Below are 230,686 nucleotides of genomic sequence, written 5' to 3'. Positions count from 1 at the left end.
CAGTTTCAAATTATTATCGGAAACGATGTGCCGAAGGTGTATCAGGCGATTGTGCGGCACAGCAATCTCAGTGATGAAAAGAGCGCTGGTTCATCCTCTCAGAAAAAGAATGTGCTGAGTGCGGTCTTTGATGTGATTTCTGGTGTGTTTACCCCGATTCTGCCTGCGATTGCGGGAGCGGGGATGATCAAAGGGCTTGTTGCGCTGGCAGTTACGTTTGGCTGGATGGCGGAGAAGAGCCAGGTTCATGTCATTTTGACGGCTGTCGGTGACGGCGTGTTCTACTTCCTGCCGCTCCTGCTAGCGATGAGTGCGGCGAGAAAATTCGGAAGCAATCCGTACGTAGCGGCTGCCATTGCGGCGGCGATCCTGCATCCGGATTTGACAGCCCTGCTCGGTGCGGGGAAACCGATTTCCTTTATCGGGCTTCCTGTAACCGCTGCCACTTATTCGTCAACGGTCATCCCGATTTTGCTGGCGATATGGATTGCTTCATACGTGGAAAAATGGATTGACCGTTTTACACACGCATCTCTCAAATTGATTGTGGTTCCGACATTCACGCTATTGATTGTCGTGCCGCTGACATTGATTACAGTCGGTCCGCTTGGCGCTATTTTAGGAGAATACTTGTCTTCTGGGGTCAATTATTTGTTTGATCATGCAGGGCTTGTGGCGATGATTTTGCTGGCGGGTACATTCTCTTTAATCATTATGACGGGCATGCACTATGCCTTTGTGCCGATTATGATCAACAACATCGCTCAAAACGGCCACGATTATTTACTGCCGGCTATGTTTTTGGCGAATATGGGGCAGGCGGGAGCATCATTTGCCGTCTTCCTTCGCTCCAGAAACAAAAAATTTAAATCACTCGCGCTTACCACAAGCATCACGGCGCTGATGGGGATTACAGAACCTGCGATGTATGGCGTGAATATGCGATTGAAAAAGCCGTTTGCGGCCGCTTTGATTGGCGGTGCAGCCGGTGGCGCGTTTTACGGCATGACGGGTGTTGCTTCCTATATCGTCGGGGGGAATGCAGGTCTCCCGAGCATCCCTGTCTTTATCGGCCCAACGTTTATTTACGCGATGATCGGCCTTGTGATTGCGTTTGCGGCGGGAACAGCAGCTGCGTATTTGCTTGGATTCGAGGATGTGCCTTCTGACGGCAGCCAGCAGCCGGGCAGCAGAGAGATTATCCACAGCCCGATTAAAGGAGAAGTGAAAGCCTTAAGTGAAGTCAAAGATGGAGTGTTTTCTGCCGGGATCATGGGAAAAGGATTTGCCATTGAGCCTGAAGAAGGAGAAGTTGTTTCGCCTGTTCGTGGAAGCGTTACCGCCGTTTTTAAAACAAAACACGCAATTGGCATTACGAGTGATCAGGGAGCTGAAATACTCATACACATTGGATTGGACACGGTAAAGCTGGAGGGACAATGGTTCACGGCTCACGTCAAAGAAGGCGACAAGGTCGCACCGGGAGATCCGCTCGTGTCCTTTGACCTGGAGCAAATCAAAGCCGCGGGATATGACGTCATTACCCCGGTGATCGTGACCAACACAGACCAATATTCATTTTCGCCGGTAAAAGAGATCGGTAAAGTGCAGCCAAAAGAAGCGCTGCTTGCTTTATCTTGAAAAAACTAATGGGGTGATCTATATGAGTTCAAACGCAAAACGATTTCCAGAAGGATTTTTATGGGGCGGCGCAGTTGCTGCCAACCAAGTGGAGGGTGCTTATAACGAGGGTGGTAAGGGGCTTTCGACAGCTGACGTATCGCCGAACGGGATCATGTCTCCATTTGATGAATCAATGACTTCCTTGAATCTGTATCACAACGGGATTGACTTTTATCATCGTTATAAAGAGGATATCGCCTTATTTGCAGAAATGGGATTTAAGGCGTTCCGCACATCGATTGCGTGGACGAGAATTTTTCCGAATGGCGATGAAGAGGAGCCCAATGAAGAAGGCCTCAGCTTTTATGATGATCTGTTTGATGAGCTGTTAAAGCATCATATTGAGCCTGTCGTAACCATCTCTCATTATGAAATGCCGCTCGGTTTAGTGAAAAATTATGGCGGCTGGAAGAATCGCAAAGTCATAGAGTTTTATGAACGCTATGCCAAAACGGTTTTTAAACGCTATCAACACAAAGTGAAGTATTGGATGACGTTCAATGAAATTAACGTGGTGCTCCATGCGCCGTTTACCGGAGGCGGGCTTGTCTTTGAAGAAGGAGAAAACAAACGAAACGCGATGTACCAGGCGGCACACCATCAATTTGTGGCCAGTGCTCTTGCTGTCAAAGCGGGTCACGACATCATTCCGGATTCGAAAATCGGCTGTATGATAGCGGCAACGACAACCTATCCGATGACTTCTAAGCCGGAGGATGTCTTCGCGGCAATGGAGAATGAGCGCAAAACACTTTTCTTCTCAGATGTTCAGGCAAGAGGCGCATACCCGGGATATATGAAACGCTATCTGGCAGAAAACAATATTGAAATTGAAATGGCTGAAGGCGATGAAGAGCTCTTGAAAGAACATACGGTGGATTACATTGGATTCAGCTACTACATGTCGATGGCGGCGAGCACTGATCCGGAAGAGCTTGCAAAATCAGGGGGCAACCTGCTGGGCGGAGTCAAAAACCCTTACCTCAAATCATCAGAATGGGGCTGGCAAATTGATCCGAAAGGCTTGCGCATCACGCTCAACACCTTATACGACCGTTATCAGAAGCCGCTGTTCATTGTTGAAAACGGCCTTGGCGCTGTAGACAAGGTTGAAGAGGACGGCACGATTCAGGACGATTACAGAATCAACTATCTTCGTGATCATTTAATTGAAGCGCGCGAAGCCATTGCGGACGGCGTTGAATTAATCGGATACACATCATGGGGGCCAATTGACCTTGTCAGTGCATCAACTGCGGAAATGAAAAAACGCTACGGCTTCATTTATGTGGACCGGGACAATGAAGGAAATGGAACATTTAATCGCATCAAGAAAAAAAGCTTCAACTGGTATCAGCAGGTCATCGCCACAAACGGAGAGAGTCTCTGACAATTTTTTGAAAACTCATGCGCTTCAATTGACAATAACGAAATGCAGGCGGACAATAAAAGAGAAAGATGAACCACCCACAGTCCGAAAGGCGGGAAGAGCATGTTTAACAAAATGTTAGTAGCGATTGACGGATCAGACATGAGTGCAAAAGCCCTTGATGCCGCAGTGCATTTGGCAAAAGAGCAGCAAGTGGAACTAAGCATTCTTCATGTGGGGAGAGAAGCCGTCGTCACGACTTCTTCTCTGACGGGAATTGTCTATGTGCCTGAACACTTTATTGATGAAATCAGGAACGAGGTTAAAAAAGAGGGCCTGAAAATCCTTGAGAATGCAAAAGAAAAAGCAGCCGAAAAAGGCGTTCAAGCTGAAACCATTTACGCGAATGGCGAGCCGGCGTATGAGATACTAAATCACGCAAAAGAGAAAGGCGTCAGCCTGATTGTAGTTGGCAGCCGGGGGATCAGCGGCCTGAAAGAAATGATGCTTGGAAGCGTCAGCCATAAAGTGTCTCAATTATCAACATGCCCGGTTTTAATTGTTCGATAGATTTGTAAAAAAAGCGCCCAAGGGCGCTTTTTTTATCTGTTAGAAAATGTAACTAATAATATATCTCGATGCGCACCATCTCTATTGGCAGTGCCGACCGGTGTAACCGCATGAAAGACCTTTTGCCCGAGAGCAAGTGTCTCAAGCGGGTCTGTCAGCCGCAGCACTTTATCAATTTGCTTAACAGACGGAGCAATTAAGTTATCTCCTCCGATAGCATCTTCGCTCAGCTGAAATAGATGGACGAAAACAAGCGGTTCATCGTCACGATGCAGCCAAATGGGTGAGCTGTATGAAGGCGCGTCAGGTGTCACTTGATATCTGACTTGGTGAAGCCCGACGATCACTTCTTTCTCCCAATCTACAAAATCGGTTTGGCGGGCCATTTCTACATTTGAATGTATCATTTGCCGCGTTACAGGATGCTGTAGAAACTCATCTGATATTTTTTCAAATTGTCTGACGATACCGCCATCATCATAATTATATTCTTTTGATTGGAAATATCCATTATCCGGATCTAATTCAAGAGTGTCGGAGTGAGGAGCCAAAATGTAGCGGGAATGCGCTCTGTAACGGCCGCCTCCTTTAGGATCAGCTTTCAAAGCATCATATGTAAGCTGTAATTTGCGGACTGCGGCGTCTGTAGTTTTTTGCCGGTAGAAATCTGCTGGGATATACGAATAGCCGTTTTCCTTTAAAAAAGAAGCATATTTAGAAATATCGGATGTCAACTCTTTTTGTACGTTTGAAACTTGAACCATATGAATCTCTCCTTAAAAAGTAGATGATTTTTTTAGTAATTTCCTGTATGATAGAAAATGTGGAAAATAGAGGATGTAGTGCAATGCTAAATTATTTGTAATATATTGTCAAATATAATATTCGGATTATTACAAATTACCAAAATGAAAAAAGGCAGAATGTAAAATGATGAAGAAAAAGAATATAATGATAACTGGGGCAAATAGCGGAATCGGCTTTGCGGCGGTAAAGCAATTTTTAGCAGAAGGCTTTCGAGTCGTTGGAGTGGATATTCAAACGAATAAAATGTCAGAATTTATAGTAAACAGTGAGTTTCACATGGAAAAAGCAGACTTGTCTGATGTCCGGCAGGCGGAATCTTTGATGCTAAAACTTGAAAAAAGCCGGCTGATCCCGGATATTTTGATCAATGCAGCAGGGATAAGGGAAATTACCCCTGTTCTTGAATTATCAGCAGAATCATTCAAAAAAGTCATAGACATTAATCTCACGGCAGCCTTTATTCTTTCTCGGGACGCGGCAAGGCTGTGGTCAAAGCTGGGGAAACGAGGGTGTATAATCAACATCGCCTCTGTGTCCGGGCTGATGGCAGAGCCTGCGCGGGCTGCCTATGTGTCTTCCAAGCATGCGATCATCGGACTGACGAAGCAGCTCGCTATGGAGTTCGGATCAAAGGGGATCAGGGTGAATAGCATTTCACCGGGCGTGATCCAAACAGAATTAACGGAAGAGTATTTTCAAGACGATGAAATGGTTCAGCTGATCAAAGCTAACCATGCCCTTCATACGTGGGGGCAGCCGAGTGATATCGTTTCCTGTATGAAGTATTTGGCTTCTGATGAGGCGCACTTTATTACAGGTTCAAACTTTGTTATAGACGGCGGCTGGACGGCCGGCAAGAAACTATAAAAAAAGGGAAAAGCACCTTGCAGTTGGGGTGCTTTTCCCTATACATAATTGGAGGTAGAATACGCTTGATGCAGCAAGATCTCTCAATCACACCAAAACAAAAATCAACAGCCGTAATCAAAATGGTCATCTCCATGGTGATTTTCGGCTCCATCGGCTTTTTCTCAGAGCATACCAATCTGCCGTCATTTGAATTGGTCTTTGTCCGCTGCCTTTGCGCGACGCTGTTTTTAGGCCTTTGCTGGCTGGCGTCCGGCCAGTATAAAACTGAAAAATGGAGCAAGAGAGACGTGCTGCAAACATTGGCGTGCGGTTTCTTTCTTGTATTCAACTGGGTGTTCTTATTTAAGTCTTTTGAAGAAACGTCCGTTACAATTGCCATCTCCGTTTATCACCTAGCGCCAGTGCTTGTTCTTCTTCTGGGGAGCTTCCTCTACAGAGAGAAATTAAATGTGATCTCCGTCAGCTCCATTATCATTTGCTTTCTGGGAACTGCGCTGATTTCCGGGATTAACGGCAGCACTTCATTGACACAGCTGATGGGATCAGGGATCATATGGGCAGTTCTCGCCGCACTGTTTTATGCGTTCACCACTTTATTGGGAAAAGGCATTCACAATCTCAGTCCTTACACGACCACCTTCTTGCAGACGGGTTTAGGGGTTATCATCCTGATTCCGTTTATTCACTTTGGCGCTTTTGCTGACCTATCTCAGGGAAACTGGATTATGGTGGTATCTACCGGCATCATCCATACGGGTATTGTATATTTGTTGTTTTTTGACAGTTTGCGATTTTTATCAACGAAATTTATTTCAATCATTGTATTTCTCGACCCCGCTGTCGCGATCGTGCTCGATACCGTCTTCACAGGCTTCCGCCCTGACCTCTATCAAACGCTTGGCATCGTAATGATCTTTGCGGGCATGGCCTTGACGCTTGTCAGGAGGCAGGGGAAGGCGAATGTGACAGCTGAGGGTACGGAGATTGAACAAATACAATAAAAAATGTAAAAAGGCCTATGCGGCCTTTTTTTGTTTTAGGTCAATTGACTCTCGCTAATCCTTAAAATAAGATAAATTTTCTAGAAAAATATTGTAATAATATTTCAGTCTAGTTAAGATTATTGAGTAAATATTACTTTTATTACAAAAGGAGAGAGAAAATGAAAAAAAGAAAGAGGCGAAACTTTAAAAGGTTCATAGCAGCATTTTTAGTGTTGGCTTTAATAATTTCATTAGTGCCAGCCGATGTACTAGCAAAATCCACAGAAGAAGAGAATGGAAATCGTATTGCTGCCGATGATCCAGAAGAAACTCTTCAGAAAGAACAAACTGAGGAAGCTGTACCTTTTGATCCAAAAGATATAAACAAAGAGGGTGAGATCACCTCTGAAAGAACAGAAAATACAAAACTCTATTATGAAGGTGACGGTGTCTATAAACAGGAAGTATACCTTGATCCTATTCATACAAAGGAAACACCTGATGCCGACTGGGAAGACATTTCTCCTGAGTTAAAAGAGTCGACAAGCAAACAAGTCGAGACAGAGAACGCTATTTTGAATTCAGATTTTCAAAAGCAAATGAAGAACGGGCTTTATGCGACTTTTGAGCATAATGACCATAAGGTTACATATTCACTTGTAGAAGCGAAAGGCCTGAATAAAACTTCACTTACTCCGAAAGATACCTCAGCAGATTATAAGACTGACAGTAATGAGATTGTGTATCCGGATGTTTTTCCGAATATTGATCTTCAGACTTTCACATTCAATGAAAACATAAAAGAAGATTTAGTCCTTCATCAGTATGATGGATACAACACATTTACATTTCAGTTAAAAACCGATTTGCAGGCTAAAGAACAAGAGGATGGATCCATTGATTTTTCTGATGAAAAAGGCAAAGTTGTTTTTTCTGTGCCTAAACCTTTTATGACGGATTCAAAACTAGATGAGCTTTCCGGCGAGGTTGAACGGTCAGACAAAGTCAGCTATAAGCTGGAAAAGAATGAAGAAGGGTATTTGCTTCATCTTACGGCAGACGAGAACTGGCTGAAAGACCCAGAACGCGTATATCCAGTATCTATCGACCCGTCAACTTCTTTATCTGTTTCATCGGACACGTTTGTCATGAGTGCCTACCCGACGACGAACTATTCGGCCTCCTCACAAAAATGGGATGCTAATTTAAAGGCCTATGTACTGAAAACGGGCTATTATGACAAAACAACAGGCACAAACTATGCGTTCATGAAATTTAACAACCTAAAGCCAATTCAAAATATGACTGTCACTAAAGCTACATTAAAAACATACGTAGCCCATTCCTATTATGGAACAAAGGCAACCGGTCTTTGGCTGGATACGGTCAACAGCAATTATGATAATGCAAAAGTGACATGGAACACCAAACCGGCATCTAAAAATATCGGAAAAGCCGACGTCCATAAAGGACAGTGGGCGAGTTATGATGTGACCGCTGCTGTAAAGTCATGGAACTCCGGCGGGGCCAACTATGGGTTTAAGCTTCATACAAACGGAAACGGCAAGGAGTATTGGAAAAAACTAATTTCTTCAGCGAACTCCGCCAATAAACCGTATATTGAAGTGACGTATACCATACCAAAGGGAAACACACCTACAATCAAAGCCTATCACAACGGCGATTCCACAGGTTATTTCGATATCAGCTGGAAAAAGGTTGAAGGCGCAAAAGGATATAAGGTATGGATCTACAATGGTAAGGAATATCAAGCGATTTCTGCAGGCAACGTCACGTCGTGGAGCACAAAAGGGAAAAAAATCTGGCCTACGAGCGCAGAAATTGCCTCCAAGAGATATAAACTGCATCTGGACGGCAAGGGTGGAGCTGAATTGGCATTAGATCCATCCCCGGTCTATAAGAATTCCGGCGGAAGCTATGCTACAAGCAAAAACTACTGGATTGGCGTCAGTGCGATATTTGACCAAGGTGAAGGAGCGATGTCCGCACCGGCAAAGCCCGTTATCCCTAATGTAGGAAAAGCACAAGCACCATCAGCAAAGGGCTACAATAATGGGAATGCCACAGGTTATTTCGATCTTTCTTGGAAAGCTGTATCTGGTGCAACCGGCTATAAGATTCAGGTGTTCAATGGGAAAGGCTTTGAGACACTTGATCTCGGAAATCAGACGTCTTGGACCACAAAAGGGAAAAAGATCTGGCCGACAAGTGCAGAAATCAAGGCGGGAAAATATGCTCTTCACCTAAAGGACGGGAGCGGAGCAGAGCTGCCGATCAATCCCGGCCCAACTTATAAAAACGCCGGGGGAGATGGAGCCAAAAGAAATTACTCGTTTAAAATTATCGCATACAACAAAGACGGCGAATCCATTGCATCACCGGCTGCTAACCCGGCACTTCCTGATATCGCTAAGCCAAAGAATTTAACTGGCTATTTGTATACAAATACAAAATCGAGTCAAACGGGCTATGTAAATTTGATATGGGAAAAGGTTCAAAATGCGAAAGGCTATAAAGTTAACATTTATAACGGTAAAGAATATCAATCCTTTGATGTGGGTGACGCGGATCATTGGACAACCCAAAATAAAAACATCTGGCCGACTTCTGAGGAAATCAAAGCTGGAAGCTATAAGCTTCATACCGATGGAAAAGGCGGGGAATTAGCCCTCGATCCATCACCTGTTTATAACAATGCAAATGGGAATTACAAAGGGAAGAAGAATTATTCTTTCACGCTTCTCGCCTATGATGCGAATGGTGAAACAATTCCAACGGCGCCCTTTAACCCAACGTTCCATGAAGGAGCAGAATTCCTTGGGACAGAAGAATACTGGTCTATCATTGATATCCCAAGCGGCCAGTTAAATGGTGCGACAGGCAATGTCATTGTGAATGAAGAAGATTTGTCAATTGACGGACGTGGTCCGGGACTTGGCTTATCGAGAACCTACAACAGTCTTGACAGCTCTGATCATTTATTTGGGCAAGGCTGGTATGCTGATGCAGAAACATCTGTCATCTCAACGGATGGCGGGGCAATGTATATCGATGAAGACGCTACGACACATCGATTCACGAAAAAAGCCGATGGCACCTATCAGCCGCCGACCGGTGTATATCTTGAATTAACAGAAACAACTGATCAGTTCATATTAAAAACAAAGGATCAAACCAACGCTTATTTCAATAAAAAAGGCGGCAAACTCCAAAAGGTAGTGGATGGCCACAACAATGCAACTGTCTATACTTACAATGACAAAAATCAACTGACCGCCATTACAGATGCATCAGGCCGCAAGCTTACATTTACCTATGATGAAAACGGCCATGTGACGTCCATCACCGGACCTAAGAATAAGAAAGTCACCTACTCATATGAGAATGATTTGCTGAAGAAGGTTACAGATACAGACGGGACTGTCACAAGCTATGACTACGATAGCGAAGGGCGCCTTGTCAAACAGTATTCAGCCAACAGTACCGAAGCAAAGCCTGTCTTTACCGAATATCAGTATAATGGACACCGTCTTGATAAAGCGATTAACGCTAAGAAAGAAACATATGTCTATAGCTATGATGCTGATAAAAAGACGCTTCTCATGACACAGCCGAATGGCCGGAAAGTACAGTACGGCTATAATGAAGCGGGAAATCCGATTCAGGTCATTGATGATGCGGAAGGGTTAAAAATTACAACGAATACAAAGTATGAAGGCAACAATGTTGTAGAAGATGTCGATCCAAACGACGTCGGCACCGGAAAAGCAACGGAAAGCTATCAATATGACAAAGATGGCAACGTTACGTCTGTTAAAGACGCATATGGAACTGAGACATACGAATACAACAAAAACAACGATGTCACAAAAATGAAGGATACCGAGGGCAATGTCACGGATATTGCTTATGACGGACTGGATGCTGTATCCGAAACCGATCAGAGTGGAAAATCATCGTCAGCAGCCGTTTATGATAAATACGGAAATCAGATTCAATCCAGCAAAGATTTATCAGCTTCAACTAATATTTTGAAAGATGGAAGCTTTGAAGCGCAAAAATCCGGCTGGAATCTGACTGCTTCTAAAGACAGCGGCAAAATCTCAATTATCACCGATAAAAGCGGGGTTCTTTCCGGATCAAAGGCATTGGAAGTCTTGAGCCAATCAACGTCTGCCGGAACAGATCATGGGTATTCGTCAGCAACACAAACAGTTGAGCTGGAGCCGAATACAACCTATACATTAAGCGGGAAAATCAAAACAGATCTTGCGAAATCAAGAGCCTACTTTAACATTGATTTGCGAGACAAAGATCAAAAACGGATTCAATGGATTCACAATGAATACAGTGCATTAGCCGGAAAAAATGACTGGACAAAACGGCAAATCACTTTTACGACTCCAGCAAATGCAGGAAAAGCTGTTGTGTATATGGAAGTTGATCATAAAGATAAAGATGGCAAAGGAAAAGCATGGTTCGATGAAGTCCAGCTGGAAAAAGGCGAAGTATCGTCAAGCTATAACCCAGTTCAAAACAGCAGTTTCACCTCAGCAACGGAAAGCTGGAATGTAAGCGGAGCATCCGTTGATTCTGAAGAAGGCTTTAATGATGATGTATCATTAAAAGCTGCCCGGACCAGTGCGTCCCAAGCCGGATCAGTAACAAAACAAACCGTTGTCTTAGGGCAAAGCGCAAATGACAAATCGGTTTATCTCACACTGACAGGAATGTCGAAAGCAAGCAGCGTCAAATTTACAGATGAAAAAGACTATTCTCTGCAGGCGAATGTCACTTACGCTGACGGCAGCACAGGCGTCTACAATGCGAAATTCCCTTCTGGAACACAGGAATGGAACCGGGCAGCTGTCGTCATCCCTAAAACAAAGCCGATCAATAAAGTAGATATTAGTATTCTGTTCCAAAAGAGTGCGACAGGCACAGTCTGGTTTGATGATATCCGTTTGATTGAAGGAAGCCTTCTGACTAAAAGCACGTATGACAGTAATGGCAACTATGTGACCAAGGAAGAGGACGAACTAGGTTACGCCACTTCAACTGATTACGATGAAACTGGTAAGAAAACGTCTGAAACAGATGCAAAAGGTGAAAAAACAACCTATACGTATGATCAGGCAGACCAATTGACAAACATGACGCTCTCTAACGGCACGTCTATCCTTCACAGCTATGATAAGGAAGGCAATGAGGTAAGCAAAACCATCCGGGCGGGAGCAGATCAAACCTATAAATACGAATATGATGTGATGGGCAAGCTTGTCAAAACAACTGATCCTCTGGGCAATGTGTTAGCAAGCGAATATGATGCCAACAGCAACCTGACCAAAACCATTTCACCAAATGGCAACGAAGTGTCTCTTTCTTATGATGGAACAGACCGGGTGAAATCAAAGTCGTATAACGGTACAGAAAAGTACAATTTCACGTATGACAAAAATGGAAATGAAACGTCGGTCGTCAATAAAGAGCAGAACACCACAAAAAAACGGACATTTGACAACAAAAACCGTTTAACCGAATTGACTGACCGCGGCGGCAGCCAAACTTGGACATATCCTAGTGACTCCGATAAGCTGAAAACCTTCTCGTGGAGCCATGGAGATCAAAAAGGAACGAATCAATTTACGTATAACAAACTTGATCAAATGATTGAGATGAAAGACAGTACATCTTCCTATTCATTTGATTATGATGAAAATGGAAACGTCCAAACCTTTATTACGGGCAACGGCGGCGGAACAAGTTTTTCATATGACGAAAGAAACCTTGTAAGCTCGCTGCATATCGGCGACAAAAATGGCGGAAGCATTCTGACAGAAAGCTATGAATACGACGCCAACGGCAACCGCACAACGATAAACAGCTCAGCAAGCGGCAAGGTGCAATATGAGTATGGGAAGCTGAATCAGCTTGTCAAAGAAACCCATGAAGACGGTACTGTTATTGAATACACATATGATGGATTCGGAAACCGGAAAACCGTTACAACTGTAAAAGACGGTTCGAGCAAAACGGTGAACGCCTCTTTCAACATCATGAACCAGCTGACAAAAGTCAATGAAGAAAGCATCTCGTACGATAAAAACGGCAACCGCACATCCGACGGCAAATTCACATATACGTGGGATGCAGAAGACAACCTGACCGCCGTTACCAAAAAAGGCGAAGACAAGCCATTCGCAACGTATAAGTATGATGAAAAAGGAAACAGAATCCAAAAAACGGTCAACGGAAAAGTCACGAATTACTTCTACGACGGAGACAGCTTGAACGTCTTGTATGAAACAGACGCAGACAACAACGTCACAAAATCATACACGTACGGAGACAGCGGCCAGCTGTTTTCCTACACAGAAAATGGCAAGAAATATTTCTATCACTACAACGCACACGGCGATGTCATCGCGATCTCAGACAGCACTGGAAAAACGGTTGCCAAATATCAGTACGACGCATGGGGAAATCCAACAAAAACCGAAGCAAGCGACGAAGTGAAAGACAACCGCTACCGCTACGCAGGCTACCAATACGACGAAGAAACCGGCCTGTACTATCTCATGGCCCGCTACTACGAGCCAAGAAACGGCGTGTTCCTATCGCTCGACCCAGACCCAGGTAGCGACGGAGACTCATTGGATCAGAATGGGTATGCTTATGGAAATAATAACCCTGTGATGAATGTTGACCCAGATGGGCATTGGGTATGGCTAGCCATTAATGCTGGATTTGCGGCTTATGATGCTTACAAAGCATATAAATCTGGTAAGGGCTGGCGAGGAGTTGCTAAAGCTGCAGCATATGGTTTTGTAGGTGGAGGTAGATTCAAACTTGCCAAAAGAGCCTACAGGAGTATAAGAAATATATATAGGGCAAAGAAAACTAAAAGAATAGCGAAGAAATTTAAATATGATTCCACTGCATATAAACATGCTAAAAATGGTAGATATGTTCCTAGACATCATATAGCCAGTACTATTGTATATGGAAAAAGAAAACGAGATGGTGCTAAAGGGTATAGTGCTTATTATTCGACGATGTATAAGAATGGTAAAAAATACAGTATGAAAGTCGTTTACAATAAGAGAACCAAGAGAGTAAGACATTATCATTATCAAGACTACTATAAAAAGAAAAGGTGAAGGGGGTTGTTATTTTGAATTTGCTTTTAATCGAGATGGAGCCTTACAAACTCTCTATTGAATTAAAAGATTTTAATGAAAAGAGGGAAAATACCAAATTTATCTGCGAAATAAAATATAACTCTCTAAATATATGTTTACTCCTTGAAAATATTTGTTACACTCAATCTGTTTTGAAAATATTTGAAAATGATCTAGTAGAGTTATTAAATGGGAAGATTAATAATTGTATTTTAAAAGACGAAAAGGAAAACTTTACAATTTCAGTTAAAAATTCTAATGAGTCTTTTGAAATCGAAATCATTTTAGAAGTTCTAGGTAATAGGTTATCTGTTCTTCATTTTAAACAAAAGGCAGATTCTTATTTGGTAAATCTTTTAAAAAATAATATTAACGACTTTCTATCTGTTTTTTAAGGAGGGATACATTGAACAGTCTCACTACCAATAATAATTTTTCTAAACTTGAATTTAGAATTTTACAGGTCGATCAATCAGATGAATTTGATGGAGGATACCATTTTATAAGTTACTTAACAATATCAGAAGAAAACCTTTTAGTTGAGATAAAGGAAATTGAGTTAAATCTTAGGTTCTTCAAAGATTGGCTGGAATTTATCTTTAGCACTTCAAAAAAAGAATTAGTTTCTTTGGATGGAAGACTTAGATTAACTATTAATAATCAACATAACCATTTAACAATGAAATTTATATACGTTGAAATTGACTATGAGGAGGAAATTTTCAAAGAGTTGCATCTCTATAATGAGGAAATCACATCATTTAGAAATAAACTTAATAAATTTATTGATTTTTATATGTATAAATAAAGTTGTGAACAATATAGCCTGTACTAATTAATTAAGTACAGGCTTCCTTTTTTAAAATTTGGAGAATTTATGATTATCATCAAGCCGCTTTTATATAAGGATTTGTTGGTATATAAACAGAGATTAGTCAGGAGAGGAAGAATATACAATACAATTGAACAATGGATAGATTATATTGACGGGGATGCGATGTTTTAAAGGTTGATTATCAGTTCTTTAAAAAAGAACTCTCACTCGATATTCAAGTTTTTGAAAACAATAATAAATATACTCATAACATTCTCTTTCAAAATGTAGCTTCTGTTTATTTTAATGCAGGTGACGGTGATATCAGATTGGAGAAAATTGTTCCAGAAGAATACAATTGGCAAATATTTGAGATTAGTTATCACCCGGAAGGAATCGGAAATCTATCAAATCTTATGATACCAGAGTATCAATCAAATGCTAATTTTCTCATTGACATAAACAGAAGATTGATATCTGTAAAGGTTGAGTTTGTTTCTTTTGATTCAAAACAATTCTATGCGTATAAGGTTAACGAGTAAAAGAATTTCTAACTAGGGAGTATAACCAATGAAAAAAATAAAAATGAATAAAATCATCAACACGGACACCCAAGATTGTTTTTTTCATGCTGATCCACAGGGGCGTGTCTACATTGGAAAAGGTGAGAGAGGTGATATCACTGTTTCAATCTATGATCCTGCTGGTGATGTTCGGGATTTTAGAGTGAAAGAGCAGATTACATATAGCGATATTTAGCTCTTCCAACAATGAGCAGATGGCATGTCTTCGTTTATTACGAATCGTATGAGCCGAAGGTAAAGGTTTTTTCAGAAGAGGGAAAGTGAAAAGTGATTTTTACTTGCCTTCAGGGGTTTCCTCCTGTCTTTGGATGAAAAACAACAGCTTTGGGTCGGTTTAAATGATGAAGGGATTTATCATGATGAAAATCCTGACTGTCATAGTGTTTGGTGTTTTACTTTGGATGGTAAGCAGAAGGAAATACACATTGATAGAAGGCTCGAAGAAATGGATGCGCCGGCTGTAGATGATTGTTAGGGGCTTGCAGAAAAAGACGGGTTGATTTATATGCTGTATTACGGAGATGCAGTCATCGCCGCATTTAATGAAACTGTCGTGAGACGGGTGTGGATTCTGTCGGATAAAGAGCCGGACTCAGAAGCATTTTGATCAGCTCGCGATATCTGAAGAAGGTTTTTTGGTTGGGACGTTCAATTGTTACGGTGAAGAGCTTGAGTCGTTTCTTTATTTAATTTCTGCCGATGTGAGTCTGCCGATGCAAGAGGTGAAGTGTTGTGATTCGAATGGTGAAGCCCTAGACGTTCAACAGCTGAAACTGACAAGCATCGCTGTTTACGCAGTGACCTCTTCTGGTATTTATAAGCAGGATATCCAATAAGGTGTTGATGAGATTATGATGAATTGGCGCGCTTTAAGTCAGACAAAACAAGAACGCATCTGGTCAGAAGTGAACAAGCTCATAAAATGGAAGCCCGGAAGCAGATGTCATCACATCATCCCGCCTGATCCATATCAAGTGTTTGATATTTCAAGCGGGATGAGCGGTAAAGCCAGTAATGATGATGTGGTCAGAGTGCTGAATGATTTAGAGACTTCGATTTTAAAAACATTTCAATCATGTACTGGAAAACACGGTGTGATGTACGCATTAGACTGACAGCATGACGGATATATGTTTAGCCCTCATCAGGCAATGCCTCAGGATGAATTTGGCGAATAGTCTGTTCCCGTATTTCCAAATGGAGACTATTATTTCTTTTTTCATCAGGACTTCTCTTGGGGACTTTTGGGAGGCCCGTGGAAATGTACAATCACTGTGTTTGGTGAAGAGCTGTTAGAGGCGATAGATAATGATCCGCCTATCCTGTTTCAAAATAGATGAGATTGTTGCGGAAGGGAGAGGATCAACGTGCTTCAAAAGCTGAGAAAAAGACAGCGAGAGCTTGAAGAAACGCCGTATCCTAGTGAATTGTACGGCTTTGAAGCGGAAATCTATGAGTTTTTTATGCTAGTTGATGGCAGTTTGGATTATGTGCTGGCGAATAAAAGGATGTCCGGGCATCAGCGGCGTTCGTTGGAGAAAAGCTTTTTTGAGCTGTATCCTGACATACTTCCGGATATGATCAAAAACGATAAGGATCTGTATAATCACATTCTCTTGTATGAACAAGTCAGACAAGAGATTTGCGTTGCGCTATCCAACTGATAAGGGGAAGATTTTATGGAAATAACCTCTATAAGCAGTATTGGCAATTTGGACATGATCGAGCTTAAGCCTGACCAAACCGTTATGTCATGCGAACTTGAAGATGCAGAGTCGTTTTATCGTTTTTGGACAGGGCTTGCCTACGATCGAATCATGATACAGGTATTAACGACTGGTTCATTTATAGAAGACCTGTCCGAGTATTTTGAAGGTCATGCTTACAAGGTGACGAAGCTGGACAAAAGGGAATTCCATTTCCAATCCATATTACAGGAAGCAGACCGGGATATTGCAGATTTTCTCTTTCTGCTAGCTTCCATCAATGATGATGTTTTTCTGATCACTGATCCTCAACCGGATAAAAGCTATTTTTCAGAAGGGAAGCTCCAATGCCTAACGGACTCAGGCGAACGGATCATATGGTTTGAATACGATGCTGCGGAGATCTATATGGTTGGCGGTAACTAAAAATAGGAGGTATTCATTTGTATATCACACAATACGAGAAATTGAAAAAGCATCTTTCTGATGAGGATACAGGTCCATTTACATTAAACGAGTTTTCTTTCTATATGAAAGAAGATGATCGTTATATTCATATTCCTGTGTTTGAATGAAAACGATCAGCTCAAACCTGTGACATTCATTTGCGGTTTGAAGACATTAGTGCATCAAGGCTGGATGACCTTGAATCCATTGATGCGGTTGAGTTGGAGATTGAACCGACTGACGATCAATGGGAAAGACTCCGTTATTATGTGTATGATCAAGAAGATCAGATGAGTTTCTATTGCGGAGGTTGGGATGTGATCAAGTGTGACAAGAAGTCACACTGATTTTCCCCACTTTCCAAGCGTTCTTGCTTTTGTTGCCGCATATGTCACGAGAAATGGAAAAGTCACAACCAGGAAAGCCAAAGGCACCCAATTTGATAATCCGGTCAAATAATGGAGTGCAATTGACAAGAGAGTCAGGAAACTCAAGGTGCAGGTGACGTTTCGAACGTCTTTTTCGCTTCTTTTATATTTCTCTCTCATGGTGGATTGATCACTGTATATCGGCGAAGTTCCGGGCTCAGCCGAAAAGATATGCATACCTTGTGAAGAGCAAACATGTTCCCATCCGGCCGCTTCAAACATCTCAGTGTATTCCGCCAAACTTTCTTCCTCAATATCATGATAATCAATACTGTAGATCAATTTCCGCGGCTCAGCTTTTCTAAGCTTATACCCCATAACCGCAAAAGAATCGAGTACCCAGCCTTTGCTGGCCATATCACTTAGTCTCTTCATATCCTTTTCTTCTGAAAAGGCCAATCCTTCAGACATCATAAATTTTTTCTGTTTCATGACTAATCCCCTTTCAATTGTTGAAAAGCACGTTGACCGTGTTCAGCCATCACTTTTCTGCGCTGAATTTCTTTTTTGAGTAGTTCTTGGCCGTGCAAGGTGGTTTGGTACACTTTGCGGCGCGGGTTGTCATTGTTGACAAGCTCAATGATCCCTTCTTGCAGTAATTTCTTTAACAATGTATATAAGGTAGCCGGACCGATCGTAAAGGAGTCATCGGTCATGTCCTCAATCTCCTGCATGATCGAATATCCGTGTTTTGGCTCCAGCAATGTTAAGACAATATAATAGGCTGGATCGGTAAGCTGATCCATTTCCTGCGGACGCTGCTTTGGCAAGCGGTCACCTCATTTCTTATATCAACTAATGATATATCACTTATTGATATAATAAAATCTTCCTTTTTGTTTGTCAACGCAATTTTTTTTCTCCCTTCAGTCATCATAAAGAAACAATCACCGAGTATGCATTAATGTATTCGTTTTCATAGAGGGGGAGTCTTGATGAAAAAATGGATGGCAGCGGTTATTGTGATGATGTTGATGCTGGGTTTTGGAGGGATTGAGAAAGTGAAGGCGGCGGAGCCGAAGGTGTATCAATTTGACTTTGGAAGCGGTTCGGTGGAGCCTGGTTATATTGGTGTCAGGGCGTCTGATCGATATGATCGGTCAAAGGGCTACGGTTTTCAAACACCGGAGAATATGAGGGATGTGGCGGCATCCGGGGCTGGTGTGAAGAGTGATGCGGTTCAGTTTTTAGCGTATGGGACGAAAAGCAATAACACGTTTAATGTTGATCTCCCGAATGGCCTTTATGAGGTGAAGGTGACGCTTGGCAATACGGCAAGGGCCAGTGTGGCGGCGGAGGGCGTGTTTCAGGTTATTAATATGACAGGGGATGGCGCGGAGGATACGTTCCAAATTCCTGTCACCGACGGGCAGCTGAATCTGCTGGTGACAGAGGGAAAGGCAGGCACCGCTTTTACGCTCAGCGCCTTGAAAATAAAGAAATTGTCTGATCAGCCGGTGACGAACCGAACCATTTATGTCGGCGGCGACTCGACGGTGTGCAATTATTATCCGCTCAACAGCAGCAAGCAGGCGGGCTGGGGGCAGATGCTGCCTCACTATATCGATAAACACACCTTTCAAGTGAGAAACATGGCGTCTGGCGGGCAGATCGCGAGAGGGTTCAGAAATGATGGACAGCTTGAGGCGATCTTGAAGTACATCAAGCCGGGGGATTATTTTATGTTGCAGCTCGGCATTAATGACACAAATCCGAAGCATAATGAATCTGAAGCGGAATTTAAAGAGATGATGCGTGATATGATTCGTCAGGTGAAAGCGAAAGGAGCGGACGTCATCCTATCAACACCCCAGGGCCGGGCGACCGATTTTACTTCTGAAGGCATCCATTCGTCTGTCAACAGATGGTACAGGGCCTCTATTTTAGCTTTGGCCGAAGAGGAAAAAACACATCTCATTGACTTAAATGTCCTCAGCTCGGCATACTTTACATCGATCGGTCCGGAAAAAACACTCGCGCTTTATATGGACGGAGATACGCTTCATCCGAACCGCGCTGGGGCTGACGCACTGGCGCGATTGGCTGTTCAGGAGCTAAAACGCCAGGGAATCGATGGCTTTTAATACATCATTTTTCGTCAAAACACATATGCCTTCGTCAATTAGAGTATAATGAGAACATCTGCAAGAGACAGGAGTTTATACATGAGTCATTTTAAAAACTATCAAATCAGTCATGACATTTTACGAGCATTGGAAGGACTGGGATATACAGAACCGACCAAGGTGCAGCAGAGCGTGATCCCCGCTGCCCTTGAACGAAAGGATCTTGTCGTCAAATCACAGACGGGAAGCGGGAAAACGGCTTCGTTCGGGATTCCTCTCTGTGAGCTGGCGGATTGGGATGAAAACAAGCCGCAGGCGCTTATTTTAACTCCAACCCGTGAGCTTGCGGTGCAAGTAAAGGAAGATATCACGAACATCGGACGATTTAAACGGATCAAAGCGACAGCCGTATTTGGAAAATCCTCCTTTGATAAACAAAAAGCTGAGCTTAAGCAAAAAAGCCACATTGTTGTCGGCACGCCGGGACGTGTTCTGGATCATATCGAAAAAGGCACGCTGCCGTTGGATCGTCTCTCTTATTTGGTCATTGATGAAGCGGATGAGATGCTGAATATGGGCTTCATCGAGCAGGTGGAGGCGATTATCAAGCATCTGCCGACTGAGCGTACGACGATGCTGTTTTCGGCGACGCTTCCGCAGGATATCGAGAAGCTGAGCCGTCAATATATGCAAAACCCTGAGCATATCGAAATCAAAGCGGCCGGGCTTACCACAAGAAATATTGAACATGCGGTGATTCAAGTAAGAGAAGAGCATAAATTTTCATTGCTGAAAGATGTGCTGATGACGGAGAATCCCGACAGCTGCATCATTTTCTGCCGAACGAAGGAGCACGTCAATCAGCTGACCGATGAATTGGATGACTTAGGATATCCATGCGATAAAATTCACGGCGGAATGATTCAGGAAGACCGATTCGACGTCATGAATGAATTTAAACGTGGCGAGTACCGTTACTTAGTCGCGACGGATGTCGCCGCGCGCGGGATTGATATTGAAAATATCTCCCTTGTCATCAACTATGATCTGCCGCTTGAAAAGGAAAGCTATGTCCACCGCACGGGCCGAACGGGACGCGCAGGGAACAAAGGAAAGGCCATTTCGTTTGTCACGGCCTTCGAAAAACGGTTTTTAGCCGACATTGAAGAATATATCGGATTTGAGATTCAAAAAATAGAAGCCCCTTCTCAAGAGGAAGTGGCAAGGAAGAAACCAGAATTTCTAGCTAAAATGAATGACCGTCCGGAAAGCAAAAAAGACAAAAGCGAAGAGCTGAATAAAGACATTATGAAGCTGTATTTTAACGGCGGAAAGAAAAAGAAAATCAGAGCCGTTGATTTTGTAGGAACGATTGCCAAAATTGACGGTGTGTCAGCTGACGACATCGGCATCATTACGATCATGGATAACGCCTCATACGTTGAGATTTTAAATGGTAAAGGCCCTCATGTTCTCAAAGTGATGAAGAACACAACCGTCAAAGGGAAACAGCTGAAGGTGAATAAAGCGAATAAATGATGAATGACCTGCTCCCAGTTAAAGGGGCAGGTCATTTTGCTGCTGGCTGACATCGGCGCTGGTCTCCTCCGGAACAAAGGCAAGAATCACAATACCAATTACAAACAAAATGATCAGACTGAACACCGCAGTCGAGGATTTCCCGGTCAGCTGGGCTGTCACGGCAATGAGCAGCGGCCCCATAATTGAGGCGAATTTTCCGAAAATGTTGTAAAAACCGAAGAATTCATTGGCGTGGCGCTTTGGCACAAGCTTGGCGAAATAGGAACGGCTTAGGGCTTGAATACCGCCCTGCGAGGTGGCGACAAGCATAGCCAGTATCCAGAAATCAAGCGTTGTCTCCATAAAATAGGCATACACGCAGACGATCATATAAATGACGATCCCGACGTACAGCATTGTCTTCCCCGTTAAGCGTTCTGCCAGTTTTCCGTATATAATCGAAAACGGCGCGGCGACTACCTGGGTGACAAATAGGATGATCAGAAGGCTTGAGGAGCCGATCCCTAAATCTGATCCATAGGATGTCGACATCGTAATAATCGTGCCGACTCCGTCGATATAAAAGAAATAAGCGAGCAAGAAGAGGAAAAGTGCCCGGTATTGCCTGATCCGTTTCATCGTTTGGCCGAGCCGCTTAAAGCTGTTGATGACAATATGAGGTTCTTTTTTGATGTAATAGCGTTGATGGACATGTTTAATCATTGGGATGGTGAACAGCCCCCACCAGGCAGCCGTTATGAAAAAGGACAGCTGGCTTGCGGCCGATACAGACACTGGAATCGTCTCTGCTTGTGCGAGCAGGATGACAGCAATACTGATGATAAATGGAATCGTGCTGCCAATGTATCCTAAGCCAAAACCCCGTGCCGAGACGAGATTCATCCGTTTCTCAGGCGTGACGTCCACGAGAAAGGCATCATAAAACACATTGGCGCCGGAAAAACCGATAGCCGATATCGTATAAAACAGCAGCAATAGCAGCCAATGCTCACTTGGGATAAAGGCGAGCATCGCGGTGCTGGCGACACCGGCTGACACAAAGAAACCGAAGAACTTTTTCTTGCACCCTTCATAGTCGGCTATTGTGCCTAAAATAGGGCCGAGCATCGCAAGAATAAACGTTGAAATCGCAATGGTATAGCCCAGATAGGCAGTCGATTGAGCGGAACTGATACCGCTTTCCGCAGCTGCTGATTTATAAAATAACGGAAATACCGCGGTGGTCACGACAATTGAGTAAGCAGAATTTGCCCAGTCATATAATACCCAGCTGTTTTCTTGTTTCGTAAAACGTTTCATCATCAGAGCCCCTCTCCGGTAACGATACTTCTATTGTACGAGAAAGGGGCCTGAAAAGAATGGAATGCACGTCAATTTTTACAAAATATTTATGCTTTGCGCTTCAAATCATACTTTTGATTTATTGCTGGGGTTAGGTTCATCTGGTACCATTTAACTATATTTTATGGTATTTTCCAGAAGGGATTCAGCAGAGAGGAGACAGAGCATGAGGCGAATAGGCTTGTGTATAAGCCTGCTGGTCACAGTTCTTGTGATGAGCGCATGCGAAAGTGAAGGTGAGGCTCAGATGTTCGCAGACTGTGATCAAAAGACAGTAAAACAAACCGCAGCCAAACCGATGAGCAGTAAGAAAAGGCAGGATTTCCAAGCCCTCGCAAGCGACAGGCAGCTGGCCATTGTGTTCAGTTCCATGATACAAGTGAGCGAAGCATTTGATTATGGAATCGGCAATCCAGAATACTTCGTGCGAAGCAGCATGACTGAAGAAGAAGCAGACATTGCGAAGGAGAATCTCGAATCGATTAAGCTTGAGAACAAATCGCTCAAAAAACAAAACAGCGAGGCGGTCGCCTTGCTTAAAAAAACGCGTAATCAAGACATGAGCCGCATCGAAATTCAGCAGCTGACAGAAAATAGAGCCGCTTTTTTTGAGACCGCAGACAATATGATCAAACTCATCGGCCAAGTCACACCGAAAAACGCGAAGAAGACAAGACAGCAGCTGGATCAGCTGAAAAAACAATATACACAATACAGCGCCGAAAGCGTCAAAATCATGAACAGCATTGTCAGAAAGCAGAAAGCTGACAAGGCATCATTTGAACGCCATCTGGAGGCGCTGCTTCAAAAACAGCCCGGGCAGCAGGTACGGAGTGAATTGTACTGACCAGCTTCTGTCTTTCCCTGATGATATTGACCTAGTACAAAAAGAATGTACAATCAAGATATAGTCTGTTCTTAGTTGATTGGAGGGACATGTCATGAAAATTGCGAAGGTGATCAACAATAATGTGATCAGCGTGGTCAATGAACAAGGGAAAGAATTGGTCGTCATGGGCAGGGGGCTCGCGTTTCAGAAAAAGTCCGGCGATGATGTCGATGAAGCCCGCATTGAGAAAGTGTTCACGCTCGATAACAAGGATGTATCAGAAAAGTTCAAAACCCTTTTGTATGATATACCGATCGAGTGTATGGAAGTATCCGAAGAGATTATCAGCTACGCAAAATTACAGCTCGGCAAAAAGCTCAACGACAGCATCTATGTGTCGCTGACCGACCATATTAACTTTGCCATCCAGCGCAACCAGAAAGGGCTTGATATCAAAAACGCCTTGCTGTGGGAAACAAAACGGCTCTACAAAGACGAATTTGCGATCGGCAAAGAAGCGTTGGTTATGGTAAAAAACAAGACTGGTGTGTCTCTGCCAGAGGATGAAGCAGGCTTTATTGCTCTGCATATTGTAAATGCCGAGCTGAATGAAGAGATGCCCAATATCATCAACATTACAAAAGTCATGCAAGAGATTTTGAGTATTGTAAAATACCATTTTAAGATTGAATTCAACGAAGAATCGCTTCACTATTATCGGTTCGTCACCCACTTAAAGTTTTTCGCGCAGCGTCTATTTAACGGCACTCACATGGAAAGCCAGGACGATTTTTTGCTGGATACAGTGAAAGAAAAGTATCATCGCGCGTATGAATGCACGAAGAAAATCCAAACCTACATTGAGCGGGAGTATGAGCACAAGCTCACAAGTGACGAACTGCTGTATTTAACCATTCACATAGAAAGGGTAGTTAAACAAGCATAATGAGAGCGCTGACATTTTTGTTTCCTTGTGTACACTTTTTCTTACATTCACATATGAAAATGGCAGGATTGTTACTGATAAAGCAGGCAAAACCTAAATTACAATGAGTGCGGATCATCTCTGTCTGTGCTGATGGTAATTTAGGTTTTTATTTTTTTCAGAGGGAAGATGATGATAGTTACAGGATTCAAGTAAGTAAGATTCGGTATTATCATTATTTTGACCGATGTTCCCTTTTAAAAGAATCATGTAAGATCAACATAGAAAACGCTTTCAATGAAAGGGGAATGCCAATATGCCTTATCTGAAACGAGTGTTGTTGCTTCTTGTCACTGGATTGTTTATGAGTTTGTTTGCAGTCACTTCTACTGCCTCGGCTCAAACAGGTGGATCGTTTTTTGACCCTTTTAACGGCTATAACTCCAGTTTTTGGCAAAAAGCAGATGGTTATTCGAATGGAAATATGTTCAACTGCACGTGGCGGGCTAATAACGTATCAGTGACGTCATTGGGTGAAATGCGTTTAGCGCTAACAAGCCCAGCTTATAACAAGTTTGACTGCGGGGAAAACCGTTCTGTTCAAACATATGGCTATGGACTTTATGAAGTCAGAATGAAACCAGCTAAAAACACAGGGATCGTTTCATCGTTCTTCACTTACACAGGTCCAACAGATGGAACTCCTTGGGATGAGATAGATATCGAATTTTTAGGAAAAGACACAACGAAGGTTCAATTTAACTATTATACAAATGGTGCAGGAAACCATGAGAAGATTGTTGATCTCGGGTTTGATGCAGCCAATGCCTATCATACGTATGCATTCGATTGGCAGCCAAACTCTATTAAATGGTATGTCGACGGGCAATTAAAACATACTGCAACAAACCAAATTCCGACAACACCTGGAAAGATCATGATGAACTTGTGGAATGGCACGGGTGTCGATGACTGGCTCGGTTCCTACAATGGTGTAAATCCGCTATACGCTCATTATGACTGGGTGCGCTATACAAAAAAATAATGCAAAATGTGAAAGAGCCTGCTGCAATATAGCAGGCTCTTATGATTGTAATGAGAAGTTGTTGGCATGAATCTTCTATTCACTCATAATATCCTATTTGATCTTCTCCCCTCTGTAAATCACGTACTCACTCAATGCTGATCAAGCTCATACATTTAGAAAGAAATAATCCCAATCAAAAGTGCGGCAATCGTCATCACAATCGTTGTTCCCACGGCCCATTTAATAGTGAATTTTTGATGGTCGCCAAAGCTGACGCCTGCCATTCCAACCAATAGATAGGTGGAAGGCACAAGCGGGCTGAGCAGATGCACAGGCTGCCCCAGCAAGGAGGCCCTTCCGATTTCAGCGGCGTCTATTCCGTAAGCGGAAGCGGCTTCGGCGATGATGGGAAGGACACCGAAGTAAAAGGCGTCATTCGACATGAAAAAGGTGAATGGCATGCTGACGATCGCAGTGATCAACGGCAGGTGCGGGCCCATGGCATCAGGGATGAGTGAAACGAGAGAATGCGCCATGGCATCGACCATTTTTGTGCCGGAGAGAATGCCTGTGAATATGCCCGCAGCAAACACCATTGAGACAACGTTTAACGCATTACCCGCATGCGCCGAGATTCGTTTCTGCTGCTCTTTGACATTTGGATAGTTGACCATCAAGGCGACGGCGAACGCAGTCATAAAAAGAACAGGGAGCGGCAGCAGGCTGGTGATCAGTGCGGCCATCAGAGCGACAGTCAGCAGCAGGTTAAACCATTGAAGAGCGGGACGCTTGAGCGGTGCGGCCTCCGGATCGGAAGACGGTGCGTTATCAATCGAAATGACGCCGAGCCGCTTCCGCTCTTTCTTTCCGAGGATATAAGCAACGGCGATCACCCAGAGAATGCCGGCGATCATAGCGGGAATCAGCGGCGTGAAAACCTCTGACGTGTCCAATTTTAAGGAGGCCAAAACCCTCGCAGTCGGCCCGCCCCACGGGATAATATTCATAACCCCCGAACCGAGCATCGCTATTCCCGCTAACACCAAACGGTTCATGCCGAGCCGTTTGTAAAGAGGCAGCATCGCTGCAATGGTAATCATATAGGTTGTTGTCCCATCTCCGTCCAGCGAAATGGTCATGGTCAGAACCGCTGTGCCTACGGCGATTTTTAACGGATCTCCTTTGACAAACGATAAGATTTTGGCAATGAGAGGATCAAACAGACCTGAGTCAATCATAATGCCGAAATACAGGATGGCGAATAACAGCATGATACCGGTAGGGGCGAGGTCTGTAACGCCCTGAATCATCATCTCGCCGAGATCTTTGCCAAATCCGCTGATCAGGGCGAACACAATAGGAACGACAATCAAGGCAATAAGAGCGGAAAGCCGGTTAGACATAATAAGGTACATAAAGACAATCATCATCACAAAACCGAGTATGGCAAGCATGATATGACCTCCCCTATTCAACAGCTTTTTTGGTAAGCGCTTCCATCTTTTCTTTCTGTGAAGAAGGCTTATTTCAAATGTGTATGACCGCATATTTATATGTAGACCAAAAATCCTAATGAGCGGATTAGCAGTTTATATGAAGAACGCCACGGGTAAATGTGCTGTAGAATGTTTCGTTTTAAAAAGGGGGAGCAGACATGAGTGATGACCAAAACAAACGTGTAAATGAACACTCAAAGGACGAGCAGCTTGAGCAGTACAGGGCCGATAACAGCGGGAAGAAAATGACGACAAACCAAGGCTTGCGGGTGTCAGAGGATGAGCATTCGTTAAAAGCCGGGGTTCGCGGCCCGACGCTGATGGAGGATTTTCACTTCCGGGAGAAAATGACGCACTTTGACCATGAGAGGATTCCGGAGCGCGTTGTGCATGCGCGCGGATTTGGCGTGCATGGCTTTTTTCAGGTTTACGAACCAATGACCGAGTACACACGGGCCAAATTTCTTCAGGACCCTTCGGTGAAGACACCGGTATTTGTCCGTTTCTCTACGGTTGCGGGTTCTAAAGGCTCCGCAGACACGGTGCGGGATGCCAGAGGCTTTGCGACTAAATTTTATACTGAAGAAGGAAACTATGACCTTGTGGGAAATAACATTCCGGTGTTTTTCATTCAGGACGCAATCAAATTTCCGGATTTGGTTCACGCGTTTAAGCCTGAGCCACACAATGAAATGCCTCAGGCCGCGACTGCTCACGATACATTTTGGGATTTTGTCGCCAATAACCCTGAGTCTGCCCACATGGTGATGTGGACGATGTCTGACAGAGGCATCCCCCGCAGCTACAGAATGATGGAGGGCTTCGGCGTGCACACGTTCCGTTTTGTCAATGAACAAGGAAAGGCACGTTTCGTGAAATTTCACTGGAAGCCGGTGCTCGGCGTGCATTCTCTCGTATGGGATGAAGCGCAGAAAATTGCAGGGAAAGATCCGGATTTCCATCGCCGTGACCTGTGGGAAACAATTGAAAACGGCGGCAAGGTTGAATACGAGCTCGGCGTGCAGATGATTGATGAGGAAGATGAATTCAAGTTTGATTTTGATATTCTTGATCCGACTAAGCTGTGGCCGGAAGAGCTTGTGCCGGTGAAGATCATTGGGAAAATGACGCTGAACCGCAACCAGGATAATGTGTTTGCGGAAACAGAACAAGTCGCATTCCACCCGGGAAATGTCGTGCCGGGCATCGACTTTACAAATGACCCGCTCCTGCAGGGACGGCTTTTCTCTTATACAGACACACAGCTCATCCGTCTTGGCGGTCCGAACTTCCATGAACTTCCGATTAACCGGCCGGTATGTCCATTCCATAACAATCAATACGACGGCTATCACCGGATGACGATCAATAAGGGGCCTGTCGCTTATCATAAAAACTCACTGCAAAACAATGATCCGTCGCCTGCGACAGCTGAAGAAGGCGGCTACGTCCACTATCAGGAAAAAGTCGAGGGCAAAAAAATCCGCCAGCGAAGCGACAGCTTCAACGATTATTACTCACAGGCGAAGCTTTTCTGGAACAGCATGTCTCCTGTGGAGAAACAGCATATCATTTCTGCTTTCTGCTTCGAGGTCGGGAAGGTCAAAAGCAAAGACGTACAGCGGCAGGTCGTTGATGTGTTCAGCAATGTCGATGCAGATTTAGCAGAAGAAATCGCCAAAGGAGTAGGCGTGGCGGCACCCGCGAAGCGTAAAGCATCTAAAGAAATTCTTACTTCGCCTGCGTTAAGCCAAGCCCGTACAGTGAAAACCGCGTCAACAAGAAAAGTCGCTGTACTCGCCGGAAACGGATTTCATGAAAAAGAGCTGCAAACAGTGCTGGAAGCCTTAAAGCAAGAAGGAATCACAGTGGATATCATCAGTCAAAATCTGGGGTATATGACAAGCGGCAGCGGACAGCAGCTTGAGGCCAGCGGCACGTTCCTGACGGCTGATTCTGTTCTGTATGATGCCGTCTATGCTGCAGGAGGGCTGGAGTTAAAAGACAACAAACAAGCGATGGCGTTTATCAGAGAAGCTTACAATCACTACAAGGCGATCGGTGCGGCAAATGAAGGAATTGACCTTCTTCAATCCTCTGTCGGGACAAGAGAGGGGCCAGGCCTCGTAACGGCTAAAGATGAACCTGACTACACCGCTTTCAGCAAGGCATTTATCGATGCGGTTGCTGCTCATCGCCATTGGGATAGACGAATTTGATCGGCTCCTGTATCTTTAAGGAAGATACTTTTCATAAGGAGCATGACAAATGAACGAAAAACAGCTCGCTGAAGCTTACGAACGCGATGAAAATATGATGATTTTGGTGTTTGCCCAGTGGTGCGTGAACCATGATCTTGATCCGATGGAGATGTACACCAAAGCGTATCCGCAGCAAAAGCTGAATGAAAGCTTGAAAAAAACCATGGACGATCTGGTCGTGCCAAAACACGAAGCAGAGCACATTCCGGACCAGACTGTCATTGCGGTATTAGAGATGTTCGGAAATACAGATTTGGCACAGGCCGTTCATGAAGCGATTTCTGGGCGCAAACAGTAAAAAAAGAGACATCCTGTGTCTCTTTTTTTATTGGAAAAATCATGCTGTTAGACCTAGAAACTTCTTTCGATTTAATCAGTCTATAAAAGTGTGTATTGCTTAAATAAGGGAATGATAAACAACGACATCAAAGGAGGAGATTGTATGAAATGGAATAAAATGCTGAAAGCCGCGGGGATTGCAGTCTTGCTTTTTTCCGTATTTGCATATGCGGCCCCATCTTTAAACGCAGTTCAAACGAAAAAACCGACTGTCAGCACCCATACGTACAAAAAAATCAAGGAATTAAAGTATCCACAAGTGCATCTCATCGGGAATGCCGCTTTTGAAAAGAAAATCAATCAAGAGCTGAAAGCCTACATTGAACAATCGTATCAGGAATATCTGAAAAACAAAAAAGCAGGCGAACAGCAGGGCTTTAAAACGGAATATCAAACATCCTTTAGCGTCAAATACAATGCGGCAGGCAAGCTCAGCATTCAAACACTCAATTATATCTATTCAGGCGGCGCCCACGGTTTAACGTCTGTCCAGTCCTTCAACTATGACTTGAAAGCACAAAAGCGGGTAACGCTGGATCAGATTCTGAACACCAAAACAAAAGTCAGCAAAACGAGAGATTACCTATATAGCTATATCAAAAAACACGATGAGCTGTTTTTCCCTGATGTCAAGAAAGAGGATATAACCCTAAACAAAGACACAATGTTTTACTTTACGGCAAACGGGATCGCCATCGTCTTCGGCCAGTATGACTTGGGGCCTTATGCAGCGGGAATCCGGAATGTGCAGGTGCCAGCCTCTATTTATCAATAATGAAAAGAGCCATATCCGAAAAGGGATATGGCTCAATGTTTCTACCACACAAACAGGCCGACAATCGCAGCACTTAATAAAGATACCGCAATTCCGCTGACGAGGAGCTTCCACACGTTTCTCCCGATGACCGTTGACTTTTCTCCGTCAAGGATCGAATTGTACGTGCCGTAAATCATGCCGACCGTACTGAAGTTTGCAAAGGACGTCAGGAATGTCGTCGCCACCGCAACGGTGTGAGGCGGAAGGGATTTGAGATTGTTTTTCAAGTCAAGCATCGCAACAAACTCGTTCGTTGCTAATTTCATGCCCATCAGCTGAGCAACATACATCGCATCGTGCACTGGCAGTCCAAGCAGGAATGCGAACGGACTGAACAGATAAGCAAAAATCGTCTGGATGGTCAGGCCGTGTACGAAAACGCCAAGAATGCCATTAACTGCTGACGTTAATGCGACATATCCGATCACCATTGCCAAAATAACGATAACCATGTTCATGCCGACAAGCATACTGTTAGAAATCGTAGAGAAAAAGTCTTTCTTCTCTTCTTTAGGCGGTGTATAGATGATATCTTCATCCTCCGGCACGTGAACAGGATTCAGCAGGTTTGCGATAATCAGCGCGTTTAAGCAGTTCAAAGGAATGGCTGTAAACACGTATGTCGCAGGCACCATTGACAGATAAGATCCGATAATGGAGCCGCTGATGCTGCTCATGCTCATTAAGCCGAATGTGAGCAGGCGGTTGTTGCTTAAAACCGTTAGCTGCTGGCGAATAACCGCAAGTGCTTCGGTATTTCCCAGGAACATCATTTGAATAGAGAAAAAGCTTTCTAATTTCGGCAAGCGGGAAGCCTTTGAAATCACCCATCCGATTTTATCAATCAGCCAAGGCAAAATGCCGAAATACGTTAAAATATCAAAGAATGTGACGATAAAGATAATTGGAAGAAGCGCACTAAAGAAAAAGTCTACTGTTTCATTCGCCATTACTGACGGAAAGGCAAACGCGATACCGTCACTGGCGCAAGCAATCAGCCAAGTGAAGAAATCACCGATTTTACCGATAGCCCAGCTTCCGACTTTTGTTCCCAGCATAAACCAAGTAATCAGCAATTCCAGAACAATTAACGTCATGATCGGGCGCCACTTGATTTTCTTTTTCTGCGGAGAACATAGGAATACAACTGCCATAATCACAATGAGACCGACAAGGTTTAGTAAAAAGTACATGATAGCAACTCCTATGAGGGTTATTATGGAAACAAAAAAAGCTCTTATCCTTCACAAATTCTGGAAGTGCAGAAAGTGTGAAAAATAAGAGCAAACAGAAAAGAACTTGTCCTTTTCAACTCGTTCAAATTTATTCAAACTTTCTTGTAGTCTAGTTTTTTACGGTTACTAGGTAGAAACAATCAGACCATATTACTGATCATATACAAGAATGTCTTTTTCTAAGATGATAGCAGTATTTTATCCTTTCACTTTTTGAAAATCAACCTTTTTAACTATTTTCACAATAATAAAATTTATATTCTGAAATGAGAAAATAAAGGAAAAACATGCTGGATTGCTATGCTGATATGATGTTGGCGGGATACCAGCATGTCAGTACTGATTTTTCTTCACTATAAGGTTCTAGCTCCTGGAGATTTGTTGTATAATGGAAATGGGGAAACCCATACAGCAGAAAGGGAGTTTTTTCATGATTATCCAATTCATTCGTTATAGATAATGACAGGTGTAGACAAACTGCCAGACTTGGCCAATTTTTGAGATAGGCCTAGGTTTATTTGTCTATGCCTTTTTCATTTATCTAAAAATGAATGAATGGGGTGTTTTTTATCATGAAGCGAACAGTTGATTTCAGCATGTTTCGATGCCCGCTCTGCGATTCTTCTATGGATGCGGCATCAGGGAAAAGCTTGATTTGTACAGAACGAGGACATACATTTGATCTATCTCGGCACGGCTACGTGAACTTTCTGACGAAGCCGGTCAAAACCAGTTACGGTGCCGAGCTTTTTGAAGCGAGGAGCAGGCTGATTGGAGAATGTGGTTTTTTTGACCCGCTCCATGATGCGATTGCAGAACTCATCAGTCATCCCAAATCTGGTCATGAGGCATTCACCATCCTGGACAGCGGTTGCGGTGAGGGTTCTCATTTGAATGCGCTTTGCGGGTTTGATTATGCAGGGAAAGCAGCGATAGGAACCGGCATAGATCTTTCGAAGGATGGGATCTTAAAAGCTTCTAAGGCATTCAAAGATCAGATGTGGGCGGTTGCCGATGTGGCGCGTGCTCCTTTTCATGATCGCCAATTTGATGTTGTTCTGTCTATTTTTTCGCCGTCCAATTATGCAGAGTTTCATAGACTGCTGAAGAATGATGGCATGCTCGTAAAAGTAGTGCCGCGAAGCGACTATTTAATAGAATTAAGGCAATTTTTATATACTGATTCACCAAGGCGCACGTATTCCAATGCGGCAGCTGTTGAGCGTTTTACAGCAAATGCAGCACACAGCCGTCCTGTCAGGCTGCGCTATGTTAAAACGCTTGACCAGCAGGCGATCCACTGGCTTCTCAAGATGACGCCGCTTGCCTGGTCGGCGCCGAAAGATCGAGTCAGCCTCCTGATAGAGATGAAAACAGCCGATATTACGGTTGATGTTGATATCCTAATAGGAATGAAATGAATGGCAGAGGAAAGCTCCGAAAAAAGGAGCTTTCCTTTTTTAATCGGAATAGTTGGCCCACGCTTCTCGTACATATGGAAAGGGGACGGAAACAGCCGATGCGGACAGGTTTTTGTAAACGCTTTCTAGTTCGCGGAAACGGGGGATGTGTGTGTGGAACTGATCATCATTCTATTGGCGTTAGGTTTGCTGATGTTTACGGCGTATCGGGGATTTTCTGTCATATTGTTTGCGCCGATTTGCGCGTTATTCGCGGTGCTCCTGACAGATCCAAGCCATGTGCTTCCTTTTTTTTCATCAATTTTTATGGAGAAGATGGCGGGTTTTATTAAGCTGTATTTCCCAGTGTTTTTGCTCGGTGCCATTTTTGGAAAGGTCGTTGAAATGGCCGGGCTTGCGGCATCAATCGCGAAAACAATTGTCCGGCTTGTCGGGGCAAAAAGAGCGATACTTGCCATTGTGCTGATGGGTGCTGTCTTGACGTACAGCGGTGTCAGCCTGTTTGTTGTCGTATTTGCCGTATATCCTTTTGCGAAAAACATGTTCCAAGAAGCAAACATACCAAAACGCCTCATCCCGGGAACGATTGCTTTAGGGGCTTTTACGTTTACGATGGACGCACTTCCGGGAACGCCGCAAATCCAAAATGTCATTCCGACGTCGTTTTTCAAAACAGACATTTATGCCGCCCCTTGGCTGGGCTTGATGGGCGCAGTGATTGTGCTGGCAGCTGGGATGCTCTATTTGGAATCAAGGCGGAAAAAAGCGCAGGCATCTGGCGAAGGCTATGGCGGTTTTGATTCGCAGAATGCTCCTGCTCCTGAATCGATTGAGTCCGCGGCTGAACCGGACAAAAGCCCGATTCGGCACGCGCTTGCCTTTGTCCCGCTTATTCTCGTCGGTGCAGTGAATAAATATTTTACCATTTACCTGCCAAAGTGGTATCCGAATGGATTTGATTTTTCTTCCATAGGATTAAAGGAGTTCGGCAGGCTTGATATTTCTTCAGCAGCTGCTATTTGGTCGGTGGAGATTGCTTTAGTGATTGGCATCATCACAACGATTTTATTTGATTGGAGAAGTGTGTTTGCCCAATTGAAGGAAGGGCTGAATGAAGGAATTGGCGGCGCCTTGCTGGCATCTATGAATACGGGTGCCGAGTACGGGTTCGGAGGCATTATCGCCGCGCTGCCGGGGTTTCATAAGCTGAGCAGCGGAATTTCACATACTTTTACCGATCCGCTTGTAAATGGCGCCGTTACGACAACTGCGCTGGCGGGAATCACCGGCTCGGCTTCAGGAGGAATGGGCATTGCGTTAAGCGCGATGTCAGAACAATACTTACAGGCGATTCAGGCTTACAATATTCCGCCAGAGGTGATGCATCGGGTCATTTCAATGGCATCAGGCGGGATGGATACACTGCCGCATAATGGCGCCGTTATCACGCTTCTGGCCGTGACGGGTTTGACCCACCGGCAATCCTATCGCGATATTTTTGCGATCACGCTCATTAAAACGGCTGCCGTATTTGCTGTGATCGCGATTTACAGCCTGACTGGTCTAGTGTAGAAGAAAACGAAAGGAGTATCAATATGGGAAAAGTGCTGTCATCAAGCAAGGAAGCTGCGAAACTGATTCATGATGGGGATACGCTGATCGCGGGAGGGTTTGGGCTGTGCGGCATCCCTGAACAGCTCATTTTGTCTATAAGAGATCAGGGAGTAAAGGATTTAACCGTTGTCAGCAATAACTGCGGAGTCGATGACTGGGGGCTTGGTTTGCTTCTGGCTAACAAGCAAATCAAGAAAATGATTGCTTCCTATGTCGGTGAAAATAAAATTTTTGAGCGGCAGTTTTTAAGCGGAGAGCTTGAGGTCGAGCTTGTTCCCCAAGGAACGCTCGCTGAGAGAATTCGTGCAGGCGGTGCAGGCATACCGGGATTTTATACGGCGACAGGCGTCGGCACCTCCATAGCCGAGGGAAAAGAACATAAAACATTCGGCGGCCGGACTTATGTGCTGGAGCGAGGCATTACCGGCGATGTGGCGATCGTCAAAGCGTGGAAAGCGGACACCATGGGCAATTTGGTTTTTAGGAAAACGGCGAGAAATTTCAATCCCATTGCCGCCATGGCAGGCAAGATCACGATTGCCGAGGCGGAAGAAATCGTGGAAGCAGGAGAGCTCGATCCAGATCACATCCATACGCCGGGAATTTACGTACAGCATGTCGTGCTTGGCGCGAGCCAAGAAAAACGGATTGAAAAACGAACAGTTCAGCAAGCATCGGGAAAGGGTGAGGCCAAGTGAAGGAAGCGAGAAAACGAATGGTCAAACGGGCTGTACAAGAAATCAAGGACGGCATGAATGTGAATCTCGGGATTGGAATGCCGACGCTTGTCGCAAATGAGATACCCGATGGCGTTCATGTCATGCTTCAGTCGGAAAACGGCTTGCTCGGAATCGGCCCCTATCCTCTGGAAGGAATGGAAGACGCGGATTTGATCAATGCGGGAAAGGAAACGATCACTGAAGTGACGGGCGCCTCTTATTTTGACAGCGCTGAGTCATTCGCGATGATAAGAGGCGGGCATATCGATTTGGCTATTCTTGGCGGAATGGAGGTTTCGGAGCAGGGGGATTTGGCCAATTGGATGATCCCCGGCAAAATGGTAAAAGGGATGGGCGGCGCCATGGATCTCGTCAACGGGGCGAAACGAATCGTTGTCATCATGGAGCACGTCAATAAGCATGGTGAATCAAAGGTGAAAAAAACATGCTCTCTTCCGCTGACAGGCCAGAAAGTCGTGCACAGGCTGATTACGGATTTGGCTGTATTTGATTTTGTGAACGGCCGCATGACACTGACGGAGCTTCAGGATGGTGTCACAATTGAAGAGGTTTATGAAAAAACAGAAGCTGATTTCGCTGTAAGCCAGTCTGTACTCAATTCTTAATGGGAAGGTGTTTGACATGAGAAAACAAGTCGCCTTGGTGACAGGGGCTGCCGGCGGAATCGGATTCGAAATGGCAAGAGAATTCGCCCGGGAAGGTGCCAGCGTCATCGTTTCAGACCTCCGTCCGGAAGCATGTGAACAAGCAGCCTCCAAGCTTGCAGAAGAAGGCTTTGACGCGGCGGCCATTCCGTATGATGTGACAAAGGAAGCGCAAGTTGCTGATACGATGAACGTCATCCAAAAACAATACGGCCGCTTGGATATTCTGGTGAACAATGCCGGTATTCAGCACGTCGCTCCGATTGAAGAGTTTCCGACAGACACCTTTGAACAGCTGATCAAGGTCATGCTGACGGCCCCCTTTATTGCAATGAAGCATGTTTTTCCGATCATGAAAAAACAGCAGTTTGGCAGAATCATTAATATCGCGTCTGTTAATGGATTAGTGGGCTTTGCAGGGAAATCCGCTTATAATAGCGCCAAGCACGGCGTCATTGGACTCACAAAAGTAGGGGCGCTGGAAGGCGCGCCCCACGGCATAACAGTCAATGCGCTCTGTCCGGGTTATGTCGATACCCAGCTTGTACGCAATCAGCTTAGCGATCTATCGAAAACTAGAAATGTCCCTTACGACTCTGTACTTGAACAAGTCATTTTTCCGCTTGTGCCGCAAAAGCGACTGCTTTCCGTCAAGGAAATTGCGGATTATGCCGTGTTTTTGGCAAGCGAGAAGGCGAAGGGCGTCACTGGGCAGGCTGTCGTCCTTGATGGGGGCTACACCGCACAGTGACATAAAAAAACACACTTGCTCCGCTAGGGAATCAAGTGTGTTTTTTCTTTGCTTATTTCCAAACATCATTAGCGATCTCAACCACATGGCGGAGCTTCGCCCATTGCTGTTCTTCAGTCAGCTTGTTGCCTTCCTCAGTTGAAGCGAATCCGCATTGAGGGCTGAGGCAAAGCTGGTCTAAGCTTACATAACGGGACGCTTCTTCGATACGGCGTTTCACGTCATCCGGATTTTCAAGCTCACCGAATTTAGATGTCACTAAGCCAAGAACAAGTTGAAGATCAGACCGTTTTACGTAACGGAGCGGCTCAAATCCGCCTGAGCGTGAATCATCATACTCTAAGAAAAGTCCGTCAAGATTCAAGCCGTCAAAAATGGTTTCGGCTGCTGCGTCATAGCCGCCTTCCGCTGTCCAAGTGGACTGGAAGTTGCCGCGGCAAATATGCATGGTTACCGTCAAGTCATCCGGGCGGTCTGCAATCGCGTCGTTAATCGATTTCGCAAACAGCTGGCGAAGCTCGTCAGGCGTTGTTCCGAACGCTTCGATTTGTTTTAAGCCTTTTTCAGATAAGAAAACGGCCCACGCTGTATCATCAAGCTGGAGGTAGCGACAGCCTCTGTCATAAAACGCTTGAATCGCTTTTTTATATGCTTTGGATACATCATGCTGGAAAAGGTGATAATCTTTTTTATACGCATCCTTTTCCAGTTTTCCGCGAAAAAACAGCATATTCGGGCTTGGAATCGTCATCTTTGGCGTCGCATCACCGGCAATGCTATGGAGAAATGAATAATCTTCAAGCATTGGGTGAGTTGAAAAGTCGATATCGCCTGTGACTTTAATGCCGCGTGCTTTTGTCTGTACGTTATGGAATTGAATGCCTTGCTCAGGAGTAAACGGCTCAACGCCATCCAGGTTCTCTAGGAAATCAAAGTGCCACCATGCTCTGCGAAATTCACCGTCTGTCACGACGTTCAGGCCGATTTCCTTCTGTTTTTCCACAATACGGATGATTTCATCGTTTTCAATTTGGCGAAGCTGCTCAGCGGTCATTTCGCCGGCCGCTTTTTGCAGCCGCGCTTTTTTGACGGGCTCAGATCTTAGCAGGCTTCCGACTTGATCCGCGCGAAACGGCGGTTTTTTTCTTTGAAGTGATTTTTGTTCTGCGGGTGTTGTTTGTTGTGACATGTTGTCCATTCCTTCTTTCCATTCAAATATAAAAAAGCTCTTCCTTTGGATAAGGAAGAGCTTGCGTGACAATCTCAACCTTATCTTCAAGAGCAATCATTGCTCTAAAGGATTTAGCACCATTCTGTTAAACAGCGGTTGCCGGGTATCGCAGGGCCAGTCCCTCCACCTCTCTTGATAAGGAAAACCTTTTTATGAAATTTTCTGATAGTATCTATTATTCACACATTTTCTATTTCTGTCAATGATAGATTATCTCCACACATCGTTGGCAATGTCGATGACATGGCGAAGCTTTGCCCATTGCTGCTCCTCTGTCAGAAGGTTGCCTTCTTCTGTAGAGGCGAAACCGCACTGCGGGCTCAGGCATAGCTGGTCCAAGCTGACAAAACGCGCGGCTTCATTGATACGGCGTTTCACATCCTCAGGATTTTCAAGCTCGCCGTATTTCGATGTGATCAAGCCGAGCACAATTTGCAGATCCTTGCGCTTCACAAAACGGAGCGGATCAAAGTTTCCGGAGCGGTCATCATCGTATTCCAAGAAAAGGCCGTCAAGGTTTAAGCCGTCCAAAATCGTTTCCGCTACAGCGTCGTACCCTCCTGATGCCGCCCAGGTTGAGCGGAAGTTGCCGCGGCAAATGTGCATTGTGATCGTTAAATCGTCAGGCCGGTCTGCGACGGCATCGTTAATTGTTTTGGCAAATATGGCTGGCAATGTTTCTGGATCACCGCCGAGCGCCCGGACAACCTCTCTGCCTTTTTCCTCAAAGAAGAGAGACCATGACGTATCATCGAGCTGGAGATAACGGCAGCCAGCATCATAGAAGGCTTTGATTGCTTTTTTGTACGCTTGGGCCAGATCATGAAAGTAGTCCTCTTGATCGTCATAAATCCCTTTATCCGCCTTTTCGCCAAAAAACAGCATATTTGGGCTGGGAATGGTCAATTTTGGCGTCGCGTTACCGGCAATCTCATGTAAAAATTGATAATCAGCGAGCGCTGGGTGGCTCGTAAAATCGAGTTTTCCCGTCACTTTGATGCTGCGCGCTTTCGTTTTTGTGTTATGGAACTGAATCCCCTCAGCCGGGATGAACGGTTCCACACCGTCAAGCCCTTCCAGGAAGTCATAATGCCACCAGGAACGCCGGAATTCCCCGTCTGTTACCACATCGAGACCGATTTCTTTTTGTTTTTCCACGATGCGGGTGATCTCTTGATTTTCGATATCACGAAGCTGTTCCGCTGTCATCTCACCAGCCGCTTTTTTTTGCCGGGCTTCCTTTACCGGAACGGAACGAAGCAAGCTGCCGACATGATCGGCGCGGAAAGGTGCTTTGCGTTGTTTTTCTGTTTTTTGTCCTGCAACATTCGTTTGTTGAGCCATGTTATTCGCCTCTTTTCTGAAATATTGAGCATGTAAAAAGCTCTTCCTTTGTGTAAGGAAGAGCTTGAACGATCAAATCTCCGCCTCATCTGCAAGAACACAATGTTCTTAAGGATTTAGCACCATTCTGTTTGAAACAGCGGTTGCCGGGTATCATAGGGCCAGTCCCTCCACCTCTCTTGATAAGGTACAACTTCATATTCAGATTTCAATTATCTTAATATTATTACTTTTGGATCAATTGTCAATGCTTTTTAGAAAATACCTTCATCTTCATCGTTATATAAAACCATATCAAGCACGATAGCGATGGCAGTGCAAATCAGAACATCTTCCTCGTTTGCAATCTGCAAGTGATAGGAATCACCCCAACTGAGCCACTTTTTGCTCACTGACATCCGGACATTTTCCCCGTCCGTCAGCTGGAATTCATCCCTCCATAAATCACCATCGATTTCCCAGTTAAGCCCGGAAATCACAAATTTCGGTTTGAAAAACGTTACTTTCTTCGTTACCTCACAAACTGTTTTCCCGCCAATTGAAATCTCATAGCGCGGCAATAAAGACATTAGTTTTTGTTCTATGGAAACGAGCGTTTTCCCAGATGAGTCTGTCATTTGTAATGAGTCTCCTAACGAGAAAAAACGCCCCTCCACCTTGAATGTTTCTTGTTCATCCCGGTCATAAATGTGAAATGCATCTTTAAATGAGAACATTTTTTGTTTCATAAATAACTCGATCATTGCTGAAGTCTCCTTTGGGTTTGCCTTGTATGAAATTACGGATAGGTGGCGAAAAGGTTTCAGGCTCTAAATCAAAACAATTTTAAAAGGCTGCGTGATTCAGCAGCCTTTTCGTTTGAAATATAGAATTAGGAAAGATGCATCCGGCGTTTTTGGCGGATGGCGTCAAGGTCGATTAGGTTGTTGTGATGAGGTGCGGCTGCTGGCAGAGGGCTTGTCTTTTGCGGTTTGCGGCGATTGTCCTTGCTGAAAGAAAAAAGAAGATAGCCGCATAATGCGATGATAATAAATAGGATCATATTACATACCTCCCAAAAAAAGTTTTGGTACTCTCTATTGTACGGATAAAATGCCAAAAAGTATTCAAAAAATTCTAAATCAATAAATAACAAGAAACTGTCCCTCTAAAACAGTATTACCTGATGACCTGAAAATAGTCTTGAATTACGCTGTTTGCTCTTGTTGGTGATTGGTTCTATAGTTACTATCGACGATAAAATAAATTCCTTTATATAACTTTTAACCTAAGTTTACGTAATTCGAATTACCTGTTTTTGGGGTGCTGTTTTCTTGCTTGTTTGGTTTATACCCTATTTTGCGGAATTGAACACAAAAAACCCAAATTACGGAGCATTTGGGCGGTACGGGTGAATACGGATTGTATTTAGGGGATTTGATGTTTTATTTGAAGAAGCGTTTGAACATTTTTCTGATTTTTTGAAATGGGCTGGATTTCTTTTGCATGTTAAGCGGCCTGGAAATGATCCATTTTTTCAAGAGACTCTTGGCAGCGATTGCATGTTTTGTCATTGTTTTTCCTCCTCATTTGTTGATACTTGTTTTACGGAGGACGTGTTTAAAATGTTTCATTTTCACACAAAAAAGCCAGTCCTTTTTTGGACTGGCTTTTGGCATTATGCTTGCGCTTCAAACTGTTTTGCAATCTCAACGATGACATTTACGGCTTTGACCATGTTGTCAACTGAGATGTATTCAAATTTGCCGTGGAAGTTTTCCCCGCCTGTAAAGATGTTTGGCGTCGGAAGCCCCATGTAGGACAGCTGTGATCCGTCGGTGCCGCCGCGGATGGGGGAAATCTTCGGTTCGATGCCGAGGTTTTCCATCGCTTGCTTGGCAATGTTGACGATTTCGATGACAGGTTCAATTTTCTCTCTCATGTTGTAGTATTGGTCGTTCATATCCAGCAGAATCCGGTCTTGCCCGTATTCGTTTTGAAGTTCTTCAACGGCACGCTTCATTGTTTCTTTTCTGTTTTGGAAATTCTCTTTGTCAAAGTCTCTGATAATGTAGTGGAGCTTTGTTTCCTCTACGTCTCCTTGAATCGACAGCAGGTGGTAGAAGCCTTCATAGCCTTCCGTATATTCAGGCGCTTCGTCTGCCGGCAGCAGGCTGTTCAGCTTCATCGCGATTTTCGCAGAGTTGATCATTTTTCCTTTAGCTGTTCCGGGATGTACGTTGTTGCCTTTAATCGTAATTTTTGCGGCAGCGGCATTGAAGCTTTCATATTCAAGCTCGCCGAGCGGCCCGCCGTCAACCGTGTAGGCAAAGGATGCATTGAACCGTTTCACATCAAATTTGTGCGGCCCTCTTCCGATTTCTTCATCAGGCGTAAAGGCGACTCTGATTGTGCCGTGCTTGATTTCAGGGTGTTTGATGAGGTAATCCATGGCTGTCATGATTTCAGCGATACCGGCCTTATTGTCTGCGCCGAGAAGGGTGGTGCCGTCTGTGGTGATGAGTGTATGGCCCTTATAGCCAGACAGCTCAGGGAATTGATCAGGTGACAGGGTGACCTGCAGCTTTTCGTTAAGAACGATGTCTTTTCCATCATAGCTTTCGATGATTTGCGGATTCACGTTTTTGCCGGTAAAGTCTGTAGCGGTGTCGACGTGAGCGAGAAAGCCGATTGTCGGCACGTCTTTTTCAGTATTGGAGGGAAGAGTTGCCATGACATAGCCGTTTTCATCAATGGCTGCATCCTGCATGCCGATGGACTTCAATTCATCAACGAGCATGTTTCCTAATGTCAATTGGCCGGGTGTGGAAGGACAAGTGTCAACGGATTCATCGGACTGTGTGTCGACTTTTACATATGTAGTAAACCGTTCAATGATTTCTTCTTTCATTTCCAATCATCTCCTTTGTCTTATTTTAGCATGGCGGGATGAGAGATTTCTATTGCACAATACCGTTTCGAATGGCAAAAACGACTGCCTGTGTCCGGTCTTGGGCATTGCATTTTTGCAGGATGCGGTGCACGTGGGTTTTCACAGTGCTTTCACTGACGAAAAGCTTTTCAGCAATATCCTCATTTCTCAATCCGTAGGCCATTTGCTGAAGAACCTCAAGCTCTCTTTTGGTGAACGGCTCTGCCAGTTCTTCGGCATGGGGCTGTTGCTTCGCTCGAAATGTCTCACTGATAATTTTAGCAGCTGTGACTGTACGGAAAATCGCCTCGCCTCTCGCCGCAGCGCGAATCGCATCTATCAACTCCTCAGGAAGTGTATCCTTCAGCAGATAGCCGACTGCGCCCGCACGGATGCCTTCAAATACGTATTCTTCCGTGTCAAAGGTGGTTAAAATGACTATCTTTGTATTTGGAAGTGCGGACATAATGTCTTTCGCCGCTTCGATGCCTGAGCAACGCGGCATCTGGACATCCATGAGGATGACATCGGGTTTTGTTTGTTTTGCGAGTGCTATAATATCGTGACCGTCGCCGGCCTCGCCAGAAACCGTCATATCCGTCTGTGCGTTGATGACGTAGCGGAAGCCTTCACGCACAAGCGGCTGATCATCGGCAAGCGCGACGCGTATTTTATCTTTGTTCATCTTTTTGCTCCTTATTCGTTGTCATGAGCGGCAATGACAGCTCAATTTTCAGGCCGCTCGGCTGTATGGCACTGAAAGTAAGGGAACCGCCTGCTTTTTCTGCGCGCTCTTTCATTCCTGTTAGGCCAAATCCATAAGTAAGGCTGCCGGTGAATTGTCCGTCGTCGGTGATTGTGACATAGAGATGGGACTTGTCGTTAGAAATGACGGCCGCCGCATGGGAAGCGTCAGCGTGACGAATAATATTGGTCAGCGCTTCCTGCAAGATGCGGTAGATCGTTTCGCTCACGTTTGGAGGCCAAGACTCTTCTGACAGTCCGGCAGTATCTAAAGAAACGTACAAGCCGCTCCGTTCCTCCACTTGATGAATGAGCCCCCGCAAAGCGGTAAGCCCCACCATCGATTCACTACGGCCCATTTGGTGAACGACAGACCGTACTTCTTGAAGACATTCCCTGGCGACACTCAGTACATTTTGAATGACTTTTTCTGAATCTTCCTTGCTGCTTTTAAGGATATAGGGAAGAGATTGAAGCTGAACAATCACAGAAGTCAGCTCGTGACCGATGCTGTCATGAATGTCGCGGGCGATTCTTGTACGTTCCTCAAGGACCGCGTACCTTAATGAAAGAACAGAAGCCTCCTGCAGCTCTGCATGCGCTTTCTGGAGTTCTTTATGAGCATGCTCCAGCTGCACATGCATTTTCGCCAATTCAGCATGATTTCGTTCAGCCTCCCTTCTCGCTTCTCGTCTGAAACGCATGGAGGAGAAGAAGACGTAGAGTCCGATCATGATCGAGATGTTGCTGATGATGGTATTCAAGCTTCCTCCATGTGAGGATAGGAGTAATATGTTGCCTCCAATTAAACATGCTGTGAAGATCAAGGATAGCCGTGAAGGGAGTCTAAAGGCGGCATATATCATTAAAAATACAATCAAAAAATAGGCGGCACCCTGCTCTTGGCCGGAAACAGCCCAAAAGAAATCGGTCAGGAGCCAGAGTCCGATGAATATGCTCAAATGAACAGCAGTGGATACCACATAGGGAATGATCCAAATGAATGCTAAGTATACCGCAAATAAAAATGCTAACAAAATGGGATCAGCCTTAGTTGGATGAGATAAAAATTGTATGCAATTCAAAATGAGAATAAGGCTCGGCACAAGCTTCTTGTAGTGCCGAGCCGGAGATTGTCCGTTCATGCTGGTCCTTCTTTCAGTTATTGAATGGATACTTTGCCAGCGGTCAGCCGTCTGTAAGCTTTATAAAGCATGATGTTACGGGCTGTGATGGTGCCGAGGGGAACGAAGAACATAGAATGAATAATGGCAATAAACATCTCGTTGCTATCAGGCAGCCATGTTCTCGCGGCCATACGCAAAGAAAGTATCACTAGAATGAGAATAACACTTCCAAGGGAGCCGCGTGAAGTGACCTTTCCGGTTTCCGGGTGAATCCGCACGTTTACCATCTTTCCAATGCCAAACCCGCAGACCAGCCCGATCAGTAATAAAATGCCGCTGATCGCCACATGTAATACGGAATGAAAATACGCCGGCTGAAACGATGCAGATACGCCCCATAAGAGCAGCAGTGGAATGATCAGCAACTTCCCGGGTCTGACAGCTCTCTCTCGGTACATCGATAAAATAATAAGAATCAATACAATAAAAATATATGGGCTCATCGCCATGTCATCAAATCCTTTCTGCATTAAGCATAGCGAAAAAGGGAAAGAAAAACGTCAACCGGCAGATTGATTTTTCAGCTGCTATACTTGTTCACGCTGCATAAAGGTATGAAAATGCTGATAATATATGAAAAAACTATTAATAAACGATTAAACTTCTTAAAAATGGATGTGGACCGGTTTTAAACACTATATAATGAAAACAGGTCATTTTTTAGGAGGGTTACATCATGGCAATACTTGTTACTGGCGGGGCCGGGTACATTGGCAGCCACACATGTGTTGAACTATTGAACAGCGGCTACGAGATTGTTGTTCTTGATAATCTGTCTAACAGTTCGGCTGAAGCGCTGAACCGTGTCAAGGAGATTACGGGAAAAGATTTAACGTTCTACGAAGCGGATTTATTGGACCGGGAAGCGGTAGATGAGGTTTTTGCTGAAAATGAAATCGAAGCTGTAATTCATTTTGCTGGGTTAAAAGCAGTCGGTGAATCTGTGGCGATTCCGCTCAAATATTATCATAACAATCTGACAGGAACGTTTATTTTATGCGAGGCCATGGAGAAATTCGGCGTCAAGAAAATCGTATTCAGTTCATCTGCGACAGTGTACGGCGTTCCGGAAACATCGCCGATTACGGAGGACTTTCCATTAGGCGCGACAAATCCTTATGGGCAGACAAAGCTCATGCTTGAACAAATATTGCGTGATTTGCATACAGCCGACAATGAGTGGAGCGTTGCGCTGCTTCGTTACTTTAACCCGTTCGGCGCGCATCCAAGCGGACGGATCGGTGAAGACCCGAACGGAATCCCAAATAACCTTATGCCGTATGTGGCACAGGTAGCTGTCGGGAAGCTTGAGCAATTAAGCGTATTCGGAAATGACTATCCGACAAAAGACGGGACAGGCGTACGCGATTATATTCACGTCGTTGATCTCGCAGAAGGCCACGTCAAGGCGCTGGAAAAAGTATTGAACTCTACAGGAGCCGATGCATACAACCTTGGAACAGGCACAGGCTACAGCGTGCTTGAAATGGTCAAAGCCTTTGAAAAAGTGTCAGGGAAAGAGGTTCCGTACCGTTTTGCGGACCGTCGCCCGGGAGACATCGCCACATGCTTTGCAGATCCTGCGAAAGCCAAGCGGGAACTGGGCTGGGAAGCGAAACGCGGCCTTGAGGAAATGTGCGCTGATTCCTGGAGATGGCAGTCTTCTAATGTGAATGGGTATAAGAGTGTAAAATCATAAAAAGAAGGGCAGGGTTTTTCCCTAGCCCTTCTTTTTATTTATCTAAGTTTATTTCAAATGTAAATGGATTGATTGTAATATCGTAGTTTTCGGAAGATCCTTCTAAAATAATGTTTGCCGTTTTGCTGTCGATTTTAGGGAAAACAATAATCCCTTCAGTTTTAACTCCCGGTAAGATTTCACTTTGGATTTCAGGATACTCAGAAAGGTCGGATTTAGGCTCAATCTGTTTATTATCAGCTGTAATTTTGGCATTGAAGTCATAAAAGCTGATTTCATCTTGTGATTTGTTTTCTATCTTTACATAAAGGCGAGTTTCTTTTTCAGCAAGTTCCACTTTTTGAAGCGTGAGTGCAAATCCGTGTTGATTCTGTGTTTTATTCACGTTAATTGTTTTTTGAGCTGGAGCAAAAGCTGTTGCATAGTCGCTTTTTTCGATGGAATCGGCAATGATTCTCGGTGCTGAAACGGAACCGCCCAAAGCGTTTTCACCATCATATTTGTCTTTCACCGTACCGACTACATGAATAATGTCGTCATCTTTAATGTCTAAATCAGAGTCGTCGCTCATTATAAGCGTATTTTTGCTTAACTTTTCTGGATTGTTGTAGCCTTGAAGATATGTACCATCATCGTCTTGTTCAACGTCAAAAACCTTTACATACAGATCAACTTTATAATTTTTAAATTGATCGGCATTGGTATATAGTTTTTCTATATCGGTCTTTTGTACTGTTTTTGTCGACTTTTTAGAATCGGAGCTGGTTGTTGTAGTAGAAGCTTGGGAATCTCCACTGTTTCCAATGTTTGCAATAATGATAATGAGTACTATCGCTAGAATGATCGTAATGATTTTATGTCTCATAAAAAAATTACGTTGGTCTTTACCGCAGTTCGGACATTTTTTAACACCCTTTGCAATCTCTTGACCGCAAGCTTTACAGTGTGTTAGTTTACCTGACATAATATTTCCTCCTATGTAATTAAATGTTTAATATATATTCTATTTTGCCTATATATTTATGTGTAGTCAATGATAAATCAGAAATATTATTTTGGTTTTTTCTTAAAAAAGGTACTTTGTATCATATCGGTGAAATTTTTCATTTATTAACAGCAGTCATCTTTTTTATTCCTATTAATTTACCGACGAAAACTCCGCAAATACCCCTTGAACCAATTCGAACCGTCCCTTATAATGCTAATATTGGAAAGTGAAAAGGATATGATAAAAACAGTGGTTTTCTAGGGTTCCGCAATGCAAATTGGACTGTGACCGAGAGAAAACACATAGCAGCTTGGCTGTTATGACACGGTGGGATAAAAGCCCAGGAGTTTCTGCTCTTTTTCGAGAGCGTTCTCCTGGGTTTTTTTATTTGCTAGAACAGAACAATGAGAAGGAGTGTTTTCGTGATGAAAAAGAGAATGCTGGATGTACTTATGCTTGTGATTGGCGCTTTTTTCTTCGCGCTTGCGGTTAATTTATTTGCGATTCCCAATGATCTTGGGGAAGGCGGAGTCACTGGGATTACGCTGATATTGTATTATCTGTTTCAATGGTCTCCTGGTGTCACGAACTTTATCTTAAATGCGTTTTTGCTTTTAATCGGCTACAAGTTTCTGGATGGAAAAACAACGGTTTATACGATCATTGCGGTTGCGGCAAATTCGCTTTTTCTTCATCTGACACATGGGTGGAGCATTCCGTCTGATGAATTGATCATTAATACGATTTTCGCAGGTGTATTTGCGGGAGTGGGGATCGGCATGATTATCCGGGTCGGCGGGACGACGGCTGGTTCCGCGATTCTGGCCAGAATTGCTAATAAATATTTAGACTGGAATATCAGCTATGCACTCTTGTTTTTTGATTTAATCGTAGTATTTAGCTCTTATTTTATTATTGGTGCAGAAAAAATGATGTTTACGATCGTGATGCTGTATATCGGTACCAAAGTGATGGACTTCATTATTGAAGGTTTGAATACGAAAAAAGCCATTACGGTCATTTCAGAAAATAAGAGTGAGATTGCAGAGCAGGTAAATACCTTGATGGATCGGGGCGTGACGATTTTATCAGGGAAGGGAAATTATACGGGCCAATCAAAAGAGATTTTGTATATCGTCATTAACAAACAGGAGCTGTCTATGCTGAAAAAAATCATCAGAAGCTGCGACAAAAAAGCGTTTGTGATCGTACATGACGTACGCGATGTGTTTGGCGAAGGGTTTGTGGATATATCTAAATAAAGAAAAATCCCTCTGTACTTGAAACAGAGGGATTTTTTCATTTAGAACGGATATTTGCGGTATTGCTTCTGTATCGAAATCCATTTCGTCACGGTAAATTCCTCGACGACCCACGGATTGCCGAAACGGCCGACACCGCTTGCTTTGTTTCCGCCAAAGGCAATATTCGGCGAATCATTGACGGACTGGTCGTTGACATGGGTCATGCCGCTGTCAATTTGCAGGGCGAACTTTTCGCCTTTTTCTAAATCAGAAGTGAAAACCGCAGAGCTGAGGCCGTATTCAGTATCATTTGCCATGTCAATCGCTTCCTGGTCGCTGCCAGCTTTAATAATGGTTGCGATTGGGGCAAACAGCTCCGTTTGGGCAATTTTGCTGTTGTTGTCCGCACCGACAAAGACGTACGGCGTCAGCACGTTTCCGACGCGTTTTCCTTCAACCGCAAGCTCAATGCCGTCTGCCTTTGCCTGCTCAATGATCTCCAGCGCTTTCTCGATTTGGCGCTCGTTGATCAGCGGGCCGACAACGGTTTTCGGATCGGTTTGATCGCCGTACGGAAGCTGTTTGACACGGGAGGTGAACTTTTCTACAAACTCATCGTATACATCTTGATGAACGATGATCCTGTTGATAATCATACAGATTTGTCCCTGGTGAATAAATTTTCCGAAAATCGCGGCATCCACAGCACGATCGACATCCGCATCTGAAAGAACGGCAAATGGATTGTTGCCGCCGAGCTCAAGTGCCATTCGTTTGAAGGCACGCCCGGCGATTTCACCGATGTGGCGCCCGACTGCTGTTGATCCCGTAAAGCTGATTAATCTCGGGATTGGATTGGTGAGCATGCCGTCCCCGATTTCCTTTACATCCGTCAGCATGACGTTGAGGACACCCGCAGGAAGGCCGGCGTGTTCAAACGCTTTCGCAATGATGGTCCCGCCGGAAATAGCAGTTTGGATATCAGGCTTGTGAACAACACTGTTACCCAGCGCAATTGCGGGCGCAATGGATCTCATAGATAAATTCATTGGAAAATTAAATGGAGAAATCGATGAAATGACACCTAGCGGAAGGCGGTAAATCTTATTGGTTTTCCCTTCAATGTCGGATGGCACCTCTTTGACGCCGCCTAACTCACCAGTATACGTCATGGCTTCATCTAAAATCGCAATCGTTTGTTCCAGCTCGATTGTTGATTTAATGATCGTTCCGCCAGTTTCGCGGGCGATCATCATAATGATGTCTTCACGGTTTTCCTGTAAATAGCCGCGCGCTTTTTGCAGGACGGCTTTTCGGTCTTCCGTTGTGCTCTTGGTCCACTCTTTTTGGGCTTTCTGTGCAATGTCAAACGCATCCTCCAGCTGTTTGCCCGTTGCCAAAGATGCTGCTGTGATCACAGACTGGTCATACGGATTCAAAATGTCCTCCGTACGTCCGCTTTCTCCCTCAGTCCATTTTCCGTTGATAAAACTTTTGTTTAACGTTTCGAAACTCATAAGATGGCCCTCCTTTGGTCCTGCATATCCTCTTCTATTTCCGCTGAAGCCAATATGTAAACGAATGAGGTTTCCCTTTCAGTTTCTCGTCTATCTATACCGGATATACTCTTTTTTAGTGGAGAACATGTGTGTTTCGCCTTATACTGAATATACAGATCCTTACATAAGAGAGGAGACTCTATGAAATCGCTGCTGGCTATTTATCCCGGTTCGATTGTGTCTGAGGAGCTTTGCATAAGGGAAGGCTGTCTATGTTTTTTTGATGAGAGCAATCAGAGATATATCTCCATTCCGAAAACAGAGATCAGTGAAAAAGAAGTATTGGTGCTGCAATCATTTTTGACGCCTGCGGATGAGGGCAATCAACTGTCTATGAAATCACCTGAGGAAAACAAGTGGTTTTCGTTCCTTTTTTCCAGAGGGGAATTGCCGGCGTACATAAAGAAACGGACGAGATTTGTTCACTTTCATTTATTCGGCAAAATAGAAAGGACGTCCTTTACAGAAGCGGTTCGCCATTTTTGGCCGGTGTCTTTTGTGATTGTGTGGATTCATGAGGACAGAGGCGTGATTGTCGAGCAGGAAAGTGAAGCGGCGGCGAAGAAGGGCGAACTGGAATCGCTCGCAAAAGTTCTTGAAAGTGATTTCTACTTCAGTGTCCGTTTTTACGCCGGAAGATTTTACGAGCCGGATGAGTGTCTGCGAAAACATTATGCTCGTGAACAGGCGTATTTCCTGTTTGCTGAAAAACGGCTGCCTCAGGTGCAGAGTGTGACCTTTGAGATGATCTTTCCTTTTCTATTATTAGAAACAGAAAAAGAAAAACTGGAAACACTGCTCTCTGAAGAAGCTGAGCTTTTATTTGGAAGTGAATCTGAGCTAAGGAAGACCATTAAGCTGTTTATTGAAAACAACTCAAACGTCACATTAACAGCGAAAAAGCTGCATCTGCATCGCAACAGCCTGCAATATCGGATTGATAAATTTATTGAGCGGTCAGGGATAGATATCAAATCGTACAAAGGCGCGCTTCTTGCCTATTTTATCTGCCTGCAAAATGAAAGTTCAGAATAAATTGGAAATATGCACGAAAAATGGCTGGGTGATTTTATGAACGCTGCCCATTTTAGCGAGAGGGAATTGCTGTTACACTCAATATAAGAAAGCGTTTACAATAACAAAGGGGGATGTTAGATGGCTGAATTGCGGATGGAGCACATTTATAAATTTTATGATCAGAAGGAACCGGCGGTTGATGACTTTAACCTTCATATTGCCGATAAGGAATTTATCGTATTCGTCGGCCCGTCCGGCTGCGGGAAATCAACGACGCTGCGAATGGTCGCAGGACTTGAAGAAATTTCGAAAGGTGATTTTTATATTGAAGGAAAACGGGTCAATGATGTAGCGCCAAAGGACAGGGATATCGCGATGGTATTTCAGAACTACGCGCTTTATCCGCATATGACGGTCTACGATAATATCGCGTTCGGGCTCAAGCTTCGGAAAATGCCGAAGCCTGAAATCAAAAAAAGAGTCGAAGAAGCCGCTAAAATTCTCGGGCTTGAGGAATATTTGCACCGTAAACCGAAAGCGCTGTCAGGCGGACAGAGACAGCGGGTTGCGCTGGGCCGGGCAATCGTGCGGGATGCAAAGGTGTTCCTGATGGATGAGCCTTTGTCAAACCTGGACGCGAAGCTGAGGGTGCAAATGCGGGCGGAAATCATTAAGCTCCACCAGAGATTGCAGACTACAACGATTTATGTGACGCATGACCAGACAGAAGCGCTGACAATGGCGACACGGATTGTAGTCATGAAAGATGGGAAAATTCAGCAGATCGGGACGCCGAAGGATGTATATGAATTCCCTGAAAACGTCTTTGTCGGCGGGTTTATCGGATCACCGGCGATGAATTTTTTCAAAGGAAAGCTCACGGATGGCTTAATCAAAATCGGTTCTGCGGCATTAACCGTCCCGGAAGGAAAAATGAAAGTGCTGCGTGAAAAAGGCTACATCGGCAAAGAGGTCATCTTCGGCATCCGTCCTGAGGATATACATGATGAATTGATTGTCGTGGAATCATATAAGAACTCTTCGATTAAGGCGAAAATCAATGTTGCAGAGCTGCTCGGTTCTGAAATTATGATTTATTCGCAGATAGACAACCAAGACTTTATTGCGCGGATCGACGCCCGCCTCGATATTCAATCGGGCGATGAGCTGACGGTTGCATTTGATATGAATAAAGGCCATTTCTTTGACAGTGAGACAGAAGTGAGAATTCGATAGGATCAAAAAAACCGGACATGGAGACATGTCCGGTTTTTTGCTATTGAAAATCTCAGAATCAAACCGATGAAAAAGGAGGAAGAAATAGACAGAAAGCAGGAGAACGATGAAACGATTGTTTTTAAGCATCTTTCTTTTGGGCAGCTGTTTGGCTCTTGCGGCTTGCGCTGATCAAGAGGCGAATGCAGAGCAGCCGATGCCAAAAGCGGAACAAAAGAAACCGGAAAAAAAGGCAGTACAAGTTCAGAAAAAAGAAGACGATACATCCGCATGGATCAAAACAGAGAAACCGGCAAAGCTGCCGATTTTGATGTACCACAGCATTTCTTCAGGAAACAGCCTCCGTGTGCCAAAGAAAGAATTCGAGGCGCATATGAAGTGGCTTCATGATAACGGCTATCAGACATTAACGCCGAAAGAGGCATCTCTCATGCTGACGCAGGATAAAAAACCGAGTGAGAAGTGCGTGCTGATCACATTTGATGACGGGTACACCGACAATTATCAAGATGCGTATCCGGTGCTGAAAAAGTACGGGATGAAGGCAACGATTTTTATGATCGGCAAATCGATCGGACATAAGCACCATCTGACAGAGGAACAAATGAAGGAAATGGCACAGCACGGCATATCGATTGAAAGCCATACGATTGACCACCTTGAGCTGAACGGATTAACGCCTCAACAGCAGCAAAGTGAGATGGCTGATTCGAAAAAGCTGTTCGACAACATGTTTCATCAGCAAACCACCATCATCAGCTATCCGGTAGGGCGCTACAATGAGGAGACGCTGAAGGCCGCTGAAAAAACAGGCTATCAAATGGGCGTGACGACAGAACCGGGCGCGGCTTCGAGAGACCAGGGAATGTATGCCCTCCATCGTGTGCGCGTGTCCCCAGGCATGTCAGGCTCGGCTTTTGGTGCGTACATCGAATCAATGAAATAAAAAAAGGCGGCGTTTAATCGCCGCCCCCTCCGCCGCCACAGCCGGAATCGCTGAAACCTCCGTCACTGCTGCATCCATCATGGTGTGAGCTATGATCTGAATAACCGAAATACCCGCTGTCCGCCTGCTGGCGGCTTTTATTTTCCGATGGCTGCGGCTGAATGACTGAAAGAAAAACTATAATAGATATAAACAATAAGATGATCACAATCACTTCGCGTCACTCCCTTTTTTCGCCATATCTGTTATACGGATGAAACGCTGACCGGTTTCATTTCAAAGTGATTGATTCTTTCAGGCGGTCTCTGAGCCAGCGCTTTAGCACCCCATGTCCTTTGTTTGACAATAAAGTGCCGACACGCCAATACATAGGGGGATGAGGAGCGAACTGAAAATCAATCAGTCTGAAAAGCCAGCTTTTATCACGGGTGAGAGAATCAATTTGAAGCTCGTCTTCACCTGCTTCAGAGCTGTAGGCACTTTGTTTCTGTATGTCCTCATCCTGCCGAACCGCCAAGATTCTCAAGGCTTCAGCCATTTGTTTGTAACCGCCCTCCAGCAAGGATGCGCCAAGGTTGTCAGCACGCACCTCCATCCATTGTGAACAAAAGGATTGATAGAGCTGGAATAGGATAATGATTGCCATAATGAAAGCCCAAAGCGCAATTTTGTGGGCCTCGGGATGGGTGATATGCTGCTCAAACAAGAGGAAAATCCCAACGACAGCTCCAAGATATAGAAAACGCAAAAGCTGTGATGACAGAACGTCACGTTTTTTGATATGAATTGCCTCATGGGCCAGAATGCCTTCGATGACACGCTGTGGAAGTGTTAGTGTGGCGCTTGTCAGGATGACCATTGACCTCCCGACATTCATGCCTACTGCCATTCCGTTGTAATCATCACTCTCCGTTTCGTATATGCGGACATGGGAAATGCCGGCCGATCGGAAAATCATATCGGCCGCTGCCTGTACATGCGGATGATGACAAGGCTTGGCGTCCATCGCTGCCCGCAACACACGGTCTGACATATACATGTTGAATACCCAATATAGGATTACGGCAACAGCCATGACCCATGGAGAGGCGTGTAATGCGTATAACGCGAGCACCAATAAGGCGTAAGCGGATACCCCTTTTACGCTGGCGGCAAAATAAAGCTTACCGAGCAGCCGCTTCACATTTTTTCTATGATAAAACGGCAAAACAGAAATCACATTGTCCACATTGTTTTCTGCATCTGTGTATTCCTGGAGAATTGTTTTCCATTTTTGCGGTTCCTTCACCGTCAGAAACAGTGTTTCGCCGGGAAGAGACAGTTTAATGACTTGCTGAAAGCTTGTTGTCAAATCTAAACGGGATGAATACACCGTCAGAAGCGGATGGAGCTTTAAGAGATCAGCTGTTGATTCAAGCTGAATGTCCTTCAAATCGGAAAGCGGGTATGTACGGGTTTCATAGTGTGAGCTGATATGCAATTTTTCTAAGGCAGCTGAATAAAAAACCTTTACGCTGAAAACATTCAGTATACGCTTTACCAGTGCCCCTCCGCCGGAGATCATGCCGAGAAGGATCACATATTTGAGAGGGCTTGTGTCAGGTCCATAGATGAAAAAAATAACAGCCCCTGCAAACACAATGGCGGTCAGCGTAATGTCTGACAGGAGACGTGTTTTGTTTCTGGCCAGCTCGATTTCCTGCCAGTCTCCCGAAGGTTTTTCCGCACGCTCTGAAACAATGAGATCCATTGCGGTCCAATAGCAGTAGAACATTGTCGCGAGTGAGACAATGCCGTCCATGAATGAGAGATGAGAGAAGATGTAAACTGCAGCGCCGACCCATAGAACAATATCAATCCAGAAGTCTATGGCCGGAATGAGTTTTGCAGCTAGGGCTGATATCAAATAAAATCCCAGCCCGAGTAGCATAAAGAGAAATAGATGAGTTCCCATAGGCATGCCATATTCCTTTCTATCTAGTATTTCCAACTATTACTATAGCATGAGGCGGGAACTTGCAAAAATATGGACATGCAAAAAAGCAAGCTCTTTCGTTTGACGAAGAACTTGCTCCGAGGTGTATCAATAAAATTGGTGAAGCAGCAATAAGGTTAAGGATACTGTAATCGCGCCCCCGATGCGGGTAGACACCTGGGCGAAAGGCATTAGCTCAAGCCTTTCAGCGGCGCTTAAAATGGCAACGTCACCGGTGCCGCCTTGCCCAGAATGGCATGCATTAATAATGGCGGTTTCAATCGGATACATGTTCAGCCATTTTCCAGTGAAGAAGCCAACGGCCATCATGGTCACAACGACAGACAGAATCGTGATAATATTGCTGAGGTTAAAAGCGGCGACAAGCTTGTCCCACGGCGTCATGGATACCCCAATCGCAAAGAGAAGCGGGTAGGTCACAGCTGTTGAAAAGAAGCGGGACACTCCAAACGCGCCATTTTCAATTGAGGCAGGCACCAATCTGAACAGCTTGATTAGAACAGCCAGTAACAGCATGGCAACGGGTGCCGGAAATCCGAAAAAGTCATGGGCGAGCATGCCGACTAAGTATAAAGAAACAGCAAGGATACCGCCTGACGCAAATAAAGAAAGGTTGAACATTTGCTGTCCGCTTTGAGATTCCTCCAGCGCAGGGGACTCTTCTTCGGAGCGGTCCACTTTGCCGTTGCCTGTCCATTCCGGTTTTTTCTTTCCGATGCGGTTCAGCAATCCCGCTAGAATAATCGCGCACAAGCTGCCCAGCATAATCGATGGCAGAACAAGTGCAAACGCTTCCCCTTGAGAAATGGGCATGATGTCAGAATATCCGATGGACAGCGGGATAGCGCCTTCTCCGACTCCTCCAGCCATGATCGGAATGACAATGTACAGCAGGGTATGCTGAAATCCGAGTCCGAGCAATGTCCCGACAGCCAGTCCGACAATAGCGGCTGTGACAGAACCGACAATAAGCGGAATAAAAATTTTCATGAATGCTTTTACGAGTGTTTCTCTTTTCATGCCGAGAATGCTTCCGACGACAATGCCGGCGATAAACAAATATAGAAAGTTTGAGTTTTCTGTAAATTCTGTGGTGGATTTGACGATATCATTAGGCAGAAGGTGATAGTACACGACAGCGGACGGAATAAAAGTAGCTAGGATGGCCGGGCCGCCGATAGAACGAACTATCGGTATCGATTTGCCGATTTGGGCAAAGGTAAACCCGAAAAACGCCATGACGGCGATGGATGTCAAAATGTCACTTTTTACATCGTGATGCATAACAAAAACAGTGATTAATATAAACAGCAAGGCATACACAGGAAGCGGTATGATGCCTACTTTTATATTCATGGCTTTCGCAAACCAATTCTCTTTTCGAACCCCTTCGTGAATTGTATCCGTTTGCAATTGCATTTGTGTTTGAAGCTCTCCCATTGAAAAACCTCCCCTATTCTTGATGCAGTGAAATTGTTCACTATGTTAAGTATACTAAAAAATTGAAATTATTAATATATTAAAAATTTACTATTCAACTTTCCTCCTCTTGCCGGTTTAAATGAAAAGAGGCATTCTGACTAAAATCTGTTTATGACGGAGTGCGGAGAAACGAGTGCTGGTGCAGGGCAAGCATTTTGTTCGCAAGGAACGATGTGTTGATGTACGATAATAAAGGGTCATTTATCCTAGCAGCCGACATAAATAAGCAACAAAATAGACAAAAATCCGTCACATAGTGCGGGACTTTTTAGGTATTTTAGGCTTTATTTTTGAAATGAATCGTTGTAAAGTACTTAATATGAACCAGTCAGAGATTGTGTCATTTGGTCAGTCTGGCAATCTTGCCTCATATTGGACGCCTTTTTGACACATTTGTGAAATATTGAACAATATTTTTTTCGTCTATTTTGTGAATTACTGATCAAAGTCTCGGTTCTATTTGTGAAGTAGTGAGCAAATTAAGTTTTAACCGGAAATGGAGGAGAAAGCATGAGTGAATTGGTATTAGCCCGCATACAATTTGCATCAACAACGTTGTTTCACTTCTTGTTTGTGCCGATGTCTATCGGGCTTGTGTTTATGGTTGCGTTGATGGAGACTCTTTATCTTGTAAAGAAAAATGAGCTGTATCTCAAAATGGCAAAGTTTTGGGGACACTTATTCTTAATAAATTTCGCAGTCGGTGTTGTAACGGGGATTTTGCAAGAATTCCAGTTTGGACTGAACTGGTCAGATTACTCCCGTTTTGTCGGAGATGTATTTGGCGCTCCGCTTGCGATTGAAGCATTATTGGCGTTTTTCATGGAATCTATTTTTATCGGATTATGGATTTTTGGCTGGGACCGCCTGCCGAAGAAAATTCACGCGCTCTGCATATGGCTCGTATCATTCGGAACGATCATGTCATCTTTCTGGATTTTAACAGCAAACTCCTTTATGCAGGAGCCGGTCGGCTTTACGATCAAAAACGGCCGCGCGGAAATGAATGATTTTGGCGCGTTGATTACAAACCCTCAGCTTTGGGTTGAATTCCCGCACGTTATTTTCGGTGCGCTTGCCACTGGAGCTTTCTTTATTGCCGGAGTGAGTGCTTTTAAACTGCTGAAGAAAAAAGAAGTGCCGTTCTTTAAGCAATCTTTTAAACTCGCAATGATCGTCGGCCTTTGTGCCGGTCTTGGCGTCGGCCTTAGCGGACACATGCAGGCTGAGCACTTGATGGAATCACAGCCGATGAAAATGGCTGCCAGTGAAGGTCTATGGGAAGACAGCGGTGACCCTGCTGCTTGGACCGCTTTTGCGACGATCGATACAAAAAATGAAAAAAGCTCAAATGAAATCAAAGTTCCTTATGCCTTGAGCTACTTGGCTTATCAGAAATTCAGCGGAAGTGTCAAAGGGATGAAAACCCTTCAGGCTGAGTACGAAAAAATATACGGAAAAGGCGACTACATTCCGCCAGTGAAAACGACATTCTGGAGCTTCCGTATCATGGTTGGCGCAGGCGTTGTCATGATCCTTGCTGCGTTAGGCGGCCTCTGGTTAAACCGCCGCAAAAAGCTTGAAAACAGCAAATGGTATTTGCGCATCATGATCGCGTTGATTTCCTTCCCGTTTCTTGCGAACTCCGCGGGCTGGATTATGACAGAAATCGGGCGTCAGCCTTGGACGGTTATGGGTTTAATGACAACTGCTCAATCCGTGTCGCCTAACGTAACAGCGGGTTCCTTGTTATTCTCAATCATCGCATTCGGTGTGATGTACATGATTCTGGGCGCGCTGCTTGTCTTCTTGTTTATCCGTGAGATTAAAAAAGGCGCGGAGCATGATAATCATCATGATGTGCCTGTATCAACAGATCCATTTAGTCAGGAGGTATACCATGGCATCTCTTCATGATCTTTGGTTTATACTCGTTGCTGTATTGTTTGTAGGATTCTTCTTTTTGGAAGGCTTTGATTTCGGGGTCGGCATGGCGACACGTTTTCTTGGCCATAATGAATTAGAACGCAGAGTGCTGATCAACACGATCGGGCCGTTCTGGGACGCGAATGAAGTCTGGCTTTTGACTGGCGCAGGCGCCATTTTCGCGGCATTCCCAAACTGGTATGCGACGATGCTGAGCGGTTATTACATTCCGTTTGTCATAGTGCTGCTTGCGTTAATGGGCCGCGGGGTCGCGTTTGAGTTCCGCGGCAAGGTGGATCATTTAAAATGGGTAAAGGTTTGGGACTGGGTCGTTTTCTTCGGCAGTCTGATTCCTCCGTTTGTGCTTGGTGTGCTGTTCACGACATTATTCCGCGGGATGCCGATTGATGCCGACATGAACATTCACGCACATGTATCTGATTATATCAATGTATATTCTATACTTGGCGGTGTGACGGTAACACTTCTTTGCTTCCAGCATGGATTAATGTTTATCACGCTGCGTACGATTGGTGATTTGCAAAACCGCGCCCGGAAAATGGCGCAAAAGATAATGGGTGTTGTTTTTGTAGCGGTTCTTGCCTTCGCGGCCCTTTCTGCGTATCAGACAGACATGTTTACACGCCGCGGCGAGATTACCATTCCGCTCGCTGTTTTGATTGTCATCTGCTTTATGCTCGCGGCTGTATTTATTCGTAAGAAAAAAGACGGCTGGACATTTGGGATGACAGGCGCTGGTCTGGCGCTGACCGTGGGAATGATCTTTATTTCCCTATTCCCTCGCGTAATGGTCAGCTCGCTTCATAGCGCATACGATTTAACAGTAGCTAACGCTTCTTCCGGAGATTATTCGCTTAAAGTCATGTCAATTGCAGCATTAACGCTATTGCCGTTCGTCATCGGCAGCCAGATCTGGAGCTATTATGTCTTCCGGAAGCGCGTCAGCCATAAGGAGCCTATGACTTATTAATGGGAAAAGACCTGTTTCGATATAAAGGAATGAAGCGGATTCTCACCGTGATTACTTGTTTAACGCTGATTCAGACAGCCGCCATTATTATGCAGGCAGAGTGGCTGAGTGAGGCCGTAACCGGACTGTTCAACGGGAAGGGCATTACTTCCCTTTTTCCGGTGATCGGCTTTTTCCTCATCGCTTTTATCGCCCGGCACGGGGTGACGGTGGCGCGACAGAAAATCGTCTATCAATACGCCGCCCGGACAGGAGCAGATTTGAGAAAAAGTTTTCTTGATCAGCTGTTCCGATTAGGCCCCCGCTTTGCAAAGAAAGAGGGGACGGGGCAAATGGTGACGCTGGCGATGGAAGGCATCAGCCAGTTCCGCCGCTACCTGGAGCTGTTTCTGCCGAAAATGGTCAGCATGGCGATTGTGCCTGCGGCAGTTGTCATTTATGTGTTTTTTCAGGATCGGACATCAGCCATCATTTTAGTCGCTGCTATGCCGATTCTGATCATCTTTATGATTCTCCTCGGCCTTGTCGCGCAGAGAAAAGCGGATCGTCAGTGGAAATCCTATCAGAGACTTTCCAATCATTTTGTTGATTCTCTTCGCGGGCTGGAGACATTGCGTTTCCTAGGTTTGAGCAAGTCACACAGCAAAAATATTTTCTATGTGAGTGAGCGGTATCGCAAGGCAACGATGAGCACACTCCGGGTGGCGTTTTTGTCATCATTCGCCCTCGATTTTTTCACGATGCTGTCGGTGGCGACAGTCGCAGTATTTCTGGGCCTGCGCCTCATTGACGGCGATATTTTGCTTGGCCCTGCTTTAACGGCGCTTATTCTGGCGCCTGAGTATTTTTTGCCGGTGCGGGAAGTGGGGAATGATTATCATGCAACGCTGAACGGCCAGGAAGCAGGAAAAACCATTCAAGAGATTTTGTCGCAGCCTGGTTTTAAAGAAGAGACGCCGCTTCAGCTCGAAGCTTGGTCCGATCAGGATGAGCTGAAGCTGTCAGGCGTGTCAGTCGGCCGTTCGGTGTCTGATATTCATCTCTCATTCAAAGGCAAGAAAAAAATCGGCATTATCGGTGCAAGCGGCGCCGGAAAATCAACATTAATTGATATTCTCGGCGGATTTTTAGAGCCGGATGGCGGAATGATTGAGGTTAATGGTACAAGCCGGTCCCATTTGCAGGTCGGCAGCTGGCAGAAGAACCTTCTGTACATCCCTCAGCATCCGTACATTTTTGATGATACGTTGGGGAACAACATTCGCTTCTACCATCCAAGCGCTTCGGCAGAGGATACAGCCCGTGCTGCTGCGGCGGCGGGACTGGCGGAGCTGGTGGATAACCTTCCTGAAGGATTAGAGGGGCGGATCGGGGAAGGCGGCCGGGCGCTCAGCGGCGGCCAGGCACAGCGTGTCGCGCTGGCCCGCGCCTTTTTGGGAAACCGTCCGATCCTGCTGCTGGATGAGCCGACCGCCCATCTTGATATCGAAACAGAATATGAAATAAAAGAAACGATGCTGGATTTATTTGAGGATAAGCTCGTCTTTCTCGCGACTCACCGCCTTCACTGGATGCTCGATATGGACGAAATTATCGTGCTGGACAGAGGCAGGGTTGCGGAAATCGGGACTCACAATGAACTGCTGGAGAAAAACGGTGTGTATACCAAACTCGTGAAGGCACAACTGGGGGAAAGAGCATGAAGAAAGAAGAATGGATTTTGCCGTATATCAAGCAAAATGCCCGCCTGTTTGTTCTGGTTATCTTTTTGGGCGCGGTGACGATTTTTTCTGCTGCTTTTCTCATGTTCACCTCAGGTTTTTTGATTTCTAAAGCGGCGACAAGGCCGGAAAACATTCTGCTCATTTATGTGCCGATTGTCGCTGTGCGCACCTTTGGGATTGCGCGGTCTGTGTCGCGATATGTGGAACGGCTCGTCGGGCATCACATCATTTTGAAAATCGTATCCGACATGCGCGTCCGCCTTTACAATATGCTTGAGCCGGGTGCTTTGATGCTGCGTTCCCGTTTTCGCACGGGGGATATGCTCGGCATTTTGTCTGAGGATATTGAGCATTTGCAGGATGCATTCTTAAAAACGATTTTTCCTGCGATCTCAGCCTTGCTCCTGTATGCTGTGTCAGTGATAGCGCTCGGCTTCTTCTCTTGGCCGTTTGCCATATTGCTTGCGCTGTATTTGTTTGTTCTTGTTGTATTGTTTCCGGTTGTGTCTTTGCTCGTGACGAGAGCGAAGAATGCGAAGCTGAAAAGCGGACGGAATGTGCTGTACAGCCGTCTGACAGATGCTGTGATGGGTGTCAGCGACTGGATGTTCAGCGGACGCCGGCATGCTTTTATTGATGCTTATGAAAAAGAGGAACGTGATTGGTTTGAGCTTGAACGGAAAAAACAACGCTTTACAAGATGGCGGGACTTTGCTGCGCAATGCCTTGTCGCTGGCCTTATTTTGCTGATGCTGTTTTGGACAGCGGGACAGCAAGCGGACGGCGAGCTCGCTAAAACGATGATTGCCGCTTTTGTGCTAGTGGTGTTTCCGTTGACGGAAGCCTTTTTGCCGCTTTCGGATGCCTTAGGCGAAGTGCCGGGCTATCAGGATTCTATCAGACGCATGAACAAGGTGGCTCCTCAGCCGGAGGCGTCACAAACTGAATCAGGGGATCAAATTCTCGATCTTCAAGATGTCACCTTGGCCTTTCGTGATGTGACGTTTTCTTATGACAACAGCAGCCAAGTGCTGCACAACTTTTCCTTTACGCTGCGCCAAGGAGAAAAAATGGCGCTGCTCGGCCGAAGCGGCTCTGGGAAATCAACATCGCTTGCATTAATCGAAGGCGCCTTGAAACCGGACTCCGGTTCTGTGACGTTAAACGGAGTGGAGACAGCGCTGTTAAAGGATCAGATTGCGGATGCGGTGGCCGTGTTAAATCAAAAACCGCACCTGTTTGATACAAGTATTTTGAACAACATCAGGCTCGGAAACGGAGAAGCAAGCGACGAGGATGTGCGCCGCGCCGCAAAGCAGGTCAAGCTGCATGACTACATTGAGTCATTGCCTGATGGATATCATACCTCTGTACAAGAAACCGGCATCCGTTTTTCCGGTGGAGAGCGCCAGCGGATCGCACTTGCGAGGATTTTGCTGCAGGATACACCGATCATCATCCTCGATGAGCCAACAGTCGGCCTCGATCCTATTACCGAACGTGAATTGATGGAAACGGTGTTTGAGGTGCTGAAAGGAAAAACGATTTTATGGATTACCCACCATCTCGCGGGAGTGGAAGCGGCTGATAAAATCGTATTTCTCGAAAACGGCAAAACAGAAATGGAAGGAACCCATGAGGAGCTTCTGGCGGCAAACGAACGGTACAGCCGCCTGTATCACCTTGATGTTCCTGTAAAATAGAAGACAGCCCTAAAAGGCTGTCTTTTTTGTTTGAAAAAGAAAAGGGACAGGAAAAATAGGAAAAGAAAGCAGAGGAGGGATAGAGATGAATGTTCCATATTGGACGGAAGAGCATGTAAGGGCCACGCTTCCTGAAAGAGATGCGGAGAGCCATAAAGGCACGTACGGTACGGCTTTGCTGCTGGCTGGAAGTGACGACATGCCGGGGGCAGCGCTGCTTGCAGGGCTTGGGGCCATGCGGAGCGGTCTCGGCAAGCTTGTCATCGGTACATCAGAAAGCGTAATCCCGCTAATTGTTCCTGTTTTGCCCGAGGCGACCTATTGGCGTGACGGCTGGAAAAAGGCGGCGGATGCTCAGCTTGAAGAGACGTACCGGGCCATTGCCATCGGACCGGGCCTTCCGCAAACGGAAAGCGTACAGCAGGCAGTCGATCATGTGCTTGCGGCTGATTGTCCTGTTATTTTGGATGCCGGAGCGCTGGCGAAGCGCACATATCCGAAACGGGAGGCCCCCGTCATCCTCACGCCGCACCCGGGCGAGTTTTCCCGAATGACAGGGGTGCCCGTGAACGAATTGCAGAAAAAAAGAGCGGAATATGCAAAGGAATGGGCGGCTCAGCTGCAGACTGTCATTGTGTTAAAAGGAAACCAAACCGTCATCGCGTTTCCTGATGGAGACTGCTGGCTCAATCCAACCGGAAACGGGGCGCTCGCCAAGGGCGGAACCGGTGACACGCTGACGGGCATGATATTGGGGATGCTCTGCTGCCATGAAGATCCAAAGCACGCCATATTAAACGCGGTCTATTTGCATGGTGCGTGCGCCGAGCTCTGGATGGACGAGCACTCCGCTCATACGTTGCTCGCTCATGAGCTATCTGACATCCTGCCCCGCGTGTGGAAACGATTTGAATGATAAAAAAGCTGTCTTCAGAGAGAAGACAGCTTTTCTTGATACCCCGCCCGTTTTTTCAGACGCGGTTTCATTAATACATAGTAAAGCACAGAAGGCACGGCCAAGCCGATAATCCATGCGATGTCTCCGCCGCCAAACATTTTGGCAAGCGGTCCGATGTAAAAGCTTGTGTTGATAAACGGAATTTCCAGCAAGATAGACAGAACGAACGCAATTGTGGTGATCCAATTGACCTTTCCATAAGGCCCGTTTACGTCGAACATGGCTTTGACTTGATACTTTCCGTGGCGAACGAAGTAGTAATCGACTAAATTGATTGCCGTCCACGGAATTAAGAAATAACTGATGAAAAAGATAAAATTCAAAAACAGCTCCATAAAATTGCTCTGTCCCAGTAGGCTTAAGACTGTGCCGACAAGCGTGACACCCAGGATCATGATGATTCTGACTTTGGGCGTGACTTTTAATTTCAGAAACGGCTCCAGCGTTGTTGTCGTGGACATGAAGGCCCCATACAGGTTAAAAACATTGATTGCCATTTGCCCAAATAACACAATGATCAGCATAATAAACGAGAAGGGACCGAACAATTGGACAATCTGGCTGCCTGAGTTTGCCGTAAAGTCAGGAAGTGAGGTTGTCAGCAATGCGCCGAGCAGCATCATCCAGATGGAGCTGACAGATGTACCTGCATAGCTGTACCAAAATGTTTTTGAAGCCGGTGTTTTAACTGGCAGATATCTTGAATAATCGGCAACGTACGGCGCGTAGGCAAGCTGCCACGTCGCAACTGCGCTGACTGCCACCAAGAAAATTGGCAGATCAATCGCTCCGGGAATCCAGCTGCCTGCTGGAATCGGCAATTGAAAAATGAGAATCGTTGCAGCAAAAAATACAGCAAAAGAGGTCCAAGAAAGGATTTTTTGCATTTTGTGAATCAAATCATGGCCGAAAATGGTGAGTAAAAAACATACGGCGCTTAAGCCTATAATGCTCCATGATCCCGGGATGGGAACAAAGCTGCTTAAGGTTCCGGCCGCCAGAATCGTGCTGCTTGCGAAGAAACCAAGGTAGATAAACATGACTAAGAAGAGGGGAAGAATCGCTCCGATTACGCCGAATTGGGCACGGCTTTGAATCATTTGCGGGATGCCTAGCTGAGGGCCTTGCGCGGAATGAGACGCCATAAATATGGCACCGATTAAGGTTCCGCAAATAATAGCGGCAACACTCCAAAACAGATTAAGTCCCATTGCAACGGGAATCGTGCCGGTCACTAACGTGGTGATATGCATATTAGCCCCGAACCATACGGGAAATAAATCTTTCGCTTTACCATGTCTTTCTTCATTCGGAATATATTCAATCGTTCGCCTTTCTACTTTCAATGCATCGTCCTCCATATTGGATGTTTTTTTGAAATCGACATAAAGTCATAGCTTAACAGACTATAAGGGGGTTTACAAATAAGGATATGCAGCCAAACGGCCGGGAAGCCTGATCTGTCAATGGCTGAAAAGAATTGTAAAAAAGATGAACGCTTTTGAATCCGGTGTCGTCTCATAAGGCAGAAAAACAAAAAAGGGGGGATCACGGTCATTGGATACACATGAAGAACAGCGGCTGATCCAGCAGGCGAAAGAGGGAAACGACGAGGCGTTTACAGCCCTTTTCCACTATCACTATTCTTTCTTATATAAATACTTGTTAAAGCTTTCCCTTCACCCCGATCTCAGCGAGGAACTTGTTCAGGAAACCTTTCTGAAAGGGTACATCCATTTAAGAAGCTTTCAGGGCCGTTCAAAATTCTCCACATGGCTGATCTCCATTGCATCGCGGCTCTATCTCGATCACCAGAAAAAGAGAAAGAGAGAATGGAAACGGAATCAGACAGTTACGGAGGAAACAATCCGCAAGATCAAGTGGGACGTGTCGGCGAAAGGGGCAGAGTGGAGCGAAACGCTCGATCTGTTTTCAAAGCTGGACCCTAAACTGCGCACACCGGTTTTATTAAGGCATTACTACGGCTATACCTACGCTGAAATCGGGGTGATGCTTCAAATCAAAGAAGGCACTGTAAAGTCCAGAGTTCATAAAGGGCTCCAGCAAATCAGAAAGGAGTGGGACGATGAATAAAGAAAAGCTTTCTGATCATTTAAAGTCAGAATGGAAAAAAATTGATCAAACAGCCAATCCCTCTATACCGAATCAAAAAGAACTGCTTCACCAGCTGTCACAAATGAAAGCTGAATGCAGAAAAAAACTTCTTCAAGAGATCATTTTATTTGTATTCTGCGCGCTGATGGTTGTGAGTGCTGCAATCTTAGCTTTCACTCAAGTTCCTGCTGTGTTTATTGTGCTTCAGGTTTGTGTGCTTGCGGTGCTGCCGATTTTGATTGCGGCTGAGAAAAAAAGGCATCTCGGCGAATGCGAGGTGAAACGCGGATGACACAAACAGAAATTATCATAACGGTTGCGGCTTGTCTCATCGTATTGGCGCAGGGAATCTTTTTATTTATTGATGCGAAAAAACGTAATCGCATGGCATGGGTTTGGGGGATTGTCGGATTGATTCAAGCACCGATGCCTCTGATTTGTTATTACTTTTTTGTCATTAGGCCGGATCGGAAGAAAAGGGGGATCAAGCAATGAATATTTCTTGGGAAATGATTTTGCCGCTGATTGTATTACAGCTGGCTTTGGCGGTGTTTGCCCTTATCAGCTGTATAAAAGAAGAGCGGACAAACGGTCCAAAGTGGATGTGGGCTGCAATCATTGTATGTATCAATATTATTGGGCCGATTTTGTTTTTTACCGTCGGCAGAAAGCAAAGGTAAGCCGATATGCTGTCTATTGAATCATTATGCAAATCGTACAGGCATCATGAAGCTGTAAAGAATGTCAGTTTTCACGTGAATGAAAATGAGTGTGTCGCACTATTAGGACCTAATGGAGCCGGCAAAACCACGACTCTGCAAATGCTGGCCGGACTGCTTTCGCCAACCTCCGGAAACATTAAGCTGTTAGGAGAAAAAAAGCCGGATCGGCGTTTGATTGGGTACCTCCCGCAGTATCCAGCTTTTTATTCCTGGATGACCGCAAATGAATTTTTGACATTTGCGGGGAGACTGTCCGGCCTTTCGAAGAGAAAATGCCAAGAGGAAATCGGCGAGATGCTGGAATTTGTGGGTTTGCATGAAGCGGAGCACAAAAGGATCGGGGGCTATTCAGGAGGAATGAAACAAAGACTCGGTCTGGCACAGGCACTGCTCCATAAACCGAAGTTTTTGATATTGGATGAACCGGTGTCTGCGCTTGATCCGACAGGACGGTTCGAGGTGCTGGACATGATGCGGGAGCTGAAAAAGCATATGGCCGTTCTGTTTTCTACACATGTTTTGCACGATGCAGAGCAGGTGTGTGATCAAGTGGTGATTATGAAAAATGGTGAAATTTCATGGAAAGGCGAGTTACAGGAGCTGAAACAACAGCAGCAAACGAACGTTTTTACCCTTTCAGTGAAAGAGAAGCTGGAAGGCTGGCTTGAAGAGAAGCCTTACGTCTCAGCTATTGTCTATAAAAATCCGTCCCAAGCTGTTTTCGAGCTGCCTGATATACAAGCTGGCCGGTCATTATTAAGTGACTGTATCCGAAAGGGATTGACCGTCACCCGATTTGAACAGAAAACGGAGTCTCTAGAAGACGTCTATCTAAAGGTGGTGCACGCATGAAGGTGATGATGGCGCTTTTGCAGAAGGAGTGGCTGGAAGGATGGAAAAGCGGCAAGCTGATTTGGCTGCCGATTGCGATGATGATCGTCGGGCTGACACAGCCGCTGACCATTTATTATATGCCGGAAATCATCGCACATGGAGGGAACCTTCCTGACGGCATGAAAATCAGTTTTACGATGCCCTCCGGGTCTGAAGTGATGGTAAGCACGCTTTCTCAATTCAACACGCTTGGCATGGCTCTGGTCATCTTTAGCGTGATGGGCAGTGTAGCCAATGAAAGAAATCAAGGGGTAACAGCGCTGATTATGTCGCGGCCTGTGACGGCAGCCCATTATATCGTGAGTAAATGGCTCATCCAAAGCGTGATCGGCATTATGTCGTTTGCAGCTGGATACGGGCTTGCTTATTATTACGTCCGGCTGCTGTTTGAGGACGCATCATTCAGCCGCTTTGCCGCAAGCCTTGGCCTTTACGCGCTTTGGGTGATATTTATTGTGACCGCCGGCCTTGCCGGAAGTACGATATTCCGGTCTGTCGGAGCAGCTGCGGCTTGCGGGATCGGGCTCACAGCAGCCGTTTCCTTTGCTGTTTCACTATTTCCAGATGGTGCGAAGTGGCTTCCGGCTGAGATTTGCAAGCAGGCGGAGCATATCCTTCTTCATGGAGAGCGGGCAGATTTTTTCGGATGGTCACTCACTTTCTCCATTCTGTGCATCATGCTTCTGGCCGTGTTTTCTGTGTGGCGCTTCCGGCGGTATGAAAGCTATTAATTGATCATGTTACGTTTTTGCGCGAGCATCACAAAAAAGGCGGCAAATGCCAGAAACCCGGCTCCATAAAAAACTCCCGCAAGCCCGACAAGCTGTGCGATTTTTCCGGCAAGAAGGGGCCCGAGGAAGATGCCTAGCGCATAAAATGATTGATAAAACCCCATCACTGACATTTTTAATCGGGCAGAACTGATTTCGACGACATGGCTTAGCAACAGAGGAAAAACGAAGCCGAGCGCCAGTCCGATACAGGCGTGTGTGATGCAAACCGTGAACAATGCAGCTGAAAAAGGAACATATAGCAAACAGACCCCGGTGACAGCGAAACTAATGAGCATCACGGAGTAAGCGATACGGCTTGTAAAGCGCAGAAACACAAAGCTTAATGTGGCGGCTGCGTGTGGGAGGAAAAAGGCGCTCATCACCCAAAGAAGCTCCGCGTCACCCATTCCGAGCTGATTCATGTAAAGCGGCGTAAAACAAAATACTGTGATAAATAATACGGCATGGGCCGTCATAGACAGGATGGTGAAAAGCTTCAGCTTTGGCAGCTGCAATGTATCTTTGATGTACTGATTGACACGAATGGTGTCACGGTTTGCGGGAGGAGCAGACGGATCCTTAATAAAGCAGCAGATCACCAGACCGGCGACCGAGGCTGCCAGCGCCATCCAAAAAGGAACCTGCCTGCCTAAATGGGCTGCCGCAAGCCCGCAGAACACAATGCTGGCAAACTGAGGCATGACGGTAAAAAACTGCATGATGCCCATTGCTTTTGATGCATTGCCATTGTTGAAATAATGTGCGTATAAAATGGTCGCCATCACCCACATAGAAGCAGTGATTCCCGCGAAAAGCCGGGCGGCCAGCACGAAGAAGAAAGAATCAAACATCAGAAAAAGCAGGCTGCTGAGGACGGAAAAGCCGAACCCGGCAATTAACAATTGCTTGCGCAAGGAAAACAGGATGTCTGACACAAGGCCGAGCGGGAATCGCAGAAGGATTTGCGTGACCCCGTAGCTGCCGAGAATGATGCCGATTGCGCCATATGAAAAGTGCAGATCCTCCAAATACAGACTGAATACAGGAACGTAAATATAGCCTGAAAACCAGAAACAAAATACCATGCATAAAAAAACGGCGTGATCTAAGGCGCCGATTGTTTTTTTCTGAGGAATCAAGTCCTGCTGTAATTCCATCGTATCTCTCCACCCCTTTCCTTCCAGTACAACACAATTGTTGAAAACGTTTCAATAGAAAAATAAAAAAACAGGGCTTCAAAAAAAGCCCTGTTCGCTGTTTTTAATACGGATCAGACGGATGACTCTCCTGTTCAGCCTGCTTTGCAGCCTGTTCCGTTTCAGTTGTGCCGATCGGCCCGTTGCTGTTGTTTTCGGAAACCTTTTTTAGCCCTTCCGCTACGCGTTTTCCGTAGTCAGGATCAGCTTTTGTGAAATTCTCAATCATTTGATCCTGAATTTCTTTTCGGCACGTAGAAAGCGTATTCACCAAATTCGTAATCAGTTCGTTCCGCTCAAATTCAGTAAATCTCCGGTACGTTTCTCCAGCCTGTCCGAAGTTGTTTGTTCTGTCAATCGCTTCACGCTTTACATCACCTTCGACATGCGGCATATGGTCTTTTCCGTCCTGCTTCGCTTCCTTCAGCCCGCCCATAATGGATGGCTCATAGTTGACGTGCGGGTTTTGTCCTTCTGCTCTATCGACCCGATATTGCATCTGCCCGCCTTCCTGGTTGGTGGCGACATGCTTTTTCGGCGAGTTGATCGGAAGCTGCAGGTAATTTGCGCCTACACGGTAGCGCTGCGTATCAGAGTAGGCAAACGTACGCCCCTGGAGCAATTTGTCGTCTGAAAAATCAAGCCCGTCGACAAGCACTCCCGTTCCAAATGAAGCTTGCTCCACTTCCACATGGTAGTTTTCCGGATTTTTGTTCAGAACCAATTTGCCGATCGGTTTCCATGGGAAATCGTCTTTATACCACAGTTTTGTCGGATCAAGAGGATCAAAGTCAAGTTCAGGATGCTCATCATCGCTCATGATTTGAGCATACACTTCCCACTCTGGATAATCGCCATTTTCAATCGCGTCATATAAATCCTGTGTGGCATGGTTAAAGTTTTTCCCTTGAATCTCTTCTGCTTCCTTCTGTGTCAGGTTGCGGATGCCCTGCTTCGGTTCAAAATGGTATTTCACGAGAACGGCCTTGCCCTTCTCATTCACCCATTTATAGGCATGTACGCCTGAACCCTGCATTTGCCGGTAATTGGCCGGAATGCCCCAAGGCGAAAACAAGAAGGTAATCATGTGTGTCGCTTCTGGAGATTGAGAAATGAAATCGAAAATACGTTCACCATCCTGGATGTTGGTCACTGGATCAGGCTGAAATGCATGTACAAGATCCGGAAATTTCAGCGGGTCGCGGATAAAAAAGATTTTCAGGTTGTTCCCGACCAAATCCCAGTTTCCGTCTTCTGTATATAGCTTTACAGCAAAACCGCGCGGGTCTCTCAATGTTTCAGGCGAGTGTTTTCCATGATTCACAGTTGAAAAACGGACAAATGCCGGTGTTTTCTTGCCTTTTTCCTGAAAGAGCTTGGCCCGTGTGTATGTTGAAATCGGTTCGTCTCCGAAGCTTCCGTACGCTTCAAAATACCCGTGTGCACCTGCTCCCCTGGCATGAACAACCCGCTCAGGGATGCGTTCCCGGTCGAAGTGGCTGATCTTTTCGAGAAAATCATAGTTCTCAAGTGTTGTAGGCCCTCTATTCCCGACGGTTCTCACATTCTGGTTGTCAGTAACAGGATGCCCCTGCCTATTCGTTAAGGTATCCTCTGACTCGTTTTTCCCGGATGTCTTATGGGAAAGCGCTTCCTCGCTTCCTTGGGCATTTGATTGGTGCTGCTTGTTTTGATGATCATCTTTCAATGGTTGGCCCTCCTTTTTTGAACGGTAACAATATTCCCTGAATGGAAAGATTTTAAAACAGCCGTTTTTTTTGATCTGCTTCGGGAATGGTACAATGTACAAAAATCGGTAAAAGGAGAGGTCGATTCGTGACGAGAGAAAAAAATCCGCTGCCCATCACGTTTTATCAAAAAACCGCTCTTGAGCTTGCCCCATCGCTTCTGGGCTGCCTTCTTGTAAAAGAAACAGACGAAGGTATAGCCTCAGGCTATATTGTGGAAACAGAGGCCTATATGGGGGCTGGAGACAGAGCGGCCCACAGCTTTAACAACCGCCGGACGAAGCGGACTGAGATCATGTTTGCAGAAGCTGGGCGGGTATATACATATGTGATGCACACCCATACATTGCTGAATGTCGTTGCCGCGGAAGAGGATGTTCCGCAAGCGGTATTAATCAGGGCGATTGAGCCGCATGAAGGCCAGCTGTTAATGGAGGAGAGAAGGCCGGGCAGGAGTCCGAGGGAATGGACAAACGGACCCGGAAAGCTGACGAAAGCGCTTGGCGTTACGATGAATGACTACGGACGCTGGATCACGGAACAGCCGCTTTACATCGAAAGCGGGTACACACCGGAAGCAATTTCAACCGGCCCGCGCATCGGCATTGACAACAGCGGGGAGGCACGCGATTATCCATGGCGTTTCTGGGTGACGGGAAACAGGTACGTGTCGCGTTAGCATGTTTAAGGAAGAGGCAATCAGGGGAATGGTTGAGAAAAAAGAAGGGAGAATCGGAGCTTTGAAAAAGATGATCAAAACCGTTATCAAATGGGCGCCGGTCATTTACCCGATTGTTCGAAAAATCATGAAGGATCGCAAGGCGTCTAAACAAAAGAATATGTCCGCATCTAGAACAGCCGGCTGATCCCGGCTGTTTTTTTATAGGTCAGTTTTCCCTCTAGTCCTCCGGATGTTCATTGACTTGCCATTCTCTCCATTATAGAATTTATATACATTTCGCATCCCTTCATCATCCTTTCTGCCTATTCACTGAATCCCTGCATCTACTAGTTAGGAGGTTTTTCTCATGCTTCATGGGCGACTACGTGATATTCTGCGCTTGCTGATGGCGGCTGAAGCCCCGGTGACAAGTTCGTTTTTTGCCGCGCAATTAAACGTAACGACGCGGACAGTCCGCAATGATATAAAGGAACTGCAAGGTATGCTAAGCGGCCACGGTGCCTTTGTACAATCTGTAAGAGGCTCCGGCTACAAGCTCCGCATTGATGACGAGCAAGTATTCAGAACACTGCTGCAAGATGAATTTCAGCAAAAAAAGGGCCTGCCGGTATTGCCGGAGGAGAGAATGGCCTATCTTATGAAACGTCTGCTGCTGGCGGACCATTATCTCAAGCTCGATGAACTTGCTGAAGAACTATTTATCTCAAAATCTACACTCCAAACGGATTTAAAGGAAGTAAAGAAACGTCTGCTGCCTTACCGCATCGTCATGGAAACACGTCCGAATTACGGCTTCAAGCTGCGCGGGGACGAGGTGCAGATGAGGTACTGCATGGCGGAGTACATTGTCGATGAAAGAGAAACGGAGATAGATGTTTTAAATGAAAAGGCTGATATTTTGCCAAAAGAAGAAATTGAGATCATCCGTTCCGCCATCTTGAAAAAAATGAAAAACGACCGCATCCCTCTGTCCAACATGGGACTGAATAACCTCATTATCCATATTGCTATCGCCTGTAAACGGATCAGAACGGAAAACTATGTATCTCTTTTCCCGAAAGATATGGATCATATCCTGCATCAAAAGGAGTACCAGGCTGCAGAAGCCATCGTAAAAGAGCTGGAATCAGCGCTTGCCGTTACGTTTCCGAAAGACGAGACGGCCTACATCACCATGCATCTCCTTGGCACAAAACGAATGACACATTGCGGAGAGGACACATTTTCAATAGAAGAGGAAACCGATCAGCTGACACTTGCCATGATCGAAGCTGTTGATCGTGAACTGAAGCTTGGCATCCTGCATGACAAAGAGCTGAAAATCGGCTTGGCCCTGCATATGAAGCCGGCGATCAGCCGCAACCGATACGGCATGAATCTTCGAAATCCGATGCTGGCAGCGATCAAGGAACATTATCCACTCGCTTTTGAAGCCGGGATCATTGCCGGAATCGTGATAAAGGAACAAACGGGTATTGAGATTCATGAAAACGAAATTGGATATTTGGCTCTCCACTTTGGCGCCGCGATTGAACGAAAAAAAACAGAAAGCCCGCCGAAACGCTGTATCATTGTATGCGCATCGGGAGCCGGAAGCGCCCAGCTTCTGCGCGAAAAACTGCGTTCCCATTTCGGCAAGCGGCTCGATATTCTTGGAACGGCTGAGTATTATAGTCTTGATCAAATGTCCTACGAATCAATTGATTTTGTCATCAGCACCATTCCGATTAAAAAAGAGCTCCCTGTACCAGTACTGAAGGTTAACACCATCTTAGGCGGAACTGACTTTACAAAAATAGAATCTATTCTGAGTGATGAAAAGGAAAAAGCCAATCGCTACCTAAAAAAAGAACTCGTTTTTTTTCAGGAGGATCTGCGCTCAAAAGAAGAAGTGATTCAATTTTTAGGGCAGAAAGCGGTCGAATGCGGCTTTGCCGATGAAGAAATCATAGATTCCATTTTTGAAAGAGAAGACATGTCGCCAACGTGTTTTGGCAATCTTGTTGCCATCCCGCACCCGCTTGTTCCGCAGACGAAAACAACGTTTTGGGCCGTTTGTACGCTCAAAAAACCGATCGATTGGGAGAGTCAGCGAGTTCAATTTGTCTGTCTGCTTTGTGTCGAAAAGGAGAACAAAGCGGATTTGCAAAGCATGTATAAACTGCTTGGCAGCATTTTGGATGACCCGGCGGCGGTGAACCAGCTGATCAAATGTCGTTCATATCAAGAGCTTTCGGATGTGTTTGACCAAAAAATGCTGAGCTGACAGCCTGTATATACCTTTTTTCCGTTGCCTGCGGAAAAACCCTGAGTGTTTATGAAAGCGATTTCATAATATGATGATAGCAACAGCAGGACATTACAAAATTGATTAAACTCTAGGGGGTCTTTTACATGAATATATTACTCGTTTGTGCAGCAGGCATGTCTACTAGCTTACTGGTGAGCAAGATGGAAAAAAGTGCGCAGGAACAGGGAAAAGACTATACCATTTGGGCAGTTTCAGGCGATTCTGTACAAAATCATATCGATAAAGCGGATGTATTGCTTCTCGGTCCGCAAGTCCGTTACATGCTTCCGCAGCTCAAAAAATTAGGAGAGTCAAAGGGGGTTCCGGTAGACGTCATTAATACCGTCCATTATGGCACGTGCAACGGGGCGGAAGTGCTGAAATCAGCTGAACAGCTTGGACATGTGTCATAGAGAGGGGCGGGCTATGTGAATAAAGTCAATCAGATCTTAGAAGAAAAGGTCATGCCTATAGCGGGAAGAATTGCGGGACAGCGTCATTTGCAGGCGCTGCGTGATGGTATCATCCTCACGATGCCCCTGATTATCATCGGTTCCTTTTTCCTCATCATTGGCAACCTCCCGATCCCGGGATACGCTGAGTTTATGGCAAAAACGTTTGGCAGCTCCTGGTCTGAAAAACTGGCCTACCCAGTCGACGCGACCTTTGAAATTATGGGTCTTGTCGCCGCGTTCGGCATCGCCTACCGGCTCGCCGAGAAATACGGTGTTGATGCCTTGTCGGCCGGAGCCATTTCCCTTGCGGCATTTTTATTAGCAACACCTTATCAAGTGCCGTTTATGCCGGATGGCGCGACGAAAGAAATCATGGTTGGCGGCGGGATTCCGCTTTCGCTCATGGGAAGCAAAGGCCTATTTGTCGCCATGATTATCGCAATGGTGTCCACAGAGATTTACCGCCTTATTATCCAGCGCAATTTAGTCTTCAAAATGCCGGACGGTGTCCCGCCGGCGGTAAGCAAGTCATTTGTCGCGTTAATCCCCGGCTTTGCCGTCATCTTCCTAATTTGGGCAGCCCGGCTGATTGTTGAAGCGACACCGTTTGAAAGCCTTCATAATATTGTAAGCGTTTTATTAGGGACTCCGCTTTCCATTCTGGGAGGAAGCCTTGGAGGAAGCCTTGTCGCCGAAGCCGTCAAAATGCTTTTATGGGCCTGCGGCCTTCACGGTGCAAACATTGTCGGAGGCGTCATGGCACCAATTTGGTACGGCGCAATGGATGCCAACCGGATCGCATTCCAAGCCGGTGAGGAGCTTCCTAAGATTTTCACCCAGCAATTTTTCGATATCTGGGTCAATATCGGCGGAAGCGGCGCCACATTGGCACTGGTTGTCACGATGTTCCTGCGCGCCCGAAGCAAACAAATGAAGCAGCTCGGGAAGCTTGCGGTCGGCCCGGCCATCTTCAATATTAACGAACCGATTATATTCGGAATGCCGATCGTCATGAACCCAATGCTCTTACTTCCGTTTATCATCACACCGCTTGTCACAGTGACACTTACGTACATCGGAATGAGCACCGGCCTTGTCGCAAAACCGGCGGGTATCGCAGTGCCGTGGACCATGCCGCCGATCTTTTCAGGCTACTTGGCGACAGGAGGAAAAGTCTCAGGTGCGGTCATGCAAGCCATTAATATTGCCGTGTCCTTTGTTGTCTACTATCCATTCTTCAGAATGTGGGATAAGCAGAAGCTGAAAGAAGAAAACGATATGGAGCTGGTCCAAACGCCTGCAGCATCAGATGACAAAGAAGCGGCTCTGTAGAGAAAGGAAGTGAATCGCGTGAATGAGGAAATGGAACAAATCATTTTTCAAATCATCCTTCACGGAGGAAACGGTAGGAGCTCCGCAATGGAGGCCATTGCCGCTGCGAAAAGCGGTGACGCAGAAGAAGCGCGGAAAAAGCTTCAAGACGCTGCTGAAGAATTGTCAAAAGCCCATCATTATCAGACAGAGCTGATCCAAAATGAAGCGAGCGGAGAAAAGACGGAAATGACGCTTCTGATGGTTCATGCACAGGATCATTTAATGAATGCAATGACAGTGAAGGATATGGCTGCAGAGATCATTGAGTTATATGAAAAAATCACCGAGCAAAGGGGAGCAAGCATATGACAAAAGGATTGAAGATTGTAACGATTGGCGGAGGTTCAAGCTATACGCCCGAGCTAGTGGAGGGGTTCATTAAACGGTATGATGAGCTGCCTGTCCGAGAATTATGGCTTGTCGATATCCCCGAGGGCGAAGAAAAACTGAATATTGTCGGCACACTCGCCAAACGGATGGTTGAAAAAGCTGGCGTCCCGATCGACATTCATCTTACGCTCGACCGGAGAAAAGCGCTGAAAGACGCAGACTTTGTCACGACTCAATTTCGCGTCGGACTTTTGCAGGCAAGAGCAAAGGATGAGCGCATTCCGCTAAAATACGGAGTGATTGGCCAGGAAACAAACGGCCCGGGAGGCCTGTTTAAAGGATTGCGCACAATTCCGGTCATCCTTGAGATCGCAAAGGACATAGAAGAGCTTTGCCCGAACGCTTGGCTTGTTAACTTCACAAACCCTGCCGGCATGGTAACAGAAGCCTTGCTTCGCTACTCCAACCTGAAGAAAGTCGTCGGTCTCTGTAATGTTCCAATTGGCATCAAAATGGGCGTAGCCAAAGCGCTTGATGTAGATGTGGACCGCGTAGAAGTCCAATTCGCCGGACTGAACCATATGGTATTTGGGCTGGATGTTTTCTTGGACGGCGTAAGTGTGAAGGAGCAAGTCATCGAGGCGATGGGCGACCCGAAAAACGCGATGACAATGAAAAATATCTCAGGCGCCGAATGGGAACCGGATTTCTTAAAAGCGCTCAATGTCATCCCTTGCGGCTATCACCGTTACTATTTCAAAACAAAAGAGATGCTGGAGCACGAACTGGAAGCATCACAAACGGAGGGCACCCGCGCAGAAGTCGTACAGAAGGTCGAAAAAGAGCTGTTCGAGCTTTATAAAGATCCGAACCTTGCGATCAAACCGCCGCAGCTGGAAAAACGGGGCGGAGCTTACTACAGTGATGCAGCATGTAACTTAATCAGCTCCATTTATAATGATAAACATGACATTCAGCCGGTGAACACAATCAATAATGGTGCAATAGCGAGCATTCCAGACGATTCCGCAGTTGAAGTGAACTGTGTGATGACGAAAACTGGCCCTAAGCCAATTGCTGTCGGCGACTTGCCGGTGTCTGTCCGTGGCCTCGTCCAGCAAATCAAATCCTTTGAACGTGTCGCGGCAGAAGCGGCAGTTACAGGTGACTACCAAACTGCACTCCTTGCCATGACGATTAACCCGCTTGTCCCGTCCGATACTGTGGCCAAACAGATTTTAGACGAAATGCTGGAGGCGCACAAAGCGTATCTGCCGCAGTTTTTCAACAAAATTGAAGCGTAAAAAAAGCCGGCCTGTAATGGGCCGGCTTTTTTCTTACTTGCTTTCAGTCAGCGCTGCGACTTCGGTCGTCCATCCGAATTCGTCTGCGACAGCGCCTTTTTGAATGCCTGTAATCGTGTCATATAGTTTTTTTGCGATTTCTCCTGTTTCACCGTTGTTGATCGAAAGTGTTTCATCCTGCCAGATCAGCTCGCCGACTGGGGAAATAACAGCTGCTGTACCTGTTCCGAAGGCTTCTTCCAGGATGCCGTCTTTATGGGCTTGGATGACCTCATCGATCGCAATTTTTCGTTCTGAAACTTGAAGGCCCCAATGCTTAAGCAAGGCGATGACTGAATTGCGCGTAATGCCTTCCAGGATGCTCCCGTTCAGCATCGGTGTTACGATTTCACCGTTGATTTTGAAGAAGATGTTCATGCTTCCAACTTCTTCGATGTATTTCTTCTCAATGCCGTCCAGCCAGAGTACTTGAGAAAATCCTTTCTCTTCGGCTACCTGCTGCGCTTTTAAGCTTGAAGCATAGTTTCCTGCGGTTTTGGCATTTCCTGTTCCGCCTTTTACCGCACGGACAAATTCACTTTCAACAGCGATTTTGACCGGCTTAATGCCTTCTTTGTAATAAGAGCCGACCGGAGAAAGAATGATCAAGAGCTTATACGTATGAGATGCCGCAACACCAAGGAAAGGCTCGGTTGCGATGATGAACGGACGGATGTAAAGGGACGTGCCCTCCGCATTTGGAATCCAGTCTTTATCAATTGCGACAAGCTGCTTTAAGCCTTCAAGAACCTGTTCTTCATCAATTTGCGGGATGCAGAGGCGGTCGTTTGATTGATTCAGGCGTTCCATATTTTTTTCCGGTCTGAAAAGCAGAACATGGTCATCCTCTGACACGTAAGCCTTTAACCCTTCAAACACGGTTTGGCCGTAGTGATAGACCATTGCGGCCGGATCCATTGATAAGGGCTGATAAGGAATGATTCTTGGATCGTACCAACCTTTATCTGCGGCATAGTCCATTACAAACATGTGGTCTGTAAACACTCTTCCGAACGAAAGCTGATTTGGGTCTGGTTTCGGTTTTTTTGTTGATGTCAATTCAACGCGAATCGTTTGTTTAGTCATGGTCAATCTCCCTGCTGTTAAATTGTTTATATTATCAAACTTATTTGAAAATAATTATATTCTATTGTATACCTTCAACAAATAATCGCAATAGGTTTGCTCAAATTTGTAAGAAATTCATATGAAAAAAGCAGGAGAAATTAATTCTCCTGCGTGTTCATATGCTCGAATAACCTGTCATAATCGGCGCGAGTGGCATCCCGAAGACCTTCAACACGTTCATTTGTAATCTCCTGTTTGCCTTCCTTCAAGCCGTCCAAGAAATATTGAACATATTCTTCAGATGAAATGCCCCGGTACGTCAGGCCTTGTTTATCGCGTGATTTTTGGTTTAAGCCCGTGTCCACCATAGGCGGTGCCATTTCAATCACTTCCACGCTCGTGTCGCGGAGCTGGTGTCTGAGCGTAAGCGAGAACGAGTGAAGTGCTGCTTTTGTTGCGCAGTACACCGGATAAACAGCTAACGGGTTAAACGCAAGCCCGGATGTGACCTGAACGATTGCCGCCTCAGGCTGCTTCATCAAATGAGGTGTGAAAAGGGCGGATAAATGGACAGGCGCTTGGAAATTAAGTTCAATTTCATCACCGTCCACAAAAAGCTCCTCTGTCCCTTTTTTAAAGTCAATTTCCTTTTGAATGCCGGCGTTGTTGACGAGAACATTCAAGTTCGGATATTCCTTTAAAGCCCATTCATACAATGCTTCCCGCTGCGAACGGTCTGCAACATCACATTGCTTTGTATGGATGTTTGGGAGCTGCTGCTTCGCTTCTGCAAGACGTGCTTCGCTGCGTCCGCAAATGATAACTTCATTGCCAATTTCCAGCAGGCGCTTGGCCAGTTCAAGCCCGATGCCAGCAGAACCCCCTGTGATTAAAACCGTATTGCCTGTCATCTTCATTGGATGTAACACCTCTTAATTAAGTTGGCTGTGATTCCTTTACTATTTCAAATCTTAGCAGGAAATATGCAGCCGCGTCCTATGAGATGCTCAGGATGAAGTGACTTTTCCGGTTTTATAAAATTCGTCAATTGCTTTATCGACATACACCCAGCCTTTCCAGCCGATGTGAATGGTGTCTTTCATGAAATACGGGTCATATTCATGCCCTGAGAAATCAGCAACCTGGAAGCCCTTCGCTCTGATTTGTTTATTTACCTTTTTGTAATAGTCAGTGCGTCCTTTTTTCGGGAAGCCCGTGTAATCGTACCATTTCCCGTTAACAGGAATGGTGACAAACATAGGCTCTGCGCCCGCATCCTTCAGGATATCGAGCATCATTTCAAAGTCGCCATATTCCGGTGACACCGCATACGATCTTCCTTTGTTTTTCCCTTTCAGCTTAGGCACTTTCGGCTTCAGCTTTTTATAGACAGGGTTGTCGATGTGAAAATCGTTAGAACCGGAGTGGCGTTTGCCCGATTGATCCGCTAGTTTATTCAATTCAGACCATGACTTATCCTTTACTGACTGCGAGATATAGCGCTTTGGCCCGGATGATTCTGTCGTTGAATAATACAGATCTTTCTTTTCCAGCATGCTGTAATACACTTTCGCCGCCGGCTTCAGCGCGTTCACTTTCCACGTCTGGCCGTTTACCATTGCTTTGTACAGCTCAGAAAGAATGGCATCGTTTTGCACAGCCTTAAAGCGCAGCATGCGTTTCATCATTTTCTTTTTAATTTCAGGGTCGATCTGATCGTTAAATGCCAAATCAAGCCCTTGCAGCGCAGAATAGTTCGGCGCGAAATGCTGTTCATCAGACCCGCGCTTAATAAACCATTGCGGAGACACGATGAATACGATTTTTTTGCCCTTCAGCTGATCCATATGGGCAGCGAAGTTTAAAGAATGAATCAATGACTGGGATCCGCCTTTGCCGACAAGGTATGGCGTGAATCCCTCATTGTTTACTTGAAAATAATTAGATGGGTGGAACTCGTCCAGCCGGGAAAGCTCAGAAGACCCGTAAATCGGAAGATATGTCGGATCTTTGAGCATCTGATCTTGTAAATATAGCCCTTGAAACATACTCGGATTCAAGGCTGTTGCTGACTCTTTCACACGCTTATCGGTGATGAAGCCTGTCAGCCATGAAGATGGAATTGCGATGGCGCCTGCGAATAGAATAAACGCCAAAATAATTGGCCCGAAAAAACGCTTTTTCATTATTTCAACTCAGACAGCTGATTTACAATGTTGTTAGGTGTATTCCAAACGTCCCGGTCAAATTCAGTGATCGGCACTAAAATATCAAAACGGTTTTCAATCGCAAGCAGCAATTCTACTGTTCCAAAAGAATCAAGCAAACCTTCTTCAAAAATTTCAATATCAGGATTTTCCTTTACGATGTCATCCTGGCAAACCTCTGCTAAAACGTCTAATACCTCTTGTTTAAAATCCATAGCTTTCTAATCTCCTTTAATGGTGGTGATGAAATGGTTTTCCTGAGAAAATATAAAACCCGAAGCAAACGAAATGGAATGTGATCACAATAGCGAGAATGGTTGTCCAGCGGTTGGACGGCAGCCATTTATATTTCTTATTCCACTTCTCAAAAAAGTTGTAACATGTCATCAGCACGGCGTGATAAAGGCCGTAGATGATATATTGCGGCGCGAGCCCGTGCCAAACCCCCATCAGCATAAACAGCAGGAAATACCCGATGTTTGAGACGGCCATACGGTTTTTGATCCACTTTTTCTTAGTCATCCAAAATACGAATCTCATAAACACATAATCTCTGAACCAAAATGACAGAGACATATGCCAGCGATTCCAGAAATCTTTAATATTTTTACTGATAAATGGTTTATTAAAGTTTTCTGGTGATTTAATGCCCATAATGTAGCTGACCCCGACGGCAAACATCGTGTAGCCGGCGAAATCAAAGAATAAATACATGCTGTAGCCGTACATGTACAGCAGGTTCCCAAGAATCTTATTGTGCGTGATTGCGGGAAGATTCATGATGAAGTACGTATTGATCGCGTAGCCGATAATAAATTTATACAGGAAACCGATGAAGATTTTATGGATTCCCGTATACAACAGGTCGGCGTATTCTTCTTTCGTCCAAGCCTTCTGTTCATCCTTGACGAACCGGCGGTATCTGTCGATCGGGCCGGAGGAAATCGTCGGGAAAAACAGGATGAAATACAGCAGGCGGTGCAATGGCAGCTGTTCTTTCAGCAGTCCGTCTCTTGCTTCCATAATCAGCTGAACGCCTTTAAAGGTTAAATATGAAATCCCTAAAAAGCTGATCAGGTTATGCGGCGGATGATGCGGCTGCGGGTGTGACAGAAACGGCCATATTTTTGACAGAAATAAAGGCAGAATAGACGCGATAACAGCTCCGCAAAACACAAAGCCGCTGTTCGCTTTCTGCCGGTATGCCAGATAGCCGCTGATCAGGAGCACCTGCCATATTGTAAACAGGCACAGCGCGATGACCCCGTGTAAGTCGTGCGAAAAAATTAAAGCCAATATAATGATAGATATGAACATGTTGTATGCTTGAAATCTTTTTCCGTTTAAGCCGAGAATGATCGTCGGCAGAAGAAGAATGCCAAGCAGTATAAAGAATAAAAACGAGCTGTAAGGCGTCATACAAGAACCTCTTCGCCAATGCGTTTTCGGTCAATTTTGCCGTTAGCCGTCATTTGAATGTGATCCTGATAGATAAATTTTCTCGGGATCATATATGCCGGAAGAGAAGCGGCAAGCTCTTTTTTAATAGCGCTTGTCAGCTGGAATTCCTTCTCGAACTCATGCTCCTCAGGCACAATAGCAGCGATCAGGTACTCAACTGTTCCGTTTGGCTGATAAGGAATCACGACAGCAGAACGAACGTACTGTGACTGTCTGACATGGAACTCGATTTCCTCCAGCTCCATCCGATAGCCGTGAAGTTTAATCTGAAAATCCAAACGTCCTTGGCAGAAAATCTGACCGTCTTGAATAAAGCCGGCATCGCCAGTTCGGTATGCCCACTGGCCTTCATGAGAGAAAAACGCTTTTTCCGTCAGCTCTGGCTCACCAAGGTAGCCTCGGCTTACACTCGGTCCTGCAATGACGATTTCCCCTTTTTCTCCATCAGGAAGCGGCTGTCCCTCTTCATCCATAATGAAAATGTTCATATCTGGTTTGGCGAAGCCCACTGGAAGCGATTCGCTGCGGCTGATGACGTCATCCGTAATTTCAACCGATGTGACAGCCACTGTCGCTTCAGTCGGGCCGTACGTATTAAAAATCTTCGCTTTCGGGAAACGCTCAAGCAGCGCTTTGGCCACAGAAACCGGAAGAACCTCTCCGCAAAACATAAATGTGTCCGCATGAGGCAGCAGATCCTGTGAAAAACCCGGATCCATCAGGCACATTTGCACAAAGGAAGGTGTTGATGTCCACACATTCAGCCCGGACTTCTTCAGCTCTTCAAATAAGACTTTCGGCTTATTCACAGCATCCTTTGTCACGCAATGTAAAGTCCCGCCTGATTGAAGGCACGGATATAGGTCCATGACAGACAAATCAAATGAGAACGGCGCTTGGTTTAAAAATATTTTTCCTCCGCTGACTGGAAAGTCTGCACAAATCCAGTCTGTGAAGCTTTGAAGGTTCGCAGCGGAAATCTGCACGCCTTTCGGATTTCCTGTGCTCCCGGAAGTGTAAATGATATAAAACGTTTCGTGTTCTTTGACCCATTGATCTTGGCTGACAGAGCCGCCTTCGTTTTCCAGCAGTTCTTCCGCAGAAACTGTCTGAATCTGCTGGCCGACTGCATCAATTGAGAGTCCTGCTGCATGGATCAGCAATTCTGCTCCAGAGCTTTCGATAATTTTCGCAATCCGTTCGGACGGAATGGACAGGTCAACCGGAATATAAGGATGTCCCGCTTTGACACTTCCCAAGAAGGAAACAAGCATGTGCGGCTCCATGTGGCCGTACACAAGGATAGGAGATTTCTTTTCCCCAGAAATGCGTTTTTGGATCGCGGCAGCCGCGCGGTCAGACTGCTCCCATAATTCCTGATACGTGAGCGACTGGCCTTGAGAGCGGAAGGCATCGGTTTGCGGATAAGTTTCCGCATGTGTTTGAATAGCATGTAAAAGTTTCATAGTTATTCTCTCTCCAATTAGAAATCGTTATAAATATATGAACCGGTATTCGCGGTGTGAAAACCATACATAAAAAACAAAACAAGCAGTATCATCAAATAAAAGCCTGTATGACATGTCCACTTGACAGCGGGTTTTTCATACAGCTGTTTCATTAATTGCAGCATATCAAAAATTCCCTTCCCGTTTTTTCGACAATCACATGATTATTTGACGATCAGATGCTCAAAAAGTTTCATTTTTTCCCTAATCTCCCTCAAATTAATATATCGGCGTATGTTTTTGAAAATGAATCTTTATACCTGCAAGGGCAAGAATGGAATGTTTCGAGCTGATTCATAATAAAGGAAAAGATACCTGTAGTCAAAAGATCTTTTTAACTTTTAAAAAGTGTAATGTACTTAAAAAAATTTTTCTGTACCTGTTCGTTCAAGTGAAAGCAGAAACCTAATGAAATCAGGGCGAGAAGCGTATAATAAGAAAGAAAACGCCTTCTTGCGGTATCTTGTGAAATAAGGGAGAAGTCATTATGATAGATAAGGAAGCAAAAGGAGTTTTTTATTAAGCTGCCGGCTGAAAAAAAGTAAGCCTTTTAATAGAAAGGAAGAGGAAGATGAACCAAACAAATAAGGGTGAGGGTCAGACAGCGCCGCAAAAAGAAAGCATGGGGCAGATCCTTTGGCAGTTAACCCGTCCTCATACGTTAACCGCATCGTTTGTGCCTGTGCTGCTCGGAACCGTTTTGGCGATGTTTTATGTGAAGGTTGATCTGCTGCTGTTTTTGGCTATGCTGTTTTCTTGCCTATGGATCCAGATCGCGACGAACTTATTTAATGAATATTATGATTTTAAACGCGGATTAGATACAGCAGAATCAGTCGGAATCGGAGGGGCCATTGTACGCCACGGAATGAAGCCTAAAACGATTTTGCAATTAGCTCTTGCCTCATACGGGATTGCCATTTTGCTCGGTGTCTATATTTGTGCCAGCAGCAGCTGGTGGCTTGCGCTGATCGGCCTTGTCGGCATGGCGATCGGCTACCTGTATACAGGCGGGCCGCTGCCGATTGCGTACACGCCGTTCGGTGAATTATTCTCAGGCATTTGCATGGGTTCGGTGTTTGTGCTGATTTCGTTTTTCATTCAGACAGATAAGATCAATATGCAGAGCATTTTGATTTCCATCCCGATTGCGATTCTTGTCGGCGCGATTAACCTGTCGAACAACATTCGTGATATTGAAGAGGACAAAAAAGGCGGACGCAAAACATTGGCGATTTTGATGGGGCATAAGGGAGCTGTTACTCTGTTAGCTGCGTCGTTTGCCGTCGCTTATATCTGGGTTGTCGGCTTGGTTATTACCGGTGCCGCAAGCCCATGGCTGTTTGTCGTCTTTTTGAGCGTGCCTAAGCCGGTTCAGGCAGTGAAGGGCTTCGTCCAGAACGAAATGCCGATGAATATGATTGTCGCAATGAAATCAACAGCCCAAACAAATACATTTTTCGGATTCCTGCTCTCGATCGGATTATTGATCAGCTATTTCCGATAATAAAAAAGACCGCTCGTTTCGTGCGGTCTTTTTTTGTTACAATCGACCGCATTTTGTAAAAAAATTCATAGAACCTTGCAGCAGACAGGGACGTCTAGTACATGGACAGCGGATAAAGTTCCGTTAAAGGAGATGACGAAAATGGATTTATCTGTAACACATATGGACGATTTAAAAACAGTAATGGAAGATTGGAAAAATGAATTATTAGTTTATAAATTTGCGCTAGATGCGCTCGATACAAAGTTCTCAATTATCAGCCAGGAATATAACCTCATTCACGGACACAACCCGATTGAACATACAAAATCCCGTGTCAAAAGCTTTGAAAGCATCGTGAATAAGTTAATGAGAAAGGGCTGTGAGATTACGACGAAGGAAATGAAGGAGCATATTCACGACATTGCCGGCGTGCGCATCATCTGTTCCTTTATTTCTGACATTTATAATGTCGTGAATGTGTTGAAGCAGCATGAAGATTTGAGAATCGTAAAGGTAAAGGATTATATCCAGACACCCAAACCGAATGGCTATCGAAGCCTGCATTTAATCATTGAAATGCCTGTGAATTTAACGAACCGTGTGGAATACGTCAAAGCAGAAATTCAAATCCGGACAATCGCGATGGATTTCTGGGCGAGCCTTGAACATAAAATTTATTATAAATTGAACAATGACGTTCCTAAGCAATTAACAGATGAGCTGAAAGAAGCCGCGGAGATTGCCCATTACCTAGATGAGAAAATGCTGGGGATTAAGAAAGAAGTGGATTGATAACAAAAGCGAAGCCTGACAGGGTTTCGCTTTTTTGCTTTGCTTGCTAGTACTTTTTATACCAGTATAAACTCACTTCTGTTTCCATGATTGAACCTGCTTTATCATGCATGAAGAAAGGAGGTAAACATGAACCATTCCATTTCATTATCGAGAGGTTTGATTTTTCTTATAGCGGTGACTAGCGGGTTTACGGTAGCTAATGTCTATATCAATCAAACATTGCTTGTCAGCATGGCAGGCACGTTTCATGTGACGCCGGCACAAGCTGGGATGATTGCTACATTGGCGCAGTTTGGCTATGCGGCGGGGAACCTTCTGCTTGTTCCATTGGGAGATCTTTTTGAACGCCGCCGCTTAATTGTGAGCCTGCTATTCTTAGTGGGGATTTGTTCGGCCGCTTCAGCGTTAGCTGTAAGCTTTCTATGGCTAGTCATCACAAATTTATTATTGGGATTCTTCACGATTATTCCTCAAATCCTTGTGCCGTTTGCGGCAGGTTTAGCAAATGACAGGAACAGAGGAAGAGTACTCGGAAACGTAGCTATCGGCTTGGTTTGCGGAATTTTAGGGGCGAGAGTGGTCAGCGGGGCGATAGATGCCCATTATGGCTGGCGCGTGATGTATTGGATTGCCTGTGCAGCAGCCGTCATCATTATGTTGATCATTCACTTCTGCTTTCCGAAAAGCAAAGGGACACATGCATTTCATTACGGAAAACTCATTTCTTCATTATTTCCGCTTTTGATCAAGGAGAAAGTGTTAAGAAAAGCATGTGTAAACCAAGGCTTCATGTTCGGCGCCTTCAGTTTATTTTGGACGACGTTAGTGTTTATGGTGAGTGAACCTCCATTCTCGTTTGGCAGCCAGACTGCCGGAACAATCGGTTTGGTGGGAATTGGCGGGGCTTTTGCAACTCCGCTGATCGGCCGGATTATTGATCAAAAAGGAGCTGCTTTTTCCAACAAGCTTTGTATGTCTTTTACCTTATTGTCATTTGTTTTATTAATGGCAGGCCAGACTTCATTGATTGTGATTGTATTGGGCGCTTTATTCATCACCATGGGCATTCAGGCGAATCAGGTGGCGTGTCAGGCGGAGATTTTCCAATTGTCGGCTGAAATGAGGAGCAGATTGAATGGCCTCTTTATGGTCAGCACGTTTTTAGGCGGCGCCTTGGGATCGTATGCAGGGGGTGCGGTCTGGATGCTGTTTCATTGGAACGGTGTTTGTATCCTGGGGATGATCATGGTCGGTATTGCCTTCAGTTCAAGGATTACCATAAACCGTACTACTAAAAAAGCGATATTGGAAGGGAGATAGAAGCTGATGCGAACAAGTGAACGTTATAAAAAAGGGTTAGATATTCTGAAACAAATTGATGAGGAGAACTATGAAGCGATCGTGGACAATTTTAAACATTCCATCGCTCCGGACCTTGGTGTGCTTGCCGTGGAGTTTAACTACGGTCAGATTTTTTCAAGACCAGGTCTTGATCTGAAATCCAGATTATTAGCAACCGTTGCTGGATTGACTGCATTGGGCAATACCCAGCAGCTAAAATTCTATATTAACGGAGCCCTGAATGTCGGATGGACACAAGAAGAACTCATAGAAGTCATGATGCAGATGATTATTTACTCAGGTTTTCCGAATGCACTGAATACCATTCTTCCTGTGGCCGCTGAAGTATTTGGAGAACGAAACAAATAATATAAAAACCTTCTCCTTTTTATGTAGAATACTAATAGGAAATTCTATGCAAAAGGAGAGTGTGTATGTGGACAGTATGGCAGAAAAACGGAAAGAGCTAGGGGAGTTTTTAAAACTGAAAAGGGCACAGCTTTCTCCGCAAGAGTTTGGATTGCCTATGGGTACCAGAAGGAAAACAACAGGCTTGAGAAGAGAGGAATTAGCCCAGCTGTCCGGTATAGGTGTCACATGGTACACATGGCTGGAGCAGGGAAGGGATATTCGGGTATCAACACAGGTACTGGAAAGCATATCGAGAGTGCTCAAATTGAATTATGAGGAAAAGCGTCATGTCTTTCTGTTGGCTGGCCATCATGTTCCTTTAGATGATCAGGATGAAGATAATAAGAGCCTTCCTCTGGCTGTGCGGCACTTTATTGATCATTTAACCAATTGCCCTGTTTATGTGACTGACGAAAAGTGGGACGTTATTGCTTGGAACACAGCAGCTTGTGCTGTGTTCGGCAATTTTGGCCAAATGGGCAGTAAGGAAAGGAATGCCATATGGCGATGTTTCACCTCGAAGGAGTATCGGGATCTGCTTGACGACTGGGAAAGCCACGCCAAAAAACTTATCGCACAGTTTCGATCGACAGCCAGCCGGTTTCTTGGGGAAGCATGGATAAAAGAGCTGATCGATGAGTTAACTGAAAGAAGCCCGGAATTTAAAAAATGGTGGAACCACCACGAAGTATTAGGCACACACGCAGGAGAAAAAGTACTTCATCACCCGGCAGCCGGAACAATGGTGATGGAGCATATGACATTACAAATATATGACTCTCCTGATTTGAAACTGACCATTTATCGCCCGTTAGAAAAAGAAAATACAGTTGATAAACTGAAAGCTTTACTTATAGACGGCTAAACAGCTGATCATTATAAAAAAAAGACGGCACCCAAGTGCCGTCTTTTTTTATTTGATATCTTCAAAAATGTCAGTTGCTTTGGCCTTCATTTGTTTCTTAATGGTTTTCGGTTTCTTCTCTTTTTTCACAGCCTCATAGACAGCGGCTGTCACAAGATCGCCTGCTTGCTGGAGGCGTTCTTTGCTGATATGATCAATCGAGTCTTCAGGGGTATGATACCACGGCTCAACTTCTTCTGTTTCCGGGTCTCCCCAAATAAAGTTGGCGGAATCAATGCCGGCTTCGTGGAATGGCACATGATCAGATGATCCTCCCTGTGTCAGAGACAGGCTGTCAAACCCAATTTTTTCAGCAGCCGTATGGCTGGATTCCCAAACATAGTTAGATTGGCCGTCCAATGTGTTGACATACAGCTCAGACGCTTTTTCCCAGCTTGTGCCTACCATATCTAAGTTGAAGTTCACTTCGCTTCGTTTCAGCTCTTTTTCTGATAGATGATCTACATAGTGAGAGGAGCCGAGCAGGCCGAGCTCTTCGGCGCCGAAAGCGATAAAGCGGATTTCTTTATCAGATGGAACGCTTTTTAAGACACGCGCCATCTCCAGTATAACAGAGGTTCCTGAGCCGTTGTCATTTGCTCCGGGTGAAAAAGGAACACTGTCGTAATGGGCCGTCACGTACACAATGTCTGGATGTTTGATGTTCTTTGGTTTTTTAATTCCGATGATGTTCTGAGAGGTTTGGTTTGTGAATGCTTTTAGTTTTAAGGTGGCTTCTTTTTGCTGGGTAAGTGCTTCGCCGTCTTCTTTCTTAATGCCGACGACCGGAATGCCGACTTTATTTCCCGACAGGTTTGGCGTCATAGGCACGAGGCTTTCTTTGTTGTTATAAATGATGACAGCTTTCGCTCCGGCGGCTTCGGCATTTTTGGCTTTCTCGTAATAAGTCAGGTCTCCTCTGGAAATCAAGGCGATTTTGCCCTTGGCGTCAGCGGTAAAGTCCTTTTGATAGCCCAATCCCGCATTGTAAAGCGGGGCCGTCAGCCCTTGTTCTTCAGTCGGAGCTGAGCCGGACGCCGCTTGGAGAAGAATATCGCGTCCTGCTGAAGACAGTGTACCCTCAAGCCGGTCAGGAATGTTGAATCGTTGAACCTTCACATCAAGCTTTAATTTTCTCAAGGATGAGGCGATCAATAGGGCACTCTTTTTTTCAGCTGCAGTTCCGGCTATTCTGGGGCCGATTGCTTCACTTAGCTGAGAAATGGTAGAGTACGCATGCTTTGCTTTGAATGGAAGCTCGCGCTCGCTATTTGATATTTGTACAGCGTGTGCGGCAGGGGTGACACTCTGTGCCGGCAAGAGCAGTGTGCCGGCAGTTAAAACAGCCATCGTCATGACAGTCAAAAGCTTTTTCATCAAAAATAAACCTCCCCTAAATGTATGGTTGGGGAATATTTCGGGATGCTAAAGGAGTTTCCTGCAAGATGGAGAGCGTTTTTGAAAAGACAGTGCTTTATACCTGCAAAAAAACGCTTATGAATGAAGGGTCATAAGCGTTTCGGAATATCAGACTATTGGAGCTTTAAAAACTTGCGTTTGCCGACTTGGATGATCATATTCTCTCTTATCTCTGCTTTGGTCTGCACATCTGTTATTTTCTCTCCGTCGATGCGTACACCGCCGTTTTGAATCATGCGGCGCGCCTCGCTCTTCGAAGAGAGGAGCTTTAGCTTGACGAGCAGATCAATCATCGCTATCGTTTTTTCGCCTTTCCAGTTTACTGCCGGTATATCTTCCGGCAGGCTGTTTTCCTGAAAGACTGTCTTAAACGAGTGTTCGGCAGCTTCTGCTGCTTTCTCTCCGTGATACATTCGGACGATTGTTTTGGCTAAAAGCATTTTGGCATCACGCGGATGAACGGCGCCGGTTTCTAAGTCTTTTACGAGCTGTTTTTTCTCTTCAAGCTCTAAGTCTGTCGCCAAGTGGATGTATTTTTTCATCAGGCTGTCGGGCAGTGACATCGTTTTTCCGTACATGTCGTTTGGATGTTCGTTAATGCCAATGTAGTTGTGTTTCGACTTCGACATTTTCTCGACGCCATTCAAGCCTTCCAAGAGCGGCATAAGGATGACGACTTGTTTTTCTTTGTTGTATCGTTCTTGAAAATGCCGCCCCATGAGGACATTGAAATGCTGATCCGTTCCGCCTAATTCAATATCACTTTCGAGAACGACAGAATCATATCCCTGCATCAATGGGTAAAAGAATTCATGCAGTGAGATTGGTTTTTGCATGGCGATGCGTTCTTCAAAGTCGTCGCGCTCCATCAGGCGGGCTACCGTTATTTTCCCTGCTAATTCAATGACATCTTCCAGATTCAATGTTTTCAGCCATTTTGAGTTATAGTGAAGCTCGACTTTTTCTGGATCAAGCACTTTTCCGAATTGCTCAAAGTAGGTTTTGGCATTGTGCTGAACTTCTTCATCAGTCAGTTGCTTTCTGGCTGCCGATTTTCCGGTCGGATCACCAATTTTTCCTGTGAAATCCCCAATTAACAGCTGGACAATGTGGCCGTTTTCTTGAAATTGGCGAAGCTTATTTAACATAACCGTATGGCCCAAATGTACATCCGGTGCAGACGGATCTAATCCGAGCTTAATTTTAAGCGGCGTGCCCGTGGAAATTGATTTCACGAGCTTTGCCTTTAATTCCTCCGGCGGTATGACTTCGTGGGCGCCTGTCATGTATAGCTGAAGCTGTCTTTCTACCTCTTTTTGCTGTGACGCTGTGAGCTGCTCAAATGTTCTCATCATTTTTCCTCCTTTTTTACAAACACAAAAAAGAGCCCATCCCGATAAGGGACGTGGCTCAATGCACGCGGTACCACCCTGGTTGAAGACATTGTCTTCCGCTCATTCGAATAACGGTTTCCCGTTCTTTGCTACTTTTAAGGTTCACAAAGAAAGCTCGGGGAGGTAATTCACGTTTGATGTGTGCCGGCTCGCACCTTCCGCCGGCTCTCTGAAACAGGGAGACAAACCGCTACTGGATTCCCGTCAAAGCTTATGTTGTATGAAGATTGTCAGCTACCTTTCTAAGCAGCCCTGTCAATATTTTCTGTTCGTCCTTCGTCATTCCCGCAATGAGCTCTGTTTCCCCTTTGTGAAACTCCGGGTAGAGTTCTTCGATCGCTTGTTTGCCGGAATCGGTGATAGAGACAAATACGAGTCGCCGATCTCTTGTGTCGATGCTTTTACGGCAAAAACTCTTTTTTTCGAGCGTTTTGATCACGTTGCTTGCTGTAGCTGTAGATATCCCTGACAGCTCAGCGATTTTTCTCGTTTCGAGCGCTCCCCATACCCATAGATCATAAAGAATGGAGAAAGCGGTCCAAGAAAGGTTATAGGAAGAAAGAACCTCAGTCTCCATTTTGACACGGAGCCTTTGCGCAGACCGATACAGATTCGTAGCGATCGAAATGGCTTCCAGGTTGAGTGACTCGACGGGCATTTGTTTGAGCTTAGAAAGTGTATCGTGTTCTTCCTTCCGAAGCTGCTGATGTTGAGGTGAACGTTCCATTTTTTAGGCCTGCCTTAAATTATCAGAATCATTAGCTATGAAACGAATTGTAGCAGAGTCTGGTGTGAACTTCAAGCCCATATATCGGTTGAATAAAAAAAGCCCAAACAACGCCAAAATAAACAAAAAACCGCAAACGGGGGTGCAGTTTTGCAAAAATATGTTCAATCCGTCTATAAACATGATCCGTTTCATCTATTTTCGACAGAGCATGTAGTGACGTTAGCGATTATCGCCCTTTTGGCCATTCTGTTGTTTTTGTTCCAAGAGAGGGTCAAGCAGCCGAGGGCCAGCCGGTTTTTGCGTTCTCTGTTTGTGTTTCTTTTGCTTGGTTCGCAAATCGGCTATCAAATATGGATGGTCGCCACGGGCAGGTGGTCGGTGCGCACTTCATTGCCTCTCCAGCTTAGTGACCTGTCGGTGTATTTGTCAGCTATTATGTTAGTGACAAAAAGCAGAAAGCTGTTTGTATTTTTGTTTTTTGTCGGCGTCGGCAGTTCGATTCAGGCTCTTGCCACTCCTGACCTCGGTATGTTTTCATTTCCGCATATACGATATATCCTCTTTTTTATTTCTCACGGATCTGTGTTTTTATCCTGTCTGCTGATGGCTGTGATTGGCACCTACAGAATGGGCCAGCGCTCATTATGGGTGACAGTCCTGCTTGTTAATGTGTACGGCGTCTGTATTTTCCTGATTGATCGCTGGCTTGGCGCAAATTATATGTATTTGACGAAAAAACCGGGCGGATCCTCTCTCTTAGATGTTCTCGGACCATGGCCGTGGTATATCGTCTCGGCTGAAGCCATCACAATCGCAAGCTTTTTCATTCTTTATTGGCTTTATCGCATCTTCAAAAAATGACACCTTTTTTGTTGTATCACACATTCTGTTTAAAAAAATGTCGGAGAACGTGTTTATTTTTTTGAAAAAGGGTATGTAACTTGTACAACAAAAAGGGAGATGAATACCATTGAGGAAAGATGAAATCATGCATATCGTATCATGCGCAGATGATAATTATGCTCGTCATTTAGGTGGGATGTTCGTTTCTTTATTGACTAACATGGATCAGGAGAGAGAGGTAAAATTATACGTCATTGATGGCGGAATTAAGCCTGATAACAAAAAAAGACTGGAAGAAACCACTTTGAAATTCGGAGTGCCGATTGAGTTTTTAGAAGTGGATACCAAAATGTATGAACATGCGGTAGAGAGCAGCCATATTACAAAAGCCGCGTATTACCGCATTTCGATTCCCGACTTAATTAAGGATGAAAGCATCAAACGAATGATTTACATCGATTGTGATGCGCTTGTCCTAGAGGATATTTCTAAGCTATGGGACTTAGACATTGCGCCATACACCGTAGCCGCTGTTGAGGATGCGGGGCAGCATGAACGCCTGAAAGAAATGAACGTCACTGATACAGGGAAGTATTTTAACTCAGGTATCATGATTATTGATTTTGAGTCTTGGAGAAAGCAAAACATCACAGAAAAAGTCATCAACTTTATCAATGAACACCCAGACGAAGACTTTCTTGTGCTGCATGACCAAGATGCACTGAATGCGATTTTATATGATCAGTGGTATGAACTTCATCCGCGCTGGAACGCTCAAACCTATATCATGTTAAAGCTGAAAACCCCACCGACTCTGTTAGGGCGGAAGCAATATAATGAAACAAGAGAAAACCCGGCAATCGTGCACTTCTGCGGCGGAGAAAAGCCTTGGAACTCCAATACAAAACATCCGTATCGCGATGAGTATTTCCATTACATGTCCTATACGAAGTGGAATACGATTGGGAATCCGGCGATCAACCAATAATACAGATATAAAAAAACGCTTTTGAGATGATCAAAAGCGTTTTTTGTTTGTCTCAGCGTGCGACTGACCGTTGGTAGAACCGCTGAATATGCATGGCGATGTAGCACAATTCTTTTTCAGGAAATTCAAAGCCGTATTCCTTCTTCACAAAGGTGCCGATGCTTAGGGCACACAGGAAGGCATCCTTAAACTTCTCTTTAATGATGTCGATCATTTCTGCGTCCAGCTCGTAAATGGATTCGCCTGCTTTGATATGCTGAATGGCAAAGCGGAGATGGGTCACAAGCCGTTCATAAGAGATGGTATCTTCAACGATATTAATAGACAGTTGAATTTCGATAATCTCGATAATATCACGGATCATTGTTGTAATATCAAGCGTTTGTGTCATATCGCCGGCATTGTTTCTTGCTGTGTGGATATGCATGGCGATATTGCCGATTTCATCATCAGGAATGTGAATCCCCAGTTTATCTTTAATCAGTGTTCTGGCCCATAAGCCGATCTGGAACTCCTTTGGATAAAGGACTTTGATTTCATTCAGCAGCGGATTTTTGATAACCATCCCATTGCTCAGGCGTTCAATTGCAAAAGAAAGATGGTCTGAAAAAGCGACATGAATGCGCTCGTTGATTTTGATGTTCAGCTCTTTTTCGGCATGAGAGATAATTTGCTCAGAAATCTGAATGTGGTCTTCAGGCAATGTTTCTAAAATCTCTTCGAACTGTTTATAGTCAGCTGTATCTTTTCTGACAAAGGTTTTTTCTATTTTCGACTGGTCGACAATATCATTTTTCTTTTTGTCGAACCCAATTCCTGCACCCAAGAGAATCTTCTCTTCATTTTGATCCTTTACGACGACAGCATTATGATTTAAGATTCTTTTAATTTTCATAGCTTTTTTGTCCTTTCATCCCCCGTTTTATGAATGAAAACGAATAAATCCAGTTATTCTGTCTCTTCTTTAAACCCGAGAAACAATGTAGCTATAAAAGCAGAGACGGCTGCGATCAAAAAACCGATCATATAATGAACAAAATTCGCGGCGCCAAACGGCAGCACAATTGAAATCATCGGAATGCCTGTCAGCCCGTAGGAATTTGCCACAACTTGTACCGCAACCACGTACGCTCCGCCAATAGCACCGCCGATGGCTGCTCCGATAAAGGGACGGATCAGTTTGAGATTTACCCCGAATACAATCGGCTCAACAATGCCTAAAAACGCGGTCAGAGAAGCGGGAAGCGCAATTTTCTTCAGGCTTGATTGTTTCGTTTTGAGGAATACCGCAAGCCCCGCTCCGCCTTGGGCCACATTCGCCATCGACCATATCGGCACTAAAAAGTTGACACCGACATGCGGATTAGCAAGCAGCGTTGCCTCAATTGCATAAAAGCTATGATGCAATCCAGATAGGACGATGGTGGAGTAGATGCCGCCGAAAAGGGCTCCGGCGGCAATGCCGGCGTGATCATAGATATAGACGATCGATTGTGTCATGATCTGGCCGATGATGGACGCGGCGGGATTCATCACAATCAGCGCGAGGCACCCTGTCACCATGACCGTAATAAAGGGAATAATCACGACATCAAGTGACTTCGGCACAATCGATTTTAATAGCTTCTCAATTTTGCTCATGACAAAAACGGAGAGAAGAATCGGTATGATGGAACCCTGATACCCCATCATCGGGATATGAAGCCCCCATATGTCTAAAGAAGACGGGGTTTTGCTGCCGAGCATAGACGGGTCCAGCAGATCAGGATGCGTCAAAAGCCCCGCGATCACTGCCCCTAGGTATGGGTTGCTGCCAAATTGCCGTGCGGCACTGAAGCCGACTAAAATCGGCAGTAAAATAAAGGCTGTGCTGGACACGAGGTCAAGCATTTTAATCCATGGGCTGCCGGCAGCGAACCAGTGAAACACCTTAATCATGCCGATCAGCCCCATGAGCAGGCCGCTTGCTGTTATTGCCGGAATAATCGGCACAAAAATATCGGACAGTGTTTTCGCAAAAGCTGCGGCAGGGTTCAGCTTCCGGCTGGCTTTTTTCTGGTGGACAGGTTCTTCAGAAGGCGCGTTCTCCCATACATGAACGACTTCTTTATATATTTTGTTGACGACGCCTGCTCCGAAGATAATCTGGAAAAGCCCATAACGGAAAAAGGTGCCCTGCACACCTTGCAGGTTCTCAATGGCATGTATATCAATTTTCGTCTCGTCCTTTACATCAAAACGAAGACGGGTCGTACAATGGCTGATGCTGATAATATTGTTTTTTCCTCCTGCGAGCAGCAGTAATTCTTTTGCAATCTCTTTATGCAAGCAATCAAAACCTCCTTTGCTGAAGAAAAGTCGGCTTGTTCATCGTATCAAATGAAAAGTTGACAATCAAAATGAAAAAAGTGAGAAATACCGGCTGAAAATGACAAAAATGCCCGCGTCGACGACGGAGCATTAGAATAGGGGTTGTCCAAGGCGCCGTTATGAGCCCAACACGAAAAGAAGAGTTAAAATGCCCTGCTTTTTAGGCACTAATACTCCCTTTGCATCATTGGGCTTGCCTGCCTGCCCAGTCACAATCCCGCCATATGTGGTGATAACTGTAATAACGTTCATTTTATGCTGTTCATGGCTGTATAGCAATAGTATGAAAAGCCTGTACAATGGATGGGAAAAAGGTTGTGTGTGGTGTTCTTAGAATGTAAAAAACCTTTAAGACTTGGAATGCAAATCTTAAAGGTTTTTGGTTACTTTTTCGGTTTGACGGCGTTCAGCCGTTTTTGCAGCTTTGTTTTTTCATTGGATGCTTTTAATTGATTCACTGCAGACTGAGCGGATGTCTTTGATTTCTTTGTTTTGTCTTTTTCCGCTTTCTTCACTTTTGCCTTGGCAGTTTCGACTTTTTTTGCTTCAGCAGCCGCCACCTTTTTCTTCACTTTGTCTAACCGTTTTTGCAATGCCGTTTTGTCCTTGCCTGCTTGAAGCTGATTGACGGCTGATTGTGCTTTTGCCGCATTTGCATCAGTTGATTTCTTTTCAGCCGCAGATACGGATTGCTGTGCCGTCTTCAAATTGGTGCTCTTCACTTTGTTAAGGCGTTTCTGCAGGGACGTTTTTTCTGAACTTGCAGGCAGCTTGCCAATTGCTGATTGTGCGCTGTCCACATCTGTTTTCTTTTTGCTTTTTTCCGCTTTCGCAACTTTGCCTTTCGCTTGCTTTGACGCGATGTAGCGTTTTACTTGGTCTAAGCGTTTTTGAAGGTTCTTTTTGTCTGTTCCGTTCGGCAGCTTGTTGATGGCAGTTTGTGCTGTATCAACGGTTTGTTGTGTTTTATATTTTTCTGCCTTTGCGACTTTGTCTTTCGCATCTTTTACATTTCTGTATGATTGTACTTTATTTAGTCTTTTTTGCAGGGCAGTTTTGGCGTCGGAGCCCGGCAGCTGGCTGATGAGTTCTTGTGCTTTGTTGATATCGGTTTGTGCTTTTGTTTGTTCCGCTTTTTTCACCGCTTGCTCTGCTGCCGCGTACGCTGAATCTGTTGCCTGTGCTTTATACTGGATTAAGCCGTAGCCAAATTGCTGATCGCGGCCTGCGGTACCAAGATCAACGATATTTCTCCGCATTTCCTCGCGAAGCTGGACGTTCGTCTCGGCAGGATCACGCTGTTTTAACAAGGCAAACATGGCTGCGGCGTGCGGTGTCGCTTGGGATGTTCCGCTTCCTGTTGCATAATACTGGTTTAAGTAAGTGCTTGTGATATTTGTCCCCGGTGCTGAAAATTCAACTTCATCTCCAGTTGTTGAGAAGGAGGCAAGCTGATTCTTTTCGTTTGTTGCTGAAACCGCAACGACACTGCTGTATGCCGCCGGATAATTCACTGGCTTGCCGTTTCCGTCGTTACCGCTTGCGGCAACAAGCAGAACGCCTTGTTCATATGCTTTGTTCACGGCGTCATGAAGGATTTTGCTGTCTGACGTCGTGCCAAGGCTCATATTGACGATGTCCATCCCGTTTGCGATCGACCAGTCAATTCCTTGGAGAAGACTTTGAAGATCCCCCGAGCCGTTCTGATCAAGCGCTTTAACCGCGTATATTTGTGCTTCCGGTGCGATGCCGTCAATTCCGTAGCCGTTATGCTTGGCTCCGATAATCCCTGCGACATGTGTTCCGTGGCCGTTATCATCTTTGTAAGAAGAGGTATAACTGACAGCTGAATACCCGCCGGCAATCGACAGGTCATCGTGGGGGGAGATCCCGCTGTCAATGACGGCAATTTTGATATTTTTTCCTGTCAGTCCTGCCTTCCAAGCCTGCCTCACCTGAATGGGCTCAAGGTTCCATTGCTCAAAGTTGTCAGAGGTGTCAGTGCCGTCTGACAGCACTTTGAAATCCGTGCTGTCTGCTGCGGTAAATGATACGTTGTTTTCTATATACAAAATATCAGGATCCTGCTTTAATTCTTTTACTGTCTCCTGGTCTGCTGTGACCGCTACCGCGGGAAGATGTTTATACTGCTGTTCAACATCAGCATCACTGTCCAGGATGGTTTCCTTACCGTCCTTGTTTTTATAAACCACAATAACCTCTTTCTCACTGTTGTTTTGCGCATGAGCGAGAGGGCCTATGGCGAGAAAACTGAAAAACAGAGTGACTGATACAACAAGTTTGCAAGACATGTTTTTCATGATTCATCTCCTTTTTCTATGATGTTTGATATATATATCGGAGAAAAAAAGAGAGATTGATAGTAAGAAGGAAAAAATTTTTCATGGGCAGGGTTGTTTAGCAAAATACAGATTTTTTCCGCATGAAGAGGAAATTTTCCAAATTAATTTGTAAGCGTTTTCAAAATAAGATAAAGAAAACATTGCGGAGGTTGTTCACAAAGCAATGAGAAAAGGGGGCTTTTAAGATGAGCGCATTCACTCGGGTAATGGAAGAAAAAATAATGCCTGTCGCCGGGAAAATTGCCGGGCAGCGGCATCTCAGCGCTTTGCGTGACGGAATTATCCTGACCATGCCGCTGATTATTATCGGGTCTGTCTTCTTGATTTTAACGAGCCTGCCGATTCCGGGGTATGCTGATTTCATGGCGAGTGTGTTTGGGAACGAGTGGGCCGATAAGCTCGGATATCCTGTTAACGCTTCGTTTGATATTATGGCGATGATTGCCGCTTTTGGGATCGCCTATCGGTTGGCAGAAAGCTATGGTGTCGATGCCCTTTCTGCCGGAGCGATTTCAATTGCCGCATTTCTGCTGGCGACGCCGTTTGAGGTGCCGTTTACACCGGATGGCTCAACGGAACCCATCATGGTAGGGGGCGGAATTCCGATCGCGCTGCTCGGCAGCAAGGGCTTATTTGTCGCCATGCTGATCGCCTTGTTTTCAACCGAAATCTATCGGTACATTATTCAAAAAAATATCGTCTTCAAAATGCCAGACGGTGTGCCGCCTGCGGTAAGCAAATTGTTTGTCGCGCTGATTCCCGGCTTTATCATTGTGTTTCTCGTGTGGCTGGCGCGCCTTTTGATTGAAATGACACCTTTTCAGAGTCTGCACAATGTCGTAGGAGACCTGCTTGGCACACCGCTTTCCATCCTTGGCGGCAGTCTCGGCGGAAGCCTGATCGCTGAATTTGTGCAGATGCTGCTTTGGTCGTGCGGGATTCACGGGGCTTCCATCATTGGCGGAATCATGGCGCCGATTTGGTACGGCGCGATGGATGCCAACCGTCTCGCCTTTCAAGCGGGCGAGGCGCTGCCGAGTATTTTTACGACTCAGTTCTTTCAAATTTGGATCAATGTCGGCGGGAGCGGAGCGACGCTGGCGCTTGTCCTGACGATGCTTGTGCGCTCCCGCAGCAAACAAATGAAGCAGCTTGGCCGATTAGGGATTGGGCCCGCACTTTTTAATATCAACGAGCCGATCATTTTCGGCATGCCGATTGTCATGAATCCGCTCCTTATTGTCCCATTTATCATCGCACCGCTCCTCACGATTACCGCAACTTATATCGGCATGAGCACCGGGCTGGTGGCAAGACCGGCCGGAATCGCGGTGCCATGGACGATGCCGCCGCTCATATCAGGTTACCTGGCGACAGGCGGAAAGGTGTCGGGCGCCGTTATGCAGCTGGTGAACCTGCTGATCACCTGTGCCATCTACTATCCGTTTTTCAGAATATGGGATCATCAAAAATGGCGGGAAGAGAGTGCGGTTGAATCTGGGGGATAAAAATGTGATGTGATAGATGATCAGCCTGTCATAGGGCTGATCATCTCCTTTTAAACGAAAGAGAATGTTAGAATATGTAAAGGAGGTGCGCATGCTAGATTATATATGGTTAGATGACGAATCACCAATCTTACAACAAGTACCAGTTGAATACTCATCTGCTGCACTTATCTTTTCTCCTTTTATCCAAATGCCTGAAGGATGGGAGAATGCAAAGAGAAAACATGATTACGAGCATATTTATCCAAACGATGATGAAATCAGAGAAAAAGGCAAGGCTGTTTCCTGGAAGAAGGTTATGTCTTCTTGCGGCTTTCAAACACATGCTGAGCTGGCGCTGGCTTTAATGACGTCGATAGGCGCTTTAAGGGACGAGTTCGCGAGAGAGGATTTGGCTGAGGTGTTACATGAAAACATAAATGGAGACCTCTATTATCCCAGTGAGGATCATATTTCAAATTTTCATATTCCGAGTTTGGTAAAGGTGTTAGGTGCGAACGGATCCAATCGGTTTTATTACGCAGAACCGATTGTGGAAAACCGTGGCGTTTTGGACATAACTGAGGCCAACTTGCGGACGGTTCTTGATGAAGCCGCAGCAGAGCTCGTTTTAACTGATGAGAAAATGGACTTTGTGTTTATGAGTGTATATGACTCATTCATTAATGTCTTTTTAGCAAAAGATAAAAACATCAATGACCTGGTTCAGCGTATGGGCTGGGAAGCGATGGTTTGCGATGAGTCAACGTATATCAGTTGGTATAGATAAAAAAGAACGTACATCACAAAATGTACGTTCTTTATTTTTATCGCTGAAAGAACTCAATCCACTCACCATCAGGACCTTCGATATAAAAGTAACGGTACCCGTTTGGTAGAGTTGTAATCTCTTCGTCGATAAATTTTGCGTTCATTTTTTCCGCTTTTGTATATTCAGCCGCGATGTCATCCGTCAGCAGGGCAATGTGGTGCACTTTTCCCTCGGAGGGAAGCTCGCTGCTGTAGCCTTGAATCAGTTCAATTTCTGTTTCCGGTCCGTCTTCAAAGCCGAGAAAAGCAAGCTCGATTACACCGTTCGTGTGTGTGATGCGATCCTTCAATTTCATGCCGAGTACCTCTTCATAAAATGTGATGGACGCGTTAATATCTCTTACCATGATGCCTGTATGGTCAATTCGTTTTGGCATGCTGCTCCTCCTCGTAACTCTTTTTGTCTATCGTAGAAAAACCTTTCCTTTCTGTCAATGCAGACATCTTGGCGTTTTGTGGTACCATAAGAGAAAGCAAACGGAAAGAGGACGACATATATGAAGCTACTCACCCTAAAAAAAGCACACGCTGCCAAAATAAAAAAAGGCTATCCCCTTATTGAAAAAGAAGCTCTCGCAGGGAGTGCGGGGCACATGAAAGAAGGAGACCTCGTTGATATCGTGTCTGAGAGCGGCGAGTTTCTCGCGCGGGGCTATTATGGCCTGCAAAACAAAGGGGTCGGCTGGACGCTTACCCGCAATAAACATGAACAGGTTGACCAGGCATTTTTTCTCACCAAATTAACAAAAGCGGCCCAAGCGCGCGCCAAACTATTTGAGGCTCAAGATACAACAGCTTTCCGCCTGTTCAACGGTGAGGGCGACGGTGTCGGCGGCGTCACCATCGACTATTATGACGGCTACCTGCTGATTCAATGGTACAGCAAGGGAATTTACACCTTTAAAGACATGCTGATTTCCGCATTGGATGAGATGGATCTTGATTATAAAGCGATTTACGAGAAGAAACGCTTCGACACGGCTGGACAATACGTTGAAGATGATGACTTCGTGAAAGGGAGAAGGGGCGAGTTCCCGATCATCATCCAGGAGAATGGCATTCAATACGCGGTGGATCTGAATGAAGGCGCCATGACGGGCATCTTTTTGGATCAGAGACATGTGCGCAAGGCGATCAGAGACCGCTATGCAAAAGGGAAAACCGTTTTAAATACATTTTCTTATACGGGTGCATTCTCCGTGGCAGCGGCGTTTGGCGGAGCGGAGAAAACAACAAGCGTCGACGTGGCAAACCGAAGTCTGGCCAAAACGATCGAGCAATTCAGCGTGAACAAGCTGGATTACGAAGCGCACGACATTAAAGTGATGGACGTGTTTAACTATTTTTCATATGCTGCAAAAAAGGATTTGCGCTTTGATCTGATTATTCTCGATCCGCCTTCCTTTGCGCGCACAAAAAAACGCACCTTCAGCGCGGCCAAGGATTATAAAAACCTGCTGAAGGAAACGATCGCCATCACTGCTGACAAGGGTGTCATTGTTGCCTCTACAAACAGCAGCGCCTTTGGAATGAAGAAATTCAAAGGCTTTATCGATGCCGCATTTAAAGAAACGAACGAACGCTACACCATCATTGAGGAATTTACGCTGCCGGAGGATTTCAAAACGATTTCGGCATTTCCGGAAGGCAACTACCTGAAAGTGGTCCTTCTGCAGAAAAAATAATGAAAAAGCTGCCCTGTTCAGGGGCAGCTTTTTTTTATGTAGAAATGATCTTCTGGACGCGGCCGATGCGGCCATCTTCAAGACGGACTTTAATGCCATGCGGATGAAAGTTTGATTTCGTCAAAATATCCTTCACTGTCCCTCTCGTCAGTTTTCCTGTTTTTTGATCTGCTTTCAATACAATATCAACCTGCAACCCTTTCGAAATGCTGTTTCGCTCTTGCCCGTTCATAACGCACATCCTTTCTTTTGTTCATTATAGTCATTATGATTTAAAAGTAACAGCCGGCTGATGAAGTGTATGTTTGTTTTTTTCAGCCTTCATTAAATATAATGTCAGGCCAAAGCCTGCTATGCTCAGAATGCCAAAAAGCAAGTAGACCGCGAAAATCGACACGTAGTCAAAAATGTACCCGCCTGCAAATGTGCAGAACCAGTTGCCGAACCCGTTGCCAATGGCGGCGTACATGGTCAGCGCCGTCGCTTCAACGTGTCTTGGGGTAATCTTTTTTACATATTGAAGCGCCGCCGGGATAAATAAACCGATGGCCACTCCCTGAAGAAAGACCGTCGCATAAATGATCCATAGTGAAGGCGCCGTGAAATAGAGCGCCCACCTGAATAATGAGACTCCGCCTGACAGCATAATGACGTTGAGCAGCCCCATTTTATCTATAAATGTTTGGGCGAATCTCATAAATGGAATTTCTGAAATGACACCGATGAAAAATAAAATGCCGATAGCGGAAAGTGACGCGCCGCTTTTGTCCAGAAAAAGACTGAAATACGTATTGTTCGCTAAGTTTGGAGCAAATGTCGTAAAGGTGATGATCATAAAGATGAGGAAAGTTTTGTTGCTGATAAGCTCCCGGAATCCTTTGCGGATATTGACCTTTGTTTTTGTTTTCTGCTGGCCGGGCATTTGTGAAGCCAATATGGCAGCAATGCATAGAAAGGCACAGCCAAAGATAAAGATCACGTGAATGGGGTACAGCTGGTTCGTCACCTGTCCCATGGCAAACACCGCGACACCGAAGCCGAGAGAACCAAACAGGCGGATTCCGCCGTAGTTGCCGTTTGTTTCTTGTGTGTACCTTAGTGAAATGCTGTCCGAAAGTGGAATAATCGTGCTTTGAAAGGCTGCAAAACAGGCCGCAATCAAAATAAACAGAGGAAAGCTGTCAAATGCAATATAGCCTAGTCCAATGATGCCTGTGATTGATGTGCAAACCGCCAGCAGGCCTTTCGTTTTTTGCGTATAGTCGCTCAGCATGCCCCAAAACGGCTGAAAGAAAATCATCACAATCGGGCCCAGTGACATGATCAAGCCGACCTGTGATCCGCTTAAATGCTGTTCCTTCGTTAAATACATACTGAGTAAGGGAATCATGCTGCCCGTACCGAGAAAAGCAAACAAATAAAATCCTTTTAACGCGGCATAATGCCGTCTCACCTGCAAGTTGTGCATCAGGGTGCCTCCTTTGGTATCCACAAATACATTATATTGGAATTCGTCAGCTTTTCAATAAGGGGAAGCACATAAAAAAAACTGCCCTCGAGAGGACAGTTTTTTACATAAATGAAAGCAAAAATGGCGCCGCGCAAAGCGTCATAATCGCAGCTAAGATCATCGATACGCTTGAAATTGTGCCGGACACAGAGCTGAGCTCAAATGCCTTTGACGTTCCCGCTCCGTGCGCGCTTGTGCCAAGCAACACGCCCCGCGCAATTTCGTTATCAATGCGGAAATAACGGATGACCATCGGGCCGATCACTGTGCCGAGCAAAGCGGTTAAAATCACAAACACGGCTGTGACGGCAGGCATTCCGCCGATCATTTCAGATACGTTCATCGCGATCGGCGTTGTCACTGATCTCGGGACGAGGCTGTCAATTAAGCCGGTGCCGAGGTGAAGCCATTTCGCAATAAGAGCGGTAGAAATAATCGCGATGCATGAACCGACGGCCACATTCAAGATAATTTCCACTGCGTATTTCTTTAAAACAGGGAAATATTTATATAGCGGGATCGCGAATGCCACGGTGGCCGGCTGTAGCATATCGGTCAGCAATCCGCCGCCGAGATTATAGGACTCGTACGGGACATTCACCAGCAGCAGCAGACCGACTAACACAGCGGGCGTCACCAATAGCGGCGACGTATAAACACGCGGAAAGCGTTGATATACCTTTTTTGCTCCTAAATACACCAAAACAGTTAAAAACAAACTTACAATTCCGATGAACACGTATGCTTTTTCTCCTTTCTCTTTGCAATGAGTTGTGTAAGCGTTCCTGTAGACACCATCACGACAAACGTGCTGATGATGACAACAAGCAGAATGCTGACACCAAATTTCGACATAATGTCTCCGTATTCAATCACTCCGACGGCAGACGGGATAAAAAATAAAAGCAGCTCCCCGAGAAGCCACGCCGCGCCAAGCTCGATCCATTCAAGCTTGATAATGTTAAAGTGCAATAATGTGAAAAGAATCACAATCCCTATTATACTGCCGGGAATATTTATATGAAGAAGGGCTGTCACCCAATTAATCAGCCGAGCAAATATAAATAACAGAGCGATTTGAATAACGGTTAGCAACAGTTTTTTCATATTGATGCCTCCCTTATATACTTATTGTACATAAGGTCTCTCTATAGGTAAAATATATATTAAGAATAAGAAGTATTCCTTTTGTCTATAGAAAGGGTGAAGCGCATGGATATCCGCCATTTAACATATTTCTTGGAAGTCGCCCGTTTAAAAAGTTTTACGAAGGCTTCCCAATCCCTTTATGTTTCTCAGCCGACGATATCAAAAATGATCAAAAATTTAGAAGAAGAGCTCGGAATTGAACTGTTTTACCGAAACGGCAGGCAGGTGGAACTGACTGATGCTGGTCATAGCATGTATGTGCAGGCGCAGGAAATCATTAAATCATTTCAAAACCTGACGTCAGAATTAAATGATATTATGGAAGTCAAGAAAGGGCACGTACGGATTGGACTGCCGCCGATGATCGGATCGGGGTTTTTCCCCAGAGTGCTCGGCGATTTCCGTGAAAACTATCCGAATGTCACCTTTCAGCTAGTCGAAGACGGTTCTATAAAAGTCCAAGAAGGTGTCGGGGACGGCTCTCTTGATATCGGCGTTGTGGTCCTTCCCGCAAACGAAGATATCTTTCATTCGTTTACAATCGTAAAAGAAACCTTAATGCTTGTCGTTCACCCTTCCCACCGGCTGGCTGATGAGAAAGAATGTCAGCTGCGTGAGTTGAAGGACGAGCCTTTTATTTTCTTCAGAGAGGATTTTGTCCTGCACAACCGAATTATGACGGAATGTATCAAGGCTGGGTTCCGGCCCCATATCATTTATGAAACATCACAATGGGATTTTATCAGTGAGATGGTATCAGCCAACCTTGGGATCGGACTTTTGCCGGAACGAATCTGCCGCGGCCTTGACCCGGAAAAAGTGAAAGTCATTCCGCTTGTCGATCCGGTCATCCCTTGGCACCTCGCCATTATTTGGAGAAAGGACCGGTACTTGTCGTTTGCGGCCAGAGCTTGGCTCGAACATACGAAATCGTATTTATGGGACCCGAAAAAAGATAGTAAAGGATGATGCAAACATGGATGCACAATCAGCAGCAAAATGTCTTACTGCTGTCCGCCGGCATAGCCCACTGGTGCATAGCATAACCAACAATGTCGTAACGAATTTCACAGCAAACGGCCTGCTCGCCCTCGGCGCATCGCCCGTTATGGCGTACGCAAAAGAAGAGGTCGCCGATATGGCGAAGATTGCGGGTGCACTCGTTTTAAATATCGGAACGCTGAGCAAGGAGTCAGTTGAAGCGATGATCATCGCGGGAAAATCAGCTAATGAACATGGCGTTCCTGTCATTCTTGATCCTGTCGGTGCCGGAGCAACACCGTTCCGCACTGAATCGGCACGTGACATCATTCGTGAGGTGCGCCTTGATGCAATCAGAGGAAATGCGGCGGAAATTGCCCATACCGTCGGCGTGACCGATTGGCTGATCAAAGGTGTTGATGCGGGTGAAGGCGGAGGCGACATCATCCGGCTGGCTCAGCAGGCGGCACAAAAGCTAAACACGGTCATTGCGATAACTGGTGAAGTTGATGTCATAGCCGACACGTCACATGTATACACCCTTCATAACGGCCACAAGCTGCTGACAAAAGTGACAGGCGCCGGTTGCCTGCTGACTTCCGTCGTCGGTGCGTTTTGCGCTGTGGAAGAAAATCCATTGTTTGCTGCTATTGCGGCCATTTCTTCGTATGGGGTCGCCGCTCAGCTTGCCGCACAGCAGACGGCTGACAAAGGTCCTGGAAGCTTTCAGATTGAATTGCTGAACAAGCTTTCAACTGTTACTGAACAAGACGTCCAAGAATGGGCGGCTATAGAAAGGGTGACTGTCTCATGACTCGTATTTCTCGGGAAATGATGAAAGAGTTATTATCTGTATACTTCATTATGGGGTCAAACAATACGAAAGCCGATCCTGTTACAGTTGTACAAAAAGCGTTAAAAGGCGGTGCCACCCTGTACCAGTTCCGTGAAAAAGGCGGGGATGCGCTGACAGGAGAGGCTCGGATTAAATTTGCTGAAAAAGCGCAGGCAGCTTGCCGTGAGGCTGGTATTCCGTTCATTGTCAATGATGATGTGGAAATGGCTCTGAAGCTGAAAGCTGATGGTATCCACATCGGCCAGGAAGACGCAAATGCGAAAGAGGTAAGAGCTGCCATAGGTGATATGATTCTCGGCGTTTCTGCCCATACGATGTCTGAGGTGAAGCAAGCCGAAGAAGACGGAGCGGATTATGTCGGGCTTGGGCCGATCTATCCGACTGAAACGAAAAAAGATACGAGAGCGGTACAAGGGGTATCTCTTATTGAAGCAGTGCGCCGCCAAGGCATCAGCATTCCAATTGTCGGCATCGGCGGCATCACAATAGAAAATGCCGCACCTGTTATCCAAGCGGGGGCCGATGGCGTCAGTATGATCAGCGCCATCAGTCAGGCGGAAGATCCTGAGAGTGCTGCACGCAAGTTTCGGGAGGAAATTCAAACGTATAAAACAGGAAGATAATCGTTCATCTTCCTTCAAAAGGCTGTTCTGTAAAAGGACAGCTTTTTTGCTGTCCATCAAGGTTTTCAGACCTTCAAATTTTAATTGACAAAGGACAGGAACTGGCTATGATTATGTTATACAATGATAATCATTTTCAATTATAGGAGGAACATGATGGCTCGGGGGCTGGCACTTATTCTATTCAGCTTGTTGATGGTTTTCGGTTCTGCGGCACATGCGGAAGATGATCCGATCGCTGCATTAATTCAATTAAACAAGCAAATGATCAAATCCGTACAAGACGGAGATATAGACTCGGCACAACAAACGTTTGAAACCTTCAAGGCGAAGTGGAAAAAAGAAGAACCTTCTATTAAGAAGGAAAACCTTTCTTCTCACAGCGAAATGGACGCGAATATCGCAATGATTTCTCTTTCTTTTATCAATAAAGACGCAGGCAAGCTCAAAACACAGCTTGAAGAGCTTTCGTCTCATTTAGAAACCTATCAGCAGGCTGTCGTGCTGAAAAAGACAACCTCAGGTCAATCAAGGGCGTCCTTAACAGCCTATATACAAAGCTTGAAAGACACAAAACAGTTCATAGAAAAAAAACAATTGGATGAAGCATCATCCGCAATCGACAATTTAGTTACATCCTGGCTCGCCGTAGAGGGGGACGTCGTTTCCCAATCGAAAGAAGCCTATACGACATCGGAGGAAAATCTGGCGCTGATGAAGGCGGAGATCGGCAGCCATCCTGAAAAGGTATCAAAGCAAATTGACGAAATGATTCAATTGCTCGAGCCGATCGCTTCAAGCAGCTACAGCTGGTGGGATGCGGCGCTGATCCCGATTCGTGAAGGAATGGAGGCCCTCCTTGTCATCGGAGCGCTATTAACCATGACAAAAAAAGCGCGTGTCACACGTTCCTCGACATGGATCTGGGGTGGGGCGTCCGCCGGCATGGCTGTTTCCTTAGCAGCCGGCATCGGTGTCACGGTTCTGTTCTCTTCCAGTGTATTCGGAGAAAACAATTTCTTGCTTGGCGGCGTTACCGGCGTACTGTCCGCTGTCATGCTTTTGTATGTCGGGGTGTGGCTGCACAGAAACGCCTCAATGGATAAATGGAGAGAAAAAATCAATATCCAGAAGTCACAGGCACTAAAAAAACGAAGCCTGCTTTCCTTTGCGCTCATTGCATTTCTGGCAGTTGTAAGAGAAGGTCTCGAAACGGTCATCTTTTTCATCGGGCTTGTCGGGAAGCTTCCGCTCACTGAACTGATCGGCGGAACTGCCGCAGGGCTTATCGTTCTCGTCATCGTCGGTGTTCTGATGATCAAGCTCGGAATGCGCATTCCATTGAAGCCGTTTTTTCTTCTATCAATGGCGGTTGTCCTGTATATGTGCGTGAAATTTCTCGGAACCGGCGTTCACAGCCTTCAACTGGCGGGCATTCTTCCGTCTGATGCAGAAAGCTGGCTGCCGTCTGTATCGGTGCTGGGAATTTATCCGTCTGTGTACAGCACGATTCCGCAAATGTTGATTTTACTCTTTTTACTGATTGCGCTTGTTTCAGAAGCGACAAAACATTTTACAAACGGAAAGGAACTGACGAAATGAATTTCACAAAAATCGCTGTATCAGCCGGATGCATCCTTGCGCTGTGCGCAGGCTGCGGAGCCAATGACACATCTTCAACTAAAGAAAAAGCTTCATCTGAAAAAAGCGGGGTCACTAAAGAAATCACCGCATCCGTAAATAAAATGGAAACCATCATTTCTAAGCTGAATGACTCAGCGGAAAAAGGAGACCAAAAAGAGATTGAAAAGAAGGGGAAAGAGTTAAACAGCTACTGGCTTTCCTTTGAAAATGATATTCGCAGCGACTATCCATTCGAATATACAGAAATCGAAAAGCATCTTCAGCCAATCTACACAGAAGCGCAAAAAGACAAACCGGATACAGCAAAAATCAAGACAGAATCCGAGTCACTGAAAGCGTCCTTAGAAGACCTGACAGAAGCGAAGAAGAGCGGCAAAAAGGCTAGCGATCAGCTGGCAAAAGCAGCAGATGAGTATAAAGGCTATGTCAAAAAGCAGAGTGGCCAGCTTGTCAAAGCGACTGAAGCATTTACAAGCGCTGTGAAATCCGGCGATATCGAAAAATCTAAAACGTTATATGCGAAAGCGCGTGTTTATTACGAGCGTATCGAACCGATCGCTGAAAGCCTTGGAGATCTTGACCCGAAAATTGATGCACGAGAAAACGATGTTGAAGAAGGAGACAAATGGACAGGCTTCCATAAGCTTGAGAAGGCCATTTGGAAGGATCAAGATATTTCCGGGGAAAAGGCAACAGCTGACCAGCTTCTCAAAGATGTAAAAGAGCTTGACGGTTCAATTCAATCACTGAAATTAACCCCTGAACAAATTGTTGCAGGCGCGATGGAGCTTCTGAACGAAGCCGGAATTTCGAAAATCACGGGAGAAGAAGAGCGCTACTCACGGATTGATTTAGTTGACCTTATGGCAAATGTGGAAGGCTCCGAAGCCGTTTATCAAACAGTGAAAAGCGCGCTTGTAAAAGATCACTCCGACTTGACGGAAAAACTGGATACGGAGTTCAGCGAATTTGAAGTTTTAATGGCAAAATACAAAACAAATGATCAGTCCTATACGTCTTATGATAAATTAAGTGAAAAGCAAATCAGAGAGCTGAGCACAAAGCTGACGACTCTTTCTGAAACCATGTCGAAGATTGCGAATGTGCTATAAAAGGAGTTTTGTAACATCATGAGCGATGAACAAAAAAAGCCAGAACAAATTCACAGACGGGACATTTTAAAATGGGGAGCGATGGCGGGGGCAGCCGTTGCGATCGGTGCCAGCGGTCTCGGCGGTCTCGCTCCGCTTGTTCAGACTGCGGCTAAGCCATCGAAAAAGGATGAAAAAGAGGAGGAGCAGATTGTTCCGTTTTACGGAAAGCATCAGGCCGGAATCACAACTGCCCATCAGACGTATGTCTATTTTGCTGCCCTGGATGTAACAGCAAAAGACAAAAGCGACATCATTACGTTATTTAGAAACTGGACAAGTCTCACACAGATGCTGACATCTGGCAAGAAAATGTCAGCGGAGCAGAGAAATCAATATCTGCCGCCGCAGGATACAGGTGAGTCTGCTGATTTATCCCCTTCCAACTTAACGGTCACATTCGGATTTGGGCCTAGCTTTTTTGAAAAAGACGGAAAGGACCGCTTCGGGCTGAAAAGCAAAAAGCCGAAGCACCTAGCCGCTCTTCCAGCGATGCCCAATGACAACCTGGATGAAAAGCAGGGAGGCGGGGACATCTGCATTCAAGTATGTGCAGACGATGAGCAAGTGGCGTTTCACGCGCTGCGTAACCTGCTAAATCAAGCGGTCGGCACTTGTGAGGTCCGCTTTGTGAACAAAGGCTTTTTAAGCGGAGGAAAAAATGGCGAAACACCGCGCAATCTCTTCGGGTTTAAAGATGGAACAGGCAACCAGAGCACGGAGGATGACAGCTTGATGAACTCGATCGTGTGGGTTCAGTCCGGTGAGCCTGACTGGATGACGGGCGGCACCTATATGGCTTTCCGGAAAATCAAAATGTTCCTTGAGATATGGGACCGCTCTTCCCTCAAGGACCAAGAGGATACCTTCGGCCGCAGAAAAAGCTCAGGGGCGCCTTTCGGACAGAAAAAGGAAACAGATCCCGTGAAGCTGAATCAAATTCCGTCTAATTCACACGTCAGTCTAGCGAAATCTACGGGAAAACAAATTTTGCGAAGAGCTTTCTCTTACACAGAAGGACTTGATCCGAAAACCGGCTATATGGATGCAGGTCTTCTGTTTATCAGTTTTCAAAAAAATCCCGACAATCAGTTTATCCCGATGCTGAAGGCTCTTTCAGCAAAGGATGCGTTAAACGAATATACACAAACAATCGGTTCTGCTTTATATGCATGCCCAGGCGGCTGCAAAAAAGGAGAATATATTGCCCAGCGTTTGCTGGAATCATAAAAGAAGCCTTTACAGGCTTCTTTATTTAAAAAACAGTTGTAACTTTAATTGTTACAGTTTAAAATCAATTTATACGAAAGGAGATTATCATGACAGTACACATTAAAGTTTATTCAGATTACGTCTGCCCATTTTGTTTCGTTGGAAAAGCCGCTTTTGAAGAAGCGATAAAAGGAAAGGATGTTGATGTCGAGTGGATGCCGTTTGAACTGCGCCCAAGCCCATCTCCTCAGCTTGATCCGGTCAATGATCCTTCCAAACAGTACATGTGGCAGACATCAATTCAGCCAATGGCGGAGAAATTAGGAGTTGAGATCAATTTTCCAAACGTCTCGCCCCATCCGTATACAGACCTCGCGTTTGAAGGCTTCCATTTTGCGAAGAAATACAATAAAGGACATGAATACAACACCCGTGTCTTTCAGGCGTTTTTCCAGGAGGGCCAAAATATCGGCGACATTGACATCTTGACGAAGCTCGCCGAGGAAGTGGGATTAGACGGTGCAGCATTCAAATCAGCACTGGAAACAAGAACATATCAGGACGTGCAGCGCCAAGCCTTGAAGCACGCTTATGAAGAGGCTGACATCACAGCCGTTCCAACCTTTATTATTGGCGACACTGTAATTCCAGGTGCTGCCGGCAAGGATGTATTTGAAAAAGCGATTTCTGAAGAACAGAAGAAAAGACAAGGAAAAAGCTCTCTATAAAGAGAGCTTTTTTTATTCCTGTTCCATATGGACGCCAGTATGCGCCTTCACCTGAATTTCTGCAAACGTATCTTCATCAATTGTTTTATCAGACGACAGCACCGTTCCGAGCCACGCGCCGAGAAAGCCGAGCGGGATGGAAATAATTCCTGGATTAGACAGCGGAATGAGCGGATCACCGGTAAAAATAGCACCTCCGGCCGGGTCCCACACACTAGGGCTCATCGATACCAGCACAAGCGCGCTGATCAGGCCTGTCAGGCTGCCCCATAAAGCGCCTGAGGCATTGAATCGTTTCCAGAAGACTGTAAACACAATCAGCGGAAGGTTTGCGCTGGCGGCTACCGCAAACGCGAGTGCAACAAGGAACGCCACATTTAAGGATTGTGCAAAAATCGCAAGGAGAATCGAGAGCACTGACACGGCGACAGAAGCCCATCTGGCCGCTTTCATTTGTTCTTTTTCAGTTGCTTCTCCCTTTCTGATGATCTGGCTGTAAATATCATGGGCAAATGCTGAGGCGGCAGACAGCACCAACCCTGTCACGACAGCCAAAATGGTGGCAAAGGCGATGGCTGATACAAACGCGAACAGAAAGTCTCCTCCGAGCGCTTTTGCTAAAAGCGGAGCCGCCATATTTCCCGCTTGATCAGCCGCTGTAATCGCGTCAAAACCGACAAATGCTGCGGCACCAAAGCCGAGAAACACCGTCATAATATAAAACACACCGATAATCCATGTCGCTGACACAACGGATGTACGGGCCGTCTTGGCATCCTTAACGGTATAAAACCGGATCAATATATGCGGAAGCCCGGCGGTTCCCAGCACGAGTGCCAAGTTTAACGACAAGGTCTCAAGCGGCACCTTGTATTTATTTCCGGGATTCAAAAAATCAGCGCCCAGCGGAGTAGCCGTTTTCATCTGCTCAAACATGGTATTGAGGCTAAAGCCGAATTTCGAAAACACGATAATCGAAATCACGAGTGTGCCGGCCATCAGCAAAACGGCTTTAATAATTTGAACCCAGCTTGTCGCGATCATGCCGCCAAACACGACATAAATGGTCATCAGCACTCCGACGATGAGGACAGCCATAGTATAATCCAGCCCTAGAAGCAGTTTGATCAGCGCACCCGCCCCCACGAGCTGGGCAATCATATAAAAAGTAGAGATGGCAATGGTATTGAGAGCCGCGACACCGCGGATTTTCTTTTCTTTAAAGCGAGCGGCAATCATGTCTGCCATCGTGTACTTTCCAAGATTCCGAAGCGGCTCCGCCACGATGTACAAGACAACGAGATAAGCCACCAGAAAACCGATGCTGTAAAAGAAGCCATCAAATCCATATAACGCAATCATTCCGGCAATCCCGAGAAACGAGGCGGCAGACATGTAGTCACCGGCAATTGCCAGTCCATTCTGAACGCCGGTGAGCCCGCCGCCCGCCGTATAAAACTCACTCGTCGTTTTCGTCCGCTTCGCGGCAAAATACGTGATAATAAGCGTCAGGCCAACAATCGCCAAAAATAATAAAAAAGCAGTCATATTCATGTCTGTTCACCCTTCAGATCCTCTTTTAAAGCGCTTACATACTGATCGAAATGAGCGGCTCTCCGGGAATACACAGTACTCAGTATCCAGGTCATAGCGAATTGGGCGATGGCGAACAGCCAAGCCCATGAAACAGCTCCAATGGCCGGTGCATTCAAAAAGGTGAAATAAGATGTCAAAACAGGGAGTGAAAAATAAAAGACAAAAAAGAAAATCGCAGAAGGAACAATAAAAGCGCGTTTCTGCTTTAAAAAAGCTTGAAAAGACGGCGTTGCAGCAATCTGTTTATAATCAGCTTTGTACATGGCTTTCCTCCTTTTATTCGCTAAACGTAAGCAAAAAGGTACACCAATAGGTATGTACTGAAAGTCCGATTTATGCGTTGAACAATATCTGGAGGATGAAAAAAGAAGGAAGTCGTGAAGAGGTGAACACAGTGGTCTAAAGACAGGCGAAGGTTTTCAAGCTCGGCCGTGTATAAACGAGTTTGCTTTCAAAACCTCACCGAATGCAGCTTGTTCTCAGCAAAGCTGCTGTTTACCAGAGCACGGTTATCATGTTCGCATCACCTCTTTATGACAATGCATGTGCCAAGAGGTGATCGCATCACCGGCTGTCTGTCGTAGTTAGCTGACACACCGTTTGTCCTCAAGCTCAGCGCAGCGATTTGCTTTTGAATAGAGGATATGGTGAAAACTCAGATCAGGTGATAGAAAAGCCAGAGGTAAATAGATCCGCCTGTTCGGACTAGTCTTGCCGGACGGTTTTTTTGTGGTTTTTCTTTCTCGATGCTGTCTCAGATTCTAAAAACTGCCTCACATCATGAATGCCTAATCCAATGGATCTAGCTTCTTGAATTAACATATGCCAACCTTTGTCCAAATCTTTTTTAACATGAGTTTTCATAGTAACCTCCAATTGTATAAAATGTTTTCCTGCAACATGCGGGCAATAAAAGACAAGCCAGCGCGATGATGAGGCGAGTACAACAAATTTCACACATAGTTGCTCGGTGTTCACAAACTGAAGGAAAAACCACCTACCTATTCCCTAAAAAAATGACTAATATAACCAATGGACCTTATTTATAATAATAAACAATTAAATACTGACTGGATAGTATGTAAATGAAAATAAATCATTTAGCCTATTAAAAATGACCCCTGGGAAACCGAATAGCATAACCGTTCAAAGAAATAAATACCGCTAAAGATTGATCCGGTGTAAGATAAGGGTAATCATTACCGCCAGGAGAAAAATATGAAAAAAAACAAATTTCAAATTAAAAGAGAAGCAACATTTGAAAGTTTTATAGACGCTGGCGTGAATTTGTTGATTGACCGAGCGTATGATCCGGTTTCTGTAGAAGATATCAGCAGAGCCGCCGGGTACAGCAAAGGAGCATTTTATGTTCATTTTGTCAGCAAGGACGATTTTCTGCTGTACCTTCTCGAAAAACGTCAGATGAAAAAAAAGATCATTATAGGGTATCTTGATCAAATGGAGCGGGAGTCAGTGAAATCGCTGACATTGGACGAGGCTGCAAAACACGCTGCAGAACTGCTTTATTCCTATTACATAAATAAGCCGTCGTGGGACATCACCTCGTTTGCCATGAACATGCCGACATATAAAGTTTTAAAGAAATGCAAGGCCTATGTCCGGCTGTACGAATTGTGGGTGGAAGAAAATGTGTTATATATTAAGTGGCTGAAGGAGAGAAAGCTGATTGACGCCTGTATTGATCCTGAATATACGGCTAAAATAATATGTGCAGTCCTCGACGGAATCATCAAACAATCATATGTATTGGGCCAGCCAGCCACCTTCCGCAGCTTTTTAGACGCACTCTCGGTATTTTTCACTTTAGACAGAGAGCACGAGACGCCAAGAATTTTGAAAAGTTTTTCAGAAAGCGAGGAACATCAGTGAAGTATAGAGAAATAATTATGTATATCATTATGGGGGTTTTCACAACCATTGTGAATATCGCCAGCTTTTATATATTGGTAGAGATCATGAATATGGATTACAAAGCCGCCACTGTCGCCGCTTGGATTTTGTCCGTGCTGTTTGCTTACATAACAAATAAATTATATGTGTTTCAGCAAAAAACACATGATCTGCAGAGCCTGCTGAAAGAGCTCACTGCTTTTTTCAGCGTTCGGGTCCTGTCTCTCGGCATAGATTTAGGCATGATGATCATTCTTGTCGGCCAGTTCAATACAAATGAAACCTTGGCCAAAATACTCGACAACGCGGTCATTGTTGTCGTCAACTATGTTGCGAGCAAATGGCTCGTCTTTAAAAAAACAAAGGAAGAAGGTGTATGAGAGGACTGCAGCATATGATCTGCCGTTTTCTATGGAGAAATAAGGGGAATAAAAAATAAAAACCAGAAAGGTGATTGCACATGCGGGAAGAGCTAAAGGGGATATTTGCAAGTGTATTCGGAGAAAAAGAGGGGTTACGGTTTTTTTTCGCACCTGGAAGAGTGAATCTGATTGGAGAACATACAGACTATAACGGCGGGCATGTCTTTCCGTGCGCGCTGACAATGGGTACATATGCTGCTGTTGCAGAAAGAAACGACGGGCTTGTCCGGATGTATTCAGATAACTTTAGAAACGCAGGCATCAAGGAATGCAGCCTTGACGACATTCGCTATCAAAAAGAAGACGACTGGGCGAACTACCCAAAAGGCGTGATTTATGAATTTCAACAGAGGGGATATGCAGTTCCCCATGGCTTTGACATTGTATTTTCAGGGAATATTCCAAACGGGGCGGGGCTGTCGTCTTCCGCTTCTATTGAACTGCTGATGGGGGTCGTGCTCCGAAGCTATTTTCATCCTGAAGTAGATGCGCTTGAGCTTGTGAAAATGGCGCAGCATGCGGAAAACCATTTTATCGGCGTCAATTGCGGAATTATGGACCAATTTGCAATTGGAATGGGGAAAAAACATCATGCGATGCTGCTGAACTGCGACACGCTTGACTATGAATATAGCAAACTCAATGTCTCAGGCCTCGCGCTGGTCATCGCGAACACGAACAAAAAAAGGACATTGGCTGACTCAAGCTATAATACGAGACGCCAAGAATGCAATGATGCATTGCTTGATTTGAAAAAAGGCCTCGATATTGCCGCACTGGGCGACATCAAGCCTTCTGATTTCGATGCGCATTCCAGCCTGATCCAAAATGAAACGAACAGACGCCGGGCAAAGCACGCTGTATACGAAAATCATCGTGCTATTAAGACGGCCCATATGTTCAAAGAGAACAATATAGATGAAATCGGGCAGTTAATGAAGGAATCCCACCTTTCATTGAAGGATGACTATGAAGTAACATGCCCTGAACTTGATGAGCTTGTGTTTGCGGCATGGGATCACGAAGGTGTAATTGGATCAAGAATGACGGGAGCAGGCTTTGGCGGATGCACCATCAGCATTGTAAAAGATGAATTCGTTGATGATTTTATTCAGAAGGTTGGAGACAGATATCAAGAAAAAACAGGGCTCCGAGCGGATTTTTATGTCGCGGATATCGGAGAGGGAGCGAGAGAACTAAAGGGGGAGTGACATATGAGTATTTTTGAACATCTGGAACAGCTGCTTGAGTATGGCCTGGAACGAAAATTGATTTCGATCTGGGATCGGGAATATACGAGAAACCGTCTTTATGAAGCGCTGGGCATCACACATCCCGAGCCGAACTCCAGCACCAGCATCAAGCAGTCACAAAGCCTGCCGGACTTGCTAGCTCCCATCTATAAATGGGCTGCCGAAACCGGCCGAATGGAAGCGGATACAGATACGTACCGTGACCTGCTCAGCGCAAAGCTGATGGGCTGTTTTGTGCCTGCCCCGTCCGAGGTCATTCGCAAATTTGAAGAGACAAAAGCATTATACGGCCCAAAACAGGCGACAAAGGAATTCTATCAATATTCAGAGGATGTCTATTATATACGGACTGACAGAATCGCCAAAAATGTTCATTGGACGGTGCCGACCGAATATGGCGAGCTGGAAATGACCATTAACCTATCAAAGCCTGAAAAGGACCCGAAAGCGATTGCGGCTGCAAAAGAGCAGGAACAGACAAATTATCCGATGTGTTTGCTGTGTAAAGAAAATGTCGGCTTCGAGGGAAGCGTGAATCATCCAGCCCGGCAAAATCACAGAATCATTCCGGTCATCCTTGAGGACGAACAATGGTTCCTGCAATTCTCGCCATATGTCTATTATCCGGAGCACTGCATTGTCTTAAAAGGTGAACATGAACCGATGGAGATCAGCAAAAAAACATTTGAAAGGCTGCTGTCATTTCTTGGCCAATATCCGCATTATTTTATCGGTTCAAACGCGGATCTGCCGATTGTCGGCGGCAGCATCCTAAGCCATGATCATTTCCAAGGCGGCGCGCATGATTTTCCAATGGCACGTGCAGAAGCGGAAGACGTTTATGAATTAAACGATTATCCCGGCGTGTCGCTGGGCTTAGTGAAGTGGCCGATGTCTGTGCTCAGGCTCCAAGGAGACGAACCGGGTCATGTCGCCGAAGCTGCTGACCATATCTTCCGCACGTGGCAGACGTATTCCGATGAAAAAGCCGGCATTGCCGCCTATACAGGCGATACGCCCCATAATACGGTCACACCGATTGCACGGCGCAGGGGAGGCTTGTACGAACTCGATATCGTACTGAGGAACAACCGGACGGATGAGGAGCATCCATTAGGGATATTTCATCCCCATAAGGAAGTTCACCATATTAAAAAAGAAAATATCGGCCTGATTGAGGTCATGGGATTGGCGATATTGCCAGGCCGCTTACAGGAGGAAATGAAAGAAACGGCAGCGGCGCTATGCTCTGCTGATCCGAAAACAGCTTTAGAACAAAATCCGCTCACGGCAAAACATAGTGAGTGGGCTATTCGGATGATGGAAAAAAGAACCATAACAAAAGAGAATGCAGATCTAGTCATAAAAGAAGAGCTGGGACATGTATTCGCTCGCATTCTTGAACACGCCGGTGTGTTTAAACAGACAACAGAAGGAAAACAAGCCTTCAGAAGGTTTATCGACCAGTTGGGCGCCAAACCAGTCAAAAGCCTCAACCGCTAGGGTTGAGGCTTTTTCGATTTTTATGGCAAAACAAACACCCAAAGCGCTGACGCTTCGGGTGCTGCTGCTTTTATCCTCTTTTTCTGGTTAACAGGCTTACTAGAAAGACAACAATGGCTGCGCCAATTACCGCTGGAATAATGGCAAATCCCGCTAGGTGCGGCCCCCATGTTCCAAGCAGCCCGTGTCCGATCCAGGCGCCAATAAGACCTGCGATCATAGACCCGATAATTCCTCCGGGCATATCTCCTTTTACAAACAGGCTTCCAAGCCATCCGATAATAATAGCGACGATAAGTGAAATAAGAAAACTCATCATGCAACACATCCTATTTTTTATTTATTTGCTTATATCATTCCTCTTTTTTGTATAAGATAAACAACTGGATGCTCTCATAAAAAAATACGGACAATTCAGAGCATATTGGCTCTTCATTGCGCCTTTTCTTTCAATATTTGATGCGTTAAAATGGTAACCGTGTGAAAAGATGCTAGACAAGGAAAAAATAATTCCTATCTAGAAAGTTTAACAAAATGAAATTTTTGATTGACCTAAGTTTTTTATTGTGGTAAACCTTAATTTGTCAGAATTAGTTCTTCATCATCTTTCTTTACTTTATATGCGGAAATAACTAGAAACTTTTCATCTTAAGCGATAGATGTGAATAAAGTTGGAGCAATTTTTGTCGATTTTATGACATTTAAGCGAAAATGGGATGAAGTTTATAAAAAAATAAAGCTAATAAGTGAAGTTTTTGATAGCATAACAAAGTAGAGAAAAGATTTTGAGGAAGTATGCACTTCAGATTTATTACATCAATAGGAAGGATGGTGATCTTCTTGTTCAGAGCATTAAAACCGTTGCTTGTATTAGCGCTGTTAACTGTGGTTTTCGTCCTTGGGGGATGCAGCAATGCTTCAGTACTAGATCCGAAAGGACCTGTAGCTGAACAGCAAAGTGATTTAATCCTGTTATCTATCGGATTTATGCTGTTTATCGTCGGGGTCGTCTTTGTTCTATTTACCATTATTTTAGTAAAATACCGCGACCGTAAAGGCAAAGATAATGGATCTTATAACCCAGAAATTCACGGTAACACGTTTTTAGAAGTAGTCTGGACAGTGATCCCAATTTTAATCGTCATTGCACTTTCTGTGCCAACAGTACAGACGATATATTCGTTAGAAAAAGCTCCTGAAGCAACAAAAGACAAAGAGCCTCTTGTTGTTTATGCTACTTCGGTAGACTGGAAATGGGTATTTAGCTACCCTGAACAGGATATTGAAACGGTCAACTACTTAAACATTCCTGTCGACCGCCCGATCTTGTTCAAAATCTCATCTGCAGATTCAATGGCTTCGCTATGGATTCCTCAGCTTGGAGGGCAAAAATATGCGATGGCAGGAATGCTGATGGATCAATACTTACAGGCTGACAAAGTGGGTACTTACGAAGGCCGCAACGCGAACTTCACAGGTGAACATTTTGCAGACCAAGAGTTTGATGTGAATGCAGTCACAGAAAAAGACTTTAACAGCTGGGTGAAAAAGACTCAGAACGAGGCTCCTAAGCTGACAAAAGAGAAGTATGATGAATTGATGCTTCCTGAAAATGTGGACGAATTAACGTTCTCTTCTACTCACTTGAAATACGTTGATCACGGACAAGACGCTGAGTACGCGATGGAGGCGCGCAAACGCCTTGGCTATCAAGCCGTTTCACCGCACTCTAAAACAGATCCGTTTGAAAACGTAAAGAAAAACGAATTTAAGAAGTCTGATGATACAGAAGAATGATATTGATCAGGAAAGGAGGAAGCCTGCATGAAATTCAAATGGGACGAATTTTTCGTAACTGGTGACCCATTAATTCTGGGCGCACAAGTTTCCATTGCGCTTTCAACCATTGCCATTATTTTTGTACTGACTTACTTCAAAAAGTGGAAATGGCTGTGGTCTGAATGGATAACTACTGTTGACCATAAAAAACTCGGAATCATGTACATTATATCTGCTGTAATAATGTTATTCCGCGGCGGTGTCGACGGTCTGATGATGCGTGCCCAGCTAGCGCTTCCGAATAACAGTTTTTTAGACTCAAACCACTATAATGAAATTTTTACAACTCACGGTACAATCATGATCATCTTCATGGCGATGCCGTTCTTAATCGGTCTTATTAACGTTGTTGTGCCTCTTCAAATCGGTGCCCGCGACGTTGCGTTCCCTTACTTGAACAACCTGAGCTTCTGGACGTTCTTTGTAGGGGCGATGCTTTTCAATATTTCTTTCGTTATCGGAGGTTCTCCGAACGCAGGCTGGACGAGTTATATGCCGCTTGCAAGTAACGACATGAGCCCTGGGCCGGGTGAGAACTACTACCTCCTCGGACTTCAGATTGCTGGTATCGGTACCCTGATGACAGGGATCAACTTTATGGTAACAATCTTAAAAATGAGAACAAAAGGCATGACATTAATGCGTATGCCAATGTTCACATGGACAACACTGATCACAATGGTTATTATCGTGTTTGCGTTCCCTGTACTTACAGTAGCATTAGCACTTTTATCATTTGATCGTTTGTTCGGCGCTCACTTTTTCACATTGGAAGCAGGCGGTATGCCGATGCTTTGGGCTAACTTGTTCTGGATTTGGGGACATCCTGAAGTATATATCGTTATTCTTCCGGCGTTTGGTATTTTCTCAGAAATCATCTCAAGCTTTGCAAGAAAACAATTGTTTGGTTACAAAGCGATGGTTGGTTCTATTATCGCCATCTCTGTATTGAGTTTCTTAGTTTGGACTCACCACTTCTTCACAATGGGGAACAGTGCGTCCGTTAACTCATTCTTCTCAATTACGACAATGGCAATCTCAATCCCAACCGGGGTTAAAATCTTTAACTGGCTCTTTACAATGTATAAAGGCCGAATCAGCTTTACAACACCTATGCTGTGGGCGCTTGCGTTCATTCCTAACTTCGTTATCGGCGGGGTTACAGGGGTTATGCTTGCGATGGCAGCAGCGGATTATCAATACCATAATACGTACTTCCTTGTATCTCACTTCCACTATGTGCTGATCGCGGGTACTGTATTTGCTTGTTTCGCCGGATTTATTTTCTGGTATCCAAAAATGTTCGGCCACAAGCTGAACGAAAGAATCGGAAAATGGTTCTTCTGGATCTTTATGATCGGGTTCAATATTTGTTTCTTCCCGCAATATTTCTTGGGGCTTCAAGGCATGCCTCGCCGTATTTACACATACGGACCGAACGACGGCTGGACAACATTGAACTTTATCTCAACTGTCGGAGCTTTCATGATGGGTGTAGGATTCTTAATCCTTTGCTATAACATCTACTACAGCTTCCGTTACTCTACTCGTGAAATCAGTGGAGATTCATGGGGTGTGGGACGTACGCTTGATTGGGCGACTTCTTCTGCGATTCCGCCGCATTACAACTTTGCGGTGCTTCCTGAAGTCAAATCTCAAGATGCATTCCTGCATATGAAAGAAGAAAAAACTGAATTATACCCTGAAAGCAAATTCAAGAAAATCCATATGCCAAGCAACTCAGGCAGACCGTTCTTTATGTCTGTTGCCTTCGGTCTTGCAGGCTTTGGACTTGTCTTTGAATGGTACTGGATGGGCGTAGTCGGATTGATCGGAGTCCTGCTCTGCATGGTTCTGCGTTCATTCGAATACGACAACGGCTACTACATTAGTGTTGATGAAATAAAAGAGACGGAAAGAAAGATTTCCGAATAAGGAGGCGTGAGTTATGGAACATGCAGAACACGGCAATTCTAACGCGCCTATGGAATATCAATCTGAAACCGGCAGACTTAATATTCTCGGGTTTTGGATCTTTTTAGGGGCAGAAATTGTGTTGTTCTCAACACTATTTGCAACCTTCTTCGTTCTTAAAAACAGAACAGCTGGAGGTGTCTTGCCAGACGAACTATTTGAAGTCAATCTGGTAATGATTATGACGTTCTTGCTGCTGATCAGCAGCTTTACCTGCGGGATCGCTGTTCATGAAATGCGCCGCGGAAGTTTAAAAGGCGTAGTCATTTGGACAATTATCACTCTTCTTCTCGGTGCCGGCTTCGTCGGATGCGAGATCAACGAGTTTGTTCACTATGTACATGAAGGAGCGGCTCTCAGTACAAGTGCGTTCTGGTCTGGATTCTTTGTTTTACTTGGAACTCACGGAACTCACGTAACAATCGGGATTTTCTGGATCACAGGAATTCTGATTCAGTTGAAGAAACGCGGCTTAACTCCGCAAACTTCATCTAAAATCTTTATCTCAAGCTTGTACTGGCACTTCTTAGATGTTGTATGGATTTTCATCTTTACAGGTGTCTATCTCATGGGATTGGGGGGTCTGTAAAATGGCAAACAAATCTGCTGAACACAGTCACTTTCCATGGAAACACATTGTAGGTTTTATCCTGTCTATCGTTTTGACCCTGCTGGCTCTATGGGTTGCAGTGTATACTGACCTGAGCTCATCAGCAAAACTTTGGATAATCTTCGGCTTCGCCTTCATTCAGGCGGCGCTGCAGCTTCTCATGTTCATGCATATGACAGAGAGCGAAAACGGCACGATCCAAGTCGGAAACACGCTGTTCGGATTCTTTGGCGCGATCGTTATCGTACTTGGATCCATCTGGATTTTTGCGGCTCACTATCACCATGGTGACCATATGGACGGAAATCCTCCTGGAGGCGCTGAACACTCAGAGCATTCAGGCCATAACGAATAATACAAAAACCCTCTTCATTGGAAGAGGGTTTTTTGCTGTCTTCAGCTGCTTCGCTTTCTGCGAAGATACGGAAGGCCGTAAATGATAAATGCGGCGATATGAGCGACAATGACGTTGACGGCAAACAAGATAATCATGAGAGTGTGTCCTAGTGGAGAAAGGCTTTCTGTTGCGTAAAAGAAGAAGAATACCCACATTAAGATGATTGGCGGAATAGCTGAGAGTGCGACTTTTTTGTTATCAAGCCAAATAAAGAGAGGCGTTGCGCTGGCAACCAATAAGTAAGCAAAAAACATGTCCATCATACCCGTCTCCTTTCATTTTGTGATAACGTTTACAAAAATGAAATAGAGGAACTGAGTTGTGTCTGTTTTGTGATTGTTTTTTGAACATTCTGTTACAATTATTATACCATGTTTTCCAGAAATTGATACGTGTTTTTGCAGAAATGGACTGGATCTATCGTCTTATTTTTTTCGTTCAATATGCTAGGAGAATGTATGGGCATGGGGCTCTGAATTTTTAGCTGTTTCTATATGAGGTATCACATTATTTGGGAACATAACACATTATCGCATTCGTTTTTTAACAAATTCTTTTGGTATGGCGTTTTTTTCATTTGAAAAGTTTTGTGTCAATCGAAACATTTCGGTTTATGATACGTCATATTTCGTGTAGCTGAAAAAGCGCTGCAAATGCTGAAAAAACATAAAAGGAAGCGAGCTTCACGTGTCATCTTGAACGTGGTTCATGTATAATAAACATTAGTGATTTTCCGATGAAAATGTAAGGCGGGATAGAATGAGTCGATATAAGAAACAGCAAAGCCCCTTTTACCAGGGGGATTTGATTTTTATATTTGGTGTGTTTTTTATTATAAGCGTAGTATCAATTTATGCTGCCGGTCAGTTTGGGCAGTATGGGAACACGGATTGGATTCAGCAAATTGTGTTTTATTTTTTGGGAGCTGTTGCCATTACAGTTCTTTTGTACTTTGATTTAGAACAGCTTGAAAAGTTAAGTTTATATATTTTTATCATTGGTATTTTATCTTTGATTATTCTTAAAATCAGTCCCGAGTCTATTGCACCTGTTATTAAAGGGGCAAAAAGTTGGTTTAGGATCGGTAGAATAACAATACAGCCGTCAGAGTTTATGAAGGTTGGTTTGATTATGATGCTTGCTTCAGTTATTGGAAAAGCTAATCCTAAAGGAGTTCGGACGCTTAGGGATGATATCCACTTGTTATTAAAGATTGCGGGTGTCGCAGTTATTCCTGTAGGTCTTATCCTGATGCAGGATGCTGGGACTGCGGGAATATGTATGTTTATCGTTCTTGTAATGGTTTTTATGTCAGGTATAAATTGGAAATTGATTGCGATCATAGCTGGTTCAGGTATCTTACTCATTTCATTAATTTTATTAGTAATGATAAACTTTCCTGACGTTGCTAAATCAGTTGGAATACAGGATTATCAAATTAAGCGGGTCACTTCTTGGGTGTCTGCTTCAAATGAGACACAGGAAGATTCAAATGACAGCTGGCAAGTTGACCAGGCCATCATGGCAATAGGATCTGGTGGTATTTTAGGTAATGGTATTTCTAATTTGAAGGTTTATGTTCCAGAGAGTACGACTGACTTTATCTTTTCTATAATAGGTGAGTCATTTGGCTTTATAGGCTGTGCGATTGTTGTCATCATGTTCTTCTTTTTAATCTACAGGCTTGTTGTTCTGATAGACAAAATACATCCGTTTAACCGTTTCGCTTCTTTCTTTTGTGTTGGCTATACGGCGTTAATTGTGATCCACACATTCCAGAATATCGGAATGAACATTGGAATTATGCCTGTTACCGGGATTCCGTTGCTGTTTGTCAGCTATGGGGGAAGCTCGACACTTTCCACGTTAATCGGATTTGGGATTGTATATAATGCAAGTGTGCAGCTGACGAAATACAGAAGTTATCTTTTTAATTCTTAATATGCAGACAGCCTTTACAGAGGCTGTCTTTTTTTGTTCAGAGCATTTCGCTTTTGAGATCACTTTTTTTCGGATATGATAAAAAGTGATAAGGAGGTTTTTGTGATGAATAACACAATCGAAACCATTTTGAATCATCGGTCAATCCGGACTTTTACTGATCAGCTTTTGACAGCTGAAGAAATTGATACATTAGTGAAAAGTGCGCAGGCTGCGTCTACATCCAGCTATGTGCAGGCATATTCGATTATCGGGGTTTCTGATCCTGAGAAAAAACGTGAGCTGTCCGTGCTTGCTGGGAATCAGCCTTACGTTGAGAAGAACGGACACTTTTTTGTATTTTGTGCGGATTTGTACCGCCATCAAAAACTGGCTGAGGAAAAAGGTGAACATATTTCTGAGCTGCTCGAGAATACAGAAATGTTTATGGTTAGCTTGATTGATGCGGCGCTGGCAGCGCAAAATATGAGCATTGCCGCTGAATCCATGGGGCTTGGCATTTGCTATATCGGCGGCATTCGGAATGAACTGGACAAGGTGACAGAGGTGCTGCAAACGCCTGACCATGTGCTCCCGCTTTTCGGACTGGCAGTAGGCCATCCTGCGAACCTTTCCGGCAAAAAACCGAGATTGCCAAAGCAGGCCGTTTATCATGAGAATACGTATAATGTGAACACAGACGATTTCCGTCATACTATGAATACGTATGACAAAACCATTTCTGATTACTATAGAGAAAGAACAAACGGGCAGCGGGAAGAAACGTGGTCCGATCAAATACTGAACTTTATGAAGCAAAAGCCGCGTACGTATTTAAATGACTACGTGAAAGAAAAGGGCTTTAATAAAAACTAAAGCAAACCTCTCCGTCTGGAGGGGTTTTTATGTTTCACGTGTAACATATTCCGACAAATAGGGACAGGCTTTCACAAATAAATGGCGAATGATAGGAGACACTGATAAGCAGTGTGAGCGGCTTTGGAGAAAAAATAGAAGATCAGTGATACGATGAGGATGAGGTGGTAGGGATGGTTTCATTAAGTATATTAGATCAATCTCCAGTATCAGAGGGCAGCAATGCTGAAACGGCCTTACAGCAAACCGTTGCGCTTGCTCAAGCTGCGGAGGACCTTGGATATAAGAGATTTTGGGTTTCTGAGCATCACTTTTCAAAACGGCTGGCAGGGTCCAGTCCTGAGGTGCTAATCAGTCATATAGCGGCGAAAACAAAGCGAATCCGTGTTGGATCAGGAGGAGTCATGCTGCCGCATTACAGTGCTTATAAAGTAGCTGAAAACTTTCGTGTTCTGGAGGGGCTGACACCAGGAAGAATTGACCTAGGGCTTGGCAGAGCACCGGGGGGAATGCCGATTGCATCATGGGCGCTGAATGACGGCGGTAAGCGCAATGCTGATCAGTATCCGCAGCAAATTAAGGAGCTGACCATGTATTTGCATGATTTGGCGGATGATAAACACCGTTTTCCGAATCTGACGGCTGCGCCGCATATTTCAACGGCTCCGGATGTGTGGCTGCTCGGCTCATCTGGAGAAAGCGCGCTGCTCGCAGCTGAATCTGGCGCTGGCTATATGTTTGCCCATTTTATCAATGGAGAGGGCGGAGAGGGTACTGTCAGACAGTATAAGAGACGATTCAAACCGTCTGTGTTAGGAGATACGCCTCGAGCGGCAGTTGCTGTTTTTGTTCTTTGTGCTGACACGGAGGAGAAGGCAGAGGAGCTTGGGGCTGTGCTTGATTTTACACTTTTGGCGGGAGAGCAGGGTATTCCTTTAGAGGGAGTTCCTTCGTATGAAGCTGTTCGGAAAAATACGTATTCTCCTTATGAACAGAGACGAATTGCTGATAATCGAAATCGAATGATTGTCGGTACGAAAGAACAGGTTAAGGAGCGGCTGCTAGCTTTGAGTAAAGCGTATGAAACAGAGGAAATCATGGTGGTGACCATCACGCATCATTTTGAAGATAAGCTCCGATCGTATCGATTATTGCAGGAGGCGTTTGCTGACTGATCTTTAAAAAGCCCTGCCGAATCGGCAGGGCTTTTTCTTATTCAACAGTGAAAGGTTCTTCGGTCAAAACCTGGCTTGACTTGCCTTTGTTCGCGGCATATGCGAGCAAGTAATACTCTCCGGCCGGAAGTTTGGTTCCGCCATTAATCGTGCCGTCCCAGTCAAAGTACTGGTAACCTTTATCTTGGTTTTTATAAATGCCGGCTTGGCCTGCGAAATCAAGGTTGCTGTCATAGACGAGGAACGCCAACTCTTCCGCTCCCGCAGGAAGGTAGGTTTCAATTTGATAGGTACCTTGTACAGACCCTTCGCTGACAGAGACAGATGTGACTCTCGGATAATCGGGCTCTTTCACAATCAGCAATGTAGGTACCTTAGCGACCGTTTTTCCGCCTTCTCTGACGATAACCGTTCCTTCATAGGTGCCAGCTTTTGTTTTCTTCGTATTGACCTTTACTTTTGCAGTGGCTTTCCCGGTTTGATGTGCCGGAATCACAACACGGCTTGTGCCGGATGTGGAAATGCCGCTGCCATTAAATGAGTATTCAAGTGTGTATGACTTTCTAATGGAAGATTGATTTTCAATCGTAAACGTTTCATTTTTTGTTTCGTTTCCGTTTTCCTTCAAGAACGTGCCGTATGAATAGCTTCCAGGTGAGACGAGCGAATCGGCTTTGATCGCGTTCATGATTCTTGCGCTGCCTGCGCCTTGAGCGTTATGCGGATATACTTCCCCATCGCTATCCTTTAAAGTGACAGCGGTATTCATGATGGCGGCTTTAATCTGTTCAACGCTCCACTTTGGTTTGGCTTGTTTAATAACGGCAACCGCTCCGGCAATATGAGGCGATGCCATGCTTGTTCCTTGTTTTGATCCGTAGCCGTATGGATGGCCAGGATCGTGTGTTGGGATCGTGCTCACGATATTGACCCCTGGCGCGGAAATATCAGGCTTAATCATCCACGTATCCATAACAGGGCCGCGTGATGAGAAATCAGCGACTTGTTCACCGAGCGCTTTTGAGACCGTCAACTTGAATGTTGTTTTTGTCTCACCAGCTTTCAGGGCGCTGACGAGTTTTTCGCCGTCTTCTAATGAAAGCTTAATCGTTGGGACAGACATGCCTGGCACATTGGCTTCAATTTCTCCAGAGAGGTTGTTATACACAACCATGCCGACTGCACCGGCTTTTTTAGCGTTATCCGCTTTATCCACAAATGCAATGCTGCCTCGTTTGACAACGGCGACTTTGCCTGTCAGGTCTTTCCCTTCAAAATCCTTTTCTTCGCCGATTCCCGCTTCGACAAGCTCAACTTCTTTGTTATTGAGCGCTTTGACGTCGTCCTCTTTGTTATAGCCCATCACTTTTGCTGAAGAATAGGAGCCGAAAGTGACGGCGTATTCATTGAGCGGCAGCTGAGTCGCACCGACAGAAATCGCTTCTCTGGATGTGCCCGGCGATCCGACTGTCCAGCCGTTCGGTCCGCTGTTGCCGTTTGAGGTAACAGCGACAACGCCTTCTGACATGGCCCAGTCAAGCGCTGTGCTTGTCGCCCAGTCCGGGTTGTTTAAAGAGTTTCCGAGAGACAGGTTCATCACATCTGCCCCGTCCTGCACTGCACGTTCCACACCGGCGATGACGTTTTCCGTTGTGCCGCTTCCGCCAGGCCCTAACACACGATAAGCAAGAAGTGTGGCATCAGGCGCTACGCCTTTAATTGTTCCGTTTGCAGCCACAGTTCCGGCTACGTGTGTGCCGTGGTCAGTCGCTCCGCCCCTCGGATCGCCTGTTGGTGTTTCTTTTGGATCGTAATCATTGTCTACAAAATCGTATCCTTTATATTGTCCAAAGTTTTTCTTCAGATCTGGGTGATTGTATTCAACCCCAGTGTCAATAATCGCCACCTTGATGCCTTTTCCTGTGTAGCCTAAATCCCATGCATCGTTTGCTCCGATATAAGGCGCACTGTCATCCATTTGCGGAGATACGGCGTCTTCGGAGATTGTGACGTCTTTATCCTTCATATTGTCTGTTTTATATGTGACGTTCGGGTACACTGCCTTAACGTCTTTTACCGCGAGAAGTTTTGGAATCTCATTAGCTGGGAGCTTCATAGAGAAGCCTGAAAATACCTGCTCATATTCCCGGTTTACTTTTCCGTTTTTCACCGCTTTGATTGCTTTATTTTTTGCTTTGGTGCGAGCGGTTTTCAGCTTGCTTTTCGATTGGCTTTCTCCCGCTTCCTTCGCTTCTGCCAAGGATTTTTCTTTTAATTCCACTATAACGGTTGTTTTTTTGCTTGTCGTCATATCGATATCACCGAATACCTCGGCTTTTTCCAGATCAGCCGACGTTTTTGAAGAAGCCGGAGCTGCCTGGACGCCCGTAATACCTGTGGATAACGCAAAAAATAAGACGAAACTTACAAGCAGAAAGCGAATGATCCCCTTTTTCAATGTGTTTCCCCCTTTGTATTTAGAAAAAATGTGAAAGATCTAGTATATATTTCTTGAAAATTCAAAAAAATCCTTGTGTCATTTGGACCATTTATTGGATTTTGTTTGTGTATAACGAAGGAGTTATACACAGAACCCTGTGTATAAGTGAATAAACCTGTGTATATATATAGTTAGGAATATACGTTCGTATACAAAATATAGATAGAGTTTGTGGACATGTGGATATCTCTTGTGATTAAGTTGTTCTTATCTTTGGGATAACTTGTGTATAAAGTTTTCAAAGCGGTTCTCCAATTTTCATTTCAATTCTTTCAGCTTTCAACAAAACTTCTAAAAACTAGTTGGTTTTTTCACTCATATTGTGACAAAGAATTCTCTTTCCACGGTCTATCATAGAGTCATGAGTTTTGCTAGAGCTGCTAGTTTGCGAGAAAAGAAATCGGCCGTCTTTTCTTGCGGGCTGCGGCTGAGAAAACGGGCTGCTAAAAAGGCTGCCTGCCAAAAAGAAGCGGAGGGATGTTTTTCTATGAAACGTTTGCTTGTATCTTTACGGGTGTGGATGGTCTTTTTGATGAACTGGGTGACGCCGGACAGAAAAACTGCGGCTGCCGCGGTTTATTCGGCTCAGCGTACATACCAAAGAAAGGCGGCTGTGCAGGCCGCAGGACTCGTTTCGTTTTATGAATGGCGGATGGCTGTGAATGAGGAAGAAAAGCAGAAAGCGAAAGCCGCCGCGCTTTATAAAAGAAGATGTTTGCAAGCCTTCAAGGAATCGCCAAAGCAGGAGAGAGCGGGCCCGCATCTTTACATGGCGGTCAAAAGGAGGTAAAATCCCAGTCAAAAGCAAATTGGCGGGAGAGATAACCTCTTGAAAATCTATAAAGTATTAAACAACAATGCGGCTTTAATAAAAGAGGATGATCAGGAAAAAATTGTGATGGGGCCGGGAATCGCTTTTCAAAAAAAGAAAAATGATCTCATCCCTATGAATAAAGTGGAAAAAATCTTTGTCGTGCGCGACGAGAATGAAAAGTTCAAACAAATCCTGCAAACACTGCCGGAGGAGCATATAGAAATAGCTGAGGATATCATCAGCTATGCGGAAGGAGAGCTCGCGGCGCCGCTGAGCGATCACATTCATATCGCGCTTTCCGACCATTTGTCCTTTGCGATCGAAAGGATTCAAAATGGGCTGCTTGTGCAGAATAAATTGCTGCATGAGATAAAGGCGCTCTATAAAAAAGAATATGAGATCGGCCTGTGGGCGATCGGACATGTAAAAGAGACATTGGGCGTGTCTCTGCCTGAAGATGAAGCGGGTTATATTGCCCTTCACATCCATACGGCGAAGATGGATGCGGAGAGCATGTATTCAGCGCTGAAGCATACGACCATGATCAAAGAAATGATAGAGAAAATAGAACAATACTTTAATCGAAAGGTGGATGAAAACAGCATTTCCTATCAACGCCTTGTCACGCATTTGCGATACGCGGTCAGCCGGTTGGAATCAAATGAAGCGCTCCATCGTATGGACGAGGAGATGCTTTATTTCATCCAAAAAAAGTATTCATTCGCCTATCAATGTGCGCTGGAGCTGGCGGAGTTTTTGAAAAATGAATATCAATTACATTTGCCGGAATCCGAGGCCGGCTATATCACGCTGCATGTCCAGCGTCTTCAAGATCTCTCGGAATAACCGCTTTGACTTGCAGGGAGTGATCTCTGGAAGTTTTTTTATTGATCAGGATTCAGTGTGTAGTACATCCAGCCCATCATAACTATTCCCGCGGTCAGATTGCCGAGCGTAACGGGGATTAAGTTTCTGACTGCTCCCATCAGTGTCACTGTATCAGGGTGCTCAATCAAAAGCGAGATGGCAAATGTGCACATATTGGCAATGCTGTGTTCAAAGCCGGAAATAAAGAAGCAGAAAACGAAAAGCATCATGGTAAAAAGCTTTGCTCCTTCCCCTTTGAGAGACATTGGAATGAAAAAGGCGAGGCACACAAGCCAATTGCACAGCATTCCTCTGAAAAACAATTCGGAAGCCGGCGGCTCCATTTTGTGCTCTGCCAAATGAATCAAAAAGGAATGAACAGAAGGCTCCTCAAAAAGTCCCGTCGCGCTGATCAGGATGGCAAACAGAATGGCGCCGATTAAATTGCCGGCATAGCTTGACATCCACAAGTACAGGGTGTCGCGCCAGCTGGTTTTTTTCCGGAGCGCGGTATAGGTGAAGTAAAAGGTGTTGCCGGTAAATAAATCTCCGCCTCCGTAAGCAATCATCACAATAGCGGCCCCGAAAGTGACAGCGGCTGCCGGAAAGGCAAACGGAGAATCAGCCATAAAGAAATAGCTGCCTGTTTTGCTTGCGGCTGTAATGCCAAAACCAATAAATATACTGGCCAAAATGGACCGAAGCACATAACGGATTTTGCTTGAAGCGAATATGTTTTGTTTTTTCAAAGCATACTGTTCAACCTTTTGTAATGCTTGAGTTTCCATTGTCTTTTCCTGCTTTCTTTCATGATTGAGCATAGTATAGCACGATATTGTGAAGTGTTTCACAATTAATTTTTACGAATTTTTGTCTACATGTTATATCAAACTATTTAACTAAAAAAATAGTTGACGAAAACGCTGTCATGATTTATGATGAAAGCGTATTCTTAATCTGAATAAGCGGGATTGTGACTGGTAAAGCAGGCAAGACCTAAAATTTGCGTAAATGAAAAAGGATCGCTGTGTCCTTTATTCGTTGGCGAATTTTAGGTCTTTTTTGTTTAAATAAAAGGGGGAGAAATAGATGGATTACAAAGAGACTGCAAAACGCCTCATTGAGCTTCTCGGAGGGAAAGAAAATATCATCAGCGCGGCTCATTGTGCAACAAGACTGCGTTTAGTGATGAAAGATGAATCAAAGATAGATCAAGCACAAGTAGAAGAGCTTGATGGCGTTAAAGGGGCTTTCAGCAGCTCTGGCCAGTACCAGATCATTTTCGGAACAGGCCTTGTGAATAAAGTATTCGATGCTTTTTCTAAAGAAGCTGATATTGAGCGTGAGGAACACGTCAATCATCAGGATGCGGCAAAAGAAAAGCTGAATCCCGCTGCGAGATTTGCGAAAACGCTTTCTAATATTTTTGTTCCAATCATCCCGGCTATTGTAGCCAGCGGCCTATTAATGGGATTGCTGGGTATGATCAATGCGTTTCATTGGATGAGCAAGGATTCTGCGCTTTTGCAGCTGCTTGATATGTTTTCAAGTGCAGCATTCATTTTCTTGCCGATTCTAATCGGGGTCAGCGCTTCAAAAGAGTTTGGCAGCAATCCATACTTGGGAGCGGTCATCGGGGGAATCATGATTCATCCGACTCTTTTAAATCCATGGGGATTGGCGGAAGCGACACCTGATTACATGCATCTTTTCGGATTTGATATCGCGCTTCTCGGCTACCAGGGAACTGTTATCCCTGTCCTGCTTGCGGTGTATGTGATGAGCAAGGTAGAGAAATGGACGAGAAAAGTGGTTCCACATGCGGTGGATTTGCTTGTTACACCATTTGTTACTGTGATTGTCACCGGGTTTGTTGCTTTTATCGCGATTGGCCCTCTGGGCAGAGCGCTTGGCTCCGGCATTACGGTTGCTTTAACTTATGTGTATGACCATGCCGGTTTTGTCGCAGGTCTGATTTTCGGGGGCACGTATTCACTCATCGTGCTGACAGGCGTTCATCACAGCTTCCATGCGATTGAGGCGGGGTTAATTGCAGATATAGGCAAAAACTACTTGCTGCCTATCTGGTCAATGGCGAATGTCGCACAGGGCGGGGCAGGCCTTGCCGTCTTCTTTATGGCGAAAAAGGCAAAGACAAAAGAAATCGCGCTTCCGGCTGCATTTTCCGCTTTTCTCGGCATTACTGAGCCCGTCATATTCGGAGTCAACCTTCGCTACCGAAAACCGTTTATCGCCGCGATGATCGGAGGCGCATTGGGTGGGGCTTATGTCGTCTTTACACATGTTGCTGCAAACGCTTATGGGTTAACGGGTATTCCGATGATCGCCATTGCTGCGCCGTTTGGCATGGGCAACTTGATCAACTATCTGATTGGCATGGCGATTGCGGCAGTGTCAGCGTTCATTGCAGCATTTGTCATGAAGATTAATGAGGATGAGGAGAGGAAAAAATGACAGCACATGACCAGGATCTTCGTCGCCGGGCTTATGAAGAAGTGGAGAAAAAAGAGCCCATCGCTAACAGCGATCCGCACCGCCAGCATTTTCATATCATGCCGCCGGTTGGGCTGCTGAATGACCCGAATGGCGTGATTTATTGGAAGGGCAGCTATCATGTATTCTTTCAGTGGCAGCCGTTTCAGACGGGGCACGGCGCAAAATTTTGGGGGCATTATACGACACAGGATGTTGTGAATTGGAAGCGGGAAGAGATTGCGCTGGCTCCGAGTGATTGGTTTGATAAAAACGGCTGCTACTCGGGCAGCGCTGTCACGAAAGACGATCGGCTCTATCTGTTTTACACAGGAAATGTCAGGGATCAGGATGGAAATCGGGAAACGTATCAATGCCTTGCTGTTTCTGACGACGGGCTGTCCTTTGAGAAAAAGGGTGTTGTCGCCCGCCTTCCGGAAGGATATACGGCGCATTTTCGCGATCCGAAGGTATGGGAGCATGAAGGCACATGGTATATGGTGATTGGTGCGCAAACAGAGAATTTGAAAGGGCAGGCTGTATTGTTTGCTTCTGATAACCTGAGTGAGTGGAGATTTCTTGGCCCGATAACCGGCGCGGGCTTCAACGGGCTGGACGATTTTGGATACATGTGGGAATGCCCTGATTTGTTTTCCCTTCAAGGATCGGACGTGCTGATTGTTTCGCCTCAAGGGCTTGAGGCTGACGGTTTCCTTTATCAGAACGTATACCAGTCAGGTTATTTTGTCGGGTGTCTCGATTATAACAAGCCTGAACTGAAGCATGGTGATTTTAGGGAACTTGATCAAGGTTTTGATTTTTACGCGCCGCAAACACTTGAAGATAATCAGGGCAGACGAATTTTGTTTGCATGGATGGCTGTGCCTGACCAGGATGAAGGATCTCATCCGACGATTGACTATCACTGGATTCACTGCATGACGCTGCCGAGACAGCTGACAATATCAGGCGAGAAGCTGATTCAGCGGCCGCTGCCTGAGCTGAAAGCCATGCGCAGAAACGAGAAGAAATTACAAATCCACATGCACGAATCATCTGGCACACTTCCAGTGGAAAACGCTGAAAGAGCTGAGATTCTGCTGGAAGACATTCATACGGAGTCTGGCTTTTCAATCAGTATCCGCGGAACGGCTACGTTTTCCTTCCATAAAGACGAGGGGATTGTTACGCTGGAACGAACGAGCTTTGACGGAAAAAGAACAGAAGCGAGACATTGCCGCATCAAGGATTTGCATACCGTGCACATGTTTATCGACGCATCCTCTGTTGAAATCTTTATCAATAACGGAGAAGAGGTCTTTAGTGCGAGATATTTTCCTTTCCCGGGAAATCATGAAGTAACAGCCAGTTCGACCGGGAAATCTGAAATGAATGTCGGAATTTGGACACTTATGTAGAAAATCCTTCTATTTTCTTATGTGAAATCTGAGCCATCTGTGCTATTCTTCAACGATAACCTACTATTTTTTTCTGTAAAAGGAGTTGTTTTCTTGAATATACATGAACAGAAGATAACACCGGAATGTTTGGAAAAGGCTGCTAACCAAGTTGAAGATAAGCGGGAAGAATATAAGGATGTGCTGCTTCAGCTGAAAAAAATGCTTGGCGGAACAACGCCGCACAGTGAAACGGCGGAAATTCTTACGCGGGCATATGAACAAATGAAGGAATATGCACTTTTTGTTCAGTCGATAGAAACATTTTTGAGGAAATCTGCAAACAATTTAAAAATCAAATAAACAGGCTGCCGATGGGATCGGCAGTTTTTTCTGTGAAAAGTCTTCGGTGATTTAAAAAGGGCTGCCTCTTTGTTAGGCAGCCCCTTTTGTTTATGATTGTTGATTCAGGCGCAGTGCAGAATGCTTCGTAGGACCAACATACTGGTTTAGCGGGAAGGATTCTTTAATGGCCGCTGTGATGAATTCTTTCGCTGCGTAAATGGCTTCTTTGACTTCCGCACCTTTGGCAAGCTCCGCTGTCACGGCTGCTGAGAACGTACAGCCTGCGCCATGTGTATAAGGCGTATCGATCATTTCGCTTTCAAGGACTTCCGCTGTTTCTCCGTCATAGAGAACATCAACGGCTTTCTCATGTTTGAGTTTGCCTCCGCCTGTAATGACGACATATTGAGCGCCGAGTGCGTGAATTTTTTTCGCGGCTTCGATCATATCGTCAACTGTTTTTAGTTCATCCATGCCGCTGAGCTGGCTGGCTTCAAACAAGTTTGGCGTAATGACAGTGGCTAGCGGAGCCAATTGCTCACGCAGGGCTTGGGCGTGCTCCGGATAAAGGACTTCATTAGCACCTTTGCAAACCATAACCGGGTCAATTACCACATTTTTTAATTGTTTTTCTTTGATCGTTTTTGCCGCAAGCTCGATAATGTCAACGGTTGGCAGCATTCCTGTTTTCATGGCGTCCACGCCGATGCCGTCCGTAATTGTTGCAAGCTGGGCGCGGATTGTATCAGTATCGATCGGGAATACCTGATGGTCCCAGCTGTTGTTTGGGTCCATCGCAACGATCACCGTTAAGGCGGTCATCCCGTATACGTTTTTTTCTTGAAATGTTTTTAAATCAGCTTGAATCCCAGCACCGCCGCTTGAATCTGAGCCGGCAATGGTGAGTGCTTTATGCATAGACATGTCTTGAACCTCCATCGTGTTTTGTCTTTCATTATAGTTAGATTTTCTCTGTATCACAATATAGAAGATCTATAGGAATCATTTGACAATCTCAACGGGCTTTCGTAAAATGCTACATAAGAAAACTAGGTAGGGGTTTTGAGATGTTAAATCGTGAGCTGGTTAAGGGAAGCACGGTTATATTGGTATTGACGCTTCTGAACGAGCGGCCGATGTACGGCTATGAGCTTGTAAAAGAAATGGGAAGCCGCAGCGGAAATGAACTGCAGATGAAAGAAGGGACCTTGTATCCTTCTCTTCACAAGCTTGAACGCCAAGGGTATATTTCTTCCTACTGGGAGAAGCAGGAGAAAGGACCGGACCGCAAATATTACCGGATTACAGACGAGGGCAAAGAAGTGCTGGCGGAACGCACGAAGGAATGGAGCGTATTTTCAGCCATGATGGACCGAATACTGAAGTGGAGCGGACAAAATGGATAAAGAAACATATGTATCCGAAATCAAAAGCGGGCTTAAAGGGCTTCCTGAGGGTGAGGCGATGATAGAAGAGATTGAGAGCCATATTGAACATCATCTGTTTCGCTCTTTTCAGGAAGGAAAGAGTGAGGAGGAAGCTATGCAGACTTTATTGCAGGCGTTTGGAACACCAACTGACATTGTTTCTTCGTTTAAGAAAATACAGCCAGTAACGTTCCGTGCGTTTTTGATGTTCCATCTTTTCTGTAACAGTGCCCTATTCGCTGTCGGCATTGCGATTACAATAATGCATGTATGGCTTGAATCACCGTTTGTTCAAGCAGTATGGAAAGGCATTTCTGTTTCTGTTTGGCTGATCTTAGCTGCATATATGATCTACTGGGTGCTGATTGGGTATCAAGGCGTGAAGGAGTTTGGAAAACGCGGAGAAAAGCTTGTTCTACATACGATTCTGATCTCAATGGTGCCAAACGTCATTTTTATGCTTGTTTTTCTATTCAATGTAATTCCTGCTGCGCTGTTTCAATCCTTGTTGACACCTTGGTTTGTTGGAACTTGTGCTATTGCAACGCTGTTATTTCCGTTATTTGGCCGAATGGGCTGTTATATTGGCAGGCGTCAGCTTGCCTGATTTTTTAGATATATACATAGAATTTCTATGTAAAGGAGGTGTAGTTCGTGAGGATTAGCTCTTGTTTATATGGTTTTGTAGCTCATGGGGCAGTATTTTTGTTTACTGGTGGCTGCATGCTCTTGGCCATGGCAGCCAGCTTGCCTTTTGTTTTTCTGCTTGATTGGCTGCCTGATGTCGTCTTTACAGCAGGTGCCATTCTTACGCTGTTATGTTCATATGCTTATGTCTGGTTTTGGGCGGTCCGATTTGCATATAACCAGAAAATGCGCCTGTTTGAGGTTCAATTGGGGTCCTTTGTGGTGCTGGCCCTCATGATATCTTTGTTTTTATTGGATGGATCTAGTATGAAAGACATCATGATGAATTGGGACGATACAGGCTGTGCTTTTGTGCCGCCGGCTTTTACATTTTTGTGTCTTTCTTATGCACTGGTGCTGCTGCCGGTCTATCAATCTAAGCTGTGGCGTCTTATCCTTCCGAATGGCGTCCGCCTGAAAGATCTCTTTCATGTCTTTGGAAATCTGATGCTGATCATGGTGCTTCTGATCGGAGCCACTTTGCTGTTTCTATCATTGTAGTATGCCGTTTCAGTAGGATATTCCCACTGATCTCCCGTCCAATATATGTTTTAATAGTACATGACTATGAAAATGAGAAGGAGAGCATCATGAAGATTTCTATCGTAATTGTGACCTATAATCGGATTCCGGCTCTGTGTGAGCTTTTGGAGTCGATTTCCCGCCAGACCTTGAAGCCGTATGAAATTATTATTGTGAATGATGCCGGGGAATCGGTCGTGCCGGTCAAAGCACTGTATCCGGAGCTGCCGATTGCTGTCATCAATTTAGAAAAGAACTCGGGGCATGTGGCTGCGAGAAATGCCGGTGTAAAAGAGGCGTCTGGCGATTGCATTATGCTGTGTGATGACGATGATTTCTTTACGCCAGGGCATGTCGAGAAAATGGCAAAGGAAATAGAAACGGCAGACTTCGTTCATTCTGATGCGGAAATAGTTTCGTTTGAAGAGAAAAACGGAACAAGGTATCCAGTGTCACGGAAATTGTTTGCTTATACCGCTGACTATGAGGATATGAGAGTGTTTTCTACATACGTGCCGTCGGGCAGCATGTACAGACGTTTTCTGCATGATGAAATCGGGTATTTCGATGCTGATGTGCACAATTACTGGGATTGGGATTTTTATTTACGCGCGGCCAAGGATTACCGGGTGAAGCGTGTCCCTTGCGCCAGTGTGATTTATGCCTTCAGTGACGCGGGAGACAATCAGTCTGCGGACCTTGGCGCCAAGCGGAAGCAATATTTGGATCGTTTAAGTGAAAAGCACGGACTCGGGGAGCTGCCGACGAAAAACTTTGCCGTCCTGCTTGAAGAGCCTGAGATGAAGAGGCGGGAAGCAAAAAGTGAAATGGTTTGGGATGGCGAGCCTGTCTATTCCAGACTTCATCGTTCGTAAGGGGGCCTGAATCTTGAAACAGCTTTTACAAGACAGCTGGTGGAATCAGCTAAAGGAAGAGTTTGAGAAACCGTATTATCAAGAGCTCAGAGAAATGCTGAAGCGGGAATACGCGGAGCAAACGATTTATCCGGACAGCCGGGATATTTTCAACGCGCTGCATTATACATCATATGATGATGTCAAGGTCGTCATTCTGGGACAAGATCCGTATCACGGGCCGGGACAGGCTCAAGGTTTAAGCTTCTCTGTCAAGCCCGGTGTAAAGCAGCCGCCTTCGTTAAAAAATATTTTTCTTGAACTGCAGCAGGACATCGGGTGCAGCATCCCGAATCACGGGTCGCTTGTGAGCTGGGCAAAGCAAGGTGTTCTTTTGCTGAATACTGTGCTGACAGTAAGGCGCGGACAGGCGAATTCCCATAAGGGAAAAGGCTGGGAGCGACTGACGGACCGAATTATTGACGTGCTGAATGAAAGGGAGCAGCCGGTTATCTTTATTTTATGGGGCCGGCATGCCCAAATGAAAAAAGAACGGATCGACACGTCCAAGCATTTTATCATTGAATCGACGCATCCCAGCCCGTTTTCGGCGAGAAACGGATTTTTCGGGAGCAGACCGTTTTCCCGGGCGAATGCCTATTTGGAGAAAATGGGAGAGGCGCCGATTGATTGGTGTATTAAGGATTTGTAAAAAGCGCAGATACTCTGCGCTTTTTTATTTGAGTATTTTTCGAATCATTCGCAGCCCATTTTTGGAGGAAGGATAACGAAATGCGAAGTCGAAGCGGTTCGTTTGTTTGACGACGCTTTTTTTGTGCGTGAATGTGTTAAAACTGTCAAACCCGTGATAGCTGCCGATGCCGCTTTCCCCGACGCCGCCGAATGGCAAATACGGCGTCGCCACATGCATTAACGTATCATTGACACAGCCCCCGCCAAACGACAGATTTCCTAAAACAGCGCGCTCAATTTCTTTGTTTGTGGTGAAGAGATACAGGGCGAGCGGCTTAGGGCGCGATTGGACTTTTTCAATGACTTCCCCGATATTCCGGTATGTAAAGAGCGGAAGAATCGGCCCGAAAATCTCCTCCTGCATCACTTGAGAGTCATCTCTCACATGTTCGAGAATGGTCGGCGCAATTTTGTGATGATCGGGATCAGATTGTCCGCCTGTGAGCAGGATGCCGTCATTCAGAAAGCTGAGCAGCCGCTGATAGTGGCGCTCACTGACGATTTTGCCGTACTGTGAATTCTGTTCCGGCTGAGGGCCGTAAAATTCTCTGATCGCACGCTTCATTTCTTCTGTGAGCTTCGTTTTGATGTCCTCGTGGACAAATAAATAATCCGGTGCGATGCAGGTTTGTCCCGCATTTGTAAATTTCCCGAAGACGATGCGTTTGGCGGCAAGCTGAATGTCAGCATCTTTATGGACGATGCAGGGGCTTTTGCCGCCGAGCTCCAAGGTTACGGGAATTAATTGTTTGGCGGCGGCCTCCATGACGATTTTTCCTACAGCTACACTGCCTGTAAAGAAAATGTAGTCAAAGGGCTGCTGTAATAATGCTGTGCTGACATCGGGCCCGCCTTCTGCCATAGCGACATAATCAGTAGGAAAAACGCTGCTGATGAGTTTGGAAAGAATAGCAGAAACAGCCGGCGTATATTCTGATGGCTTGAGAACGACCGTGTTCCCCGCCGCAATGGCTCCAATCAACGGAGAAAGCGCCAGCTGCAAGGGATAGTTCCAAGGTGCAATCACCAAAACGGTTCCATACGGCTCAGGAATGATGATGCTTTTGGAGCCTAGATGAGTCAGCGGCGTTTTGACTCGTTTCGGCTTGGACCATTTTTTCAGCCGTTTCATGACAAAGCTGATTTCCTCCAAGACGATTCCGATTTCTGTTGAGTATGCTTCTTGCTCGGATTTGTGGAGATCCTGGTAGAGAGCGGCTATGAGATCGGCTTCATGAGTTCTGACGGTTTGTTTCAGCTTTCGCAAAATGTTCAGTCTCGATTCAAGCGGTCTCGTATGTCCCGCCGCAAAATAGGCTTTATGCTTGCTGATGATAGAGGGGATGCTGTTCATTCCGTTTCTCCTTTTTGTAATGTATGGTGATTTATTATGTGAAAAATCTCTTCTGCTTGTCAATCGCGCAAGGTTTGTCAGAAAAAATAACAAACTCATATCTGCGTTTACAGCAGGAATTTGATAAAATGCAGGAAGACAACATTTATTTTTTTGGAGGGTGCTTCATGAACATTCATATATCTGCATTAATTCAAAAGATGGAAGAGGAGCTGAAAAAAGCAAAAACAGCTGAACGGGATGAGGAGCTGAAGCGTTATGTAGCGGTTGTCCGTTCTCTGTGTGATGTCGTGCTTGATCAGCCGGAGAACGCGAGCGCGCCCCGCATACAGCCGAGCGTTACGCCAAGTCCCGCCGCGCCGCCATCGACAGACCAGCTGATGATGGAAAAAATGATGGGGAGCGCGGGATTAAACAAATATCGAAAGCAAGAAAAAGAGAAGCAGGAAGAGGATGGAAACGGAGAGTCTTTATTTGATTTTTAAAGAGAGAGGTTGAGCTTACGTGAAATTGGTTCTTGGCGCGCTGCAATGGACAGCGTTTATTATTGCTGCGGCGATTGTTGTTCCGGTGGCGGTTGCCCAGTCGTTTCATCTGGATCACTCAGATTCTGCAAGATTGATTCAAAGCACTTTTTTTGTACTGGGAATTGCCGCCGTCATTCAGTGTTTGAAAGGCCACAGACTGCCGATCAATGAAAGCCCAGCCGGCTTGTGGTGGGGAGTGTATACGATCTACGCAGGGCTGACGGGAACTGTGTTTGCGACATATGGAGACACACTGCGGGGGTTGCAGGGAGCTCTTCTTGTAAGCGCTGTATGTTTCTTTTTGTTAAGTGTTTTCAAGGTCATTGACAGACTTGCAAAATTGTTTACTCCGGTTGTAACGGGCGTCTATTTATTGCTTCTTGTCATGCAGCTGAGTCAGCCCATTATAAAAGGAATTCTCGGAATCGGTTATCGACAGGACGGGGTGGACGGTCTTGTATTTGGCCTGGCGCTTGTTGTGATCGCTGCCGCTTTTATAATGACAAATTCGAACATCATGTTTTTTAAGCAATATTCTATATTATTAGCCTTGTTCGGCGGGTGGGTGCTGTTTGCGGCTGCCGGAGCGGCAAAGCCGATTGAAATGCCGGACCGGCTGTTTCAGCTGCCTTCCCTGTTTCCTTTTGGGACACCGTTATTTAACAGCGGCCTGATCATCACTTCTATTTTTATTACCATCTTGCTGATTGTGAATATGCTGGCGAGCATGAAGGTTGTGGACATCGCCGTGAAAAAATTCAGCAAACAGCCTGATGGAAAGCATCATGAACGCCATGCCGGTTTTGCCGCTTCATTCAGCCATCTGCTTAGCGGTTTGACGGGAGCTATTGCGCCTGTTCCGATTTCGGGAGCCGCGGGTTTTATTGAAACGACCAAAATGCCTTCTAAAAAACCGTTTATGCTCGGCAGTATTCTGGTTATCGTGATCAGCGTAATCCCGTTTTTTATGAATACGTTTGCGAGCCTGCCGTCACCCGTTGGATTTGCGGTGAATTTTGTTGTGTTCTCCGCAATGGGCGGTCTGGCCTTTGCCGAATTTGATTCATATGAGAAAGAAGAATCAAAAAGGGTGAGGTCTATCATCGGTATCTCACTGCTGACAGGGGTCGGTATCATGTTTGTTCCTGAAACTGCGTTAAAGGGATTGCATCCGGTATTTATTTCTCTATTAAGCAACGGGCTCGTATTAGGGACGCTTGCTGCAATAGCAGCTGACCAGTTCCAGCTTTGGCGCAGGAGAAAATCCGACAATCTCGTGTCAACGGAGAACAAACATTGAATTTTGGTGCAGGTGCGATAAGATAAATGATATGAGTTTAACGAAAAGGCGGGAGAGATAGATGAAAGTTTTTATCATATTAGGGGCTATTAACGCCCTGCTTGCCGTGGGACTCGGAGCATTCGGCGCTCACGGATTAGAAGGGAAAATACCTGATAAATATCTTCAGGTTTGGCACACAGGCGTGCAGTATCATATGTATCACGCCCTTGGGTTATTCGTTGTCGCGTTTCTGGCTGATAAATTATCCGGCATAGGCAGTGTCACGACAGCCGGCTGGCTGATGTTTGCGGGAATTGTGCTGTTTTCCGGAAGCTTATATATTCTAAGTGTGACGCAAATCTCCATTCTTGGAGCGATCACCCCGCTCGGCGGTGTGGCGTTTATTATTTCTTGGATTATGATCGTTGTCGCAGCCGTCAAATATCTATAATCAAAAAAGCCAATCCTCATCATATGAGTGATTGGCTTTTTTCTTATCTTGGCGAATAGGACGCCATGGAATATGGATACGTATAAGCAATTTCTTCATCAAATGTAATGTAATCGAGGTAGATTGTCAGGAGCAGGTAGCGTGTTCCTGATTTCGGGTCGCTGATAATAATGTGATCCCGGCCCGCAGCTTCGATGACGCCGCGAAAAATCTTCGAGCCCCATTCCTTGCTGTTTTCAAATGTCATATAAATGGTGGCCGTTTTTCCCCGATTCAGGCGCAAAATATTCTCGATGTAAGATTCCTCAACAGGCAGCATGCCGGGAACGCTTTGGCCCGGTCCTGACGGTGTAGGCCCCGATGGAATTTGAAAACCGCCGCCCTGCTGCTGGCCCGGGAATCCAAATCCCTGCTGTCCTTGTTGTCCTTGCTGTCCCTGCTGCATTGGCATCATTGGCTGCATCCCCATTGGCTGCATTTGTGAGCCTTGGCCTTGCTGCGGGTACGGGTTGGCGCCAAACTGAGGCTGATACCCCTGCATATTATCAAATGCCTGCATTTGCTGATATTGATTTTTTTTCGGTTTCATATCGTTCCTCCTTTTTATGAAAACCATTCAAAACATGTTCTGGATGTATAGGTGAACGCTCCGCGATGACTCACCTCCGATGGAAAACGATCTTAGTCGCTGGTGCGATTTTTATCTCTTTCACCTTATGAGGCTGATGCTTGGATTATGCTGAAAAAGAACAGCGGACCGATCAGATTTCGCTCTGGGCAGCCGCTGTTTTTCAGAGACATACACAAACTTTTCGCATATTGGTTTGTATCCCTAGCGCAACTTGAGCATAAGCAACATAAGATAACGATAGTTTCAGGTGTGAAGTTCCAAGAAGGAGGTGTAGGATTTGCCTAAAGTATCAGTCATTATGACGAGCTATAACAAAAGCGATTATGTGGCAAAGTCCATTTCTAGCATACTCTCACAAACGTTTTCAGATTTTGAATTGTTTATTATGGATGACAACTCCAATGAAGAGACGCTGAATGTAATCCGTCCTTTTTTGAATGATAACCGAGTGCGTTTTTATCAAAGCGATATATCTGGAGTGAAGGAAAGAACAGAAAAAACGAGATACGCGGCACTGATCAATCAGGCGATTGAGATGGCGGAGGGTGAATATATCACCTATGCGACGGATGACAACATCTATATGCCGGACCGCCTCCTGAAAATGGTGCGGGAGCTCGATACCCATCCTGAAAAGGCTGTGATTTACTCAGCCTCCAAAACCTATCATTTAAACGAGAATCGCGACATTGTAAAAGAAACTGTCAGGCCTGCCGCTCAAGTGACATGGAACGCACCGTGCGCAATTGATCATTGCTCGGTGATGCACAGGTATTCGGTGCTTGAGAAGGTAAAGGAGAAGTTTGGCTCCTATTGGGATGAAAGCCCGGCGTTTTACCGTATAGGAGATGCGCGATTCTTTTGGAGAGTCAATCATTTTTATCCGTTTTACCCACTGGATGAGGAGCTGGACCTGAATTATATTACCGACCAATCGATTCACTTTCAGCTGTTTGAATCAGAAAAAAATGAATTTGTCAGGAACCTTCCTCCGCAGCGAAATTGCCGAGAGCTGCGTGAATCATTAAAAAAGCTTGGAATGGGGTGAGAGCTTGTCGGCCTATTTAAGCAATTATTGGGTGCTGTACCGGAAGTACGTGGAGCTTTTTGACAAACTTCGCTACAAAGGGATTCCGCTTGGGCTTATCAGTAATTTTTATCAATACATCAGCCCTGAGCTGAGGGTGATGATGGAAGAAGAACCGGAATTATTCGGATCGGTGGATCAGCATATCGATGAGGGACAGATTCAGCCGTTTTTTGAAGAAAGAATCCAAAAAATCGTTAAAACAAATGACAAACCTGTTAAAGGGAAAGTCATTTTGCACTTTGATTACCTGCGTTTTTCAAACGGAAATTACTATCAATTTGATCCTGAAAAAACGGCTGTTTTGGCCAGATGGAGTTTGCCGCATTATTGTGATCTGCCTGTAATTAGCAAGCGGGAGATTGCGGATTCATGCCAAAAAGGCGATTCGAAGCAGTATCTCGAAACAGCCTGTTCGCTTCTCGCCCCTTATGATGATCACCCGGCATTTGGTGATCAAGCGTTTCGCGACCGGCTTTTCAAAGATATTCCTTTATTTATAGAGGCCATTGATACAGTTGATGCGCTGTTTGAACAGGAAAAGATTTCAGCTGTTATTGTCGGAACGGCAGAAGACATTTACAGCAGGGTGCTCGCTCTCATGTGTCAAAGAAAAGGGGCCGTCAGCATTTGTCTTCAGCATGGCGCATTGATGGGAGATGAAGCCTTCATTCCTGTTTTTACAACCTATCAAGCTGTTTTTGGTGCGTATGAAGCAGAGTGGTTCATACGAAAAGGCTGTAAACCCGAGCAGATTCTCGTAACGGGACATCCCCGCTTCGATCAGATTTTTAACAGAACGCCTATGGATATGTCCATATTCTATCGAAAACTTGCTTTTCAGCCGACTAAAAAAATTGTGCTCATTGCCACTCAGCCCTTTTCAGAAGACTTTTATTCCGGTGTGCTGCAGGGGCTTTCTGATCAGAAGCAGCTGCAGATCATTATCAAACCCCACCCGTGGGAAATCGGAAAAAACAAGCTTGATCTGTATCACGAGGCGGCGAAAAAACATAAAGCATGCAGAGTCATCAAAAAGGAGCTGGAGCTTTATGATTTGCTGCCGTATGCTGATGCCGCAGTGACGCAGACCTCGACAGTCGGTCTTGAAGCCATGCTGTTTCAAAAGCCTGTGCTGATCGGAAAATCGTCCGGAAATCGCTCGTATCCGTATTATGAGTCTCTTGGCGATTTTATGTTTGACCAGCCGGATGAACTAGCGCACACCTTGGTTGAAGTTCTTCGAAGTCCCGACGTGCATCAAAAAGCAGAAGAGGCGCGCCTGGCATTCATAGCGGCTAATTATCCGGTGGCAGAATCAACAAATGCTTTATTTGCGGAACTGAAAGCCAAAACAGGGGTTGATTACAGGCGGGAAGATACTGAATAAAATGATAGGAGCGCAAAGAAATGGTGCAAAAGAGAAATCATTTTCTCCCTTACTCATTGCCGTTAATCGGTAAGGAAGAAATTCAGGAGGTTACAGAAACGCTTGAATCGGGATGGCTCTCTAAAGGCCCGAAGGTTCAGCAGTTTGAAAAAGAGTTTGCCGCGTTTGTCGGGGCGAAGCACGCCGTGGCGGTAAATTCATGTACCGCAGCTTTATTTTTGGCTTTGAAAGCAAAAGGGATCGGGCCCGGGGACGAGGTCATTACCACTCCGCTTACGTTCAGCTCGACCGTCAATACGATTATTCATACGGGAGCGACGCCTGTGTTTGCGGATATTGACCAAAACACGCTCAATATTGACCCGGTAAAGCTTGAGGCGGCCGTCACACCGCGAACGAAAGCAGTTGTGCCCGTCCACTTTGGCGGGCAGTCCTGCGATATGGATGCAATATTGGCTATTGCCCAAAATCATGGTTTATTCGTGCTGGAGGATGCGGCACATGCGGTATATACGACTTATAAGCAAAGAATGATCGGTTCTATCGGGGATGCAACGGCATTCAGCTTTTACGCCACCAAAAACCTCGCGACAGGGGAAGGCGGCATGCTGACGACTGATGATGAGGAGCTTGCCGATAAGATCCGGGTGCTAAGCCTTCACGGCATGAGTAAAGCCGCATGGAACCGTTATTCTTCAAATGGCAGCTGGTACTATGAAGTCGAATCGCCCGGCTATAAGATGAATATGTTTGATTTGCAGGCGGCCCTCGGACTTCATCAGCTGAAACGGCTGGATGATATGCAGAAACGGAGAGAAGAGATTGCCGGCCGCTATCAAACCGCTTTTCAGCAGATTCCTGGGCTGATCACGCCGTTTGTCCATGATGACGGCAGGCACGCCTGGCATCTATATGTTCTGCAAGTTGATGAAAAAAAAGCCGGGGTTACGCGCAGCGAAATGATTACGGCTTTAAAGGATAAATACAATATCGGCACTAGCGTTCATTTTATTCCAGTACACATTCATCCGTATTATCAAAAGCAATTTGGATATAAGGAAGCGGACTTTCCGAATGCCATGAATTACTATAAACGAACCCTTTCTCTCCCGCTCTATCCATCAATGTCTGACGACGATGCAGATGATGTCATTGAAGCTGTGCGGGATATCGTAAAAGGGGCTGATTAAGTGTATACGGTAAAAGAAAATGTCTCCAAAGAGGCAATTGAGGAATTTCTCCAAAGCAGAAAGCTTACACTGGATGTTCCGTATCAATTTTCCCTCGGCCTTTTTGAAAACAGCAGGCTCCAAGGTGTATTGCTTTACGAAGATTCTTTGTGGGAAAGCAAGGTGCTTCAGAAGAAAGTCATGAACGTCAAACTTCTTGCGGCAAATAGTACCGGGCAGCTAAAGAGGCTGTTTGAAGCTTTTTATACTGTACGCCAAATGGATGAAACGGATTTTATCTTTGTCCGTGTTCCGGCTGAAGATATCGGAGCCGCGCATGTGATACAGCAGCAGCCATCCTCTTACTTTGTCGGGAGTTTGCTGAAGCTGGCGATGCCTCCGTCTTTTTATGACAAAACACCGCCATTTTTTGAGCTGGGCCCGCCTGAGCCCGGAGACACAGAAGCGATATGTGAGCTGGCCCGAGACTCGTTTACAAAAAGCAGATATTTTCAGGATCCTCATCTCAGCCGCGATGCAGCAAACAAAATATTTCAGGAGTGGACACGAAACAATCTGAATGGAAGGGCGGCGGTCAATATTGTCGCTAAACACAATGGCGAGGTCATCGGCTATCTTCAGGGCTTATCAAGAGATGATGAATGCATTCTCGATTTGATGGCTGTAAAGCCGGGATTTGAAGGAAAACGTATTGCGTTTCATTTATTGGCGAATCTCATAGAACAACCGGAGACCCAGAAGCATAGAACGGTAACAGCGGGGACGCAGCTCCACAATGTAAGGGCGATCCGCCTTTATGAACGAATGGGCTTCACCGCTGAACAATCGTATTACTATTATCATATTTGGCCGGGCAAGGAGGCGAAATAATGGCAGCGTTTCAGATCGCGAATAAAACTGTAGGCAAAGACGCTCCTGTTTTTATTATTGCTGAGGCGGGGATTAATCATGACGGGAAGCTTGATCAGGCTTTTGCGCTGATAGACGCCGCGGCGGAAGCGGGAGCGGATGCCGTGAAATTTCAAATGTTCCAAGCTGATAGGATGTACCAGAAAGATCCTGGTTTGTACAAGACGGCAGCGGGCAAGGACGTCTCTATTTTTTCTTTGGTTCAATCTATGGAAATGCCTGCTGAGTGGATTTTACCGCTATTGGATTACTGCCGCGAAAAGCAGGTGATCTTTTTAAGTACGGTATGTGACGAGGGGTCAGCTGATCTGCTTCAGTCTACCTCGCCGAGCGCTTTTAAAATCGCATCCTATGAAATTAACCATCTCCCGCTGCTCAAATATGTCGCCCGGCTGAACAGGCCGATGATTTTCTCGACAGCCGGAGCTGAAATCTCTGATGTTCACGAAGCTTGGCGCACCATCAGGGCAGAGGGAAACAATCAAATTGCCATAATGCATTGTGTGGCGAAATACCCAGCACCGCCGGAGTACAGCAACCTCAGCGTCATTCCGATGCTTGCCGCCGCTTTTCCTGAGGCGGTCATCGGCTTCTCCGATCATAGCGAGCATCCGACAGAAGCGCCGTGTGCCGCGGTTCGGCTCGGAGCAAAACTGATAGAAAAGCATTTTACGATCGATAAAAATCTGCCGGGTGCCGACCACTCGTTTGCATTAAATCCGGATGAATTGAAAGAAATGGTCGATGGCATCAGGAAAACGGAAGCTGAGCTGAAACAGGGGATCACAAAGCCGGTCTCTGAAAAACTGCTTGGCAGTTCATACAAAACAACGACCGCCATCGAAGGAGAAATCAGAAATTTTGCATATAGAGGCATTTTTACAACAGCTCCGATTCAAAAAGGTGAAGCCTTTAGTGAAGACAATATCGCAGTGCTTCGGCCCGGACAAAAGCCGCAGGGGCTGCACCCGAGATTTTTTGAACTGCTGACCAGCGGTGTTCGGGCTGTAAGAGACATTCCGGCCGACACAGGCATTATCTGGGATGACATTTTACTGAAGGACAGCCCGTTTCATGAGTGATATTCTCTTTATCATTCAGGCAAGAATGGGTTCAACAAGGCTTCCGGGAAAAGTGCTTCGGCCGCTCGGATCGAATCGTTTACTTGACATTCTCGTTCACCGTGTCCGGAAAAGCGCGTTTTACCAAAAGGATCGGGATAATCTTGTCATCGCCACGTCTGACAAAGAAACTGACGACATATTAGAGGCGCACTGTATCAAACAAGGCTTTCGTGTTTTCCGCGGGAGCGAAGAACGTGTCCTCGATAGGTTTGTGAAGGTCATAGAAGCTGTTAAACCGTCAGTCATCATCCGGTTAACAGGTGATAATCCGTTTGTCGATCCTGAGCTGCTCGATGTAATGATTCAGGCGCATTTTGATCAAGGCTCGGATTATACGTATATCCTGAATGCCCCATTAGGGATTTGCGGCGAAGTGGTCAACGCCAACCTGTTAATTGACATCAGCCGTATTCAGGCTTTGGAGGATCAATATCAGGAGCATGTCACGTTATATATAAGGAATCATCCAGCTCTTTATCGTGTTCAGTTTTTAGAGGCGCCGGAACGATTTCGCGCCCCTCAATATCGGCTGACCATTGATACAAAGGAAGACTATGAATCGATAAAGGCCCTCTATCAAAAAGCAGGCGAGCGCCCCGATGTATCCGCCTCAGAGCTTATCACCCTTCTGAACCGGAACCCCGATGCGGCAACCGAACGAGAGGCTGACTAGCCATGCATGTTGGGATCTTCGCAGACGGCGGCTATGAAAAGGGAATGGGCCATGTTGTCCGGATGAAGAGGCTTGCGGAGGTGCTCAAACAGCGATGCTTGATTACGTTTTATACGAATCAGGAGTCTGAAGCGTTTCTTCATGAAGAGCATTGGCGTGTCATCGTAAAGCCGGAGCTGCAGCAGCACGAATTTATTCTCCGGGAAATAAAAAGCAAGAAGCTTGATTTGCTTTTGTTTGATATTCTAGGCGTGCCTGCAGAGCTGTTAAAGAAAATAAAGACGGAGACAGATGCGAAAATTGTTCTTTTTGAAGAGAAAAACGGTAAATCGATTCAATATAGTGACGCAGTCATTAACGGAATTTACGGTCACATCAGAAGCAGGGTGTACGTTCAGGGAAACACACGCATCTATGAAGGTCCGGACTATCTTATTCTTCACCCCGCCTTTCAGGCCGCAAGAGAGGATTACACACTTAAGAAAGACTGTCGCAATATCCTTGTTGCATTAGGAGGAAGTGATCCGAAGCAGCTTATTTTTAAAGTGCTGGCTGCCGCTGATCAAGTCCCCGACATAAAAGACAAAAACATAATGTTTGTAATGGGGAGCGCTTCACCGCATCAAGAGGCAGTCCGAAAGCGGATCGAAAAGAAGCCGCAGTACAAGATGATCGAACAGACAAATGATATGGCAGGTTTGATGAAACAAGCGGACGCAGCCATTGTCGCCGGCGGCATCTCTCTATATGAAGCCATTTGCATCGGCGTGCCGTGCCTTGTTCTTTCTCAGGTTGAGCATCAAACGGCTACAGCCAAAACATTTGCTGACCAAGGCGCCGCTCTTGATCTTGGCTTAGGTGAGCTTGTACCGGATGAAACACTCATCTATCAGATGTCGCGCATTATGAGCAGCTATCCTCTTCGCCTTTCTTTGCACAAGGGAGGAAGGCCGCTCGTGGATGGCAAAGGCATTATGCGGGTAACAGCTATTCTTCAAGAATTATATGAACAAGAGATATAAAAATGCATGTAAGGAAGTGTTAATGTGAAAGGTGTTATTTTAGCCGGAGGAAACGGCTCACGCCTTATGCCCTTAACGAAAGCCGTCAACAAGCATTTGCTTCCTGTAGGCCCGTATCCGATGATATACTGGTCGATTATGAAGCTGGAGGAAGCCGGAATAAAAGACATTTTACTCATCAGTCAAAAAGAGCATATGCCGCAATTTTACAAACTGCTTGGGAACGGGGAAGAGCTTGGCGTTACTATCACTTATCAAGTACAGCCGGCAGCATCGGGCATTTCGGATGGGCTGTCTTATGCAAAGCGCTTTACGAAAAAAGAGTCTTTCATTTTATTATTAGGTGATAATATTTTTGAAGATTCATTAAAGCCTTATACAGAACGCTTTGAACAGCAGGGGAAAGGAGCAAAAGTGCTTCTGAAAGAAGTTGATGACCCGGAACGTTTCGGGATTGCTGAGATTGATGAGAAAAACAAGCGGATTCGTTCCATCATCGAAAAGCCCGAACAGCCACCGACCAACCTTTGTGTTACCGGCATTTATATGTATGATGCAGAGGTGTTTTCGTATATTGAACAAATATCACCATCAAAGCGCGGCGAGCTGGAAATCACCGATGTGAATAATCTATACATCGAAAACAGCCAGCTTACGTATGATGTGTTATCAGGCTGGTGGGTAGATGCCGGAACTCACGAATCGCTTTATCTCGCTTCCCAGCTTGTACACCAGGCTTTACGGAAAGGACAGGACGAAAAGTGATGGCAAAATCATATTTAATTACAGGCGGGGCCGGCTTCATCGGGCTCACGTTTACAAAGCTCATGCTGAGGGAAACGGATGCGCGCATTACCGTTTTAGATAAACTGACGTACGCCAGCCACCCGGAGGAAATGGAAAAATTAAAGCAAAACAGCCGTTTTCGCTTTGTAAAAGGGGACATCAGCGTTCAGGAGGATATCGACCGCGCGTTTGATGAGACCTACGATGGCGTCATTCACTTCGCAGCAGAATCGCATGTGGACAGAAGCATTTCCCAAGCAGAGCCGTTTATCACCACAAATGTCATGGGGACATACCGATTGGCGGAAGCGGTCTTGAAAGGAAAAGCCAAGAAGCTGATTCATATTTCAACAGATGAGGTATACGGGGATTTAAAAGCGGATGATCCCGCGTTTACAGAAACGACGCCGCTTTCTCCTAATAACCCATACTCAGCCAGCAAAGCAAGCTCTGATTTGCTCGTGTTGTCTTATGTGAAAACCCACAAGCTTCCGGCCATCATTACACGATGCAGCAACAATTACGGACCTTATCAGCACAGCGAAAAAATGATTCCGACGATTATCCGTCATGCGAAGCAGGGCCTGCCTGTTCCGCTGTATGGCGATGGACTCCAGATCCGAGACTGGCTGTTTGCGGAGGATCATTGCCGCGCGATCAAGCTGATTTTAGAAAAAGGGACCGACGGCGAGGTGTATAACATCGGAGGCGGAAATGAACGCACGAATAAAGAGCTGGCGAGTGTCATTTTGAAGCATCTGGGCTGTGAGGAATTGTTCGCCCACGTGGAAGACCGAAAAGGGCATGACCGGCGCTATGCGATCAATGCATCAAAGCTGAAAAACGAACTGGGCTGGCGGCAGGAAGTGACGTTTGAAGAAGGCATTGCGCGTACGATTCAGTGGTATACAGACAATGACCGATGAGAAGGTGATCTGATTGACAAAGGTATTGGTGACTGGGGCGGGAGGACAGCTTGGCTTGGAACTATGCCGCCAGCTGAAGCAAGCCGGATATGAGGTCATTGCGTTAACAAAGAAGATGATGAACATTGCTGACCAGCGCTCAGTACGGCATTCGTTTGGCCATTATCAGCCGGATATCGTGGTCAATAGCGCCGCGTTTACGTCGGTTGATCAATGCGAGAAAGAGCTTGATAAAGCGTACTTGATTAACGGAATCGGCGCTTATTATACAGCGCTTGAGTCAACCCGCATCGGAGCTCAATATGTTCATATCAGCACGGACTATGTATTCAATGGGAAAGGAACCCAGCCATATAGGGAAGACGATCCCCTCGATCCGAAAACCATTTATGGCAAAAGCAAAAGGCTTGGAGAAGAACTGATACGATTAACGACAAAAGACAGCACGATCATCAGAACATCGTGGGTGTACGGACATGGCGGCAGTAATTTCGTTGAAACCATGCTGAAGCTTGCTGAAACGAAACAAGAGCTTCGGGTTGTCAGCGATCAAATTGGTTCGCCGACTTATACGAAGGATTTAGCAGAAGCGGTCATCAAACTGTTCAGCCATCCGCCGGGCATCTATCATGTCAGCAATTCAGGCATATGCAGCTGGTATGAGTTTGCGACGGCAATTATGGAAGAAAGCGGGCTGGAAACAGCCATTTTGCCTGTAACGACAGAGGAATACGGGAACAAAACGCCCCGTCCGGCATACTCTGTGCTGAGCCATCGGGCTATTGAAGAAGCCGGCATCCGCCCCCGCCACTGGCGGGAAGCGTTACGAGAGTATTTGCAGGAAAGGAGCAGTGCGTGTGATTGATGGAGTCAAGGTGAAAAAATTGATGAAGCATAGCGATGACAGAGGCTTTTTTGCTGAGCTGGTCCGGGACGATGAGAATCTCCTTGAGCATTTTGGGCAGGCCTCTTGGTCGAAAAGCTATCCGGGTGTGATTAAGGCATTTCATTATCATGAGAAGCAGGATGATCTCTGGTTCTTCCCAACCGGCCACGCTCAGGTTGTCCTATACGATCTTCGAGAGGATTCAAAGACAAAAGGAGAAACGGACGTCTATTATATGGGCGAAGACAATCCGATGCTGTTATTAATCCCAAAAGGGGTGGCTCACGGATATAGAGTGCTGGGAGAGACGCCGCTGACAATTATCTATTTTACCACCATGTCGTATAACCCAGATCAGCCTGATGAAAAAAGAATTCCGTGGAATGATGAGACGATCGGTTTTAACTGGAACACTGAATTCAGATAAAAATAGGAACGTGATCAATCGAAGAGCAGAGGCATCTTCGACTTTTTTTTGCCCTTTTTTAAAATAGGATAAAAGATAGAAAATGTCAGGCAGATGTTACTAGAAAAAGAGAGAGAAATCGTCCATTTGAACCTTGTATAAACAGGAAGGAATTCTCATTGAATTCCAAGTGTTAATATTCCTTAAAAAACATTTACTTCCATGGAAAATGATGATAGATTAATTTTTAAGAAAAAGAACTGGTAATTCGCGAATTATGAAAAAGCGCTTTTTCTGCAGAGGACGCTCTGGCCAAATTTCAACAATCAATTAGGGGGAAATGTCATGCTAAAAAGAACTTCATTCGTATCTTCATTATTCATCAGTTCAGCTGTTTTACTATCAATCTTACTTCCTTCGGGCCAAGCTCATGCACAGTCTGCATCAATCGAGGCAAAAACAATTAACAGCACGAAAGAGTGGACCACTTCTGATATTGAAGTGACATATAAACCAAATGCGGTGCTTTCTCTCGGAGCGGTAGAATTTCAATTTCCTGACGGGTTTCATGCTACGACAAGAGATTCAGTGAATGGAAGAACACTGAAAGAAACACAGATTTTAAACGATGGAAAAACAGTCAGACTCCCGCTTACGCTTGATTTGTTAGGCGCATCCGAATTTGACCTTGTCATGGTGCGTAAAACTCTTCCTCGCGCAGGCACTTACACGATTAAAGGCGATGTAGTAAACGGTTTGGGAATCGGCAGTTTTTATGCTGAAACGCAGCTGGTGATTGATCCCCGTTAATCGATAGATTTGTAGTCAGAGACTGAGATGTTTTCAGTCTCTTTTTTTTGTGGATTCAAAAGCTGGTACGGATCTTGCATGATGATAAGGGTGAATCCGATGCAGAAAGGAATTGGCGGGCTGATTTTTTAAAGCGCTTACATTAAAGCCGGCCAAAAAAACAATGAGGTGAAAAAGATGTCAGCAAAGCAAGTCTCGAAAGATGAAGAAAAAGAAGCTCTTAACTTATTTCTGTCTACCCAAACAATCATTAAGGAAGCCCTTCGGAAGCTGGGTTATCCGGGAGATATGTATGAACTCATGAAAGAGCCGCAGAGAATGCTCACTGTCCGCATTCCGGTCAAAATGGACAATGGGAGCGTCAAAGTGTTCACAGGCTACCGGTCACAGCACAATGATGCTGTCGGTCCGACAAAGGGGGGCGTTCGCTTCCATCCAGAAGTTAATGAAGAGGAAGTAAAGGCATTATCCATTTGGATGACGCTCAAATGCGGGATTGCCAATCTTCCTTACGGCGGCGGGAAGGGCGGTATTATTTGTGATCCGCGGACAATGTCATTTGGAGAACTGGAAAGGCTGAGCAGGGGGTATGTCCGTGCCATCAGCCAGATCGTCGGTCCGACAAAGGATATTCCAGCTCCAGATGTATACACAAATTCGCAGATTATGGCGTGGATGATGGATGAGTATAGCCGGCTGCGGGAATTCGATTCTCCGGGCTTTATTACAGGTAAACCGCTTGTTTTGGGAGGATCGCAAGGACGGGAAACGGCGACGGCACAGGGCGTCACGATTTGTATTGAAGAGGCGGTGAAGAAAAAAGGGATCAAGCTGCAAAACGCGCGCATCATCATACAGGGCTTTGGAAACGCGGGTAGCTTCCTGGCCAAATTCATGCACGATGCGGGCGCGAAGGTGATCGGGATTTCTGATGCCAATGGCGGGCTCTACAACCCGGACGGCCTTGATATTCCTTATTTGCTCGATAAACGGGACAGCTTCGGTATGGTCACCAACTTATTTACTGACGTCATCACAAATGAGGAGCTGCTTGAAAAGGATTGCGATATTTTAGTGCCTGCTGCGATCTCCAATCAAATCACAGCCAAAAACGCACATAACATTCAGGCGTCAATCGTCGTTGAAGCGGCGAACGGCCCGACAACCATTGATGCCACTAAGATCCTGAATGAAAGAGGCGTGCTGCTTGTGCCGGATATCCTGGCGAGTGCCGGCGGCGTCACGGTTTCTTATTTTGAATGGGTGCAAAACAACCAAGGATATTATTGGTCGGAAGAAGAGGTTGCAGAAAAATTGAGAAGCGTCATGGTCAGCTCGTTCGAAACAATTTATCAGACAGCGGCAACACATAAAGTGGATATGCGTTTGGCGGCTTACATGACGGGCATCAGAAAATCGGCAGAAGCATCGCGTTTCCGCGGATGGGTGTAATTTGAGAAGCCTCCGCAAAATAATTTTGCATTTGTTTTTTGCGTAAAGAGCAAAAATCGCAAAATAAATTTGCGTTCAAGATCGGAAAAAGAGAAAGGTGATCACCTGTTAGACAAATTTCTGTTCGATTCAACAAGTTTTTTCAGCAAAAGACAAGAAAATGGCATGATTCTTGCATTTTTATTCATATGCGAAGATATATTTCATAACACGAGGGGGACTACATATGACAGTCACATACGCGCACGAACCATTTACCGATTTTACGGAAGCAAAGAATAAAACTGCTTTTGGGGAGTCATTGGCCTTTGTAAACACTCAGCTCGGCAAGCATTATCCGCTTGTCATAAATGGAGAAAAAATTGAAACGGACCGCAAAATCATTTCTATTAACCCGGCAAATAAAGAAGAGATCATTGGGTACGCGTCTTCAGCAGATCAAGAGCTTGCTGAAAAAGCAATGCAAGCCGCATTGCAGGCATTTGATTCCTGGAAAAAACAAAGACCGGAGCACCGCGCGAATATTCTCTTTAAGGCAGCGGCTATTTTGCGCAGAAGAAAGCATGAATTTTCAAGCTATCTTGTGAAGGAAGCGGGAAAACCGTGGAAGGAAGCAGATGCGGACACGGCTGAAGCGATAGACTTTTTAGAGTTCTATGCGCGCCAAATGCTAAACCTTAAGGAAGGGGCTCCGGTGAAGAGCCGTGCTGGCGAGTTCAATCAATATCATTACGAAGCGCTTGGCGTCGGCATCGTCATTTCACCATTTAACTTCCCGCTTGCAATTATGGCGGGAACAGCGGCGGCAGCGATTGTGACAGGAAATACGGTTCTCTTAAAACCGGCTGACGCAGCACCGGTAGTGGCAGCAAAATTTGTCGAGGTCATGGAGGAAGCGGGCCTGCCAAACGGTGTTCTGAATTACATTCCGGGAGATGGAGCGGAGATCGGTGATTTCTTAGTTGAGCATCCGAAGACACGATTTGTCTCATTTACAGGTTCCCGTGCAGTCGGCTGCCGGATTTATGAGCGAGCCGCCAAAGTGCAGCCGGGCCAAAAATGGCTCAAACGGGTAATTGCTGAGATGGGCGGAAAAGACACAGTGCTTGTCGACAAGGACGCTGATCTTGACCTTGCTGCATCCTCTATCGTGTACTCAGCATTTGGATATTCAGGACAGAAGTGTTCTGCGGGCTCCCGCGCGGTCATCCATCAGGATGTTTATGATGATGTGGTGGAAAAAGCTGTGGCGCTGACCAAAACGCTGACTGTCGGCAATCCAGAAGATCCTGATACGTATATGGGTCCCGTGATTCATGAAGCATCCTACAACAAAGTGATGAAATACATTGAAATCGGCAAATCTGAAGGCAAGCTATTGGCCGGCGGAGAAGGCGATGATTCAAAAGGCTACTTTATTCAGCCGACGATCTTTGCAGATGTTGATGAAAACGCCCGCTTGATGCAGGAAGAAATTTTCGGCCCGGTTGTTGCGATTTGCAAAGCGCGTGATTTCGATCATATGCTGGAGATTGCCAATAACACGGAATACGGATTAACAGGTGCGCTTCTGACGAAAAACCGTGCGCACATTGAACGGGCGCGCGAGGATTTCCATGTCGGAAACCTATATTTTAACAGAGGATGTACCGGAGCAATTGTCGGCTATCAGCCGTTCGGCGGTTTTAATATGTCAGGAACAGACTCAAAAGCAGGCGGTCCCGATTACTTAATTCTTCATATGCAAGCCAAAACAACGTCCGAAGCTTTTTGATTTGAGAGAAATAAAATCGTGCGATTCTTTAGCGGATCGCACGATTTCAACTTTTTGATCAGGAGGACAATTTATGCAGTATACAAAAATCAGTCACATGAATCCGGCTGAAAGAGTGGAGGCGCTGACAGCATCTCTGGTCAGCCTCAGCAGCGTGAACGGCACCGTTGGAGAAGGGACAAAAGCAGATTTCATCAAAGAAGTGATCACGAGCTATCCTTATTTTCAGGAAAACCCCAGTCATGTGTGGGAACAGGCCATTCCCAATGACCCATACAATCGCAAAAATATTTTTGCGTTTATTAAAGGACATGGAGAAAGCCGTAATACAGTCATTTACCATGCCCATCTGGATACAGTTGGAATTGAAGATTTCGGCCCTTTAAAGGATATCGCTTTTGATTGTGAGAAATTGGCCGAGTATTTCAGCCGCTATGAGTTCGATCAGGATGTTCAGCGGGATGCCAAATCAGGCGATTGGATGTTCGGAAGAGGATCTGTCGATATGCAAAGCGGCATCGCCGTGCATTTAGCCAATCTCCTGCATTTTTCGGAGAACCTTGAGACGTTGCCGGGAAATGTATTGTTTATGGCCAATCCCGATGAGGAGAGCCAGCATTCGGGCATTCTCGCCAGCATTTCAGAGCTGAACCGGTTAAAAAAAGAAAAACAGCTTCACTATTTGGCTGCTATTAATACAGATTTTATTACCCCGCTTTACGATGGTGATCAGACAAGATATATCTATACCGGAGCCGCGGGAAAACTGCTGCCTTGCTTTTACATTTACGGGCGTGAAGTCCATGTTGGCGATACACTGGCAGGGATTGACCCAAATTTCATTTCATCTGAAATCACAAGCCGTCTCCACAATAACATCCATCTGGCAGAAAAGGTTGAAGGGGAGTTGGTTCTGCCACCATCCTGTTTGTATCAGCGTGATAACAAGGAATCCTATAATGTGCAAACGGCTGTCAGCACCAGCTTGTATTTCAATTGTTTTATTTATGAAAGAACAGCAAAAGAAATGATGGATTTGCTTATTGAAGTCACTGAGGAAGCATGCCGAGAGACAGAACAAAAATTATCAGATTATTATGAAGAATATGCAAAAAGAGCCAACCTGCCAAAGAAACATTTATCATGGGACATTCAAGTGTATAGCCTGGAGCAATATTTAGAAAAGCTGAGAAACCGGGGGATAGATCCCGAGCAGTGTATCGAGCAGACATTCAAAGCCAACGAGCACCTTGAACTTCGCATGAGATGCTTTCAGGCAATCGAAGAGCTTCAAAAGCTTGACCCCGATCAAGGCGCAAAAGTCATTCTATTTTACGCACCTCCTTACCTGCCGCATAACTATTTGAAAGAAGATAGCGCAAGAGATCAGCTTTTGCAGCATGTGATTAAAGAAGCGGCTGACAAAACCGCTGAATCGACAGGCGAAACATTTGTCTTCAAAAAGTTTTTCCCCTACTTGGCAGACGGCAGTTTTTTATCACTGCACGAAACCGATGGCGAAATTGATTCTTTTATCAGGAACTTTCCTGGGTGGAATATGATTGGGACCATTCCGTTCAAAGATATACGCAAGCTGAATATTCCATCCATTAATATGGGTGTGTACGGAAAAGACGGCCATAAATGGACAGAACGAGTCTATAAACCGTACACATTTCATGTATTGCCTCTCCTCATACAGCAAACCACCGTTCACCTTTTGCAGAGCTACCGGATGACCATCACGGCAAAAGAACCAAAGGGGGAAGGATGATGCAGAATCATAAAAATGAATTGCAGCGCAGCATGAAAAGCAGGCATTTGTTTATGATTGCTTTGGGAGGGGTGATTGGCACTGGGCTGTTTCTAGGCTCTGGCTTTACCATTAGCCAGGCGGGACCGCTCGGCGCCATTGCCGCTTATATCATCGGCGGATTTTTAATGTATCTCGTCATGCTTTGTTTAGGAGAATTGGCTGTTGCCATGCCGGTGGCCGGATCGTTTCAGGCCTACGCCACTAAATTTCTGGGACCGTCGACAGGCTTTATGATTGGCTGGCTGTATTGGTTCAGCTGGGCGAATACAGTGGGGTTAGAGCTGACGTCAGCAGGCATTTTGATGCAAAGGTGGCTGCCCTCCGTTCCGATCTGGATATGGTGCCTCGTGTTCGGAATCGTCATCTTTTTGATTAATGCGCTCTCTGTCAGAAGCTTTGCAGAAATGGAATTTTGGTTTTCAAGCATCAAAGTGGCGGCGATCATATTATTTATTGTGATTGGCGGATCCGCTGTGTTTGGCTTGATTGACTTTAAAGGCGGACAGGAGACACCCTTTTTGTCTAACTTTATGACTGATAGGGGACTTTTCCCTAATGGGGTGCTGGCCGTTATGTTTACGCTGGTCATGGTGAACTTCTCCTTTCAGGGAACGGAGCTTGTCGGCATTGCGGCAGGGGAAAGTGAAAGCCCGGAAAAAACACTGCCAAAATCCATTCGAAATGTCATTTGGCGCACGCTGTTTTTCTTTGTGCTCGCTATGTTCGTCTTGGTTGCCATCCTTCCGTACAAAACGGCGGGGGTGATTGAAAGCCCATTTGTAGCGGTACTCGATCAAATCGGCATCCCATTTTCGGCAGATATCATGAACTTTGTCATCTTAACAGCCATTTTATCTGTTGCTAATTCGGGGTTGTATGCGGCGTCGCGTATGATGTGGTCACTTTCATCAAATCAAATGGGTCCATCCTTTCTCACCAGACTGACAAAAAAAGGCGTGCCGATGAATGCCCTGCTGATTACGCTAGGCATTTCAGGCTGTTCACTGCTGACAAGTGTCATGGCCGCAGAAACAGTGTATTTATGGTGTATCTCAATCTCGGGCATGGTGACAGTTGTCGCGTGGATGTCCATTTGTGCGTCGCAATTTTTCTTTCGCAGGCGTTTCCTTGCTGAAGGCGGAAATGTGAATGATCTGGAGTTCAGAACGCCGCTTTATCCGCTAGTCCCCATTCTCGGATTTTGTTTATATGGCTGCGTGTTGATCAGCCTTATTTTCATTCCGGATCAAAGAATTGGCTTATACTGCGGTGTGCCGATCATTATTTTCTGTTATGCATACTATCATCTAAGCATCAAAAAGCGTATAAATCATGAACCGATTGAAAAAAAGCAGACAGAGGCGCAATAGAAAAAGCTCTCCGGGAGGCCGGAGAGCTTTTTTTACGCATTACATCCTCATGTATTTTTAGAATGGAATATAGAAATATATAATGGGATTTAAATGAAAATAATAAAACTTATAAATATTTCGTTCGAATTGTAAATAGTGAAAAAACAATGCTAAACTATAATACAACTTTATGATAAGAAGATTATGGAAGAGGTGTTTGAGAAAGAATGAACAGCAATCAAATCAATGACATCAAAACAAAACATCATTTTCCGTTATTGTTGGCACTGGCTTTAACGATGGGGGTATTTGCAGCCGGATCTGAAGAGCTTGTAATTTCACCGCTGCTGCCGGATTTAGCAAAAGCCTTCAGCTCAGATGTCAGCGTCCTTGCATTATCTATCAGTATTTACGGCGTTATGATTTTTATCGGTGCGCCGCTTTTGGTTCCATTAGGCGATAAATACTCCAGAGAACTGAGCTTATTGGCCGGGCTTATGATTTTTATCATAGGAACGGTGATATGCGCTTTGGCTCAAAATATTTTTTTCTTCTTTTTAGGCCGGGCGCTTTCGGGATTGGCTGCGGGAGCGTTTGTTCCGACCGCTTACGCAGTTGTCGGTGATCGTGTCCCTTATACATACCGGGGCAAGGTGATGGGACTGATCGTTTCAAGCTGGTCGCTGGCGCTGATTTTCGGAGTGCCGCTCGGATCATTTATCGGCGGCGTCCTGCATTGGAGATGGACGTTTTGGATTTTCGCCTTGATGGGCGTTTTAGTTGTCCTGCTGATTCTCCTTGAAATGCGCCGCCATGCCCAACATAAAAACAGCGGCAAGGAAGAAATAGAAGAGCCGGCAGGAACATTCCGGGATGCGCTGAAAGTCCCTCGTGTACCTGTTTATATCACGATAACCTTTTGTAATATGATTGGTTTTTACGGTATGTATTCCTTTTTAGGCACCTATCTTCAGGACGTTTTTACCGGAGGAAACACGGCTGCGGGCTTATTTATCATGATTTATGGAATCGGGTTTTCCATGAGTGTGATTACAGGAAAGATAGCCGACCGCATCGGAAAAATGCGCTCCCTTTTGATTGCGCTGGGGGTCATCAGCGTTCTGCTGGCGTGTTTACCATATGCGCCGGCGTCTATGTTTCTGTTAATCGCCAGCCTATTTATTTGGGGATTAATGCAAAGTTTGACGGTGACGCTGCTCAGCACCATTTTGAGTGACTGCTCAGAGCGTCATCGCGGAAAAGTCATGGTGTTTTACAGCCTCGCCTCGAATCTGGCCGTGACATTAGGTTCTGCTTTAATGGGACCCGTCTATGTGGCATACGGCTATGCAGCTGTCGGATTGATTTGCGCCGCCATCACAGTCCTCGGATTTGTGCTCAGTGTATTCGCATATAAAAAGTACGGCAAACTTGAGCAGAAGGCCGATCAGTCCTTATCTCAATAAACAAAGTTTCTAAATTCCTATAATTAAAAACCCTTTTTAAAGGGTTTTTTTGTTTGTATGGGAATAATTATCAATATTTTCAAAAAACATTGACAGTTCAATTTCCGCTGGATAAAATTTACTTAAAATTTTAAAAGATTGGTTGGTGCTCATGATTATATTGGATAATAGCATTCAGACAAAAAAAAGAACTGATTCACTATCCAAACTCATTACAGTCAACACGCTCGGCCCTGAGGGGACAAGCAGTGAGTACGCAGCAAAGCATTTCATTTCCAATTTTACTCTTCTACAAGGGCTGAACAGTAAATTGTCCTTGCATGATACTTTTGAATCATGCATCGAAAGGACGCTCCAAAGCCCGCTGGAATATACCATCGTCCCACATGCTTACGATGGCATTAAGCATTTCTACATGAGGCCGGATTTGCAGCTATTGCAGATCTTCAGGTGCGATACACCGATGTACGGCCTGGCTGTTCGTCCTGATTTTGAATTCAGAGACGATATGCTTGATACATCTGTTATTGTTTCACATCCTTCACCTATTAATTTAATAAAATATTTTACCCGCAAAGATGTTCGTTTCAAACTAGTCAATTCAACCAGTCAAGCCGCAAGAAAAGTAAAAGAAGGTTTGTATGACATTGCCTTAACCAATGAGCTTGCACGGCAAAAGTACGGGCTAACCTTTGTAAAAACATTCAAAAGCATTCCAATGAGCTGGTCATTATTTGGAAAAGGAGACGTTGATGATGAAAACTAAAGAAGATATGCAGGAGCTTTATTTCCCGACCCCGAAATTAATTGAATGGGAAAACGGAGTGAGGCAGTATTCAACCGTACGAGGGGATACTGAAGTATTAATGTCTTACGTCCCGCCGCATACCAATGTTGAACCCCATCAGCATAAGGAGGTCCAAATCGGCATGGTCGTTTCTGGCGAGCTGATGATGACTGTCGGAGATGTGACAAGAAAAATGACAGCCTTGGAATCTGCCTATATCGCGCCGCCGCATGTGCCTCACGGGGCAAGAAACGACACAGACCAAGAAGTGATTGCTATTGATATCAAGCGGCTGAAAGCTGATGAAACATATACAAGTCCTGAGGACTACTTTTTGGATATTTTCAAAACAAGAGACCTGTTGCCGGGCATGGAAGTCACGTTCTTTGTTGAGGATTGGGTAGAAATTATGCTTGCCAAAATCCCTGGAAATGGCGGAGAAATGCCTTTCCATAAACATCGGAATGAACAAATCGGCATCTGCATCGGCGGCGGCTATGACATGACGGTCGAAGGCTGCACAGTCGAGATGAAATTCGGCACAGCCTATTTCTGTGAACCTCGTGAAGATCACGGTGCCATCAACCGTTCGGAAAAAGAATCAAAATCGATTAATATCTTCTTCCCGCCGCGCTACAACAGAGCAAAAGCAAAAAAAATGAAGGCGGATGAATGATCATGAACCTCACCGATAAAACTGTCCTCATAACAGGAGGCGCATCAGGCATTGGTTATGCTGCGGTTCAGGCTTTTTTGGGCCAGCAGACCAATGTGGTTGTGGCGGATATTGACGAAGCGCAGGGAGAAGCAATGGTACGAAAAGAAAATAATGACAGGCTGCACTTTGTGCAAACGGACATCACAGACGAAGCTGCCTGCCAGCACGCAGTTGAATCGGCGGTTCATACATTTGGCGGGCTCGATGTCTTGATTAATAATGCAGGCATCGAAATCGTGGCGCCTATTCACGAGATGGAGCTCAGAGATTGGAACAAGGTGCTGCAAGTCAATTTGACCGGCACGTTTTTAATGAGCAAACATGCACTCAAGCATATGCTGGCCGCCGGCAAGGGCAACATCATTAATACGTGCTCTGTCGGCGGACTCGTGGCATGGCCTGATATTCCTGCCTATAACGCCAGCAAAGGCGGGGTTTTGCAGCTGACTAAATCAATGGCTGTTGATTATGCGAAGCATCAAATTCGCGTGAACTGCGTATGCCCAGGGATCATCGACACACCGCTGAATGAAAAATCATTCCTTGAAAATAATGAAGGCACACTTGAAGAGATCAAAAAAGAAAAGGCGAAGGTAAATCCGCTGCTGAGGCTTGGGAAACCTGAAGAAATCGCAAACGTGATGCTGTTTTTAGCCTCGGATTTATCAAGCTATATGACCGGAAGCGCCATCACCGCAGACGGAGGATACACCGCACAATAGAGAAGGAGTGTTTTACATATGGAGAGAAAAACAGTATTGGTCATCGCTGATCTTGGAGGCTGCCCGCCGCACATGTTTTATAAAAGCGCTGCTGAAAAATATAACCTGGTCAGCTTTATTCCAAGACCTTTTGCAATTACAGCCTCCCATGCAGCATTGATTGAAAAATACTCGGTCGCGGTCATAAAAGATAAAGACTATTTTAAGAGTTTAGCTGATTTTGAGCATCCTGATTCCATTTATTGGGCGCATGAGGATCATGACAAGCCTGAGGAAGAGGTCGTCGAGCAAATCGTCAAGGTTGCCGAAATGTTTGGGGCGGATGCCATCACAACAAACAATGAATTATTCATTGCTCCGATGGCGAAAGCCTGTGAACGTCTGGGCCTGAGAGGTGCCGGCGTGCAGGCAGCCGAAAATGCCAGAGATAAAAATAAAATGAGGGACGCTTTTAATAAGGCCGGAGTCAAATCGATCAAAAACAAACGAGTCACAACTCTTGAAGATTTCCGTGCTGCTCTTGAAGAGATCGGCACACCTCTTATCTTAAAGCCTACATACTTAGCGAGTTCAATCGGTGTAACGCTGATTACGGACACTGAGACGGCAGAAGATGAATTTAACAGAGTCAATGACTATCTGAAATCAATTAACGTGCCAAAGGCGGTTACGTTTGAAGCGCCGTTTATCGCTGAAGAATTTTTACAGGGTGAGTACGGAGACTGGTATCAAACAGAAGGGTACTCCGACTATATCAGTATAGAAGGCATCATGGCTGACGGTGAGTATTTCCCGATCGCCATTCATGATAAAACGCCGCAAATCGGGTTTACAGAGACATCCCACATTACGCCGTCCATTCTGGATGAAGAGGCAAAAAAGAAAATTGTCGAAGCTGCCAAAAAGGCAAATGAAGGTCTTGGCCTGCAAAATTGCGCAACACATACAGAGATCAAGCTAATGAAAAACAGAGAACCGGGTTTAATTGAATCGGCAGCCAGATTTGCCGGCTGGAATATGATCCCTAACATTAAAAAGGTATTCGGCCTTGATATGGCGCAATTATTATTAGATGTCCTCTGTTTCGGAAAAGATGCCGATCTGCCGGACGGATTATTGGATCAAGAGCCTTACTATGTCGCCGACTGCCATTTGTACCCGCAGCATTTCAAACAAAATGGCCAGATTCCAGAAACCGCTGAGGATTTGGTCATTGAAGCGATCGATATTCCGGACGGGCTTTTAAAAGGGGATACTGAAATCGTTTCTTTTTCGGCCGCAGCACCAGGCACTTCAGTTGATTTGACATTGTTTGAAGCTTTCAATTCCATTGCTGCATTTGAACTGAAAGGCAGTAATTCACAGGATGTGGCTGAATCAATCAGACAAATTCAGCAGCATGCGAAGCTGACGGCAAAGTATGTGCTGCCAGTATGAAACAGCTGAAACCCAACTCTAAATACTTGCTTTACGGGCAGGCGCTATCGTTCATGGGAGACTATTGTGTTCTCCCTGCCCTGCTCATTTTGTCTACATATTATCACGATTATTGGGTGACGTCCGGGGTCATCGTGGTCAGAAGCATTCCGATGGTGTTTCAGCCGTTTTTGGGTGTTCTGGTCGACCGGTTAGACAGAATTAAGATCATGCTGTGGACGGATATCATCAGAGGCATCATCTTTTTGGGGCTCACATTTCTTCCAAAAGGCGAGTATCCGCTGATTTTTCTGGCCCTGCTGTTTATTTCTTATGGAAGCGGCGTGTTTTTTAATCCCGCCCGTCTCGCTGTCATGTCGTCCTTGGAATCAGATATTAAAAGCATCAACACGTTATTTGCAAAAGCGACAACCATCTCCATTATCGTCGGGGCGGCTGCCGGAGGGCTCTTTCTGTTAGGCGGATCTGTAGAGCTGGCTGTTGCCTTTAACGGTGTGACATACCTGGTTTCGGCATTTTTTATCAGCCGTATCAAGCTGCAATTTGTGCCGATTCAATCTGAAAACATAAAAGAGGCCTTTCAGTCTTTTAAGGAAGGACTCAAGGAAATCAAAACCAATGCATTCGTATTAAACGCCATGTTTACGATGATTACAATGGCTTTGCTGTGGGGAGTCGTGTACAGCTATTTTCCGATTGTCAGCCGCTTTCTGGGTGACGGGGAAATCGGCAACTTTATTCTCACGTTCTGCATCGGCTTCGGCGGCTTTATCGGAGCGGCGCTTGTCGGCAAATGGGGCTTTAACAACAATAGAGGCCTGACGTACTTTACCGTTTTATCCATTGTCTCGCTGGCGCTGTTTTTATTCACGCCGATTTTCGCTGTTTCTGTCATCGCGGCGATCCTCTTTTTCATCGCGATGGAATACGGTGAAGTGCTTGCAAAAGTGAAGGTTCAGGAAAATGCGGCAAACCAGATTCAAGGGCGCATTTTTTCAGTGGCCGAAGCGTCTATCGGATTATGCATTTCTATTGGTTCAATGTTCATTAACATCCTAAGCGCTCCGGTCATTATGGGGCTGATTGTCGTGATCGTATGCGGTTTGTTTCTGCATACGAAGCTCGTCAACAAATCGTTTTTGGAACGGGATAACAAAACGGAGCAAAAAGGAGTCTTTTAGATGGAAATAACACCGTCCGATGTCATCAAGACACTTCCAAGGCAGGAGTTTTCTCTCGTTTTTCAAAAGGTAAAGGAAATGGAAAAAACGGGAGCCCATATCATTAATCTCGGACAGGGGAACCCTGACCTTCCCACTCCGCCGCATATTGTGGAGGCTTTGCGGGAGGCTTCTCTGAATCCTTCGTTTCATGGATACGGCCCTTTCAGGGGCTATCCTTTTTTAAAGGAAGCGATCGCCGCGTTCTATAAAAGGGAATACGGAGTGACAATCAATCCTGAAACGGAAGTCGCGCTTTTCGGAGGCGGGAAAGCCGGATTGTATGTGCTGACACAATGCCTGCTCAATCCGGGAGACATCGCTTTAGTCCCGAATCCAGGCTATCCTGAATATTTATCAGGGATTACGATGGCGCGAGCTGAGCTTTACGAAATGCCGCTGTATGAAGAAAATGGCTATCTGCCGGATTTTGAAAAGATTGATCCAGCCGTGCTGGAAAAAGCGAAGCTTATGTTTTTAAACTATCCGAACAATCCCACTGGAGCTGTGGCTGATGCGGCTTTTTATGCAAGAGCTGCTGCTTTTGCGAAAGAGCATAACATCCATTTGATTCATGATTTTGCATACGGAGCGTTTGAATTCGATCAAAAACCGGCCAGTTTTCTTGAGGCAGAGGATGCCAAAATTGTCGGAGCAGAGCTTTATTCATTTTCAAAAACATTTAACATGGCCGGCTGGAGAATGGCGTTTGCGGTTGGGAACGAAAGGATCATTCAGGCCGTCAATGAATTTCAGGATCATGTATTTGTCGGCATGTTCGGCGGGCTGCAGCAGGCAGCGAGTGCGGCGCTTTCTGGAGATCCGGAGCATACGGAATCGTTGAAACGAATTTATAAGGAACGAATTGACTTTTTTACGGCGCTTTGCGAAAAGGAACTGGGCTGGAAGATGGAAAAGCCAAAAGGAACCTTTTACGTATGGGCTGAAATTCCGAATACGTTTGAGACATCTCACCAATTTTCCGATTACTTGCTGGAGCATGCCCATGTCGTAGTCACACCGGGCGAAATTTTTGGAAGCAACGGAAAAAGGCATGTCAGAATCTCAATGGTGTCGAAGCAGGAGGATCTGCGGGAATTTGTCACGCGGATTCAAAAGCTGAACCTGCCGTTCGGGTCATTACAAGAAACATCCCGCTAAAAAGCGGGATGTTTTTATATGCTTTTCATGCTGCCGCCGTCAGCGGAAATTTGCTGTCCCGTGATGTAGGAGGCTTCCTCAGAGGCAAGAAACGCGGCGAGCGCTGCGGTTTCTTCGGCTGATCCGACCCGTTTCATCGGAATCCCGGAAGCAATCTGTTCCTCTGCTTTCTGTTTGGATATGCTGTTCTTTTTCATCACATTTTCCACAAATTGATGATAACGGTCTGTAGCGATAAAACCAGGATTCAGACAGTTGACAGTAATGTTGTGAGGAGCAAGCTGGATGGAAATATTTTTACTGGCGTTAATTAAAGCGGCATTCATCATACTGTTTGTGAACATGTTGGCGCCGGGTTCTTTCCATAGATTTCCGACAATGTTGATGATTCTGCCAAACTCGTTTTGTTTCATCAGTGAGGAAGCACGCTTGATAGCGTCAATATAGGCAACGGTCTTTTGAGTGAACGTGGCCGTCATATCGTCTATATTGCAGTTATCAAATGTATCAGGCGCGCCGCCCGGGATATTATTAATCAGAACATCAAGCCGTCCGCATTGAGATTCGATTTCCTGAAAAATGCCCGCTCTCGTATGCCTGTCAGACATATCCCCCGCAAGGGCAATGACGCTTGCATCAGGATGCTTGGTCAAAATGTCTTCTTTGACAGATTCAATATTATCCAAACTTCGCGAATTAATGACGAGGGAAAAATGCTGGTCTGCTAATTTCAGAGCGATTGCTTTCCCGATCCCTTGACTGGCTCCCATAACAAATGCGGTTCGTTTTGACAAATAACTACACCCCTTTGAAAAAATTGGATTATTATCTACATCGTAAGAAAAAACGAAGAAAATAGCAAATTTTATTTAAATTCTGATAAAGGAGGATTGAAAAACTCCCGCCGGATGGGCGGGAGGGGGATATTATACATATAGGAATTGAGGAAGTGTATCAAGCGAAAGGTGATTGCCGACAAAGAATGAACCAAATTCGCCATAGCGAGCGCTGACTTCGTCAAAACGCATTTCATACACTAACTTCTTGAATTGAAGGACATCATCGCTGAATAATGTAACGCCCCACTCGTAATCGTCAAAGCCGACAGAGCCGGTGATGATCTGTTTGACTTTGCCCGCATAGCTGCGGCCGATTAAACCGTGGCTTCTCATCAAGTTTCTGCGTTCCTCCATTGAAAGCATATACCAGTTGTCATTGCCGGATCTTCTTTTATCCATTGGATAGAAGCATACATATTTTGATTCCGGCAGTTCAGGGTAAAGGCGAGCGCGCACATGCGGATTTTCATAAGGATCGCCGTCACCGCTTGCCAAGTAGTTGCTCAGCTCTACCACTGATACGTAGGAGTATGCCGGAATGGTGAACTCAGCAAGTCTTGATTTGTTGAATTCAAGCTCAATTTGATTTAATTCTTCCATTGTAGGACGAAGGATCATCAGCATAAAATCAGCTTTTTGGCCGACGATGCTGTAAAGAGTTTGCGATCCTTTTCCTTCTTTTTGGGCTGCGCCCCATTTTTCAAGCAACCCGGTGAATTCATGTATGATAGATTGGCGCTCATCACTGGACAGAAGCTTCCAGGAAGCCCAATCCATTGTGCGGAAATCATGAAGCGCGTACCAGCCGTCAAGCGTTTTTGCCGCTTCATTCGTCATTTGCTGTTCACTCATTTATCTTCACTCCCATTATCTTTTCATGATTGCCTTCACTATACCATAGTTTATCCGATTCTACTGTGGAGAAACCTTGAACATCCCTTCCGTATAACTCCATCAAAATAGAAGAACCTATAAGGGAAGATTGAGTCACTTAAATTAGTTAGAAAAATAAGATTTTTTTATGAAAGCGCTATAATGGAAGTTGGCTGTTTGAATTTGATTGGAAGAAGAGTATGCTAGTAAAAGAAAGCGTTTTTGTAACTTTTTGAGGAGGTTTTATTGTGGCAGATTTATTTTCAACAGTGCAAGAAAAAGTAGCTGGAAAAGACGTTAAAATTGTATTTCCTGAAGGCTTAGACGAGCGTATTTTAGAAGCGGTCAGCAAGCTTGCAGGAAACAAAGTGCTGAATCCGATTGTGATCGGCAATGAAAATGAGATCCAAGCAAAAGCAAAAGAATTGAACCTTACGCTGGACGGCGTTAAGATTTATGATCCTCATACATATGAAGGCATGGAAGACCTTGTACAAGCATTTGTAGAACGCCGCAAAGGCAAAGCGACAGAAGAACAGGCTCGTAAAGCATTATTAGACGAGAACTACTTCGGTACAATGCTGGTGTATAAAGGCCTTGCAGACGGACTCGTAAGCGGAGCTGCTCACTCGACAGCTGACACTGTCCGCCCGGCTCTTCAAATCATCAAAACAAAAGAAGGCGTGAAAAAGACTTCAGGCGTGTTCATCATGGCTCGCGGAGAAGAGCAATACGTATTCGCAGATTGCGCGATCAACATTGCACCTGACAGCCAAGACCTTGCCGAGATTGCGATCGAAAGTGCCAATACGGCAAAAATGTTCGACATTGAGCCTCGCGTGGCAATGCTCAGCTTCTCTACAAAAGGCTCAGCAAAATCTGATGAAACAGAAAAAGTAGCGGATGCAGTGAAAATCGCGAAAGAAAAAGCGCCTGAACTGACACTTGACGGCGAATTCCAATTTGATGCTGCATTTGTTCCATCTGTAGCTGAGAAAAAAGCGCCGGATTCCGAGATCAAAGGGGACGCTAACGTATTCGTATTCCCAAGCCTTGAAGCAGGAAACATCGGCTATAAAATCGCTCAGCGTTTGGGCAACTTTGAAGCGGTAGGACCAATCCTGCAAGGTTTAAATATGCCTGTAAACGACCTTTCAAGAGGATGTAACGCTGAAGATGTTTACAATCTCGCATTAATTACAGCGGCGCAAGCACTGTAATAAAAATGAAGACGATGGCAGCTCTCGACCGAGGGCTGCCTTTTTTGCGCTTCCGTATAGCCTTCTTTACCAAGACGGATGATATGAGTACAATAAAGAAAACTAATCATAACCATATATTTCATTAATGACAGGGGTGGGGTTTTTGTATTACGACGTGCTGAAAACGTTTATAGCGGTGGTAGAAGAAAAAAACTTCACAAAAGCGGCAGAAAAGCTGATGATCTCCCAGCCCAGCGTCAGTCTGCATATCAAAAATCTTGAGAAAGAATTTCAAACCGCTCTTCTGAACAGGTCGCCAAAACACTTTACGACAACGCCGACAGGAGACATTTTATATCAAAGAGCAAAGCAAATGGTGTTTCTCTACGAACAAGCCAAGGCTGAAATCTATGCGCATCATCACTATGTGAAGGGTGAATTGAAAATAGCTGCAAGCTTTACAATCGGTGAGTATATTCTTCCGCCGCTATTGGCCCAGCTGCAAAAGCTGTATCCAGAGCTGAATCTAGATGTCATGATTGGCAATACAGAGGAGGTCAGCGAGCGTGTGCGGATGCTTCAGGCTGATATCGGGCTGATTGAAGGACATACAAACGAGAATGAGCTGGAAATTGAACCGTTCATGGAAGATGAAATGTGCATTGCCGCTCCAAATCAGCATCCGCTCGCCGGGCGGAAAGAGATTTCGATCAGCGATTTGCAGAACGAAGCGTGGGTGACAAGAGAGAAAGGCTCCGGGACGAGAGAATATCTTGATCATGTACTCAGTTCAAATGGACTTCGGCCGAAATCAATGTTCACCATCAGCAGCAATCAAGGTGTAAAGGAAGCGGTGATCAACGGCATGGGACTTTCGGTTCTATCCAGAAGCGTGCTGCATAAGGATTTGATCCACCGCGAAATTTCAATTCTGCATATTAAAGATTTCTCGTTAAAGCGCAAGCTGTCTTACATTCATTCTCCTCTCATGGAGAATACAAAAAATAAAGAAATTTTTCTTGCGATGCTGAAAAGCAATTATCAATCACAGCTGCTGAAATGATATAATAGTTTTCGTTCAATAAGCCTAACATGAAAGGGTTTTACATAGATGGCAAACCAACCGATTGATTTACTGATGCAGCCGAAATGGAGAGTCATTGACCAATCCAGTCTCGGCCCTTTATTTGATGCGAAGCAATCCTTCGCAATGGATGATACGCTGTGCATGTCCGTCGGAAAAGGCGTGTCGCCGGCGACAGCGCGTTCATGGGTGCACCACGATACAATTGTCCTTGGAATACAGGATACACGCCTCCCGTTTTTGCAGGATGGTATCTCCTTGCTGGAGAGCGAAGGATACCGTGTGATCGTACGCAATTCCGGCGGTCTTGCCGTCGTATTGGATGACGGTGTTTTAAATATCTCTCTCATATTCGAGGACGAAAAGAAAGGCATCGATATAGACAAAGGATATGAAGCGATGGTCGAGCTGATGAGACGAATGCTGAGACCGTACAACGCAAAGATCGAAGCCTATGAAATTGAAGGATCTTATTGTCCCGGCAGCTATGACCTCAGTATAAATGGCAAAAAGTTCGCCGGCATCTCTCAGAGACGCGTTCGCGGCGGAGTCGCTGTTCAAATTTATCTCTGTGCGGATAAAAGCGGCAGTGAAAGGGCCGACTTGATCAGACGATTCTATCAAGCGGCGCTGAAAGACAAACAAAACGATAAAAAAGGCGTCTATCCGGAAATACGTCCGGAAACGATGGCGTCCTTAAGTGAGCTTCTGCAAAAAGACATCTCCGTACAAGACTTAATGTTCGCTTTATTGACGGAATTAAAAGCGTTAAGCACTCATCTTTACTCTGCCGGACTGTCCATTGATGAGGAAATGGAATTTGAGAAAAACCTCGTCCGGATGGCTGAGCGGAATGCAAAGGTATTTGGGTGAACGTTCTTCGCATGCCGGCTGTATATGCCGGCATGCATTTTTTATGACAAGCGGCATTTTACCCCAATAATCTTATTTTCAGATAAATCCTTCTTACATACAGATAACCACGGCAAAAAGAAAAACGATAAAATGACATCAGCATCCATATTAAAGGGGAGAGGCAGATGAAAGGGAATATTTACAGCCTTTTTGTATTGATTGCGGCTTTTTTCTGGGGGACCACGGGAACCGTTCAGGCATTGGCTCCAGAAAGCGCCACACCGCTGGCATTTGGGGCGTTCAGGTTATTAATAGGAGGAAGCGCCATGCTGCTTGCGGTTTGGGTCAGCCGGGAGCTTCACGTGAAAAATTGGGCATGGCCGCTCGTATTTTTAGCCGCTGTTTGTATGGCGTGTTACCAGCCGCTGTTTTTCACAGCGGTTAAAGAAACGGGAATTGCAGTGGGAACTGTGATTGCCATCGGCAGTGCGCCTATCATTGCTGGGACCCTCGAATGGGCCGTATTGAAGAAACGCCCGCGAAACTCTTGGTGGATTGCGACTGTGCTGGCTTTAGCGGGTTGCTGGCTTCTGTTTTCCGACAGTTCCAATGTTCGGATTGATGTGGCTGGTGTTCTTATGGCGCTTGGAGCGGGTGCTTCTTTTGCAGGCTATACGCTCATCAGTAAAGCGATGATGAAAACCCAGCCTCCGCGAGCGACCTCCGCCGTTGTATTCATGATCAGCGCCATCTTGCTGACGCCGCTATTACGGCAGTCAGATATCTCGTGGATATGGACCCCTAGAGGACTGGGAACAAGCCTTTACATCGGGTTAATTGCAACATGTGCCGCATACTTTTTGTTTGCGAAAGGGCTTACCGGGGTTCCGGCCTCGGCGGCGGTCACGCTGTCTTTAGCGGAACCGCTGACGGCTTCATTGCTTGGCGTGTTTTTCATAGGGGAAATGCTTTCGCCTTCCTCGTGGCTGGGCATTGCGCTTATGATGCTGGGGCTTTTGGTCATTTCTGCTGCGCCTCGGAAACAAAAAACGGCCGAGGCAGCTCACATGTCTTAATAGATTCACATAAGCTTGGCCTCATTTTACAAGAATAGCTGATCCGGCTGCAAAATGAGGAAATTCTCTTTTCTCAATAGAAAAGAGGATTTTGTCCATGGCGAAAATCCCAAAACAGCTGCCCGTTTTGGGATTTTTCTATGTCATTCCGCTAATTTTTCTAAATTGCCGTTCCGGTCCATTTTGAAGGACGGAGAGGCATGTTCATCTTCTTCAAATAAAACTAGCTTTCTGGCTCTGTTCATAATTTTCACCAAGGTTTCATAATCTTCTTGGATCGTTTTTTGGTCTTTTTCAAGCTTTTGAACTTCTGCCTCTAGCTGCTCTGTTTTGTTTTGCAATTCCTGATTTTCTTTCTTTAAACGCTCGTTTTCCATTTTTAATGCTGATGATTGCTCGTGATTGCCTTCGTAATTCTGCAGGAAGCGGATCACATCATTCATCGTCATCTCAGGCGTAGCTGCAGGCGTTTGAGGAGACAATAAGTGTGATAGACTAGCTAACTCTTCCTTAAAGCTTTCATCAACAAAAGGCATATGTTCGCCAGACATTAAAGGTTGCTCATTTTCGACAGAAGGTGTTTCCGTTTTAACCGGCTCTTCTGCAGCGGTTTCTTGAATAATTTCAGGATCAACGGCAGGAGGCTGATATAATAATCTTTTTTTCGCGGGCTGCCCGTTTCCGAGCGCTCTCATCCGCTGTTTTCGTTGTTTCTTCGCAAGCTGGAGCGCTTTTTCATATTGATGGCGGACCACTGCGTTCCATCTGAATCCGCAGGCTGCGGATGTCCGGTTTAATTTATCGCCGACTTCTTCAAAGGCGTTCAGCTGAGTGCTGCCCTCCCTCACATGCCGAAGCACTGTTTCGGCTAAAAGCAGATCGTTTTCCTCTGACCAAGCGTCTTGTCGCTGTTTTGTCATTTATCTCAACTCCCATTTTTCTTTTCATGGTATTAGAATGTCCAGGTTGGAAAATATTTATACAAATTGGCTGAAAGAATAGGAGATACGAAGGATGGAGCGGCTTGCAGGAACAGTCGAATCCTTGTAAAATGAAGAGTGATGTGATTTTTTTTGAAACGTGATTTTAGGTTATTCACATAGATGAACATAGAAATGAAGGGAAGCGTACGTCATGGCTAATGAATTTCGAGTGTGTGATGATTGCCAAGCCACTAATATCAAAACATTGCTGCCGCGTTTGAAAGAAGTGGACCCGGACGCAAAGGTTGAGGTAGGATGCCAATCTTATTGCGGGCCCGGACGGAAAAAATCATTTGCTTTTGTGAACAATCGCCCGCTGTCAGCTCCGACAGAGGATGAGCTGATTGACAAAGTAAAAAAGAAAATAAAAAAGTAAAAACATATTTTTTCTTAGCCTCGGCCCTCAGGTCAGGCTTTTTTGCTTCACAAGATGTGTTTTTCATGAAGATGGAACAAATCGCCGGGCAAATTCAAGGATGTTTTCAAAGAATAGAGTCGATATAATAGAAACACGGCTAAAAAAAAGAGGGAATGACGATGGCGTATCCAAATGGAAAATTATCAGAAGAAAAAGTGTTTAAAGATCCGGTGCACCGCTATGTTCATGTTCGGGACAAGCTGATATGGGATTTAATCGGAACCCGTGAATTTCAGCGTCTCCGCAGAATTAAGCAGCTCGGCACGACCTATTTGACGTTCCATGGGGCTGAGCACAGCCGGTTCAACCATTCTCTCGGTGTCTATGAAATTGTCAGAAGAATGGTTGATGACGTCTTTAAAGGCCGCCCTGAATGGGATGACAGTGAGCGTGAACTCTGTTTGGCCGCGGCACTGCTTCATGACCTCGGGCACGGGCCGTTCTCGCATTCATTTGAAAAGGTCTTTCACCTTGACCACGAGGATTTTACGAGAGGTATCATTTTGGGAGACACGGAGGTTAATCAGGTGCTCAGAAAGGTGAGCCCGGGTTTCCCTCAGGATGTTGCTGAAGTCATTGCCAAAACATATAAAAACAAGCAAGTGGTCAGCCTGATTTCGAGTCAGATTGACGCAGACCGCATGGATTACCTCCAGCGCGACGCATATTATACGGGCGTCAGCTACGGCCATTTTGATATGGAGCGGATTCTTCGGGTGATGCGGCCGCGCGAGGATCAGATCGTCATTAAAGAAAGCGGAATGCACGCTGTCGAAGACTATATCATGAGCCGTTACCAAATGTACTGGCAGGTCTACTTCCATCCTGTGACCAGAAGTGCAGAGGTCATTTTAACGAAGATTCTTCACAGGGCGAAGCAGCTGCACGATGAAGGCTATGTCTTCACTCACGCTCCGGTTCATTTCTATTCTATTTTTGAAGGGAAATTGACACTGGAGGATTATGTAAAGCTGGATGAATCTATTATTTTGTATTACTTCCAGGCCTGGGAGGATGAAGAAGACGCGATTTTATCCGACTTGTGCCGCAGATTCATTAACCGCCAGCTTTTCCAATACGTTGAATTCAATCCGAATGAAGAAATGTCGGCTTATTTTGAGCTGACTTCATTGTTCAAAGAGGCGGGGATCGATCCGAGCTATTATTTGGTCGTTGATTCTTCATCAGATCTGCCATACGATTTTTACCGACCGGGAGAGGAAGAGGAGCGTCTGCCGATCCATCTCTTGACGCAAAACGGCCAAATTAAAGAGCTGTCCAGACAGTCGGCTATTGTGGAATCCATCTCAGGTAAACGGCGGACGGACCACAAGCTGTACTATCCAAAGGACTTGATTTGTGACGGCTCTAAACATCCGGAAGCGAAAATGAAAATCCGGCAGCTGCTGGGACTGACATAGAAATTGGAAAGAAGGAAAAAGGAGATGTCGGGAATTTGTTGAAAGAACATGCAAAACTGATGAAGGTGTTCTCGGATTCTGGAGAAATCATCGGGCGAAAGAAGCTGCAGAAAATGATTTATATCGCCAAGAAAATGCAGTTTCCTTTCTATGAGAAATATGATTTTCACTTTTACGGACCATATTCAGAGGAACTGACGCTCCAGATTGAAGAGCTGTGCAACCTTGGATTTCTGCATGAGGTGAAGGAAAAAAAGGGCGGCTACTTTCAATACCGGTATTCGCTGACTGAGACAGGCTCCGCATTTTTAGACCATGCTGATCTGGACATGCCGGATATGAAAGGCTATATCGACAGTGTAAACAGCCGTTCTTCACGGTTTTTAGAGCTGGTTTCCACGATCCTTTACTTTGACGGGCTTGAGGATGAGGAAAAGAAAGAAAAAGTCTTTACCATCAAAAGTAAGCAAAAATATACAAATGAAGAATATGACGAAGCGCTTCAATACATAGAGGAACTGAAGCAGATTTGTTAACCATACCAAGCAAAAGAAATGAATCGTTTCTTTTGCTTTTTTTATTGACAAAAGCTGCTAAGAGATTCATTATGGATAATAGTTATCCATAATGAATCAGGAGTGAATAGGATGAAAATGAAATCAGGAATGGAGCAGGCGGTTTCTGTGCTGCTTTTACTGTCACGGCTGCCGGTACAGGCAGCCTTGACGTCAGAGGCTATAAGCCAGCGATTGCGCGTGTCTCCGTCTTACTTGAAGAAGCTGATGAGAACATTGGTTCAAGCAGGTTTGGCAGAATCCTTGCCAGGGACGAAGGGCGGTTTTACCCTGACGAAGCCTTTGGCTGACATTACGCTTTATGATGTTTATCAAGCGGTCGAAGGCAGAGGTTCGATGTATCAGGGGAAAGGCCTGCTGCAATCTGTATTTGAGGGTGAAAGTCACTGTGTGCTGGAGACAGTCATGGGGGAAATCGAGGATAAATGGTCCAATCTTATGAGAGAAGAATCCTTGCAGCATGTTATGGACAGAGTCGGGGAATTGTATGATCTTGAAAAAATAGATGATTGGGTAATCAAGCAAGTGAAAGGGCAATTGTAATGAAAAATAGCGGGTCTATACAAGAATCAACATCATCAACAGGCATATCCGTGCTGATCGTGCTCGCACTTGGTTTCCTCATGGCAACTCTTGATGTGACCGTTGTAAATGTGGCGATGACTGATATGAAAAACACTCTTTCAATGTCACTTTCAGGTGTAACGTGGGTTGTGGACGGGTACATTCTTACTTTTGCGTCGCTTCTGCTGGCGGGCGGAGCCTTGGCTGACCGTTTCGGCTCGAAGACGATCTATATCTTGGGTCTAGCCGTTTTTGTTCTGGCCTCCTGTCTATGCGCTGCATCTATAAATGGGCAGATGCTGATTGCCGGACGTCTCATACAGGGAATTGGGGCAGCATTGTTTATGCCAAGCTCACTCAGCCTTTTGGCTGCCTCTTACCCTGATGAGCGGGCGCGGGCGAGAATGTTTGGACTGTGGGCCGCGCTTGTTTCCGCCGCTTCAGGCCTTGGGCCCTTTATCGGGGGAGTGCTGGTACAGTTGGCGGGCTGGCAGAGTATTTTTCTGATCAATGTGCCAATAGGGGCTGCTGCGCTCATTTCAGCTTACCGAATCCTAAGCCGCGTCCCGGGAAAAAACGGCCGCGTGAACATCACCGGGCATCTGCTTGGCATGATGGCTCTCGGGTTTCTTTCCTATGCTTTGATACAGGGGCCTTCAGCGGGCTGGCGCTCGCCAGTGATTCTTGTAGCATTTACTGCAGCGATTTTGGCATTTGTGCTGTTTTTGCTGCGGGAAATTTCTGCAAAAGCACCCATCCTGCCGGCGTCCTTATACAAAAACGGCCGCTTCTCAGCTGCCCAATTTATCGGGTTTTTGCTGAATTTCGCCCTTTTTGGCGGCATGTTTATGCTCAGCCTTTTTTTGCAGGAAGCAGGAGGGGCAAGTTCCTTTATGGCTGGAGTGGAGCTGCTGCCGATGATGGCGGTCTTCGTGATCGGCAATCTGCTGTTTGCCCGTCTGGCGAATCGGTTTGAAGCCGGTCAGCTTATGTTTGTATCAATGGCGGTCAGCTGTATCATTGCATTGCTGTTGTTTGTGCTGATTTCTCCGGATTTTCCTTATTGGCAGCTGGCGGTGTTGATGTCTGTTATGAACCTCTGTACCGGTATTACAGTTCCTGCCATGACAACTGTGATCATGCAGGCTGCCGGGCAAAGACATGCGAATATCGCCGGTGCGGCGTTAAATGCAAACCGGCAAATCGGAGCCTTGGTCGGCGTAGCGATAACCGGGGTGATCATTCATCTGTCCGCCACTTGGTATGCCGGTGCCGGGTTTACATTTTTGATGATGGGGGCGGCATACAGCCTCGCTGCATTGCTTGTATGGCTGTTTCTGGCTGCCCATAACGGAACTGCTGCGTCAGAAAAAAATGTAAATCACTGATTGCGCTTTGTGGGAATATATAGTAAGATATAAAAAATTATTGAAACAACAGGCACTGATAAGGACACGAGATGCTTTTTACGGTTTCCAGAGAGGGAAGGACAGCTGAGATCTTCCTAACGCAGGGAAAGCAGCTTACCGCCTTTGAGCCGTATCGGGGAAAACAAGTATCTGATACCGTCATGCTGCGTTACAGCATCTTTAAGCCGATCACCATGTGTAATTGATCGGGAATTTGGGTGGAACCACGGATGATCAACACATTCGTCCCTTTTAGAGGGATGGGTGTGTTTTTTTATATGAACTACATAAATGCGTTGAAAAGGACACGAATGATAGTTACGGTTTTCAGAGAGGGAAGGAAAGGTGAGAGCTTCCCAGCTTAGGAATATCATTTACCGCCTTGGAGCAGCATTGGGGAACTGAAGTATCCAATGCCGTTTATGCTGCGTTATAGCACCGAGCCGACAACATAGTATTTGTCGGGAACTTGGGTGGAACCACGGGTTAATCACACACTCGTCCCTATCTGCGGGACGGGTGTGTTTTTTTATGAATTGAATACATGCGATGAAAAGGACATGAATGATAGTTACGGTTTTCAGAGAGGGAAGGAAAGGTGAGAGCTTCCCAGCTTAGGAATATCATTTACCGCCTTGGAGCAGCATTGGGGAACTGAAGTAACCAATGCCGTCTATGCTGCGTTACAGCACCGAGCCGACAATATCGTATTTGTCGGGAACTTGGGTGGAACCACGGGTTAATCACACACTCGTCCCTATCTGCGGGACGGGTGTGTTTTTTTATATACAACAATGAATAAGGAGTGTTCTAAAATGAGTAAACATGTGCACATTCAGCTTCCGGACGGACAGAACCAGGAATATCCGAAAGGCATCACAATCAAAGAAGCGGCTGGTTCTATCAGTTCCAGTCTGCAAAAGAAGGCTGCCGCAGGTCAGGTCAACGGCAAGCTTGTTGATCTCAGCTTTAAGCTGGAGGAAGATGCTGAGCTTTCGATTGTCACACTCGATTCACAAGAAGGCTTGCAGGTGCTTCGCCACACAACAGCGCACGTGCTGGCCCAAGCAGTAAAACGGCTGTACGGCGAAGTGTCATTGGGGGTAGGGCCTGTGATTTTAGACGGCTTCTACTATGACATGAAGCTGGGGAAAAGCTTGGCATCAGGAGACTTAGAGGCCATCGAAAAAGAAATGAAAAACATAATAAATGAGAACCTTGAAATCAAACGTATAGAGGTTTCTTACGAAGAGGCTGAAGAGGTGTTTGCACAAAAAGACGAGCGGCTCAAGCTTGAGATTTTAAAGGATATTCCGCGCGGGGAGGATATCACATTGTACCAGCAAGGGGAATTCGTTGACCTGTGCCGCGGGCCGCATCTTCCTTCTACAGGGATGATCAAGGCGTTCAAACTGACAAGAGTATCAGGCGCTTATTGGCGCGGAGACAGCAAAAATGAAGTCCTGCAGCGGGTGTACGGGGTTGCGTTTCAAAAGAAAAAAGATTTGGATGCGCACCTGCATATGCTGGAAGAAGCGGCAAAACGAGACCATCGCAAGCTCGGCAAACAGTTAGGGCTGTTTATGTTTTCTGAAGAAGCGCCGGGGATGCCGTTTTATTTGCCGAAAGGGCAGATTGTCCGCAATGAGCTGGAGCGCTTCTCGCGTGAGCTGCAAACAAATGCCGGCTACGATGAGGTGCGTACGCCGTTTATGATGAATCAGCGGTTATGGGAGCAGTCAGGCCATTGGGACCATTATCGCGACAATATGTACTTTTCAGAAGTGGATGATACAAGATTCGCAATGAAGCCGATGAATTGCCCCGGCCACATGCTCATTTTTAAAAACAGCCTGTATTCTTATCGGGATCTGCCAATTCGCATGGCGGAATTCGGACAGGTGCACCGCCATGAATACAGCGGCGCTTTAAACGGAATGCTTCGCGTTCGGACGTTCTGTCAGGATGACGCCCATATTTTCGTTCGGGAGGATCAGATTGAGAGTGAGATCAAAGAAGCGATTCGGCTGATTGATGAGGTATATCGGACATTTGGTTTCGAGTATTCAGTTGAGCTTTCGACTCGCCCGGAGGATTCATTAGGCGATGACAGCCTTTGGGAAGCGTCGGAACGTGCCTTAGCACGCGTCCTTGAGGAGCTTGGCCTCTCTTATGAGATCAATGAAGGTGATGGGGCGTTTTACGGGCCGAAAATTGATTTCCACATAAAAGATGCCCTGAAACGGAGCCACCAATGTGCGACAATTCAGCTTGATTTTCAAATGCCGGAAAAATTTGATTTAACATATATCAACGAACTCAATGAGAAGGTTCGTCCCGTTGTCATCCACAGAGCGGTTTTCGGCTCGATCGACCGTTTCTTCGGTATTTTGATCGAGCATTACGGCGGGGCTTTCCCAGTCTGGCTCGCACCGGTCCAGGTTCAAATCATACCGGTTTCGCACGTTCACTTAGACTATTGCAGAAAGGTGCAGGCGGAGCTGAAGCAGGCGGGGATAAGAGCCGGCATTGATGAGCGCAATGAGAAGCTCGGCTATAAAATCAGAGAATCGCAGGTGCAGAAAATCCCGTACGTGCTGGTGCTTGGAGATCATGAGGAGCAGGAGAATGCGGTAAACGTCCGCCAATTCGGACATCAGCAGAGTGAACACGTTCCTTTCCAAACTTTTAAAGATAAACTTGTCAAACAGGTGGAAAATCGAGGCATGTAGGATAAAAGCTGTGAATTCACATTTTGCTTTTTTGACTTTCCCTATTCGGAATCAGTAAAATAATAAGTAAATCATATCGTTCGTATGTTATGAATGCATCTCGAAATGGGGAAATTGACATGGACCATGACAAACTGGAAGCAAATTTGCTGGATCACGCACTTACAAAATATTTGAAAAGCACGAAGCAATTAGATGAAGCCACCGTTCCGAAACACGTGAATAATGTAAGAGGGTTTATTCTGCGGATCATATACAGACATGGGAGCTGCACCATAAAGGATATTTTGAAGGAGGTCACACTGTCTCCCTCTGCCACGACCACAGCTCTGAATCATTTAGAGCAGGAAGGGTTTATTGAGAGATCCAGAAATAACAATGACCGCCGCACTGTATGGATTACGCTTTCTGAATCGGGCCGGGGAGCGGCTGAACAAATGATCGAAAACCGCCAGCAGCTGATTGACGGCATGTTTGAACGTTTAACAGCCGAAGAGAAAGAGACGTTCTTGGCGATTATTGCGAAGCTGGCTCAATAGGGATAATAAAAGCCGATGCGCGAAGCGCCGGCTTTATAGAGATTATTCCATATCGCTCAGGCGTTTGCCTGCGACGGCATAATGGTCTTTTCTCATTTCTTCTATAAAGACAACAATTTTTTCTTCAGAAGCACCGGTTGTTTCCTTTACGGCTTCTGTTACTTTCTCGACAAGATTGCGTTTTTGCTCGTCTGTACGGCCTTCGAGCATTTTGACAGTTACGTATGGCATGGGTGCTGAATCCTCCTTTATCTCGTTTCCTCTCTTTAGAAAAAGAGGCTTCTTATAGTATACTGAATAAAGTAAATTCTTGCATTTTGAGAAAGAGGGATATCTCACTTGGACCGTTTTTTATATTATCCGTTATCTTTAATGCCATACCTCGTCATCACGCTAATTGTGTCGTTTACGATGCACGAGCTTGCCCACGCTTATGTCGCATACAAATTCGGTGACGATACGGCGAAAAAACAAGGAAGACTGACGCTGAATCCCATTAAACACCTTGATCCGTTCGGAACCATTTTGATTTTGGTGGCCGGCTTCGGGTGGGCGCGCCCCATTCCCGTGAATCGACGCTTCTTTAAGAAGCCTCGGCTTGCCGGTGTGCTCGTATCTATAGCCGGGCCCGTCAGTAACCTGATTCTTGCGTTTATTGGTTTCTTTTTGTTAGTGTTGATGCATGCGTACGGAATGGAAATGCTTGCGGCGTTCAGCACGGGGCTGGATCAGTTTTTTTCTATTTGGATACAGCTGAATCTTGTCTTGTTTTTATTTAATCTGCTGCCGCTTCCTCCGCTCGATGGCTATCGAATTATAGAAGATCTCGTTCCGCCGGGCGTGCGTGCCAAAATGACGCAGGCGGAGAGCTACGGCTTTATCGTATTTTTGGTGCTGTTTGTGACACCGCTAGGATCTTACGTGCTGTGGCCGATGCTCAATGCAGGAAGAGATTCGATTTTAAAGCTGTTTTCAGCGATATTTCAACCGCTTTTGTAGGAGGTAGAACTTCATGGAAGAAAAAAAGAAAAAATCAATCGGGTTTAATATTATCAAAAGTGATCCGACAGACGGACACGGCGGTTTTGGCGTAGGGGCACTCAGCCTTGATAACATTTCTCCCGTATTCGTTGATGTAGAAGAAAAAGAAGCGTTCGTAGACATCGGCGCCATGCATGCCCGCAGCACCGTTGAAAAAGGAATTAAATTTCTCCCGAATAAAGAAGAAGTGCCGAACGGAAAACCATACTGGCTTGTGTGGGTAACGATTGACAGAAAAGAAGAGGGGCCTTATTACGCTGGTGTGACAGCCTGTGAAATGACGGTCGACAGAAGCATCAGAAGAGGCTACAAGTCGCTGCCTGAGCATGTGAATTTGATGGATAAATCCATGAAACGGAAAATCATCGTTGATAAAATGGACGACAGCTCGAAGCGTGTACTAGGCGAATTTCTGAAAAAGCATGATCAGGGCCTATGGGACCGTTCCTCAGATGAGTTAAAAACGAGCCTGCTTCCGGAAAACAATTAATTTATGAATTTTCTGTGAACTTTTAAAGTATTTGAGATATTTTTCGTAAACATTGAGTAAACTGGTGATACAGAAATAGGACATGGAAAATCCCGAGCCGAAACAAGACTCGGGGTTTTTCATTTTTAGGGGGATATGAGTCGGCGACTGGGAGATGAAAGCTGGCGTCGAAGAAATGAGAATTTCACCACTTTATCCCAAAACTGATTGTTCAGCTCGATTGTTTAACATTCTTCCATCGATTATGAAGGAACCATACGAATAACCCGGCCTCCGAGGAGCCGGGTTATTTTCAATGATGTCGCCCCAGCCATTTGTCCCACCACTTTTTCTCGGAAGCGGGCTTTTCTTTGGATGGAAGCCGGTCTTTTGTTTGTTTTGCGGGTTCTGCCCCGTAGCACATGTTTGCTGGTTCTGTGCCTTTCACAAAATATGTGTAATGCTTAGCGGCACAGCCGGGACCTGATGAGTAGCCTGTTTCCGGATCAATGTACACACCGGTTACGCCTTTTGGCGGCTTGAACGCGGTTTCTGGTTCGCCTTTGAGCGCGTCCTCCATGAAGTCCGCCCAAATGGTTTTAGCATAGCTTTTTTCTTCGACCGAGTCGATGGTGCTGTTTTTGTCATAGCCGGTCCAAACACCTGCGGCCAGCTTCGGATTGAAGCCGATCATCCAGCTGTCTGCGCTGGTGGTTCCTGATTTTCCGGCATACGTTCTTGTCAGGCGGTTGGCTATCGTTCGCCCCGTTACCGACGTATATCCATTTAAATCGGTATCAAACATGCCTGTCATCATACTCGCTGTGACAAAAGCGGCTTTTTCATCAAGCACTTGTTTATGCTGATTCGGGTTTTCGTACAGCACGTGGCCGGCTGCGTCCGTTACCCTTGAAATAAAAGTCGGTTCGATTTTCTTTCCGCCATTTGCGAGCATGGCATAGGCGTTGACCATCTCAATCGGACGTACGGGTTCGGTGCCGAGTGCCAGGGACGGCAGTGCTTGAAGATGGGCGGTAATGCCGAATTCCTTTGCCGTCTTTACAAGTTTGTTCGTGCCGAGAAAAAGATGCGTTTTCACAGCGTAAATATTGTCGGAAAGCGCCAGCGCCTGCAGAAGCGTAATCGGCTTGTTGGCATAGTATCCGTTATAGTTGCTTGGAGAATAGGTTTCTCCCTTTGCATCAATTTGAAACTCGGTTTCTTCGCTTTTCATCAAAGTGACTGGCGTAAATCCGCTCTGAATCGCTTTATAGTACAGCAACGGCTTGATCGTCGAAGCAGGCTGGCGCTTCGCCTGTGTCGTCCGGTCAAACGGGCTTTTTTGATAATCCCTGCCGCCGACAAGGGCGAGAACGTTTCCGGTGCGGGGATCAATGGCTGAAAACCCGACTTGAATGTCAGATCCCCCGTTAACCGTTTCGGTAATGGTCTCCTCGGCGATGCGCTGCATCCGTTTATCTACCGTTGTATAGACGTTTAACCCGCTCGTTTCAATTTGCTCCCGTGTCATGCCGAGCTTTTTCTCCAGTTCTCTCATGGCATTGTCATAGAAGTAAGGAGCCTTTCTCTTGGAAACTTGTTTATTCAAAGGCTGATAGGAAAGAGGTTCCTTGATCAGTTCATCCGCTTTCTTCTGGCTGATCATCTGCTGCTTTTCCATCATCCGCACAATCGTTTTCTGGCGTTCCTTGGCCTTCGTCTCATTGACATACGGTGAATAGCCGGAAGGGCCTTTCGGGATTCCTGCCAAAAGCGCCGCCTCCGCATCCGTCAGGTTTTTGGCATGCTTGCCGAAATACAGGCGGGAAGCTGCTTCAATGCCGTAGGCGCCGTGGCCGTAGTAAATCGTATTTAAATAGCCTTCTAATATCTCGTCCTTAGAATAGTTTTGTTCCAGACGGATCGTGTAGAACGCCTCATTCCATTTCCGTTTCCACGTTTTGTCGTGTTCAAGGTATAAGTTTCTCGCATATTGCTGGGTGATGGTGCTTGCACCCTGAACCTTGGCAAATGCTTTCAGGTCGGCAAGCGCCGCGCCGGCCATGCGTTTATAATCAAAGCCGTGATGATCGTAGAAATTCTGGTCTTCAATCGCCACTGTCGCTTTTACGATCGTCGGATTCATGTCCTTTAAGGGGACCCAATAGCGCTTTTCGCCGTAGTTCGTTTCCCCGAGCTTTGAGCCGTCACTCGCATACAAAATCGTGGATTGCGGCACTTGCACCGAGGGAGCGCCCTGGTATTTGGCTATCAAAATGACAGTCATAAACACGGCAGCTGCCGCCAAGGCCGCAAAAGCCCCTAAAAAGATAAAGGCGCGAACGGTTTTCAGCGTCAGTCTCAGCCGTTTATTTGTCATTGCATCCACAACGGGTTTCCCCCTTTTTTTATGTTTCTACTATTATGAGAAAAAAAGATCGTTTTTAAACATCGCAGAACAGGACGCATCTTTACTTTTTCCCCGCCATCCTCTATACTTTTTCCTTAGGTGAAAATGAGATTTCAACCGAGAATAAAAGCTGATAAGACGCTTACAATAAATGAATACAGCCTCGAAAGGGAGATGACAATTGAGCGAACTTTGGTACACAGAGAAGCAGACGAAAAACTTTGGCATTACGATGAAGGTTAACAAAACGTTACATACAGAACAAACGGAGTTTCAGCATTTAGAAATGGTGGAAACAGAAGAGTTCGGCAACATGCTGTTTTTGGACGGCATGGTGATGACATCTGAAAAAGACGAATTTGTTTATCACGAAATGGTGGCGCATGTGCCATTATTTACGCACCCAAATCCGGAGCACGTTCTCGTAGTCGGCGGCGGTGACGGCGGCGTTATCAGAGAAATCCTGAAGCACCCAAGCGTGAAAAAAGCGACACTTGTAGATATTGACGGCAAGGTGATCGAATACTCTAAAAAGTTCCTTCCTTCTATCGCAGGCAAACTGGATGATCCGCGCGTTGACGTGCAGGTAGATGACGGATTTATGCACATTGCAAAATCTGAAAATCAATATGACGTCATCATGGTAGATTCGACTGAACCAGTCGGACCGGCTGTAAACCTGTTTACAAAAGGATTCTACGCAGGAATCGCTAAAGCGCTGAAAGAAGACGGCATTTTTGTCGCACAGACGGACAACCCATGGTTTACACCGGAATTAATCACAAATGTACAGCGCGACGTGAAGGAAATCTTCCCGATTACGAAGCTGTATACGGCGAACATTCCGACATATCCAAGCGGTTTGTGGACATTTACAATTGGCTCGAAAAAATATGATCCGCTTGCAGTGGAAGACAGCCGTTTCTTCGATATTGAGACGAAATATTACACAAAAGATATTCATAAAGCGGCGTTTGTTCTGCCGAAATTTGTGAGTGACCTGATTAAATAATGAAGGTATGGCGCAGGAGCGAATCTTGCGCTTTTTTACAGGAAAGCGAGGGTATTATAGATGAGATTTGATGAAGCTTATTCAGGAAAAGTATTTATCGCGAGCCGTCCCGAGTGGGAAGAGGCGGACGCCATTCTTTACGGCATGCCGATGGACTGGACAGTCAGCTATCGCCCGGGCTCACGCTTTGGTCCAAGCAGAATCCGTGAGGTGTCAATCGGCCTTGAGGAATACAGCCCATATTTAGACCGCGATCTGGCTGACTTGAACTTCTTTGACGCTGGCGACATTCCGCTGCCGTTCGGAAATCCGCAGCGAAGCCTGGATATGATTGAAGAGTACGTGGACAGCATTTTAGAAAAAGGGAAGTTCCCAATGGGTATGGGCGGGGAGCACCTCGTGTCATGGCCTGTCATTAAAGCGATGTACAAGAAATACCCAGACCTTGCGATTATCCATTTTGACGCACATACAGATCTTCGTGTTGATTATGAGGGAGAACCGCTTTCTCACTCCACGCCGATCCGTAAGGCGGCAGAATTGATCGGACCGCACAATGTGTATTCATTCGGAATCCGTTCCGGCATGAAAGAAGAGTTTGAATGGGCGAAGGAAAACGGCATGCACATCTCAAAATTTGAAGTGCTTGAACCGCTGAAAGAGGTGCTTCCGAAGCTGGCGGGCCGTCCGGTTTATGTCACAATTGACATTGACGTATTAGACCCTGCACACGCACCGGGTACAGGAACGGTTGACGCCGGCGGCATCACGTCTAAAGAACTGCTTGCATCGGTCCATGAAATTGCGCGTTCAGAGGTAAACGTAAAGGGCGCTGATTTAGTGGAAGTCGCACCGGTGTATGACCACTCAGAGCAAACGGCAAACACAGCCAGCAAAATCATCCGTGAAATGCTGCTTGGGTTTGTGAAATAGTTTTTAATAAAAAAGGGTCTGAATTACATCCAGGCCCTTTTTTATCTTTTAATTATTTAAAGTCATTTTATAAGAAATTCTTTTATTAGATTCGTCGTCTATTACAGTATAATAAGCAGATACTTTTGATGATTCAGGATTGAAATTTTTATAATTTACTTTTTCGTCGGGATACAAACTTAATCCTACATATCCTAGTACTGTTTTCCCTGGTGGAATCTCTGTATTGAATTGATACTTATCCGGCAAATCATAATTATAAGGCATCAATTGTTTATTATATTGATACTGACCAAAAAATAAAAAGTTTTTTCCGTCCGGTGAAAGATCTTCTAGAGTAATTTTATGATTAGAAGTATTTTCAGCATTAAAAGGCAAAATGTATATATATTTTATGGAATTTGTATCTTTATCAAATGACTTGACCGGCTTTAATGGTTTTAAAATATGAAATTTTATTCCTTTTCCTGTATCGATTGTTTGGTTTGCGGCAATATTAATATTTTTTGGAGTATATTTATCATTTTGGGCATTCACTGTATAGAAACGAACACAGCTGAATGTTACTATTATTAATAAAACAATAAAGAAAATCCAACGTTTATTCATCTGTATCCTCCAGTTTACCTTCACTAATATCAATAATTCTGTCGACAACACTATTTTCACATAGCGTATCATCATGACTAGCCACTACAATCGTTGTGCCGTTTTCTTTTTCGGTTTTTAGGATATCCAGTATAAGATTAATCCCTTTTTTGTCTAAGGCATTTGTCGGTTCATCTAAAAGAAGTAATTTGGGTTTTTCCATTATTGCTTGAGCAATTCCTAAGCGTTGCTTCATCCCTAAAGAATAGCGTTTGACTTTACGCTTATCTTCGGGGTCTAACCCAACTTTTCTTATTACTTCTTTGATTTCTTCATCAGATACTTTTTTCTTGATAGAAGCAAGGAATTTCAGATTTTGAAATCCCGAATAGACAGGGATGAAGCTCGGATATTCAATTAACAGACCTGTATGTTCAGAGAAGTCAATATCTTTTCCGATCACGAGGCCGTTAACAGAAACTTCGCCTTTTGTTAATGTTAGCAGTCCGGCGATGGCTCTTAAAATCATTGTCTTTCCAGATCCATTATGGCCTCTTAACACGACAAATTCGTTTTCTTTAATTGAAAAACTGATATCATCTAATACATGATTTCCCTTTAATTTTTTTACTATATTTTTACACTCGATATACGACGTCATATTTACTCTCCTAAAATATCTGTTTTTTTAATAAAAACTAGGCTAATAAAAGTACAAGCTGCACAGAAAATAAGTGCAATTAATAAAAAGTCAGAGGCATGAAAAAAACGACCATCTGAGTAGTTAATGTTCATGCGCGAATAATCAATAAAAGCCCACTTTCCAGCCATAGCAAATGAAGCGATGAATAAAGAGCTGTGAAAAAAAATAGATATTACAATATAAGCAACAATAATAATAAATGCTGATATAAAAGATATCATGAAAGTTAAAGTTTCTAGCAAAACTGCATACATAAACGAAACTAAGATTTGAATTAACATAAATAATATTACCTTGCTGTTCAGTTCTGCTGTAAAGCCATTAAATGAGGTAAATAACATAATGTATATAAAAAGCCATACACACCAAATAGATACAATCAGAACAAACAGTGACAGAAGTTTGCTGAATATATATACTCCTTTTTTGGGGAGTTTTGGAAGGATATAAGCTCCAGAAATTTGAATGTCACTAAACATAAAATTACCCACAATCAACAAAGGCAGCACTTGAAAACTAATCCATTGTAGAGGGATAGATAATCTATGCTGTGTATATAAGATATGTAGATCAAAGAAATTCATCGAATGAAATAGTGTGGTCAGGCTGTCGGAAAAACTTTGATGTTCTAGCTGTCCCGTCTTATTGCTATTCCAGAGGAAGCACAAAAGAAGGAGGGCAACAGCTAAGCTAATGACAAAGTATGTAATCTTACTTTCATTGAAACGCATGACAATATCACGTTTCAGCATATTCATAAAAGACAATCAGTTTGCTCCTTTCTCCTCAACCTGCTGTAAATAATTGCGTCGCTTTATAGATTCTATAGAAATCCCGAATAATAACAACATAATCCCTAATCTAATCAATAATAATTCAGCCGAATCACTTAATTCCAGTACAAAACCATTTAAAAAGAGCATACCATTACATGCAAGGTAATCAATTAAAAATAAAAGAATGAATAGAAAAACTACAATGATTTGATTCAAATACAGTAAAATAAATGAAACAACATAACAAATGAAAATAAATGCAAAGACATGAGTGATGAAAGATATCGGGGTCACATACAATAGTCCCGTATCATTGAATACACATAAAGTATATAATTCACCCATAATGATAATCCCGTATACTGCTGAAAATAAAAGTGTTTTTAAAAGGTATATCATTGTTAGATAAGGTGCATTGTTTACTCGGATTACAGTATAAATTGAAAAGTAATCGGATGAGATCAAAACAGAAAATACAACGGCAGCAGGGCATAAAATAGAAACGAGATGCCAATAGGAAAAAATATTTTCCAGTACAAAACTATCATCACTACCATTTTCTTGATGAAAAAAGAAATAAACAGCAATTAACTGCAGCAGTAATGCGACGGTGATACCCGGCCACTTCATTCTTAATGTTGATTTTAGAGTATTATAATAAAACACGGCGTTTTTTTCCCCACATATAAAGTAAAGTAGTTACAATGAACACGCTAAGGTTCAAATAAATAAACTTATCTACACTCAAAAACCCTCCATCGTTAACAATATATTTCATTGGATTGTAATGGTTGTTGAGTAAAGTAAAGCCTATCAAATTAATTAAGAAAGGTATGATATAAACAAAATATTTCTTTTTAATAAAAAATGATAAAGCTAATCCAATGGAAGAGAGAATGGCACCGTACAAACCATTTAGTATAAATAAAATGAGAGTATAAATCAGCGAGTTTTCATAATAAAGGTTTGCTAAATCAGTTCCGCCCAAAACGATTGGGTCCATATAATTGACGATTCCGTCCGGATTTACTGAAGGATATGTCATCATCAGCAAGTAAAGGTTTAATAATAACGGTAAAAAAATAACCAAAAAAGAAATCACAACATTCAATCCGAATAATACTGTAAAGTATTTCTTTTTAGTTGTTTTTGTTATAACATTCATAAAAAATCCAGTATTTTTATCTTCACGGTACATACCGGACATTGGAAGTGATGCTAATAACGGAAGAATGAGAATCCAGACAGTCTGAGCTGAGGTTGTATTTCCTTCTGCAATATTCGATAAAAACGGTGAGTTATGGATTTCATAAGGAAGATTGATCTTCTGATGAAAGAAGAGTATACCTAGATAACTGACGATCATAAGAACGATACTAATGAATAAAGAAAAATAAATCTCTTTATTTTTCAATAAACGCTTTAAAAAGAAAGAAATCATGTGCGAGGCTCCTGTTTTTTTATTAAAACTCTGTGTGAGTTTTGGATAGTTTTATTTTAATAAACAATCTTGAAGAGTGGATATTATTTTTACCTTAAAAAGCGATCTTACATGTTTAATGTAAGATCGCTTTGTTTTGAGAAAGCTATTAATAGATTGTGTAATTTCCCTTAGGTTTTACGCTGTCAGGACTCCAATCAGTTGAGAAGGAATCACTGCTGCGGCTGTAACCGCCAAACCTTACGGGTACATTTCTCCCGTAATCTTCAACAGCAGTGTTGGAAAATAAGTATGTATGACCCGGGTGTACTGTTCCTTCGTGAGTTCCACCACCGGATACATTGTGCCAGTCGCGCCCGCCAGAGTGAACGTTTTTATCTGCCTCTGCCCATACATTAAATTTACCTCCATCATCTTTCTTTAGGAGATGCATATACATGTAGCTTCTATTTTGTTTTCTTCGAGCAGTTGTATAGTCGTAAGGGCTGTACCATCTGAAAGTAAAATGCACCCTTGAATCGCTCGTATTTGCTTTTGCATGAACCGCCTGTGTAACACCCAGTGAGGAAACTGCGATCCCAAACATGATGATGAGTAAACTAATCCTTTTTTTGAATTGAACTTTCAAAATAAATCCTCCATTTTTAAACTCCAATTGAAGTGATACTGAACTTAAGTCATATATATATTAGTTCAAAAAAAAGGAAAAGTAAACATATTTTTATTTTTTCATATAATAAAAATTATCTTGTTTCCTATGTTTGTGGGTTAGGTAACCAATTTAAATTAGTTAGTAATAATATTTAGAGATTCAAAAAATAAAACTTTTGTCCCGATTGTGTATTTAACAAAAAACAACCGGTGAAAACCGGTTGTATTCATTAAATCATTCCTCGTTGTGCAACTTCAATTTGGTGTGTAGGTGCATTTGCAATAGTTGTTGCCACGAACACAGTGCTTAGAGCCAGACAAGAGAGTAATAGTTTAGACTTCAATTTCATACAAACTCACTCCTCCTTGAATAAGTTGCCTTACTTGTTCCACCTTCAAAAAATAAGCAGAAGCTTTTTGAAAATTTTTACGTTCATGATAATATTTTGCCACATCAATAGCGAAATCTTCAAGATCAGCATACAACATTTTACTTTCGAGAAAATCAAAAAATCCTTGAATTGCTTCTTCATCCGGGCCTGATAAGTATAAAGATTTCAAAAATTCAAACTCTGATAAATATATTACATCTCCGGCCTTTTGTGAAAAAGCCATTCCCTTACTATGGTATTCATGAGCTTTATCCATTTTTCCTAATTTATAATGGATCTGTGTAATTAAAAAATACGCTTGAGGTAAGGAAGGAAGAATATTTGATTCTTCAAAAACAGCTATTGCTCTTTTGAAATAAGTTATGGCATCCTCATATTGGCTTTGGCTGTTTTTACAAAGCCCGATATTGTACAAAGTTCTTCCCATTAATTGGGGCTGCTTTTCAGCTTCTGCCATAGAATAAGCTTTTTGAAAATGTGAGACGGCATCCTCATACTGTTTTAAATCTAAAAAATTGGTGGCAAATAAAGAATGACACTGCAGCAATCTTATATTATAAGCTTCATTTTCTTTGTATATTTCATATGCTTGCCGTGCATAGTCCATTGAAAAATACGTTTGTTTCATATAGTAATAAGATTCAGACATCTTAAAGAAAAACTCAGCTTTCTCTATCCGATCCTTAACGAATATCAGCTTGCTTTCGGCCTTTTTGAAAAATTTAATAGCCGACAGATATTCCCGCTGATCCAGCTCATACATGCCTCTGAAGAAATTAAAATAGTACTCAAGCAGACCAGTTAAACGAGCCTGTTTTTTATCAATCTCAAGCAGCAGATCAGACAGTCTCGGCTGTTCCTCAATTCTCATTTTTTCTAACGGTTCAAGGTACTCAAGCATCAGGTTGTGCCGAAACTCCATCAGTGAATAGTACAAATGAAGGTCTTGATCTTCTTCCATTTGATCCAGCTCTTGCTTGATTTCTCGTCGCAAGTATTCTGCATCGGGTATGCTAAATCGGCGTATGTACATATACCATTCGTTAATCTTTTCTCCGATGGAAGAAGAAGATATGACACCTGTCACGTTTGCAAATCCCTCCCTTCATAATTCTATATATGTCATATTTTATCATCAACATTCTTGTGAGAAGCGCAAAAAAACCGCAATTTTTTCTTTCGTTACACCGCATGTTTGGAGATATATTTTCAAAAAGAAGCTTTTACCCTCAGCAATTTGTACAAGCAAACACGTTAACCTTCCATATTCTGTTATATCTGCGTGAGCAGTGTATGTCTGAAAAGGAAGTGAAGGAATGAGAAAAAACAAGCTTTCCTTTAAAGAAAAAGCAGGAGCAGAACAAGAAGAGTGCTTATGTTTTTGTGAGGGAGAAGCAAGCCGAGAAGCCATGTTTCAAGCGCCGATTGAATTACCTGAAGGATTTGTCGTTGATCCGGCTGAAGCTGTTGCAAACGTGACGTGGAATGCAGACAGCCTTTCTTGTGTCAGTGACCGTTGCTTAATTCAAACGGGGCCAGAGCCTGATGAGATCGGTGTTCAATTTGCAGTGCGCCTGCAGGGAACCGTTACGCTACTCGTCAGTGTCTCACCTTTGCTAAATCAATATGGACAAGGGGACGGGGCTGTTTCCGTCATTCACAATGCAGAAATCGATCAAGTCGTCTATTATTCCGATGAACCGGATGATTGCCCGGATATCAGTGACATCACGATTGAGAACCTTGTTGTTGTTCCGCCCTTTTACGGCAGTCCTTTATCGGTGACGGGGACGATTGTGCTTGTACCGGAGCCGGAACCCGTTTATGCGTTTACAGCGAATCCAAATGATCAATCAGTTTCTGTGATTGATACAAACACTCATTCTGTTGTGACAACGATTGCTCTTCCGTACAATCCGGCAGGTATTGAAATTACGCCAGATAAAAGCGCTGTGTTTGTCTTACATCCGAACAATAATGTGATTTCTGTCATCGATTATGACACATTAACAGTGACAGCAACTATATTGCTGGATCAGCCGCCTCGATTGATTAGATTTATCCCTAATCATGAGTTTGCTTATGTTTTCACCGGTACTGCGGTTTATGTGATTGGAATTGATACGTTAACTGTGGATAGGTCGATTCCTGTAGAAGGGTATGATGTTGCAATCGATCCCAATGGGTTATTCGCCTATGTTCTAAATTTTGGTATAGTGCAAAAAGTGGACCTAACTACCGGTGAAGTCACAGGAACAATTGAACGAGAGCTTATCGTATCAACCATAGAAACAAATTGGCCGGAGCGGTATGCCTATGTATTAGAACAAGAATTCTTTTTTAATTATTTGACGGTTATTGATTTAAATACGTTTAAAATCAGCAGCACCCAAGAGCTGGAGTATGAAGGGGAATATCGAATGTTTACGAGTGGAGCAGAGGTGTATTTATATGACGGCTTCACTGGCAATTTATATTCTGTCAGTCCAAATGGAGCAGGCGTTATAGGAAATGTTCCGCAGTCGGCAAGAGACTTTGCGTTTACCCCGAATGGCGAGTTTCTGTATGCAACTCATGTTCTAGAACAGAGCATCACTGTTTACAACACGGATGATTACTCCGTGGAGACTGTCATATCTCTTGGGGTTTCACCGGGAGCTATTGCGATTTAATCAACTATATGTTGTGCATTTCTAAAAGGACGTGAAATCATGAAAAAGAATGATCTTTCTGCTTTACAGGAAAATTGTTTCTGTTTTTGTGATGAGGAAATTAGCCGGGAAGCGCCGTTTCAAGTGCCGATAGATATCCCTGAGGGCTTCAAGGTTGATTTGGCCGAAGTGTCAGCGGCTGTTACATGGAGTACAGACAATTTGTCCTGTATCAGTGAGCCTTGCTTAATCCAGACTGGGCCGGAACCAGAAGATATCGGTGTTCGATATGCTGTGAGAGTACAAGGGACCATTACGCTTCTTGTCAGTGTGTCGCCTGTGCGAAATCAATATGGACAAGGCAATGGGGCGGTTTCTATGATTCATACTGAAGAGATTGATCAAGTTGTTTATTATGCAGCACAGTCTGGCCGCTGTCCTGATTTCAGTCAAATGACAGTGGAAGATCTTCTCATCGTGCCGCCTTTCTACGGCAGTCCGCTCACGGTGGCCGGGACACTTGTTTTGCCGCCATCGCCAGACCCTCAATCGTATGTGTTTACTGCCAATACTGGAGACAGCACGGTTTCGGTTATTGATGCAGATTTAAACACTGTTGTAAAAACAATCCCTTTTTCTGACGTGCCAACTAATCTAGGCGTTACTTTCGATAAAGCATTCACGTATGTCCTCCATGGAAATACCAACCTTGTCTCAGTGATTGATAATAAAACATTAACCATCATAAATACCATTACTGTTGGAGGAGGGCCGAGAAAGATCGAATTTGATCCAACAGATGAGTTCGCATACGTGATGGCCGCCGGATCTATATATGTGATTAACACGGCCTCTCAATCGGTCATTGATGTCATTCCGATACCCGGCGCTTTAGACTTTGCTCTTGATCCGAATGGACAGTATGTCTATACCGCTAATGGAAGCAGTTGGTCGGTTGATAAATATGATGTAAATACTGGGCAGTTGGTAGAAAGTATCATAGATACATTTGAATTTCCCAGTTTAATTGCAACTCCTTACGCTGGAAATTTTGCGTACGTGTTGAATGGTGAGCTGTGGCCGAAAGGTGTAACGGAGATTAGTTTGTCACCATTAAGCAGGGGAGGAGACTTCAGCCGTTTATTTGAAACCCTGAGGACGATTGTATTTTCTCTCGATAGCACTAGAGCTTATTTTCTAGAGCCATATAGTGAACCGTTTCTCATTAATAACTTATACGTAGTTAATACGGCCAGACAGAGGATCATTGCAAACGTGTCTCTCCCCGGCGCTTTTGACCTCGCCGTAACGCCGGACAAACAGTATATTTATGCGGCACAGCCCAACGACAATGCTGTGACCGTGTACCGCACAAGTGATTATACAGCCGTGACGGTGATTCCGGTTGGCGCGGGTCCGTCTGCGATTGCAATGTAGCTATTTTATAGATCAAGAGAAGCGGTGCTGCGATAAGAGAATCGTTTATAAATAAATGATTCGATTTGTTGGATGGCAGCCAGGATAATCAGAAACAGAAGTTCACTTATAGAGAAACTGAGCATCCACCAAATCCCGGCAGCTGCCAGCACTCCCGCAAACACTTTTCTGAACAGGCTGCCGTGCCGGAAAAGCTGCCGCAAATACGTTCGCATGCAAAACAATAAATACAGGATCAGTAGCATCGCAAGTCCCATTGAAAGGGCAGGGGGCGTGTGAAGGCGGAAAGGGACGGCTTTAACGATTTCGAACATGCAGCCGAATATGATGACTTGGCACAACACGGCAGCCATCACGTATGTTTGGCGGACGTTTTTATAGCTGTCACGCAGCGATTTGACGTCTTCTGCATATCGGCTGCACAAGTTGTGTTGCTGAAAGTCACAGCAGCTTTGATGAGACTGTGTGAGTTTCTGAAAAGCTGCTGTCATGTTTTTCACGGATTGGGTGACATAATGAAGATAGAGAAAAGCAGGCAGCATCAGGAGGGCAGCGGTACAAGCCAGCAGTCCGAGCCGCACAGCATCATTGTTGATCATCTGTACATATTGGGCGGCGGCTTCGGCAACGGCCTGAACCCAGCCGAAGGAATAAGCCGCCATACCTATAAGCAGCAATAAAAGGGTAAAGACAGTGTTTTTTTTCATTGTCTGATCGCCTCTTTCTGAGAAACGTGAATGATCGCTTTGTTAGAAGATGCCATTGCATCAATGAGAGACAAGAAAACCTGCGCATCCATATCTTGAATGATGTGGTACATGTCAAGAAACGAGCAATCGCACCTGTCACACTCGGCTGCCCACTCGAAGCATTTACGCACATAATCGCTGTCATAAATGATCGCGTCTGTCAAAGAGTCCTTGCCGTATTGAAGCCAGGCGGCAACCTGTTCTTTTTTCTGTGTGACATAGTATGAAGCCACATCAATATAAGCTGAAGAATGGGTCCCTTGACTGTGAAGGATCAAGAAACCGCCATCCTCATAGATATAAGTCTCGGCTGACAAGCGATCGATTTCCAGGCGGTACGTTTGCTGAATTTCTTGAAAAAACGGTGAATCTAATTGAAATAGAATACGAGCCGCGATATCCCAATAAAGCTTTATCGACAACAGATCGTTTTGCCCGGGAAGTGCGCCGATCTGTAATCCGGTCCATGTATCTTCCATCCGCTCCTCATCACCCAGCACCATTTTTTGTGAGAGGGCTGGAGGGCATGCCGGGATGATTTTTCTTTCAGCATGATAATCCGGACGCTTTTCCAGCTGGAGGTGAGGAGGCAAAAGCGTTTCTGTATTTTCTGAGCCCCCAATCAAAAACAGCGTCATCCGATGGGCTTGGTAGGCAGCCTTATAGGCTTTTTGTAAATCACTGATGTCCAGCGCCTCAATATCTTCGATTCTGCCTGCGGGGAAAACGGCAGCTGGTGAGGAGGGAGAAAGCATGCTGATCAGCTGATAATGATATGAGAGCTGATGGTTAAGGTGTGCTGTTTGAATTTCGCTTGTAATCACAGCTTTTTCCTGAGCGACAATCTTCTTGTCAATTGAGTGGTTCCATAAAGCATCAAGCAGGATAGGGATCGATTGTCTGAGCCGATCCGGTAATGAGGTAAACATGAAATTGGTATCGGTGTAGGTAGTGAATGCGTTTAAAAGCGCGCCATGCGCAAAAAAATCACTGTACAGATTGCGGCCGTTATGCCAGAAGAGAAGATGCTCTAAAAAATGCGCTGTGCCATACGGAAGCAGTGTATCACCGGATTCTGCCCGTATACATACATTCCGGCTTCCAAAATCGATTTTTACATTGCACAGCCGCAGGTGGGCGCGGGGGAATTTCAATCTGAATATTTTTAGTCCGCTGTCTGTGTATCTGATATCGGTTCGTTCATCCAGCTGTTGAAAAAAGGCTTTCTTTTTCATCTCTTCATCCCCTTACTACATGAGCTCCGATATAATTGATGGTCGCTATGAATTGCAATACATCACGGCATGTAACCGCTGAGATGCCATCCAGCAAGGCTTCTTTCGTGCAGGAGAAGCGGCGCAGGACCCCCATATAGGCCAATAGACCTTCGGGAGAATCGAATTGCAGCAGCAATTCATTGCGTAAAAACTGCTTTGCCTGTTCTAGTTCCCGCTCATCTGTATGAAAAGCTGAGACAGCTTCCAAAACGCGCGGGGGAATGTCTTTCTCATGAAGCTGATCTGTACATATTGAAACAAGCAGCAAATTGTTCATGACATCGTAACGGGTGATAACGTGATAGACTGCCAGATCCTTCTCTCTGAAGTGCTTGAATAAAGCGGAATGGCCGTACTTTCCCAGTAATCCGTCTATTAGCTGTATTTTGATATAATCGCTGGCATCTTTCATCTCTCCGCAGTCAAATCCGAGTGTCAAGACGGAAGGACCTGCAGCGCTGCGTGTCTCTGTTTCAAAAACATGCCGGTTTACGGGTATTCTTCCGGACGTTACAGCGGACGTTTGCGGGGCATGTCCCCGAACATCACATGCTTGTACTTGTCCCAATATGTTCAGCTGTTTTTGCTGGGACACTAAATCAACGGTAAAGTCCGTTGCGTCGAGAAACCGTTTAGGATGAATCGCCTTTATCCTGTCTTTCCGGCCAAACATGCCTGTGCCGTACATCGGGTTTCCGAAGACCTCCTCAGCCAAGCGAGCCGCCGAGTAGGAGAAGGGATCAGTGAATTTCTTTTCGATTTTCAGCAGCAGCTCATTCCTGGCCTTTTCAACTGCTTCGAATGAAAGAGAAGAAGGGAAAGACAAGTCTGCAAAAGTTTTCATCAGGGCGTCAACATGAAGATTCCCGTTATATAATGGGTGAATCAAACGGGTCCCGCAGGTTTTCAGCTGCTGATCAAAAAAGAGATTCGCTGAGTACATGAAACGGCTGCCGGCAACACAACCGAAAGCGTCAATGATTTGCTCCTTCAGGTATGCGGCGGCGCCGTAAAAATAAATCGTTTCTTCCTCAGGTTCCGCCGCGCTTTCGATCGGTTTCAGAAAGCTCGCGGCGATTGAAATAGTTGAAAATTGATGAGTCTTCAGCAGGTTAACTTCCAAGCCGTTCTCTTTTGCTTGTATCAAAGAAACCACCATCCTGTTTTTGCAGGTAATAGACTATGACCAGACCGGCTAACGGAACGACCGCCAGGGAGACAGCGGTGCCGGCTAATGTGGCTAAGAATAGGGGGAGACAAAACAGATAAGACCGATATTTTGAGAAACCGCTCCATAGTTGCTGCTCCGTCTGCCAGCTGAAGAAGGGCCTTTTTTCATCCGCGGTTAACCTGATAAATGCTCCCGCCAGCAACAACTCAATGCACTGCAAAAAAGTGAGAGCTGAAATCGGACGGCCGCTGATGAAACCCACAATCATCACGACAAGGAGAAATCCGCTTGCCAATAGGCCTGAATAAAAGCGATATTTCGCCCAAAACATCGTTTTCCGCTTGATCGGAAGCGTGATGAGCAGCATCCGGTCATTTTTTTCAATCGAATACAAAAGGGCGATCGGCGAGCAGATGAGCAAAAGCGCGGAAATCACGATATAAATCACTTGCTGATTGAAGATGCCGGTATTCATCATCTGGAACGAAAAGAAGCCGCTGAACGCCGCCATTACCGCGTAATTTAACAGCATCGCTTTAGAAGAGATAAATCGGTTCCATTCTCTTTTGTAAAACGAAAATTCAGATCGCCGCATAAATGAATGCATCTTGCTCTGCTGCGGAGGTGCCTGCAGAAAGACAGGAAAGTCAATGACCACCGCCCACAGGATATGAACCGCGCAAAGCGGAATCGTGGCGGCCGGCATCAAAGCGACGCTGAGACATACACAGGCGAATATCGCCGCATGCAGCAGAAACATCCAGTTCTTCTTTTTGACGAAGTGGTTGCTTAGCACAACTCCGAAAATAATGGAGTAAACGGTAAAAAACGAAAACCTGCCGAGCCAAAACAATGTTTGCGCCCCTGACAGCGTTCCGTTTCCAAATAAGAACAGCGGTAAAATAAAAAAGAATAAAGTTCTTCTCAAACAGGTATCGACAAACAAAACGACACTCTGGGCGAGCCAAAAGCTCCGTGAAGAAATCGGCAGCAGGCAGCTCAGTTTCATATAAGATTCCTTCCATTGAGATGTCACAGAAAGAAACACCATATATGCGTTCATTAAGAGAAGCGCGAGTATGATATACGTTTTGCGCAACACCGATTCATCAATGCCGGCCTGGCGGATCAGCCCGATTTCAAACACGGCCAGAATGACAAGGCCTGCGGCAATGCGGATGGCGTCCTTTTTCCCTTGCCGGCTGTAAAGCTGTTTGAACAGCAAAGACATGATAGGGATTATGTTATTCATGGCCGATCACCTCAAAAAATTCCCGCCGCAGATCGGTCTCCTCTCCAATCGGAATGACTTTTTGGATCTGTTTGTTGTGAAGAATAGCCGCATAGTCACAAAATCTTTGCACGACATCGAGCAGATGAGAAGAAAACAAAATGGTCCCGCCTGCTTCACAGTACTCACACATTTTCTGATAAAAAACCTCTATCGATTCCACATCCAAACCGACGAGCGGCTCATCCAAAATAAACAGGGGAGCGCGCAGCAATAAGCCTGTCATCAATACAACTTTTTGCCTGTTCCCCAAGGACAGCTCCGAAATTCTCCTGTTGATGTATTTCGAAAAATGAAAGGCCTCGGCCAAACTGGCAAACTGCTGCTCTGAAAAATCCTTTTGATAAAGCGAATGGACGAAAGACACATAGTCCTTCGCCGTAATTTCTGTAAATAGCAGCGGATAATCGGCGGCGAAGTAACGGTGAGTCTTCAGCTGATCTGATGTTTTCTGCGGCATGCCGGCCTCCGCTTCAATTCCGCACAGTGTAAAGCGTCCGCTGAAATTGCGGTTCACGCCTGTCAGCGTATTAATCAGTGTCGTTTTTCCGGCGCCGTTTACCCCAAGCAACCCGTAAACGGCGCCTTTTTCTAAATGTAAATCTACTTGTTCTAAGATGACGTTGTCCCGTTCATACCAAACGGATACATCGTGTATATCCAAAATGCTCATCGCGAGTCAGCCTTCCGCGCGCGCATCCCGAACAGAATGGCAATGGCAATGAAAATCAGCGTAAACAGATAATCGCTTTTGACAAAATAGACGACTGCGCCGATGACAAAGATAAATGAAAGGATATACAGTAAAATTCTTCTTTGTGCTGGTGACAAATCGTTTCCCTCCTAAATAAGCTGGACCACGTCTTCTAATTGTTCATTTTTCGCCCAAGAGCAAATGTTTTTCCGGTGATATTTGTTAGAGTTCAGCCCTTTTAAGTAACAGCCTCCGCAATAGCCGCTGAACGGGCATTTGTCTTTCATGCAATGTTCGCTGAACCGCGGCGCCTGCGCTTGCCACAGTTTATGGACGAGAGGGGAGTTAAAGATGCTTTCATAGGAATCATGAAAAATATTTCCCAATGAAAATTCCTTTGGAAAGAGGGCGCAAGGACGTACTTCGCCGAACGGGCTGATCACAATGGACTTCCAGCCAGCGCCGCAATTTGCCGCGCGTTTTCTCTCATAAGGAATAATCGGAATCAGATCTTTAAACTCATCAATCACATTTTGCTCGTATTCCATAAACTTGCGGTGCTGCTCGGCGTCTTTCGTTGGATGGACAATATCCCTGCCTCTTCCGAAATCGTCAACCCAATTGTAAGAGAACGCCTTCGCCCCGAGATCCCGAACCTTTTGGGCCATATCGTGGATTTCCCACATGTTTTTTTCGAAGACAGACATGGCGACTCTGACAAATATACCGTGGTCACTCAACAATTTTATCGTTTTACAAGTTTGGGCAAAAGAGCCTTTTCTCCCTCTAAAGGAGTCATGGACCTCGGAATTGACACTATCAAGAGAAATGCCGACGATGATTTTTTGCTTGTAAGCCTTCAAAAGCTCCAAACTCTCTTTTCGCATGAGTGTTCCGTTTGTTAAGACAGCGACTTTTTTGAACTTTTTACACACATAGTCAAGAATCTCATTGGCATTTGGATGGACAAAAATTTCTCCGCCTGTGATTTCGCATGTCAATACACCGTTATCAAACAGCATATCAGCCGTTTTTTTGAATTGCTCAATCGACACGGTGCCGAGCGCTTCAGGTGAGCTTTCCAAATAACAGTGGGCGCATTTCAAATTACAGCGGTGCGTCAGTTCAAAGGTGGCGTGCAGGGGCATCGGAAATTCATTGCTTCCGCTCGTGGTGATTGTATGGCGGCTGGCCCGGTTTCCAAGCTGGATCACCTGCTTGTTCTGGAGCATGTTGAGCATGTCGTAATACCAATCTTTATGGTCTTCCGGTGATTCATCATACACTGCACATTGCTCAGCTAAAATCTGCTCAGCTGTTTTTTGGCCATCCATGCGCATGCAGAGCTCGTAAGCCGTTTTGTTGAGATCCAAATACTCAAAGTCAGAAATGGAGACATTATCGCGCAAGTAGTCGATTTCTAACACGCCGCCCTCAGGAAGCTGGTGAACTCTTACACTTTCATTAATAAATGGAAACATCTGCTCTATAAACAAAATACCATCCCCTATACATATGATTCAAATGAAAAACGGTTGTGTATGTATATCCAAGAGGTAGATTTTAGTTAAAAATTGTAATTTACCCAAAAAGGGCATAGTAGAATGACTATGCCCTTTTGGGAGATCCTTACCCCCATAGACCGAATAGACCTGTTGCACCGGCAATTTCAAAATCAGGGATAGGACCGTCCACTAGACAAGCGGCTCCGATCGAGCATGTTGCACAACCTTTGTTTTCTACAATGACAGCTTTTTTCATAATTGAATCCTCCCTTTTTTTGTTTTTCTAGCAGATCTATGTTGTACTTTTATCTTAAAACTATCAAATTACTAATTCAATACATATATTTTGAAAAAAATGTGAAAAGGAAATGATAGATTTCGGAAAAATGTAACATTTCCTAAAGGTAATTAGTGATATGATTTTCTCTTCTATATAAGGAAATGCTTTTTATGAGGTTTATCTTCAAATCTGATGAGCAATGATGGTAAGATAGAAGCAGTTGAAGTTTACAAACCGAATGATTATACTATTCAAGTCAAAGTGGAATGATGAAAAGGACGTGTCAGAATGAAGCAAGAGACACCGATAACACTCCATGTGAAGTCTGTGATCGAGGATGACGGAAACCAAGAAGTCATCGAATTCCGCACCACCGGATTTTACTATGTAAAACAAAATAAAGTGTATCTATCTTATTATGAAGAACACGACTTAGGCAAAGTCAAAACGATTGTGAAAGTAAGCGAAGGCGAAGTCCTGGTCATGAGGTCAGGCGCTGTCAAAATGAATCAGCGTTTCGTAACGGGAGCTTCCACAATTGCTAAATATAAAATGTCATTTGGTGAGCTTGAGCTGAAAACAAGCACAAAATCGATTCAATCTGATCTCGATGAAGAAAAAGGCCGTATCAGCATCGCATATGACATGCATGTCGGAGACGAGCAGGAGCATTTACATAATATGACGATCACGTATGAGGGAGGAACTCACGCATGAACATTGCGGAACAAATGAAGGACGTGCTGAAAGAAGAAATCAAAGCGGCCGTTCTGAAAGCGGGACTGGCTGAAGAAAGCCAGATTCCCAATGTTGTTTTAGAAACACCGAAAGATAAAACACACGGCGACTACTCAACGAATATGGCGATGCAGTTGGCAAGAGTGGCAAAAAAAGCGCCGCGTCAAATCGCTGAAGAGATTGTCGCTCATTTTGATAAAGGAAAGGCTTCGATTGAAAAACTGGATATCGCCGGCCCGGGTTTTATCAATTTCTATATGAACAATCAATATTTAACAAAGCTGATTCCGTCTGTACTGGAAGCAGGGGAAGCATACGGGGAAACGAACATCGGAAACGGTGAACGAGTTCAGGTAGAATTCGTATCAGCGAATCCGACGGGAGACCTTCACCTCGGGCATGCGCGCGGGGCGGCTGTCGGCGATTCCTTGTGCAACGTGCTTTCAAAAGCGGGTTACGATGTAAGCCGCGAATACTACATTAACGATGCGGGAAACCAAATCAACAATCTGGCGCTTTCTGTTGAAGTCCGTTACTTTGAAGCACTCGGATTGGAAAAACCGATGCCGGAGGATGGCTACCGCGGTGAGGATATCATTGCGATCGGAAAGCGTCTCGCTGAGGAATACGGTGATCGTTTCGTTAACGAAGAGGAAAGTGAACGCCTCGCGTTTTTCCGTGAATACGGCCTGAAATACGAGCTGGAAAAGCTTCGCAAGGACTTGGAAAACTTCCGTGTGCCGTTTGATGTGTGGTATTCAGAAACTTCACTGTACCAAAATGGAAAAATCGACAAGGCGCTTGAAGCACTCCGCGAAAAAGGCCATGTCTATGAAGAAGACGGCGCGACTTGGTTCCGTTCCACGACTTTCGGCGATGATAAAGACCGCGTATTGATCAAGAAGGACGGCACGTACACGTACCTTCTTCCTGATATCGCGTATCATAAGGACAAGCTTGACCGCGGCTTTGATAAGCTGATCAACGTTTGGGGCGCCGATCACCACGGCTACATCCCGCGTATGAAAGCGGCAATCGAAGCGCTGGGCTATGAAAAAGGAACGCTTGAAGTAGAAATCATTCAGCTCGTTCACCTTTACAAAAACGGCGAGAAAATGAAAATGAGCAAACGGACCGGTAAAGCCGTAACGATGCGTGACCTGATTGAAGAAGTCGGCTTGGATGCCGTGCGTTACTTCTTTGCAATGCGAAGTGCAGACACCCATATGGATTTTGACTTAGATCTTGCTGTATCAACATCTAACGAAAACCCTGTGTATTATGCACAATACGCGCATGCCCGTATTTGCAGCATGCTTCGCCAAGGGGAAGAGCAGGGACTTAAACCGGCGGCAGATCTTGATTTCAGCCATATTCAATCAGAAAAAGAATATGATCTGCTGAAAACGATCGGCGGCTTCCCAGAGGCAGTGGCGGAAGCAGCGGAAAAACGAATTCCGCACCGTGTCACAAACTATATTTATGATCTGGCTTCTGCTCTGCACAGCTTCTACAACGCAGAGAAAGTCATCGACCCTGAAAATGAAGAGAAGAGCCGCGCGCGCTTGGCTTTAATGAAGGCAACGCAAATTACGCTGAACAATGCGCTTCAGCTGATCGGCGTATCGGCTCCGGAAAAAATGTAATCACGATCAAAAGGACAAAGTCTTCGGGCTTTGTCCTTTTTTTATGAGAAAAACGTGTGATGTAATTCACAATCCTGTTTGGCGAGTTTTTGTATGATAAGACTGATTATTGAATCATTGAAAGGGGCAAGCCAAATGATCAACCGTCAACACATTCAATTATCGTTACAGTCATTAAGCTTGGTGGCAGGGTTTATGGTTTGGGTGCTGATTTCATCACTCATTTCCCAAATCACATTAGATATTCATTTAAGCAAGGGTGAGATTTCTTTGGTGACGGCGATTCCTGTGATCCTCGGGTCGCTTCTCCGCATTCCTTTAGGGTATTTAACGAACAGGTTTGGCGCGCGGCTCATGTTTATGGTTAGCTTCATCCTGCTTTTATTTCCTGTATTTTGGATCAGTATCGCGGATTCTCTGTTTGATTTAATCGCAGGCGGCTTTTTCTTAGGGATCGGGGGAGCGGTGTTTTCCATTGGGGTGACCTCCCTCCCGAAATATTATCCGAAAGAAAAGCACGGTGTCGTCAATGGGATTTACGGTGCAGGAAATATCGGGACAGCCGTTACGACATTTGCAGCGCCGGTTATCGCTCAAGCCGTCGGGTGGAAATCAACCGTGCAGATGTATCTGGTTTTGCTGGCTGTCTTTGCCTTACTGCACGTTTTGTTCGGTGACAGGCATGAGAAGAAGGTCAAAGTTTCTGTTAAGACTCAAATCAAAGCCGTTTACCGGAATCATGTGCTATGGTTTCTGAGCCTGTTTTATTTTATTACGTTCGGTGCCTTTGTCGCCTTCACTATCTATCTGCCGAACTTTCTGGTGGAGCATTTTGGGCTGAATCCTGCAGATGCCGGCTTGCGGACGGCTGGCTTTATTGCGGTTTCTACGCTGCTCAGGCCTGCAGGCGGATTCCTGGCTGATAAAATGAGCCCGCTCCGCATCTTGATGTTTGTTTTTGCCGGGCTTACATTATCAGGCATTATCCTATCGTTCTCGCCGACAATCGGCCTTTATACGTTTGGATCATTAACCGTGGCCGTCTGCTCAGGCATAGGAAACGGAACTGTTTTTAAACTGGTGCCTTTCTATTTTTCGAAGCAAGCGGGGATTGCCAATGGGATTGTGTCTGCCATGGGCGGATTAGGCGGCTTTTTTCCTCCGCTCATATTGGCGAGTGTGTTTCAGGCAACAGGCCAGTACGCGATCGGGTTTATGGCGCTTTCAGAGGTGGCGTTAGCCAGTTTTGTCCTTGTCATATGGATGTATTGGCAGGAAAGAATGAAAACACACACGGAGAGAAACAGCCAGAGCATCAACTAACACTGGGCATTCACAAGATTGTTAGTTTTTTCTCGATGGGTACAAATCAATTCACGTTACAATAAACACACAACGTGACTTTCTTCGAGGTGAGCTCATGAATTTTCTCTCTGTTCGACCATCTGATAGTGATCTTATATCCAGCGATCTGCATGAACTGCTGGAATCGATCAGCACGAAAAGAAAAATGGAAAAACACACGTATTTGTTTCGAGAAGGAATGGATGCAGAAGAGCTTTATCTGATTCAATCAGGACTCATTGAAATCGGCAAGCTGACATCTGACGGAAAAGACCTGACGCTTAGAATCTGCCAAAAGCATGATATCGTCGGAGAATTAACACTTTTCACTGAAGAACCGAGGTATATGCTCAGTGCAAAAGTGCTAGAGGATGGCGAGGTGCTCGTCATTAATAAAAATAAGCTGGAAAAAGAATTAATCCAAAACGGCGCTTTGACATTTGAGTTCATGAAATGGATGAGCACGCACCTCCGGAAGATTCAGTCCAAAATCAGGGATCTGCTTCTTCATGGCAAAAAGGGGGCGCTCTATTCCACCCTTATCCGTTTATCAAACAGCTACGGAGTGGAGCGAAGCGACGGCATTCTGATTAACATTGTCCTGACAAATCAGGATTTGGCAAAGTTTTGTGCGGCTGCACGGGAAAGCATCAACCGTATGCTGGGAGATCTCCGCAAAAAAGGGGTTATTTCGATAGACGAATCCGGAAAAATTATTTTGCACAAGCGGGACTATTTACGATGTGAGATTGAGTGTGAAAATTGCCCGCTGGAGATTTGCAATATTGACTGAAAAAACAAGGACAGTGGTGTCCTTGTTTTTTTACCTTGTCATAAAGAGGCACATGACGGCAAAAAAGAAGCAGGCATTCACGATTTCCAGAATGCCAATCGTTTTCACGGGCCAATCCCTTCCATGAAAAAACCATGCCCGCAAGCTGCTCGGGATAAAAGCGAGAAACGCCCATCCTGCTCCGAAAAGAGCGGATAAAAAGGGGAGCAGCAGGTGATACCCCCATGACCAGTATGCAAATGCCCTGTTTTTTCTTTCACGAATAACCGATTTCACATAAAAGGAACTCCCGATAAAAAATAAAGCAGACTGCAAGAAAATAAACCAAGCCCAGCCGTCAAGGGTTCCCATCCCCAGCCAGCAGCTCGCAAACCCGCCCGAACAAAAGAACAAGACACCTGCAACATCATTCAATAAGGCTCGTTCGTTTTTTCTGCGGGCAAAATACATATGTATGAGAAACAGCGGCAGTAAAGAAACGCCCACCCAGATGAGAGGCGGCTTATGAAAGACCGAGATCATCAAAAAGCAGCAGGCGGGAAAACCGTAATAACACATCCACTTTTGATATGGTTTGCTTTGTTTCTTTTTTAAGGCAAGCGTAACGGGATAAACCGCTAAGTATAGGAAAAGCCAGCCTAGGAAGAGCGGAATATGCCAAATAACGGGGCCTCCCTTGACCATGCCGAGTAAAAATGGGATCAGCAGCATCGCCCACGAGCCGTGCTGCTTCGGAATCAGCGCCTTCATCGAAATCCTCCTTTTTTCTTTCATTATAAATGCAGTCACCCTCCTGATAAGTGACATTCATCATACAGGCTGTGAAATACATCACTGCTGTACAGGCTCGATCGAGCTACACTAAAGCTATCCTTAGCACAGGAGGTTTTCCTATGAATCAGTGTGACTATTTATTATTTCTGAAACAACTTCCTATGTTTAATGAAGTGCCTCTATCCATTGTCGAAACCTTGCTGAAAAACGGCACGTTTATCCGCGGCTCATGTGATCAGTCTCCATCTTTTCTTCATTCTCAATCTGTTTATATTGTATTAAAAGGCAGTGTCCGTTTCATGGACAGCAGGCTCCCTGAAGGGTCGAAAACCGTTGCGCTGTGGGAAAAAGGCGATGTGTTTCCGATTGATGAAAAAGGCGGGCTTTATTTATCGCCCTTTATCTCAGTCAATGCCACTTCAGACATTCTGATTCTCAACATCCCATATTACATATTTAAGAAAATGATGTCTTATCATCCGCAGCTGCAAATGAACTTTTTGGCTATGCTTCAGCAAAATGTTTTTTGTTCCTATCAATTATTTTTGCGGTATCTGCATACATCACAGGATGAAAACGCTGAGCCCGGTTCTTAAATAGAGCCGGTTTTTTTGTCTTTGAATGAAAGGCAGCTAATGACCCAAGCGTCCTGCCTGAACGCAGCCTTTCTTCTCCTTTGTGTGGACATTTTGTGAAAAAAGCAGAGTGTGTGACATAGTTCACAAGGAAACGCGCTGTCTCTGTTTATAGTGAACTTAGCATCACCTGACTCGGAAGGAGTGAACTCTCATGAAGAAAAAGAAAAGGAGTCCGTTGTTTAGGAGATTGAATTATTTCTCTCCTATCGAACACCATTCAAATAAACATAGCCAAACCACCCGCGAAGATCGCGATTGGGAGAATGTATACAGAAACAGATGGCAGTACGACAAAGTCGTTCGCTCCACCCACGGCGTTAACTGTACAGGGTCTTGCAGCTGGAATATTTATGTGAAAAACGGAATTGTCACGTGGGAAGGGCAAAATTTGAATTATCCTTCAACAGGCCCGGATATGCCTGATTTTGAACCGAGAGGCTGCCCGCGGGGGGCCAGTTTTTCATGGTATATCTACAGCCCGCTGCGTGTGAAATATCCATACGTGCGCGGTGTACTGATTAATTTATGGCGGGAGGCACTGCAAGAACATCAAAATCCATTGGAAGCCTGGAAATCGATCGTCGAAAACCCTGAAAAAGCGAAGTCCTATAAACAGGCGAGAGGGAAAGGCGGTTTTGTGCGCGCTGAATGGCCGGAGGTGCTGAAGCTGATTTCAGCCTCTCTGCTGTATACAGTGATGAAATACGGGCCTGACAGAAACGTCGGTTTTTCTCCGATTCCGGCCATGTCCATGATCAGCCATGCATCAGGCTCCCGGTTTATGTCGTTAATCGGAGGCCCTATGCTCAGTTTTTATGACTGGTATGCGGATCTTCCTCCGGCATCCCCGCAAATTTGGGGTGACCAGACGGACGTTCCGGAAAGCAGTGATTGGTACAATTCCGGCTATATCATCACATGGGGCTCCAACGTTCCGTTAACGAGAACGCCTGACGCGCATTTTTTGGCGGAGGCCCGCTATAAAGGCGCTAAGGTCATTTCGATCAGTCCGGATTTTGCGGAATCCTCAAAGTTCGCGGATGACTGGCTGAGTATTCGCCAAGGGACTGACGGGGCGCTTGCGATGGCGATGGGTCACGTCATTCTGCAGGAATTTTACGTGAACCAAGAAACTGAACGTTTTATTGAGTACGCGAAGCAATACACTGATTTTCCATTTCTCGTCACCCTGTCAAAAGAAAATGGCGTATACACAGCGGGACGGTTTCTGCATGCGAAGGACATCGGGCGGAAGACAAAGCATGATCAGTGGAAGCCTGCGGTTTGGGATGAACAGACAAGTTCATTTGCCATACCCCAAGGGACAATGGGCTCGCGCTGGGACGGGCAGCAGAAATGGAACCTGCACATGATTGATGAAGAAACCGGGGAACCGATTGAACCCCGTCTCTCTGTGCTCGGAATAGAGGATGAAATCGGCACGGTGCGCATTCCTTATTTTTCAAATGACGGAAACAAAGTGCTCGAGCGGGATCTTCCTATTAAAAAAATGAACCTGAACGGTGAAGAGACGTACGTCACGACCGTGTTTGACTTGATACTGGCTAACTACGGCGTAAATCGGGGCATCGGCGAACAACAAGCTGTCTCCTATGATGATCCTGAGCCGTTTACGCCTGCCTGGCAGGAACAAATGACAGGAATCAAAAAAGAAGCTGTCGTTAAGATTGCCAGAGAGTTTGCTCAAAATGCGATCGATACAGACGGCCGGTCTATGATTATCGTAGGAGCCGGCATTAACCACTGGTTCAACTCCGACACGATCTACCGAGCAGTGTTAAATCTTGTTTTGCTTGTAGGCGCCCAAGGCGTAAATGGCGGAGGCTGGGCCCATTACGTCGGGCAGGAAAAGCTCCGACCTGCTGAAGGATGGCAGACGATTGCAACTGCAAAGGACTGGGAGGGCGTGCCCAAGCTGCAAAACGGCACTTCATTTTTCTACTTTGCGACAGATCAGTGGCGTTATGAGGACCAGCCGATCAGTGATTTGGCATCACCGATTGCTGCGTCATCCCGCTACAAGCACCACGCTGATTACAATGTGCTGGCGGCGCGGCTAGGGTGGCTTCCGTCTTACCCGACTTTCAATCAAAATGGCATCGATCTGTATAAAGAAGCTGAAAAAGCAGGGGCAGCAACACCTGAAGACGTAGGTGCGTACGTGGCCTCACAGCTCCAAGAGAAAAAACTGAAATTCGCGATTGAAGATCCTGACAATGAAGTGAATTTCCCAAGGAATCTCTTTGTATGGCGGGCAAATCTGATCTCAAGCTCAGGAAAAGGGCATGAATATTTTCTCAAGCATTTGCTGGGGACAACGAACGGTTTAATGAATGACGACAGCGACAGCATCCGCCCAGAAGAAATCAAATGGCGGGAGCAGGCGCCGGAAGGAAAGCTCGACTTATTAATCAATCTTGATTTTCGAATGGCGGGTACGGCGCTGTATTCCGATATCGTGCTGCCGGCGGCGACATGGTATGAAAAACACGATCTCAGCAGCACAGATATGCATCCGTTCATTCATCCATTTGCTCCGGCGATCTCAGCTCCGTGGGAATCGAAGTCAGACTGGGATATTTTCAAGGCGCTGTCAAAAGCCGTTTCCGATCTGGCAGAAGAAGTCAATATGGAGCCGGTGAAAGAAGTGGTTGCGACGCCGCTCCTCCACGACACCATGCAGGAATTGGCCCAGCCATTCGGCAAAATCAATGACTGGAGCAAAGGCGAATGTGAAGCCATTCCGGGAAAAACGATGCCGAACATCCAAGTCGTTGAACGGGATTACAAACACATTTTTCATAAAATGACTGCACTTGGTCCGAACGTTGCTTTAAAGCCGAGCGGAACAAAAGGGATGAGCTGGTCAATAGCCGATGAATATGAATCACTCAAACAGAGATTGGGAGAAATCACCTCGGACAGTGTCGCAAAGGGATGTCCGAATATAAGTGAAGCAAAGCAGGCAGCAGAAGCGATTTTAACCCTATCATCCACTTCGAATGGAAAGGTCGCCGTCAAAGCATGGGAATCACTTGAAAACATCACGAACCTGAAGCTGAAAGACCTGGCGGAAGAACGCGAGGAAGAATGCTTTACGTTCGAACAAATTACAGCCCAGCCGAAAACGGTGATCACGTCTCCGGCGTTTTCCGGCTCTGAAAAAGGAGGGCGCAGGTATTCGCCGTTTACAACAAATGTTGAAAAATTAATTCCGTGGCGGACGCTGACAGGCAGACAATCCTATTATGTCGATCATGAACTGATGATGGAATTCGGTGAAACGATGGCGACATTCAAACCGATCCTCCAGCATCGCCCGTTTCTGAGCAAACGGCCTGATCAAGAGGGAAAAGAAATCGTCCTCAATTATTTGACGCCGCATAATAAATGGTCTGTCCACAGCATGTATTTTGATTCTCTGCCAATGCTGACGCTGTTCCGCGGCGGGCCAACCGTGTGGATGAATAAAGATGATGCAGAGGACACGGATATCAAAGACAACGATTGGATTGAATGCTTTAACCGAAACGGTGTTGTCGTCGCGAGAGCCGTTTTGTCTCATCGGATTCCTAAAGGAATGGCGTTTATGCACCATGCCCAGGACCGCCACATCAACGTGCCCGGCACAAAGCTGACGAATAACCGCGGAGGCACCCATAACAGCCCGACAAGGATTCACGTCAAGCCGACACAGATGATCGGTGGCTACGCCCAGCTCAGCTACGGCTTTAATTATTACGGTCCAACGGGGAATCAGCGCGACCTGAACGTCGTCATCCGCAAGCTGAAGGAGGTCGATTGGCTTGAAGATTAAAGCGCAAATCGGTATGGTCATGAACTTGGATAAATGCATCGGCTGCCACACGTGCAGCGTCACCTGCAAAAACACGTGGACAAACCGTTCCGGTGCGGAATATATGTACTTCAATAATGTAGAAACAAAGCCGGGCATCGGCTACCCGAAGCAATGGGAGGACCAGGACAAATATAAAGGCGGCTGGACATTGAAAAAAGGAAAGCTCGAGCTGAAATCGGGCTCGAAAACCAATCGGCTTGCAGGCCTTTTCTATAATCCGAATCAGCCGTCGATTGATGATTACTATGAGCCCTGGAACTATGATTATGAAACATTAACGAACAGCCCGCAGAAAAAACACCAGCCGGTAGCACGCCCGAAATCGTCCTTAACGGGGGATTTTATGAATATCGAATGGGGACCGAACTGGGAGGATGATCTCGCGGGCGGCCACATAACGGGACTTGAAGATCCCAACGTACAAAAGATGGAGGAATCGATCAAAACAGAATTCGATGAGGTCTTTATGATGTATTTGCCCCGTATTTGCGAGCACTGCATCAACCCGGCGTGCGTCTCATCCTGTCCATCCGGCGCCATGTACAAACGCGAGGAGGACGGCATTGTGCTTGTGGATCAAAACGCATGCCGTTCATGGAGATATTGCGTCTCATCCTGTCCTTATAAAAAAGTCTATTTTAACTGGCAAACGAACAAAGCGGAAAAATGCACACTCTGCTTTCCGCGTTTGGAGGCGGGACTGCCAACCATCTGCTCTGAGACGTGTGTTGGCAGAATCCGCTACCTCGGCGTCATGCTGTATGACGCGGACAAAGTGGAGGAAGCGGCATCTGTTGAAAATGAAAAGGATCTCTACCATTCCCAATTGGACGTTTTTCTTGATCCAAATGATCCTGAGGTTGCCAAGCTGGCAAAAGAACAAGGCATTCCGGCTGAATGGATAGAGGCTGCGCAGCAATCGCCGATCTATAAAATGATCATTGACTGGAAGATTGCGCTGCCGCTTCATCCAGAGTACCGCACGCTGCCCATGGTGTGGTACATTCCGCCGCTCAGCCCGATTATGAATCTCTTTGAAGGAAAAGGCAGCCGGCAATCCGCGGAAGATATTTTTCCGGCTATCGACCAAATGAGAATCCCGATAGACTATTTGGCGCAGCTGTTAACAGCCGGTGATACGGATCATATTCGGTCAACGTTAAAGAAAATGTCTGTCATGCGCCAGTATATGAGAGCGATCCAGACAAATAAATCAATCGACCCGGAACTGATCTCCAGTGTCGGCTTAACAGAACAGCAAATTGAAGATATGTATCGGCTGCTTGCGATTGCCAAATATGATGACCGCTTTGTGATACCGAGCAGTCATCGAGAAGAAGTTTCAGATTTATATGCTGAACAAGGGAGCTGCGGCCTATCATTTTCAGGCGGCCCCGGCTCCTGTTTCTAACTTTTGATAAATGAGGTGTAACAAGATGAACACCACAGACCGGCAAATGACGTTCTCCGCTCTTTCCTCTCTTCTCTCTTATCCGGATGAAGAGTGGAGAGCCGAGATTCCCGATTGGAAGGCTCTTATCCATGAAATCAGCAACCGGCAAATCCGGGAGAAGTTGCTGCACTTTTTCGAAGCGTCAGCCAGCTTTTCACCGGAAGCGCTGATTGAACACTATGTCTATACATTCGACTTTGGGAAAAAAACAAATATGTATGTCACCTACTTTAACTCGGGCGAGCAAAGGGAACGCGGCGTTGAATTGCTGCATTTAAAAAACACATACGAGCAATCCGGTTTCCTGCCGACAGAAAAAGAGCTGCCTGATTATCTGCCGCTGATGCTGGAATTTGCTGCGGCTGCAGAAATTGAAGCAGCGAGAAGCGTGTTTGAGAAATATCTGTCCAATGTGAGGGAGCTGGCATCCCGTCTCGAAAAAAATGACAGTATATACGCTGAACTGCTGCACGTGCTGCTGGCCGCGCTTGAAAACATTGGCGTACGTGAAAGCGTTGAAGGGGCTGTTCAGGCATGAGCGGGCAGATCCTCTGGGGTATTATGCCATACATTGTATTGACAATCTTTATCGGCGGCCATATTTACCGCTACCAGCATGACCAATTTGGCTGGACGGCGAAATCAAGCGAGATGTTAGAAAAGAAAAAACTCGCCGCGGGCAGCACACTTTTTCACTGGGGACTGCTGTGCGTTGTCGGCGGGCATGTCATGGGGATTCTGATCCCGGAAGGCGTGTATGCTTCCCTTGGCATTTCAGAGCATATGTATCACAAAATGGCGATTGGCGCTGGCTTGCCGGCGGGCATTGCGGCATGTACCGGACTTGTCATCCTGACGTACAGAAGGCTGTTTGACAAAAGGATCCGCAAAACGAGCTCGCCATCGGATATCCTTACGCTCCTCCTGCTGCTGTTCATGATGCTGTCAGGCGTTGCGGCCACGTTTCTCAACATTGATTCGAAAGGCTTCGATTACCGGACAACAGTCGGGCCGTGGTTCAGGGAAATCGCTTTGTTCCGGCCTGACCCCTCGTTGATGGAGAGTGTCCCGCTATGGTTTAAGTTTCATATTGTGATAGGCTACGTCGTTTTTATCCTGTGGCCGTTTACAAGATTGGTTCATGTGTTCAGTCTGCCGCTCAAGTATCTGACCCGCAGCTACGTTGTATATCGGAAACGCTCGTGAAAATCCCCCTTGCAAGAGGGGGTTTTTTCTGCCAAGGTAATGGCTGGGCGGCCGGGAATCCTGTTGTGTTTGTATTTGGAAATAACATCAAGAATAAAACGGATTTTACTCATTTTAAACCGGCGGAACAGCAGATTATGACTCAGCCTGACTAACTCCTTATATCTTTCTGATCAATATCCCGTTTTATATATTTTCTCTCATCAGAGTGGGCATCAAATTCACTCTATCCACCGTATTTGCAGTCACAGCGCCGCCTCTTTTTCGGCGCTTGCCGGAGTGCTGAGCGGGTTCGGCCTGCCGCTCATGTTGTATCATCAGGCTTCACTCGACGTTGCCAATAGTCTTGCTTTATTTCTGCAGAAACGATGCGGATGAATTCCTTGACAGTTAGTTTTCTCTAACCTCTCCTCCTTTGGCGGAGAGGTTTTTTACTTACAAGGTTTATCGGTTAGAAAAAAGAGGTAATACAGAGGTAATTGAATCAGATTGGAGAGAATCAGGATGCTGAAAAGGAGACTGGAATTTTTCTTTTTATATATGATGCTCATCGGGGCATATGTCATTTGGTTTTTTCCGGTTTCCAGGCTTGAGTTTTACGGAGGATTGCTTTGCTATATAAGCATTATTTTGTTCAGCATCTATTCATTAATTCTTGAAAACCGCACCTCGCAGCACACGCTGCTATGGATCCATATTCTTGTCTTTTTTCCAATCGTCGGCTACGTGTTTTATCTGTTTTCGGGACAGCTTTATGTAAAGGGAAAGCTGTTTAAGACAAAACGAATGTACAACAGGGAAAAGCTCAGGAAGCTGTTTGACAAGGAGGAAACGCCCGAAGTGACAGGGCTGAAGGACAATCAAGAGAGGTTCTTTACATATTCCATCAGGGCTGCCCATATGAATATCAATACGAAAAGCAACATCAAAGTGCTGAAAAACGGCGAAGAAACCTTCCCGGACATTTTCAAAGCAATGAGAAAAGCGGAATCTTACATACATATTGAATACTACATGTTTAAATCAGACATGCTCGGACGCGGCATGATGGATATTATGATGGAGAAAGCGCGCCAGGGTGTCGAGGTGAGGTTTTTATACGATGCGGCAGGAAGCATGAAGCTGGCAAGAAGAGATATTATGAGAATGAAACAAGCGGGGGTGGACATCGTCCCGTTTTCTCCGCTGAAATACGGGTTTTTCAACCAGAAGCTGAATTTCAGAAATCACCGGAAAATCGTGATCATCGATGGGAAAACCGGTTTTGTGGGTGGATTAAATGTCGGGAAGGAATATATCAGCAGAGATCCGTACATCGGATTTTGGAGAGATACACACCTGCGGCTTGAGGGGGAAATTGTGCAAACGCTCCACGCTATCTTTATGCTGGATTGGGAATATGTCTCCAATGAAGTGCTAATTGATCAAGAGGAGTACAATACCCCGGTTTCCGTGGAAGGAGGAGGCATTTATCAAATTGTCGCGACAGGCCCTGACATGAAAGAAAGCATGAGCGACCTTTATTATGAAATGATTTCTTCAGCGCAGAAATCAATATGGATCGCCACGCCCTATTTTGTCCCCAATGAATCCATTCGCACGGCGCTAAAAGCAGCGGCGACAAAGGGGGTAGAGGTAAGGGTTATGGTGCCGGAGAAGAACGACAGCTTTTTGACCCAATACGCGTCGAGGTCCTATTTCCCGGAGCTGCTTCTTGAGGGCATTGAAGTGTACTCCTACCAAAAAGGCTTCATGCATCAAAAAGTCATGATCATTGATGGCGATCTCGCCTCCGTCGGTACCGCGAATATGGACATGCGCAGCTTTCAGCTCAACTTTGAAGTGAATGTGTTCTTCACGGATGCCGAAGCGATCCGAACCCTTGAGGCCCATTTTGAAGAGGATATGCAGGAAAGTGAAAAGCTCAGCCCTGTCGGCTTTTATAAAAGAGGCGTGGCTGACCGGACAAAAGAGTCGTTTGCCCGCCTGTTTTCAGGTGTTCTGTAAGAAAAAAGAAATCTGATCTTTCAAAACAGCCCGTGTATAGTATAATTGAGAAATATTATCAGTTATTTATACATTGGGGGAAGATAGGGTGCTGCGGCAATTTTTTTCATATTATAAACCATATAAAACGTTGTTCTTTCTCGACTTTTTCTCAGCGATCGCGGGAGGTTTAATGGAGCTGAGTTTTCCTTTGATTGTCAATTATTTTATTGATACCTTGCTGCCGGGCAGGGACTGGGGACTGATCATCGCGACCTCAATCGGGTTATTTGCGGTGTACGCGCTCAGCTCGGCTCTTCAGTATATCGTGACCTACTGGGGACACATGCTTGGTATCAATATTGAGACTGATATGAGAAAGTCGCTTTTTGACCATTTGCAAAAGCTCTCGTTCAAATTTTACGACAACAACAAGACGGGAACGCTGATGTCGAAGCTCACGAACGATTTAATGTATATCGGTGAAGTCGCCCATCACGGTCCGGAAGACTTATTCATTGCGGTCATGACCATTCTCGGGGCGTTCGGAGTGATGCTGTTTATTAACTGGCAGCTTGCTTTATTAACGTTTATCATTATGCCGATCGTCATTTGGCTAGCGCTTTATTTCAACAAAAAAATGACCAAAGCATTTACCACGCTGAACAAGGATATCGGAGACTTCAGCGCGCGTGTAGAAAATAACATCGGCGGCATCCGGCTTGTGCAGGCGTTCGGAAATGAAGCGTTTGAAAAAGAACGTTTCGCCGTCAATAACCAGCGTTTTCGTGTCACAAAGCTTTCTTCCTACAAAATCATGGCGAAAAACGGTTCAATCAGCTATATGCTGACCCGGTTTGTCACGCTGTTTGTCCTTTTGTGCGGGACGTGGTTTGTCATTCGCGGCTCCTTATCGTACGGGGAATTTGTGGCGTTTGTGCTCCTGACAAATGTGCTGTTCAGGCCTATTGACAAAATTAATGCCATTATCGAAATGTATCCGAGGGGGATCGCGGGTTTCAAAAGCTATATGGAGCTCATGGAGACAGAGCCGGACATTCAGGATTCACCTGATGCGAGAGATGTTTCCGGCCTGAAGGGCAATATCCGCTATAAACATGTTTCGTTTGGCTATGATGGCCATCACAATGTCCTCAATGACATCAACCTATCCATTCAAGCGGGGGAAACGGTGGCGTTCGTCGGTCCGTCAGGTGCAGGGAAATCAACGCTTTGCAGTCTGCTTCCGCGTTTTTATGAAGCATCGGAGGGCGACATTACGATTGACGGCATCAGTATAAAAGACATGACGCTTTCTTCGTTGCGCGGGCAGATTGGCGTCGTGCAGCAGGACGTTTTCTTATTCTCGGGCACGCTTAGAGAAAATATCGCCTACGGCCGATTAGGCGCATCTGAAGAAGACATTTGGCAAGCTGTGAAGCAGGCGCATCTGGAAGAGCTCGTCCATAACATGCCCGATGGGTTGGATACTATGATTGGCGAACGCGGCGTGAAGCTTTCCGGCGGGCAAAAACAGCGTCTGTCAATTGCAAGGATGTTCTTGAAAAATCCGTCGATCTTGATTCTCGACGAAGCCACCTCAGCTCTTGATACAGAGACGGAAGCGGCGATCCAAAAGGCGCTTCAAGAGTTGTCTGAGGGGCGCACGACGCTTGTCATCGCCCACAGGCTGGCGACGATCAAAGACGCGGACAGAATTGTAGTCGTCACAAACAACGGTATTGAAGAACAAGGCCGTCATCAAGACCTGATCGAAGCCGGAGGCCTATACAGCAGGCTGCATCAAGCGCAATTCGGGCAAATGGTGCATCGATAGGAGGAGAACATGGAAAGAAAAACTGTGCTGTACATTGCTGTTTCATTGGACGGGATGATCGCAAAAGAAGATGGAAGCATCGATTGGCTGGATGAATTTGAAGGTGAAGGCGACAACGGCTACAGTGATTTTTATCAGACTGTTGATACAGTCATTCTAGGGCGGAGCACATATGAGCACGTTAAAGTGCTAACACCGGTTTTCCCGTATCAGGATAAAACCTGCTATGTTTTTACAGGATCGCCCGACAGTTATCAAGATGAACATGTGACGTTTATCAATGAGGGAGCCAGAGCCTTCACTGCCCGTTTGAAACAGGAAAAAGGCTCAAACATCTGGATAGCTGGCGGGGCAGAGCTTGTGAATGCCTTTATGAAAGAAGATGCCATCGACGAATTCATCATCACTGTTATTCCCGTCGTTTTAGGAAGCGGCATCCCGCTGTTTCACGAACTAACAAATGAAACAAAACTGCGGTTAAAAGGGACAAAACAATTTGGACAAGCGGTTCAGCTCCATTATGTAAGAGCATAAGAAAAAGGATAGACAGATGTCTATCCTTTTTTGTATGTAAGTTAGAGCGCTTCTCTCTCAGCAGGCTCGATGAGATTTTGGAATTTTTCAATGAGCTGTGATGCTTTTGTTCCTTCAACTACGATCAGATATTCCTTTTCATTATGAGCCATGCGGAATGTTTCAAGCTCAATTAAGCTTTTGATTTTGCACATCGTTTTCTTTGAATAAATATAAACCTCGTGGCTTCCGGAATGGCACATTTTATAAAGATGAATCAAATTTCTTAAAGTAAAGGCCTGTGCGGCTACTTTCAGAGACTTGATATTTTTCATGATCTTTCTCCTCCATCGATTGTTGTCTTATATAGCCTAAGTTCCCAAAGCTGACAAGTCGTAAACCTATTTTTGCACATTTATGACTTCCATTGCAGCGCACCGCCCCCGATGCGTTTGACACCGCGGATGGAGCTTAATTCATCCATCAAGCGGAGAAGCGCCTTGTCTTTCTGCTTTGCTTCAATCATGAAATCAATATTCGTTCCCCATTGCCTAAAGCGTTCCAACAGCGGCAGCAAAAAGTTGGCGTCAACATAATCGGCATGGCTGCGTATCGCTTGCTCCGATTTTGGGGAAGACAAGTGAACCTTTGGCTGAAGGCCGATCCGCTCCCACGTTTTGATCATGCGGGGCAGTGCTACATTCAGGTCGGCGTGATCGTCTGGATTGGCGTAAAAATGATGAAAGTCAAAGACAAACGGAACATCCTCCTGCTCACAGACCTGAAGCGTTTCTTCCGTTGTATATGTTTTATCATCATTTTCAAGTGTCATCCGCTCTTTGATCTCCTGCGGCAGCCGTTTTATATTTTGATGAAATTGTGCAGTGGCGGTGTCTTTATTTCCGTAAGCGCCGCCAATATGAATGTTGATAACGGAGCGATCAGCAATGCCCATGGCCTCAAGCATGCGGTAGTGATACGCCATATCGGTTACCGCATTTTTTGTGAGGGATTCCTTCGGGCTCGTAAACAGAGTGAATTGATTTGGATGAAAGCTTGTTCGCAGTTGATGTGTTTTAACAAGCTCTCCAATCTCCCGAAACTCTTTTTGAAACGGTGTTACAAAATCCCACATCACGTCGGGATGCGTAGCCAGCGGCACAATCGAACTGGAAAAACGGTACAAAGGAATGCCGTGGCCGATGATATAGTGAAGGGTTCTCATCGTATTACGCAAATTGGCTTTTGTCACAGTCAGAAGCGCTTCTTTTCTTTCAGTCTTTGAAAGCTTTGAATAACGCGCGAATGTCAATGTTTTAGCGGGAGACGCATCCCAAAGGCTCATCGCATTTGAAACGAACCCGAATCTGAAAATCATAGGAACTCTCCTTTATAAGAAATAAGATAATGCCCTGCCGAGCCATTCCGCCGGGCGCTGCCTGAATGTGCGCTTGCTGAAATCCTCCATCGTCAGCAGCTCCGACTTTTTCATATCCTCCTCAATCGTGGCATAGACTTCACTTGTAAACGCTTCGTCATCAATTTCGACATTCACCTCTTCATTTAAAAACAGGCTTCGTTTATCGAAGTTGGCTGTTCCGATAATGCTGAGATGGTCGTCTATGATGAGGGCTTTTACATGATAAAACCCTTGATAATAACGATAAATAAGACAGCCGGCATCCAAGAGCTCCGAATAATACGTAAAAGCTGCTTCTCGTACCAGCGGATGGTCTGATTTCATCGGTACAATGATTCTCACGGATACGCCGTTTTTTCTTGCGTTAATAAGGGCCTCTTGAAGCGGTTTTGATGGAATGTAATAAGGCGTGCAAACCGTAAGGCGATTCTTCGCTTGGGCAATGTTGGCCAAGTATATGTTTTCAAGGGAATAACCGTCAGTCGCATATATCTTGTGAGAAATAGTCCCTTGCTGAAGCTTTGGCCAAACATCCGAACCCAGTTCGATTCCGGTATTACGTTTTAGATCAGAAGCAAAAAGCGTTTGAAGATCATGTACGCCTTCTCCGATCATGCGCAGATGATAATCCTCCCAATTGCCGAACTTCGCTTTCTTTCCAAGATATTCTTCGGCGATATTAAACCCGCCGATATAACCGATTTTTCCGTCTATCACCGTAATCTTCCGGTGATTCCGTTTTTGCATATGAAAAAAGAAAAAAGGAAAACGGGGACGATTCATCACATGGACATGGACGCCGGCATTTTTCATCGTCTGCAGCGCCGTTTTTTTAATTGCCCGGCAGCCCGCCCAATCCAGAAGCAAATAAACGGATACGCCAGCTTGGGCTTTTGTTTTCAGCAAGGTATACATATTGTGGCTGACCTCATCATTTTTCATAATAAAAAACATCATGTGAACAGAAGAGGCGGCCTGGCGAATATCATTCATCATCCGCTCAACGAGATCAGCGCCGCAGTGGATCAATTCGATGTCACTCTTCTTTTTTGAAAAAACAGGCTCGTACGCCTTTTTTCTGTATCCGGCACGGCCCATGAAGATATCAAGCAGAATCAAGGCAAAGAAAATAACGACAATGATCATAATCACGATAAATACCTTCATACCGGCACTCCTTTCCGTAGTAAAGGTAGTGTGCCCGAACAGCAGGAATTTAATTATTGACTGAACACTCATTCATTATTTATCATAAAGATAATCTTATACAGATTCGGGGGTAGGGGCTCGCGGTCTTTATCAGTAAAAAGGGGGAATTGGAATGAGCGGCTTTCTCATCGCAAATGCATTATTATTTCTGATTGTAACCGCTTACGCTGTCTATTTGTTTGTGTACTTGGTCAAAACGAGACTGGCCTACATCAAGCTCGGCCAGAAAGAACAATTTGATCAACGGTTCAAGGAACGGCTTCACGCCATATGGGTGAATGTATTCGGACAGAAAAAACTGCTCAAGGACAAGAAAAGCGGAATCATTCACGTCATGTTTTTCTACGGATTTATATTGGTTCAGTTCGGAGCAATTGACTTTATCATCAAAGGACTGGCTCCCGGCCGGAATCTGCCGCTTGGCCCGGTCTATCCCGCCTTCACCTTTTTTCAGGAAATTGTTACGTTTCTCATTTTAATTGCTGTTGGGTGGGCATTCTACAGACGTTATATCGAAAAGCTCGTGAGGCTGAAACGCGGTTTCAAAGCTGGACTCGTTCTTATTTTTATCGGAGGGTTAATGCTGACCGTTCTGCTTGGGAACGGGATGAATCTGATTTGGCATGAGCATGGGCTTTCTTGGAGCGAGCCAATTGCCTCAGGTATTGCGTTTATGCTTAGCGGTGTCGGGAAAACAGGCGCGGCGGTGATTTTCTATATCGCATGGTGGATCCATCTCCTATTCTTGCTTAGCTTTTTAGTGTACGTGCCTCAGTCAAAGCATGCCCATTTAATCGCCGGCCCGGCAAACGTCTTTTTCAATCGAATGGAATCTGCCGGAAAACTTGAAAAAATTGATTTTACCGACGAAACGAAAGAAAGCTACGGAGCGGGAAAAATTGAGGATTTCAGACAGTCTCAGCTGCTTGATCTGTACGCGTGTGTCGAGTGCGGCCGCTGTACAAATATGTGTCCTGCAACAGGCACCGGAAAAATGCTTTCTCCGATGGACTTGATTTTGCGTCTCAGAGACCATCTCACGGAAAAAGGCGCTGCCGTCACCTCGCGCTCCCCATGGGTGCCCGCAGCAGCGTTTCGGCATACGAGAGGCAATCAGCTGGCTGCGGCGTCAGCGGGCAACGGATCGCAGGAAGCCGCAGCGGCGCTTGATTACAATCCAAGCTTGATCGGCGACGTCATCACAGAGGAAGAAATTTGGGCATGCACCACTTGCCGGAACTGTGAGGATCAATGCCCGGTCATGAATGAGCACGTGGATAAAATCATCGACCTCCGCCGCTACCTCGTACTGACAGAAGGAAAAATGGACAGTGACGCCCAGCGCGCAATGACAAGTATTGAGCGGCAAGGGAATCCGTGGGGACTCAATCGCAAGGAACGTGAAAATTGGCGTGACGAGGCGCCGGATGCTGAGATTCCGACTGTAAAAGAAATGAAAAAAGAAGGAAAAGAATTTGAGTACCTTTTCTGGGTAGGCTCCATGGGGTCTTACGACAACAGAAGCCAGAAAATCGCAATTTCCTTTGCCAAGCTGCTCAATCACGCGGGCGTGTCCTTCGCGATCCTCGGCAATAAAGAAAAAAATTCAGGAGACACGCCGCGCCGCCTCGGAAATGAATTTTTGTTCCAAGAGCTGGCTGAGAAGAATATTTCTGAATTTGAAAAAAATGATGTCAAAAAAATCGTTACGATCGATCCCCATGCATACAATTTATTTAAAAACGAATATCCGGATTTCGGATTTGAAGGCGAGGTTTATCATCATACAGAAGTGCTGGCCGAGCTTGTGAAAAACGGAAAATTAAGACCGCAGCACCCGCTTCATGAGACGATTACCTTCCATGATTCGTGCTATTTGGGCCGGTACAATGAAGTCTATGATCCGCCGAGAGAGATTTTGAAAGCCATTCCGGGCGTGCAGCTTGTTGAAATGGAGAGAAGCCGGGAAACCGGCATGTGCTGCGGAGCCGGCGGGGGATTAATGTGGATGGAGGAAGAAACAGGCAACAGGATTAACGTCGCCAGGACAGAGCAAGCGCTCGCAGTCAACCCATCGGTGATCAGTTCTGGCTGTCCGTATTGTCTCACGATGCTTGGGGACGGCACAAAGGCGAAGGAAGCCGAAGACCAAGTCAAAACGTACGATGTCGTCGAGCTTCTGGCTCAATCCGTTTTAGGCGCTGATCTGAAAATGGGGGAGAAGCAATGAATTTTTCATTATCAGAAGAACATGAGATGATACGAAAATTGGTGCGCGATTTTGCGAAGCATGAGGTGGCCCCGACAGCGGCAGAACGGGACGAACAAGAACGCTTCGATCGCGAGTTGTTTCGGGAAATGGCAAATCTGGGGCTGACGGGAATTCCGTGGCCTGAAGATTACGGCGGAATCGGAAGTGACTATTTGGCCTACGTTATCGCGGTGGAGGAGCTGTCAAAAGTGTGCGCCTCCACCGGTGTGACGCTTTCCGCCCATATCTCTCTTTGCAGCTGGCCGCTGTTTGCCTTTGGGACAGAGGAACAGAAGACAGAGTACTTAACACAGCTGGCCCTCGGAGAGAAAATCGGCGCATTCGCTTTGACCGAAGCAGGGTCTGGCTCTGACGCCGGCAGCATGAAAACAACTGCTGAACGAATCGGCGATGACTATGTGTTAAATGGTTCCAAAGTGTTTATCACAAACGGCGGCGTTGCTGATATTTACATTGTTTTTGCCGTCACCGATCCCGAGAAAAAGAAAAAAGGCATTACCGCTTTTATAGTAGAAAAGGATTTTGAAGGATTTTTTACAGGCAAGAAAGAAAAGAAGCTGGGCATCCGTTCTTCACCGACAACGGAAATCATGTTCGAAGATTGTGTAGTGCCCGCATCAAAGCGTCTCGGAGAAGAAGGAGAAGGCTTCAAAATCGCGATGAAGACGCTTGACGGAGGCAGAAACGGCATAGCTGCACAAGCCGTAGGCATCGCCCAAGGAGCGCTTGATGCGGCGCTTCTATATGCAAAAGAGCGAAAGCAATTCGGAAAATCGATCGCCGAGCAGCAGGGCATCGCTTTTAAACTCGCGGATATGGCGACAATGATAGAAGCTTCAAGGCTATTGACCTATCAGGCTGCGTGGTTAGAATCATCGGGTCTTCCATATGGAAAAGCTTCCGCCATGTCCAAACTGATGGCTGGGGATACGGCGATGAAGGTAACGACCGAAGCAGTGCAGATTTTCGGCGGCTACGGCTATACAAAAGATTATCCGGTAGAACGCTATATGCGTGATGCAAAAATCACGCAAATCTATGAAGGCACTCAAGAAATTCAAAGACTGGTCATCTCCAGAATGCTCGCGGATTAACGGAAAACATCTCTCAGTCGGATCACTCTTGTAAAATTATTTAAATTAACGCTGTTAAGGGTAGCATATTCTGTTTTATTTTGTTTATAATGAGAGGTATGGTTTGTATAAGAACGATACAAAATCGCTTTCATTATTGATAAAACAGATACATATAAGTAATAGAAAGGGAGTGTCCGACCTTGGGTATCAAACAATATTCACAGGAAGAGCTAAAGGAAATGGCTTTAGTTGAAATCGCTCACGAATTATTTGAAGAACATAAAAAACCAGTTCCTTTTCAGGAGCTTTTAAATGAAATCGCATCTTTGCTCGGCGTGAAAAAAGAAGAGCTTGGAGACCGCATCGCTCAATTTTATACAGATTTAAACATTGACGGCCGCTTCCTGGCGCTTTCTGACCAGACGTGGGGGCTTCGCAGCTGGTATCCGTATGATCAGCTTGATGAAGAAACTCAGCCGACAGTCAAGGCGAAAAAGAAAAAAGCGAAGAAAGCAGTCGAAGAAGATCTTGATCTTGACGAGTTTGAAGAGATCGACGAAGACGACCTTGATTTGGATGAAGTTGAGGAAGAACTCGATCTTGAAGCCGACGATTTTGACGATGAAGATCTTGACGAAGACGACGACGATCTTGAGATCGAAGAAGATATTATTGATGAAGATGATGAAGACTATGATGATGAAGAAGAGGAAATTAAATAGTATCAGATTTCATCTTCAAAACGATCTTGACTTTCATAGTCGAACTATGTAGTATGTATTTTGGGCTCTTCAAAAACGAAGAGAGAACATAGTACGTTATGCTCCCTTTCAAGAAATTGAAAGGGAGCTTTCTTATTTTCACCCCTCATTTTTCTTATAAATCATTTAAAAGGCTAAATGATTTTTTATAAAATAGTACATTTTAAAAATGTAGCTAAGAGCGAAGAGAGGAGCAAACGAAATGACGAAATATATTTTTGTAACCGGGGGAGTTGTATCCTCACTTGGAAAGGGTATTGTAGCAGCTTCATTAGGGCGTTTGCTGAAAAACCGCGGACTGAACGTGACGATTCAAAAATTCGATCCATACATCAACGTTGACCCGGGAACAATGAGCCCGTACCAGCACGGTGAAGTATTCGTAACGGATGACGGCGCTGAAACAGACTTGGACCTTGGTCACTATGAGCGTTTTATCGACATTAACCTGAATAAATTCAGCAACGTGACAACAGGTAAAATCTATTCAACAGTTCTTAAAAAAGAACGCCGCGGAGATTACCTTGGAGGAACCGTACAGGTCATTCCGCACATCACAAACGAATTGAAAGACCGTGTTTACCGCGCAGGGAAAGAGACAAACGCAGATGTTGTCATTACAGAAATCGGCGGTACTGTCGGAGACATCGAATCACTGCCATTCCTTGAAGCGATCCGCCAAATGAAGAGCGACATCGGCCGTGAAAACGTAATGTACATCCACTGTACGCTCGTGCCTTACATTAAAGCTGCTGGCGAATTAAAAACAAAACCGACACAGCACAGCGTAAAAGAATTGCGCAGCTTGGGCATTCAGCCAAACATCATCGTCGTTCGTACAGAAATGCCGATTTCTCAAGATATGAAAGATAAAATCGCGCTTTTCTGCGACATCGATACAAAAGCGGTTATTGAATGTGAAGATGCGGACAACCTTTACTCCATTCCGCTGGAGCTTCAAAAACAAGGGCTTGATAAGCTTGTTTGCGAGCACATGAAATTGGCATGCAAAGAAGCGGAAATGTCCGAGTGGAAAGAGCTTGTTAACAAAGTCAGCAATCTGTCTCAAACGATTACAATCGGCCTTGTCGGCAAATACGTTGAGCTTCCTGACGCATACATTTCTGTTGTCGAGTCT

Annotated in this window: 223 protein-coding genes, 7 pseudogenes, 4 riboswitches and 4 other annotated features (2 of these 238 only partly in view); of the genes and pseudogenes, 153 read left to right on the top strand and 77 right to left on the bottom strand. The window is 45.2% G+C overall.

Features of this window, described 5'->3' with window-relative positions; translation table 11 throughout:
- The 3 genes from bglP to NSU05_RS19945 form a co-directional block, all read left to right on the top strand.
- Window positions 1–1,641, top strand: partial view of a PTS beta-glucoside transporter subunit IIABC gene (gene bglP, locus NSU05_RS19955; RefSeq protein WP_038429889.1) — the 3' portion only. Its footprint begins 177 nt before the window's first position; only the last 1,641 of its 1,818 coding nucleotides appear in the window; its start codon lies beyond the left edge, outside the window; its stop codon occupies window positions 1,639–1,641.
- A 22-nt stretch (window positions 1,642–1,663) separates the two neighbouring features.
- Window positions 1,664–3,073, top strand: a complete 1,410-nt coding sequence (gene bglH, locus NSU05_RS19950; protein ID WP_038430062.1) for an aryl-phospho-beta-d-glucosidase — start codon at window positions 1,664–1,666, stop codon at window positions 3,071–3,073.
- Window positions 3,074–3,175: 102 nt separating this feature from the next.
- On the top strand, window positions 3,176–3,622 hold the full coding sequence (locus NSU05_RS19945) for a universal stress protein (RefSeq protein WP_038429888.1): 447 nt from the start codon (window positions 3,176–3,178) through the stop codon (window positions 3,620–3,622).
- Between the two features lie 32 nt (window positions 3,623–3,654).
- Here NSU05_RS19945 and NSU05_RS19940 read toward each other — a convergent pair whose 3' ends face one another.
- A complete protein-coding gene (locus NSU05_RS19940; protein ID WP_038429887.1) occupies window positions 3,655–4,386 on the bottom strand; it encodes a 2OG-Fe dioxygenase family protein in 732 nt (243 codons plus the stop codon).
- Between the two features lie 166 nt (window positions 4,387–4,552).
- Between NSU05_RS19940 and NSU05_RS19935 the strand changes: the two genes are divergently transcribed.
- The 14 genes and pseudogenes from NSU05_RS19935 to NSU05_RS19870 all read left to right on the top strand — a co-directional run bounded on the left by NSU05_RS19935 (window position 4,553) and on the right by NSU05_RS19870 (window position 17,382).
- Window positions 4,553–5,296, top strand: a complete 744-nt coding sequence (locus NSU05_RS19935; RefSeq protein WP_038429885.1) for an SDR family oxidoreductase — start codon at window positions 4,553–4,555, stop codon at window positions 5,294–5,296.
- Window positions 5,297–5,364: 68 nt separating this feature from the next.
- Entirely contained in the window at window positions 5,365–6,300 is a 936-nt protein-coding gene (locus NSU05_RS19930) for a DMT family transporter (protein WP_038430061.1), read from the top strand.
- A 161-nt stretch (window positions 6,301–6,461) separates the two neighbouring features.
- Window positions 6,462–13,463, top strand: coding sequence for a tRNA nuclease WapA (gene wapA, locus NSU05_RS19925; RefSeq protein WP_082200990.1), 7,002 nt, complete (start codon window positions 6,462–6,464; stop codon window positions 13,461–13,463).
- 14 nt (window positions 13,464–13,477) lie between these two features.
- Window positions 13,478–13,879 (top strand): hypothetical protein, encoded by a 402-nt coding sequence (locus NSU05_RS19920; RefSeq protein WP_038429884.1) that lies wholly within the window; start codon window positions 13,478–13,480, stop codon window positions 13,877–13,879.
- Window positions 13,880–13,890: 11 nt separating this feature from the next.
- Window positions 13,891–14,292: a hypothetical protein gene (locus NSU05_RS19915; protein WP_033882837.1), complete on the top strand. Its 402-nt coding sequence runs from the start codon at window positions 13,891–13,893 to the stop codon at window positions 14,290–14,292.
- A 141-nt stretch (window positions 14,293–14,433) separates the two neighbouring features.
- Window positions 14,434–14,840 (top strand): annotated as a pseudogene (locus NSU05_RS19910) (hypothetical protein).
- A gap of 28 nt (window positions 14,841–14,868) precedes the next feature.
- A pseudogene (locus NSU05_RS19905) lies at window positions 14,869–15,220 on the top strand (hypothetical protein).
- The gene (locus NSU05_RS19900) at window positions 15,187–15,357 is read left to right on the top strand and encodes a hypothetical protein (protein WP_250540533.1); all 171 of its coding nucleotides are present in this window, start codon (window positions 15,187–15,189) and stop codon (window positions 15,355–15,357) included. Before NSU05_RS19905 ends, NSU05_RS19900 begins: the two are co-directional and overlap by 34 nt.
- Window positions 15,358–15,387: 30 nt before the next feature.
- Window positions 15,388–15,718: pseudogene (locus NSU05_RS19895) on the top strand (hypothetical protein).
- 15 nt (window positions 15,719–15,733) lie between these two features.
- Window positions 15,734–16,222 (top strand): annotated as a pseudogene (locus NSU05_RS19890) (DUF2716 domain-containing protein).
- Between the two features lie 27 nt (window positions 16,223–16,249).
- Window positions 16,250–16,546: a YxiJ family protein gene (locus tag NSU05_RS19885; RefSeq protein ID WP_038429882.1), complete on the top strand. Its 297-nt coding sequence runs from the start codon at window positions 16,250–16,252 to the stop codon at window positions 16,544–16,546.
- A gap of 15 nt (window positions 16,547–16,561) precedes the next feature.
- A complete protein-coding gene (locus NSU05_RS19880) occupies window positions 16,562–17,014 on the top strand; it encodes a hypothetical protein (RefSeq protein ID WP_038429881.1) in 453 nt (150 codons plus the stop codon).
- Window positions 17,015–17,031: 17 nt separating this feature from the next.
- A complete protein-coding gene (locus NSU05_RS19875) occupies window positions 17,032–17,163 on the top strand; it encodes a hypothetical protein (protein WP_038429879.1) in 132 nt (43 codons plus the stop codon).
- A gap of 30 nt (window positions 17,164–17,193) precedes the next feature.
- Window positions 17,194–17,382 carry a hypothetical protein gene (locus tag NSU05_RS19870; protein WP_082200989.1) on the top strand — a complete coding sequence of 63 codons (189 nt, stop codon included), beginning with the start codon at window positions 17,194–17,196 and terminating at the stop codon, window positions 17,380–17,382.
- Here the strand turns inward: NSU05_RS19870 and NSU05_RS19865 are convergent.
- Together NSU05_RS19865 and NSU05_RS19860 are read right to left on the bottom strand one after the other, a co-directional pair.
- On the bottom strand, window positions 17,374–17,895 hold the full coding sequence (locus tag NSU05_RS19865; RefSeq protein WP_038429878.1) for a DUF2812 domain-containing protein: 522 nt from the start codon (window positions 17,893–17,895) through the stop codon (window positions 17,374–17,376). The genes NSU05_RS19870 and NSU05_RS19865 overlap by 9 nt on opposite strands.
- A 2-nt stretch (window positions 17,896–17,897) precedes the next feature.
- A complete protein-coding gene (locus tag NSU05_RS19860) occupies window positions 17,898–18,233 on the bottom strand; it encodes a PadR family transcriptional regulator (RefSeq protein WP_024571830.1) in 336 nt (111 codons plus the stop codon).
- A 165-nt stretch (window positions 18,234–18,398) separates the two neighbouring features.
- Between NSU05_RS19860 and NSU05_RS19855 the strand changes: the two genes are divergently transcribed.
- Both NSU05_RS19855 and dbpA read left to right on the top strand, forming a co-directional pair.
- Entirely contained in the window at window positions 18,399–19,547 is a 1,149-nt protein-coding gene (locus tag NSU05_RS19855; RefSeq protein WP_046381450.1) for a GDSL-type esterase/lipase family protein, read from the top strand.
- Between the two features lie 81 nt (window positions 19,548–19,628).
- Window positions 19,629–21,068 carry an ATP-dependent RNA helicase DbpA gene (dbpA, locus tag NSU05_RS19850; RefSeq protein ID WP_015250888.1) on the top strand — a complete coding sequence of 480 codons (1,440 nt, stop codon included), beginning with the start codon at window positions 19,629–19,631 and terminating at the stop codon, window positions 21,066–21,068.
- An 18-nt stretch (window positions 21,069–21,086) separates the two neighbouring features.
- Here the strand turns inward: dbpA and NSU05_RS19845 are convergent, their stop codons facing one another.
- Window positions 21,087–22,373, bottom strand: a complete 1,287-nt coding sequence (locus NSU05_RS19845) for an MFS transporter (RefSeq protein WP_082200988.1) — start codon at window positions 22,371–22,373, stop codon at window positions 21,087–21,089.
- A 205-nt stretch (window positions 22,374–22,578) separates the two neighbouring features.
- Here NSU05_RS19845 and NSU05_RS19840 point away from each other — a divergent pair, with 205 nt between their 5' ends.
- The 3 genes from NSU05_RS19840 to bglS all read left to right on the top strand — a co-directional run bounded on the left by NSU05_RS19840 (window position 22,579) and on the right by bglS (window position 25,211).
- The gene (locus NSU05_RS19840) at window positions 22,579–23,259 is read left to right on the top strand and encodes a hypothetical protein (protein ID WP_038429876.1); all 681 of its coding nucleotides are present in this window, start codon (window positions 22,579–22,581) and stop codon (window positions 23,257–23,259) included.
- Between the two features lie 94 nt (window positions 23,260–23,353).
- Complete coding sequence (licT, locus tag NSU05_RS19835) at window positions 23,354–24,187, top strand: transcriptional antiterminator LicT (RefSeq protein ID WP_003242598.1); 834 nt, start codon at window positions 23,354–23,356, stop codon at window positions 24,185–24,187.
- Between the two features lie 295 nt (window positions 24,188–24,482).
- Window positions 24,483–25,211 (top strand): beta-glucanase, encoded by a 729-nt coding sequence (gene bglS / locus NSU05_RS19830; protein ID WP_038429875.1) that lies wholly within the window; start codon window positions 24,483–24,485, stop codon window positions 25,209–25,211.
- Between the two features lie 155 nt (window positions 25,212–25,366).
- Here the strand turns inward: bglS and citH are convergent, their stop codons facing one another.
- Entirely contained in the window at window positions 25,367–26,647 is a 1,281-nt protein-coding gene (citH, locus tag NSU05_RS19825) for a citrate transporter CitH (RefSeq protein WP_038429874.1), read from the bottom strand.
- A gap of 200 nt (window positions 26,648–26,847) precedes the next feature.
- Here citH and NSU05_RS19820 point away from each other — a divergent pair, with 200 nt between their 5' ends.
- The 3 genes from NSU05_RS19820 (at window position 26,848) to NSU05_RS19810 (ending at window position 30,064) form a co-directional block, all read left to right on the top strand.
- Window positions 26,848–28,908: a catalase gene (locus NSU05_RS19820; RefSeq protein WP_038429873.1), complete on the top strand. Its 2,061-nt coding sequence runs from the start codon at window positions 26,848–26,850 to the stop codon at window positions 28,906–28,908.
- 49 nt (window positions 28,909–28,957) lie between these two features.
- Entirely contained in the window at window positions 28,958–29,248 is a 291-nt protein-coding gene (locus tag NSU05_RS19815) for a hypothetical protein (protein WP_038429872.1), read from the top strand.
- Between the two features lie 144 nt (window positions 29,249–29,392).
- Window positions 29,393–30,064: a DUF3298 and DUF4163 domain-containing protein gene (locus NSU05_RS19810; RefSeq protein ID WP_038429871.1), complete on the top strand. Its 672-nt coding sequence runs from the start codon at window positions 29,393–29,395 to the stop codon at window positions 30,062–30,064.
- Between the two features lie 41 nt (window positions 30,065–30,105).
- Here NSU05_RS19810 and NSU05_RS19805 read toward each other — a convergent pair whose 3' ends face one another.
- Complete coding sequence (locus NSU05_RS19805; protein ID WP_014478419.1) at window positions 30,106–31,299, bottom strand: NupC/NupG family nucleoside CNT transporter; 1,194 nt, start codon at window positions 31,297–31,299, stop codon at window positions 30,106–30,108.
- 127 nt (window positions 31,300–31,426) lie between these two features.
- Window positions 31,427–31,528, bottom strand: a riboswitch (purine riboswitch).
- Between the two features lie 385 nt (window positions 31,529–31,913).
- On the opposite strand from NSU05_RS19805, the gene NSU05_RS19800 reads away from it, so the two are divergent.
- From NSU05_RS19800 to NSU05_RS19780, 5 genes are all read left to right on the top strand, one after another.
- Window positions 31,914–32,762 (top strand): methyltransferase domain-containing protein, encoded by an 849-nt coding sequence (locus tag NSU05_RS19800; RefSeq protein WP_038429870.1) that lies wholly within the window; start codon window positions 31,914–31,916, stop codon window positions 32,760–32,762.
- 153 nt (window positions 32,763–32,915) lie between these two features.
- Window positions 32,916–34,334, top strand: a complete 1,419-nt coding sequence (locus NSU05_RS19795; protein ID WP_003243205.1) for a GntP family permease — start codon at window positions 32,916–32,918, stop codon at window positions 34,332–34,334.
- 23 nt (window positions 34,335–34,357) lie between these two features.
- Entirely contained in the window at window positions 34,358–35,074 is a 717-nt protein-coding gene (locus NSU05_RS19790) for a succinyl-CoA--3-ketoacid CoA transferase subunit A (protein ID WP_014481335.1), read from the top strand.
- Window positions 35,071–35,721 carry a CoA transferase subunit B gene (locus NSU05_RS19785; RefSeq protein ID WP_017697224.1) on the top strand — a complete coding sequence of 217 codons (651 nt, stop codon included), beginning with the start codon at window positions 35,071–35,073 and terminating at the stop codon, window positions 35,719–35,721. The genes NSU05_RS19790 and NSU05_RS19785 overlap by 4 nt, the downstream gene beginning before the upstream one ends.
- Before the next feature lie 16 nt (window positions 35,722–35,737).
- Complete coding sequence (locus tag NSU05_RS19780; RefSeq protein WP_038429868.1) at window positions 35,738–36,511, top strand: 3-hydroxybutyrate dehydrogenase; 774 nt, start codon at window positions 35,738–35,740, stop codon at window positions 36,509–36,511.
- A 52-nt stretch (window positions 36,512–36,563) separates the two neighbouring features.
- Here NSU05_RS19780 and NSU05_RS19775 read toward each other — a convergent pair whose 3' ends face one another.
- The 9 genes from NSU05_RS19775 to NSU05_RS19735 all read right to left on the bottom strand — a co-directional run bounded on the left by NSU05_RS19775 (window position 36,564) and on the right by NSU05_RS19735 (window position 44,377).
- Entirely contained in the window at window positions 36,564–37,700 is a 1,137-nt protein-coding gene (locus NSU05_RS19775) for a 5-methyltetrahydropteroyltriglutamate--homocysteine S-methyltransferase (RefSeq protein ID WP_038429867.1), read from the bottom strand.
- Window positions 37,701–37,777: 77 nt separating this feature from the next.
- Window positions 37,778–37,884, bottom strand: a riboswitch (SAM riboswitch).
- A gap of 68 nt (window positions 37,885–37,952) precedes the next feature.
- Entirely contained in the window at window positions 37,953–39,086 is a 1,134-nt protein-coding gene (locus tag NSU05_RS19770; protein WP_038429866.1) for a 5-methyltetrahydropteroyltriglutamate--homocysteine S-methyltransferase, read from the bottom strand.
- A gap of 82 nt (window positions 39,087–39,168) precedes the next feature.
- Window positions 39,169–39,275: riboswitch (SAM riboswitch) on the bottom strand.
- A gap of 65 nt (window positions 39,276–39,340) precedes the next feature.
- Window positions 39,341–39,829: an LURP-one-related/scramblase family protein gene (locus NSU05_RS19765; protein ID WP_003227238.1), complete on the bottom strand. Its 489-nt coding sequence runs from the start codon at window positions 39,827–39,829 to the stop codon at window positions 39,341–39,343.
- A 128-nt stretch (window positions 39,830–39,957) separates the two neighbouring features.
- Window positions 39,958–40,221 (bottom strand): hypothetical protein, encoded by a 264-nt coding sequence (locus NSU05_RS19760; protein WP_010886640.1) that lies wholly within the window; start codon window positions 40,219–40,221, stop codon window positions 39,958–39,960.
- 289 nt (window positions 40,222–40,510) lie between these two features.
- On the bottom strand, window positions 40,511–40,639 hold the full coding sequence (locus tag NSU05_RS19755; protein WP_003227241.1) for a hypothetical protein: 129 nt from the start codon (window positions 40,637–40,639) through the stop codon (window positions 40,511–40,513).
- A 104-nt stretch (window positions 40,640–40,743) separates the two neighbouring features.
- Window positions 40,744–41,976, bottom strand: coding sequence for a peptidase T (gene pepT, locus NSU05_RS19750; RefSeq protein WP_038429865.1), 1,233 nt, complete (start codon window positions 41,974–41,976; stop codon window positions 40,744–40,746).
- Window positions 41,977–42,025: 49 nt separating this feature from the next.
- Window positions 42,026–42,682, bottom strand: a complete 657-nt coding sequence (gene yxjL / locus NSU05_RS19745) for a two-component system response regulator YxJL (protein WP_024571477.1) — start codon at window positions 42,680–42,682, stop codon at window positions 42,026–42,028.
- On the bottom strand, window positions 42,669–43,886 hold the full coding sequence (gene yxjM, locus NSU05_RS19740) for a two-component system sensor histidine kinase YxjM (RefSeq protein ID WP_038429864.1): 1,218 nt from the start codon (window positions 43,884–43,886) through the stop codon (window positions 42,669–42,671). The genes yxjL and yxjM overlap by 14 nt, the downstream gene beginning before the upstream one ends.
- 17 nt (window positions 43,887–43,903) lie before the next feature.
- Complete coding sequence (locus NSU05_RS19735) at window positions 43,904–44,377, bottom strand: CcdC protein domain-containing protein (RefSeq protein ID WP_038429863.1); 474 nt, start codon at window positions 44,375–44,377, stop codon at window positions 43,904–43,906.
- A 227-nt stretch (window positions 44,378–44,604) separates the two neighbouring features.
- Here NSU05_RS19735 and galE point away from each other — a divergent pair, with 227 nt between their 5' ends.
- Window positions 44,605–45,627, top strand: a complete 1,023-nt coding sequence (gene galE / locus NSU05_RS19730; protein ID WP_038429862.1) for a UDP-glucose 4-epimerase GalE — start codon at window positions 44,605–44,607, stop codon at window positions 45,625–45,627.
- Between the two features lie 757 nt (window positions 45,628–46,384).
- Here galE and NSU05_RS19725 read toward each other — a convergent pair.
- Window positions 46,385–46,591, bottom strand: a pseudogene (locus NSU05_RS19725) (DUF4352 domain-containing protein); the annotation flags it as partial.
- A 270-nt stretch (window positions 46,592–46,861) separates the two neighbouring features.
- A riboswitch (guanidine-I (ykkC/yxkD leader) is annotated at window positions 46,862–46,964 on the top strand.
- Between the two features lie 76 nt (window positions 46,965–47,040).
- Here NSU05_RS19725 and NSU05_RS19720 point away from each other — a divergent pair.
- Window positions 47,041–47,877, top strand: a complete 837-nt coding sequence (locus NSU05_RS19720) for a YitT family protein (protein WP_003242615.1) — start codon at window positions 47,041–47,043, stop codon at window positions 47,875–47,877.
- 41 nt (window positions 47,878–47,918) lie between these two features.
- On the opposite strand, the gene NSU05_RS19715 is transcribed toward NSU05_RS19720, so the two are convergent.
- Entirely contained in the window at window positions 47,919–49,376 is a 1,458-nt protein-coding gene (locus NSU05_RS19715; RefSeq protein ID WP_038429860.1) for an aldehyde dehydrogenase family protein, read from the bottom strand.
- Window positions 49,377–49,559: 183 nt separating this feature from the next.
- Here NSU05_RS19715 and NSU05_RS19710 point away from each other — a divergent pair, with 183 nt between their 5' ends.
- From NSU05_RS19710 to NSU05_RS19700, 3 genes are all read left to right on the top strand, one after another.
- Window positions 49,560–50,453 (top strand): PucR family transcriptional regulator, encoded by an 894-nt coding sequence (locus tag NSU05_RS19710; RefSeq protein WP_038429859.1) that lies wholly within the window; start codon window positions 49,560–49,562, stop codon window positions 50,451–50,453.
- A gap of 120 nt (window positions 50,454–50,573) precedes the next feature.
- Window positions 50,574–51,671 carry a maltodextrin ABC transporter ATP-binding protein MsmX gene (gene msmX, locus NSU05_RS19705; RefSeq protein WP_003242648.1) on the top strand — a complete coding sequence of 366 codons (1,098 nt, stop codon included), beginning with the start codon at window positions 50,574–50,576 and terminating at the stop codon, window positions 51,669–51,671.
- 106 nt (window positions 51,672–51,777) lie between these two features.
- A complete protein-coding gene (locus NSU05_RS19700; RefSeq protein WP_003244194.1) occupies window positions 51,778–52,617 on the top strand; it encodes a polysaccharide deacetylase family protein in 840 nt (279 codons plus the stop codon).
- A gap of 13 nt (window positions 52,618–52,630) precedes the next feature.
- On the opposite strand, the gene NSU05_RS19695 is transcribed toward NSU05_RS19700, so the two are convergent.
- The 3 genes from NSU05_RS19695 to cimH all read right to left on the bottom strand — a co-directional run bounded on the left by NSU05_RS19695 (window position 52,631) and on the right by cimH (window position 56,053).
- Window positions 52,631–52,831, bottom strand: coding sequence for a hypothetical protein (locus tag NSU05_RS19695; RefSeq protein WP_038429858.1), 201 nt, complete (start codon window positions 52,829–52,831; stop codon window positions 52,631–52,633).
- A 57-nt stretch (window positions 52,832–52,888) separates the two neighbouring features.
- Entirely contained in the window at window positions 52,889–54,577 is a 1,689-nt protein-coding gene (locus NSU05_RS19690; protein ID WP_082200987.1) for a M56 family metallopeptidase, read from the bottom strand.
- Between the two features lie 123 nt (window positions 54,578–54,700).
- Window positions 54,701–56,053 carry a citrate/malate transporter CimH gene (gene cimH, locus NSU05_RS19685; protein ID WP_015714950.1) on the bottom strand — a complete coding sequence of 451 codons (1,353 nt, stop codon included), beginning with the start codon at window positions 56,051–56,053 and terminating at the stop codon, window positions 54,701–54,703.
- 552 nt (window positions 56,054–56,605) lie between these two features.
- Between cimH and cydA the strand changes: the two genes are divergently transcribed.
- The 5 genes from cydA to NSU05_RS19660 all read left to right on the top strand — a co-directional run bounded on the left by cydA (window position 56,606) and on the right by NSU05_RS19660 (window position 63,355).
- Window positions 56,606–58,012, top strand: a complete 1,407-nt coding sequence (gene cydA, locus NSU05_RS19680) for a cytochrome ubiquinol oxidase subunit I (protein WP_003243795.1) — start codon at window positions 56,606–56,608, stop codon at window positions 58,010–58,012.
- Entirely contained in the window at window positions 57,996–59,012 is a 1,017-nt protein-coding gene (gene cydB, locus NSU05_RS19675) for a cytochrome d ubiquinol oxidase subunit II (protein ID WP_003244559.1), read from the top strand. Before cydA ends, cydB begins: the two co-directional genes overlap by 17 nt.
- Window positions 59,012–60,715 (top strand): thiol reductant ABC exporter subunit CydD, encoded by a 1,704-nt coding sequence (gene cydD / locus NSU05_RS19670; protein WP_339204275.1) that lies wholly within the window; start codon window positions 59,012–59,014, stop codon window positions 60,713–60,715. The genes cydB and cydD overlap by 1 nt, the downstream gene beginning before the upstream one ends.
- Entirely contained in the window at window positions 60,712–62,439 is a 1,728-nt protein-coding gene (gene cydC, locus NSU05_RS19665) for a thiol reductant ABC exporter subunit CydC (RefSeq protein WP_046381442.1), read from the top strand. The genes cydD and cydC overlap by 4 nt, the downstream gene beginning before the upstream one ends.
- Before the next feature lie 85 nt (window positions 62,440–62,524).
- Window positions 62,525–63,355, top strand: a complete 831-nt coding sequence (locus tag NSU05_RS19660) for an NAD(P)H-hydrate dehydratase (RefSeq protein ID WP_046381441.1) — start codon at window positions 62,525–62,527, stop codon at window positions 63,353–63,355.
- 14 nt (window positions 63,356–63,369) lie between these two features.
- Here NSU05_RS19660 and NSU05_RS19655 read toward each other — a convergent pair whose 3' ends face one another.
- A complete protein-coding gene (locus tag NSU05_RS19655) occupies window positions 63,370–64,743 on the bottom strand; it encodes a cytosine permease (RefSeq protein ID WP_003244111.1) in 1,374 nt (457 codons plus the stop codon).
- A 211-nt stretch (window positions 64,744–64,954) separates the two neighbouring features.
- On the opposite strand from NSU05_RS19655, the gene sigY reads away from it, so the two are divergent.
- From sigY to NSU05_RS19625, 6 genes are read left to right on the top strand one after another with little or no spacing between them, the layout of a single operon-like run.
- The gene (sigY, locus tag NSU05_RS19650; RefSeq protein ID WP_015250905.1) at window positions 64,955–65,491 is read left to right on the top strand and encodes an RNA polymerase sigma factor SigY; all 537 of its coding nucleotides are present in this window, start codon (window positions 64,955–64,957) and stop codon (window positions 65,489–65,491) included.
- Window positions 65,484–65,804 (top strand): YxlC family protein, encoded by a 321-nt coding sequence (locus NSU05_RS19645; protein WP_046381440.1) that lies wholly within the window; start codon window positions 65,484–65,486, stop codon window positions 65,802–65,804. The genes sigY and NSU05_RS19645 overlap by 8 nt, the downstream gene beginning before the upstream one ends.
- Window positions 65,801–66,007: a sigma Y negative regulator YxlD gene (gene yxlD, locus NSU05_RS19640; RefSeq protein WP_003227291.1), complete on the top strand. Its 207-nt coding sequence runs from the start codon at window positions 65,801–65,803 to the stop codon at window positions 66,005–66,007. The genes NSU05_RS19645 and yxlD overlap by 4 nt, the downstream gene beginning before the upstream one ends.
- A complete protein-coding gene (yxlE, locus tag NSU05_RS19635; RefSeq protein WP_003227293.1) occupies window positions 66,004–66,192 on the top strand; it encodes a sigma Y negative regulator YxlE in 189 nt (62 codons plus the stop codon). Before yxlD ends, yxlE begins: the two co-directional genes overlap by 4 nt.
- Window positions 66,193–66,198: 6 nt before the next feature.
- Window positions 66,199–67,086: an ABC transporter ATP-binding protein gene (locus NSU05_RS19630; protein WP_339204271.1), complete on the top strand. Its 888-nt coding sequence runs from the start codon at window positions 66,199–66,201 to the stop codon at window positions 67,084–67,086.
- Window positions 67,083–67,859 (top strand): ABC transporter permease subunit, encoded by a 777-nt coding sequence (locus NSU05_RS19625; protein WP_003243335.1) that lies wholly within the window; start codon window positions 67,083–67,085, stop codon window positions 67,857–67,859. Before NSU05_RS19630 ends, NSU05_RS19625 begins: the two co-directional genes overlap by 4 nt.
- Here NSU05_RS19625 and NSU05_RS19620 read toward each other — a convergent pair.
- Window positions 67,856–69,058: an MFS transporter gene (locus NSU05_RS19620; protein WP_038429852.1), complete on the bottom strand. Its 1,203-nt coding sequence runs from the start codon at window positions 69,056–69,058 to the stop codon at window positions 67,856–67,858. The genes NSU05_RS19625 and NSU05_RS19620 overlap by 4 nt on opposite strands.
- A 103-nt stretch (window positions 69,059–69,161) precedes the next feature.
- Window positions 69,162–70,805, bottom strand: a complete 1,644-nt coding sequence (katX, locus tag NSU05_RS19615; RefSeq protein ID WP_038429851.1) for a catalase KatX — start codon at window positions 70,803–70,805, stop codon at window positions 69,162–69,164.
- A 128-nt stretch (window positions 70,806–70,933) separates the two neighbouring features.
- Here katX and NSU05_RS19610 point away from each other — a divergent pair, with 128 nt between their 5' ends.
- The 7 genes from NSU05_RS19610 (at window position 70,934) to licH (ending at window position 77,280) form a co-directional block, all read left to right on the top strand.
- Entirely contained in the window at window positions 70,934–71,524 is a 591-nt protein-coding gene (locus NSU05_RS19610; protein ID WP_029318640.1) for a DNA-3-methyladenine glycosylase, read from the top strand.
- 28 nt (window positions 71,525–71,552) lie between these two features.
- Complete coding sequence (locus tag NSU05_RS19605) at window positions 71,553–71,711, top strand: hypothetical protein (protein ID WP_009968374.1); 159 nt, start codon at window positions 71,553–71,555, stop codon at window positions 71,709–71,711.
- A gap of 162 nt (window positions 71,712–71,873) precedes the next feature.
- Window positions 71,874–73,793, top strand: coding sequence for a transcriptional regulator LicR (licR, locus tag NSU05_RS19600; protein WP_038429850.1), 1,920 nt, complete (start codon window positions 71,874–71,876; stop codon window positions 73,791–73,793).
- 128 nt (window positions 73,794–73,921) lie between these two features.
- Window positions 73,922–74,230 (top strand): PTS lichenan transporter subunit IIB, encoded by a 309-nt coding sequence (gene licB / locus NSU05_RS19595; RefSeq protein ID WP_003218755.1) that lies wholly within the window; start codon window positions 73,922–73,924, stop codon window positions 74,228–74,230.
- Window positions 74,231–74,245: 15 nt separating this feature from the next.
- Entirely contained in the window at window positions 74,246–75,604 is a 1,359-nt protein-coding gene (licC, locus tag NSU05_RS19590; RefSeq protein WP_038429849.1) for a PTS lichenan transporter subunit IIC, read from the top strand.
- Between the two features lie 18 nt (window positions 75,605–75,622).
- A complete protein-coding gene (gene licA, locus NSU05_RS19585; RefSeq protein WP_014478379.1) occupies window positions 75,623–75,955 on the top strand; it encodes a PTS lichenan transporter subunit IIA in 333 nt (110 codons plus the stop codon).
- On the top strand, window positions 75,952–77,280 hold the full coding sequence (licH, locus tag NSU05_RS19580) for a 6-phospho-beta-glucosidase LicH (RefSeq protein ID WP_003244285.1): 1,329 nt from the start codon (window positions 75,952–75,954) through the stop codon (window positions 77,278–77,280). Before licA ends, licH begins: the two co-directional genes overlap by 4 nt.
- Window positions 77,281–77,313: 33 nt before the next feature.
- Here licH and NSU05_RS19575 read toward each other — a convergent pair whose 3' ends face one another.
- The 7 genes from NSU05_RS19575 to NSU05_RS19545 form a co-directional block, all read right to left on the bottom strand.
- Window positions 77,314–78,405 (bottom strand): branched-chain amino acid aminotransferase, encoded by a 1,092-nt coding sequence (locus tag NSU05_RS19575; protein WP_003244231.1) that lies wholly within the window; start codon window positions 78,403–78,405, stop codon window positions 77,314–77,316.
- A gap of 140 nt (window positions 78,406–78,545) precedes the next feature.
- Entirely contained in the window at window positions 78,546–79,304 is a 759-nt protein-coding gene (locus NSU05_RS19570) for an SDR family oxidoreductase (RefSeq protein ID WP_029318645.1), read from the bottom strand.
- Between the two features lie 90 nt (window positions 79,305–79,394).
- Window positions 79,395–80,573, bottom strand: coding sequence for a D-alanyl-lipoteichoic acid biosynthesis protein DltD (dltD, locus tag NSU05_RS19565; RefSeq protein ID WP_003227323.1), 1,179 nt, complete (start codon window positions 80,571–80,573; stop codon window positions 79,395–79,397).
- Window positions 80,573–80,809 carry a D-alanine--poly(phosphoribitol) ligase subunit DltC gene (dltC, locus tag NSU05_RS19560; protein WP_003227325.1) on the bottom strand — a complete coding sequence of 79 codons (237 nt, stop codon included), beginning with the start codon at window positions 80,807–80,809 and terminating at the stop codon, window positions 80,573–80,575. The genes dltD and dltC overlap by 1 nt, the downstream gene beginning before the upstream one ends.
- A 16-nt stretch (window positions 80,810–80,825) precedes the next feature.
- Entirely contained in the window at window positions 80,826–82,013 is a 1,188-nt protein-coding gene (gene dltB / locus NSU05_RS19555) for a D-alanyl-lipoteichoic acid biosynthesis protein DltB (protein WP_003227327.1), read from the bottom strand.
- On the bottom strand, window positions 82,010–83,521 hold the full coding sequence (dltA, locus tag NSU05_RS19550) for a D-alanine--poly(phosphoribitol) ligase subunit DltA (protein WP_038429848.1): 1,512 nt from the start codon (window positions 83,519–83,521) through the stop codon (window positions 82,010–82,012). Before dltA ends, dltB begins: the two co-directional genes overlap by 4 nt.
- 17 nt (window positions 83,522–83,538) lie before the next feature.
- Window positions 83,539–83,688 carry a teichoic acid D-Ala incorporation-associated protein DltX gene (locus tag NSU05_RS19545; protein WP_003227330.1) on the bottom strand — a complete coding sequence of 50 codons (150 nt, stop codon included), beginning with the start codon at window positions 83,686–83,688 and terminating at the stop codon, window positions 83,539–83,541.
- A gap of 149 nt (window positions 83,689–83,837) precedes the next feature.
- Here NSU05_RS19545 and NSU05_RS19540 point away from each other — a divergent pair, with 149 nt between their 5' ends.
- The 6 genes from NSU05_RS19540 (at window position 83,838) to NSU05_RS19515 (ending at window position 88,464) form a co-directional block, all read left to right on the top strand.
- Entirely contained in the window at window positions 83,838–83,972 is a 135-nt protein-coding gene (locus NSU05_RS19540) for a hypothetical protein (protein WP_038429846.1), read from the top strand.
- 162 nt (window positions 83,973–84,134) lie between these two features.
- Window positions 84,135–85,070 carry a 1,4-dihydroxy-2-naphthoate polyprenyltransferase gene (locus NSU05_RS19535; protein WP_009968370.1) on the top strand — a complete coding sequence of 312 codons (936 nt, stop codon included), beginning with the start codon at window positions 84,135–84,137 and terminating at the stop codon, window positions 85,068–85,070.
- A 141-nt stretch (window positions 85,071–85,211) separates the two neighbouring features.
- Window positions 85,212–85,844 (top strand): GTP pyrophosphokinase YwaC, encoded by a 633-nt coding sequence (ywaC, locus tag NSU05_RS19530; RefSeq protein WP_003244564.1) that lies wholly within the window; start codon window positions 85,212–85,214, stop codon window positions 85,842–85,844.
- Between the two features lie 129 nt (window positions 85,845–85,973).
- Complete coding sequence (locus NSU05_RS19525) at window positions 85,974–87,167, top strand: MFS transporter (protein ID WP_038429845.1); 1,194 nt, start codon at window positions 85,974–85,976, stop codon at window positions 87,165–87,167.
- Window positions 87,168–87,173: 6 nt separating this feature from the next.
- On the top strand, window positions 87,174–87,557 hold the full coding sequence (locus NSU05_RS19520; protein ID WP_038429844.1) for a carboxymuconolactone decarboxylase family protein: 384 nt from the start codon (window positions 87,174–87,176) through the stop codon (window positions 87,555–87,557).
- A gap of 67 nt (window positions 87,558–87,624) precedes the next feature.
- Window positions 87,625–88,464, top strand: a complete 840-nt coding sequence (locus tag NSU05_RS19515; protein ID WP_019712842.1) for a helix-turn-helix transcriptional regulator — start codon at window positions 87,625–87,627, stop codon at window positions 88,462–88,464.
- A gap of 48 nt (window positions 88,465–88,512) precedes the next feature.
- Here the strand turns inward: NSU05_RS19515 and ywaD are convergent, their stop codons facing one another.
- From ywaD to ywaE, 3 genes are all read right to left on the bottom strand, one after another.
- Window positions 88,513–89,880 carry an aminopeptidase YwaD gene (gene ywaD, locus NSU05_RS19510; protein ID WP_038429843.1) on the bottom strand — a complete coding sequence of 456 codons (1,368 nt, stop codon included), beginning with the start codon at window positions 89,878–89,880 and terminating at the stop codon, window positions 88,513–88,515.
- Between the two features lie 155 nt (window positions 89,881–90,035).
- On the bottom strand, window positions 90,036–91,277 hold the full coding sequence (tyrS, locus tag NSU05_RS19505; RefSeq protein WP_082200986.1) for a tyrosine--tRNA ligase: 1,242 nt from the start codon (window positions 91,275–91,277) through the stop codon (window positions 90,036–90,038).
- Window positions 91,278–91,318: 41 nt separating this feature from the next.
- Window positions 91,319–91,533, bottom strand: a binding site (T-box leader).
- On the bottom strand, window positions 91,528–92,043 hold the full coding sequence (gene ywaE, locus NSU05_RS19500; protein ID WP_038429841.1) for a tyrZ transcriptional regulator YwaE: 516 nt from the start codon (window positions 92,041–92,043) through the stop codon (window positions 91,528–91,530). It overlaps the preceding feature by 6 nt.
- Window positions 92,044–92,193: 150 nt before the next feature.
- Between ywaE and NSU05_RS19495 the strand changes: the two genes are divergently transcribed.
- On the top strand, window positions 92,194–92,907 hold the full coding sequence (locus NSU05_RS19495) for a TIGR02206 family membrane protein (RefSeq protein WP_033882895.1): 714 nt from the start codon (window positions 92,194–92,196) through the stop codon (window positions 92,905–92,907).
- Window positions 92,908–93,016: 109 nt separating this feature from the next.
- Entirely contained in the window at window positions 93,017–93,877 is an 861-nt protein-coding gene (locus NSU05_RS19490) for a glycosyltransferase family 8 protein (RefSeq protein WP_014478368.1), read from the top strand.
- Window positions 93,878–93,929: 52 nt separating this feature from the next.
- Here the strand turns inward: NSU05_RS19490 and sacY are convergent, their stop codons facing one another.
- The 3 genes from sacY to epr form a co-directional block, all read right to left on the bottom strand.
- Entirely contained in the window at window positions 93,930–94,772 is an 843-nt protein-coding gene (gene sacY, locus NSU05_RS19485) for a transcription antiterminator SacY (protein WP_015714931.1), read from the bottom strand.
- A 53-nt stretch (window positions 94,773–94,825) separates the two neighbouring features.
- Window positions 94,826–96,205 carry a SacY negative regulator SacX gene (gene sacX, locus NSU05_RS19480; RefSeq protein ID WP_038429840.1) on the bottom strand — a complete coding sequence of 460 codons (1,380 nt, stop codon included), beginning with the start codon at window positions 96,203–96,205 and terminating at the stop codon, window positions 94,826–94,828.
- 425 nt (window positions 96,206–96,630) lie between these two features.
- Window positions 96,631–98,568 (bottom strand): minor protease Epr, encoded by a 1,938-nt coding sequence (gene epr / locus NSU05_RS19475; protein ID WP_038429838.1) that lies wholly within the window; start codon window positions 98,566–98,568, stop codon window positions 96,631–96,633.
- 227 nt (window positions 98,569–98,795) lie between these two features.
- Here epr and celB point away from each other — a divergent pair.
- Window positions 98,796–100,131 (top strand): annotated as a pseudogene (gene celB / locus NSU05_RS19470) (PTS cellobiose transporter subunit IIC).
- A 78-nt stretch (window positions 100,132–100,209) separates the two neighbouring features.
- Window positions 100,210–100,887 carry a DUF2711 domain-containing protein gene (locus NSU05_RS19465; RefSeq protein WP_038429835.1) on the top strand — a complete coding sequence of 226 codons (678 nt, stop codon included), beginning with the start codon at window positions 100,210–100,212 and terminating at the stop codon, window positions 100,885–100,887.
- Window positions 100,888–100,924: 37 nt separating this feature from the next.
- Here the strand turns inward: NSU05_RS19465 and glxA are convergent, their stop codons facing one another.
- On the bottom strand, window positions 100,925–101,305 hold the full coding sequence (gene glxA, locus NSU05_RS19460) for a glyoxalase GlxA (protein WP_038429834.1): 381 nt from the start codon (window positions 101,303–101,305) through the stop codon (window positions 100,925–100,927).
- 120 nt (window positions 101,306–101,425) lie between these two features.
- On the opposite strand from glxA, the gene NSU05_RS19455 reads away from it, so the two are divergent.
- On the top strand, window positions 101,426–102,613 hold the full coding sequence (locus NSU05_RS19455) for a class I SAM-dependent rRNA methyltransferase (protein WP_038429833.1): 1,188 nt from the start codon (window positions 101,426–101,428) through the stop codon (window positions 102,611–102,613).
- A gap of 34 nt (window positions 102,614–102,647) precedes the next feature.
- Here the strand turns inward: NSU05_RS19455 and NSU05_RS19450 are convergent, their stop codons facing one another.
- The 4 genes from NSU05_RS19450 to NSU05_RS19435 form a co-directional block, all read right to left on the bottom strand.
- Entirely contained in the window at window positions 102,648–102,845 is a 198-nt protein-coding gene (locus NSU05_RS19450) for a YwbE family protein (protein ID WP_038429832.1), read from the bottom strand.
- A 33-nt stretch (window positions 102,846–102,878) separates the two neighbouring features.
- The gene (locus NSU05_RS19445; protein ID WP_015714923.1) at window positions 102,879–104,081 is read right to left on the bottom strand and encodes a major facilitator superfamily domain-containing protein 6; all 1,203 of its coding nucleotides are present in this window, start codon (window positions 104,079–104,081) and stop codon (window positions 102,879–102,881) included.
- 103 nt (window positions 104,082–104,184) lie between these two features.
- Window positions 104,185–104,862: a CidB/LrgB family autolysis modulator gene (locus tag NSU05_RS19440; RefSeq protein WP_003227371.1), complete on the bottom strand. Its 678-nt coding sequence runs from the start codon at window positions 104,860–104,862 to the stop codon at window positions 104,185–104,187.
- Window positions 104,844–105,230, bottom strand: a complete 387-nt coding sequence (locus tag NSU05_RS19435; RefSeq protein WP_003227375.1) for a CidA/LrgA family holin-like protein — start codon at window positions 105,228–105,230, stop codon at window positions 104,844–104,846. Before NSU05_RS19435 ends, NSU05_RS19440 begins: the two co-directional genes overlap by 19 nt.
- A gap of 105 nt (window positions 105,231–105,335) precedes the next feature.
- Between NSU05_RS19435 and NSU05_RS19430 the strand changes: the two genes are divergently transcribed.
- From NSU05_RS19430 to NSU05_RS19400, 7 genes are all read left to right on the top strand, one after another.
- Window positions 105,336–106,241, top strand: a complete 906-nt coding sequence (locus NSU05_RS19430) for a LysR family transcriptional regulator (protein WP_003227377.1) — start codon at window positions 105,336–105,338, stop codon at window positions 106,239–106,241.
- A 7-nt stretch (window positions 106,242–106,248) separates the two neighbouring features.
- Window positions 106,249–107,067: a hydroxyethylthiazole kinase gene (thiM, locus tag NSU05_RS19425; protein WP_038429831.1), complete on the top strand. Its 819-nt coding sequence runs from the start codon at window positions 106,249–106,251 to the stop codon at window positions 107,065–107,067.
- Window positions 107,064–107,732 (top strand): thiamine phosphate synthase, encoded by a 669-nt coding sequence (gene thiE, locus NSU05_RS19420; RefSeq protein ID WP_038429830.1) that lies wholly within the window; start codon window positions 107,064–107,066, stop codon window positions 107,730–107,732. The genes thiM and thiE overlap by 4 nt, the downstream gene beginning before the upstream one ends.
- A 156-nt stretch (window positions 107,733–107,888) precedes the next feature.
- On the top strand, window positions 107,889–109,334 hold the full coding sequence (gene efeU / locus NSU05_RS19415; protein ID WP_038429829.1) for a ferrous ion permease EfeU: 1,446 nt from the start codon (window positions 107,889–107,891) through the stop codon (window positions 109,332–109,334).
- Window positions 109,331–110,488 carry an iron uptake system lipoprotein EfeM gene (gene efeM / locus NSU05_RS19410; RefSeq protein WP_015384997.1) on the top strand — a complete coding sequence of 386 codons (1,158 nt, stop codon included), beginning with the start codon at window positions 109,331–109,333 and terminating at the stop codon, window positions 110,486–110,488. Before efeU ends, efeM begins: the two co-directional genes overlap by 4 nt.
- An 18-nt stretch (window positions 110,489–110,506) precedes the next feature.
- A complete protein-coding gene (efeB, locus tag NSU05_RS19405; RefSeq protein WP_029318658.1) occupies window positions 110,507–111,757 on the top strand; it encodes an iron uptake transporter deferrochelatase/peroxidase subunit in 1,251 nt (416 codons plus the stop codon).
- Window positions 111,758–111,846: 89 nt separating this feature from the next.
- Window positions 111,847–112,467: a DsbA family protein gene (locus NSU05_RS19400; protein ID WP_038429828.1), complete on the top strand. Its 621-nt coding sequence runs from the start codon at window positions 111,847–111,849 to the stop codon at window positions 112,465–112,467.
- Between the two features lie 12 nt (window positions 112,468–112,479).
- Here the strand turns inward: NSU05_RS19400 and NSU05_RS19395 are convergent, their stop codons facing one another.
- The 3 genes from NSU05_RS19395 to slrA form a co-directional block, all read right to left on the bottom strand.
- A complete protein-coding gene (locus tag NSU05_RS19395) occupies window positions 112,480–114,021 on the bottom strand; it encodes a cation acetate symporter (RefSeq protein WP_038429827.1) in 1,542 nt (513 codons plus the stop codon).
- Window positions 114,018–114,326 (bottom strand): DUF485 domain-containing protein, encoded by a 309-nt coding sequence (locus tag NSU05_RS19390; protein ID WP_038429826.1) that lies wholly within the window; start codon window positions 114,324–114,326, stop codon window positions 114,018–114,020. Before NSU05_RS19390 ends, NSU05_RS19395 begins: the two co-directional genes overlap by 4 nt.
- Before the next feature lie 442 nt (window positions 114,327–114,768).
- A complete protein-coding gene (slrA, locus tag NSU05_RS19385) occupies window positions 114,769–114,927 on the bottom strand; it encodes a transcriptional regulator SlrA (RefSeq protein WP_003243648.1) in 159 nt (52 codons plus the stop codon).
- Between the two features lie 354 nt (window positions 114,928–115,281).
- Here slrA and slrC point away from each other — a divergent pair, with 354 nt between their 5' ends.
- From slrC to galT, 4 genes are all read left to right on the top strand, one after another.
- Window positions 115,282–115,953 carry a transcriptional regulator SlrC gene (gene slrC, locus NSU05_RS19380; protein ID WP_014478350.1) on the top strand — a complete coding sequence of 224 codons (672 nt, stop codon included), beginning with the start codon at window positions 115,282–115,284 and terminating at the stop codon, window positions 115,951–115,953.
- 17 nt (window positions 115,954–115,970) lie between these two features.
- Window positions 115,971–116,354 (top strand): GtrA family protein, encoded by a 384-nt coding sequence (locus NSU05_RS19375; RefSeq protein WP_038429825.1) that lies wholly within the window; start codon window positions 115,971–115,973, stop codon window positions 116,352–116,354.
- Between the two features lie 80 nt (window positions 116,355–116,434).
- Window positions 116,435–117,607, top strand: a complete 1,173-nt coding sequence (locus NSU05_RS19370; RefSeq protein WP_015250940.1) for a galactokinase — start codon at window positions 116,435–116,437, stop codon at window positions 117,605–117,607.
- Window positions 117,608–117,610: 3 nt separating this feature from the next.
- Window positions 117,611–119,152 carry a UDP-glucose--hexose-1-phosphate uridylyltransferase gene (galT, locus tag NSU05_RS19365; protein WP_038429824.1) on the top strand — a complete coding sequence of 514 codons (1,542 nt, stop codon included), beginning with the start codon at window positions 117,611–117,613 and terminating at the stop codon, window positions 119,150–119,152.
- Window positions 119,153–119,222: 70 nt separating this feature from the next.
- Here galT and NSU05_RS19360 read toward each other — a convergent pair whose 3' ends face one another.
- The gene (locus NSU05_RS19360; RefSeq protein ID WP_009968363.1) at window positions 119,223–119,468 is read right to left on the bottom strand and encodes a GlsB/YeaQ/YmgE family stress response membrane protein; all 246 of its coding nucleotides are present in this window, start codon (window positions 119,466–119,468) and stop codon (window positions 119,223–119,225) included.
- Between the two features lie 515 nt (window positions 119,469–119,983).
- Between NSU05_RS19360 and qoxA the strand changes: the two genes are divergently transcribed.
- From qoxA to qoxD, 4 genes are read left to right on the top strand one after another with little or no spacing between them, the layout of a single operon-like run.
- Complete coding sequence (qoxA, locus tag NSU05_RS19355) at window positions 119,984–120,949, top strand: cytochrome aa3 quinol oxidase subunit II (RefSeq protein ID WP_010886637.1); 966 nt, start codon at window positions 119,984–119,986, stop codon at window positions 120,947–120,949.
- A 27-nt stretch (window positions 120,950–120,976) separates the two neighbouring features.
- Window positions 120,977–122,926 carry a cytochrome aa3 quinol oxidase subunit I gene (gene qoxB / locus NSU05_RS19350; RefSeq protein ID WP_003227407.1) on the top strand — a complete coding sequence of 650 codons (1,950 nt, stop codon included), beginning with the start codon at window positions 120,977–120,979 and terminating at the stop codon, window positions 122,924–122,926.
- Window positions 122,927–122,939: 13 nt separating this feature from the next.
- A complete protein-coding gene (gene qoxC, locus NSU05_RS19345) occupies window positions 122,940–123,554 on the top strand; it encodes a cytochrome aa3 quinol oxidase subunit III (RefSeq protein ID WP_003227409.1) in 615 nt (204 codons plus the stop codon).
- 1 nt (window position 123,555) lies between these two features.
- Window positions 123,556–123,930, top strand: a complete 375-nt coding sequence (gene qoxD / locus NSU05_RS19340; protein WP_003227410.1) for a cytochrome aa3 quinol oxidase subunit IV — start codon at window positions 123,556–123,558, stop codon at window positions 123,928–123,930.
- 41 nt (window positions 123,931–123,971) lie between these two features.
- Here the strand turns inward: qoxD and ywcE are convergent, their stop codons facing one another.
- Entirely contained in the window at window positions 123,972–124,235 is a 264-nt protein-coding gene (gene ywcE / locus NSU05_RS19335) for a spore morphogenesis/germination protein YwcE (protein ID WP_003227411.1), read from the bottom strand.
- 496 nt (window positions 124,236–124,731) lie between these two features.
- On the opposite strand from ywcE, the gene rodA reads away from it, so the two are divergent.
- From rodA to NSU05_RS19320, 3 genes are all read left to right on the top strand, one after another.
- Window positions 124,732–125,913: a cell shape-determining peptidoglycan glycosyltransferase RodA gene (rodA, locus tag NSU05_RS19330; protein ID WP_015250943.1), complete on the top strand. Its 1,182-nt coding sequence runs from the start codon at window positions 124,732–124,734 to the stop codon at window positions 125,911–125,913.
- 105 nt (window positions 125,914–126,018) lie between these two features.
- Window positions 126,019–126,768 carry an oxygen-insensitive NADPH nitroreductase gene (gene nfsA / locus NSU05_RS19325; RefSeq protein WP_038429823.1) on the top strand — a complete coding sequence of 250 codons (750 nt, stop codon included), beginning with the start codon at window positions 126,019–126,021 and terminating at the stop codon, window positions 126,766–126,768.
- Window positions 126,769–126,941: 173 nt separating this feature from the next.
- Window positions 126,942–127,943, top strand: a complete 1,002-nt coding sequence (locus tag NSU05_RS19320) for an LLM class flavin-dependent oxidoreductase (RefSeq protein WP_032722719.1) — start codon at window positions 126,942–126,944, stop codon at window positions 127,941–127,943.
- Window positions 127,944–127,980: 37 nt separating this feature from the next.
- Here the strand turns inward: NSU05_RS19320 and vpr are convergent, their stop codons facing one another.
- Complete coding sequence (gene vpr / locus NSU05_RS19315) at window positions 127,981–130,401, bottom strand: serine protease Vpr (RefSeq protein ID WP_038429822.1); 2,421 nt, start codon at window positions 130,399–130,401, stop codon at window positions 127,981–127,983.
- Window positions 130,402–130,930: 529 nt separating this feature from the next.
- Here vpr and NSU05_RS19310 point away from each other — a divergent pair.
- Window positions 130,931–131,233 carry a hypothetical protein gene (locus NSU05_RS19310; protein ID WP_003222155.1) on the top strand — a complete coding sequence of 101 codons (303 nt, stop codon included), beginning with the start codon at window positions 130,931–130,933 and terminating at the stop codon, window positions 131,231–131,233.
- Between the two features lie 39 nt (window positions 131,234–131,272).
- Entirely contained in the window at window positions 131,273–132,103 is an 831-nt protein-coding gene (sacT, locus tag NSU05_RS19305; protein WP_003227423.1) for a sac operon transcriptional antiterminator SacT, read from the top strand.
- A gap of 38 nt (window positions 132,104–132,141) precedes the next feature.
- Here sacT and NSU05_RS19300 read toward each other — a convergent pair whose 3' ends face one another.
- Window positions 132,142–132,912: a formate/nitrite transporter family protein gene (locus NSU05_RS19300; RefSeq protein WP_038429821.1), complete on the bottom strand. Its 771-nt coding sequence runs from the start codon at window positions 132,910–132,912 to the stop codon at window positions 132,142–132,144.
- A gap of 301 nt (window positions 132,913–133,213) precedes the next feature.
- Between NSU05_RS19300 and scrA the strand changes: the two genes are divergently transcribed.
- The 3 genes from scrA to NSU05_RS19285 all read left to right on the top strand — a co-directional run bounded on the left by scrA (window position 133,214) and on the right by NSU05_RS19285 (window position 136,377).
- The gene (scrA, locus tag NSU05_RS19295) at window positions 133,214–134,599 is read left to right on the top strand and encodes a PTS system sucrose transporter subunit IIBC (RefSeq protein WP_038429820.1); all 1,386 of its coding nucleotides are present in this window, start codon (window positions 133,214–133,216) and stop codon (window positions 134,597–134,599) included.
- Complete coding sequence (gene sacA / locus NSU05_RS19290; protein WP_038429819.1) at window positions 134,596–136,035, top strand: sucrose-6-phosphate hydrolase; 1,440 nt, start codon at window positions 134,596–134,598, stop codon at window positions 136,033–136,035. Before scrA ends, sacA begins: the two co-directional genes overlap by 4 nt.
- 93 nt (window positions 136,036–136,128) lie before the next feature.
- Window positions 136,129–136,377 carry a hypothetical protein gene (locus NSU05_RS19285; RefSeq protein ID WP_003243437.1) on the top strand — a complete coding sequence of 83 codons (249 nt, stop codon included), beginning with the start codon at window positions 136,129–136,131 and terminating at the stop codon, window positions 136,375–136,377.
- Window positions 136,378–136,467: 90 nt separating this feature from the next.
- Here the strand turns inward: NSU05_RS19285 and NSU05_RS19280 are convergent, their stop codons facing one another.
- Window positions 136,468–137,283, bottom strand: coding sequence for a bifunctional hydroxymethylpyrimidine kinase/phosphomethylpyrimidine kinase (locus tag NSU05_RS19280; protein WP_014665830.1), 816 nt, complete (start codon window positions 137,281–137,283; stop codon window positions 136,468–136,470).
- A 143-nt stretch (window positions 137,284–137,426) separates the two neighbouring features.
- Between NSU05_RS19280 and NSU05_RS19275 the strand changes: the two genes are divergently transcribed.
- The 5 genes from NSU05_RS19275 to NSU05_RS19255 all read left to right on the top strand — a co-directional run bounded on the left by NSU05_RS19275 (window position 137,427) and on the right by NSU05_RS19255 (window position 140,561).
- Window positions 137,427–137,765 carry a PadR family transcriptional regulator gene (locus tag NSU05_RS19275; protein ID WP_003227432.1) on the top strand — a complete coding sequence of 113 codons (339 nt, stop codon included), beginning with the start codon at window positions 137,427–137,429 and terminating at the stop codon, window positions 137,763–137,765.
- Window positions 137,758–138,393, top strand: coding sequence for a permease prefix domain 1-containing protein (locus NSU05_RS19270; RefSeq protein WP_038429818.1), 636 nt, complete (start codon window positions 137,758–137,760; stop codon window positions 138,391–138,393). The genes NSU05_RS19275 and NSU05_RS19270 overlap by 8 nt, the downstream gene beginning before the upstream one ends.
- A 47-nt stretch (window positions 138,394–138,440) precedes the next feature.
- Entirely contained in the window at window positions 138,441–138,974 is a 534-nt protein-coding gene (locus tag NSU05_RS19265) for a hypothetical protein (protein WP_038429817.1), read from the top strand.
- 89 nt (window positions 138,975–139,063) lie between these two features.
- A complete protein-coding gene (locus tag NSU05_RS19260; protein ID WP_017696218.1) occupies window positions 139,064–139,870 on the top strand; it encodes a glycosyltransferase family 2 protein in 807 nt (268 codons plus the stop codon).
- 13 nt (window positions 139,871–139,883) lie between these two features.
- Complete coding sequence (locus NSU05_RS19255; RefSeq protein ID WP_015384978.1) at window positions 139,884–140,561, top strand: uracil-DNA glycosylase; 678 nt, start codon at window positions 139,884–139,886, stop codon at window positions 140,559–140,561.
- A 24-nt stretch (window positions 140,562–140,585) separates the two neighbouring features.
- On the opposite strand, the gene NSU05_RS19250 is transcribed toward NSU05_RS19255, so the two are convergent.
- On the bottom strand, window positions 140,586–141,956 hold the full coding sequence (locus NSU05_RS19250) for an aldehyde dehydrogenase (RefSeq protein ID WP_339204251.1): 1,371 nt from the start codon (window positions 141,954–141,956) through the stop codon (window positions 140,586–140,588).
- A gap of 167 nt (window positions 141,957–142,123) precedes the next feature.
- Here NSU05_RS19250 and NSU05_RS19245 point away from each other — a divergent pair, with 167 nt between their 5' ends.
- The 3 genes from NSU05_RS19245 (at window position 142,124) to NSU05_RS19235 (ending at window position 144,216) form a co-directional block, all read left to right on the top strand.
- Entirely contained in the window at window positions 142,124–142,441 is a 318-nt protein-coding gene (locus NSU05_RS19245; RefSeq protein ID WP_003243806.1) for a YwdI family protein, read from the top strand.
- A 19-nt stretch (window positions 142,442–142,460) separates the two neighbouring features.
- Window positions 142,461–143,783 (top strand): purine/pyrimidine permease, encoded by a 1,323-nt coding sequence (locus NSU05_RS19240; RefSeq protein ID WP_015384975.1) that lies wholly within the window; start codon window positions 142,461–142,463, stop codon window positions 143,781–143,783.
- A 61-nt stretch (window positions 143,784–143,844) separates the two neighbouring features.
- Entirely contained in the window at window positions 143,845–144,216 is a 372-nt protein-coding gene (locus NSU05_RS19235; RefSeq protein WP_003227446.1) for a DUF423 domain-containing protein, read from the top strand.
- Between the two features lie 43 nt (window positions 144,217–144,259).
- On the opposite strand, the gene gerQ is transcribed toward NSU05_RS19235, so the two are convergent.
- Window positions 144,260–144,805 carry a spore coat protein GerQ gene (gerQ, locus tag NSU05_RS19230; RefSeq protein WP_014481253.1) on the bottom strand — a complete coding sequence of 182 codons (546 nt, stop codon included), beginning with the start codon at window positions 144,803–144,805 and terminating at the stop codon, window positions 144,260–144,262.
- Between the two features lie 319 nt (window positions 144,806–145,124).
- On the opposite strand from gerQ, the gene spsA reads away from it, so the two are divergent.
- The 23 genes from spsA to bacF all read left to right on the top strand — a co-directional run bounded on the left by spsA (window position 145,125) and on the right by bacF (window position 169,961).
- Window positions 145,125–145,895 (top strand): spore coat dTDP-glycosyltransferase SpsA, encoded by a 771-nt coding sequence (gene spsA / locus NSU05_RS19225; protein ID WP_015250957.1) that lies wholly within the window; start codon window positions 145,125–145,127, stop codon window positions 145,893–145,895.
- A 4-nt stretch (window positions 145,896–145,899) separates the two neighbouring features.
- A complete protein-coding gene (locus NSU05_RS19220; RefSeq protein WP_019712828.1) occupies window positions 145,900–147,324 on the top strand; it encodes a CDP-glycerol glycerophosphotransferase family protein in 1,425 nt (474 codons plus the stop codon).
- A 20-nt stretch (window positions 147,325–147,344) separates the two neighbouring features.
- On the top strand, window positions 147,345–148,514 hold the full coding sequence (locus NSU05_RS19215; protein WP_038429815.1) for a DegT/DnrJ/EryC1/StrS family aminotransferase: 1,170 nt from the start codon (window positions 147,345–147,347) through the stop codon (window positions 148,512–148,514).
- Window positions 148,515–149,384, top strand: a complete 870-nt coding sequence (locus tag NSU05_RS19210; RefSeq protein WP_003227457.1) for a GNAT family N-acetyltransferase — start codon at window positions 148,515–148,517, stop codon at window positions 149,382–149,384.
- A complete protein-coding gene (locus tag NSU05_RS19205; protein ID WP_038429814.1) occupies window positions 149,384–150,505 on the top strand; it encodes an N-acetylneuraminate synthase family protein in 1,122 nt (373 codons plus the stop codon). The genes NSU05_RS19210 and NSU05_RS19205 overlap by 1 nt, the downstream gene beginning before the upstream one ends.
- A complete protein-coding gene (locus NSU05_RS19200) occupies window positions 150,498–151,220 on the top strand; it encodes a spore coat protein (RefSeq protein WP_038429813.1) in 723 nt (240 codons plus the stop codon). The genes NSU05_RS19205 and NSU05_RS19200 overlap by 8 nt, the downstream gene beginning before the upstream one ends.
- Before the next feature lie 2 nt (window positions 151,221–151,222).
- Window positions 151,223–152,242, top strand: coding sequence for a PseG/SpsG family protein (locus NSU05_RS19195; RefSeq protein WP_038429812.1), 1,020 nt, complete (start codon window positions 151,223–151,225; stop codon window positions 152,240–152,242).
- Between the two features lie 24 nt (window positions 152,243–152,266).
- Window positions 152,267–153,007: a sugar phosphate nucleotidyltransferase gene (locus NSU05_RS19190; protein WP_014478328.1), complete on the top strand. Its 741-nt coding sequence runs from the start codon at window positions 152,267–152,269 to the stop codon at window positions 153,005–153,007.
- Window positions 153,007–153,954, top strand: a complete 948-nt coding sequence (rfbB, locus tag NSU05_RS19185) for a dTDP-glucose 4,6-dehydratase (protein WP_003244201.1) — start codon at window positions 153,007–153,009, stop codon at window positions 153,952–153,954. The genes NSU05_RS19190 and rfbB overlap by 1 nt, the downstream gene beginning before the upstream one ends.
- 13 nt (window positions 153,955–153,967) lie before the next feature.
- A complete protein-coding gene (gene rfbD, locus NSU05_RS19180) occupies window positions 153,968–154,819 on the top strand; it encodes a dTDP-4-dehydrorhamnose reductase (RefSeq protein ID WP_015250965.1) in 852 nt (283 codons plus the stop codon).
- The gene (locus tag NSU05_RS19175; protein ID WP_014481242.1) at window positions 154,812–155,267 is read left to right on the top strand and encodes a dTDP-4-dehydrorhamnose 3,5-epimerase family protein; all 456 of its coding nucleotides are present in this window, start codon (window positions 154,812–154,814) and stop codon (window positions 155,265–155,267) included. The genes rfbD and NSU05_RS19175 overlap by 8 nt, the downstream gene beginning before the upstream one ends.
- A 324-nt stretch (window positions 155,268–155,591) precedes the next feature.
- Window positions 155,592–156,056, top strand: a complete 465-nt coding sequence (gene bslB, locus NSU05_RS19170) for a biofilm surface layer hydrophobin BslB (RefSeq protein WP_003227472.1) — start codon at window positions 155,592–155,594, stop codon at window positions 156,054–156,056.
- Between the two features lie 177 nt (window positions 156,057–156,233).
- On the top strand, window positions 156,234–157,508 hold the full coding sequence (gene rocG, locus NSU05_RS19165; protein ID WP_003227482.1) for a glutamate dehydrogenase: 1,275 nt from the start codon (window positions 156,234–156,236) through the stop codon (window positions 157,506–157,508).
- A 226-nt stretch (window positions 157,509–157,734) separates the two neighbouring features.
- On the top strand, window positions 157,735–159,282 hold the full coding sequence (gene pruA / locus NSU05_RS19160; protein ID WP_038429811.1) for an L-glutamate gamma-semialdehyde dehydrogenase: 1,548 nt from the start codon (window positions 157,735–157,737) through the stop codon (window positions 159,280–159,282).
- 73 nt (window positions 159,283–159,355) lie between these two features.
- Window positions 159,356–161,056, top strand: coding sequence for a M20/M25/M40 family metallo-hydrolase (locus tag NSU05_RS19155; protein ID WP_017696234.1), 1,701 nt, complete (start codon window positions 159,356–159,358; stop codon window positions 161,054–161,056).
- A complete protein-coding gene (locus NSU05_RS19150; RefSeq protein WP_038429810.1) occupies window positions 161,056–162,468 on the top strand; it encodes an amino acid permease in 1,413 nt (470 codons plus the stop codon). Before NSU05_RS19155 ends, NSU05_RS19150 begins: the two co-directional genes overlap by 1 nt.
- A 209-nt stretch (window positions 162,469–162,677) precedes the next feature.
- Window positions 162,678–163,916, top strand: coding sequence for an MFS transporter (locus NSU05_RS19145; RefSeq protein WP_038429809.1), 1,239 nt, complete (start codon window positions 162,678–162,680; stop codon window positions 163,914–163,916).
- A 151-nt stretch (window positions 163,917–164,067) separates the two neighbouring features.
- A complete protein-coding gene (gene bacA, locus NSU05_RS19140) occupies window positions 164,068–164,682 on the top strand; it encodes a prephenate decarboxylase (RefSeq protein WP_009968341.1) in 615 nt (204 codons plus the stop codon).
- The gene (gene bacB, locus NSU05_RS19135) at window positions 164,672–165,379 is read left to right on the top strand and encodes a 3-((4R)-4-hydroxycyclohexa-1,5-dien-1-yl)-2-oxopropanoate isomerase (RefSeq protein WP_003244300.1); all 708 of its coding nucleotides are present in this window, start codon (window positions 164,672–164,674) and stop codon (window positions 165,377–165,379) included. The genes bacA and bacB overlap by 11 nt, the downstream gene beginning before the upstream one ends.
- Window positions 165,380–165,381: 2 nt before the next feature.
- A complete protein-coding gene (gene bacC / locus NSU05_RS19130) occupies window positions 165,382–166,143 on the top strand; it encodes a dihydroanticapsin 7-dehydrogenase (protein WP_038430056.1) in 762 nt (253 codons plus the stop codon).
- Window positions 166,144–166,161: 18 nt separating this feature from the next.
- Window positions 166,162–167,580, top strand: a complete 1,419-nt coding sequence (gene bacD, locus NSU05_RS19125) for an alanine--anticapsin ligase (protein ID WP_038429808.1) — start codon at window positions 166,162–166,164, stop codon at window positions 167,578–167,580.
- Entirely contained in the window at window positions 167,577–168,761 is a 1,185-nt protein-coding gene (gene bacE, locus NSU05_RS19120; protein ID WP_019712823.1) for a bacilysin exporter BacE, read from the top strand. Before bacD ends, bacE begins: the two co-directional genes overlap by 4 nt.
- Window positions 168,762–169,961, top strand: a complete 1,200-nt coding sequence (bacF, locus tag NSU05_RS19115; RefSeq protein ID WP_014481235.1) for a transaminase BacF — start codon at window positions 168,762–168,764, stop codon at window positions 169,959–169,961.
- Window positions 169,962–169,975: 14 nt separating this feature from the next.
- On the opposite strand, the gene bacG is transcribed toward bacF, so the two are convergent.
- Together bacG and hemQ are read right to left on the bottom strand one after the other, a co-directional pair.
- Complete coding sequence (gene bacG / locus NSU05_RS19110) at window positions 169,976–170,755, bottom strand: NADPH-dependent reductase BacG (protein ID WP_038429807.1); 780 nt, start codon at window positions 170,753–170,755, stop codon at window positions 169,976–169,978.
- A gap of 132 nt (window positions 170,756–170,887) precedes the next feature.
- Window positions 170,888–171,652, bottom strand: coding sequence for a hydrogen peroxide-dependent heme synthase (hemQ, locus tag NSU05_RS19105; RefSeq protein WP_038429806.1), 765 nt, complete (start codon window positions 171,650–171,652; stop codon window positions 170,888–170,890).
- 269 nt (window positions 171,653–171,921) lie between these two features.
- On the opposite strand from hemQ, the gene pta reads away from it, so the two are divergent.
- The 4 genes from pta (at window position 171,922) to NSU05_RS19085 (ending at window position 175,890) form a co-directional block, all read left to right on the top strand.
- Window positions 171,922–172,893 carry a phosphate acetyltransferase gene (pta, locus tag NSU05_RS19100; RefSeq protein ID WP_003235941.1) on the top strand — a complete coding sequence of 324 codons (972 nt, stop codon included), beginning with the start codon at window positions 171,922–171,924 and terminating at the stop codon, window positions 172,891–172,893.
- Between the two features lie 145 nt (window positions 172,894–173,038).
- Window positions 173,039–173,938, top strand: coding sequence for a cysJI operon transcriptional regulator CysL (gene cysL, locus NSU05_RS19095; RefSeq protein WP_038429805.1), 900 nt, complete (start codon window positions 173,039–173,041; stop codon window positions 173,936–173,938).
- Window positions 173,939–173,986: 48 nt separating this feature from the next.
- The gene (ywfL, locus tag NSU05_RS19090; RefSeq protein ID WP_003227511.1) at window positions 173,987–174,832 is read left to right on the top strand and encodes an octanoyl-[GcvH]:protein N-octanoyltransferase; all 846 of its coding nucleotides are present in this window, start codon (window positions 173,987–173,989) and stop codon (window positions 174,830–174,832) included.
- Window positions 174,833–174,999: 167 nt separating this feature from the next.
- Window positions 175,000–175,890 (top strand): carboxylate/amino acid/amine transporter, encoded by an 891-nt coding sequence (locus tag NSU05_RS19085; protein ID WP_038429804.1) that lies wholly within the window; start codon window positions 175,000–175,002, stop codon window positions 175,888–175,890.
- 143 nt (window positions 175,891–176,033) lie between these two features.
- On the opposite strand, the gene rsfA is transcribed toward NSU05_RS19085, so the two are convergent.
- The gene (gene rsfA, locus NSU05_RS19080) at window positions 176,034–176,810 is read right to left on the bottom strand and encodes a prespore-specific transcription regulator RsfA (protein WP_038429803.1); all 777 of its coding nucleotides are present in this window, start codon (window positions 176,808–176,810) and stop codon (window positions 176,034–176,036) included.
- 214 nt (window positions 176,811–177,024) lie between these two features.
- Between rsfA and NSU05_RS19075 the strand changes: the two genes are divergently transcribed.
- The 7 genes from NSU05_RS19075 to NSU05_RS19045 all read left to right on the top strand — a co-directional run bounded on the left by NSU05_RS19075 (window position 177,025) and on the right by NSU05_RS19045 (window position 184,531).
- Complete coding sequence (locus NSU05_RS19075) at window positions 177,025–177,249, top strand: DUF1450 domain-containing protein (RefSeq protein WP_003222050.1); 225 nt, start codon at window positions 177,025–177,027, stop codon at window positions 177,247–177,249.
- A 161-nt stretch (window positions 177,250–177,410) separates the two neighbouring features.
- Window positions 177,411–178,712, top strand: coding sequence for an HD domain-containing protein (locus tag NSU05_RS19070; protein WP_015250978.1), 1,302 nt, complete (start codon window positions 177,411–177,413; stop codon window positions 178,710–178,712).
- Between the two features lie 35 nt (window positions 178,713–178,747).
- Window positions 178,748–179,248, top strand: coding sequence for a YwgA family protein (locus NSU05_RS19065; RefSeq protein WP_003227524.1), 501 nt, complete (start codon window positions 178,748–178,750; stop codon window positions 179,246–179,248).
- A gap of 111 nt (window positions 179,249–179,359) precedes the next feature.
- The gene (locus NSU05_RS19060; RefSeq protein WP_038429802.1) at window positions 179,360–179,830 is read left to right on the top strand and encodes an Rrf2 family transcriptional regulator; all 471 of its coding nucleotides are present in this window, start codon (window positions 179,360–179,362) and stop codon (window positions 179,828–179,830) included.
- Window positions 179,830–181,239, top strand: a complete 1,410-nt coding sequence (locus NSU05_RS19055) for an MFS transporter (protein ID WP_038429801.1) — start codon at window positions 179,830–179,832, stop codon at window positions 181,237–181,239. Before NSU05_RS19060 ends, NSU05_RS19055 begins: the two co-directional genes overlap by 1 nt.
- 46 nt (window positions 181,240–181,285) lie before the next feature.
- Window positions 181,286–181,514: a binding site (T-box leader), on the top strand.
- 33 nt (window positions 181,515–181,547) lie between these two features.
- Window positions 181,548–181,769, top strand: a binding site (T-box leader).
- A gap of 31 nt (window positions 181,770–181,800) precedes the next feature.
- Window positions 181,801–182,022 (top strand) — a binding site (T-box leader).
- A gap of 53 nt (window positions 182,023–182,075) precedes the next feature.
- A complete protein-coding gene (gene thrS / locus NSU05_RS19050) occupies window positions 182,076–183,992 on the top strand; it encodes a threonine--tRNA ligase (RefSeq protein ID WP_038429800.1) in 1,917 nt (638 codons plus the stop codon).
- 119 nt (window positions 183,993–184,111) lie between these two features.
- On the top strand, window positions 184,112–184,531 hold the full coding sequence (locus NSU05_RS19045; protein WP_003227535.1) for a MarR family transcriptional regulator: 420 nt from the start codon (window positions 184,112–184,114) through the stop codon (window positions 184,529–184,531).
- Between the two features lie 42 nt (window positions 184,532–184,573).
- Here the strand turns inward: NSU05_RS19045 and NSU05_RS19040 are convergent, their stop codons facing one another.
- Window positions 184,574–184,762 (bottom strand): 2-hydroxymuconate tautomerase, encoded by a 189-nt coding sequence (locus tag NSU05_RS19040; protein ID WP_003222038.1) that lies wholly within the window; start codon window positions 184,760–184,762, stop codon window positions 184,574–184,576.
- Between the two features lie 108 nt (window positions 184,763–184,870).
- Between NSU05_RS19040 and NSU05_RS19035 the strand changes: the two genes are divergently transcribed.
- Window positions 184,871–185,530, top strand: coding sequence for a site-2 protease family protein (locus NSU05_RS19035; RefSeq protein WP_003243167.1), 660 nt, complete (start codon window positions 184,871–184,873; stop codon window positions 185,528–185,530).
- A 13-nt stretch (window positions 185,531–185,543) separates the two neighbouring features.
- Window positions 185,544–186,062 (top strand): YwhD family protein, encoded by a 519-nt coding sequence (locus tag NSU05_RS19030; RefSeq protein ID WP_003244446.1) that lies wholly within the window; start codon window positions 185,544–185,546, stop codon window positions 186,060–186,062.
- 292 nt (window positions 186,063–186,354) lie between these two features.
- Here the strand turns inward: NSU05_RS19030 and NSU05_RS19025 are convergent, their stop codons facing one another.
- The gene (locus tag NSU05_RS19025) at window positions 186,355–188,430 is read right to left on the bottom strand and encodes a transglycosylase domain-containing protein (RefSeq protein ID WP_038429798.1); all 2,076 of its coding nucleotides are present in this window, start codon (window positions 188,428–188,430) and stop codon (window positions 186,355–186,357) included.
- Window positions 188,431–188,632: 202 nt separating this feature from the next.
- Between NSU05_RS19025 and speE the strand changes: the two genes are divergently transcribed.
- The gene (gene speE / locus NSU05_RS19020) at window positions 188,633–189,463 is read left to right on the top strand and encodes a spermidine synthase (RefSeq protein WP_003227543.1); all 831 of its coding nucleotides are present in this window, start codon (window positions 188,633–188,635) and stop codon (window positions 189,461–189,463) included.
- Window positions 189,464–189,523: 60 nt separating this feature from the next.
- Window positions 189,524–190,396: an agmatinase gene (speB, locus tag NSU05_RS19015; protein WP_003227545.1), complete on the top strand. Its 873-nt coding sequence runs from the start codon at window positions 189,524–189,526 to the stop codon at window positions 190,394–190,396.
- Between the two features lie 48 nt (window positions 190,397–190,444).
- Here the strand turns inward: speB and NSU05_RS19010 are convergent, their stop codons facing one another.
- The 8 genes from NSU05_RS19010 to rapF all read right to left on the bottom strand — a co-directional run bounded on the left by NSU05_RS19010 (window position 190,445) and on the right by rapF (window position 196,034).
- The gene (locus NSU05_RS19010; RefSeq protein ID WP_015714897.1) at window positions 190,445–191,005 is read right to left on the bottom strand and encodes a hypothetical protein; all 561 of its coding nucleotides are present in this window, start codon (window positions 191,003–191,005) and stop codon (window positions 190,445–190,447) included.
- Entirely contained in the window at window positions 190,998–191,645 is a 648-nt protein-coding gene (locus tag NSU05_RS19005; RefSeq protein ID WP_015714896.1) for an ABC transporter ATP-binding protein, read from the bottom strand. Before NSU05_RS19005 ends, NSU05_RS19010 begins: the two co-directional genes overlap by 8 nt.
- A 2-nt stretch (window positions 191,646–191,647) precedes the next feature.
- Window positions 191,648–192,445: a hypothetical protein gene (locus NSU05_RS19000; RefSeq protein WP_231573542.1), complete on the bottom strand. Its 798-nt coding sequence runs from the start codon at window positions 192,443–192,445 to the stop codon at window positions 191,648–191,650.
- Window positions 192,446–192,454: 9 nt separating this feature from the next.
- Window positions 192,455–193,129 (bottom strand): hypothetical protein, encoded by a 675-nt coding sequence (locus tag NSU05_RS18995; protein WP_015714894.1) that lies wholly within the window; start codon window positions 193,127–193,129, stop codon window positions 192,455–192,457.
- A complete protein-coding gene (locus NSU05_RS18990) occupies window positions 193,116–193,904 on the bottom strand; it encodes a membrane protein (protein ID WP_015714893.1) in 789 nt (262 codons plus the stop codon). The genes NSU05_RS18995 and NSU05_RS18990 overlap by 14 nt, the downstream gene beginning before the upstream one ends.
- Window positions 193,905–194,052: 148 nt before the next feature.
- The gene (locus NSU05_RS18985; protein ID WP_015714892.1) at window positions 194,053–194,532 is read right to left on the bottom strand and encodes a hypothetical protein; all 480 of its coding nucleotides are present in this window, start codon (window positions 194,530–194,532) and stop codon (window positions 194,053–194,055) included.
- 253 nt (window positions 194,533–194,785) lie between these two features.
- Complete coding sequence (gene phrF / locus NSU05_RS18980) at window positions 194,786–194,905, bottom strand: phosphatase RapF inhibitor PhrF (RefSeq protein WP_009968329.1); 120 nt, start codon at window positions 194,903–194,905, stop codon at window positions 194,786–194,788.
- Complete coding sequence (gene rapF / locus NSU05_RS18975; RefSeq protein ID WP_038429797.1) at window positions 194,889–196,034, bottom strand: response regulator aspartate phosphatase RapF; 1,146 nt, start codon at window positions 196,032–196,034, stop codon at window positions 194,889–194,891. The genes phrF and rapF overlap by 17 nt, the downstream gene beginning before the upstream one ends.
- Window positions 196,035–196,036: 2 nt before the next feature.
- On the opposite strand from rapF, the gene NSU05_RS18970 reads away from it, so the two are divergent.
- From NSU05_RS18970 to NSU05_RS18960, 3 genes are read left to right on the top strand one after another with little or no spacing between them, the layout of a single operon-like run.
- Window positions 196,037–196,267, top strand: coding sequence for a hypothetical protein (locus NSU05_RS18970; protein ID WP_038429796.1), 231 nt, complete (start codon window positions 196,037–196,039; stop codon window positions 196,265–196,267).
- Window positions 196,264–197,619, top strand: a complete 1,356-nt coding sequence (locus NSU05_RS18965) for a YncE family protein (protein WP_038429795.1) — start codon at window positions 196,264–196,266, stop codon at window positions 197,617–197,619. Before NSU05_RS18970 ends, NSU05_RS18965 begins: the two co-directional genes overlap by 4 nt.
- Window positions 197,620–197,658: 39 nt before the next feature.
- Window positions 197,659–199,035 carry a YncE family protein gene (locus NSU05_RS18960; protein WP_038429794.1) on the top strand — a complete coding sequence of 459 codons (1,377 nt, stop codon included), beginning with the start codon at window positions 197,659–197,661 and terminating at the stop codon, window positions 199,033–199,035.
- Between the two features lie 5 nt (window positions 199,036–199,040).
- On the opposite strand, the gene albG is transcribed toward NSU05_RS18960, so the two are convergent.
- The 9 genes from albG to sboA are packed head-to-tail and all read right to left on the bottom strand — an operon-like array spanning window position 199,041 to window position 205,978.
- Window positions 199,041–199,742, bottom strand: coding sequence for an antilisterial bacteriocin subtilosin biosynthesis protein AlbG (gene albG / locus NSU05_RS18955; protein ID WP_038429793.1), 702 nt, complete (start codon window positions 199,740–199,742; stop codon window positions 199,041–199,043).
- Entirely contained in the window at window positions 199,739–201,019 is a 1,281-nt protein-coding gene (locus NSU05_RS18950) for a pitrilysin family protein (protein ID WP_038429792.1), read from the bottom strand. Before NSU05_RS18950 ends, albG begins: the two co-directional genes overlap by 4 nt.
- A gap of 4 nt (window positions 201,020–201,023) precedes the next feature.
- Entirely contained in the window at window positions 201,024–202,184 is a 1,161-nt protein-coding gene (albE, locus tag NSU05_RS18945) for an antilisterial bacteriocin subtilosin biosynthesis protein AlbE (protein WP_082201022.1), read from the bottom strand.
- Window positions 202,174–203,484, bottom strand: coding sequence for an antilisterial bacteriocin subtilosin biosynthesis protein AlbD (gene albD / locus NSU05_RS18940; RefSeq protein WP_038429790.1), 1,311 nt, complete (start codon window positions 203,482–203,484; stop codon window positions 202,174–202,176). The genes albE and albD overlap by 11 nt, the downstream gene beginning before the upstream one ends.
- Entirely contained in the window at window positions 203,477–204,196 is a 720-nt protein-coding gene (locus NSU05_RS18935) for an ABC transporter ATP-binding protein (RefSeq protein ID WP_038429789.1), read from the bottom strand. Before NSU05_RS18935 ends, albD begins: the two co-directional genes overlap by 8 nt.
- On the bottom strand, window positions 204,193–204,354 hold the full coding sequence (gene albB / locus NSU05_RS18930) for an antilisterial bacteriocin subtilosin biosynthesis protein AlbB (protein ID WP_003222006.1): 162 nt from the start codon (window positions 204,352–204,354) through the stop codon (window positions 204,193–204,195). Before albB ends, NSU05_RS18935 begins: the two co-directional genes overlap by 4 nt.
- 12 nt (window positions 204,355–204,366) lie before the next feature.
- The gene (albA, locus tag NSU05_RS18925) at window positions 204,367–205,713 is read right to left on the bottom strand and encodes a subtilosin maturase AlbA (protein ID WP_015714887.1); all 1,347 of its coding nucleotides are present in this window, start codon (window positions 205,711–205,713) and stop codon (window positions 204,367–204,369) included.
- Window positions 205,714–205,737: 24 nt separating this feature from the next.
- Complete coding sequence (gene sboX / locus NSU05_RS18920; RefSeq protein ID WP_082200983.1) at window positions 205,738–205,890, bottom strand: bacteriocin-like protein SboX; 153 nt, start codon at window positions 205,888–205,890, stop codon at window positions 205,738–205,740.
- Window positions 205,847–205,978, bottom strand: a complete 132-nt coding sequence (sboA, locus tag NSU05_RS18915; RefSeq protein WP_003222002.1) for a subtilosin A — start codon at window positions 205,976–205,978, stop codon at window positions 205,847–205,849. Before sboA ends, sboX begins: the two co-directional genes overlap by 44 nt.
- 312 nt (window positions 205,979–206,290) lie before the next feature.
- Between sboA and NSU05_RS18910 the strand changes: the two genes are divergently transcribed.
- From NSU05_RS18910 to fnr, 4 genes are all read left to right on the top strand, one after another.
- Window positions 206,291–206,719, top strand: coding sequence for a DUF1934 domain-containing protein (locus NSU05_RS18910; protein ID WP_003243604.1), 429 nt, complete (start codon window positions 206,291–206,293; stop codon window positions 206,717–206,719).
- Window positions 206,716–208,386, top strand: a complete 1,671-nt coding sequence (argS, locus tag NSU05_RS18905; protein WP_003227570.1) for an arginine--tRNA ligase — start codon at window positions 206,716–206,718, stop codon at window positions 208,384–208,386. Before NSU05_RS18910 ends, argS begins: the two co-directional genes overlap by 4 nt.
- A 135-nt stretch (window positions 208,387–208,521) precedes the next feature.
- On the top strand, window positions 208,522–209,709 hold the full coding sequence (gene narK, locus NSU05_RS18900; protein WP_014478287.1) for a nitrate transporter NarK: 1,188 nt from the start codon (window positions 208,522–208,524) through the stop codon (window positions 209,707–209,709).
- A 97-nt stretch (window positions 209,710–209,806) separates the two neighbouring features.
- A complete protein-coding gene (fnr, locus tag NSU05_RS18895; protein WP_014481215.1) occupies window positions 209,807–210,523 on the top strand; it encodes a fumarate/nitrate reduction transcriptional regulator Fnr in 717 nt (238 codons plus the stop codon).
- Between the two features lie 30 nt (window positions 210,524–210,553).
- On the opposite strand, the gene NSU05_RS18890 is transcribed toward fnr, so the two are convergent.
- Window positions 210,554–211,273, bottom strand: a complete 720-nt coding sequence (locus NSU05_RS18890; RefSeq protein ID WP_038429787.1) for a YwiC-like family protein — start codon at window positions 211,271–211,273, stop codon at window positions 210,554–210,556.
- A 143-nt stretch (window positions 211,274–211,416) separates the two neighbouring features.
- Here NSU05_RS18890 and arfM point away from each other — a divergent pair, with 143 nt between their 5' ends.
- The 9 genes and pseudogenes from arfM (at window position 211,417) to NSU05_RS18845 (ending at window position 222,831) form a co-directional block, all read left to right on the top strand.
- Window positions 211,417–211,893 carry a Crp/Fnr family transcriptional regulator ArfM gene (arfM, locus tag NSU05_RS18885; RefSeq protein ID WP_014478284.1) on the top strand — a complete coding sequence of 159 codons (477 nt, stop codon included), beginning with the start codon at window positions 211,417–211,419 and terminating at the stop codon, window positions 211,891–211,893.
- A gap of 193 nt (window positions 211,894–212,086) precedes the next feature.
- A complete protein-coding gene (locus NSU05_RS18880) occupies window positions 212,087–215,773 on the top strand; it encodes a nitrate reductase subunit alpha (protein ID WP_038429786.1) in 3,687 nt (1,228 codons plus the stop codon).
- A complete protein-coding gene (gene narH / locus NSU05_RS18875; RefSeq protein WP_014481212.1) occupies window positions 215,763–217,226 on the top strand; it encodes a nitrate reductase subunit beta in 1,464 nt (487 codons plus the stop codon). Before NSU05_RS18880 ends, narH begins: the two co-directional genes overlap by 11 nt.
- 25 nt (window positions 217,227–217,251) lie before the next feature.
- The gene (narJ, locus tag NSU05_RS18870) at window positions 217,252–217,806 is read left to right on the top strand and encodes a nitrate reductase molybdenum cofactor assembly chaperone (protein ID WP_015384918.1); all 555 of its coding nucleotides are present in this window, start codon (window positions 217,252–217,254) and stop codon (window positions 217,804–217,806) included.
- The gene (narI, locus tag NSU05_RS18865) at window positions 217,803–218,474 is read left to right on the top strand and encodes a respiratory nitrate reductase subunit gamma (protein ID WP_017696267.1); all 672 of its coding nucleotides are present in this window, start codon (window positions 217,803–217,805) and stop codon (window positions 218,472–218,474) included. The genes narJ and narI overlap by 4 nt, the downstream gene beginning before the upstream one ends.
- A 166-nt stretch (window positions 218,475–218,640) precedes the next feature.
- A pseudogene (locus tag NSU05_RS18860) lies at window positions 218,641–218,849 on the top strand (YitT family protein); the annotation flags it as partial.
- A gap of 129 nt (window positions 218,850–218,978) precedes the next feature.
- Window positions 218,979–220,481, top strand: coding sequence for a cardiolipin synthase (cls, locus tag NSU05_RS18855; protein ID WP_038429785.1), 1,503 nt, complete (start codon window positions 218,979–218,981; stop codon window positions 220,479–220,481).
- Window positions 220,482–220,569: 88 nt separating this feature from the next.
- Window positions 220,570–222,297 (top strand): ABC transporter ATP-binding protein, encoded by a 1,728-nt coding sequence (locus NSU05_RS18850; RefSeq protein ID WP_032727056.1) that lies wholly within the window; start codon window positions 220,570–220,572, stop codon window positions 222,295–222,297.
- Between the two features lie 9 nt (window positions 222,298–222,306).
- Window positions 222,307–222,831: a dihydrofolate reductase family protein gene (locus NSU05_RS18845; RefSeq protein WP_038429784.1), complete on the top strand. Its 525-nt coding sequence runs from the start codon at window positions 222,307–222,309 to the stop codon at window positions 222,829–222,831.
- A 41-nt stretch (window positions 222,832–222,872) separates the two neighbouring features.
- On the opposite strand, the gene NSU05_RS18840 is transcribed toward NSU05_RS18845, so the two are convergent.
- The 3 genes from NSU05_RS18840 to cls (NSU05_RS18830) all read right to left on the bottom strand — a co-directional run bounded on the left by NSU05_RS18840 (window position 222,873) and on the right by cls (NSU05_RS18830) (window position 225,397).
- On the bottom strand, window positions 222,873–223,145 hold the full coding sequence (locus NSU05_RS18840) for a hypothetical protein (protein ID WP_003227597.1): 273 nt from the start codon (window positions 223,143–223,145) through the stop codon (window positions 222,873–222,875).
- Between the two features lie 80 nt (window positions 223,146–223,225).
- Window positions 223,226–224,188 (bottom strand): UV DNA damage repair endonuclease UvsE, encoded by a 963-nt coding sequence (gene uvsE, locus NSU05_RS18835; RefSeq protein ID WP_038429783.1) that lies wholly within the window; start codon window positions 224,186–224,188, stop codon window positions 223,226–223,228.
- 12 nt (window positions 224,189–224,200) lie between these two features.
- Window positions 224,201–225,397: a cardiolipin synthase gene (gene cls / locus NSU05_RS18830; protein ID WP_003227602.1), complete on the bottom strand. Its 1,197-nt coding sequence runs from the start codon at window positions 225,395–225,397 to the stop codon at window positions 224,201–224,203.
- A gap of 154 nt (window positions 225,398–225,551) precedes the next feature.
- On the opposite strand from cls (NSU05_RS18830), the gene NSU05_RS18825 reads away from it, so the two are divergent.
- The 4 genes from NSU05_RS18825 to pyrG form a co-directional block, all read left to right on the top strand.
- A complete protein-coding gene (locus NSU05_RS18825) occupies window positions 225,552–227,669 on the top strand; it encodes a heterodisulfide reductase-related iron-sulfur binding cluster (RefSeq protein ID WP_046381393.1) in 2,118 nt (705 codons plus the stop codon).
- A complete protein-coding gene (gene acdA, locus NSU05_RS18820) occupies window positions 227,666–228,805 on the top strand; it encodes an acyl-CoA dehydrogenase AcdA (RefSeq protein ID WP_046160953.1) in 1,140 nt (379 codons plus the stop codon). Before NSU05_RS18825 ends, acdA begins: the two co-directional genes overlap by 4 nt.
- Window positions 228,806–228,987: 182 nt before the next feature.
- A complete protein-coding gene (rpoE, locus tag NSU05_RS18815; RefSeq protein WP_003227609.1) occupies window positions 228,988–229,509 on the top strand; it encodes a DNA-directed RNA polymerase subunit delta in 522 nt (173 codons plus the stop codon).
- A gap of 241 nt (window positions 229,510–229,750) precedes the next feature.
- A protein-coding gene (gene pyrG / locus NSU05_RS18810; RefSeq protein WP_003227612.1) for a CTP synthase (glutamine hydrolyzing) crosses the window boundary here: on the top strand, window positions 229,751–230,686 show its 5' portion. 672 nt of this gene lie beyond the right edge of the window; only the first 936 of its 1,608 coding nucleotides appear in the window; the start codon lies at window positions 229,751–229,753; its stop codon lies off the right edge, out of view.

Origin of the sequence: Bacillus sp. EU52 (assembly GCF_037964975.1) — a bacterium.
Taxonomy (GTDB): Bacteria; Bacillota; Bacilli; order Bacillales; family Bacillaceae; genus Bacillus; species Bacillus subtilis.
Note: the sequence above shows the minus strand (reverse complement) of the source record. Positions and strands in the feature narration are given on the sequence as shown.

Bases quoted from the DNA above. Each gene is read 5' to 3' on its own strand.
- NSU05_RS19280 (WP_014665830.1), bottom strand. From the start codon at position 137,283: ATGTCTATGCATAAAGCACTCACCATTGCCGGCTCAGATTCAAGCGGC.
- NSU05_RS19865 (WP_038429878.1), bottom strand. From the start codon at position 17,895: ATGAAACAGAAAAAATTTATGATGTCTGAAGGATTGGCCTTTTCAGAA.
- NSU05_RS19645 (WP_046381440.1), top strand. From the start codon at position 65,484: ATGAATAAAGAAAAGCTTTCTGATCATTTAAAGTCAGAATGGAAAAAA.
- sacY (WP_015714931.1), bottom strand. From the start codon at position 94,772: ATGAAAATTAAAAGAATCTTAAATCATAATGCTGTCGTCGTAAAGGAT.
- galT (WP_038429824.1), top strand. From the start codon at position 117,611: ATGAGTATTTTTGAACATCTGGAACAGCTGCTTGAGTATGGCCTGGAA.
- NSU05_RS19465 (WP_038429835.1), top strand. From the start codon at position 100,210: ATGCTAGATTATATATGGTTAGATGACGAATCACCAATCTTACAACAA.
- NSU05_RS19275 (WP_003227432.1), top strand. From the start codon at position 137,427: ATGTTAAATCGTGAGCTGGTTAAGGGAAGCACGGTTATATTGGTATTG.
- yxlD (WP_003227291.1), top strand. From the start codon at position 65,801: ATGACACAAACAGAAATTATCATAACGGTTGCGGCTTGTCTCATCGTA.
- nfsA (WP_038429823.1), top strand. From the start codon at position 126,019: ATGAATAACACAATCGAAACCATTTTGAATCATCGGTCAATCCGGACT.
- NSU05_RS19930 (WP_038430061.1), top strand. From the start codon at position 5,365: ATGCAGCAAGATCTCTCAATCACACCAAAACAAAAATCAACAGCCGTA.
- NSU05_RS18845 (WP_038429784.1), top strand. From the start codon at position 222,307: ATGGAAAGAAAAACTGTGCTGTACATTGCTGTTTCATTGGACGGGATG.
- NSU05_RS19075 (WP_003222050.1), top strand. From the start codon at position 177,025: ATGGCTAATGAATTTCGAGTGTGTGATGATTGCCAAGCCACTAATATC.
- cimH (WP_015714950.1), bottom strand. From the start codon at position 56,053: ATGGGAGAGCTTCAAACACAAATGCAATTGCAAACGGATACAATTCAC.
- NSU05_RS19320 (WP_032722719.1), top strand. From the start codon at position 126,942: ATGGTTTCATTAAGTATATTAGATCAATCTCCAGTATCAGAGGGCAGC.
- licT (WP_003242598.1), top strand. From the start codon at position 23,354: ATGAAAATTGCGAAGGTGATCAACAATAATGTGATCAGCGTGGTCAAT.
- NSU05_RS19810 (WP_038429871.1), top strand. From the start codon at position 29,393: ATGAAATGGAATAAAATGCTGAAAGCCGCGGGGATTGCAGTCTTGCTT.
- NSU05_RS19630 (WP_339204271.1), top strand. From the start codon at position 66,199: ATGCTGTCTATTGAATCATTATGCAAATCGTACAGGCATCATGAAGCT.
- NSU05_RS19535 (WP_009968370.1), top strand. From the start codon at position 84,135: ATGAACCAAACAAATAAGGGTGAGGGTCAGACAGCGCCGCAAAAAGAA.
- efeU (WP_038429829.1), top strand. From the start codon at position 107,889: ATGGCTCGGGGGCTGGCACTTATTCTATTCAGCTTGTTGATGGTTTTC.
- NSU05_RS19710 (WP_038429859.1), top strand. From the start codon at position 49,560: ATGAAATCGCTGCTGGCTATTTATCCCGGTTCGATTGTGTCTGAGGAG.
- licB (WP_003218755.1), top strand. From the start codon at position 73,922: ATGAATATATTACTCGTTTGTGCAGCAGGCATGTCTACTAGCTTACTG.
- dltA (WP_038429848.1), bottom strand. From the start codon at position 83,521: ATGAAACTTTTACATGCTATTCAAACACATGCGGAAACTTATCCGCAA.
- NSU05_RS19880 (WP_038429881.1), top strand. From the start codon at position 16,562: ATGGAAATAACCTCTATAAGCAGTATTGGCAATTTGGACATGATCGAG.
- narI (WP_017696267.1), top strand. From the start codon at position 217,803: ATGAGCGGGCAGATCCTCTGGGGTATTATGCCATACATTGTATTGACA.
- dltD (WP_003227323.1), bottom strand. From the start codon at position 80,573: ATGAAAAAGCGTTTTTTCGGGCCAATTATTTTGGCGTTTATTCTATTC.
- NSU05_RS19720 (WP_003242615.1), top strand. From the start codon at position 47,041: ATGAAAAAGAGAATGCTGGATGTACTTATGCTTGTGATTGGCGCTTTT.
- dltB (WP_003227327.1), bottom strand. From the start codon at position 82,013: ATGACGCCTTACAGCTCGTTTTTATTCTTTATACTGCTTGGCATTCTT.
- qoxB (WP_003227407.1), top strand. From the start codon at position 120,977: ATGAAATTCAAATGGGACGAATTTTTCGTAACTGGTGACCCATTAATT.
- NSU05_RS19030 (WP_003244446.1), top strand. From the start codon at position 185,544: ATGGAAGAAAAAAAGAAAAAATCAATCGGGTTTAATATTATCAAAAGT.
- ywaE (WP_038429841.1), bottom strand. From the start codon at position 92,043: ATGGAACGTTCACCTCAACATCAGCAGCTTCGGAAGGAAGAACACGAT.
- sacA (WP_038429819.1), top strand. From the start codon at position 134,596: ATGACAGCACATGACCAGGATCTTCGTCGCCGGGCTTATGAAGAAGTG.
- narK (WP_014478287.1), top strand. From the start codon at position 208,522: ATGATCAACCGTCAACACATTCAATTATCGTTACAGTCATTAAGCTTG.
- fnr (WP_014481215.1), top strand. From the start codon at position 209,807: ATGAATTTTCTCTCTGTTCGACCATCTGATAGTGATCTTATATCCAGC.
- licR (WP_038429850.1), top strand. From the start codon at position 71,874: ATGCTTCATGGGCGACTACGTGATATTCTGCGCTTGCTGATGGCGGCT.
- NSU05_RS19755 (WP_003227241.1), bottom strand. From the start codon at position 40,639: ATGACAAAACATGCAATCGCTGCCAAGAGTCTCTTGAAAAAATGGATC.
- NSU05_RS19660 (WP_046381441.1), top strand. From the start codon at position 62,525: ATGAATGTTCCATATTGGACGGAAGAGCATGTAAGGGCCACGCTTCCT.
- citH (WP_038429874.1), bottom strand. From the start codon at position 26,647: ATGCTTGCCATACTCGGTTTTGTGATGATGATTGTCTTTATGTACCTT.
- NSU05_RS19820 (WP_038429873.1), top strand. From the start codon at position 26,848: ATGAGTGATGACCAAAACAAACGTGTAAATGAACACTCAAAGGACGAG.
- NSU05_RS19085 (WP_038429804.1), top strand. From the start codon at position 175,000: ATGAAAGGGAATATTTACAGCCTTTTTGTATTGATTGCGGCTTTTTTC.
- ywcE (WP_003227411.1), bottom strand. From the start codon at position 124,235: ATGATGGACATGTTTTTTGCTTACTTATTGGTTGCCAGCGCAACGCCT.
- NSU05_RS19620 (WP_038429852.1), bottom strand. From the start codon at position 69,058: ATGGAATTACAGCAGGACTTGATTCCTCAGAAAAAAACAATCGGCGCC.
- efeM (WP_015384997.1), top strand. From the start codon at position 109,331: ATGAATTTCACAAAAATCGCTGTATCAGCCGGATGCATCCTTGCGCTG.
- NSU05_RS19235 (WP_003227446.1), top strand. From the start codon at position 143,845: ATGAAAGTTTTTATCATATTAGGGGCTATTAACGCCCTGCTTGCCGTG.
- NSU05_RS19055 (WP_038429801.1), top strand. From the start codon at position 179,830: ATGAAAAATAGCGGGTCTATACAAGAATCAACATCATCAACAGGCATA.
- narJ (WP_015384918.1), top strand. From the start codon at position 217,252: ATGAACACCACAGACCGGCAAATGACGTTCTCCGCTCTTTCCTCTCTT.
- NSU05_RS19375 (WP_038429825.1), top strand. From the start codon at position 115,971: ATGTATATCATTATGGGGGTTTTCACAACCATTGTGAATATCGCCAGC.
- sboA (WP_003222002.1), bottom strand. From the start codon at position 205,978: ATGAAAAAAGCTGTCATTGTAGAAAACAAAGGTTGTGCAACATGCTCG.
- NSU05_RS19765 (WP_003227238.1), bottom strand. From the start codon at position 39,829: ATGATCGAGTTATTTATGAAACAAAAAATGTTCTCATTTAAAGATGCA.
- NSU05_RS19945 (WP_038429888.1), top strand. From the start codon at position 3,176: ATGTTTAACAAAATGTTAGTAGCGATTGACGGATCAGACATGAGTGCA.
- tyrS (WP_082200986.1), bottom strand. From the start codon at position 91,277: ATGATGAGAACATTTGAGCAGCTCACAGCGTCACAGCAAAAAGAGGTA.
- albG (WP_038429793.1), bottom strand. From the start codon at position 199,742: ATGAAAAAAAACACTGTCTTTACCCTTTTATTGCTGCTTATAGGTATG.
- NSU05_RS19010 (WP_015714897.1), bottom strand. From the start codon at position 191,005: ATGAATAAACGTTGGATTTTCTTTATTGTTTTATTAATAATAGTAACA.
- rfbB (WP_003244201.1), top strand. From the start codon at position 153,007: ATGGCAAAATCATATTTAATTACAGGCGGGGCCGGCTTCATCGGGCTC.
- yxlE (WP_003227293.1), top strand. From the start codon at position 66,004: ATGAATATTTCTTGGGAAATGATTTTGCCGCTGATTGTATTACAGCTG.
- NSU05_RS19845 (WP_082200988.1), bottom strand. From the start codon at position 22,373: ATGATGAAACGTTTTACGAAACAAGAAAACAGCTGGGTATTATATGAC.
- NSU05_RS19200 (WP_038429813.1), top strand. From the start codon at position 150,498: ATGAGTGATATTCTCTTTATCATTCAGGCAAGAATGGGTTCAACAAGG.
- NSU05_RS19070 (WP_015250978.1), top strand. From the start codon at position 177,411: ATGGCGTATCCAAATGGAAAATTATCAGAAGAAAAAGTGTTTAAAGAT.
- NSU05_RS19005 (WP_015714896.1), bottom strand. From the start codon at position 191,645: ATGACGTCGTATATCGAGTGTAAAAATATAGTAAAAAAATTAAAGGGA.
- NSU05_RS19855 (WP_046381450.1), top strand. From the start codon at position 18,399: ATGAAAAAATGGATGGCAGCGGTTATTGTGATGATGTTGATGCTGGGT.
- bacD (WP_038429808.1), top strand. From the start codon at position 166,162: ATGGAGAGAAAAACAGTATTGGTCATCGCTGATCTTGGAGGCTGCCCG.
- yxjM (WP_038429864.1), bottom strand. From the start codon at position 43,886: ATGAACGGACAATCTCCGGCTCGGCACTACAAGAAGCTTGTGCCGAGC.
- NSU05_RS19700 (WP_003244194.1), top strand. From the start codon at position 51,778: ATGAAACGATTGTTTTTAAGCATCTTTCTTTTGGGCAGCTGTTTGGCT.
- bslB (WP_003227472.1), top strand. From the start codon at position 155,592: ATGCTAAAAAGAACTTCATTCGTATCTTCATTATTCATCAGTTCAGCT.
- NSU05_RS19690 (WP_082200987.1), bottom strand. From the start codon at position 54,577: ATGCCTATGGGAACTCATCTATTTCTCTTTATGCTACTCGGGCTGGGA.
- epr (WP_038429838.1), bottom strand. From the start codon at position 98,568: ATGAAAAACATGTCTTGCAAACTTGTTGTATCAGTCACTCTGTTTTTC.
- arfM (WP_014478284.1), top strand. From the start codon at position 211,417: ATGAATCAGTGTGACTATTTATTATTTCTGAAACAACTTCCTATGTTT.
- NSU05_RS19545 (WP_003227330.1), bottom strand. From the start codon at position 83,688: ATGCTGCAATTAATGAAACAGCTGTATGAAAAACCCGCTGTCAAGTGG.
- NSU05_RS19300 (WP_038429821.1), bottom strand. From the start codon at position 132,912: ATGGAAACTCAAGCATTACAAAAGGTTGAACAGTATGCTTTGAAAAAA.
- NSU05_RS19195 (WP_038429812.1), top strand. From the start codon at position 151,223: ATGCATGTTGGGATCTTCGCAGACGGCGGCTATGAAAAGGGAATGGGC.
- rsfA (WP_038429803.1), bottom strand. From the start codon at position 176,810: ATGACAAAACAGCGACAAGACGCTTGGTCAGAGGAAAACGATCTGCTT.
- speB (WP_003227545.1), top strand. From the start codon at position 189,524: ATGAGATTTGATGAAGCTTATTCAGGAAAAGTATTTATCGCGAGCCGT.
- pepT (WP_038429865.1), bottom strand. From the start codon at position 41,976: ATGAAAGAAGAAATCATTGAACGGTTTACTACATATGTAAAAGTCGAC.
- NSU05_RS19770 (WP_038429866.1), bottom strand. From the start codon at position 39,086: ATGGCTCAACAAACGAATGTTGCAGGACAAAAAACAGAAAAACAACGC.
- NSU05_RS19260 (WP_017696218.1), top strand. From the start codon at position 139,064: ATGAAGATTTCTATCGTAATTGTGACCTATAATCGGATTCCGGCTCTG.
- glxA (WP_038429834.1), bottom strand. From the start codon at position 101,305: ATGCCAAAACGAATTGACCATACAGGCATCATGGTAAGAGATATTAAC.
- NSU05_RS18935 (WP_038429789.1), bottom strand. From the start codon at position 204,196: ATGAGCATTTTGGATATACACGATGTATCCGTTTGGTATGAACGGGAC.
- NSU05_RS18840 (WP_003227597.1), bottom strand. From the start codon at position 223,145: ATGAAAAATATCAAGTCTCTGAAAGTAGCCGCACAGGCCTTTACTTTA.
- NSU05_RS19735 (WP_038429863.1), bottom strand. From the start codon at position 44,377: ATGGCGATGAGCCCATATATTTTTATTGTATTGATTCTTATTATTTTA.
- NSU05_RS19145 (WP_038429809.1), top strand. From the start codon at position 162,678: ATGAACAGCAATCAAATCAATGACATCAAAACAAAACATCATTTTCCG.
- NSU05_RS19540 (WP_038429846.1), top strand. From the start codon at position 83,838: ATGGAATGTTTCGAGCTGATTCATAATAAAGGAAAAGATACCTGTAGT.
- scrA (WP_038429820.1), top strand. From the start codon at position 133,214: ATGGATTACAAAGAGACTGCAAAACGCCTCATTGAGCTTCTCGGAGGG.
- NSU05_RS19625 (WP_003243335.1), top strand. From the start codon at position 67,083: ATGAAGGTGATGATGGCGCTTTTGCAGAAGGAGTGGCTGGAAGGATGG.
- NSU05_RS19205 (WP_038429814.1), top strand. From the start codon at position 149,384: ATGGCAGCGTTTCAGATCGCGAATAAAACTGTAGGCAAAGACGCTCCT.
- bacE (WP_019712823.1), top strand. From the start codon at position 167,577: ATGAAACAGCTGAAACCCAACTCTAAATACTTGCTTTACGGGCAGGCG.
- NSU05_RS18965 (WP_038429795.1), top strand. From the start codon at position 196,264: ATGAGAAAAAACAAGCTTTCCTTTAAAGAAAAAGCAGGAGCAGAACAA.
- bacC (WP_038430056.1), top strand. From the start codon at position 165,382: ATGAACCTCACCGATAAAACTGTCCTCATAACAGGAGGCGCATCAGGC.
- acdA (WP_046160953.1), top strand. From the start codon at position 227,666: ATGAATTTTTCATTATCAGAAGAACATGAGATGATACGAAAATTGGTG.
- NSU05_RS19270 (WP_038429818.1), top strand. From the start codon at position 137,758: ATGGATAAAGAAACATATGTATCCGAAATCAAAAGCGGGCTTAAAGGG.
- qoxD (WP_003227410.1), top strand. From the start codon at position 123,556: ATGGCAAACAAATCTGCTGAACACAGTCACTTTCCATGGAAACACATT.
- NSU05_RS19715 (WP_038429860.1), bottom strand. From the start codon at position 49,376: ATGAGTTTCGAAACGTTAAACAAAAGTTTTATCAACGGAAAATGGACT.
- NSU05_RS19605 (WP_009968374.1), top strand. From the start codon at position 71,553: ATGGTTGAGAAAAAAGAAGGGAGAATCGGAGCTTTGAAAAAGATGATC.
- ywfL (WP_003227511.1), top strand. From the start codon at position 173,987: ATGGCAAACCAACCGATTGATTTACTGATGCAGCCGAAATGGAGAGTC.
- cydB (WP_003244559.1), top strand. From the start codon at position 57,996: ATGGCATCTCTTCATGATCTTTGGTTTATACTCGTTGCTGTATTGTTT.
- qoxC (WP_003227409.1), top strand. From the start codon at position 122,940: ATGGAACATGCAGAACACGGCAATTCTAACGCGCCTATGGAATATCAA.
- bacA (WP_009968341.1), top strand. From the start codon at position 164,068: ATGATTATATTGGATAATAGCATTCAGACAAAAAAAAGAACTGATTCA.
- NSU05_RS19780 (WP_038429868.1), top strand. From the start codon at position 35,738: ATGAGAAAACAAGTCGCCTTGGTGACAGGGGCTGCCGGCGGAATCGGA.
- dbpA (WP_015250888.1), top strand. From the start codon at position 19,629: ATGAGTCATTTTAAAAACTATCAAATCAGTCATGACATTTTACGAGCA.
- NSU05_RS19570 (WP_029318645.1), bottom strand. From the start codon at position 79,304: ATGAAGATGACAGGCAATACGGTTTTAATCACAGGGGGTTCTGCTGGC.
- NSU05_RS19520 (WP_038429844.1), top strand. From the start codon at position 87,174: ATGCGAACAAGTGAACGTTATAAAAAAGGGTTAGATATTCTGAAACAA.
- argS (WP_003227570.1), top strand. From the start codon at position 206,716: ATGAACATTGCGGAACAAATGAAGGACGTGCTGAAAGAAGAAATCAAA.
- NSU05_RS19935 (WP_038429885.1), top strand. From the start codon at position 4,553: ATGATGAAGAAAAAGAATATAATGATAACTGGGGCAAATAGCGGAATC.
- bacB (WP_003244300.1), top strand. From the start codon at position 164,672: ATGAAAACTAAAGAAGATATGCAGGAGCTTTATTTCCCGACCCCGAAA.
- NSU05_RS19060 (WP_038429802.1), top strand. From the start codon at position 179,360: ATGAAAATGAAATCAGGAATGGAGCAGGCGGTTTCTGTGCTGCTTTTA.
- ywaC (WP_003244564.1), top strand. From the start codon at position 85,212: ATGGATTTATCTGTAACACATATGGACGATTTAAAAACAGTAATGGAA.
- NSU05_RS19245 (WP_003243806.1), top strand. From the start codon at position 142,124: ATGAACATTCATATATCTGCATTAATTCAAAAGATGGAAGAGGAGCTG.
- gerQ (WP_014481253.1), bottom strand. From the start codon at position 144,805: ATGAAACCGAAAAAAAATCAATATCAGCAAATGCAGGCATTTGATAAT.
- NSU05_RS19815 (WP_038429872.1), top strand. From the start codon at position 28,958: ATGAACGAAAAACAGCTCGCTGAAGCTTACGAACGCGATGAAAATATG.
- rodA (WP_015250943.1), top strand. From the start codon at position 124,732: ATGAGTCGATATAAGAAACAGCAAAGCCCCTTTTACCAGGGGGATTTG.
- NSU05_RS18890 (WP_038429787.1), bottom strand. From the start codon at position 211,273: ATGAAGGCGCTGATTCCGAAGCAGCACGGCTCGTGGGCGATGCTGCTG.
- msmX (WP_003242648.1), top strand. From the start codon at position 50,574: ATGGCTGAATTGCGGATGGAGCACATTTATAAATTTTATGATCAGAAG.
- NSU05_RS19790 (WP_014481335.1), top strand. From the start codon at position 34,358: ATGGGAAAAGTGCTGTCATCAAGCAAGGAAGCTGCGAAACTGATTCAT.
- cls (WP_003227602.1), bottom strand. From the start codon at position 225,397: ATGAAGGTATTTATCGTGATTATGATCATTGTCGTTATTTTCTTTGCC.
- NSU05_RS19940 (WP_038429887.1), bottom strand. From the start codon at position 4,386: ATGGTTCAAGTTTCAAACGTACAAAAAGAGTTGACATCCGATATTTCT.
- NSU05_RS19400 (WP_038429828.1), top strand. From the start codon at position 111,847: ATGACAGTACACATTAAAGTTTATTCAGATTACGTCTGCCCATTTTGT.
- NSU05_RS19840 (WP_038429876.1), top strand. From the start codon at position 22,579: ATGAGGCGAATAGGCTTGTGTATAAGCCTGCTGGTCACAGTTCTTGTG.
- NSU05_RS18950 (WP_038429792.1), bottom strand. From the start codon at position 201,019: ATGAAAAAGAAAGCCTTTTTTCAACAGCTGGATGAACGAACCGATATC.
- cydA (WP_003243795.1), top strand. From the start codon at position 56,606: ATGAGTGAATTGGTATTAGCCCGCATACAATTTGCATCAACAACGTTG.
- cls (WP_038429785.1), top strand. From the start codon at position 218,979: ATGCTGAAAAGGAGACTGGAATTTTTCTTTTTATATATGATGCTCATC.
- NSU05_RS19395 (WP_038429827.1), bottom strand. From the start codon at position 114,021: ATGAATATGACTGCTTTTTTATTATTTTTGGCGATTGTTGGCCTGACG.
- NSU05_RS19150 (WP_038429810.1), top strand. From the start codon at position 161,056: ATGCAGAATCATAAAAATGAATTGCAGCGCAGCATGAAAAGCAGGCAT.
- galE (WP_038429862.1), top strand. From the start codon at position 44,605: ATGGCAATACTTGTTACTGGCGGGGCCGGGTACATTGGCAGCCACACA.
- NSU05_RS19155 (WP_017696234.1), top strand. From the start codon at position 159,356: ATGCAGTATACAAAAATCAGTCACATGAATCCGGCTGAAAGAGTGGAG.
- thiM (WP_038429831.1), top strand. From the start codon at position 106,249: ATGGATGCACAATCAGCAGCAAAATGTCTTACTGCTGTCCGCCGGCAT.
- NSU05_RS19390 (WP_038429826.1), bottom strand. From the start codon at position 114,326: ATGTACAAAGCTGATTATAAACAGATTGCTGCAACGCCGTCTTTTCAA.
- slrA (WP_003243648.1), bottom strand. From the start codon at position 114,927: ATGAAAACTCATGTTAAAAAAGATTTGGACAAAGGTTGGCATATGTTA.
- bglH (WP_038430062.1), top strand. From the start codon at position 1,664: ATGAGTTCAAACGCAAAACGATTTCCAGAAGGATTTTTATGGGGCGGC.
- NSU05_RS19525 (WP_038429845.1), top strand. From the start codon at position 85,974: ATGAACCATTCCATTTCATTATCGAGAGGTTTGATTTTTCTTATAGCG.
- dltC (WP_003227325.1), bottom strand. From the start codon at position 80,809: ATGGATTTTAAACAAGAGGTATTAGACGTTTTAGCAGAGGTTTGCCAG.
- cydC (WP_046381442.1), top strand. From the start codon at position 60,712: ATGAAGAAAGAAGAATGGATTTTGCCGTATATCAAGCAAAATGCCCGC.
- cydD (WP_339204275.1), top strand. From the start codon at position 59,012: ATGGGAAAAGACCTGTTTCGATATAAAGGAATGAAGCGGATTCTCACC.
- NSU05_RS19775 (WP_038429867.1), bottom strand. From the start codon at position 37,700: ATGTCACAACAAACAACACCCGCAGAACAAAAATCACTTCAAAGAAAA.
- phrF (WP_009968329.1), bottom strand. From the start codon at position 194,905: ATGAAATTGAAGTCTAAACTATTACTCTCTTGTCTGGCTCTAAGCACT.
- NSU05_RS19360 (WP_009968363.1), bottom strand. From the start codon at position 119,468: ATGAGTTTTCTTATTTCACTTATCGTCGCTATTATTATCGGATGGCTT.
- thrS (WP_038429800.1), top strand. From the start codon at position 182,076: ATGAGTAAACATGTGCACATTCAGCTTCCGGACGGACAGAACCAGGAA.
- wapA (WP_082200990.1), top strand. From the start codon at position 6,462: ATGAAAAAAAGAAAGAGGCGAAACTTTAAAAGGTTCATAGCAGCATTT.
- ywaD (WP_038429843.1), bottom strand. From the start codon at position 89,880: ATGAAAAAGCTTTTGACTGTCATGACGATGGCTGTTTTAACTGCCGGC.
- NSU05_RS19000 (WP_231573542.1), bottom strand. From the start codon at position 192,445: ATGAATATGCTGAAACGTGATATTGTCATGCGTTTCAATGAAAGTAAG.
- NSU05_RS19805 (WP_014478419.1), bottom strand. From the start codon at position 31,299: ATGTACTTTTTACTAAACCTTGTCGGTCTCATTGTGATTATGGCAGTT.
- NSU05_RS19455 (WP_038429833.1), top strand. From the start codon at position 101,426: ATGAAGCTACTCACCCTAAAAAAAGCACACGCTGCCAAAATAAAAAAA.
- NSU05_RS19310 (WP_003222155.1), top strand. From the start codon at position 130,931: ATGAAACGTTTGCTTGTATCTTTACGGGTGTGGATGGTCTTTTTGATG.
- rocG (WP_003227482.1), top strand. From the start codon at position 156,234: ATGTCAGCAAAGCAAGTCTCGAAAGATGAAGAAAAAGAAGCTCTTAAC.
- NSU05_RS19435 (WP_003227375.1), bottom strand. From the start codon at position 105,230: ATGAAAAAACTGTTGCTAACCGTTATTCAAATCGCTCTGTTATTTATA.
- NSU05_RS19045 (WP_003227535.1), top strand. From the start codon at position 184,112: ATGGACCATGACAAACTGGAAGCAAATTTGCTGGATCACGCACTTACA.
- efeB (WP_029318658.1), top strand. From the start codon at position 110,507: ATGAGCGATGAACAAAAAAAGCCAGAACAAATTCACAGACGGGACATT.
- NSU05_RS19575 (WP_003244231.1), bottom strand. From the start codon at position 78,405: ATGACTAAACAAACGATTCGCGTTGAATTGACATCAACAAAAAAACCG.
- NSU05_RS19250 (WP_339204251.1), bottom strand. From the start codon at position 141,956: ATGAACAGCATCCCCTCTATCATCAGCAAGCATAAAGCCTATTTTGCG.
- NSU05_RS19040 (WP_003222038.1), bottom strand. From the start codon at position 184,762: ATGCCATACGTAACTGTCAAAATGCTCGAAGGCCGTACAGACGAGCAA.
- NSU05_RS19430 (WP_003227377.1), top strand. From the start codon at position 105,336: ATGGATATCCGCCATTTAACATATTTCTTGGAAGTCGCCCGTTTAAAA.
- NSU05_RS18960 (WP_038429794.1), top strand. From the start codon at position 197,659: ATGAAAAAGAATGATCTTTCTGCTTTACAGGAAAATTGTTTCTGTTTT.
- uvsE (WP_038429783.1), bottom strand. From the start codon at position 224,188: ATGATTTTCAGATTCGGGTTCGTTTCAAATGCGATGAGCCTTTGGGAT.
- yxjL (WP_024571477.1), bottom strand. From the start codon at position 42,682: ATGAACAAAGATAAAATACGCGTCGCGCTTGCCGATGATCAGCCGCTT.
- hemQ (WP_038429806.1), bottom strand. From the start codon at position 171,652: ATGAGTGAACAGCAAATGACGAATGAAGCGGCAAAAACGCTTGACGGC.
- pruA (WP_038429811.1), top strand. From the start codon at position 157,735: ATGACAGTCACATACGCGCACGAACCATTTACCGATTTTACGGAAGCA.
- NSU05_RS18825 (WP_046381393.1), top strand. From the start codon at position 225,552: ATGAGCGGCTTTCTCATCGCAAATGCATTATTATTTCTGATTGTAACC.
- NSU05_RS18910 (WP_003243604.1), top strand. From the start codon at position 206,291: ATGAAGCAAGAGACACCGATAACACTCCATGTGAAGTCTGTGATCGAG.
- NSU05_RS18990 (WP_015714893.1), bottom strand. From the start codon at position 193,904: ATGATTTCTTTCTTTTTAAAGCGTTTATTGAAAAATAAAGAGATTTAT.
- albD (WP_038429790.1), bottom strand. From the start codon at position 203,484: ATGAATAACATAATCCCTATCATGTCTTTGCTGTTCAAACAGCTTTAC.
- slrC (WP_014478350.1), top strand. From the start codon at position 115,282: ATGAAAAAAAACAAATTTCAAATTAAAAGAGAAGCAACATTTGAAAGT.
- thiE (WP_038429830.1), top strand. From the start codon at position 107,064: ATGACTCGTATTTCTCGGGAAATGATGAAAGAGTTATTATCTGTATAC.
- NSU05_RS19445 (WP_015714923.1), bottom strand. From the start codon at position 104,081: ATGCACAACTTGCAGGTGAGACGGCATTATGCCGCGTTAAAAGGATTT.
- licH (WP_003244285.1), top strand. From the start codon at position 75,952: ATGACAAAAGGATTGAAGATTGTAACGATTGGCGGAGGTTCAAGCTAT.
- NSU05_RS18880 (WP_038429786.1), top strand. From the start codon at position 212,087: ATGAAGAAAAAGAAAAGGAGTCCGTTGTTTAGGAGATTGAATTATTTC.
- bglS (WP_038429875.1), top strand. From the start codon at position 24,483: ATGCCTTATCTGAAACGAGTGTTGTTGCTTCTTGTCACTGGATTGTTT.
- NSU05_RS19450 (WP_038429832.1), bottom strand. From the start codon at position 102,845: ATGAACGGGCAAGAGCGAAACAGCATTTCGAAAGGGTTGCAGGTTGAT.
- NSU05_RS19215 (WP_038429815.1), top strand. From the start codon at position 147,345: ATGGTGCAAAAGAGAAATCATTTTCTCCCTTACTCATTGCCGTTAATC.
- NSU05_RS19800 (WP_038429870.1), top strand. From the start codon at position 31,914: ATGAAGCGAACAGTTGATTTCAGCATGTTTCGATGCCCGCTCTGCGAT.
- NSU05_RS19370 (WP_015250940.1), top strand. From the start codon at position 116,435: ATGCGGGAAGAGCTAAAGGGGATATTTGCAAGTGTATTCGGAGAAAAA.
- bacF (WP_014481235.1), top strand. From the start codon at position 168,762: ATGGAAATAACACCGTCCGATGTCATCAAGACACTTCCAAGGCAGGAG.